This window comes from Psychrobacter sp. YP14 (assembly GCF_003209315.1).
Classification (GTDB): Bacteria; Pseudomonadota; Gammaproteobacteria; order Pseudomonadales; family Moraxellaceae; genus Psychrobacter; species Psychrobacter raelei.
Window position 1 is genome coordinate 2,076,173 of sequence record NZ_CP029789.1, and the last position, 230,686, is coordinate 2,306,858.

The following is a 230,686-nucleotide window of genomic DNA, read 5'->3' on the forward strand; positions in this document are numbered from 1 at the left end:
GGATTGCAAATCCGTGGACGCCGGTTCGATTCCGACCTCAGCCTCCAATTTTGATCTTAAACTTTTAACAAGTTAAAGAAAAAAAGTGTTGACGAATATTAATTTTATGATAATATACGCGCACTTACAGAGTTCTCCACTAAGGACTCAAGTATCACAAGTTTTGCCCGGGTGGTGAAATTGGTAGACACAAGGGATTTAAAATCCCTCGCTAGCAATAGCGTGCCGGTTCAAGTCCGGCTCCGGGTACCATATATTAAAAAGGCTTCCAAGTTATTGGAAGCCTTTTTTCTTTGTGGGTTGGTTTTAAATTTTGAGCCCGAAAATTATGGTTATAAGCCTAGCCTACTAAGGACGATGCCCTAGCTTTTCTTCAAAAAGAAGCCAAGTATCATGAACTCCTTCAACGATCGATTCGTAGTTTTCCCAATTATCACTATATATATCATATAAAACAGGGTGCATAATATCATTCTGACGATATCCACTCTCTATTTTAGATAAATGAATATAGTTATCTTTTAATACAACTATGTCAAAAATCTCATCTTCTTTTAATACTATTAGCCCAACATGATAGGGAGCGCTACAAAGATAAAGCGTTTCAGTTTGGTTATCAGTAAACCTTGAAACAGTGTATTTAGAATATATATATACATAGCCATGTTCATTTTTGGCTCTTATCATTTTAAAACCTCCTTAATTTCAAGGTTCGAATTGAGGTTGCAGCCGTTTATGTATTAACTATCAACTTTACTCTTAGTTAACGACTCACCGTAGACAGTACAAATTTAAGAATTAATGGAAATGACAGCAAAAGTATCAATACCCCTATTCCAAAAATTAGTAAGTTATTATTTTGGTTTCAATCTAAGTTATGAGTATTCAGTGATTTCTAAAGATAACACAGCCTTAATCTAAACCGATAGGCATAAAAAAAGAGCTGAAATTTTCAGCTCTTTCTTAGGTGTGAATTGTTAAATTTATTGATTAATCCTAATTGCAATTAACAGAAACTATCGGTTGGTTTAGGAACAGACAAGCCAAATAAAGGACGTAAATATAACGCTAAAAACGTCCCTGCCATGGCTAAAATACCCCAGATATAACCGTGTAAACTAAATGAGGCGATACCCCCAAAATAAGCACCGATATTACAGCCAAATGCTAATCGAGCACCATAGCCCATTAACAGACCACCAATAACAGAAGCGGCAAAATTACCTACAGTAATTTGGGTGAATTTAAATAGTCCGCCTGCTGCTGAGGCAATAAAGGCACCAAGTATAATACCCAAGTTTAATACGGTTGTTGAATCAGCAAACACTGAAGATTGCAAAGCGGCTGCCATTCGCACCTTGCCAATAGCCCCAACTGGCAACGTCTACGCCCATTAGGCTGGCAGCTTTTGAGCCCCATAAAGCAAACGCAGACATAATACCCCAAGGCTGACCGCGTGTGATTAAAGTCAACGCATTCAATACCGCCAACGCAATGGCTGCTGCAAATAATGGCCATGACCCTTTAAATAGTCGTTTCCAGCCACGAGCTGTTGGTAATGGGGCCATTCTAGGTAGGTGCTTTTTCTTCTCTATTAATATAGTAATCCAAGCAATCGCCCCAAATATTGCCAATGATAGAAGCCATGCACCGCCATAACCTAATCCTGTTGATGTTGCCAATGACACCGGTGCCAATGAAGGCATTTGCTCGGTCCAAAATGGGAGGTGATAAGCACCAATGGTTGACCCAATAATAAAGAACAGTAAGGTAACAAACATCACAGAACGGCCACCACCAACTGCGTAAAGTGTACCAGAAGCACAGCCACCGCCTAATTGCATACCAATACCAAACATGAATGAGCCGACAATAAGGCTAACCCCCAATGGAGAAACATAGCCTGAGACATCTCCACCAAAAAACGTCGTGCCATAGGCTAATATAGGTGCAAATAAAGTAACCGCAACCGCTAACATAAGCATGTGCGCGCGTAATGCTTGACCATTCCCTACCGATGTCATGCGTCTAAAAGCGGAGGTAAAACCAAACCTTGCATGAAATAAGGTATAGCCCAATAGTAGACCAATGATAAGCAGCATTGGCTGGGCCACAGGTTGTGTCACTAGCAAATACACTAGCAATGCTAAACCGACGATACTAGCTCCTGCTATTAGACCCTTCTGAGGCGGATCTAAGGTCAAATTATTTGTGGATTTGGGGTTACGTCTATTGGAGCTTAGCCTCTCAGTGATTGACTAAGTATTTGTTATAGTCATAATATTATCCCATTAATCCCTACCTAGCTGAAATTATCCGCTATGTAGCTTAATAATTAATGGGGTGTATTTACTGTATTGTTAGGACTATCAACACACGTTGATTAAGTTAAGCTGCCTATTATCTCAACACTTGTGACTTACTACCACCTACGATAAAAATAAGTAAGCTATAAGTACTGAGTTATAAGCGAAATTCACAGAAACTCACCAATCTAGGTTCAATAAAAAAAGCCCAAGACAATCTAAAAAGATCATCTTAGGCCTTGTCATTAAACTATTAAAAATCAGATTGAGCGGCTCAATTACGATAATATAATTTATTATTCACCTTGCAGTAAATCAATCATACCCTGATATTTGTCTTTCTTGGCTGCAATCTTGCTACGCTCCTCTTCTGAATTTTCTGTAGGCGATTCTGCCCCATCAAGCTTTGCATCAAACGCTTTAAGCTCGCTCTGTGCAGCATTAAGCAGCTTAGTGAGCATCATAGCTAGGGCTTTTTCGGACACATCATGGGTTACATTAGAAGCTTCAGAGGCAAAATCTTCTTTTAACTTTGCAGCCCATTGATAGATATTGGCAATTGAGACGCTGTGCTTATCCTCTTGTTCAGAATCCTGTTTCTCAGAGCTGTCTTTGTTATCTGAGTTATCAGAGTCCGCTTGCTTATCGTTATCTGCTGGGTCTGATTCTTGTTTAGGCTCAGCGCTGTCTGCTAAGCCAGATTTTTTGTCTGTGATGAACTCATCTTTTAGCTTAGCCGCCCACTGATACAGGTTGGCGATAGCAGCGGTATATTTGTCTTTGCCTGAGCCTTCTTGGTCAGAGTCATTGCTTTCTGAATCTTTTTGGTTATCTTCAGACTGCTCGTCTTTAGCTTGCTCGTCGTCAGAGTCACTGTCTTGTTCATCAGCCTCTGAATTATCTTTTTTGGAATCAGTCTCTTTAGAATCATTAGACTCTTGATCTTTATTAGCTGATGAGGCCTGTTGTTTTTTAGATACTTGACTGGCATCATCTTTATCAGAATCGGCTGAATCTTGTGCCAAACTATCTGAATCAGAGTCTAAATCCTGCGCTTTATTAAATTCTTCAAAGTCGCCCTCTTCATAAATAATTTTATCGCCTTTCACAACTTCCACACCCACAACTTCTTCATTGCTGGTAGTTTCTGTTGTATTCTCAAGAGACTCCAAAGCTTTATTGATGCTGTTGTCTTGCTTGTCGTTAGAGCTATTAGATGAATTTGACATATTTATTATCCTTATTATTTAATTATTTATTGACCTCCAATAATAGCTCAATGAAAACTGATCTTTAGTACTTTAATGTAAAGTATTATGCCTAATACGTTAATATTTCTTAGCCGTGATCTAGCGCCATAATCCTTCAGGATAAATCAACTCGCCAGCTATGGTTGGGTAGCCGCTAAACTCAAGCTCAATACCAGTATCAGAGGCACTTAACTGGCACTGCGCGCCCAGTGGGAAGCTTTGTTTACGAGCCACATGGCCAAATGGAAGGCCGGTAAATACAGGTAAGTGGGTTATCTGTTTTAACTGTTTAACAACCAAACTCATGTCATAGCGGGCATCATAACTGTCCTGCCCTGTCCCACTAAAGACGCCAAGCACAATAGCTTGCTGACGTTTAAAGGCACCCGATAAATATAAGCTATATAGCATACGCTCTACTTGATAGGGCTGCTCCCCCACATCTTCTAAAAACACAATTCCGCCTTCAGGATTAGGTATATAAGGGCTACCTGCCAGCGCCGATACCACACTTAAGTTGCCGCCCCATAGCGTGCCTGTCATAGGTGCTTTTAGCATTGAAATGTCTTGCTGCGGCAAACTTATTTTGAGCTTTGGCTGGGTAATGGCATCAATAAAGCCTTGGCAACTGACCACATCCGGCTGCTTTTTGCCAAACTCGCTATATAGCATGGGTGCCGCCAAGCTGCTCATTTTGCCTTGAGCCAACAGTGCACATTGCACGGCGGTCACATCACTAAAACCTGCCAAAATCGTACCTTTTTCACGCATCTGATCACCCAGGCTTTGCCAATTCACCTGCTCCAAAAGACGCATGGCCCCATAGCCGCCTCGGGCTGCCAATAGCAGTTTGGGTACTTCAATGGCGCCAGTGGCCATGTTCTGTAAGTCGCTGATGCGCTGCTGGTCTGTACCGCCGAACCGCAAATACCTGCGCCTTAATACTTCAGGATTTTTGATATCAAATCCAGCACAAGTCAAGCGCTGTAAACCCAAGACATTACGGGCCTCATCCACACCTGTATTAGAGCTGGCAAAAATTCGAGTACTAATAGTCGGGGTAATACAGCTCAAGCGGTTGTGTGTCGATATATCTTCTATATCCAAACTCTGTGTTGTTAGTGCTCCCTGTGGCAGGGTTAATGCAGCCTTAGCATGATACGAGAACAGCCCTAAGCCGCCCAGCGCGGTCATCTCCAAAAAACGTCTGCGATTTAAAGGGGCTGTCTGAACAGATTTTGCGTGTGTATCCACTGCTTTAAGCTTGGCAGGTATCTGTGCTTGGTCTTGCACAGCTTGCTTTTTTAGTCGTTTGGCCGTGTGCTGTTGCACAGATTGATCGACAGTGACTAAAATCGTGTTTTTATTCATGACACCCTCAATTTTCACAAAATTGCGCCCATTATATAGTCTGATAAACGTTCGGTCATAACTTGTATCATTTCTTGAACCCAAAATATACCGACAGCTGCGTTATAATAGCGACTGGGATAGCTAATTTAAGAAATATAACAACGATCTATAACACCCTTATTCTGCTTTTGATCCCTAAAGACCTACTTTGGGTCACTTAATGTCTACCCTCCCCTCCCGTTTCTTAATTCGTTAAAGTTATTAGGACTTATTATGAGTTATACATTTAATCGCACTTTTCCTCATACCCGCTTACGCCGCTTACGCGTCCATGACAATGTGCGTGCCATGATTCGTGAAGTTGAGCTGCATCCCAAACATCTCATTTCCCCTGTTTTCGTCTTAGAAGGTGAAAACCAGCGTGAAGCTGTGGCCAGTATGCCAGGTGTGGATCGTTTATCTATTGATCTGCTGGTGCAATATGCCAAAGAGTTATTGGCTGAGGGAGTCACTACCGTAGATATCTTCCCTGTTATCGATGCCAGCTTGAAGACAGAAGATGGCCGTGAAGCGGCTAATCCAGATGGCTTAACTTGCCGTGCCGTACGGGCACTAAAAAAAGAAGTGCCTGAGATGGTGGTGATGACCGATGTAGCATTAGACCCTTATACCACCCACGGTCAAGATGGCCTATTAGATGAGTCAGGTTATGTGGTCAATGATGAAACTGTGGAGGTTCTGGTTGAGCAAACACTGGCACACGCCCGCGCTGGTGCAGACATCATCTCACCAAGTGATATGATGGATGGCCGTATACTGGCTATGCGTGAAGCATTGGAAGATGAAGGCTTTGTGAATACAGCACTTATGGCTTATTCTGCCAAATACGCGTCTGCTTATTATGGCCCTTTCCGTGACGCTGTAGGCAGTGCTGGCAATCTAAAAGGCGGTCATAAGAAGCAGTATCAAATGGACTTTGGTAACCGCGCGGAAGCCTTGCATGAAGTAGCAATGGACATCAATGAGGGCGCTGATATGGTAATGATTAAACCCGGTCAGCCATATTTAGATTTGATACGTGAGGTAAAAGATACCTTTGGCGTCCCTACTTTCGCTTATCAAGTATCGGGTGAATATGCGATGCATATGGCGGCCATTCAAAACGGCTGGCTTACCGATTCGGTTATTTTAGAGTCATTAATGGGCTTTAGACGTGCAGGCGCTGATGGCATCTTAACTTATTTTGCGCTAGAAGCTGCCAAACAGCTCAACGCTTTAAAATAAGTAGTTTTGATTTGATGTAAAAAACCCCCGTATCTGATTGGATACGGGGGTTTTAATTTCAGCCGGCTTATTTTAAGCCAACTTTATTAACAGGCTAGATTAGAAACGTTGTACGTAAGAGATGCCATATACCCATGGATTGATCTTCACTTTACCGATATCATCATTGTTTAGTTTTACGTCTGGCTCAAGATCAATATAACGGGCATCGATACGTACCGCATCAGTAGGGTTGATTTTAAAATCAACACCGACATGACCTGCCACACCCCAGCTGTCTTTAATTTCTAAATCAGCGTTTGGCAGACTAATTCTTTCTTTAAAGAAGGTGGTGTAGTTGGCACCCACACCAATAAAAGGCTTAACATTGCTGTTCAAGTTATCAAAGTGATACTGTAGCGATAACGTGGGTGGTAACTGCTGAGTTTTGGCTTTAATGACGCTACCGTCTGCCGCTTTTAAATCGATATCATGATGAAACGGAATAGCAGCTAATAACTCAACACCCACGTTATCGGCGACAAAGTACTCACCGGTGATGGTTGGACGTACATCGGAGTCAACATCAGTATCAACTTTACCTAAGACCGTATCAAGAGTACCATTATTACTTTCTGGATCTACATATGCTGCACCCACACCCACGGTCCAAGTGCCTGCTGTTTCTGCCATTGCAGAGCTCATGCCTAAAGTAGCAGCTAGGGCAGCTAAAAGTAATGCTTGACGTTTAATCATCGTGTCCTCAACTTATGTTGTTTAAGTACTGGGTAAAATGCTCAATTTATTAAATATATCAATGCGTCTCTTCATTGAAATCCAAGCGTTAGATTGTTTCTCCACTCTAACGTCATGGTTTTATTATATTACATATCCGCATAACTAGTAAGGTTATTTTGATAAAAATTTCGACTTTATAGTCGCTTTTTAGACATTTATAGTGGTTGCTAAAATTTATAAAGTAGTTGCTAAAACTTATAAAAGGGTATTTAGCCTGCTAATGCCGAAATCCTTGCTCTACATTTGGGGGATAGCTGTTGTAGCGGGTCTCAAAGCAGTTGTGATTTCATATTGAACCCCTATAATAACCAGTCTGCCCATTGAGTCGGCAGTCCCCTCTAGTGATAAGACAATAAAAAGGTGCACCATGAGTAAGCTTAACCCCAAACAACAAGAGGCCATGACTTATGTGTCCGGTCCCCTCCTCGTTTTAGCGGGTGCAGGCTCAGGTAAAACATCGGTTATTACCCGAAAAATTGCTTATCTCATCGAGCAGTGCAATATACCTGCTGAACGCATTACCGCAGTGACCTTTACCAATAAGGCTGCGCGTGAAATGAAGGCGCGTGTCACCTCACTGATGCCCAAAGAGAAGACCCGCGGTCTGACTGTGTCTACGTTCCACCAATTTGGGTTACAGTTTTTGCGTTATGAGCTGCTGCACACGCCTCTCAAAGGCAACTTCTCTATCATGGATGCCGATGACAGTAAGCGGCTGCTGATGGAGTTGATGATGCGTGATAACTTATCAGGTGCTGAGAGTCGTGAATTGGTCGGCAAAGCAATTAAGTTCATTTCGGACTGGAAGAATGATCTTATTGAGCCGGATAAAGCAATGGAGACCCTCGATGATCCTGAGGATATGATTTTTGCTACACTTTATGCCTTATATGAGCGCAATCTACGGGCTTATAACGCCGTTGATTTCGATGACTTGATTGTGTTGCCAGCCAAAATCTTACGTGAAAACCCCCAGCTGCGCGACAAGTGGCAGAACCGCATCCGCTATCTATTAGTCGATGAGTATCAAGACACCAATACTGCTCAGTATGAACTGATTAAACTGATTGTCGGCCCAACTGGCAAATTTACTGTGGTGGGTGATGATGACCAATCTATTTATGCTTGGCGCGGCGCCCGTCCCGAGAACATGGCGCTATTAAAAGAGGATTTCCCTAAGCTTAAAGTGATTAAGCTTGAGCAAAATTACCGCTCGACCAACCGTATTTTGAATGCTGCCAACACCGTCATTATGAACAACGAGCATTTGTTTGAAAAAGCGCTGTGGTCGGATAAAGGGCAAGGCGAGAAAATTCGTATTATTAACTGCCGCAACGATGATGATGAATCAGAGCGCGTGGCCAAAGAGATTATTACTCACAAATTGCGCCATGGTAATGAATGGGAGCAGTATGCCGTCTTGTACCGCAGTAACTTTCAGGCACGTATGTTAGAGGCGCAGCTACGTCAATTACAGATCCCTTATAAGCTCTCAGGCGGCCAATCTTTCTTCGCCCGTAGCGAGATTAAAGATGTGATGGGTTATTTGCGCCTTATTTTAAATCCAGAAGATGACAGTGCCTTTTTGCGCATTGTGAATACGCCCAAACGTGGTCTGGGCCCAGCCACACTAGAGAAGTTGGGACTGTTCTCTCAAGAGCACAGCATCTCTTTATTGGCCTCTTGTACCCATGGCGGCTTATCACATGTATTGCCCATTAAGGCTTATAGTACTTTAAAAGAGTTTGGTGACTTTATCGAGCACTATACCCGTGAGCTGGATCAGCACCCAGATCCGGTGCCTTTGGTGCGTCAAATGATTGATGAGACCGGTTATATTGACTTTGTGCGCAGCGACTCAAAAACGCCGCATCAGGAAAAAGGGCGCCTAGACAATATTGAAGTGCTCTACACCAGTATCCAAGCACTTATCAACCGTGCAGAAGATGACGATGACAAAACCATTGATGCGGTAATTCGCAAATTAGTATTACTAGACATGCTCGAGCAGCAGCAAGAAGAAGAGAACACCAACAAGGTAAACCTCATGACCCTGCATGCTGCCAAAGGGCTAGAGTTTGACTTCGTGTATATTATGGGGCTTGAGGAAGAGCTGCTGCCCCACCGCAACTCTATCATTGCTGAGACCATTGAGGAGGAGCGCCGCTTGATGTACGTCGGCATCACCCGTGCCCGCCGTGAGCTAACCCTAACCTTGGCTGCACAGCGCCGTGGTGGTGGTCAAATGCGCACTACGACCCAAAGCCGCTTTTTAGAAGAGCTGCCTGAGGAGCATTTAGACTGGCCCGCCAATGCCAAAAAGAAAAAGGCTGAGCGTGATCCTACTGTGGTGGCCAATGAATATATGTCTAATATTAAGGCGCTGCTAAAAAGAAAAAACCAATAGCAGGCAGGTGATGACGTCAGACTGACATCAAATCACAGATTGGCCATGCAAAACCCTAAAAATATTAGTAAAATAAACCAAAAATGGCAGGATGCACTCCTGTCATTTTTGTTTTTACAGTTTTTAACAGGCTTATCCTATATAGACATAGACACTTTGTCTTTATAAAGCCCAATAAAAACGGTATACCATCCCTCTCCCACCTCATCAAGCAATCTAAGGGCACCTATGACCAGTCAAAGCGAGAACCCCGTCAAACAAGATACCCTACCAGAGAGCTATGATCGTGCTGAAGATAAGCTGATTTATCTACAGAGGCTGGTGGCAGACAAAGACTTGTCTACCATGGCTGAGTTCTTAAACGACCAGTCTGAGTATGAAATTGCCAGTCTATTAGAATCCTTCCCTCACGACTCGCGCCAATTGATTTGGGAGCAAGTGCCTGTTGATCTTAAAGGCCAGGTACTGGCTGAAGTGGTCGATGACATTCGCCCCTCCTTGATGGAAAACATGCAAGCAGAAGAAATTGAGACGCTTGCTGAAGATCTAGATGCTCAAGACATTGCTGAGATTCTAGATACCGTTGATGACAAGGTGCGCTCGGAGGTGATGTCTAATCTTGATGAAGAAATTCGCCAGCAAGTCAGCCAGCTAAATACCTATGAAGAGTATGAAGTCGGTGACTATATGGACCCCGACACCATTCAGATTCAAGGCAATATTACGCTTGAGCAAGTCCAAAACTGGCTGCGTCAAGATGAGGATCTGCTCGATGATGAAACCCAAGAACTTATCGTGGTCGATGCCAGCCATCAGTTGTTAGGCTTATTAAGCTTGGTGGATTTAATTAAATATCCGCAGCAATCTTTAGTTGAGCAGTGGATTGATCCAGCCATCACCATCAATGACCGAATGGACATTCAAGATGCTGCTGCAGTATTTCGCTCCTCAGATATCCGCTATGCACCCGTGGTTAATAGCTTTGGTGAATTGGTCGGTCAGCTTAATGCCGAGGACATCATGGAGATTATTCAAGATGATGTCGACAGCACCATGAAGCACTTAGCGGGTGTGAGTGATGACGAAGAGCTGTTTGCCCCTATTTTGCGTAGTGCCAAAAGCCGTAGCGTTTGGTTGGGGATTAACTTATTAACTGCGCTGCTTGCTGCTGCGGTGATCGGGCAATTTGAAGAAGTATTGGCGCAAGTCGTTGCTTTGGCGGTATTGATGCCGGTAGTGGCCAGTATGGGCGGGATCTCTGGTAGCCAAACCCTCACTGTGGTTATCCGCGGCCTAGCCATGGGCCAAATCGGGGGCTCAAACCGCTTATGGCTAATGAATAAAGAGCTGTGGGTGGGCGCTATTAACGGGGTCATTTGGGCGGTGATTATGGCCGCTATCGCTCAGCTTTGGTTCCATGACCCTAAGATTAGCTTGGTTATCGGCTGCGCCATTGCCATTAATATGACTGCTGCCAATGTAGCAGGGATTGGCATTCCGCTATTTTTAAAGCGCTTAGATATTGACCCTGCGCTCTCAGCCTCAGTTATCTTAACCACAGTCACTGACATTGTCGGCTTTATGTCGTTCTTAGGACTGGCCAGCTTGCTTATTTTATAAGCCAACTGCCTTTTTAAGCTCTGCCATATTATACGCCCATTCATATCAGGCTAAGCCCCTCTATGTTAGGGTTGCTTTTTTGTGTCTATAGATTAGACTAATTGCGCTTTAACTCAACTGCTCAGTGCCGCCATAGGCGAATTACCCAAACATAAAATAGATAACGGATAAGTTATGAACGCTGTACAAGTTAAAATTTTAAACCCAAAAATTGGTACTGATGCTAATTTTCCTATGCCTACTCGTGCCACCGATGGCTCAGCCGGTATCGACTTACGTGCTTGTATCGATGAGCCTATTACCATTAAAGCGGGCGAAACTAAATTAATTGGTACCGGTATGGCCATCTATATCGCTGACCCCAATTATGCCGGTATTATCCTACCACGCTCAGGCTTAGGTCATAAGCACGGTATCGTTTTGGGCAATCTTGTGGGCCTAATTGATGCCGACTATCAAGGCGAGCTGATGGTGAGTGTATGGAATCGCAGCGACACAGATTTTGTACTCAATCCTGCTGAGCGTATGGCGCAATACATGGTAGTGCCCGTAGTACGTCCAAGCTTTCAAGTGGTCGAAGAATTTAATGAATTAAGTGCTCGTGGTGCCGGCGGCTTTGGTCATTCGGGTCGTCAGTAAGCCTGTTTTATTTGTATTTGTTAAAAAAATATAAGATGATGAGACAGAAAAGCAATTCTGTTGGAGCCGTTCCTTTTGCCCAAGACCTCATTTTTAGCACAGCGAGCCTTATTTAAAGCTTACGATATCCGTGGTAATGCTGCTTTGTTTACCCCAGATTTTGTTAAAGCACTGGGCCTCGCCTTTGCTCAGGATTTAGCCGAAACTGCCCAGGCGCGCCAGGTGGTCATAGGCTATGATGTGCGTCATGGCAGCAAAAGTATTGCCGAGCAGTTTGTGCAAAGCTTATGCGAGCGAGGCATCGAGGTGATTTGGCTGGGACTTGTGACCACACCTATCATGGCGTTTTGGGCCAATAGATACCAAGGCCATGGGCTTATTGTCACAGCCAGTCATTCTGAGGGTCATATCTTGGGTATTAAATGGCTAATCTCAGGCGAGTCGCCCAGCTATGAGAGGATACAAATGCTGTACCAGCGCTTAATCTCTCAACAGCCGGCCGATGCTAGCACAGCTACGAGCACAAACCCAGCTACTACCCCCAAAGTCATTGCGCCCAACCAAGTGGGACACACTTATGCCAATAGCGCAGCCATCGCCCTTGACAACATACGTAAGTTTCGCAGCTTAGCGTTAGTGCAGCATTCGCTTAGCCAAAAAACGCCTGACCGCCTTAAGGTGGTTATCGATAGCTTAAATGGTGCCACTGGCCCCTATGTCGCCGCTTTTTTTGAGCCACATCAGAGGTTGTGCGATATTATTTTAATCAATAAAACCCCAGATGGGGATTTCCCTAAGGGCAACCCTGATCCTATGGAGGATAAGCGCCTTACCGAATTAAGTCAGGCGGTGATTGAACATCAAGCTGACTTAGGTTTGGCTTTTGATGGTGATGGGGATCGGCTGATGGTGGTGGACAATCAAGGTCACTGCTTGGCGCCAGACCATCTGTTATATCTGTTGGCGCGCGTCTCTATCGAAGACCACCAACCTGTTGAAGCCTGCCTAAATGCACCTGCACCTATCGTACTGTTTGATGTTAAATGTACCCATCACATGCCGCGGCTTATCACAGCACTAGGAGCTGTGCCGCAAATGAGTAAGACCGGCAGCAGTATCTTGCGCCGTACGCTTCAGACCAAACAAGACAACAATCCTGACCACGCACCCATCTTATTTGCCGGTGAATTGTCGGGACATTTTTTATTCAATGACGGCTATTTTTTATTACATGATGATGCCATGTATGCAGCGCTGCGCCTACTTAATTGGCTACAATATCAAGCGCAACACGCCAAGCCAGCTCAGTTAACCGATATTCTTAAAACTCTGCCGCCCATGGTCAGCACCCCAGATGTGTATTTGCCTCTTGATGCCTATGAAGCGTCACCGCTACAGCAAAACACGCCCTTATTAAATAAGCTGATGGCTCTTTGCGATAAGCTCAGCCAAAGCATTGAGCTGCCTAAAGGTGCGCAGTTGACCTGTATTGATGGCTTGCGTCTAGATTTTGCGCATGGATTTGGGATCATTAGACCCTCCAATACCAGTAACAGCTTAACCGTACGCTTCGCAGGCGACTCCCTATCTGATTTAAAAAGCGTGCAAGGCTACTTTGTTAAATTGTGTCACTTTATTAATGATGATTTGGCCAAGCAGGTAGCCAACATTCAGATAAAGTCCTAAACTAACCCTAACCACGATTTATCTTTCACTCACAACCCAGACGAGTCAATCATGTCATTAAATCTTGCTCAAGCCAAAACCACTGCTGAAGTCTTAACTACCGCCCTACCCTACATTCAGCGATTTGAAGATAAAATCATTGTGGTGAAATATGGCGGCAATGCCATGACTGACCCCGAGCTTGAAAGCTCATTTGCGCGTGATGTGGTGCTACTAAAAACAGTGGGGCTACATCCGGTGGTGGTGCACGGCGGTGGTCCACAAGTGGACAATCTACTTAAAGAGTTGGGCCGTCAATCGGACCGTATCGATGGCATGCGCGTCACCAACAAGTCGACCATGGATGTGGTAGAGATGGTACTTGGCGGCAGTGTGAACAAATCTATTGTGAGTCTAATTAACAAGCATGGCGGGCGCGCTATTGGTTTAACCGGAAAAGATGCCAACTTAATCCGTGCCAAAAAGCTACTGATGAGCACAACCGATGCTAATGGCCAAACCAGTGACATTGACTTAGGCTTCGTCGGTGAGGTGGTGAGCGTTAATAAAGATGTGATCATGATGCTTATCGGCTCAAACTTTATTCCAGTAATTGCCCCTATCGGCGTAGATAGCGAGGGCAACAGCTACAACATTAATGCCGATCTTGTGGCGGGCAAAGTGGCTGAGTTTTTGCAGGCTGAGAAGCTGATGCTGCTGACTAACATTAAAGGTGTCATGGACAAATCTGGCAACGTAGTCACCGGACTTACTCCCAAAAAGGTCGATGAAATGATTGAAGATGGTACTATTTCAGGCGGCATGATTCCTAAGATTCAGTGCGCGTTAGATGCGGTACGCGGCGGCGTAAAAAGTGCGGTTATTGTCGATGGTCGTGTGCCCAACGCCACATTGCTTGAAATCTTTACCAATGAGGGGGTCGGTACCCTTATTAGCCGCGACTTAGGGGCGGCGCTCAGCTAATTTAGCCTTGGTCTCACTGTAATAAGTTATGACTGTAAAAGGGTATCACTGTAAAAAAGACGCATCCTTAGACTGCGTCTTTTTTGTGACTTACTTAGCGCGTGTAGACAGATAAAAGCTACGCTTGAGTGCCTATTAATTAAAGGCTGCCTCAAACTCAGCGTCATTAAAACCGCACAATAATATAGACTGCCCGTTATGCTCCCCCTCGACAATGGGACGTTTAATCATACTGGTGTTGTCTATTAATAGCTCAATGGCTGCCTCAGTACTGGCATCGGCTGCCAATTTTTGTTCATCAAAGAGCTTGCGCCAAGTGGTGCCGCGTTTATTAAGGACTTTATCGATACCCAGCTCATTCACCCAGCGCTGCACAGTGGCGTTATCAATGCCTTGTTTTTTATAATCATGAAACTCATAAGCAACGCCCAGATCATCAAGTTTGCTAAATGCCTTTTTCATGGTACTGCAGGCTTTGATACCATAAATAACAATGGCCATAAGGCTCTCCTTTAAAGTGTTAATGGGATACAGTGATGTTAAAAATAAAGGGGCTTGACTTGCAACCTTTAATTGCAAACACTCAAAATTAGGGTTAAGGGTGGCATAAGCTTAATACTTCATAGCTCACAAAGCCAATATCCGGTTAAAATTGGCGCTTACCATCGCAATTTTGGTCAATTTGCGCTATTCTAGCGTATCTATTTTTGCTTATTATTAATTCTCAAAACCTTCATAAAAAACATCTAACCTAGAGCCTATTATGAGCACTACAGCACCTGAACAAAACAACCCAAACCATTATCACCCTCAAGCCATTGAAGCTGAGCAGCAAGCCAAGTGGGCGGCTGACAAACGCTTCGAGGTGAGCAACGACATCAGTAAAGATGCCAACACCCGCTACATGCTTTCTATGTTTCCCTATCCAAGTGGCAAGCTACACATGGGACATGTGCGTAATTACACCATCTCAGATGTATTAAGCCGTTACTACCGTCTAAAAGGCGATCAGGTTCTACAGCCTATGGGCTGGGATGCCTTTGGTATGCCTGCTGAAAATGCCGCCATTGCCAACCAAGTTGCGCCTGCTAAATGGACCTTCTCCAACATTGATAACATGCGCGCCCAGTTAAAGACTTTGGGTCTATCAATTGACTGGTCACGTGAGTTTGCTACGTGCACCCCTGAGTATTATCGCTGGGAGCAGTGGTTCTTCTTACAACTATACAAAAAAGGCTTAGTATACAAAAAATTGGCCACAGTAAACTGGGATCCCGTCGACAACACAGTATTAGCCAATGAACAAGTGGTTGATGGCAAAGGCTGGCGCAGTGGTGCACCGGTTGAAAAGCGCGACATTCCTATGTATTACTTCAAGATTACCGACTATGCCGATGAGCTACTAGATGATCTAGACAAGCTTGAAGGCCAGTGGCCAAGCGATGTGATTACTATGCAGCGCAACTGGATTGGTCGCAGCCAAGGTATGGAGGTGCATTTCCCTTACAAAAACAGCGATGACATCAGCACGTTAGATGTGTTCACCACTCGTCCCGATACATTGATGGGTGTGACTTACGTGGCGGTAGCCGCTGAGCACCGTTTGGCCAAATTAGCTGCTGAAAAAGATCCAAAAATTGCTGAGTTTTGTGAGCTGTGCAAAAAAGGCTCTGTGGCAGAAGCCGACCTTGCCAAAGCTGAAAAAATCGGTATGGATACTGGCCTGACTGTTACTCACCCCTTGACCGGTGAAGAAGTGCCGGTATGGGTAGCCAACTATGTGCTTATGAGCTATGGCTCAGGTGCGGTGATGGCAGTTCCTGCTCATGATGAGCGTGATTTCGAGTTTGCCAACAAATACAACCTACCGATCAAAACTGTTATCAAAACACCTGAAGAGCACGAAGGCGCTTATACTGAACGTGGAACTTTGGTCAACTCAGGTGAGTTTGATGGTTTGGATTTTGACGGCTCATTTGAAGCAATGTTGGCCAAACTTGAGCCACAAAAGCTGGCCGCTCGTAAGATTCAGTACCGTCTGCGCGACTGGGGCGTGTCTCGTCAGCGCTACTGGGGCTGCCCAATTCCAATGATTAACTGTGAATATTGTGGCAACGTGCCGGTGGACGAAGCTGATCTGCCGATTAAGCTGCCTACCGATGTTGTGCCTGATGGCCGTGGTAACCCATTAAAAAACATCCCTGAATTTGTGAATACCACGTGTCCAAAATGTGGTGGCCCTGCTGAGCGTGAGACCGATACCTTCGATACCTTTATGGAATCAAGCTGGTACTACGCACGCTTTGCTAGCCCCAACGACGACACCCAAATGGTCGAAAAAGCTGCTGCAGATAAGTGGCTGCCTGTAGATCAGTATGTGGGCGGCGTTGAGCACGCGGTTATGCACCTACTATATGCCCGCTTCTATCATAAGCTTATGCGTGATGAGGGCTTGGTCTCAGGCGATGAGCCTTTCAAAAACCTGCTGACCCAAGGCATGGTATTGGCGGGCACCTTGTATCGTGACAATCCTGAAGGGGGCAAGACCTACTACTTCGCTGATGATGTAGAAATCAGCTATGATGATCGTGGCCAGCCCACTCAGGCTATTTTAAAAGCTGACGGTCAGCCGGTGACCATTGGTAAAATTGAGAAGATGTCAAAGTCGAAAAACAACGGCGTAGACCCTCAAACCACCATTGATCAGTATGGGGCAGATACCGTGCGTCTATACACCTTATTTGCCGCCCCTGCCGATCAAACTCTTGAGTGGTCAGATGACTCATTAAAAGGCCCTTACAACTTCTTGAAAAAAGTCTGGCGTGAGACACAGTCGCACCTAGAAGCCACCCAAGAGTTAGGCCTACAAGTCGCCAATTTGCCAGCTGCTTCGAGCATTGATGCCAGTCAATTAGACAGCCTAGCCAAAGGCCTTCGCCGTAAGACACACGAAGTAATTACTAAGATTGATAATGACTTGGGTGAGCGCCTGTCATTGAACACGCCGGTTTCAAGCTTAATGGAATTGGCCAATGAAATTGGCACTTTTATCAGCAAAAACCAACAAATTAATGAGCACACTTTGGCAGTACAACATGAAGCCTTAGTCACCTTATTAACCCTATTATCAGTCTATGCACCGCATATTGGTGAGCATTTACTTGAAAAACTAGGCGTAGATACCACTCGCCTACGCTACCCTGAAGCCGATAGCGCCGCCTTAGTACAAGACACCATCACCATGGTAGTTCAGGTCAACGGTAAAGTACGAGGTAAGATGGAAGTAGCACCAGGCACTGATGCTGAGTCACTAAAAGCTCAAGCCAAAGCGATTGAGAGTGTGGCCAAATACTTAACAGGCGACATCAAAAAAGAAATCGTGGTGCCCAATAAGCTGGTCAACATTGTAGTGGCAGGTTAACTCATGACTCATTTGGTAACAGCCCCAACTCACAAGCAAAGTGATAAGCATCGTGGTCTATCTACTATGCTTATCACTGCTGTACTGCTGGGCTCACCGCTTTTGCTCAGCAGTTGCGGCTTTCATCTGCGTGGCTACGATGCACCTATGGCCTACTCAGTGGGTAGTACAGTGCTTAGTATCAATGAAGATGATATCGTAAGCTTTCGTATCAAGCGCCCCTTAAAGCAGCGCTTGAATGCTGTGGGTATCAATGTGGTCGATGATATTGGCCGCCAGATCAATAGCAGTAATCAGCTTTATACCTCGACCATTAAGGTCAGTAACGTACAGCTTAAACGTTATGAGCTGGTCGGGGTACTGACCGAGGTACGTCTGGTGTTATCAGCCGATGTCATCTACGAGACCTTGAATAATAGCGATGGCGCTTCAAGCGCACCCATGATTGTCAAAAACAAGGTGCAGGTAGAGCGTACTTATCAGTTCGATGAGGCCTCTGTGAGTATTGAGGACAAGCAAGGTGCTCAAATTCAAGATTGGCTGTATGACAACTTATCTCAGCGTATTGCAGATCAATATGTGGCCTTAAGCCTACCTAGGGTAGCGCCTGAAGCGAGCGCTAAACAAAACCCTAAGCCTTTGGTAGTCGCCCCAAAATCTGATGCTAGTACCAATGCCGAGCTTGTCCCTTAAGCCATGCAAGATACCTTTTTAAACGTTTATTCTAAGCTTTTGCTACCTAGCAACATCCGGCCCACCGGACTGTGGTTGGGGCATGGTGATGAGCCCCTGTTACAACAGTGGCTCATTGATGCCATGCGTATTATTTGGCAAGCTCAAAGCTTAGTGGTCAAACGCGTTGAACTGGTCTCTGCCAAAACGTGGCAAGAGGTGTTAAGCGAGCTTAATAGTTTGTCATTATTCGATGACGCTACGGCGATTATCGTCACTGGCAATCACAAGCCAGATAAGTCGGTGCAAGACGAACTGACTGCTTTTGCCACTGATGCCAACACAGGTAATAACCCAAACAGCGTGTTATGGCTCACCGCCAAAGTCGATAACCGAGCCAAATCGAGTAAGTGGTATCAGCCATTTGCTCAATTAGGTCATGTTATCGATTGCAACTTATACAATGAAAATCAGCGCCAGCAACTGTTGCAGATTCACGCTCATCGCTTTGGCTTAGCTTTGGTGCCAGAAGCGTGGCAGTTTTTAATGATGCAAACAGAGCATCATCTGCTCAGCGCTTATCAAGCCCTTTGGCGCTTATCTTATTTATTCTCACCGCAAATTCTGTCCCAAGCAGAGGGCGAATTGAATGCTCAAGATACCCCTGCCCCGCCTCTGATTACCATAGATGTCGAGGCATTACAAAGCGCGCTGGTCAGTGACGCTCAGTACAGTGTCTTTGATTTGTCGGATGCCATGCTGGCCGGTAATGCAGCGCAAGTGGTCAAAATTATTGAGCAGTTAAAATCTACTGAAGAACCTACGCCTTTGGTATTGTGGGCCATCAGCAAAGATATGCGCCTTATCATGCAGCTTATGAGCGGGCAAGATGCACAAAGCCTAGGGATTTGGAGCAGCAAGCACTCGTTATATCACTCTGCTTGTCGTCGCCAAAGCTTACACAGTATTGCAGATTGGCCGGATATCTTGTATCAATGTGACAAAGCAGTTAAAGGCTTGGTGCGTCAGCCAGCTTGGGAGCTAATTTTACAAGCTGCCTTGCGGGTAACCGGCGTGCGGTTGTTTGCTTGAAACATTAGTTATCATAAATCGTGAGGATTTGTACGTTAAAATTATCATACCCTCTATCTTTGATACACCTTCCTTGTTTACCTCCTTTATGTCCTCAATCTGATATATTCAATGTACAACTTATTCTGGATAATAGTTTACCTATTATTCAGACATATTTATGCTGTAACCTTTCTTAAACTTAATGCCATGGTCTTTTTTGACCAGTGCGCTATATTAGGTTATTTAAAATTTAGTAATCCTTTTAAAATCTGGTTCCGGACTGTGTTATGGCCTTCATTTCCAATCAAAAAACTCGAAAGTCTGTTATTAAATGGACCATTATTGCCCTTATTGCGCTCGCTTTGGCTGTCTTAGCTTATAACAAATTTAAACCCAAACAAGAAGAAACCAATTATATTACTGCCACCGCTGAGATGGGTGATGTTGAAAATAACGTCATGGCATCAGGCAAGGTCAAAGCCTTGAATACAGTAGATGTAGGTGCCCAGGTCTCAGGTGAAGTGACTAAGCTGTTTGTGGATGTGGGTGATGAGGTCAAAAAAGGCGACTTAATTGCCCAAATCGACCAAGTCACTCAAAAGAACAATCTTTCAAATCAGCAGGCCACCTTAGAGCAAGGCCGCGCCGCGCTTCAAAGTGCTCAAGCAGACTACTATAGTCGCAAAGCAGGATTAGAGAGTGCCCAGGCCGATCTTGCCAGCCGAGAGGCAGACTTAAAACAGGCTCAATCTGATTATGCCAGACTACGTCCACTACTTGCGATGGATGCCATCAGTCAGCAAGAGGTGGAGAATGCCCGTACCACTGTCGAAAAAGCTCAAGCCAGTGTGGCCGCCGCAAAAGCAGCTATTAAAACCGCCCAAGCGGCACTCATTACCGCTCAGTCCAATATCGCAAGCAGTGAAGCTGACGTGCGAAAAGCCCAAACCAACTTAGACACTGCCAGTACAGACTTAGGCTACACCACCATTCGTGCACCCATGGATGGCACCGTCGTGGCTGTGGTCACCGAACAAGGTACAACGGTAAATGCCAATCAAGCGGCACCCACCATCGTCAAATTAGCCGACTTATCAACCGTCCGTATTAATGCGCAAATCTCAGAGGCAGATGTCATTAACGTAAAAGCCGGTATGCCTGTGTACTTTAATACTATCGGTGATCCGGACAAAAAATATGATGCGATCTTAACTGCCGTTGAGCCTGCACCGGAACAAATCAGTGATACCAGCTCCACTGACTCGGCGATTTACTATGTTGGTTATATTGAAGTGCCCAACCCCGAGCGTCGTTTTCGTATTGATATGACCGCACAGGTCTATGTGATCATTGATAAGGCCACCAATACCTTGCTTGTACCCTCTGCTGCGATCAAAAAAGGCCCTAACAAAGGCGCTTCTGGCGCAGCAAGATCTAGATCTGGCGCTGGCGGCAACAATAAGGCAGCTTCAGCCGCTCCAGCACCAGTCAAAGGTCCCTATGTGCGCGTGCTTAATGCCGATGGTAGTGTAGAAAATCGTGCGGTCAAAGTAGGTATTGATAACCGAGTCAACGCCCAGATTTTAAGTGGCCTAAAACAAGGAGAGACGGTCATTATTGGTGAAAACTCAGGCGCCAAGGACAGTGGCAAAGGCCAACGTAGTCGCCCACCTGGCATGTAATGATCGACTCAGGCGCTTGGTGTTTATCACCGCTGCTGCCCATTATCTGCCATAAAATGCGCCGATAAGCGTAAGCCATATTCGGCGCAAAGCGGCAAGATATGCGTGGATAACCCACTGACTGTCTTGCCAACGTATTTCACATTACCTGTTAATTTTATCTTTTAAATTGACTTAGGGTATGACCGCTTAGACTGAAGATTTAGCTATGATGACATCCCAGCTACCACCCGCTGACCCGACCTCACACGTGAGCACACCTAAGCCTAAGCCAGGTGCTGTGCCTATCATGCAGGTGTCCAATCTGATACGTGAGTTTGCCGCCGGTGAGCAAACCATTCGCATCTTACATGGCTTAGACCTGACCATTTATCAAGGTGAGATGGTGGCCATTATTGGTCAATCCGGCTCAGGCAAATCGACCTTAATGAATATCTTAGGCTGCTTAGACAAAGCCACTGCTGGCGATTATCTTATCTTTGGTAAATCAGTCAAACAGCTCGATGCCGATGAACTGGCCAAACTACGCCGTGAGCATTTTGGCTTTATCTTTCAGCGCTATCATTTGTTAGGCGATATTGATGCCCGTGATAACGTGGCCGTGCCTGCAGTTTATGCCGGCATGGACAACCAAGTGCGTGCCCAACGTGCCGAGAAGCTGCTGACTGATCTTGGCTTAGGCGATAAGATTCATAACCGCCCCAGTCAGCTTTCAGGTGGTCAGCAGCAGCGGGTTTCTGTGGCACGGGCACTGATGAACGGCGGGGATATTATCCTAGCCGATGAGCCGACCGGTGCTCTCGACAGTAAGTCAGGTAAAGATGTGCTGCAAATCTTACGTGATTTAAATGAGCAAGGTCATACCGTTATTATGGTGACGCATGACCCCTCTATTGCGGATCAAGCTGAGCGGGTCATTGAGTTAAAAGATGGTCATATTATTGCTGATTATCGCAATGAGCATTTTAACCGCTCAAAGAGCATCGATAGCGATCACACTCATAGCTCACACAATCAACCAAGCTTATCTAATACCTCAGCACAAAGCTCATCTGAGCTGCATAAAAAACAAAAAAGCCGTTTCGGCTCCTTTATCGACCGTTTATCTGAAGCCTTTAGAATGTCTGTACTGGCCATGCGTGCTCATAAAATGCGCACGTTATTGACCATGTTGGGTATTATTATTGGTATCGCCTCTGTGGTATCTGTAGTCGGTCTAGGTCAAGGCTCACAGCAGCAAATCTTATCCAACATTAGCTCTCTTGGTACCAATACCATTACTGTCATCGATGGCTACCCCTATGGCGACCCCAGACGGCGCTATAATGATGATAATCTGACGCCCGATGATGCCAAGGCTGTGGCCAATCAGCCTTACGTGGTTAGTGTGAGCCCGCAGTTAGATACCAGCGCCAGTGTGCGCTATCGAAATATTCAAGAATCAGCCAGCATCAGTGGTGTGGGTGAAGGCTATTTGGAAGTTACAGGCGAGAAGCTGGCACTTGGTCAAGGCTTCGATGAACAAAGTATCGCGTTACGTACCCAAGACATTATTATCGATGACAATGCCAAAAAAACCTTCTTTGCAGATGTTGATAATCCCATTGGTCAAGTGGTCCTCATTGGCAATGTCCCAGGCCGAGTTATTGGGGTACTTGAGCCTAATGAGGGCGGCTTTAGTCCCTCAAGTGACAGCCCAACGATTTATATGCCTTATACCACGATGATGTCGCGTATCGTGGGTGGCGAACATATTGACCGTTTCGTGGTACTTATCGACAATCAAATCTCAACCAGTGCCGCCGAATCTGCCATCTCAGATCTTATTGAAGGTCGCCATGGCGCCGATGACTTTAGAACCCGTAATTCAGACTCTATCCGTCAGACCATTGAATCCACCACCAACACCATGACACTGCTCATCTCATCTATTGCTATTATCTCGTTAGTGGTCGGTGGTATTGGCGTGATGAATATCATGCTGGTGTCGGTGACTGAGCGTACCAATGAGATCGGCGTGCGCATGGCGGTAGGCGCCCGCCAAAGCGATATCATGCAACAGTTTTTGATTGAAGCGGTACTGGTGTGTGTGCTTGGCGGTGCGCTCGGGGTATTATTGGCCTTTATGATTGGTGAGGCGATTAACAGCTTAGGCTCAGACAGCTTTAGCGTCATATACTCTCCAACCTCTATTGTTGCCGCCTTTATCTGCTCTACTCTTATTGGTGTGGTATTTGGCTTCTTACCAGCACGCAATGCGGCCAAGCTTAACCCTGTGGAAGCTTTGTCACGTGATTAGACCCAAAAAAAGCCAACCACAGTACATAAAAGCAGATTAATCAAAAAAAATGTGAAAAAATTAATATTTAGGGTTGCATTCTCATTTTTGAGGCGTATAATGTGCTCTCACGTTAAGGGGATACAGTAACCCACTAATGTTACCTATAGCGTTAAAAAGCTTAGCTTTGAGACACTATTTAGGGCCGATAGCTCAGTTGGTAGAGCAGTTGACTTTTAATCAATTGGTCCCGCGTTCGAGTCGCGGTCGGCCCACCAAATTCTAAAATCCCGATTCAACCCCGCTGGTTAATCGGGATTTTTATTTAACTTGGTAGGTTTGCGTATTTTTCGATAACCACTATTAAAAATTAACTTTTTGATAAAGTTTTCATTTAGATTAATTTTTTGCTTGCATTATCAATTTTTATACGTATAATATGCCACTCTCATTAAGGGGCAACACTTATCCTTAATGTAGAAAGAAGCTTGGGGCATACCCCACTTCACCTTTAGAGCGAACACCTCTTTAGGGCCGATAGCTCAGTTGGTAGAGCAGTTGACTTTTAATCAATTGGTCCCGCGTTCGAGTCGCGGTCGGCCCACCAAATTCAAAAATCCCGATAAATCAGATTTATCGGGGTTTTTCTTTGCGCCTACGTTGCGCCTGAGTTTTGTATATTTTTATAGGGTGTTGCCCGCTATTACCCTTGATAGCTCCAGCGGTGTTTAGGCAGAGCATTTAGGCTGCAGATGTAGGCATAGGATAACTGTTGTCATATCGCCGTATTACAAGCACCCTATAAGGATGCGCCTAGCCTTTTTACCACCTGACCAACGCCTTTAGGCCATTTAATACCTAGTACATCTAGTAGCTTCATATCTCGAGGCTGATCAGGTACTTTAGCGATTAATTGATCAAAATCTGCTGCACCAATCGCCACCTTGCCATCATGTGCCAAGATAAGCGTATCTAGCGCCAAGTTTTGCACCTTGCTCAACGAGGCTTTATATAAATCGGGGAAATGAATCACCAAGGGCGAGACCAATTTGTTATTGATCTTTAAAACCAAATCTCCGGTGTAAGCTTGCTTGGTATCGGGATGCCACAGCGATATGTCACAACTGGTGTGCCCAGGCGTTTGTAAAATGACCCAATCTTCAAAGCCCACTACTCTATCGCCTTCTTCGGCAATCACATCAGCAGACACGACTGGATTGTACCACTGATTAATAAGCGGCTTTGCTCGGCGGCTGGCCACATAATAGGTCAAAGCCAAGTCTTTTAAATGCTGCTTGCGCCCACTTAAGCCTTTGTACCACGTAGCAGCTTTGGCTGAGGTAATAATCTGACAGCCTGTCTTTTGTCTTAATATTGCAGCGCCGCCTGCATGGTCGGGGTGCATGTGAGTGACTACCACTGTCTTTAGCTGGTGTATGGGCCGCTGTAGGGTATCGGTGATATAAGATAAAATAGTATCTACATCGGCTCGACAACCGGCATCTAATAGCAGCAATTTGTCAGGATAAACGGCAAGGTAGGTGGTCTGAATATAGCCCTTGATACCAACGATCTGTTGTAAACTCATGATTTTCTTATAAATCCAATCGAAAAAGCAGGCTGTATAGTAAACTGCTTGGTCTATGATTTTAAGTGGCCAAGCTGACCGATAAGTTTTACAACAAAAAGCCCAAACATGCATACTGCATATTTGGGCCATCATTGGGTAAGTAACTTCGGTTTCAAATAAGCTGTTTAGGCTAAATCACGCACCTTGGGCTCACGCTCCCACAGACGGGTTTTTGCGTTTTCGATAAAGGCATCTACCTCATCTAATGGGGTAACAAACTCATCTTTTTCAACGGGAAGTTTACTTAAGATGTGCTTCTCGGTAGCTGGGCAGTAGGCAATCGCTTTACAGTGATTATAAGCATCATTGAACCAATCTAGCGCTGAGCTATCTTTAGCAAGCTTTTTGGCAACATCAGGCATGATGATACTTACTACTGCATCAAATAACACAGAAGGTGCCCCAGCGATACGCTCATCGGCTTGAATGCGGGTACCGTCATCAAGTAACGCCTCTTTACTTGGAGCGACTATCTTAACTGTGGCGCCAGCCGCTTTGGCCGCTTTTTCAAACTTACCAATCTGATCTTTGCTTGAGCCTTCACCGACTAAGATGCCAATTTGACGGCCTTGCAAGGTTTTGGGACTAAGACCTATGGTTTGCACGGCAGGCGATTTAGGTAGGTCTTGAATGGGCGCACGTGGCTCAGGCGCTTTGGGTAACTCCATGCCCAGTGCTGTGGCTACTCGGTTTGCCAAGTCTTCATCAATATTAATTAAATGACCCAGCATACGAGTACGGACGTGAGCGGTATCTACTTTACCCAGCTCAAAGGCAAAAGCTGAGGCAATATGCGCCTGTTCTGCCGGCGTCTGGCTACGATAGAACATACGTGGCTGACTGTAGTGGTCTGCAAAGCTTTCGCTACGCACACGGCCTTTAACGCCATCATCTAATTGCTCTGGGAATGAGCTAAAGCCCTGTTTTTCGCTTTCACGAGGCTTACTTGGGTCTAAGCTTTGTGGCTCATACATCACGCGGCCTTTAGGCACTTGCATCTGCATATGACCATCTTGCTGCATGTTAGCAAACGGACATTTTGGTGCATTAATGGGCAGTTGCGCAAAGTTAGGTGACCCCAGACGCGACAGCTGAGTATCTAGATAGCTAAACAGACGGCCTTGTAATAATGGGTCATTACTAAAGTCGATACCAGGCGGTAGATGTGAAGGGCAAAATGCCACTTGCTCAGTTTCTGCAAAGAAGTTATCTGGATAACGGTTTAAGACCATCTTACCGACGATTTTCACCGGTACCAGTTCTTCTGGAATTAATTTAGTTGCATCTAAGTGGTCAAATGGGAACTGACTTGCTTCTTCTTCTGTGAATAATTGAACACCAAACTCCCATTCAGGATAGTCGCCCGCTTCAATGGCTTCAAATAAGTCACGGCGATTATAATCAGGGTCTGCGCCTGAGATTTTAACAGCCTCATCCCAAGTCAAAGACTGCACGCCTAACTTTGGCTTCCAATGAAAACGAACAAAGGTGCTCTTACCCTCTTTGTTGATCAAGCGATAGGAGTGAATACCAAAGCCTTCCATCATACGTAAACTACGTGGAATGGCACGGTCACTCATCAGCCAAATCAAGTTGTGCATGGTCTCTGGACTCAATGACACAAAATCCCAAAAAGTGTCATGCGCAGACGCTGCTTGGGGGAAGCCGCGATCTGGCTCAGGTTTTACTGCATGAATTAAATCGGGGAACTTAATGGCATCTTGAATAAAGAAAATGGGCATATTATTACCCACGATATCCCAGTTACCCTCTTCGGTGTAGATTTTGACTGCAAAGCCGCGCACATCACGTGGCGTATCTTTTGAGCCTTTGTTACCGGCCACAGTTGAGAAGCGGGTAAATAAAGGCGTCTGTTTGCCCGTTTTAGTTAATATTTTTGCAGTGGTGTAGTCTTCTAGCGACTCGGTTAATTCAAAATAGCCATGCGCCCCTGAACCGCGTGCATGCACAATACGCTCTGGAATACGCTCATGGTCAAAATGGGTAATTTTTTCTCGTAAAATGAAGTCTTCTAATAAGGAAGGCCCGCGTGGTCCTACTTTTAATGAGTTTTGATTATCTGATATGGCCACACCTTGCTGGGTGGTTAATACCGCACCGTCTTTATCAGCTCGTTGATGCGTTTCACCGCCTTCACCGACAGCGGGATTCATTTGGGTAGCTGGGTCTTTATGATCAATATTATCTTTCATTATTATATCCTTGCTGGGTGTGTAATTGTTATCGTATTTAATCCAAAAGGCATAGACAACAGGCATTGACTCCAATTAAGAACACGTTAATTTTAAAGGTCTATTCTCTTTATTTATTGTCTTACACTGTCACCTTAACGCTTTCATAAATGCTTTTTGTTTTAAAACTTTAAATCCTAGCTTTAGGTATAGTAACGAACCGTGTTTAAAGTGCCTGTTTAGATTTGGTTATATGTGTATAAGCTACGTTAATAAAATGGTGTAAGGTGGCTGAGTAATTGACTGTCTTTTTTTAGCATCAACGGCTGTACTTACTAATAACCGCTTCAATATCATGACGAATAATAGGCACACTAGGCATACGCTCAGCATGAAATCTTAAAATTGGAATACCAGCACTGGCCAATGCCTTGTCCTTTTTTTCATCTGCCTTAACCCGCGCTGGACTGTCATGAGTCCAATCATCAAGCTCAATGGCCAATAGCGTGGTTTGTGCATCTCGGTCTACCAAGACATAGTCCACACTTTGACGGCAGATACGGTTGAACCAAAAATTTTTATCACGGCCCGCGTCATCACTGGGCGCAATAATACGTGACAACTGCACTTGGCTAAAAATATGATATTCAGGGACAGCCTTTTGTAATTTGGCAAAGAACAGCACCTCTGTGTCTGTCATAATAGGCATCGGCTCAAAGGGCCAGATGGCCAGCTCATCGCCTTTGACTGGCTTGGCCTGACTTTTTTGTTGGTCATGGCGGCGCTGACCCAGCATACTTAGTACAATTACTAAAGCCACCACCACCATGATGCCCAAAATCATAAAATCCACGAATACTTCCCTCAAATATAACAAAAACCACTTTCAAAACAGACGGTTATAAATACCAACTCAGGTATTATCGCACTTCTTGACCCAACGCCCCTAACCTTTTATCACAGCCACAAAAAAACACGACATCTAGTGTCGTGTTTGTATGAGTTGGCTTAATATAACGGCTAACTAGGGTTATTAACGGTAACAACTAGATGCCTGTTAGGATCTGCAGCAAACCTCTATTTAGCGCCAATAAAGCACCCAAGCATTGTCCACATCCGTACGCGAGTCGGCATTGATTTTGTCTTTTAACGCCAAGGCCGCTTCTTTGCCCTTTTCGGGACCAACAATCACCCGCACACCTTTACTGGTATTACTGGTGGTTGCTCGGTAGCCGGCAGCACGCAGTTGCTTGACGATGTCATCGGCTTTTTTCTGATTATCAGCCAGCGCCACTTGCACTCCAAAGGTACCCTTAGCCTCTCCACTGGCAGCTTTACGGCGTGCATCTGCTAGACGCTGCTGCGCCTCACGCTTTTTTTGCTCTGCGGCTTGTTTTTGCTGCGCTTCACGCTGCAGTCTTTCTACTTGCTTACGCGAGGGGATGGTAACTGTCTGACCCACTTTAAGCGACGTATTGGTACTCATGTTATTGGCTTCGGCTAAGGCCTCTACCGGTACATTATATTGACGCGCCAGCTTAATAAGTCCCTCACCTGCTTTGACCTCATGACCTTTTTGACTGGTGGGCCCAGTACTGGTTACCACCGGCTTAGAGGTCACGGCCGCTTTGGTAGGTGCAGCAGCGCTCTTATTATTGCTGGCATTGTACTCACTTACTAAACGATCAACTTGACTGCGTGAAGGAATGGTAAGGGTTTGACCCACTCGAATAGAGGCATTATGGGATAATTTATTGGCCTGTGAAATGGCCTCAACCGGCACATTGTATTGGCGCGCTAATTTAATAAGCCCCTCTCCACGCTGTACGGTATGCTTTTGGGTGCTACTTGGTGCCTGTTGAGTGGCCACCTTTTTGGGTTCAGGCTTTGAGCTGTCTTGAGCCTTAGCCGTATTTGTTTGCGTCGCGGAGGTAGCTTGGGTCTGCGTTGCCGGCGTTGGAGTGACTTGAGCGACTACTGTCTCAACCGGTCGGGCCTTTACCACAGGTTTGGTCACCGTAACTTCAGAGCCCGCTTCATCGGCAGGTGAGCCATCAGTGACCGGTTCAGCAGCGCTGTTATTGCGATACTGTTCGTTTTCAAGGCGCGCTTTTTGCATCGCCAACGCTTCCGCTTTTTCTTGCTCAGTCAAGAACTCACGGGTACGCTGATCAAGCTCAGACATCTTTTTTTCACGCTCAAGACGCTTTTGGGCCAAGATACGCTCTTCAGTGGCCACATCTGCTGTCATTGGTGACTGCGCGGTGCTTTTATCGGTGCTTACTTGCGCCACCGGTGTTTGCTCTACTTGACTGTCACTTGGGGTACCCATCTGATTCACCATGGCAAACAGTAAAGTGCCGCCTCCCAGAAATACCAAAGTACCCAATAATAATTGTCGTGATGAATCCATAGTCACACCCTTTTTATATTTAAAGCTTTATTCATACGGTTATACACAACCATTAATATATTTTAAGATTATAAAGGATTACGCCTCTTATGTCTGCTATCACATCACCTAATATACTGCCCCGCACACTCAAAACAATTTGTGCTAAATACCAACAAGTTTAATTCAAACTCGCTGCGTGTTATCGGCTATTTGCTTGGCTCCTAAAACCAGATACCTTTGTTATACTAAGAAGCCAATTTTATCTCTTTTGTGCGTGTGTATTTTGTTATAATTTATGATAACTACAAAATATTTTATAGTCTATTTATTTAAACTTATTAATTATAATCAACTGGTTTAGATTATTATTAATTAAAAACTGTTTCACCGAGCGCGGTATCGGCTTATAATTTTAAATCGATAACCACCATTACCTGACAAGATTGACGTCCCTCTTAACCCTAAAAACCAAGTTCAAAGACAAGGCAACTGCAATGACCCTGGATTCTACATTACCTCACAGTACCACAGATTTTGACACTGACGTGCTACAGCAAGATAAGTTCACTATTGGTAGCCGCACCTTTTACTCAAGGCTGTTGGTGGGTACGGGAAAATATAAAGACTTAACCCAGACCGCTCAAGCAATTCAGGCTTCTGGTGCTGAGATTGTCACTGTGGCCATTCGTCGCACCAATATCGGTCAACATAAAGACCAGCCTAACCTGTTAGAGGTCATCTCACCAGATAAATATACGATTTTGCCCAATACAGCCGGCTGCTTCGATGCTGAAACCGCCATCCGTACTTGCCAGCTATCTCGTGAGTTATTAGATGGTCACAACCTCGTAAAATTAGAAGTGCTGGGAGATCAAGATACGCTTTATCCCAATGTCACTCAGACCTTAACCGCAGCCAAAAAGCTCATTGACGATGGCTTTGAGGTCATGGTTTACACCTCAGATGACCCTATTGTCGCCCAAGAATTAGCCGCTATGGGCTGTGTGGCCATTATGCCTCTAGGCAGCTTAATTGGGTCGGGACTTGGCCTATTAAACCCACATACGCTAAGTTTGATTGTCGAAAAAACCAAAGCTTATAATCTGCCAGTTTTGGTCGATGCTGGCGTGGGCGCCGCCTCTGATGCCGCGATTGCCATGGAGCTTGGCTGCGATGGGGTATTAATGAACTCTGCCATTGCCAATGCCCAAAACCCAGTAATGATGGCACATGCTATGAAACATGCTATTTGGGCTGGGCGTGCCTCTTATTTGGCAGGCCGTATGCCTAAGCGTAAAATGGCGGTGCCCAGCTCCCCACAAACCGGCTATTTCTTTCAATAATCTGATAGAGTTTGGGTGAATGTAAAAACACTATGAAAGTCAAATCTCTTAATGACCTAATGACTCATAAATAGATTTCATTGACTTAATTTTTGATTTACTATCTGTAGCTTAAGCGTGTTTTAATGAATTATTATTCTGTGTACAAGCGGCTTTATGTGACCGTCTATTGTATTTGATACAGCAAGGGAATGTCATGCGTCTATTATCATTGGTAGATTTACTGTTTTTATTGGTTGAAAAAAGAAAGCAGCCTATGCACGTCGGTGGGCTGTTTTTATTCGAGGTTCCCAAAGATGCTCAAGAGGATTTTGTGCTGTCTTTGGTGCAGCAAATGCAAAACTCTACAGTCCCCCCTACTTTTCCGTTTAATCAGGTGTTGCACAACTTAACGTACTGGAAAAACGATGACGAGTTTGATGTTGAGCATCATTTTCGCCATATTGCGCTGCCTAAGCCTGCCCGAGTGCGCGAGCTATTATCTTATATCTCAAAAGAGCATGGTCGCCTGCTAGATAGGGCGCGTCCGCTATGGGAATGCCACATTATTGAGGGTATTGAGCCTGAGAGTGACGGTCGCCCCAAAAGATTTGGGCTTTATTTTAAAATTCACCACTCTTTGGTAGATGGCATTGCGGCCATGCGCTTGGTTCAAAAGTCGTTATCACAGTCACCCAATGAGACCATCACCTTACCGCTTTGGGCGTTAATGATGCGCCACCGCCATCAAATTGAGTCGGTGATACCAAAAGAGCGTGGCATTGGCAGTATCATCAAAGACCAATTACAAACCGCCAAGCCGGTGATGGGCGAGCTACTTAGTGCTCTAAAAATCGATAAAGACAGTAGCTATGTGCGCACCACTCAGGCGCCGCCCAGCATCTTAAACCAAAGCATTTCAAGCTCACGCCGCTTTATTGCTGACTCCTATGACATTGCTCGCTTTAAAAGAGTGGCAGATAATTTGGGGGTGAGTATTAATGATGTGGTACTAACTGTATGTTCAGGGGCATTAAGACGCTATTTATTATCCATCAATGAGCTACCAAAGGATCCGTTAATCGCATGGGTACCCTACTCTATGCGTAAAGATGAGACAGTCGCGGGCAATCAGTTTGCCTTTATCTTATGTAATTTGGGCACGCATTTGGCCAGTCCTCTAGAGCGCTTAAAGCTTGTCCATAACAGCATGAATGATGGCAAAAAGCGCTTTGGTCGTATGTCACAAGCGGAGGTTATCAACTATAGCTTGGTCGCTTACAGCTGGGAGTTTGTGAATATTTTTACCAATGCTTATCCCAAAAAACATGCGTTTAACTTAATTATTTCCAATGTTCCTGGCTCACAAAAAAAGCTATACTGGAACGGTGCGGAATTAAGAGCCTTGTATCCAGCTTCTATCTTATTTAATGGTCAGGCAATGAACATTACTTTAGCCAGTTATTTGGACCGCATCGAGTTTGGTATCGTGGCGTGTAGTAAAACTCTGCCCAAGATTCAAAGCCTGCTAAAGATGCTAGAAGATGAGTTGGGCCAACTTGAAACCATCTGTACCGAAAGAGAGTTGGGCATTCGCGAATAAACCGCTGCAGCCCACTTGCCTTGAGCTTACTGTTAGATGATGACTAAGAACATCAAGACAAATGGCGATAAGGCAAGGCTGGCTTATCGGGTTTTACTAAAGACTGTTAATAAGGTTTTTTATGCGAATTTTATCTTTGGTAGAGCAGCTATTTTTTTTATTAGAAAAGCACAAACAGCCCATGCACGTCGGTGGGCTGTTTTTGTTTGATATACCAGACAATAGTGACAATAATTTTGTCGCAGATTTGGTGCGTCAAATGCGCAGCTCTACCACACCGCCGACTTTTCCATTTGATCAAGTGGTGCACAATCAAACCTTTTGGAAAAGTGCAGACAAGGTAGATATTCACTATCACTTTCACCACATGGTACTGCCAAAGCCTTATTCAAAACAGGCCCTATATAGTTATGTGTCGGATGTGCATGCCAATATGCTAGATAAGGGCTACCCGCTGTGGGAATGTCATATTATTGAGGGTATTGAAGCTGATCATGTCGATGTCAGCGCCCCCTCTAAGCCCTTACACCCAAACCAGTTACCTATAAATCAGGCTGAGCCAAAGCCCAAGTCGTCTCAAAAGCCTGCGCCAAAAAAGCAATTTGCTTTGTATTTTAAGATTCACCATGCCTTGGTGGATGGGGTGGCAGCCATGCGTTTGGTTGAGAGGTCTTTATCTGCCTCACAGCATGAGGTGATGAGCTTGCCACCTTGGGCCTTAATGCGCCGAGATAAAAAGCATCTGGCCGCCCTTACCCCACAAAAACGCTCGGTTAGCGGTATTGTTAAAGAGCAGGTGGGGAGCATCAAACCGGTATTTACTGAACTCAAAAATGGCCTCAGGCAGCGCACAGATCCCGGCCATGTCTCAACCTTACAAGCACCCAGCAGTTTGCTTAATCAGCGCATATCCAATTCACGCATATTCATGGCGCATACCTTCCATTTGAACCGGTTTAAAAGCTTAGCCCAGCAGCTCGATGTGAGTATTAATGATGTGGCCTTGGCGGTATGCTCTGGGGCACTGCGCAGCTATTTAATCAGTGAAAACGCGCTGCCCAAAGAGCCACTCGTTGCCTTTGTGCCCGTATCACTTCGAAAAGATCAAAGCGCCTCGGGCAATCAAACATCACTGGTATTGTGTGACTTGGGGACCGATCAGGCCAGCCCCAAGCAGCGATTACAAGCCATTCATGACAGTATGACCATCGGTAAAGATAAGTTTGGGCGCTTAGATCAGGCGCAGGTCATCAACTACAGTGCCATAACTTATGCCTGGGAGGGGGTTAATTTATTAACCGGCGCTTACCCCAAAAAGCAGGCTTTTAATATTCTCATATCCAATGTTCCTGGTCCCAAACAGCAACTGTATTGGGATGGTGCTGCGCTGAGTGCACTCTACCCGGCTTCCGTTGTTTTTGATGGTCAAGCGCTAAATATAACCTTTACCAGTTATCTCAATCAGGTGCATTTTGGAATTATTGGCTGTGGTAAAAATCTGCCCAATATTCAAAATCTGGTGCCTTTATTGGAGCAAGCGCTATTGGTACTTGAGGCAGACAGTAAAGAGCGATCGGCCTAAGATTAAAAACCCAGCTTTAAGCCAAGCTTTTGTAGCAGCCATAATCCATAAGTGACTGCGATATAATTAATAAATAAGCCAATGGCGCCACTAATCACCAACATGGGGAGCACCCCATTTTGCTGCAGAGCAGTCATACTCATCTCGCCAGCTGAAATGTCATATAAGGTGTGCAGCATCAGCAATGAGGTGGCTATCAGCGTCAACAATGCCGTAAGCACCCCAATTCGGTGACATTCAATCTTCTCTAGGGGCCGTTTTTGAGTGGCTCTAAATATCCCAAGTACCACTATATTCAGTAACAGCAATACTGCCAGCGATAGCCCAATGCCACTCAATGGAAAATTAACTTGAGTCAGCTGCGAGGGCGCAAACACATACGCCAGCGCGTAAGGTAGCGCATAGCCCACTGTGCTTATCCAGCTTTTGGTATGCGCGGTTTGTTGCATACCCACAGGATCAGGATAATCGGTAGGGTCTTGGGCGGGGAATAAATCATCTTGCATGGACATCTCAGTGGATTAAATAATAAATACTGCCAAAAAAAGAGGTGATGTCCTAAGACTCACCTCTTTTTGACGCTAGGCCGCTTACCTCTAAGCTAGCATTTAGTAACGCAGATAGCCATCTAACTGACCTTAGTTGGCTCTAGCTGGCCACTTTTTCTACGGCAAAACCTAGAGATGTTAAGGTTTCTTCTTTATCATGCGGCGCAAGCACAGCTTTGCTGCTTGGCTTGCCTTGTAGATAGGTGGTGGCCACACGCTTTAAGTCCTCTAACGTTACCGCTAAAATGTTGGCGCGCATTTTTTGTTGCCAAGCCTCGCCGCGGTGATGTAAGTCGGCAAAGCAAGATTTCACCGCTTCCCCAGCCGGTGAGCCAGGTTTATCCATGCTAGAGACAATTCCTAAAATGGCCTCTTCTAGCTGCTCAGGCTGCTGCGGCTCGGTCAATAGCCACACTACGCTTTGCTCAAAGTGCTCAAAGGTCTCAGCACAATGCGGGTCACGATAGCTAAAGAACTTAAAGGCGCAAGCATTAGCGTCATAGCCTGCACCGCCACCATAGGCGCCGCCACGCTCACGAATGGCACTGTGTAAGTAGCCATTGCGTAAGTAAGGGGCTAAGACCATGAGTGCAGCACTGTCTGGATGATCAGCCGGTACCACAGGATACACAGCCGCATTGTGATAGACATTGGTGGCGACTAACCACGCTAAGTCTGGCGCTTGTCTATCTATACTGTTGTCTTGCGTGCCTTCAGTGTCAGGTGAGGTCAGGGACAATTGTAGCTGTGTGTACTCACTTGGAATGCTGGCTGCAAGTGCCTGAGAGTCTTGTGCCACCTTGCCAGTATAGCGTGACTGTGCCCAGCTTTGCTCAATTAAGTGTTTGAAGTTCTCAGTTTGTTCAGGCTCACACACAATCAGCGCCTGTTTTGGTAAGCTCGCCAAGCGCTGATGCAGTACCATCAATGCCTGAGCCAAATCATCCCATTTATGCTCATCATTGCTGGCCTGCTCCAAAAACTCTTTTAACGCATTAAGTGCGGGCAAGCCACTGCGTACATATTCAAGTTCTGCTTGGCGGCTCATGTGACGGCTGGCCGTTTGCATCGCATACGCATGACCTGAGCTGGCTAAACGAGATTGCCAGCCGGCACGTCTTTGCTGTAGTAGCTCTTTGATACGGTCATGCTCAGTGAAGATACTGTGCTCAAGCACCTGCTTCACCAAGTCAATGGCCTCAGGCTTACGGTTTAAGGCGCGCGTGGCCACCACAAAATAACTGCTTAAGCTGTCCGGATCTTTAGGAGAGGTGCGCTGACTTACCCGAGCAGTTACCCCAGATGAGTGAGCGGCTTGCAGCGCCTGAAAATCACGCGCTGACAATTCATCTGTACCCAGCTCAGATATTAGCCCCAAATAAAGCGGCAATAGCGGATGGTTAATCAGCTCATCTTGATCCGCCAGCGGCATAATCACTTGATAATAATATAAGCCATTGGTACCCGCCTCATATTGATACAAGACACTGTCGTCACCCGCCAGCTGAATATTTACCTGCTTGCCATGGATAAAGCTAATTGACTCTGGCACATCCTCAAGCCCCACCTTTGGCAGTAAGCTTAAATCATCCGGCGCCGCTTGGCGCTCAGCTAACGCAGCCGCTTGCTGCTTTAATTTAAGCTTATCTTCTTCGGTTAAATTGGCTTCAATACGGTCTAATCGGGCCTGCTCAGCAGCGGCCAATTGAGCAGATTTACTCGCATCAGGTACCAAGGTGACACGCACACGATGCGGGTTGTCTAATAAATGCTGCTTTAATAAACCAGGCAGCCAAGTGGGGTCTTTGACCTGCTCACGCAGCCACTGCAAATGCTCATCCACCTCCCAGATATCGATTGGATTACCATCATGAATGGCCGTACTAAAGCCTTCAAGCATTAAGTTTAGGCCATAAGGAATACTGTCGCCGCCTATGTGGCGCTGATCTATTTCGATCTGATGCAAAATGGTTTCGATGGCTTCAGGATCAATCTCGCTATCTGCCACTTGCTGCAATAGCTCTAAAATACCTTGTTCAATAGCATCCGCATGCTCAGGCTCGGAGCCTCGCACACCAGCATAGAACACCATCTCAAAATGACTGTCATCAAGACCCAACAAAGGACTTGGCCCTGTGGCCAGAGGATGACTGTCTAAATAGGCACGCAGCGACGAGCCGGCATGCTCTATAAGCACCCCCTCTAACAAGCGCAGCGCCAAACGCTGTCTGGGATTGGTAATCTCAGGCAGCAGCCAAGCGATGGCATGATGGGTTTGTGCTTTATCAATCTCATCGACTGTATAAGTCTCAGTGACTTGAATGGGTGTCGTTAAACGCTTCTCAGGGCGAGACTGATGTTTTTTTCCTGTCTCAAATTGTGCCAAAGCATCGTCATGAAGCTTCGCCTGAGTCTCATAGACTGGGATATTACCAAAGCTCATAATCACACTATTTGAGGGATGATAATGGCTTTGATGAAACTGCACCAGCTCTGCATGGGTCAAATCTGGAATATCTGCAGGGTCACCGCCTGAGTTGTAATGATAAGTGGTGGTTGGGAATAAATGGTGCGCCACGCTATGATACAGTTGGTCAATCTCACCGCTCATGGCGCCTTTCATTTCATTAAAAACAATGCCTTTAAAATGCGGCTTATCGCTGTCGTCTAGTTCAACGCGAATACCTTCTTGGGCAAAATCCAGTGGGTGCAAATTTGGGAAAAATGAAGCGTCAAGATAGACTGACAACAGATTAAAGTAGTCATTTTTATTTTGAGTAGCAAACGGATAAGCGGTCCAATCTGCTGCTGTCATGGCGTTCATAAACGTATTTAATGAGCGCTTAATCATAGAAAAGAAAGGATCGCGCACCGGATATTTGGCTGAGCCACACAGCGCGGTGTGCTCAAGAATATGTGCCTCCCCTTTTGAGTCCATAGGCTGAGTGCGAAACCCCACCAAAAATGCATTCTCATCGCTAGGATGCGCTAAATGGTAGTGCATGGCGCCGGTTTGGATGTGCTGACAAATAAGGACATCTAAAGACAGCGCTTCAATTTTACGCTGCTCAAGCAGCTTAAAGCTTGGATGTAAGGTCAAGTCTGGCGTAGCACTGGTGGCTTGCATCTGTTTTGTCTTTGTATCTGGTGTTTTTGCAGGTGGTGTTTGCGCGGAATTTGTTTGCATAGATGAGCTCATATTATTTATGGTATTTTTATTAGTAGGCGGGTCAAATCATTTTTTGACAAGTGCTGCATTTTGGGCGTGCTGATATTAGTTAATGGAGTCGTTTGCACTTTTTTAAAGCCAAGCCAGTCACTTTCTAGTCACTTTAATGACATAAAGCTACCTGACAGGTTATTGCGCTGACAAATCAGAGTTTTGATTCGGACAGCTGCGCACTTTAGTAATGCTGGGCGGATAGGATTGGCCACTGTGTTTGGCAGGCAGTGTCAAACAAAACACCTCACCATTTTGGGCACGAATAGACTGCTCAAACTGACGAAATTTGACCACATCTCGATCGCTTTGTGCGCTTTGACCGAGTAGCTGCCAAATTAACATACTTATCCAAAAGCCATGGGTGTAGACCACATGATTGCCATCTTCAAACTGCTCAAAGTCGTTAAGTACTTTTGCCACACGTTGATAAAACTGAGCAAAGCTTTCGGTATCAGCCCCTTGCGAGTACTCAGGATGTGCGCTTGCCCAATACTCATCCATTAAGGCCAGCCGAGTTGCAAAATCTCTGCCCTCAATACAGCTAAAGCTCAGATAGTTAAACTCTTGCAAGCCTTCAATGATTTGGGCGCTCATTGCCACCCTCTCCAATAGCGGCTGCGCTGTTTGCTGAGTCCGCAAAAAACTTGACACACTGATGGATTCAATGTGATCACCTAACGTGTGCTGCACCCACTGTGCCACAGAATGCGCCTGCTTGTGTCCCAATTGCGTTAAAGGAATTTGTGAATTAGGCTGCGCCTCGCCTCCGGCGTTGGCTGTGCTTTGGCCATGCCGGATTAAATAAATTTTTCTCATAGATAGGTATACTTAGATGGTTTGGATGTGATTTTTAGACATCATCTTTAGAAGTAGCCTGTAGACTGTCTTTTTAAGCGTATTGCTAAGCTTTATTAATCAGTAACCGCCAGTCTACTTGAGTCGGTCAAAAATTCAAACTCATTTTAAAACAAGTACAAAGGCAGCGTCTTATTTTGTGGAACATCACCAGACGCGCCAGTCACCCAAAGCCAAATTTTCTATTTTTCTGCTTTTTCTGCTGCGCCCTTATTTTAAAAGCTTCTCAGCCAGCCCTTGTGATATCAAGGGCTATCAAAGTTACCCCCATCACCTGTGGATAACTATGTGTATAACTCAAAACTTGACAAGATTTAACACAGATTCAGCAAGGCCTCACCTTAAATTGTATATTTTTTAAACAGTTTAAAATTATAATAAAATCAAGTACTTACAACCACACCCGTTTAACTGCTAATTTTTTTTATTTATTTTTTAATCACCTTAAAAATGCAGTAATGTTTCACAGACTACTGCCGCTATGCCCTCCACAATCTGGCTAAATTGCAGTATGATAGCGGCACGATTTTTAAACCCTCATTGACACAATATAAGTTGGAATTATTATGTACGACGTTATGGCTGTAGGAAACGCTTTGGTAGACCACGAATATCTATTAAGCGATGAACAATTGACCTCAACCAGCTTGGCCAAAGGCAGCATGACCTTGGCCAGTTTGGAGGAGCAAACCCAGTTATTGTCTGAGTTTGAAACCAACGACCTACAGCCTTCAAAACAAACTGGCGGTGGCTCGGCAGCCAATGCCATGTTTGCTTTTGCCTGCCTTGGTGGCAAAGCCTTTTATGGCTGCCGTGTTGGTAATGACCACGCCGGCCAATTTTATTTAGATGATTTAAATCAAGCTGGTGTCGCCACCTGCAATACCAAATCTACGGTAGAAGGCGGCGTGACTGGCTCATGTGTGGTGGCCATTACCCCAGATGGCGAGCGCACCATGCAGACCTTCTTGGGCACCTCAAGTGAGATTGATGACGCCAATATCGATTTTGAAGCCTTAGCCCAAAGTAAGTGGTTGTATCTAGAAGGCTATTTGTCCATGTCAGCCAGCCTACACCCTGCCCTACAAAAGCTACGTCAACAGGGCAAAGACAACCATACCAAAATTGCGGTAAGCTTCGCTGATCCTGCGGTAGTCAACTTTGCCAAAGATGGCTTGCTGCAAATGCTGGGCGATGGCGTTGATGTGATTTTTTGTAATGTTGAAGAAGCTAAGCTCTTTACTGGAGCAGACGATATTAAAGCGGCAGCCCAAGCACTGACCGACTTCTGCCAGTTGGCAGTGGTCACCTCGGGCGCGCAAGATACCATGATTTGTGAGCGCAGCGAAGCGGGCCAATTAAGCCTAATTCAAGTCGCCACCCCTAAAGTCGATACCGTCATCGATACCAATGGTGCAGGCGATAATTATTCAGGCGCGTTTTTATATGCTTTGGCCAATGACTGTACATTAACTCAGTGCGGTCAATTAGCCAGTCAGGTGGCAAGCCAAGTGGTACAACAGTTTGGTCCACGTTTGAGCCTTGAGCAGTATCAAAGTATTGCTCAGCAAGTACTGCCTGCCCGTTCTTAGTAGCTTAGTATTAAAGTAATAATGAGTTAAAGTACTAATGAGTTAAAGTAATAAGCAGTCAAAGTAAAAATAAAAAGGCAAATAACAAAATACAAAATCCCAGACTAGTCTGGGATTTTGTATTTTAAAGTCAGTGTTATCTTAAGCCTTGGCCAATGCCTGTGCTAAGTCCGCTTTAATATCTTCAATATGCTCGATGCCAATCGATAGACGAATCATATCCTCACTCACACCTGCATTGGCAAGCTCTTCATCATTTAATTGACGGTGAGTGGTGGTGGCTGGGTGGCTGGCCAATGATTTGGCATCACCGATGTTGACTAGGCGGGTAATCAGATTGAGTGCATCGATAAATTTAGCACCCGCTTCGCGCCCGCCTTTTACCCCAAAGGTTAAGATGGCAGAAGGCGTACCCTTCATATATTTTTGTGCCAACTGATGGTCAGGATGATCCGCTAAGCCGGCATATTTTACCCATGCCACTTTATCATGAGCTTTTAGATACTCTGCCACGGCTTGAGCGTTTTGTACATGACGCTCCATGCGTAGGCTTAGCGTCTGGATACCTTGCAAAATACTAAAGGCATTTAAGGGACTCAGGGCAGCGCCAGTATTACGCAGCGGTGCCACGCGAGCACGGGCAATATAAGCGGCAGCGCCGACATCTTTAACGAAGTTTACGCCATGATAGCTGACATCAGGCTGATTTAATAAAGGAAAGCGCTCTGGATAATCGCCCCAGTTAAACTGACCACTGTCAACAATAGCACCCCCAATTGAAGTACCGGTACCACTCATATACTTGGTCAATGAATGCACCACGATATCCGCCCCAAATTCAAATGGACGGCAAATGGCAGGGGTTGCTACGGTGTTATCGATGACGACCGGCACACCGTGTTTATGCGCCGCGTCTGCGATGGCCTCTATATCAATGATATTGCCTAGTGGATTACCGATACTTTCAGCAAAAACCATTTTGGTTTTCTCATCGACTAAGTCATGAATGGCCGCTGGATTTTTGTGATCAAAAAAGCGCACTTCGATGCCTTGACGCGGCAAGGTATGGGCGAAGAAGTTATAGGTACCGCCGTACAAGGTAGAGGCGGCAATGATGTTGTCGCCCGCTTCACAAATGGTCTGTACCGCATAGGTAATGGCGGCCATACCAGAGGCCACAGCCAATGCCCCAATACCACCTTCTAAAGCCGCTACCCGCTCTTCTAGTACCGCATTGGTGGGGTTCATAATACGGGTATAGATATTACCTGCCACTTTTAAATCAAATAAATCTGCGCCATGCTGAGTATCATCAAAGGCATAAGAGCTGGTGTGGTAAATCGGCACGGCAACCGCTTTGGTGGTCGGCTCTACACTGTAGCCGGCATGAATCGCTAAGGTTTCTAGGCGCTGATTATTCTCAAGTTGGCTATTTTGACTGTCCGTTTCGCTCATAACATTTCCTTAGTTTATGGGGGGATAGAAGAGTGTGACTCCACAAAGGGTGCACAGCTTGGTTTATTTTTTATCTTATGTAGGCTTAGCCATCTAAGCTTACCAAACTTTTGCCCACCCTAGATTAAGCCATAAAAAAGCTAGATTATCCAATGATAACCCAGCTAATTGATAAATATAATGACTAATTATTATGATACTTATTACCGACCCTCATATTAATCAGATCGATTTATAGTGTTTACTTGTAATAAGCATTTTCGGTGCGTGTGTGGTCCGTATCGTCGACCACTTGAGTCAACTCAGGGATTTGCTGCTTAAGCTGCACTTCTACACCTTGACGCAGGGTCATATCCACCGCTGAACATCCCTGACAGCCGCCACCGAATTTTAATACCGCAGTCAGGCCCACGCCCTCTTCTTCGATAAGCTCTAGTAGCTGAACATCACCGCCATGCGCCGCTAGGCTTGGGTTAATCTCAGATTGTAGAACATAGTTGATGCGCTCTTCTACGCTGGCATCAGCACCCACTTTAGGCACTTTTGAATTGGGCGCACGGAAGGTCAATTGACCGCCAAAACGATCTTTATTATAGTCGATCACCGCATCTTCTAAGTAAGGCACAGAAGACGCTTCAATATAGGCAGTAAATGGCTCAAATGGCATTTGTAAATCAGCTTCATCTTCTTCACCTGGCTGGTTGTAAGCCATACAGCACTCGGCACGCGGCGTCCCTGGATGCTCAACAAAAATACGCACACCAATGCCTGGGGTTTCTTGTTTGGCTAATAATTCAGCCAAATAATCTTGTGCAGCTTTGGTAATGGTGATGTTGCTTTTAATGTCGGATTGTTCGATATCAATTGCTGAGACTGGAGCATTATCAGTCATAAGATGACCTCTTGTGTTGTGAAGAATAAAACGGAAATATAACGCTTAATATGCATTTGTAATGACTCTATTATGGCGCTGATTGCAAATTAATCAAGGCAAATACGTATAACAATAAGCATATCTTAGTAACCTTGATGCTATTAAATACCCTAGAATCTAAATGGGTTTGAGAGGATGGTGCTGCTTATTTACAAGCTAAATTTTACAATATGGCTTATAATATGGCACATCAAAAATAATTATTTCCTAGGCGCGGTTATTTCTACTAATCCGCCACTAACAAAACTTGTAGTCCCCCTAGCCAGCTTTTTATATTTTCATTTATTATTGGTAACGTTTGCCAAAGTTTTGAGTATAAAAAGTGTAGAGTTGAATATCATGACCTTATTTAGTGCGGTTATCTCTATTTTTTTATTGATAGCGATAAGCGCTATCGTATCAAGTTCTGAGCTTGCCTTAGCTTCTGCCCGAAAAATAAAATTGCAAATACTCGCCAAAGAAGGGGAAGTACGAGCCCTCGATGTGCTCGGTATGCAAGAAAACCCCGGTAGCTTTATCACCGTCGTACAAGTGTTGTTAAACGCTGTGGCCATTTTGGCCGGTGTCATTGGTGAGTCTGCCGTCAGCCCCTATCTGCTCGCGCTCATTGGTCATGAAACCTTAGCGTCGGTTTTGTCCTTTATTTTGGTCACCAGTGTGTTTGTGTTATTCGCCGATCTCATGCCTAAGCGTTTTGCCATGACTTACGCTGAGCCCATTGCCATACGCCTTGTACGTCCGATGATGATGCTTATTTTTATATTCAAACCCATCATCTGGGTATTTGATGGCGCGGCAGATTTACTGTTTAAACTGATGGGCATCTCCACCGTTCGCCGAGACGACATGACATCAGAGGACATCTATGCGGTCATGGATGCAGGCGCTGAGGCAGGGGTATTAAAACATCAAGAGCATCATCTGATTGCCAATATCTTTGAGATGCAAGAGCGTACCGTTACCTCAGTAATGACCACACGTGAGTATATTATTTATTTCGATTCTAATGAAAAACATGATGTCATCGTCGAGACTATGATTCGTGAACCACACCATAAGTTTTTGGTGTGTTTAGAAGATGACTTAGAGCAAACCATTGGCTATGTTGAGTCACGTGCCTTTTTGGCCTTGGTGCTACAAAAAGAGCAGGTGCGCTTGACAGATCCAACCATTCTACGTCCTGCGCTATTTATTCCAGACACCTTATCGCTTTTTGATGTTCTAGAAACCTTTAAAACCACCGGCTCTGACTTCGCGATTATCGTCAATGAGTATGCCCTTGTGGTGGGCGTCATCACCCTAAAAGATGTCATGAGTATCGTGATGGGTGAGCTGGTAACGATGGATGAGCAGCCTATTGTACAGCGTACTGAGAACTCTTGGCTGGTCGATGGCATGACGCCGATTGAAGATGTGATCCGCACCGTAGGCATCATAGATTTGCCCAAGTCGGAGAACTACGAGACCATCAGTGGCTTTATGATGTATATGCTGCGTAAAATTCCAAAAAAGACCGATGTCATTGAGCATGGCGGCTTTAAATTTGAGATTTTAGATACCGAAAACCTCAAAATCAACCAGCTATTGGTGACCAAGATCGAAAGTGATAGCTAACTTACGCCACACCGCTAAAGCCAGGTTTAGTGTGTGAAATAAAGACAGTGCCCTTTGAAGATGGTCGCTCTTTAAGACAGCCTGCTTTTACCACAATGCTTTTTTTAGTTGAGTGCCTTTATGTCAAAATCACCCTTAATCTCCCGCCTGCCCTTTATCTCGATTTGGGCCGACGGCGATGCTCAGCAGCGTACGGCGCTAAAGGGCGTGATTTTGGCCATTGTTTCAAACTTATTATTCGGCGTGCTTTATTTTTATAGCAGTCTTTTGCAGCCATTAACCGGCACTCAGGTATTTATCTGGCGCATGCTGTCTATGTGGGTGGTGTTGGTTGGTTTTTTGGCAATAACTGGCAGGCTCAGCTTTCATATCAATCGCTTGCGTGAGCTAAGCAGCTTTAAGCAGTGGCTGTGGCTACTATTACCCACACCCATATTTTTTAGTCAGCTGTGGCTATTTATGTGGGCACCGGTCAATGATCAAGGGGTGCAAGTGGCCATGGGCTACTTTTTGTTTCCGCTAATGATGGTGGTGTTTGGTTTCATTTTTTTTGGTGAGCGCTTAAGCCGGTTGCAGTGGTTGGCGGTATTGTTTGCCATGCTGGGTATTGGCCTTGAAATGCTACGTACCCAAAGTGTGTCTTGGGCCACGCTATGGGTGTGCGGCACCTACCCTATTTACTACATCCTGCGCCGCTTGCAGGGCATAACGGCGATGACGGGGATGCTGGTCGATTTGAGTTTATTTTTGCCCATTGCAATAGGCTATCTGGTAATAGCAGCGCCTGGTAACTTTATGTTTGTGACCGGATCTGGGCTGTATTTTATGTTGGTTGCAAGCTTAGGGGTAATTAGCGTATTAGCCTTAAAGACCAATATTGATGCCAGCCAAATACTGCCAGTCAATGTGTTTGGTATGATGAGTTACCTAGAGCCTTTAGTGCTGTTTGTATTGGCAATTACCGTGCTCGGTGATAGCTTTGAGACCAGTATGCTCTATAGCTATGGCTTTATTTGGCTGGGCATTATGTTCTTGATTGCTCATGGTATACAACAAATACGCGCCAATAGACGCAGCCCCAAACCTTGGCAAAAAGGGGCTCGGGTCAGTTAGTTCAGCTCGCTTGCTCATGTCAGTGATCTAAGCAATATAGATGCCCCATATCAGCAAACATTAAAAAATAAAAAGATACCGAGCTTGAACCTAACTTCACACAATAAAACGGCAAGTTCACAGCTTAGTGTTTAGACTCATTACTGTCACTTAATAAAACAATAAATAGAGGTTGTTATGAAGTTATATGTATTGCCCGGCGCCTGCTCGTTCGTTCCTCATACCGCTTTAGAATGGGCCAACGCAGATTATGAGTTACAGATTATGGACCATGACTCTATCAAGTCAGAAGCCTATCTAAAGATTAATCCGCAAGGCTCAGTGCCTGCGCTTGTCGATGGGGATACGGTGGTTACCCAAAATATTGCGGTACAGACCTATATCAATGCCCGTTATCCAAAGGCGCACATCTTCGGCAACTACGCCACCCCTGCCGAACAAGCAGAGATTCTACATTGGCTGGCATTTTTGAACTCAGATGCGCATAAAGGATTTGCGCCTTTATTTGCGCCCGAGGGCTTTGTAAGCGATGAGTCAGCTCAGCAAGACTTGGTGGCTAAAGCCAAAGACAAGCTGGTCAAACTGTTCAAGCTGCCCAATGAGCAATTAGCAACAAACGACTATCTCGTAGGCAGCAAAAGCACCGCAGATTTATATTTATATGTAATTTTACGCTGGTCAAAAAACTTTAAGCTTGATCTATCACAATACAGCAACTTTAATGCCTTCATTGAGCGCATCGAAGCGGATGCAGGCGTTACCAAAGCACTGCAACAAGAAGGGCTAGAAAAGATCGGTTCGTTATAACAAAGCCTTTTTGGCCAGTAAAACAGATCAATCATCTTCGTTCAACACTCGCTAAAACAAGCCCTTCTAAAAAATAGAGGGGCTTTTTTTAACCCCTTTAATACGTTTTGGTACGCTTTAAATATTGTTATTGGTCTTATGAGTGTGTCACTATATTCGTCCTTATTAATGTTGATATCTTTTATAGTACGTTCAAAGTCTGCGCAGGAGCCTTATAATGAGTGTGACACCCGAATCCCGCCCTATTGAATCTAATAGCCCAACCAATAGTGGTGCGACTAAGTCTGCTGCCACCCGTCGTTATAAATACTTGGTGTTTATTGGTCGTTTTCAGCCCTTTCACATGGGCCATAAAGCAGTAGTCGATGAGGCATTAAAACGTGCCGATAATGTGATTATGCTGATTGGCTCAGCCAACCTACCCCGTAGTCTACGCAATCCTTTTAGCGTGGAAGAAAGAGCTCAAATGATTGAAGGCGCCTACTCTGATAAAGATGCCGCCCGTATCCACTGCGTGGGTCTGGATGATGCCTTATATAATGACACTCGCTGGCTACAATGCGTGCAGCAATCGGTGTACTCAGTCACCAAAAACTTGCAAGAAGACATTGCCTTAATTGGCCACTCAAAAGACAGCTCGTCTTACTATCTATCGCTCTTTCCTACATGGGAGTCCATCTCAGTACCCAATTACAAAGAGCTTTCCGCCACACCAATTCGCGAAGGCTACTTAATGGGCGCCACACCGACCAAGGAGCGCACGCCTGCCTCTACCCGTGCTGTACTTGAAGCCTTTAAACAGACGCAAGAGTATCAGCAGCTGCATGAAGAGGCTTGGTTCGTTGATAATTATAAAAAACAGTGGCAAGACACCCCCTATCCGCCCACCTTTATGACTGCCGATGCGGTGGTGGTACAGTCAGGGCATATTTTATTGGTCGAGCGCCGCAGTATGCCTGGCCGTGGACTGTGGGCACTGCCCGGTGGCTTTGTTGACCAAAAAGAGACCCTATTAGATGCGTGCGTGCGTGAGCTAAGAGAGGAGACCAAGCTTAAGGTGCCTGAACCTGTACTGCGCGGCTCACGTCATTCCCAGCATACCTTTGATGACCCCTACCGCTCAGCACGTGGCCGTACTATTACCCAAGCCTTTTATTTTCAGCTAAAAAATGACGCCAAAGGTTTGCCAAAGGTAAAAGGTGGTGATGATGCGGCCAAAGCATTTTGGTTGCCGTTGGCCGAACTTGATCCCAAAAAAATGTTTGAAGATCACTATGCCATTATTACCAAGATGGTGGGCTTATGATGTTTAGTATCCATAAAGACCTGTATAGATGGCTATTTTATGGTTTTGCCCCAAGCGATAGACGCAGTGGGTTTTTAGACGGCACTCAATTATCGAGTGTCTTACAATCAAGCAGAGGAGTTCTGTGATGTTTACCGCAAATTTTAATAATTTGATTTTAAATTCTGACAGTTATAAGACCTCACACTGGCTACAATATCCACCTGGTAGTGAGTATATGTCAAGCTATGTCGAGGCGCGTAAAGGCGACTATGATGTGGTGTTTTTTGGTCTACAAGCTTTTATAAAAGAATACCTTAATAAGCCGATTACCACAGCGGATATCGATGACGCTGAGCTGGTGATTAAAGCGCATGGCCTGCCTTTTAATCGCAGCGGCTGGGAGCGCCTAGTCGAAAAACATAACGGCTACTTACCCATTCGTATTCAAGCAGTGCCCGAAGGCAGCTTGGTTCCTGTATCTAATGTGGTGTGCCAAATCATTAATACCGATCCCGAGTTTTATTGGCTGCCAAGCTATCTTGAGACCAGCTTGCTTAGGGCCATTTGGTACCCCTCGACTGTGGCCAGCTTATCGTATTACTGCAAAAATATTATTAAAGCTGCCCTAGAAAAATCTGCAGATAGCAGCGCAGGCTTGCCCTTTAAGCTGCATGATTTTGGTGCTCGCGGAGCTTCTAGCATGGAGTCTGTGGCATTAGGTAGCCTTGCACATTTGGTTAATTTCTCAGGTACTGACAGCATGACGGCACTGGTTGCTGCAAGCCGCTGGTATGGCATGAGCGATAACATGCCAGCCTTCTCAATCCCAGCCGCTGAGCACAGTACTATGACCGCCTGGGGTCGTGAGCGTGAGACTCAGGCCTATGCCAATATGCTCGATCAATTCGGCGGTGAAGGTCACATGGTCGCTGTGGTGTCTGACAGCTATGACTTATGGAATGCCATTGATAATATTTGGGGTGATGCGCTTAAACAGCAGGTAGAAACCATGGGAGGCACCTTAGTGGTCCGTCCAGACAGTGGTGATCCAGCCAAAGTCGTGCGAGAGGCACTCGAGCGCTTATCGGTCAAATTTGGATACCGTGTTAATAGTAAAGGCTACAAGGTTTTGCCAGACTATGTACGCCTAATTCAAGGTGATGGCATTAGTCCGCAGAGTCTAGGCAAAATTTTAGACACCATTATGCAAGCAGGCTTTAGTGCCGATAATGTCACCTTTGGCATGGGCGGCGGCTTATTACAACAAGTCAACCGCGATACCATGAGCTGGGCAATGAAGGCCAGTGCCATTCGCATCGATGGTGAGTGGAAGGATATCTTTAAAGACCCCATCACTAGCCGCTCAAAGCGCTCGAAAAAAGGCCGCTTGGCATTAATTAAGCAGACCAATGGCACGCTCACCACCATCAAAGAGGACAGCTTAAACTCCCCCGAGGACAACTTACTACGCGATGTCTTTGTCGATGGTAAGCTGTTAGTCGATGATAATCTGACCACCATCCGTCAACGTACTGGCTGGTAGCGTCAATACTCATTTTTATGGTGCTTTTATTGCAGCCTAGCCCATAAAATAAATAAAGCCCGGATTAAGGCTTATTCCGGGCTTTTTTGGGGCTTGATGGGCTAAAAGTTAGGCACACGGCACCATCATTCACACTGTCGATACTTACCTTAGCAAGTGCTTATTTACCAAGTGCTTATTTAACAAGTGCCTATTTAACAAGTGCTTATACTGTTCAGCCATTTTTAAATGTATTAGACTCTCAATATCTTCATTAATCATTTTACGACAGTAGGTTTTTATGATTCCATTACAGCCCAAGCACATCGCCTTAGCACCAGTCTATTTATACCAAGGCCTAAAGCTCAAACGTACCGCTTTACGCTTGCCAGAGGCGCAAGGTGAGCGTCATGGCCGCTTGCTACTGTCTGATGCGCATCTGAATGATGCCAATACCCTAAGCTTAATGCTGCTTGGCGACTCTTCGGCGGCAGGAGTTGGGGTTGAGTCACAGCAAGAAGCGCTGGCCGGTCATCTGCTAGGTCACTTACAGCAGACCCCTGAGATTACTGCTCAATTTAATCAAATCGACTGGGCACTGCACGCCACCTCGGGCCACACCAGCTTTGATGCGCTGCGTAGACTTTACGTATTGCCCACCCCGCAGCGGCCAGTGGATGTAATGGTGGTTCTGATTGGCGTTAATGACACCACCAGCAATGTGTCTGTGAGCCAATGGCAAGCACAGCTCCATCAAATTATTGAGCTGGGCAAACGTAAATTTGGGGCGAAATATATCTTATTTGCTTGCTTACCACCGATGCAAAACATGCCCGCTATTCCAAGCCCCTTAAATAAGCTATTAGGCAGCAAGAGTCAGCTGATGAATGATAAGCTTATCGAGGTGTGTGAGTCGTATCAGCAGGTGTATGCACTGCCTATTGAGTTTGCCAATACCGGCTTAAGTGATGCTGATTTATTTGCTGAAGATGGCTTTCACCCCAATTCTCAAGCTTATTCATTCTTGGCGCTTAAAATTGCCAAGAGCATTACTAAGCTTATGGTTTCAAACGGTATAGACACGCCCAAGTAATTGTTCTATCAAGAGATAAATCAGTGCATCAGACGCTACTAGCAGAGGCTGTGGTGCTTGGGCTTTACAGGAGGCCTTTGCGGCGCATCTGCTTATATACTACGATGACCACCACCACGTTGAGCAGCAACACCCCAAGCTTGATCCAGTCAAAGGGGCGCACAATCAGATAATACACCTCAACAGGGATAAATATCCCATAGCCGAGTACGCTATACCAATACGCCCATGTCTTGTCTTTCCATAAACCATACGCCTCAATAAAGCGTAAGCTGGCATACCCTAGGATAATCAAGGTAAAAATATGCCAGTTTTGCGAGGCCTGATGTGCCGCTTGAGTCAGTGCAGCCACCTGTACACTAAACAAGGTACCAAAGCGCTCAACCCAAGCCGTGTTAGCCAAGCTAATAAAGTCTGTCACATCACTGTGCCACGCCCATAAAGCAAGGGCAGCCAATACTGCCCCGACACCTTTGACCACCTCATATAAGGTAACGGCTTTAATAGAGCCACTTACCTGTGGCGACTCAGTCAAAATAAGTCTCCACTACTTTGCCTTGCAGTGTTTGATTTAAAAACGGCGTATTCTTGCCTTTTGACAACATCGTTTCGGCGGTCAATTGCCACTGCAAGTTCGGGTCAACCAACACCGCACCGCCCACGCCATTGTACACCGCTTCAATACCAGCAATACGTGCCGGCGCTAGGCAAATCTTGTCAACCAACTGCTCAGGAGTTAACACCCCCTCTCTAACCAGTTTGCAGCCTAGAGCCATAAAGGTATCGAAGGTTGAAATCCCTGGGGTAGATTCTGCAAAAGGTGCCTTTTTAGCCGAGTCATTTAACGGCTCGTGATGACTACAGATGGCATCAATGGTGCCATCTTGTAAGCCTTTACGCAGCGCTTTTTGATCGGTATTACTACGCAGCGGTGGCAAGACAAAGGCTTGAGCATTAAAGCCCTCGATATTATCATCGGTTAAATGCAGCTGATGCATCGCCACATCGCAAGTGACTGGCAGGCCTTTGCCTTTGGCCCAGCGCATAAGCTCCACAGACGACTTACAGGTCAGCTGGCTAAAGTGAGCGGCAATACCCGTCTCCTCCACCATAAGCAGCTGAGTGGATAATGCTACCGTTTCTGCCAACCAAGGAATGCCTTGTAGGCCATGAAATGAAGCAATATAACCTTCATGAGCCACACCACCGGCTGAGAGACTGGGCTCATTGGGATAAAAGAATACCTTTAAGCCAAAAGTGGCGGCGTACTCTAAGGTTCTTAGCATCACCAAGTCATTTTCAAAGGCACGCCCTGCATTGGTGACCGCAATACAGCCCCCTTTTTTTAGACCCGCCACATTGGCAGGGCGCTCACCTTTTAGGCCGGCCGTTAGCGCCCCTAAGATGTGCAGATGAATACCGCCATCTTGCTTAGCACGCTCACGTAAGCCTTTTAGTAAAGAGCCATTTTCTAAAATAGGATTGGTATCTGGCGGAGTAACGACGTGCAAAAAGCCCGTGCTACGAGCAGCATAGCCTTCAGATTCTAACGTACCGTGCTGCTGTAGACCTGGCTCACGTAAGCGTGCACACAAATCTACTAAAGGTGGCAGTAACCAGTGGTCTTTTTTTGTTTCGATGTTGGGCTGGGTAAAAGTATTAGGCAATAGGTTTAGCATGACACATCCCGTTTATTTTTGATAAGAAGAATAAAATTGCTTATAAAATGGCTCAAAGCTTGATCATTTTGGGCTAAGTTAACAGGCCAAAAATAGGCAGCTGACTTAAGTACGCTGCGCTAGATGCTTGAGCGTAGGGCTTGATATTCACGCTGACCTTGCATTGCCATCGACAACACTGCCATACGAACCGCAATACCATTATTTACTTGCTTTAAAATCACCGACTGTGGACCGTCTGCCACGCTAGAGGCAATCTCAACCCCACGGTTCATAGGGCCTGGGTGCATGACCAAGGCATCGGGTTTGGCTTTGGCCACACGCTCTGGGGTAATGCCATATTTTTTAAAATACTCATTTGAAGCGGCCATAAGCGGCGAACCAATACGCTCATTTTGAATGCGCAGACCCATCAGCACATCACAGTCCACCACCCCCTCATCGATGTTTTCAAATACTTTTACCCCATAACGCTCAATACCTTTAGGCAGTAAGGTACGAGGGGCGATGACTCGAATCTCTTTGACACCTAGTATTTTTAGAGCGGCAATATCAGAGCGTGCCACACGAGAGTGCTTAATATCGCCGATAATGGCCACCGTCAACTCTTCAAAAGGACGTGGTGCTTCACGGTGAATGGTTAGCATATCTAGCATGGCTTGCGTGGGATGGGCATGCCACCCATCGCCGCCATTGATAATGGCAATATCGGGGGTTACCTCTGTCGCCATAAAATGTGCTGCACCTGAAGCTGAATGGCGTACCACGAAGATATCAGCGGTCATTGCTTGCAAGTTCCATAACGTATCGCGCAGACTCTCTCCCTTTTGGGTGCTTGAACGGGCAATATCTATGTTCAATACATTCGCGCCCAAACGCTTTTCGGCCACCTCAAAGGTGGTGCGAGTGCGGGTTGATGGCTCAAAAAACAAGTTCATCACCGTACAGCCTTCAAGCTCTGGGCTGTTAATCAGCTGTCCCTTGTCATCAAAGAAACTCTCGGCCTTATGAATAATCGCCAGCAACTGTGCGCGGCTTAGGCCTTCAATGCCCAAAAAATGACGCAAGTGACCATCAGCATTAAGCTGCGGCTTACTCAACGAGGCATTTAAACGCGCTGTGGTTGAGTCAAATTCAGCAGCCATATCAGAGCTTGCGGTATTAGTGCTTGTCTTGGAGGTAGAATCAGTCATGGCAGTTTTAGGCATCCTTTATGAGCAGTGAATATAAACTGGGGAATCTGTGATCGGGTGAAGTATCAAGCCAAATCCATAATAAATCAAACCCAAATTTTATTTCTCTTAAATCCGACCTTAGTTTAAGGGACTTGGCTGCTGATATCGTCATTTTGTCCGCTATTATAATGAAGTAGCACAAGAAATATTGGTTGGTTTTTGCTACACTTTGTGCACTTTAATTAAGAATTTTAATACTCGAGTGTTTGGACCACGTTAAGCCACTTTTTGGCGGCTATCTGCCGCTATAGTTTAGCGGATTTAAGCGGGCTCAAAAAGCTAACTTTTTACGTCGCTTGGTCAATTATCGCCCTATTCGCCGACTTAATCGTGTTTGGTGGTCGTATGTCATGCATATTCACTTTATGGCTAACTGTCGGGTGCATAGCGGTATTGAAATTATAACCTTGGCCAGACGCTTAAACTTTGATCTGGCCTTATATTTTGTGCCAAGCTCTATGGCTGCATCTACGGTATCTATTCAACTTGAGGTATTCAACATTAGGTATTCAATGCGGCCTATGTATAGATGAGCTTGTATAAATTACCTATCGCCTTTTATATTAGCCGATTATTCCCTTGATATTGTCCCATTTTTAGGAGTTTTTATGACCAGCCTTACCCAGTACTTTGAGCAACACCCTAAGCTTCCGCAAACCCAAGCGGTGATAGATGTTATCACCACCATCACCAGTGTCGGCAAACAAATCACGGACCTGCTACGTCAAGGTGCTCTAGCAGACATCCATGGTGAAGCGGGTGCTGAGAACGTCCAAGGCGAGCAACAAAAGAAGCTAGACGTTATTGCCAATGACTTATTACTAGAGGCGCTGACGGCAAATAAACACTGCGCCGGCGTGGCCAGTGAAGAGCTAGATGATGCCACTCCTGCCAATGAGTCAGGCGAGCTGTTAGTATTATTCGACCCACTGGATGGCTCATCAAATATTGATATTAACATGCCTACCGGTACTATTTTCTCTATCTTACCGCACAATAACAAAGGCCAAGCAGCACAAAACGCTGACTTCTTACAAAAAGGTACTGAGCAATTGGCGGCAGGTTATCTGCTGTACGGCTCATCAGCGATGCTTGCCTTTACTTTATCTGAGTCACTAGACGCAAATAATGAGGGTGTGGTTATGTTTAGCTTAAACCCAAGCACGGGGGAGTTTGAGCTGGTTAAAAACAACATCACTATCGATGCAGACACCAAAGAATACGCCATTAATGCCTCAAATGCTCGTCACTGGCTACCACCCATGCAGCAGTATATTAATGAGCTATTGGCAGGCAGCACCGGACCACGCGGTAAGAATTTCAATACCCGCTGGGTTGCGGCCATGGTAGGCGATGTACACCGCATCTTATGCCGCGGCGGTATCTTCATTTACCCCAAAGACACCAAAGACCCCAATAAAGCGGGCAAACTACGCTTAATGTATGAAGCCAATCCCATGAGCCTGCTGATTGAACGTGCAGGTGGTGCTTCAACCGATGCCCTAAATCGTATTATGGATTGTGAGCCTACCGATATCCACCAACGCGTGGCGGTGGTGCTGGGCGCAAAAAACGAAGTTGAGTATGTCCAAAAGCTACATCAGCAGGCCTAATAAACTGAGCACTATTTGCTATAAGCGCCCTATGAAAAGACCAAACTCAGGCAGTTTGGTCTTTTTATTTTCGTGTGAGTAACTAAATATCGAGCAAGGTGTGTTACCCTACTGGCCTATATCTCTGTTTTAAACACACTGCCCTTAACCTCAGAGATATACTTTAATATTTAAACCAAACGAGCAAATAATGACCGACATTATCACCAATAAGTTTTCTAACTATCCTGTTATTACCTCAGACAAAAACCCAACAGCCAAGCTGGCTAAAGCCCTATTAACGCAATCACGTCAGCGTAAAAAAACAGGTCAAACTGTATTAGAGGGGGTTCATCTTATCGAAGCTGCCCTACAGGCTGACTTCCTGCCAGAACAAATTATCATCTCTTATAGCGGTCTATCACATCCAGAAGTACAAACACTATTAAGCTCATTGAGTGATTATAACCTCGATAACAAGGTAACTGTGGTTAGCGATAGTGTATATCAAGGTATAACCACCTTAGGCAGTGGTGTTGAGATTATGGCCATTGTGACAGTACCACAACATGATCTACAAGCTCTAAAATCTCCGATTACGACAGATTGCTTGATATTAAATGACGTACAAGACAATGGCAATGTGGGCACCTTACTGCGGACTGCAGCAGCCGTCGGTATCAAAACCATAATCTGTACTAAAGGTAGCGCCCAAGCTTGGTCACCAAAGACGATGCGTGCCGGTATGGGCGCGCAGTTTGGCCTGACCATTTATGAAGGTATTGAGGCGGATGAAGTATTGGCTTATTTGCGCCTTCCAGTATTTGCCACCAGCTCACATACTGATAACATCATTTATAAGCAGAATCTAAATCGTCCTGTAGCTTGGGTAATGGGTCATGAAGGACAAGGTGTCTGTGACGATATCATGAAGCTTGCCACACCAGTAGCGCTGCCTCAACCAAATGGTCAAGAAAGCTTAAATGTGGCCATTGCAGGCGCTCTATGTATGTATGAGACCTTGCGCCAAAGACACTATGTCGACTAGATTTTCATGTCTTTGTCAGGTCATGCTAAGTAGATCTAAAAAATGGCGCCGTTTGGCGCCATTTTTTAGATCTATGCACTCATCAAATGTAGGGTTTTTCGCGCAACCATTTTGTGGCAAGATACTTAACGCCCTCGGTGACAGGCATACCAGCATGTAATGTCAATGGCTCAATCTCTCCTTTTAAATTAGTATTGGCAAAATATAAGGCTGAGCCCTTGTTAGGTCGGATCTCAAAGTTTAAGTTTGGAAAGCGGGTGGAACCGCCAGAGTCTACTTCAGATAAATACATCAAGAATGTGCCAACGCGCTGTCCACCTTGCTTAGTGACCAAGCGACTGCTTTTCTTCGCAGGGTCAAAAAAGTCAAAGTGAGGACGATATTCTCCGCCATCTTCATATCGAAGTACTTGTAGCCCTTCGCCATGATCGACAGGCCAATTTATTAAATCAGCAATACGCGCTTCTATGGTTTTTATTATGTCTATCTCGCCTCTATGATAGCCTGTACTAGTACTTGTGCGGGCACTGTGCTCGACAAAGCTTCCATCCTCAGGGTCAACCACTCTAGAGGCTTTTAACTTCTGATCTGCATCGCTAATTAAGGCATCACACTCTTCTGGGCTAAGAAAGTCATTAATAACCGTTACAAATGGCTTATAACACACAAAGGAGAAGGAGACTCTTTTGTCAGACAGCTCAACATAATTATTGGTCATATTTATATGAGGGATTTTTTGATTACTGCTTTTACTAATCAACTCATAAGCTGCATCTACCCATCCTCTTTCGAATAAAGAAGCAGCTAAGTTATTGGCAGGTACCCCTCGAGCAAGATTAATTTTCAACCATTCCTGCCACTCTTTTTCTAAACTTTTTAATGCGCTCATCTACCACTCCATAGTCTTGTTGAGCCTTGTACGCTATTAGATACTTATGACATCTACTGTGATTCATTGAAGATATTAAACTCATAAGCTTTAGTCCTTTAATATCTTAGCTGATATTAACCATATTTCCAACGCCACAATACAGATACGCTTAAAAGCAAATGAACATCTATCCAAAAATTGCCCATAAAAAAACCGCCTCATTGAGGCGGTTTTTTTGCTTGATAGCGTTATTAACACTTAAAGAGATTAGTCTTTAACGTTAGCAACAACACCAGCACCTACAGTACGGCCACCTTCGCGGATTGCGAAACGTAGACCTTTGTCCATAGCGATTGGGTGGATAAGCTCTACGCTCATCTCAACGTTATCGCCTGGCATTACCATTTCAGTACCTTCTTGTAGAGAAATAGCACCAGTTACGTCAGTTGTACGGAAGTAGAACTGTGGACGATAGCCGTTTAGGAATGGTGTGTGACGACCACCCTCTTCTTTTGACAGTACGTATACTTCAGCGTCAAACTTAGTGTGCGGAGTGATTGAACCTGGCTTAGCTAGTACTTGGCCACGTTGTACGTCTTCACGCTTAGTACCACGTAGTAGTACACCACAGTTCTCACCAGCACGACCTTCGTCTAGTAGCTTACGGAACATCTCAACACCTGTACAGGTGGTTTTTTGAGTGTCACGGATACCAACGATTTCAATCTCGTCACCAACTTTAACGATACCAGACTCAACACGGCCAGTTACAACAGTACCACGACCTGAGATTGAGAATACGTCTTCGATAGGCATCAAGAATGGCTTATCGATGTCACGCTCAGGTTCTGGAATGTAAGTGTCTAGAGTTTGTAGTAATTCGATAACTGCTGGCTCACCATATTTGCCATCTTTACCGTTTAGTGCTTCTAAAGCTGAACCTTTGATGATTGGTGTGTCATCACCTGGGAAGTCGTAGTCTGAAAGTAATTCACGTACTTCCATTTCTACTAGCTCTAGTAATTCTTCGTCGTCAACCATGTCACATTTGTTCATGAATACCATGATGTATGGTACGCCAACCTGACGTGATAACAAGATGTGCTCACGAGTTTGTGGCATTGGGCCGTCAGTAGCTGATACGACTAGAATAGCACCGTCCATCTGAGCAGCACCAGTGATCATGTTTTTAACATAGTCAGCGTGACCTGGGCAGTCTACGTGTGCGTAGTGACGGTCAGCAGTGTCATACTCAATGTGTGAGGTGTTGATTGTAATACCACGGGCTTTTTCTTCTGGTGCTGAGTCAATTGCAGCGTAGTCTTTGGCTTCGCCACCAAAAGTTTTTGCAGCTACAGTTGCGATAGCAGCTGTTAGAGTGGTTTTACCGTGGTCAACGTGACCGATGGTACCGACGTTTACGTGCGGCTTGTTACGTTCGAACTTGGCCTTTGCCATGAGTGTATCCTCTTATTAATTCTAAATTCAATTAAGACAGATGGGAGCAATAACTTAAGGTTATTTATCTACTGTCAGATAATAATATTCTTGAAAATGGTGATCAAGTCAGTGGTAAATGATATAAGAAAACCTTAGTCAATGACAAGCCCTTGATACGTAATTGGTTATAAATTCATCAACTAATTACAACCCATTCCCCTAAGGAATGGTAAAGCCTGTCTTCATCTAAACTTCTTATAGAGAAGGCTGACTGAGTCACCCTTCTCCCTACCCTCTACTTAACTAACAAAGACTACTCTTCGTCATCATCCTTGCCAGAGAATTTCTTCATAATCTCTTCGGCTACAGACTTAGGCGTTTCAGCATACTTTTGGAATTCCATTGAGTATGTTGCACGGCCCTGAGACATAGAACGTACGTTAGTTGCATAGCCAAACATTTCAGCTAATGGTACTTCAGCACGGATTTGTTTAGTGCCACCAGGTAGATCGTCCATACCTTGAACCATACCACGACGACGGTTTAGATCGCCCATGATATCACCCATGTATTCTTCTGGAGTCTCAACTTCAACTTTCATCACAGGCTCAAGAAGTACTGGATTGGCGTTCATGAAGCCTTTTTTGAAGGCAATAGAACCGGCCATTTTGAACGATAATTCGTCAGAGTCAACATCATGGTATGAACCATCATATAATGTCGCTTTAACACCAACGATTGGGTAACCTGCAAGGATACCGTTCTTCATGCGCTCTTGAATACCTTTATCAACTGCGCCATGGTACTCTTTAGGTACAACACCACCAACTACTTGTTCTTCGAATTGGTAATCAACACCTGAGTCTAGATCTAGAGGCTCAAGTTTTAACCACACATGACCGAACTTACCACGACCACCTGTCTGACGAACAAATTTACCTTCTTGCTCAACTGTACCGCGGATAGTTTCACGGTAAGCAACTTGTGGTGCACCGATGTTAGCTTCAACCTTGAATTCACGCTTCATACGGTCAACAAGGATTTCTAAGTGAAGCTCACCCATACCACTGATGATAGTCTGACCTGATTCTTCATCGGTATGAACACGGAATGAAGGATCTTCTTTAGCCAAACGGCCAAGAGCGATAGACATTTTTTCTTGGTCAGCTTTAGTCTTAGGCTCAACAGCTAGACTGATTACTGGCTCTGGGAACTCCATACGCTCAAGAGTAATGATTTCTTTTTCATCACATAGCGTGTCACCAGTACCAACATCTTTCATACCAACTAGGGCAGCGATGTCACCGGCACGGATTTCGTCAAGCTCTTGCTGTGAGTCAGCATGCATCTGTACGATACGGCCGATACGCTCACGCTTCATCTTAACTGGGTTATAAACGCTCTCACCTTGCTTGATAACACCTGAGTAAACACGTACGAAGGTTAAGTTACCAACGAATTTGTCGTTCATGATTTTGAACGCAAGGGCAGCAAATGGCGCATCATCAGACGCTTCACGAGTGCCTTCAGTTTCTGCTTTGTCATCAAGGATACCTTTAATAGCAGGTACGTCTTGAGGTGCTGGCATATATTGAATAACGGCATCCAACATCTTTTGTACGCCTTTGTTTTTGAAGGCAGTACCACAGTACATTGGAATGATTTCGTTATTAATAGTACGCTGACGGATAGCCTCATGAATTTCGTCTTCAGTTAGCTCTTCGCCTTCTAAGTACTTATTCATCAAGTCTTCGTTAGCTTCAGCAGCTACTTCTACAAGCTCACTGCGATACTCTTCAGCTTTTTCTTGAAGCTCTTCAGGAATCTCACGCTCTTCATACTTCATACCTAGAGATTCAACATCCCAGTAGATAGCTTTCATGGTGATTAAGTCAATAACACCTTCAAAGTCATCTTCTTTACCAATTGGGATAACCATAGCAACTGGGTTACCGCCTAGGCGAGTTTTAACTTGTTCTTTAACACGGTAGAAATCAGCACCAACGCGGTCCATTTTGTTAACGAACGCTAAACGAGGTACTTTATATTTGTTAGCCTGACGCCATACAGTCTCAGACTGAGGCTGTACACCACCAACCGCACAATAAACCATACATGCACCATCAAGTACACGCATTGAACGTTCTACTTCAATTGTGAAGTCAACGTGGCCTGGGGTGTCAATGATGTTGATGCGGTGCTGTGGGAACTGTTGACCCATACCTGACCAGAAACAAGTGGTCGCAGCTGAGGTAATAGTGATACCACGCTCTTGTTCTTGTTCCATCCAGTCCATGGTTGCTGAACCTTCGTGAGTTTCACCAATTTTGTGGCTCACACCGGTATAGAATAAGATACGTTCAGTTGTGGTTGTTTTACCAGCATCAATGTGTGCTGAAATACCAATATTACGATATCGGTTTAGGGGGGTTGCACGTGCCATAATTTTTTCCTAATGGAATGTCTTTATAATTTATTTCGTTCTATGAGTTGATGATAGGCAGGAGGCTACAATAGCTTTTTAAGATGACATTTTTATGATACAAATACTGATTGCCATATAAACATCAGTCTGCTGTGTACCAATTGATGAGCCATCGATTAGTTAGAAGAAAACTGACTGTGTTTTAAGGCAGTTGTCCCAACTCACCAGCACTTATCAAAAACTTAACGGGTACTTCTCATATCGTCTGCTCTAATTTACCAAATTAGGCACCAAAGCAAACCATAATTTATGTAACTTTGTTACTTATCTTGCAGGAAGCCATTATTAACCGAGGTTCTTAATGGCCCAATTCTGAATGTATATTGCACTGCCTTTGACGATGGCTTAAGCCCACTTTATAGAGAACTTAAGCCAATGATTAAGCAGCATTATCGCTAAAATTAGAAGCGGTAGTGTGAGAATGCTTTGTTAGCATCTGCCATGCGGTGAACTTCGTCACGCTTTTTAACAGCACTGCCTTTACCTTCTGAAGCATCACCTAGCTCACCAGCTAGACGGTGTGCCATTGATTTTTCAGAACGCTTAGAAGCAGCATCGGCAAGCCAACGCATCGCTAAAGCTGTACGACGGGAGGGGCGTACTTCCATAGGAACTTGATAGGTTGCACCACCAACACGGCGAGCTTTCACTTCAACCATTGGGCGAACGTTTTCAAGTACTTCTTCAAAGAATGCAACTGGATCTTCGATGTTACGTTTCTCAGCAACTTGCTCTAATGCACCGTAAACAATACGTTCAGCGGTAGATTTTTTGCCATCAACCATTACGTGGTTGATGAATTTAGCGATGGTTTGGCTACCAAATTTAGGATCCGGTAGGATCTCACGGGTAGCGACGACGCGACGTCTTGGCATAATAAATTTCCTTGTCTTCAGGGTTGTCTGGCATTCATAACCATATATAAAATATGAGTTAATAATTAAGTGGTTACCAGCCAGCCTTACTGCATGGTGGTATGTCTATTGATGAGACACCAAGCCCATGCATGTTATTTAGTAATTTGCTAATTAAGCCTTAGGCTTTTTAGCACCATATTTAGAGCGACCTTGCTTACGGTCTTTAACGCCTGCACAGTCAAGTGCGCCGCGAACAGTGTGGTAACGTACACCTGGTAAGTCTTTAACACGACCACCACGGATTAGTACAACGCTGTGCTCTTGTAAGTTATGGCCTTCACCACCGATGTAGCTTGATACTTCATAACCTGAAGTTAAGCGTACACGGCATACTTTACGCATGGCTGAGTTTGGTTTTTTTGGAGTGGTAGTATATACGCGAGTACATACACCACGGCGTTGTGGGCACGCTTGTAAAGCAGGAACACCAGACTTTTCCTTTAATACTTTACGACCCTTACGAATCAATTGGTTAGTTGTTGCCATAAGGCATCCTTCTCCCGTTTATTAAATACAAAAAAATGGGTTACTAAGCCCTCGCTACGGTTTGGAGCCAATAGAACATTAAGTTTCTCTAAAAGAAGCTTATCGTCTTATTGTTTCCTAAAAACTGCTACGATAGCTTACCCATTTTTCGGACACTATATTATATAGACTTATTGTAAAACACTCAAGTACGTATTGACGCTTATAATGGACAATAAATCAATGTTAGGCTGCCTATTTTAGGTCACTTTTAATAACTTTCAAGGGCTAAGCTGTAATATAAGTTTTTTGTGCCACTCACCTTGTATACTAAATCTGGATCTATTCGTGACCACTTTGCAGCCATAACAAGTCATATCAATGACTTCAGCCTCGTGAAGTCATATCGGATACTGCTATTTAGACCGTTACAAAAAAGCCAGTATTTTAAGATTGGCGCCACAGCCATTTACCCTAGCCTACTACGATGTGATTCGTGGTTTGTGATAAACTAAGCACATCGTTTTAATCAGCCCCTTAGTCTTTATATCCTTATTATAAAGCCCCTGTACACAACTCTTTTAATTTCTCCCATCTCTGATAAATAAGTGATTGCCCATGAGTAATTCAAATAATACCGCCGCAGATTTCATTAATCCAAACCAAGACACCCGCATCACCCAAGGCAGCCAAGTAGCGCTACACTTTGAGGTGGCTTTAGAAAATGGAACGGTTATTGACTCTACCTTTAGCCGCCCAGAGCCGGTACGTTTAATCATAGGCGATGAAAGCTTACTGCCAGGCTTTGAGAATGTACTTAATAACTTGCGTGCCGGTGATACCCGTACAGCGCATTTAGAGCCGGAGCAAGCTTTTGGCGAGTGGAACAAAGATAATGTACAGACCTTTAGCCGCACTCAATTTGCATTGACTGAAGCCAATCCTGAAGTGGGTATGATGATTGAGTTTGAGGACAAGGGAAAAAACACCTTACCAGGCGTTATTAGCAAAGTGACCCAAGAAGACGTTGAAGTGGATTTCAACCATCCCTTAGCCGGTCAATCGCTACTGTTTAAAGTTCAGATATTTAAAGTGACTCCGCCAGGTCAAGTGGCCGTGCAATTAATGTGATGCAACTGATCTAAATAAAGGCATCAATCATGTGGCCTATTTGGGTATAGCTAAACCGCTAATAAAACATACAACCACGAAAAAGGTATCGATTATGAAATACACCACCCTCCCACAACTTGGTGACAAGGTTTCCAAAATTTGCTTGGGCACCATGACTTGGGGTCAGCAAAATACCGAAGATCAGGCGCATCAACAAATGGACTTTGCATTAAGCGAAGGCGTGAACTTCTGGGATACAGCAGAGATGTATCCCTCACCGCCTGCCAAAGAAAAACAAGGGGATACCGAGCGTTTTATCGGCACTTGGTTTGCCAAGACCAAAAAGCGTAATGAGGTGATTTTGGCCAGTAAAATCTCTCCCATGGATTTCTTACGCGACGGTCAAACCCGTTTTAATGCCAAACACATCAGTGACGCAATCGATGGCAACTTAAAGCGGTTGCAAACCGATCATATCGATGTGTACCAACTACATTGGCCTGAGCGTCAGACTAACTTTTTTAGCACCCGCGGCTATACCGAACAGATGGCGCAGCAAGATTTATCTCAGCTCACTCCATTTTTAGAGACCATCGAGGCCTTAAATGACGAGATTAAAAAAGGCCGCATTAGAGCTTGGGGACTCTCCAACGATACCGCTTGGGGCGTTATGCGCTATTTGTGGGAAGCTGAGAAAAATGGCTTAAAAGGTCCCATCACAGTCCAAAACCCTTATAGCTTATTGAATCGTTTATATGAGGTTGGATTGGCAGAGGTGGCCCATCGTGAGAATGTCGGTCTGCTTGCCTACTCACCGCTTGGCTTTGGGGTATTATCTGGTAAATACCTAGACGGTAAACAGCCTGAGGGCGCACGTCTAACCATGTATGACCGCTTCCAACGTTACATCAATGACGAAGCCAAGTGGGCCACTGAGCAATATGCGCGTATCGCTACAGATGCCGGTCTAGATATGGCACAAATGGCCTTAGCCTTCGTGAACAGCCGTCATTTTGTGACCAGTAATATCATTGGTGCCACCTCTATTGAGCAGTTGAAGTCTAATATTGACAGTGTTGATATTGAGCTAAGTGATGATGTGTTGCAGGCCATTGAGGCGGTGCATACTCAGCAGCCCAACCCGTCACCCTAAGCAACATAAACCGATAGCGGCACAAAAAAAGCCCTCAATCAGTGATTGAGAGCTTTTTTATTATGCAGCGTTTGGTCTTACTTATTGGTCTTACTTATTGAGTTAACCGACTGATTTAACTGAGCATCTTAACTGAGCTGAGGTTTAATGAATTAGCTTCAGTCACTTAGCTTCAGTCACTTAATTTCAGTCAAGCCAATTTATCGTTAAGCTTTGAGTACTCGAGCTTTTAGGGTTTCCAAACCTTGCTGCATATGCTGGTATAGCTCCTCAGTAAGCTCATCTCGGCTTTTATCTGTGGTGCTAATCGGATCAAGAGGTAGAATGTAGGCGGTGACCTGCTCACAGTCCATCACCGTTAAGAAGCTCTTGGTAAAGGAGGTATCTCCAACAAAAGGTATCTTATCATCCAGCTCACCTTGTGCATTCACATAACAAACTACCAAAGGCTGTACCGGCTTATTGGCATCTATCGCCGCTTGCAGCAACTTACCATACAAAGATTTGATACGGCTACCATCCGTAGTGGTGCCCTCTGGATAAAACAGTACCGAGTGGCCTTTTTCCAAAAACTCAGTGATTTGACCGGCTACCTTACCCGAATCCCCAGAGCCGCGTTTGATAAATAGCGAGCCACAAGCTCGGGCTAAATTGCCAAAAGCAGGCATAGACTCAACTTCTGCTTTTGATAAGAAAAAAGCGGGCACCACACTGCCCATCACGGGGATATCCATCCAAGACACATGATTGCCAGCCCACAAGCCTTGAGTATTTGGCATGGGTTCAACTGCCACCACTTTAATGTTAAAGGCCTCTGCCATTTTGCCACAAAATATCTGATTGTAGCGCAGCACCTTATCACGCTTGGGCTCATCGCTCCAGCCATCAATCTTGGTAATGGCACGATAGCCGTTCACCATAGTGGTGGTCATGCCTTTGAGTATCTGTGCCCGTTTAAACTGAGTGGTCACAGGCTTGGGTAACAGCTGGCTTACTTTATGCTTTCTTAAGCGATGTGGCAAGGTTCGGCCAGAGATTTTGTCTTGCGAGGTGGGTGTCGGTGAGGCGTGGTCGGTCATAAAAGTCCTTGTTCAAATCTTTCGGATGGCGCACGATGTCATGTTGATACTCAATCATACCCGCATTAAATGCTCAAGTTAGAGGTTAGCATAACGCCTACCGTAACTTAATATATGAAGACAAATATATGAATACAATCTTGATCAATTGACCTGTCACGCCTTTTAATCTTCTAGATACTATATCTTTTATGCCTACTTTTTATGTGACACTTTTACTTAATTTGATGGGGTTTGTGATAATTATCCTACCACACTTTATCTGACCATACGTTCTATACTGTTCACTTTAGTCTTCAAGGTTGGCAGGATAATTGTGCAACTCTCAGCTTAATCGGCTTTAGGCTGCTGGGTCAGCACTCGGCTGTGTAGCTCCTGTAAACCTTGTTGCATATGCTTTTGTAGCTCGTCGGTAAGCTGAGAACGGGTTTTGCCTGTGGTGCTTAACTCAGCTAATGGCAACACATAAGCGGTCACTGTTTCGCCATCTATTACGCCCATCAGACTCTGCTTAAGGCTGATACCCCCATAATAAGGTACGGTGTCATCAAGCTCGCCTTTACTATTGACATAACACAGCACCACCGGCTGTACAGGTTTATTGGCATCTATTGCAGACTGCAAAAGTTTGCCATGTATTCTTTTTATTTTTTTGCCATCTGTGGTGGTCGCTTCAGGGAAAAACACCACCGAGTAGCCTTTTTTTAAGAAGGTCGTCATCTGCTCTGCTACCGTTGACGCATCGCCTGAGCCACGGTTAATAAACAAAGTCCCCGCCACTCTTGCCAGCGGTCCCATTAGTGGCATCTTTTCAACTTCTGCTTTAGACAAGAAAAATGCGGGACTGACACTACCAATGACCGGAATGTCCATCCAAGACACGTGGTTTGAAACCCAAAGCGCGTGAGTCTTGGGTAGTGGCTCAACCTCTACAATTTCTACCCCCAGCGCACGCGCTGACTTGCGACAAAATGCTTGGATATATTTAGGTAATATGTCACGTGGCGGCTCACGCCAAGCGCCAATCTTGGTAGCAGCTCGGTAACCACCGATGACAGTATCTACCAAGCCCACCACAGTTTTACTGCGTTTGGTATTGCGCTGCACTGTCTGCTTTAACGCTTGTCCCAATTTTGATGTGTATTTCATGATAGTGCCTTTAATGACCTTAGATTAGCCCTATGAATTATGCTATGGCTTTTATTTATAAAGGAAAATAGTTTATTCAAAGCTTGATTAGACCCGTATTGATGCACCAGGCTTTGTGTGTGCTTAGCTATCCTTATCTGCTGGGCTATTTGGGTAGTTTATCGATTCGCTAAAGCAACTACCTTAGCGGATTTTGATGAAGGCAGATTATAGCAAATATAACCCAATCAGTAATCAATCGTTCACTGGTTTTGTAGCAATAACTTAAGCTGGGTCTGATATTTGTATTATTTTGCGCACTACCCCTTTTAATTTGGAGTAAATAGCGTCATTAATAGTCTATAGCGCATTATAAAATCGCAGTAGTTATGACATAGACATCGGCAAGCCCAGTAAATAAAAGCCAAGACACTTAGGCTGCTAGATTCTTTAAAGTGACTTTTTACACAAACAAATCAGCTTTAACAAACAGCGCAGCATAAACAAACAACCAAGCTTTTCGTTACAATAACCATTTTGGTAACAAGACCATTTAAATTGACAACACAGGTGAATATTTTTGGATTATTTTGGTAGACATGAAGGTGGCGAACGCGCCATCTTAGTACACTTAGAGGTTAGACAAATCGCAGACCCTGATGATTTAGAGGAATTTAAATTATTGGTAGACTCTGCAGGTGCGCAGCAATTGGCGGTCATCACAGGGTCAAGACAGAAGCCGGATGCTAAGTATTTTATTGGTAGTGGTAAAGCACAAGAGATTGCCGAGCAGGTACAGGCGCTTGAGGCAGATATTGTTATTTTTAACCACAGTTTGACGCCTTCACAAGAGCGTAACTTAGAGACCTTGCTGCAATGCCGCGTCTTAGATCGTACTGGTCTAATTTTGGATATTTTCGCTCAGCGTGCCCGTACTTATGAAGGTAAATTGCAGGTGGAATTGGCTCAGCTTAACCACTTGGCGACCCGCCTAGTACGCGGCTGGACCCATTTGGAGCGTCAAAAAGGGGGGATTGGTCTACGCGGACCAGGTGAAACCCAGCTTGAAACCGATAGACGCTTGCTACAAATTCGAGTGTCTCAGTTAAAAGCACGCCTCGATAAAGTCAAACAGACCCGAGCACAAGGCCGAGCCAAGCGTCAAAAATCAGATGTATTGACCATCTCATTGGTGGGCTATACCAACGCCGGCAAGTCCTCTTTATTTAACCGCTTGGTTGATGAGGATATTTATGCTGCTGACCAGCTTTTTGCGACCTTAGATCCTACTTTAAGACGTATGGACTGGCAAGGCGTGGGCCGAGTGGTCTTGGTCGATACGGTAGGTTTCGTGCGTCATTTACCGCACGAGTTGGTAGAGTCATTCCATGCAACTTTGGAGGAGACGCTAGAGGCTGACTTGTTATTACATGTGATTGACTCTTCAAGCCCCGACATGCATGAGCAAATCAAAGCAGTAAAAGAGGTATTGAGCGAAATTGATAACCATGTGCCTGTGCTCAATGTCTACAACAAGATTGATATCACTGGTGAGCCGGCACAAATTAACTATAGTGGTCCTGGCGTGCCCAGTCGTGTGTATGTCTCCGCTAAGGCTGACCTTGGCATGAGTATGCTGCACACTGCCGTACAGCAGTTATTGACCGGTAAACTCAACACGTTTGAGATCACCCTACCCTTCAATGCCGGCAATCTAAAAAATGAGCTATACCGCTTGGATGTGGTAGAACAAGAAAGCTATGATGAGCAGGGCCATGAAGTACTTACCCTACGTCTGCCCTCTGATAAGTTGCAGCAATTGTTGGGTCAAGCCAATATTGATCCTCTCTCAGTGCTGCCTAAAGACCAAGCTGAGCTGCTGATACCTACTCTTGAGCCTTTTGAAAAACAGCTAAAAGCCGATCAAGAAGCCAAAGCCGCCCTACTGGATTTAGAGGCAGACTTTGAGGCGCCTGATTTTGAGCCAGCAGCAGATTGGTCTGAAGACGATGATATTCTGCGCTAAGCTTTTTATTTTGTCTTGACCAAGTGATGATGACGTCCAACATAGGAGCCTTTAGGCTCCTATTTTTTTGTCAAAAATTCAATTAATCTGGCTAACAATATTAAATAATATTAAAGCATTGATACAAAATATTGGCGGAATATGCTCACAAACCTCAAGCTTACCAAACCCTGCCAGAGCTTATAGATTCAGACTTAACATAGCTGTCTGTGATCAATTTAGATTAAAGGCGCGAGGATAGCGTGTCGTGCATCAGCAATAATGGTGTATTATAATTAAACATTGAGTAGCATTTATTAGCTATATCAGGATATTACGCCCTGCCAAAAATTTATAGTTGCGCCTGTATCTTGCTTATGTAAGCTTGCTCTACATTAGGCCATAGCCAAAATAAAGGATGAGCCATGCCCTCTGCTGTCAAAAAAACACTGCCCTTGCCTGTGGCAATCTTACTCACCTTAGCGGTCGTCATTAGTATTCGAGAAGGCTCAGTATGGGTCTGTCAAATGTTAGGCTATCCCAGTGCAGCGAATATTGTGGGGCTGATTACTTTATTTTTGCTGCTAATGCTGTGGCGTTTTACTCGGGGGCTACCTGAGTGGCTTACTCCGGCCAGCAATACATTGTTGGTGGATAGTGGGTTTGCTTTTTTGCCAGTATCGGCTGGCGCTGGTCTGTTAATGTTTGGGCTTGGTGATGAGCTTTTGGGTATTATAGTGACCATGGTAGTGAGCACCTTACTGCCCTTATGGGGCTTGGCACGACTCGCCAACTATTGGTTAAGCCGTCAGCCTGAGGGCTCTAATGAGAGCGATACCAACACCTCTTCTACTCAATCAAAATAAGGCCTCAAGCTATGACTTTACTCAATCAAATGCCTGAAGGCACCACGTTGTTGACTGTACTTGCCGCTTTTGTTCTCACTTTAGTGGCACATGTGATGGCACGTATCTTATCCAAGCGCATCTCAGGGCTGCCCATGGTCATCACAGCCTTGGTACTGGTACTGGTATTTTTATATCTATTTAGTTGGGATTACGATCATTATTATGCTGTGGCCAAGCCGGTTTTTGATCATTTATTGGGCTATGTGACCGTACTACTCGCCATTCCTTTAGCTACGATGAATTTTTCTGGCTTACCAGTAAAAAAACTTAGCATCATAGTGGTGATCGCAAGCTTGGTAGGTGCCCTACTGCCTATGTCTATGGCTTATGGCTTCTCACTGAGTCACGATACTATTTTAGCCTTCGCAACGCGTTCGGTGACCACCCCTATTGGGCTAAGTGTGGCCGAAATTATTAAAGCACCTTTGGCCTTAGCCAACTTAATCATCATCGTCTCTGGTTTGCTTGGTGGCGCTGTGGCTCGTGTGTTGTTCAAAAACGTACAAGACGATCGAGCCAAAGGCTTGGCACTGGGTTTGGCAGCTCATGCCTTTGGTACGGTAGAGGCGTGGCAAATTAGCCATACTGCTGGGCGCTATGCCGCCTTTGGACTGGCGGTAAATGGCTTAGTCACTGCGGTATGGGTGCCGATATTTTTAGCTGCTATACTATAAAAACGCTCAAAAAGTGAGGATTAACGCGCCCTAATATCAGGCCAAGTTATATATCAGAAGATATTTAGTAACAATATTACTTATTCTTTCTAAACTGCTGTTGATAAGATACCAAAGCCACTAACCGTTAGATATCACATTTTATTAGTGCTATATTACGCTGGCTTATTTTATGTTTACCTTAGTAATTAACTTATGAATTAAGCAGGTTTATGGATTAAGCAAGTTTTAGTGGCTTGCTTAAAAGCTAAGTGCAGGCAGTGTCTGATATAGCACTTGCCCCTTCCTACTGCCTTACCATAAAAAATTATATAGCCTCTAAAAAGTGAAAATACTTATGACTGAATTGTTAAATACAGTTTTAGCTCGTTCAGCCAGTTTGGTTGCCACAACGTTATTATGCGCCTCTCCCTTATTGAGCGCTCATGCAGGCAACATGTACGTCTACAAGGATGATTCAGGGCAGGTTTTATTGACCAATGTAAAACCTTCAGATAACAGTAAGTTCGCCAAGAAGGTACAAGTCACTTACGCCCCCGCGTCGCAAACTGACACCCTTATGCAATCCAATACCCTAACCCTTAATCCACCCAGTTATTACAGTAATAATAGTAATAACAGCAGCTCAAACCTAAATACTATTGGCTCAGGCAACAATGCCTATGACCATTATATTTTGGCCTCTGCCAATCGAAATGGTATTGATCCTGGCCTATTAAAAGCCATGATGCATACCGAATCCTCTTTTAACCCCAACGCCCGTTCTCCTGTTGGCGCTCAAGGCTTGATGCAGCTTATGCCAGCCACTGCCCGCCGCTTTTCGGTCATAAATGCTTGGAATCCTGCAGAGAATATTGAAGGCGCAGCCAAATATGTGGCTTGGTTAAGTAAGCGCTTTAATGGCAAGATTGAGCACATCTTAGCAGGCTATAATGCAGGTGAAGGCAATGTGGATAAATATGGCGGTGTGCCTCCGTTTAGAGAGACGCGTAATTACGTTCAAAGAGTGCTCAATCGTTATAATACTTTGTACAAAAATGACAGCTCTTTATTTAGAGCTGGTGCAACTACCGTATCTTCAGAAGTGGGCATTCAACGTGCTACGTATGGTGCAGGTGCTACCTCCTTTGGTACCACGAGCAATGGATATACTCAAGCATCGTTTGAGACCACCTTACGTTAATCACGCCCATCATTACCTGATGAGATATATCAGTTAAGCCAGATGTATGCGTTAAAACGTCACAAAAAAAGGACGCCTAATATTAAGGCGTCCTTTTTTTGCTTGCCTGTAGGCAAAATTCAAATCTGAGGCATTAAGCGGTAGGATGTAAGCGAACATTAAGATCATCTATAATTTCTACCCAAGCGGCATCTAGCTTCCACTCTTCTTTCAAAAAAGCGCGCTGTGACTCTGTCCAAAAATCTGCATCTGTCAATGAAGTATTCTTATCTAGTGGGTGTTCAGCAATAAACTTATCAATGGCTTCATCAGAGCTATCTAGGCCCAATTGAGCAAATAAATCGTTGATGGTGTATTCTGGTTCGCCTAACATATGGTCTCCTTAAAACTTACATTTGGTTTGTTATTTTTGGCTTGCTACGCAATCCTTGGTCTAATTGTTTTCCACGCTATCGTTCACGCTATCATTGTAGCAAAGTCTGCTTGAGGTACTGTGCTATTACTATTTAGAAGCTTTACTGTTATGTAAACCAAGGCTGTTATTTGTCATCTATTTTTAAACCTCTCAAACGCCCATAAAAAAACCTGTAATTGGATTACAGGTTTTTTTGGTAACAAATAGGCTTAAATCAGGGCTTAAAATTAAATTAAGCCTCTAGCTGGCTGACTATGGAAGTAAGTGCTCTACTGCGTCACGCTCTTCGCTAAGCTCTTGCTCAGTGGCTTTCATTTTTTCTTGTGAGAAGTCAGATGAGGTGTCTAGACCTTCAACAATTTTCCAATCGCCATTGCTGCAAGTACATGGGAATGAGTAGATTAGACCTTTAGCGATGCCGTACTCACCTTGTGAGTAAACACCCATAGATACCCAATCGTTCTCATCAGTACCTAGTGCCCAAGTGCGCATGTGAGCAATGGCAGCGTTAGCAGCAGAAGCAGCTGATGAAGCACCACGCGCTTCAATGATGGCTGCGCCACGTTTTTGAACGCTTGGGATATAGCTGTTTTCGTACCAGTCACGGTCTACTTGTTCTAAAGCTGGCTTACCGTTCACTGTACACTCAGTTAGATCTGGGTACTGAGTTGAAGAGTGGTTACCCCAAATGATCATTTTCTTAACATCATTTACGGTGCTGTTGGTCTCTTCAGCAAGCTGCGCCATACCACGGTTGTGGTCAAGACGAGTCATAGCAGTGAAGTTACGTGGGTCTAGATCTGGTGCGTTACGCTGAGCAATTAAAGCGTTGGTGTTCGCTGGGTTACCCACAACCAATACTTTAACATCACGGCTGGCTACTTCGTTTAAGGCTTTACCTTGAGCTGAGAAGATAGCAGCGTTGGCTTCAAGTAAGTCTTTACGCTCCATGCCTGGACCACGAGGACGTGCACCTACCAATAAAGCGTAGTCTGCGTCTTTAAATGCAACAGTAGCATCGTCAGTTTGTACCACGCCCGCTAACAGTGGGAAAGCACAATCTTCAAGCTCCATAACAACCCCTTTTAGGGCGTCAAGTGCTGGTGTGATTTCTAAAAGCTGTAGAATAACAGGCTGATCTTTACCTAGCATTTCGCCTGAAGCAATACGAAACAGCATAGCATAGCTAATATTACCAGCAGCACCAGTAACGGCAACGCGAACAGGTTGTTTCATTTAATTCTCCTAGTGATTTAGTGAGGTTATTATAATGGTTATGACTTACTCGTCATACTTAGGCAACTATTCTTTAGCAGCAATGCTGTTATTTAAATTTTGAGTCTATTGTTAAAATATCAGTAAAAAATCAATAAAAGCACCACTTTAACACCACAGTATTGGCAAACTTAATGCAGCCGTTACGGCTTGTCAGTTCGCCAAACGCACCTAATTTGGAATTAACGACTATTTGTAATAACTAATAAGAGTTTGGCTTATGCCATCCATTTATCCGCCAAAGCTTGTCTTTAACTGGTCTTTTATCAAAGGGTCAATCCAATTAAAGCTCAAAATTTAGCGCGGTAAAAGTGTAGCACCTTTCAAAATTTTGCTCAAACCTAATTATGCCAAACCAGAAGATAAATATTTGACACCACATCACTTCTGGTTGCATCCCTTTATCTTGAACGCTGTTTGGCACGATTAATAGCCAGCAGGAACCGTCCCCATACGCTGAGTGATAGGCATGTTAGCGCCAAGCAAACTGCTATAAATGGTGGCATTCTCCATGACCCGTTTGACATAGTTTCGAGTCTCAGGATAAGCGATGGTCTCTACATATTGATCGGCCGCCAATGAGCCATACACAGGCTGCCAGCGCTTGGCCTTATTGGGGCCAGCATTATAGCCAGCGGTGGCCAGTACTGGCTGATTATACAATTTGCCCATGATATCACTCATGTACCAGGTGCCATAGCGAATATTGGTATCCCCAGTATTGGCACGAGTGGCGCTATAAGTCTCACCCAGATTGCGAGCAATGTATTTGGCAGTATCGGGCATGATTTGCATTAAGCCACTGGCGCCCACACCTGAGCGAGCATTACTGACAAAGCGGCTTTCTTGGCGCATGATGCCATATGCCCAAGCTGGGTCAATACCGACTTGACGACTGTAAGTCACCACTTCACTCTGGTGCGGCATAGGGTGTGACAGACTAAAAGCATCTAAACCATCCGTATTGTCAATGGCATAAATAGAACGATCTAGCCAGCCCATATCGTGGGCATATTTTGCAGCAGCTAAAATCAATTTATTATCCTTGTTGTCACGCGCTTTTTTTACCGCCCAGTTCCATTCACGGTTGGCATAAGTACGGCTGGCGCTTGAATTATAAAGCGCAAAGGCACGGGCAAAATGCGGATCATTAAGCATACGTGCGGTATCACCGCTTGAAACGTTAGGTAAAGCGGTAGAGCCGGCATTAAAGCGTTGGCCCACTTTATCCTTTGCAAGCAAGCCGTAGTAATCGCTGCTATTGGCCAAGCGCTGATACATCTGGCGCGCTAAGCTTTTTTTGCTGCTATCACCCACTTGTTCGTAAGCACGAGCCAACCAGTACTGCCAGATATTCTCTTTTTGAGTGGCATTATCCATCGTACCAAGGGCATGGATTAAGTCATCCCATTGGCTAAAGCGGATGGCTGCCATGGCATAGTCTTCTGCCTCTTCATAGTTAAAGCTTACGCCCAAACTTTTACGAAACCATGTCACCGCTTCATCATTAAAGCCATCATCGGTGTTGTAGTTCATACGCTTCACACCCACAATACGATAGGCATAATGGCGTGTCTCTTCGTTCAGCAACTTCTGAGCACGGTTGTTGTCTTGGTTGATATCATAATCTACTTGAATGGCCGCCTCTCGATAAGATTTATCGGCGATACGACCAATGGCATAAAGATATAAATATTGATTTTTTACGCTATTGGGCAGACTAGCAAAGCGGCTAATAAATCCAGTAGGATTAAGCTGAATTTCGCTCAGCTCACTATAGGCAATGGGCGTGCCGAGCGACTGTGATAGGATCATAATATCACCGGTACTGCCCACCCTTAGCATGCGCAGTAACCGCTCTTTGCGATCATTATTGCTAATCATAGGGTTGTTGTTCATCTCTGTCGCCAATTGCGAACACAGGGCCGCTTGTTTTTTGGTGGTGAGCCACACCTCAGTCTTAAGCGACATGGCACGCATGGCATCACCGCCATTATTGAAACCCAAGGCCACCGCACATTTTTCACTGTCATCAGGATTATGGACATAGTTGGCCACTTGACGCACAGCGTTGTAATCCCCCGCCTGCGCTTTGACCTCAGCATAGTCAGCGGTCAATTTCTCAGCCATAACGCTACCGGCATACTGCTTGGCAAACTGAGTCACCACAGCAGGGTTTAAGGTCGATAAATCATTGTTCAAGCGCCAATAGGCCGGATACATAGCAAATAAGCCATTGCCCATCATTTGCTCATACTGATACAAGGCGCCAGAGTCTTTACGATCACCTGCTGCCATAGCTTCATTAAAATAATTGATGCTGGTGTCATTGGCATAGTTTTGAGTGTTTTCTTGAAAAGACAGCTGCGCACAGGCAATCTGAGTCATGCCCATTAGACCGAGTAATGAGACAGCAAGTGGCGCTTTGGGCCCCAGCTTATTTACCAAGACATGGCCCGCTTTGGACAAGGTCTGGGTCGTCGAGGTGAGGGTATCAGTAGAAATATTTTTTAGCATATAGACAGTCTTATTATTAAAAGTAAACATTATTAACAGTAAAAATAGTGAAATCAAATAAAGCAGCAAAAGGCCAATAGCATCCAAGCCATCCTAAAATTGTGTGAGCTATCTTAGCAATGTTGCAGTGTTAGGCTTTGGGTTATATCAGTAGCTTTGGGTTATATCAGTAAATGTTACGCGACAAAAAAATTCCCAGTGCCATGCCGTGACTCAAAAAAGCAAGATACGCCTTCGTCTAGATTATAGGCAACAATCAAGGCTAGACCAAAATGCTTTATGTAAGCTGATGTTGCTACTTTACTTAACCAACTAGCCATCGGCTAAAACTCATTGGATAAAACCAAGCTTATGCTCATCATGTCAAACAATAGGATGTTGCTTTAACACTCACCAAAGCACAGCTTATGATATAATATCCTCCCATTATTGCCTCAAAAAAGGCAACACCCTCTTTGCTTGATATATCTCGATAACGGTTCGTTGTATCTATCCTATACCTTCTTTTAATCCACACATCACCTTGGACTGCTTAATATGAGTGCTACTTTATTTGACCCCAAATCTATCGCTGTCTCAAATCCAGTTGATACCTCAACTCAAGCCAGCTTGGCGCATGCCAGCCAGCCTACGGGACAAGCCAAAAAGAAAGTTTATATTGCCACCCAAGGCTGTCAAATGAACGTTTATGATTCAGAAAAAATGGGCAACGTTCTAGGCGACTCCCATGACATGGTGGTTACTGATAATATCGAAGAGGCCGATGTGTTGCTCATGAACACCTGCTCCATTCGTGAAAAAGCCCAAGAAAAAGTATTCTCTGAGCTTGGCCGCTGGCGTAAGTTAAAAGAAGAAAAACCAGATTTGGTTATCGGTGTGGGCGGCTGCGTGGCCTCTCAAGAAGGTGACAATATCCAAAAAAGAGCCCCTTATGTGGATATGGTATTTGGCCCACAAACCTTACACAGATTGCCTGAGCTATATGATAAATCGACAACTCAGCGCAATGTCAAACCCAAAGATCGTATTGGTACGGTCGATGTGTCATTCCCAAGTATTGAAAAATTTGACTTCTTGCCTGAGCCAAAAGTAGAAGGCTACCGTGCCTTTGTTTCTATCATGGAAGGCTGCTCAAAGTACTGCTCATTTTGCGTCGTGCCTTATACCCGTGGTGAGGAGCTGTCACGTCCTTTAGATGACGTATTGGCTGAGATTGATAGCCTCGCTGAGCAAGGCGTGCGCGAGATCACCTTATTGGGCCAGAACGTCAATGGCTATCGCGGTGAAAAAGACGATGGCAGCATCTGCCGCTTTGCTGAGCTGCTACACTATGTGGCCCACGTGGATGGTATTGAACGTATTCGTTACACCACCAGCCACCCGCTTGAATTCACTGATGACATCATTGAAGCTTATGCTAAATTGCCACAATTGGTATCGCACCTGCATCTTCCGGTACAAAGTGGCTCCAACAAAATCTTGGCGGCCATGAAACGCAATCACACCATTGATGTTTATATCAATCAGATTAATAAGCTGATGGCTGTGCGCCCTGATATGCACTTATCAAGCGACTTTATCATTGGCTTCCCTGGAGAGACAGAAGAGGACTTCTTAGACACCTTAAATTTAGCCAAAGCGCTAGATTTTGATCACTCATATAGCTTTATCTACTCAAAACGTCCGGGCACACCGGCTTCAGAGTTACCAGACGATGTGAGCTTGGCGACCAAAAAGGAGCGTTTGGCCATTTTCCAAAAAGTCATTCGGGATTCAACGCTTAAGAAAACCGAAGAAATGGTGGGCAAAACTCTACGAGTAATGGTTGAAGAGATTGCCGATCGTTATCCCGATCAATTGCTGGGTACAGCAGACAACACACGCTCAGTACTGTTTAAAGCCACTGAGCAGCAAAAAACAGACTTGATGGGTAAATTTGTGACGGTCAAAATCACTGACTTTGTAAGCCCGCATATGGTACGTGGTGAGTTGGTGGATATCTTAGATTAGCTGTTGCTGCGCCGTATCCGCTCAGTAGCATAAAAGACAAAAAACAGCCCAATGACATCATTGGGCTGTTTTTTATGATGGTTAGTACTTAGCTAGATATCCACGCTGACCACTTCCCACAGCAAAGCGGCAGCGATAACTATAAATATCAGGCCACAGATTCTATTGAGCCAAAGCAGTCTTGCGCCCTGCCCCAACCAGCCTGAAAGCTTAGTGCCGCCTAAGGTATAGACTATTTGCCAAGTAGTCTCACTCACAAAAAACCCTAAAGTCAGCCACACATATTGTGGCCACAGCGGCGCGCTAAAGTTAATAAACTTGGGGAAAAAAGCGGCAAAAAACAAAATGGCTTTCGGGTTAGACAGTGACACCCACATGCCTTGGCGAAATCGCTGGCCGGCAGTTTTTAGACTATTGCTAGTATTCGTTGAACCTGTGTTAGCACTTGTTGACCCTGATCCCTTGGCAAACTGCACATTATCATCGGCATGTCGCCAAGACTGAATACCCAAATAAATTAGATATAATGCCCCCGCCACCTTCATCACTGTCAGTAGCCAAGGCAATTTACGGCTGATGATATCAATGCCTAGCAGCGCCGAAATTAATAAGGCAAACAGACCCACACTGAGCCCAGCCAATACCCAAAGTGTCTGTCGCACCCCATGATTAAGTCCGTATTGAAAGGCCAACAGCATATTAGGACCGGGTGTGGCTGAGATTAAAAAAGTGCTAAAAAAGAACAATAAAAATCCAGACAGGCTCATGCAGCACGACCTTTGAAATGGGGCTATAAAAACTATTAAATAGGCTATTTAGGCAAACAACCAGTCAGTCTATAAAAGTTATTTGCCCTGCAATGAAAGAAGTAGCTTGTCCAAAAACATATCGCATTTAGTGAGCTGATCAAGTGCCACAAATTCGTTGGCCTTATGTGCCTGCTCGATACTACCAGGGCCACAGATTACAGTTGGAATACCGGCATTGGTAAATTGACCACCTTCGGTCGCGTAGGCCACCTTATGACGAGCAGCCGCACCCACTAAGCCGACGATTAATTGCTGCAAAGCGGCGCTGTCACTGTCGGTCATGGCCGGTACGCTCTCTAATTGCTCAAGCTGAATACCGCTTTGGCTATCTACTTGCTGCATTTGCTGGTTCAGCTCGCTGATTTTTTGTTCGATCGCGGGCAAAATATCGTGTGTGCCCATCATCGGTAAATTGCGATAATCAAAGGTAAATTGACATAAATTGGGCACGATATTGGTGGCCGTTCCACCTTCAATAGTACCGACTGACAAGGTAGAAAACGGCACATCAAATGCGCCATCGGTTGGGCCATTTTTTGCCAGCTGCTCTGCCAGATCATCAATAAACCCAATCAATCGCGCCGCATAGCTAATGGCATTTACCCCTTGCGGTGTCAATGAGGAATGGGCTGATTTACCGTGCACTGAGCAGCGAAATACAGAGATACCTTTATGAGCAATCACCATTTTCATAGATGATGGCTCACCGACAATACAATAATCAGGAGAAATACCGCGCTCCTTTAATTCCTCTAGCATTAATGGGGCGCCTAGGCAGCCGACCTCTTCATCAAAGGACAATGCCAGATGCAGCGGCTTCGCCAAAACGCCTTGCTTCGACAGTGCTACCGCTTTGGGCAGTAAATTTAAAGCACAAGCAATAAAGCCTTTCATATCACAAGCGCCGCGTCCATAGAGCTTATCACCTCGAATGACTGCTTCAAAAGGGTCTGATTCCCAATCTTGACCGTCAACTGGCACCACATCGGTATGCCCAGACAACACAATACCACCGTTGATTATTGGCTGCTGTGCATCGTTACCTGCACCAACAGTCACAAATAAATTGGCTTTGCTATTATCCTTATTAAAAGTCAATACCGGCGCTAGTCCCAAGCTTTCACAGTATGCTTGTATCTGTTGAATAAGGGCTAAGTTGGAGTGACGGCTCACAGTATCAAGACCAATTAAGCACTTGAGCCAAGCGATACTGTCACGGGGGTAAGTGAGGCTGTGATTTGGCGAGGTCATGGATTTTCCTTACAAAGTTAGCAGGATGCGCCCCATCCACACTCAGACTGGCATTTGGTCTGCTCATAATAGGGGCTCATTGGCCTTTAATTTAACATAAAAAGCCAGTCCGTTTTTATCTGGACTGGCTTTTTGCTCGCACTAAAGCTTAACGCCTCAAACTGCGCTGTGGCGTCTTTGAGATTTGTTAAGAGGGATGGTTTTGATTCATAATATCAATCACCGGTGGCATAGGCTTAGGCTTGACACCTTGCTGCTCAAGCTCTTTGGCCGTCTTGGCATCGGGGGATAGACCTGCAATTAGTGGCAGGCTCATCATAGCTTTGCGAGGGCGAATCGCTAAGCTGACTGGCACCATGCGCACAAACTCATATAAATATAAATACGACTCCTCGCCGCCTTCAAACTCATCATCAGGCTCAATACGAATGCTGCCAATTTTTGCCAGATCTGAGAACATCACCGTCTCCTCAGCGCTTAAGGTGCAGTCTGTCACCCCAAATCCGGTCATAAAGCCGTTAGCCCACTGCTTAAGAGCCATCACTCGCTCATATAAGTCATGTTCGTCATCTGGCACTAAGGGTGAGTATTGATAAGCGTCATCTTTGTCTTTTAACTGAAAAGAGGTGTCTTCTGCTTCTTCGGCCAATAAGGTCAGTGCCGCTTCATCTGGAATAGAGAAGCTTAGCTCGGTTAATAGCTGCTCCCAGTCCTCAATCTTACTGGGCGCATGACACACTGTCATCAGGCCAGTCATCAGCCCGTGCAGCTCACTTATGCTGACATCGGTCCAATCGGCAAACACTTTTGACCATTCGTTCCAGCCTGAAATATCGTCATTCATTACACGTACCCTTTTGCTTGTTAAGTTGCTTGTTAAGTTGCTTATTAATTTTCTTGTTAAGTAGTTTTTTAAGTGAGTGTCTTATGAAGTGATTAAACTTGGTTTTTTTACCGATTATACAGTCCATCCAAACACATTCATTAACATCCTAATGCTAGATATAATGTGGGCATCTGTGGCATTATTAAAGGTACTATTACATAACCTTGCATTTAATTTTTCTCCGACTTTCTCAGAAGTGACTCCCTATGACCCAACCTTTAATTGAAAAACTGCACCACTTAGATTCTATATTGCACGACATCCGCCAGCGCTATGATGCCTCTCACAATGAATTGCTGTCACTAAAAAACGGGCCACAAATTGACCCCAATGAAGTTGAGCGCCTACAGCAGCAGCTTACGGAGTCTCAAGCCGCTTATGAGCAGGCCCAGCAAACCCAGCAGCAGCTTGAACAAGAGTTGTCAGATACCCGCAGCGCCTTTGAACAAGCGCAGCAAGAGCATTCAAGCCTTGAGCAAGTCTATAACCAACTCAACGATGAGCATCAAAGTCTGGTTGAAGCGCACACCAGTCTAAATGACAGCTACAGCGAGCTGCTACAAAAATGTGAGGCGTTAGAGGCGTCCAATCATGCTTTATTAGAAAAGAACCGCTTGGCCCGTGAGCACACCAAAGTCGTTATGCACAGATTGACCCTTATTGACCAAGCCGCTGACTAGTCATTGTGGCTATGTCGCACATCAGCTTATAACCGTTTGGCTTGAAATTTACACCATAAAAAAACATTAACCTGTTCAGTGCCTTTTATGGCCACCGGCTAAATTAACTGTATTTTATTTGACCTTTTTTTGCCTTTTATTTTATTGGTCCATTATTTAAGAGAACATCATGTCAACTCATAACCCTTCTGATTACGAGTCATTAGACTCTGAGCATACTTCTTACACTGACGACGACACGGCCTTTGAAGCAACTAGTGGTGCTGAGCTAGAAGCCGCGGACTCTGGGCACAACTCTGATATCGAAATTATTACCCCAGATGACCTAACTGATACCTCAAGCGCTTTTGAAAATCAGCCTGAGCAGACACAAGATGAGGCCCCACAAGAGCCTCAATTCATGCCAGTTGATATTACCATCTTAGAAAAAAATTATACTATTAACTGCCCAGTGGGTGAAGAAGGCGAGCTGTATTCAGCCAGCCAATTTATCAATAGTTTTATCCAAGATCTACAGGCCAATGCCCCGCAGCTGCCCCAAGAGAATCTATTGGTACTGTGCTGCTTAAATCTGTATGAAAAAATGCAACAAGCCAAGCTACAAGCAGCCGCTAATGAAAGCGACATCGCGCAGGCCAATGAGCTGTTAGAGCATATGATTCGTGAGATGCAGCTTAGCGACTAAAAAGCGCTAGTGAGATGGTGGCTTGGTAGACTGTGCATGGAAGTCGGCTTGATGGTCATAGTTACAAAAAAACCAGCTGGTGAGCTGCTTTAGCGCCTGCTGCTTTTCAAACAGCTGCTTTTGCTGCTGCTCTTTGGCCAATTTAGCATGCTTTTTTTGTTGACGCGTCAGATTCGCCTCTAGCGCGTCTTGTTGTAAGCGCTGCTGTAAGTCATCAATCTCAGCTGTTAACTGCTGTATTTTTTGACGCTCAGCATCAGATATGCGGCCCTCAGGCTTAGGCTCTAATACGCCGCGATATTCAGCCAAGGGATAGCCACATAAGCTACAATCTCTAGGGGTAATCACATCGCCTTCTTGTGGCATAAAAGCTTTTGGCGGCTTGGGGTACATAAATTTAAAAAACGCCCACATGGCAAGCGCGGTAATTAACAGCGTAAACACAAATGCAAACATAACCCATTTCCTAGTTTTGCGGTCAAAATAGACCTGCTTGGATATCACAATAAAGTTTTGATGTTATACTAAAGGTAATTGTATTTATTTTCGACTACAAAAATCGTTAACAATAGAAACACCCAAAACAAGCTGACACGATACTCTATTTAGCAAGATAAAATACAATAAAACTCGATAAATACCCAGATTTAAGCTTGGGCATATGCATTTATGCCGGGCTGAGTATGACAAACAAAGTAGCCAATAATCTGCAAAATGCAAATGGATTAAGCTACCCCACTAACCTTTATTTAATGCTAATAGCTTGCCTAAAAATGTGACACCAACAAAACTCAATAAGTTGCATTTGACCGGTGATTATTAGCAATAAGACCCATTACGAATAGGACCCAATAATGTCTAATGATAACAGTAGCACGGCAGCAAAAGGAAGTTCGCTGAAATTTGCAATGGCACAGTCCCACTTTATGGTCGGTGACATTCAAACCAATATCGATAAAATGCGTAGTTTGGCTATTGAAGCCCGCGACAATGGTGCTGACGTCATCGTCTTCCCAGAGCTGGCTTTGCTTGGCTATCCACCAGAGGACTTGCTGCTTCGCCCAAGTTTATCAGACCGCGTAAAAGCTGCCCTTAGCTCACTGAGCGATATTAATGATATCGTGATGATTATCGGCTATCCGCATGTCGATTATCATGGCACCTTTAACTCAGCTGCCATTATCCAAAACGGCCAACAAAAGGGCTTTTATCACAAGCAGTATCTGCCAAACTATGGCGTCTTTGATGAGCGCCGCTACTTTGACAAAGGCCGCAATCAAGTATTATTCGACTACCAAGGCGTGACCATTGGCCTGCTGATCTGTGAAGACTTATGGCAAGAAGAGCCCATCAAGGCTCTAAAAGACCAAGGTGCCGACTTAGTGGTTACCATCAATGCCTCGCCATTTGAGGCCGGTAAGCAGCACACCCGTCAAGCCCTATTGAATAAGCGTGCCACAGATAACCAGTTACCAATCATCTATGTCAATGCAGTGGGCGGTCAAGATGACCTGGTTTTTGATGGCGGCTCGATGGCCATTCAGGCCAATGGTGACGTAGCGCATGAAGCCCCTAGATTCTTAGAGCACATGCTGTATGCTACTTATGATATAAAAAATCACACTTTTGATAGCCAAACCAAAGCACCTTTACAGCTCAGCTCAGAGTCTGAGACGTATCAAGCCTTAGTGGTGGGTCTACGTGACTATGTCAATCACTCAGGCTTTGAAGGCGTGATTGTGGGCCTATCAGGTGGCATTGATTCGGCACTGACCTTATGCGTGGCCGTGGATGCGCTAGGCTCTGATAAAGTATATGCGGTTATGATGCCCTATGAGTACACCTCTCAAATCAGCTTAGAGGATGCCCAGGCTCAAGCGCGCCGACTCAATGTTTCCTATACGGTATGCCCCATCCATGATGCGGTAGATGGCATGCGTCATACGTTAGCCCCATTATTTAGCAAGGCCAAAGCAGATACCACGGAGGAGAACATCCAAGCCCGTGCACGCGGCATGGTACTGATGGCGCTATCAAATAAATTTGGCCATTTAGTCATCACCACAGGCAATAAATCAGAAATGGCAGTGGGTTATGCCACCTTGTATGGGGATATGGCCGGCGGTTTTGATGTCTTAAAAGATGTGTATAAAACTCAAGTATACGCTCTGGCCAATTACCGCAATCGCCTAGAAGATACCAATGTTATTCCTGAGCGTGTTATTACCCGTCCTCCTTCCGCTGAGCTACGTCCAGATCAAGTGGACCAAGACAGCCTACCCGATTACGACCTATTAGATGCCATTTTAAAAGACTATATCGACAATGACTTAGGCTTTAATGAGATTACTGCTAAAGGCTTTGACCCTGAGGTAGTGCGTCATGTTATCAAGTTGGTAGATAGAAGCGAATATAAGCGCCGGCAAGCAGCCATTGGCACTAAGATTAGCCACAAAGCATTTGGTCGTGAGCGCCGCTATCCCTTAGTTAATGGCTGGAGCATTGAAGGCTAACGGGCCCAAAACTGTTCAGTAAATGACCTCTATTACTATAATAAAAGAGCCCTGGTGGCTCTTTTATTATATGCATAACATCCCAATTTTGCGTCTGTCTCAGCTTTTAGTCTCGAGCGCCAAAGATGGCACTGCCCACCCGAACCATAGTTGAACCTTGCTCAATGGCGTCGGCCATATCTGCACTCATACCCATACTCAGTGTGTCCCAGTTAGGCAAATCTGGATGTGCCTGCTTAATTTGTTCAAACAATTGCTTGGTGCGCTCAAAGGCATCACTGCCCTCTTTGGAGGGAATAATCATCAAGCCGCGCAGACACAGATTGCCATAGCCTTTTATAGACGTAATCAAGGCCTCAAGCTCATCAGGCAGGCAGCCCGACTTACTCTCTTCATGATCAATATTGACCTGAATTAATACATTAAGCTTAGGCAAATGGCTTGGGCGCTGAGCATCTAAGCGCTTAGCAATAATATCGCGCTCAATGGTGTGTACCCAGTCAAAAGCCTCAGCGATATCTTTGGTTTTGTTGCGCTGAATATGACCAATATAATGCCAGACAATAGGGGGTGCCGAGCTGACATCCCCATCCTCATACTTAGTGAGCAGCTTGGCCACCTGATGCTGCTTATCCACCGCCTCCTGTAGGTAGTTTTCACCAAAGTGTTTCTGACCAGCTTGAGCAAGCGTGACAATCATATCTGCAGGCTTCGTCTTAGAAACCGCCAGCAAGGTGACCGGCTGCCCAGCGCAGTGTTGCCGAGCCGCCTCAATCTGCTGTGTGACCTGTTGCCAGTTTTGTACCAGTGTTGACTGTGTCATAATCTACTCTCTTATTTATTGTAATGGGCCTCGCCTAACTTGTGTCTGCGTTACCATTATAAGTGGTGCGCTCTATTATAAGTGGTGCGCTCTATTTTATAAATGCAAACAAATACTTGCTCCTAAGCACTCCAAGCTTGTTATAGTGGGTGTCCACATGATTCAAGGGATAGATGAGGTGACACACGCTAACGCTATAGATTCGCTCACTGCGCTACTACGCCATACTCAAAGCTTAAAGGCTTCAGATCTGCACCTGTCAGCAGGAATGCCCGCCATGCTGCGAATCGATGGGGAGATAACCTCGACCAATCTACCCGCCTTAACGCATACCCAAATTCAGCAGTATATTGCCAGCACCTTAAGCCCTGCGCAAATGAGTGAATTTGAACAGCACATGACATTGGACTATGCGTTGGATGTGGCCGATGTGGGGCGATTTCGGGTCAATATATTTCAGCAGCACCGAGGTATTGCAGCTGTATTTCGTGCCATCCCCGATGCCCTATTGTCTTTGCAGCAGCTCGACTTATCCAGTGATAATAAGGCCACCTTGCAACAAATAACCCAGCTCAATCATGGGCTGGTATTGGTCACCGGTCCCACCGGCTGCGGAAAATCAACCACAGTGGCCGCTTTGGTTGATCATATTAACCAAACACGCGCCGCCCACATTCTGACCATCGAAGACCCCATTGAATTTATTTATCACGCCAAAAAAAGCTTAATCAATCAGCGGGAAGTGGCTCGCCATACCGCAGATTATACGAAAGCCCTACGCTCAGCTTTGCGTGAAGATCCCGACGTTATTGTGATTGGTGAGCTGCGTGATTTGGCCAGTATACGTTTGGCGCTTACTGCAGCTGAGACCGGGCATTTGGTACTGGCAACGCTACATACCCGCTCTGCGATTAAAAGCATCGACAGAATTGTGGATGTATTTGCGGCCGATGAAAAGGACATGATCCGATTTTTGTTGTCCGAATCGCTACAAGCTGTGATCTCGCAAATATTAATTAAGCGCCCTGAGGGCGGACGAATAGCCGCTCACGAGATTATGATGGCCACCCCTGCCATCTGTAACATGATTCGTCAAAACAAACTGGCACAAATGTATTCCGCCATTCAAACTGGTCACAGCCAAGGCATGCAGACTCTAGACCAAGCGCTCACCGATCTAATCCAGCGCAAACTTATTAGCCCACATAGCGCTCAGCATCATGCCAAATTGTGCTAGGTGATAAAAAGCGTGAAAGCGCATCTTACCTCATTTACCATAAAAAAAGCCTGTTTAAAAACAGGCTTTTAGCAATAGGCTTTTAAAAAGGCCAACTCAGTTATGGGCCAAGCGGCGCTATCACCACCTGCTTATTTAGCAGAGTCTTGGCAGTCCTCATTCGGACATAAGCCATAAAGTACCAAGGAGTGACCTGATAACCTAAAACCATGCTCCTGAGCCACTTTTAATTGCTCTTGTTCGATATTCTCGTTATGGAATTCAACAATGGTGCCACACACATCACACACCAGATGGTCATGATGTTCTTCTTGAGTGATTTCAAATACTGACAGATTATTTTCAAAGTTATGGCGCTCAACGATACCGGCCTGCTCAAACTGAGTCAGCACACGGTAAACGGTGGCTAAGCCCACATCTTCACCTTGCTCGATTAAAGCTTTATAAACCTCCTCGGCACTCATATGATGATGCTCAGCACTTTCTAATAGCTCAAGAATCTTGATACGAGGCAAAGTAATCTTTAATCCTGCTTTACGTAAATCCTGATTGGTAAATTTCATTGCGATCCTTATGACGTTATAATTGATGAACGGAACCTAAGATAAGATAACCAATTAATGCAAAATTTAGTTAAATAGTCTCGTAAGTGGTAGGCAATTGCAAGTAATTGACGTATCATTTATCAAAATCCAGCTTTTATGACATCCGCTGGTCTAACTTTGTTATCTTACCGAAACTTAATATCATTTTATAATTACCAAACTACTGGTAATTCTAGTCACTGTCTTTAATCGCTATGACCCAACTCTAGCGATCACAATGGGTAACTCTAAAACGTGAAATTATGAATATATTAAAACACTTACTTTATCCTATCGCTCTTACTGCTACTTTGACACTGACCGGTTGTTCTTGGTTTAGCGTATATACCATTGACCTGCCTCAGGGCACTCCGATCACTCAAAGCCAAGCCCAGCAAATCCAACCTGGCATGACAAAAAACCAAGTGCTTTACTACATCGGTAGTCCCGCCATGCGTGACTCACTTGCGCCAAATCGTTGGGATTACATCTATGATTATAAGCCAGGCACTTACGGTAAACGTGAAGGCAAACAAATAATCAAAAATGCCAGTCAACATCTTATCATTTATTTCGATGATGCCGATACTGTTATAAAAGTAGAGGGTGTGGAGAGCTTACCACAAACCAAGCCATAATATTTATTGCGCCTTGGCCATTAATGTGTCATACGTGCTGTTAACCAAGAAGCTTGGATTAACAGCACTGACTTCATATTCAATAAGCCGCCACCATTTGTGGGCTCATGTCTAACTTGCTGCTCTAACTTTATACCCTTAGTTTAGCCTCAAGTATCTCAAAGTTATTTTCTATTCTTGTTTGATTGTTGTTGCGGCAATTTATTGCACCGCTCTTTTTTTGCGTTTGCGCATGGGATCAATGGTCAGCGGACGATATATTTCTATGCGGTCATGTGCTTGTAGCTCATAGCTGAGCAGCTTTTTTTGAGAAAACACACCAACCCACCAGTTTTTATTGTCCACTTGGGTATCGTCTTTGTGCGCCTCACACCACAGCTTTAATTGTGGATACACCTCAAGCCACCCTGCCTGCTGCAGCGCCTGTAATAATAAGGTGCCCGCTTTTACTTGCATCTCAAGATACACCGTGTCAGTGGGCTGTGCTGGATTGGGCGAGTAAGCAAGACTGATGGGGATAAGACTCATTGATGTGTTCATGAGACAAACCAACCTACCACAGCGGCAATAATGAGCGCAGGTACTAGGATACGAATGGCCACACGCCATAAGTTATAAATGCCTTCTGACTTGAAGTTCAATGATTTGCGCATGTGGCTAATTTTCATCAACCAGCCTGAGAATATTGCCAAAACCAGAGCACTTAACACGCTTAGCGCAACCAACAGCATCGTCAATACTTTAGGGGTCGCTGTCACTACCAATAAGATGGTCAGCACTATACTAATGACAGTTGCGATGCCTAATCCAAAACGGCCAAAGCGGGTGGCGATTTGGCTGCTGGCGTAATGCATAAAAAATGCCCCGGCTGCCAAGACGCCCAGCGCATATACCAAAGCAGTAACAGGCGCAAAGCTGGTGCTACTAAAAATCAGCGCCACACTGCCGATAACCAACTGAGTTAGCCAGATAGGTAACACTGTTTTGGTCGCAATCTCTCGCGTATTGCGGCCCGCTTCAGCACTGTGATTAGGGTCACGGCTTACTAAAGGATTATTAAACCAGTAAAGACCTGTGCCGACACCGACACTGACCAGCGCCAAAGTCACCGCTCTTGCCCACTCTCCTAGGCTGCTCTCAGTCATTATGAGCGCCAATGAAGATAAATTGGGTAGCGCTGCCATCACAAAAGCAATGGCAATTAGGGCCAAAGACGCAACCAAGGTAGTGGCGCCAAGCAGACTTAATAGTCCCGCTATCACCACCATACCGACCGCCAACGCATAGCCTGGGATATCCAAGGACATGCCCATTTGTGCCGTTGCTTCAAGCACATTGTTACTGACCGCATTGATACTTAGAGCCGCTACTACCAAGGACAATAGCACCGTTAGCCAGACAAAGCTGCGCCATATTGGTGTGGTATCTGCTTGGCGGGTCAACTCTTGTATGCCTTGAGCGGGCGTCTTTTGGCTGCGGTGTGCCAAGCCAATTTCTGCATACAATAGCGGTAGGCCGACCACTACCATGGCCACCAGCCACATCAGCCAGAAGTCTAATTGGCCGGCAGGGCTAGGAACGAACCATCTAAATAACAATAAAGGCAGTAGTGCAGCAATAAACAAAGAAGCAAAACGGTTTTGCATGCTGATATCCATGGATTAAAGTTTGTAATTAAGAGCAAGCTAATTTAACAACCAGCCAATTTAAAAGTAAGCTAGAGCCTAAAACGTTGGGGCTAATCACGCAATTTAAACCACTAAGTGAGGTTTAAATCCCAATTTAAGCACAAAATAAGCCAGAAAATAATAACACCCATAATAACAAAAACCCCGAAGAACGGGGTTGATGTTTGATGATATCTTTTAGGCCAAACTTAATAAACAAGTAGGTCCTAATATCGGCTTAGTGAACCGCACCAATGAACTGTGACAATACTTTGATATCACGGTCAGACAGTCGAGAGGCCACAACCTGCATCATGCCTTTGTCACCCTCTTTGGCTGAGTCGTTAATACGCTTTTGATCACGTGTTACATCATCTTCACGACCTGCTGCACGGAACGCTTTAAGCTGAATGCCTAAGTATTCTGGATGCTGACCACCAATACGTGGGAAGCCTGCATAACCATTACCTAAGCCTTTAGGATCATGACAACCGGCACAAGCAATAACGCCGCGCTTTTTATCACCGCCTAAAAACAGCTTGCTACCTTCAGCGGCAGTTGCTGGGTTACCCGCGAAAGCACCCCAAGGTTTTTGCTGTGAGAAATAACCTGCTACGTTGGCTAAATCCTGCTCAGACAAAGCAGAAATCTGTGCCTGCATGATACCGTTAACACGATATCCGGTTTTAAAATCTCTTAACTGTTTAAACAAATAACGCACATTTTGGCCACCCAAGTTTGGCTGAGTAGGCACAACACTAACGCCAGTCATACCATGACAGGCAGCGCAGTTGTTTTCAACAATTTTTTGACCTGCCGCAACATCATATTTAGGGACAATAAGGGCTGCGCTGGCGCTGATACTGGCAATACATAGGCTGGTGGCAACGAGCAATTTTTTCATTGTAGTCTAATCCTACTAAGTCTTTCATGCGGTAGCTAAATAACTATAACCCTCGACCATAACCAAGCTGCTGAAGTAATTACAGTATCAGCAGCAACAATAATGACTGCGTTACGCCAAATTTAGGCCCAAGCGCTCAGCATATGGTTTAAGTTATAATCACTCACAGAGAATAATTAATACCATTATTATATCAATAGTTTTGTAAAAATAGCTACCCATCCGTGACATATTAGTCAAAGCACAGCAATAATTAGCGCCCATACTACAGCATAAGGGCAATAACACCCAAAAAAGCCCTGATATTATCAGGGCTTTAGCTGATAGTCTCAGCATTTTTTAAATAATAATTAGGGTCGATTGTTTTAGTTGTAATTAACTATTGCCCCGTTTTTATTTAAGGCTAAACAAAACACTACTTGGACATAAATTCAATCAAAGCGGCATAGTCAGCGCTAGACTTACAGTCATTGCAAAGCCCGCCTGCAGGCATTTGTTTTCCACCATTTCTAACCGACTGTACCAAAGCTGGCATGCCTTTTTCTGCTTTTAATTTCGCCCAAACCGCAGTATCGCCTGTTTTTGGGGCATTAAGTGCACCGGTATCGTGGCAAGCGGCGCAGCTGGCTTCATAACGCTGAGCAACATCGGCATTGCCCAATATAGGGGCACCGCTGAGTAATATCCCGGCTATTAATGGCATCATGGCTTTATTAAATTTCATTTTTGTTCTCCTTACCTTCGAATGCACCCAGCGTGCTGGCAGACTTTGAGTCAGTGTTTCGGCCTAAGGTATTCAATTTGAGTGATGTCTTGGCTTTAACGGATTCGAGGTATCGTACAAAGGGTTAGAATATCTGAGATTATTTATCGAACAGGATGCTTATGTTATGTGATCGCTTATCGCACCCTTTAAAATCAGTAAACAGATATTCACTTAAATACTATTATGAAGGCATTTGTTTAAATTTCAATTAATAACTGACCAGCGTGATAAACTTTTTGTAACCCCTCTTTGTGCAAGAGGCTTTGCCGACCTAGTTATTTAATACACTTATAATAGCATTTTATGGCCACTTTTTAGGTCTATAATGTCAATCAATGGGTTTAATAAAACTAAATATTAACACCTTATATTTTATTTTTATTAAATACTGTGCTTTTCAAAGTTACACCCAAGCAAAAAAAATAACACTTTTGACGGGTAACTGCAGCACTGACATGCCTCATTATTCAAGCTATAAAGGGGGGCTATTATCATTCAAGCGTAAGACTGGTTATAATGGGGATAGTTATAAATTTGAGCTGACTGCCCACTTATCTGCCTTTATAGGTAACTATTCTTATATACTTGCCTTTTATTGAATATCTAATTTGCCTTTATTAACTGTTAGTATGTATCTATTTTTATTATTTAGTTCAAAACTTGAGACACCCTATGGCTAATGCACCAAAGACCAAAAAACCCAAAGCACCTCAATATATTGCGCCAGAATCGGCTTCTGACTTATCACATTTGTCTCCCAGAAAGCGCTTAGAACAAACTGAGTTTTTGATGTCAGCGCCTACTTTTAAGCTGTGTCCACCTGACACCGGCTATGAAGTGGCTTTTGCTGGCCGCTCAAACGCAGGCAAATCTTCAGCCATCAATGTATTGACCAATCAGCGCCAATTGGCACGCTCTTCAAAGACACCGGGACGCACCCAGATGATTAACTTCTTTACCATAGGTAATGAAGAAGCACGGTTGGTGGATCTGCCAGGTTATGGCTATGCCGCTGTGCCTGAGAAAATGAAGCTGGTATGGCAAACTGAACTTGAAGAGTACTTAGTGTCACGTGAGAGCTTGGCAGGTTTGGTACTGTTAATGGACAGCCGCCATCCGCTAAAGTTTTTCGATGAGCAGATGCTACGCTGGGCCAAAGATGGTGAACTACCTGTGCATGTTTTACTCACTAAAGCCGATAAGTTTAAATACGGTCCGGCCAAAAACATCTTATTACAGACCAAACGAGAGCTTGAAAAACTCGATTTGCCCTTTTCGATTCAGCTTTTCTCCTCTCTAAAAAAAGAAGGTATCGATGAGCTGTCTGAAGTCATGGGCCGCTGGTTAAGAATTGATGGCCAAGCTGAGTAAATCTACAACCTGAATTTTGTGCCAATTACCCTTAAGCTAGGTTTTATTTTATAATGAGGACGTTTTGACTCATTTATGTGGCCAGCGACCTATGATTTGATATTTAATAACGCTGGCCCAACCTATTTAAACATTGACCTATTGAGATTAAGGTAGCGCTCATAGCCTGCGCCATAGCTTCAAAGCTTTTCATATTTTATAGCCCCCCTTTGAAGGTATTGAGCGTATATTTTAACTTTTGTTTTAACTTAACATATAAGACGGCTTCTATGACTGATTCAACGACTTCAACCCCCGATTACAAAGACACGCTAAACCTTGCAGACACAGCCTTTCCAATGCGAGGTAACTTGGCCAACCGCGAACCTGATTGGCTAAAAGCTTGGGAAGCAGATGATGTGTACGGCAAAATTCGTCAAGCAAAAGCCGGACGTGAAAAATACATTTTGCACGATGGCCCTCCATACGCCAATGGCCAAATTCACTTAGGCCATGCAGTAAACAAAGTCTTAAAAGATATTATTGTTAAGTCCAAAACACTTTCAGGCTTCGATGCGCCTTATGTACCGGGCTGGGATTGTCACGGTCTGCCTATCGAACAAAAAGTAGAAGCCAAAGTCGGCAAAGTGGGTCAAAAAGTATCTGCCACTGAATTTCGTGGCCTATGCCGTGAATATGCACGTAGCCAAGTTGAGCTACAAATGGCTGACTTTAAGCGTCTGGGCGTATTTGGCGACTGGAATAACCCTTATCTGACCATGAACTTTCACCAAGAGGCCAACATTGTACGCGCCTTAGGTAAGATCTACGCCAATGGCTATGTCACCCGCGGCATGAAGCCTGTAAACTGGTGTCTAGATTGTGGCTCATCACTGGCTGAGGCGGAAGTGGAGTATGAGGATAAAACCTCAGATGCTATCTATGTGGCTTTTGACTTAGTGGACCCAAGTCAAGTTTTGCCAGAGGGCAATAACGACAAAACCTCAGCGGTTATTTGGACGACTACCCCTTGGACCTTGCCGGCCAACCAGGCCATCGCGGTCAGCGCGGAGGTTGAATACAGTGTGGTGAAGACCAGCAAAGGCAACCTTATTATTGCCAGCGAACTGGTGGATAGCGCCCTACAAGCCTTTGGTCTAGACAACCAAGGCGTTATCACCACCCTAAGCGGCGATAAACTAGAGCTGATAAAAGCGCAGCACCCGCTTATCGCTGAGCGTCAAGTGCCCATCATTTTGGGCGATCATGTGACCACTGATAGTGGTACTGGCCTAGTGCATACAGCACCTGCACATGGTGCCGACGACTATATTGTCAGCCTACGCTACAACCTATCTGTCGTAAACCCTGTGGCGGGCAATGGCGTGTATTTAGACACCGCCAAAGTCTTCGTGGGCGAGCATATTTATAAGGCTCAGCCAAAGATTATTGCCCAATTACATGACAGCGGTCATCTGCTAAAACATTATAAGATGGAGCACAGCTATCCGCATTGCTGGCGCCATAAGACTCCTATTATTTTCCGTGCCACACCGCAGTGGTTTATCCGCATGGACCATCAAGTAGCCGGCCGCAATAATACCTTACGTGAGCAAACTCTGACCGATATTCCAAACGTCACTTGGACACCGGCCTGGGGGCAGAACCGTATCGAATCTATGGTCGCAGGCCGCCCTGATTGGTGTATCTCACGTCAGCGTACTTGGGGCGTCCCTATTCCCTTCTTTACCCATAAAGACACCGATGAGCTGCACCCTAATACGCTTGAGCTGATGGAAGACATTGCACAGCTGATCGAAAAAGGTGGCGTGGAAGCTTGGTTTGATGCGGATGCCAAAGATTTCATTGGTGATGATGCCAATGACTATGTCAAATCGACTGATACTTTAGATGTGTGGTTTGACTCAGGTACCACACACTTTGCCGTGTTAGAACAAGATGATGCGCTGGTCAATCCAGCCGATATGTATCTTGAAGGCTCAGATCAGCATCGCGGCTGGTTCCAGACTTCGTTACTAACCTCAGAGGCGATGTATGGCCGAGCGCCGTATAAGCAAGTGTTGACTCACGGATTCGTGGTGGATGAAAATGGCCGCAAAATGAGTAAGTCTTTGGGTAATATCATCAACCCCCAAGATGAGATCAACAAGACCGGCGCTGATATGCTACGTATGTGGATCGCCTCAAGTGATTATCGTTATGAGATGAATGCTGGTAAACAGGCGTTTAAAGGCGCAACTGATATGTATCGTCGTATCCGTAATACTGTGCGCTTCTTACTGGCCAATACCGATGACTTCAATCCAGAAACTGACAGCCTAGAGATGGATGAGCTGGTAAGCTTGGATAAATACATCATGCTGCGTGCCCAAAAGGTGCAGCAAGCTATTATCACCGCTTATGATGCGATGGACTTTCACCAAGTGACTCAGCAAGTCACCGCGTTTTGTTCACAAGACTTGGGTGGTTTTTATTTAGACATTATCAAAGACCGTCAGTACACCACCATGGCGCAGGGTAAACCTCGCCGCTCAGCACAAACGGCCATGTATCATATTGCTCATGCCTTGCTACGCTGGATTGCCCCTATCTTAAGCTTTACCGCTCAAGAAGCTTGGGAAGCCTTACTAAAAGAGCGTGCAACAGGCGACAACGCTTATGTATTTACTCAAGAGTGGTATCAGCTGCCTGACTTTAGCATGCAAAAAATCAGTGAAGCGGACTGGGCAATTATCTTAGAGGCCAAAGACGCGATTAACAAGGTTATCGAGGGCGCCCGTGAAGCCAAGTTGATTAACGCCAACTTATCAGCGGCCGTCAGTATTTATACAGATGGTGATGTCTATAGCAGTCTGGCCAAGCTAGAAGATGAGCTGCGCTTTGTATTAATCACCAGCTCAGCGGCGCTGCATAAGCTTGATGACAATACCGTAGGTAATGAGACGGAGCTTGACAACCTACGTGTGGCGGTAACCCCAGCCGAGGGCACCAAGTGTGTGCGCTGCTGGCACGTGCGTGATGATGTGGGCACCGACCCAAGTCATCCTGAAATTTGTACCCGCTGCGTCAGCAACATCCAAGGTCCAGGCGAGGTTCGTCATTATGCCTAAGACTTCAGGCAATACCCAGTCAAGCTCTGATGCCGTAGAGACCAAGCCGGCCTATGCGACAGCCACACCAGGGCTTAGCAAGCGCCCTAGACTGATTGCCAATGGGCCTCGAGCGCTGATGTGGTATTTGTTATCGCTACTGGTTATTGGTCTTGATCAGTGGACCAAGTGGATTGCCAATACCAAGCTTAATTTCCATGAGCCAGTACCCGTTATTGAGCCGATTTTAAATTGGACTTTGGCGTATAACTATGGCGCCGCTTTTAGCTTTTTGGCCGATCAAGGCGGCTGGCAAAAATGGTTTTTTGCTGGCTTGTCGTTGGCGATGTCTGTGTTTTTGGTGGTTTATCTTACCCGCGCCCCGCGCCAAGCCAAGCTGCTTAACGTGGGTCTGGCACTTATCTTAGGCGGTGCTATTGGTAATTTAATTGATCGGGTGCGCATCGGTAAGGTCATTGACTTTATCCATGTGCATTATGCTGATGTGTGGCATTACCCCATCTTTAACATCGCCGATATTGCAATTTGTGTGGGTGTGGCCATCGTGGTGATAGATATGCTATTTTTAGAGGGCAAACGCAACGCTAAATATCAGGCTTAAGCCCGGCTACGCTTTACCGGCTACGTTGCAATAATTAGTTAGCTTTATTTACGCTTTAGTTTTTACCAAAAGCAGCAATAGTTGTTATAAACGCGAGAGATCACCGCCTGAGATAAGATATAACAAGCCTGCCAAATTAATGAGCACTGTTAAATAATATCTCAGCCGAAACTTGGGCTTTTGGGTTTTATGACGCAGCTGATGTTGAGCGATCATAGCACCCACCCAGCCTCCAAGCAGGCTCAGTACATGCAGCGTACTTTCAGGGATACGCCAGTTATGCTGCTGCGCCGCTTGCTTGTCTTTGGCATAGACGGCATAAGTCAGCACACCGATAACCACATACCAGCCTAACACATGCCAGCCAATACTGCCCTTAAATACTAATAAGCTTAGCACCCCATAAAATCCAAGCCCCATAAATAGCGGCTGCTTAGATTGAGGGCTGCGATGCGATTGGCTGCGCTTTTTTATTGAAGTTTTTTTCATTTAAGCCTTGTTGTTCTACTGTATTTTGTATTGAAATCAAGCTTGTATATCATTGCTGTCATCACCATAAATATCTATACCCGCCCGTTGATACGTTTGTGGCGGCTTTTGTCGTGGCCTGTGTATTAGCTTTTACACTACGGTGCGGCAACAGTGATCATCACCGATATTTGTTATTCTAAGTATATTGTAGCAAAAACCATTTTTTGCCTATCCTTTGTTTATAGCGTGTTTATAGCGTGTTTATAGCGTGTTTATATCGCCCCTTTGATTTGGCGGCGCTAACCTTATTATCTAGATCTGACTATAATGATACCTCCAAATATAATGACCACATCTATGCAAAATCATATTGGCGCATCGCATGACCCTTTAGCCTCCATCTCGCCGACTGCACCTTCTGCCTTGATACCACTAAAGGTGGGGATTATAGGTGGCGGGGTAGCAGGCTCCACCATTGCCATTCGCTTGGCGGCGCTGGGTGTACAGACCTATTTGTTTGAAACCAAAGCCAGTTTGATCGATGGGCCACCTATGTGTCATTTACATGCTGGCGGTAATTTGTACCGGGAAATCCCAGACGCAGATTGTGTGGCGCTGCTAAAGCAGTCCATTGATATGCTGCGTATGTATCCGCACAGTATAGATGTGCGCCCCACAGTCATTGCCATCCCCAAGCGTGATGACGGAAACCCCAATGACTTGTTGTCCAGATTGCAGCTGCTCACTGCTGAGTATCAGGCAATGATTACCGCCGACCCCGCCAACAAAGTGCTTGGTGAACCCGAAGAATATTACCGCTTATACGACCGTCAGCGCTTAGAGCAGCTTATGGCCTCTGAGACACTGACGCCAAAATCTATGGATCAATGGATAGCAGCGGCAGCGCGGCAATTGGATCTTAATAAACTTAAGTTTCCTATTGTGGCAGTCAATGAGTATGGTTGGAATATCTTCCGACTGGCAGCTTCAGCACAAACGGCGCTAAACTATTATCCCAATGCACATCTCCTACTCAATACTCAAGTGGTGGACGTCACTGAAGTGGCCTCTACAGCTCAAGTACAAGTAGCTCATAACCGCAGTGATCAGGATGAACCTAAAACTGCCGTTGATGAGATAACCCATCGAAATGCACGCTGGGAGATTCATTATCACACGCTTGAGCATTGTGACCAACACAGCAGTGACCATCCGCTAGATAATACCGAGCCAAATCAGCAGCACTCGATACAAGTAGATTATTTAATCAATGCCTGCGGTTTTAGAACCGGCATTATTGATAATATGCTTGGCGTGCCGGCGCAGCGTATGGTGGAATTTAAAGCCTCTTATGTCACCCATTGGCCACAACCAAACACCGATACTTATGAGTCAGATACTGTTGATAATTTTGCCCACTGTATTGGCTCAAGCAGTCACACTCACTTACCGGAGATTATCATTCATGGCAAGCGAGGCACTCCGCATGGCATGGTACAGCTTACCCCTTATCCAGAAGGCTATTATCAAATCCACAGCATGAATAAAGCCGTGACTTTATTTAATGATGGCTTGGTAGCGACCACCGATAATGATGCCCAGCCTGAGCTTGAGCCTAAATACTTAGACTTTATCGATGAGGGATGGAATCCCAATACCTTACACGAGCGCAGCCAACGTGCCATTGATCAGGTCAGCGAGTTTGTGCCGCAGTTTGCTACCGCCAAACCCACAGAAAATGCCCTATATGGTGGCCAACAAATCCCAGGCGATAATGACACGCTACGTGTCGCTGATGTGAGCTTATACCCTGAGCTGGCCTATGCAAGAGCAGAAAACGTTAAAGCCTCCTCTGCTCTTGAAGCCTCAGATGATATCGTGGCTCAGTTGATTGCCCAAGGCTTGATACAGCCACAGCCTGAATGTGAGTTAGCTCGGCAACAGCATCACTGGTCCTATCTGGCCCCCACCCAAAAGCAAGACATTGATCGCTTGGCGCTGAAGTTTGCAAAAATTCGCGCCTTTCCACCAGCTATGTCAGGTGTGGTGACTCCCCTATCACGCTAAAACTTGTGACACCAAAAGATAAAAAAAGGGCGGCTTATTTAACGAATAAGCCGCCCTTTTTTTGGGGTGCTGAGTGATATCAGATCTTGTGAGTAGCCACAGGATCATCAATGTGCACGTACTGATTGAGCAAATCAATGGCCTCATCAATGCGGTTACACACCACCAGTCTTTCTAAGTCTTGCTGCTTCATAAACCCTTGCTCAGTGGTGTGATTAAGGTGCGCTATCAGGGGATCATAAAATCCATTGATGTTTAGAATAATCATAGGTTTTTCGTGCTGATACAACTGGCGCCAAGTGGCAATCTCCATAATCTCTTCAAGAGTGCCAAGCCCTCCTGGCAGGGTGATAAAGGCATCAGCGTACTCTGCCATAATTGCTTTGCGGGTGTGCATGGTATCGGTCAAATGAAGACGCGTCAGCCCTTTATGAGCAATCTCATGATCCAGCATAAAGCTTGGTATCACGCCCACCGCTTGCGAGCCACCTTCAATGACGGTATCAGCCACAGCGCCCATCAGTCCTATACTTGCGCCGCCATAGACCAAACCCATGTCATTTTTTGCTAAGGCAGTACCCAGCTCTCTAGCTGCTGCTTCATAAACTGGGCTATTGCCCATGCGTGACCCACAGTATACCGCCACAAGACGCTGCTTGATTGAGGCTTTGTCTACTACCTGTGTCACATGCTCAACATCTTTACTGGTTATGGTGGTGCTATAGCTCATGTTCGTTGCGCTATTCGCTTGAGTGTTTAAGGATTGTGTCATAAATAAGTGCCATGTTAAGAATTAAATATCGGTATAAATAATCAGATGAACCATAATAACATAGTCTGTAATAACACAATTTATCACTGTGTTCTGATTTAGTTTATCGGCTGTACAAAACGGCAAATTAGGTGACTTGTCTGTCTACATTGATCACACTATAACCCATAAAAATTGAGTATTATAAGTAACTATTAACTCTATCTTAACTTAAGACACTCACTTACAGGGCAGTTATTATGAGTACATCTCTTGAGAAAACCACCAATATTAACGATTTAAAGCATCAAGCCGTTAATACCACTGACTCAAACTCACCCAGCACCTTAATCATTATGACGGAGCGTAATCAGCCACTTACCGCCACGCTGTATTTGCCTGAGCAGACCTTAGCTGATGACATCAAAAACGCCATTATGATAGCGCCAGCCACCGGCATTAAACGCTGGTTTTATAACAGCTTTGCTACCTATCTTGCCAGTCAAGGCTTTGGGGTGATTACTTATGACAATGAAGGCATTGGTGACTCATTAACCTCTGCGCTCTCTAAATGTGATGCGTCATTAATCAGCTGGGGACGTCACGATGCCACCGCCGTACTAGACGCCTTGCAGCAACAATTTCCAAACGCCAAATACCATCTGGTGGGTCACAGTGCAGGCGGTCAACTTATTGGCTTAATGCCCAATTATCAAGCACTGTCCTCTGTATTCAACGTGGCCTGCTCCTCAGGCCGTATTAAGAATATGGAGCTACCTTTTAAGGCACAAGCTATGGTCTTTATGGACGCCGCCATTCCGCTAGGCAATCTTATCTTGGGCTACACGCCCTCTGATAAATTTAATATGGGTGAGCCACTGCCGCGTGGCGTGGCCAAGCAGTGGCGTGATTGGTGTAATGGCAAAGGCTATATCAAGACCGCCTTTGGCAAAACTGTATTTACCCATTATTATGATGAATTAGATACCCCCTCACTATGGCTTAACTTCACCGATGATGACATTGCCAATGCCAAAAACGTGGACGATATGCTCGCTGTATTTACAGCCATGCCAGCCAAAAAACGTATGATAAGCCCCAAGGAATTTGGCTTAAACCACATCGGCCATATGAAATACTTTAGCAGTAAAACCCATGCTAAAGCGCCCAAGCTTTGGCAAATGGCAACCGACTGGATTGTAGAGCATGGTGATGTATCAGCTTAGCGTATCGGCTTAGCATGGCTCGCACAAGTTAAGATTAATGCCATAAAAAAGCTTTCTGGCTGCCGCTTAGAAAGCTTTTTTTTGTCTCTGCTGTAAACTGGCACTCTCGCTTTATCGGTGAGTATTGCCACATTTAATCTCGATAAGATGCCAAGTATCATTTCGGTAAGTGCTTGCTATGATAGATACACCCTATACCATGGCGCTTGTTATACTCGCCATATCACTTTAATAAATGCCCATTAATATAACTGATATAACTGATATGACTGATATTCGCGCTTCACAGATATCCTTGCAGACATCTGGGCCATGGCAGCAGTATAAGCGCCCTTTCGTTCGCGACTTGGCCTTTGCGCTTGCCTGCCCTGATGCATTGACCCACTGGATATCCCCCAACTCAAATCTGGTATCGCCTAAGATTGATGTACATCCGCCTGATTTTTGGTACACACAATACACCACTTATGCTGAGCGCTTGCATCACTTAGATAACACCACAGCTTATCAGGAGTTAACACGTTATCTTATGTCACGGCCAAGCCCTTATCGTCTGGGCTTTCACTTTGAGGGGTTGATGCATTTTTGGTTAGAAGATGGTTATCGCCTGCAATTACACCCCTATGAGGTCGTCGCTCATAATGTTCAGCTGTATAACGGCATGCAGACCACCGGCGAGCTGGATTTTATTTTGCACAATAAAGACACCAATGAGATAGAGCACTGGGAGCTGGCAATAAAGTTTTATCTAGGCTCTGCACCTTATGGCTTTGCCAATTGGGTCGGTATCAATAATAAGGACACTCTTGAGCGCAAATTGACGCATATGCAGACCAAGCCGTTTCGTAGTCTATGGGTAGATTTGGATTTTTATGAAAAGGTAAAAATTGATAAACGTTACGTGGTGATGAAGGGGCGGTTTTTCCGTCCCAATGAGGCCAGTTTTGTACGTCCACAATGGCTAAATGAGCACTTCCCCTTACACACTTGGTATCAGGTTGACAGTAAAGCTGAGCTTGACGCCTTAGCGATGCCCAATTTGCGGCCAGCACATTATATTGAGTGGATTACCAATCGCCCCTTTTATGAGTCCGGATTTTTGACTCAAGGTAGGCCATTGCTACTCGACCCCACGCTTAATAAGGCTGAGCTGAGTCGGCGCCGTCACCGTTTGGCCCAGTGGCCGTATAGTCTGTTACGCCTTGAACACATTGATACCAATTTATATTTTAATGAGCAGCAGCCCGTGGTGCTGGTAAGACCGCAATAAGTACCATGCATGACACCTATAACCACAACCCACAAGCATAAAAAATCCTCTTTAACGGCGGTTAAAGAGGATTTTTAAAGCAACTGATTATTTAAATCCGTTAATTAAGCTGAATAAGCTACCACTAACGGGCCATGCGCCATACGCTAACTTGACCTGATTTGGTTTGAGTCAATAGATAGCCTGAAGCTGAGGTGAGCTTATTAATAGCGCCTTTAGTCTGAGTGCGGCTAACAATACGGCCATCTTCTGGCGATAAGAAGTGCACCACACCGTCCAAGTCACCAATAGCAATGTAGTTACCCACACGCTCAGGGTTACTGAGCTGACGATACGCTAGGTCATCATTTTCCCATAATAATTCACCAGTTTGACGGTTGTAAGCTTTTACCTTACCGTCTAAAGTGGTGCTGATCACTGCTCTGTCCGTCACAGCCAAGCTGTTTTTACTGGCGGCCTCTTGCAAAAAAGTAACCTGACCACTTGCTAAATCTGCGGCCAACAGCTGACCACTATAGCTGACTGCCAATAGCTGACCTTGATCGACTGTAGGGGTACCATCGATATCCGTCATGCGCTGAATTTCACTGGCGCCTGAAGGGATTCCCACACGGCGGTTCCATAACGGGATACCGGCCTCAATATCAACAGCGTGCAAACGGCCATCTGCACCGCCTAGCAGCGCGGTACGCTGATCTAGCAAGGTAGGCTTCGCACTGCCACGCACACTGATGCTTGGTGTTTGAGTGGTGAATTTCCAAATCGACTCACCGGTTTGCAGTGACAAGCCATGCATCACGCCATCATTGGCAGAAAGCAGCACTCGATTATTGTGAATAAGCGCTGGTGCTAGTACGGTACCACTTAGCTTGTTTTGCCATTTGATGCTGCCATCTGCAGTATTTAAGCCCACCACACGTGCAGACTTCGTGGTCACTACGGCAGTTTGACTGGCGCCGTCAAATGCCACGCCGCCCACGATATCCTCTTTTAAGTCAGTGCTCCATAACGCCTGACCATTAAGACCATAGCTGGAGACTTTGCCTGAGTTTGAAGCAGCTACGATTTGTTTACCATCAAATCCCACCTCAAAGCGGTTGACGTCCGCAAGCTTTGAGCGGCCGCTAACATTGGTCTGCAGCACTGGCTCCACCACATTAACAGACTGCTCTAGCTGCACCAATTTGGTGGGCTTATGCTGTTCAGGCTTAATGGTTTTGCCACAAGCAGAAACCAAGGCAATAGACACACATAAAAGACTAATTTTAGAAGCTTGTGCTATAACACCGGCTCGTGAGTTTGGGGTTTTGTTGTTCTGCATATTAGATCAGCTCAATTGGTTAAAAGTCATAGCACACTAAAAAACGGCTTTAGGGTTTTTGGTACTAATCTTATTGTTGTGTATGTTATAACAAATTCGGTTGTAAACAAAAAGTCCAATGGCCTATTATTGTACTTACTTATTGTAACGCAGGCTTACTGAGCCTGACCTGCCTCACCTTGTGCATCCGACGCTTGAGCGGCTGCCAGCTGCGAGAGCGCGGCTTCAAGAGCAGCATCTGATTCACCCTCTGCAGGCTGCTCCACATTCTCAGGCATATTCACAACAGGAGTCGTCGGTTCAATGGCTTCAGGCGTTACCCCTAAGCTTTCAAGCTTTAAGCGCAAAAACGGACGCTCTTCATGACGCTTAGACAAAAGGCTCCATGCGTTTTGATAGGCACGCAGCGCTTTTTCATCTTCTTTTTGAGCCAGATAAATATCACCCAATAGCTCTTGCTGAGTCGCTTCAAAGGCCACAGGCACATCGGTAGATGCTTGAGTTAATGCGCCATCGATATCCCCATCACTCAGTAGCACAGAGGCATAACGAAGCTGGGTTAACGCATGAAGACCTGGGTCTTTAACATCAATCTCCATCGCCTTTTTTAAGGCCGCAGCGGCGGTTTTATAATCTTTTGCATCCACAGCATTACGCGATTTAATCATCAGCGCTTGCCAAGCATAAATGGTTGAACCATGCTTGGCCACAAGATCATCAATGTCTGAGTTGAGCTTTTTGCTGGCGGCGGCATCTACTTGTGGCGCACCCATTAGCTCATCATTGGCCGTCTCAATAGCCGAGTACTTATCGGCAGCTACGGTATCGGCTTTTAGACCCGAGTTTTGTAGATAGGTCCAGCCAAAGTAACCAATTAATGCCAATAAAATAGCACCTATGATATAGCCGGCAGCCTGCTTTAGCTTGTCCATTGAAGGGGTCTCACCGCTGTTGTTCAAGTCTGGTGAAGTGGGCGTGGGACGTTTGGCCATAAATCTACCTAATATATTAATAACTAAATATTTAAATTGCGGCGTACTGCCGAAAGCTCAAAACAAGGAGCAATAACTGCTTGGTGATTATAGACGAAAGTTTTCGGCGCTGTGTAGCCATAATTTATCTTGGCTCACCTGCTCACCAGTGTGCATGGTCTTGACACTAATGGTGCCATTTTCTACTTCATCTTGCGCTAAAATCACAGTTAACTGAGCCCCTGATTTGTCGGCTTTTTTCATTTGCGCCTTTAGACTGCTGGCACTGGCCATTTTCACTCGCAGATCACTACGTGCCTGTCTTAACGACTGAGCATACAACAGTCCCTGCTGGTATAAGTCGGGATGCACCACAACGAATACATCACAAGCAGGTTGTACTTGAATAGGGTTCACGGCTTGTACCAATAACAATAAGCGCTCAAGACCCATAGCAAAGCCGACGGCGGGTTCTGATTTGACCGCTTTGGCTTTGTCTTCTGACTTACCGATAGATTTGAGCTGACCGATAAGTCCATCATAACGACCACCGGCACAAACTGTGGCCTGCGAGCCGAGCTTGTCAGTGACCCACTCAAATACGGTTTTGTTGTAGTAATCCAGCCCGCGAACCAAGTTTGGATTGACCACATACTCGATGCCTAAGGCGGTCAAATACGTCTTTAGCTGCTCAAAGTGCGCTTGACTGTCTTCGCCTAAGAAGTCAGCCAAGCGAGGCGCTTCCATTAATAAAGCTTGGGTATTTGGGTCTTTGCTGTCTAAGATACGCAGCGGATTGGTGGTCAATCGGCGCTGACTGTCTTCATCTAACTGCTCTTTTTTGGTCTGTAAAAACTCAACCAACGCGCTGCGATAGGCTTTGCGCTCATCAAGCTCCCCTAAGCTGTTAATCTCTAAGCTGAGCTCATGGTCAATGCCTAAGCGCTGCCACATTAAGTAGGTCATGGCAATCAGCTCAGCTTCCACATCCACATGCTCACTACCAAAGGCCTCCACCCCTAATTGGTGAAACTGACGGTAGCGGCCTTTTTGCGGCTGCTCATAGCGGAACATCGGACCCATGTACCAAAGCTTCGGACTGTCGCCGCGCAATAAGTTATGCTCAATTACAGCACGGACAGCACCAGCGGTGCCTTCTGGACGCAGGGTAATGGGGGTTGGCGGGTCAGACTTATCGGTGAAGCTGAACATCTCTTTTTCTACGATGTCTGTGGCATCGCCAATGGCGCGTGCAAACAGCTGTGTCTCCTCAACGATAGGCAAACGAATCTCTTCGTAACCGAACTGATCTAGCGCTTGTTTTAACATCGCCTCTAGTTGTCGCCACTCGCTACTGGGGCGACTGGTGGCGGTCTCTACCTGCAAAATATCGTTAAACCCTTTGATTGATTTGATCATACTTATTGCCCAGATTATTTTTTTGAGAAACGCTTATCTTGCGTTTTATAAGAACAAAGCAGCCATTCACAAAATGGCCGCGTTACATTAGCCCAAAGTGCTCGCTACTGGCTACCATCGACGCGTAGGATTTCATTGGCAGCTTGTTTTTCGGCCGCCGCCACACGCTCACGTACCATTTTTTCGATATTATCTACCAAGGTGTTGGTATCAATGAGGTGGCTCTTCTCACCTTGCAAATACACCAGTGAATTGGGGGATGCACCCACCACCCCGATATCTGCCTCTTTGGCTTCACCAGGCCCATTCACCTTACAGCCGATAACCGACACATCCATCGGCACCCGTACATCTTCTAAACGGGCCTCTAACTGATTCATCACCCGAATAACATCGAACTCTTGGCGTGAACAGCTGGGACAGGCAATAAAGTTAATGCCGTTGGCACGAATATTAAGTGACTTTAGAATATCAAAGCCAATTTTAATTTCATCTTCAGGCTCGGCTGCCAATGAAATGCGGATGGTGTCGCCGATGCCGTCTAATAACAAACCGCCTAGAGCAATGGCAGATTTGACCGTACCGGTACGATAAACACCTGCCTCGGTTACGCCTAGATGTAGTGGATTATCAATTTGTTGCGATAACAAACGATAAGCATCTAAGGTCAAAAACACATTACTGGCCTTCACCGATACCTTATATTGATCGAAGTTTAAGCGATCTAAGATGTCAATGTGACGCATGGCCGACTCGACCATGGCCTCACCGGTAGGCTCGGTGTATTTGCGCTGAATCTCTTTTTCTAATGAACCGGCATTGACCCCGATACGAATGGGAATATTGTAATCGCGGGCACAGGCCACCACTTCGCGCACTTTGGCATCATTACCAATATTGCCTGGGTTAATGCGCAAGCAGTCTGCACCCGCTGCCGCCACAGCCAATGCAATCTTATAATCAAAATGCACATCAGCAATCAAAGGGATATTGACCCGCTTTTTGATTTCGGCAAAGGCAGCTACCGTGTCCATGGTCGGTGTTGAGATACGCATCATATCGGCTCCTGCATCCACACAGCGCTCAATCTGCGCGACTGTAGCATCCACATCACAGGTGTCCGTATTGGTCATGCTTTGTACGCTAATGGGGGCATCTCCACCGACTGCCACATCACCGACATAGATTTTTTTGGTTTGACGACGTTTTATTGGAGAGGGAGTTGACATAAGACTTCTCAGTTGACTGGACATTTATAAAAAGCGTATTACAAGGTAGGTCGGCCAGCAGCGCATAAACGTCTATGTCGCTGCCGCTTTTATGTTTAAAGCTTGCCAAAAATAAAGATGATAAAGACCTCTTACGGCGCTAGGCTAAAGTTGGCTTTATTGTCTTGAGCAAAATCGTTTAGCTCAATGGGCTGACCATTTAAATTCAAGGCCACATTTGAAACTTGATCAATTTGAATTTTAAAGGGTGCTTTACCCGCAAGCTTGTAGCTACCTGCAGACTGATTGCCGCTTAATAAGGTATTACCTGTGGCATCTACCACATTTAGCTGCGTATTGGCACTGACTGTCAAATCCAAATTGGCATCAGTGGTGTTGCTTGCAACCGCTGAGCCTGTATTATCTAACGCACTACCGCCACTGACCACAGCGGTATTAATGGCAGCGCCTGCCGACTGTTCGCTGTCTGATAGATCATCGACCAAAGCGTTGTCATCGGTTTCAACAGCGGTCGCATCTTGCGCATTAGAGACGGTGCGAATTAAGAATACCGCCAACACAATCAGACCGATAACCCCCAGCACCAATAAAGGATTGATACGAATAGAGCGTCGGCCTTCGCGTTGTAATGTACCCATAGGCTTAAGTGGCGACTCAATATCATCGACACTCTTTTTCTTTAGCTCATCGGGATAGTTACGGTTAAAGCTATCAACGATTTGGTCGGGATCTAAACCCAAAAACTTAGCGTAATTAATCACAAAACCACGCGCAAAAGCTGCTTGAGGCAACGATCTAAAATCTTCAGCTTCAATGGCTTGTAAATGACGGTTTAGAATAAATAGCTCGGCAGCCACATCATCTATGCTCAGATTTTTGTTGATGCGAGCCTGCTTGAGTCGATTACCAAATGAGCCGACATTTTGGTTGGATGTGTCTAAATTAGCGGTTGACGGGTCTTTTTTATCTATGTCCATGATGCCTCTGGGTTACGAATCCAAACTTTTAGCTTTTTGGCTTCTTTACTATGCGAAAAGTCAGCTCAAAGCTGTCGCGAATGTTGTCTTTATAAGGATAATTTTTATCTTACTGCCGGTTTTATAGGTATTCCGATTGTATCTTGTAGCGCTTTAAGCCTAACCCCTTGTCTTATCATACGAGGGGTTTGGGCGTCGTCACCTAGCTGCAGATGCATCTCATTATACAAATTTTGGGCATAAGCCACCTCACCACTGTCTAATAAGAGATCAACCAACTCTAAATGTGCGCTAACATTGCCACGATCAAGCTCAAGTACTTGCACCCAAGCTTGGCTGGCCAATTGGGTGTCGCCAAGCTGCCGTGCAGTAAGGCCTAGGTTTTGTAACGCCTTTATACGTCCCTCATACCCTAAGGCTAAGCCAGCTATTTTAAATTGCGCCAGCGCCGCTTGATACTGGCCACTTTGGGACAAATACACCCCATAGTTATTATGCGCCGGCATAAAGCTTGGGTCATGCTTGATCGCTTGACGAAAAAAGCTGTCTGCCTGAGCCCAATTGTGCGCACTGCCCTCACGCTGTAGTAGCAGTGCCTGCATATCATAAGCGGGCGCATACGCCTTATCCGCCTCAAGCGCTCTATTAATCTGGCGCTGTGCGGCATCTAACTGGCCTGTATTTAAATACTGCGCCGCCATCTGTGTTCTTATGTCGGCCACTTGCCTACTCGCAGTTGGCGCACTATGAGCAGGCCCATTTACGCCTGTCACTGAGCCGATAGACTGGCAGCCTATCATTAAAAGCGGTACGCTAAGCAGCAAGCTTGCATAACACAAACGGGTCAATCTAAAGTGCGTCAGGCGCAACCTACTATGGGCACTCGATGAATTAAAGCCATACTGCTGCCTGCTGGTTGTCATCGATATCCTTATAAAGGGCTTGCGCCAATTGCACCTTAATGGCTAAGCGTTAATATACCATCCTGTAAACAGTATTGTAACGACCTAGCCTAGATTGTGCACCTAAAACATATAAACTTTTTATCATAATGCAAGCAGGCTTAAGGTTTCAAGTGCTTAAAGACTAATAAATACTCATGACAGTTAATCTATTGCCGCTACTAACCCTCGCTTTGCTGCTCATTGGCTGCACGCTGTTTAATACTTTGCTGCCATTTTGCCGAGCGGCGGGTTCTGTCTGCCACCTGCCCGACGAGCTGACCACAAGCTGCATCAATGTCATCGCCACGAGTTTGACGAATAGTACACACAAACCCTGCATTATTTAAGATGTTGCTAAAGGCATGGATGCGATTGTTACTTGAGCGGTCATAAGGCGCATGCGGGAACGGATTAAATGGAATTAAGTTAATCTTACTGGGTAGGCCGTCTAATAAGGCCACCAACTGCTGTGCATGCTCATCGCTATCATTGACGCCTGCTAGCATCACATACTCAATGGTCACATGTTTTTTGTGGCGCGGATTGTTGTCATGGACATACGCCTTGGCCGCAGCGATAAGCTCACTTAGTGGATATTTTTTATTAATGGGCACCAGCTCATTGCGCAGCTCATCATTGGGCGCATGCAACGAGATGGCTAACGCCACATCAATATCCTTGTAAAGCTCATACATCTTGGGCACAACCCCTGAGGTCGATAAAGTCACACGGCGCTTTGATAACCCATAAGCATGATCTGAGAGCATCAGACCCATAGAGGACACCACAGGCGTATAGTTCAACAGCGGCTCGCCCATGCCCATCATCACCACGTTGGTCACATTGTTTTGCCACTCGGTGCTATCAACCCCTTCCATATACGACGCATTGGCCACCCAAAGCTGACCGATGATTTCGGCAGCGGTCAAATCCCGCTCAAAGCCTTGTTTGCCAGTACTACAAAAGCTGCAATCGAGCGCACAACCCACTTGCGATGAGATACACAGGGTTTTTCGCCCATTGACCTTGCTGTCATCAGCAGGAATCAATACGGTCTCAACCAATGAGCCGCCAGCCACTTTAAACACCCATTTACGCGTACCATCTTCGCTAAACTCTTTGTGCACCACTTCAGGCAGCTCAATACACGCCTGCTCGCTTAACTTCTCACGCAGACCCTTGGATAAGTTGGTCATTTGTGCAAAGTCAGTGACCCCGTGCTGATAAATCCATTTCATAACCTGAGTGGCACGAAATGGCTTTTCACCAATGTGTTTAAAATACGCACCCAATTGCTCTTGGTTCATACCCAAGATATTGGTTTTGGTCGGGGCATTAGGATGGAATGTAGCGGGCGTGCTATCTGCAGGCTGCATGGGGATTTTGGTCATGATGACTTATCTAACCTAAGTTGGATGTGTGGATGGGTATACAGATGATCAATCAAGGCTGATTGATAAGAGGTTGTCACTCTATTTGACGTATTATAACTTAATTTGATGACTTATATTGATACAAGCCTCTACGTTATCAACATGTTATCAAGCCCGACATACACTGGCTGTGAATTAACAATGAAAAAACGGCTAAGCACTCAGCTCAGCCGTCTTTTTGTTAGGCCAATGCCCAACGGGTGTGATAAATACGGTGTTATACATGCATTGTCTAACACTTACAACATAAGTCAAATTAACGAGTACGGTCTAGCACTTCGTTGTCGCTGAAGAAATAAGCGATTTCACGTTTTGCTGATTCAGCAGAGTCTGAACCATGTACGGCGTTTTCATCAATGCTTGAAGCGAAATCTTTACGGATTGTGCCTTCAGCAGCTTCCGCTGGGTTAGTGGCACCCATGATTTCACGGTGCTTAGCGATGGCGTTTTCGCCCTCTAATACAGACACAACCACAGGACCTGACGTCATGAAAGATACTAGGTCATTGTAGAATGGACGTTCTTTGTGCTCAGCATAAAAACCGCCAGCTTTTTCGTCGTCAAGATGTAGCATTTTTGCGCCAATAATCTTAAGACCCGCTTCTTCAAAACGGCTGTAAATAGCGCCGATGTGGTTGCCGCCTACAGCATCAGGTTTGATGATAGATAAAGTGCGTTCGATAGCCATGATTAAGCTCCTTAAATTAAGTGAAGGGATTGTAAATAAAACAGGGTATAAAAGACACAGCCACTTTAGTAGCACTTATGCCTTTAAACTGCGCTTATTATAACGGCTCAGCTTCTAAATGATAGGAAAAAATAAATCTCGTTCGCAAAATAGAAACAATTAGACACCAAGACTTAACTTTTATGTCTTATTTTTTAGCCGATTTTAGGGGTTGGCTGCAGTCTTGCTGTGTTTAAATCACCTCACTATTTTGACCCAACTATCACATAACCTTGTGCTAATCTTGCGCTAACCTTGCTGTTATTTTATAGCCTCTAAATTTTAACCAAAATAGGGGACGAAAGTGCGCCTAAAATTAGGTTTCAGAGCAAATATTAGCTATAATTGGCGCCGTATAATTAAGGCCCAGAGAAAGCTGACTGATGACGCATCACTGCCCTAATGATTTAGTGGATTTGGTTGAGAGAGAACAACCGCATATCCGCCCCAATTTCACCCACTGAGTTAATAGCAAAACCTGTAACAGCACTAGCCATATCATTTAATCCGTCCCATTCTATCCCGTCTCCTATTTATATGTATGCACAGAGCTTTTGGTTCTTGGCAGGGAGGACTATTTATATGATTTTTGGCGCAATAAATAAAGGTGAAAGGCCGGTATTCATAATGAACAAGTCAGTACTAAAAGCTCATATGCAAACCTAACTATTAAAAAACGTATTACAAACCTTGATAATAACGCTTAAATACTAACCGCTTAAATACTAACCCCTTAAACTAACATATCAATAAAAGTGACAAAGGATATTTCATGCCACAATCTCAAACTGCCCCACGTACTAAAGCACAAAGCATTGAACGTAATGAGCGCCAATACCAAGTGGGCGTACTAAAAAGATATGGCCTATTAATAGGTGTCTCATTGATTACTGTTATTGCCGTGTTATTGTCGATTTGGTGGTTGGCCCTTTTGGCTGGTGTGCTGGTCATGGTCGGTATCTATGACTTATTACAATCCAAACATGCCGTGCTATACAACTACCCTATTGCCGGTCATATCCGCTACTTTTTGGAAAGCTATCGCCCTGAGATTCGCCAGTACTTTATTGAAAATGATAAAGAAGAAGTGCCTTTTTCACGCCAGCAGCGCGCCTTGGTCTATCAGCGTGCTAAGAATGTCAGTGATACCAATGCATTTGGTACGCTAGATGACTTATATACTCAAGGCAAAGAGTGGTTTTTACAATCTCAAACCAGCCACCCTCTAGATGTAGAGGATTTTCGCATTATCGTGGGGAATGAGCACTGTAAACAGCCTTATTCTATGTCGGTATTTAACATCTCAGCGATGAGCTTTGGTAGTCTATCAGGCAATGCGATTATGGCATTGAACCAAGGCGCTAAAATGGGCGGCTTCGCTCATGATACCGGAGAGGGCGCCATCAGTCCTTATCACCGCAAGTTTGGTGGCGATCTAATTTGGGAGCTGGGCACGGGCTACTTTGGCTGCCGTGATGATCACGGTAACTTTAATCCAGAGCTGTTTGAGATGCATGCCAAAGAAGATCAGGTAAAAATGATTGAGGTTAAATTATCTCAAGGCGCCAAACCAGGCAAAGGCGGTGTCTTACCGGCCGAAAAGATTACAGAAGAGATTGCCCAAACTCGCCGCATCCCAATGGGAGAAGACTGTGTATCGCCCTCTACCCACTCAGCCTTTAGTACCCCGCGCGAGCTGGTTCATTTTTTACAGCAGCTGCGTGAGTTATCTGGTGGTAAGCCTGTGGGCTTTAAGCTATGTATTGGTCAGCCTTGGCAGTTTATGGCAATAGTCAAGGCCATGATTGAAGAGGACAACTATCCTGACTTTATCGTGGTAGATGGCGCAGAAGGTGGTACGGGCGCTGCTCCTGTAGAGTTTATGGACAGTGTGGGTATGCCATTAATTGACGGCTTTTTATTTGTACACAACACCCTAGTGGGCGCAGGTATTCGTGATAAAATAAAAATCGGTGTCAGTGGTAAGATTGTCTCAGCCTTTGATATTGCCAAAATGTTGGCACTGGGGGCAGACTGGTGTAACTCGGCGCGCGGCTTTATGTTCGCAGTCGGCTGTATCCAATCTCGCTCTTGTCATACCAACACCTGTCCGACCGGTGTGGCAACCCAAGATCCGTATCGCGAAAAAGCACTGGACGTGCCCAGCAAGTCTGAACGTGTGGCAAGCTTCCATAAAAACACGCTAAAATCACTGGCCAACTTCGTCGGCGCTGTGGGTCTATCGCATCCTTACGACTTACACCCTTATCATGTGGCACGTCGTATGGATGATGGCTCCATCAAGCTATTGTCTAGATGCTTTTACTTTATAGATGAAGGGGCATTATTGACCATGAATGCCCGTTCAGAGATTTATAATCAGATGTGGGTAATGGCAGATCCCGATAGCTTCAAAGCCGATAACGAAGCCTATATTGCTTATAATGAAGACTCACGTCACACCCATAAAAATGCGGCGGTGGACACTGAGCACTTAGTATTCCCAACCGATATGTAATCTTGTTTAAAGGCCCCTTTATGACCCTAACCCAGATCACACTCAACTTGCGTAAACCTTCCTTGATGATGAGCCTGGCGTTAGGGACATTATTGGCCTTAACCGGCTGCAAACACGAAGAGCTTGATGATTTCATTCAAAGCGTCAAGGGCGCCGCTGACTCTGACGAGCAGTTTTGTCACTCAAGCTCACAGCCTTTTAATCATGCTTTATGCAGTATTTCACAAAGCCAGCTATCGCAAGCACAAGCGCCTTTATCGCTGCGCTTATTTTGGAAATCTGGCCAGTGGCAAGCGGGTGAAAATCAGCCACAAGCCGCCATTGTCGATCAAGATAAATCTCATGAGCCGCTTTATAAGTTTGATACCCTGATTAAAGATTTGCCCAAAGACAGCGAGCTGAAGTTTGCTGCCAATGCAGGTATGTATGATGGCAACTTTGCTCCTATTGGCTATACGGTCATCCAAGGCCGACAGATATTATCGCTCAATTTAAAGCAAGGAGGTGGTAATTTTCATTTACTACCCAATGGCGTATTGTGGTGGGATAAGGCCAATCACGTGCATATCACAGAAAGCACACAGCTTGATGCGATGCTAAAAAGTGGCGAAGCCAAACCTTGGTATGCTACCCAATCTGGCCCTATGCTGGTAATTGATGGTCATATCCATCCCAAGTTTAATAGTGATAGCACCTCCAAAAAAATCCGTAATGGTGTGGGGGTCTGTGACGGCAGTCAAATCCATTTTGTGACCAGTCGTGAGCCGGTCAACTTTTATCAGTTTGCCCGTTTTTTTAAAGAGGATCTGCACTGCGATAATGCTCTGTTTTTAGATGGTGGGGTGGCTTCCGCTTTGTACGCGCCGGATGTTGCTGCTCAAGAAGAAAAAAACATGGGGGTCATGGTGGGACTTATTGAGACCCATCCTGACTCACAACATGATCAGTAACCCTCACGGGCCAACTAAGCGCAATAGCCCACCCCTTCTTCATGGATTTTTGCTACAATGTGCGCTAAATTTTACCCTCTATTTAATAGTCGTACTTAACCTCATATCCAAGGGTCGTTTTTATTGATTGTTATTGATGAGCGATCTTCCACTTTATTTTATTACCTTAAATCACATCAAATTAAGAGAGAAAAATCATGGGCTTTAATTGTGGCATCGTGGGCTTACCAAACGTTGGAAAATCAACTTTATTTAATGCGTTAACCAAAGCGGGTATTGCCGCAGAAAACTTTCCATTTTGTACCAAAGATCCTAACGTCGGTATCGTCCCTGTACCTGATCCACGTCTAAACAAACTGGCCGAAATTGTAAAGCCTGAGCGTGTATTGCCGACCACTATGGAATTTGTGGATATTGCTGGTCTGGTAGCTGGCGCATCACAAGGTGAAGGGATGGGTAACCAGTTCTTAGCCAATATCCGTGAGACCGATGCTATCGCTCACGTGGTACGCTGCTTCGATGATGACAACGTCATCCACGTAGATGGCCGTGTCAGCCCTATTGATGATATCGAAACCATCAATACTGAGCTGGCTTTGGCTGACTTAGAAGCCGTTGAGCGTGCTATTGTGAACTTGACTAAAAAGGCTAAGGGCAATGACAAAGATGCTCAAGCCACCCTTGATGTGTTCAAAAAAATCGAACCTTTATTGGCCGAAGGCAAAGCTGCGCGCGGTGCCAACTTAGATCAAGATGAGAAAAAGCTGATTAAAAGCTATGGCCTAATTACTTTAAAGCCCACCATGTATATTGCCAACGTCAGTGAAGATGGATTTGAGAACAATCCTTATCTTGACGCTGTTCGTGACTATGCTGCCAAAGAAGAGGCAATCGTATTGCCTTTATGCAACCAAATTGAAGCAGAAATCTCTCAATTAGATGAGGCAGATAAAGCCGACTTCTTAGAGGGCATGGGCATGGAAGAGGCAGGTCTTGACCAAGTCATTCGCTTGGGCTACAAACTGCTCGATATGCAAACCTACTTCACCGCTGGTGTTAAAGAAGTACGTGCTTGGACTGTCAAAGTGGGCGCCACGGCACCTGAAGCGGCTGGGGTTATCCACACTGACTTTGAGCGCGGCTTCATTCGTGCCGAAGTGATTGCTTATGAAGACTTCATTGAGCATGGCGGCGAAAAAGGCGCAGCTGCTGCCGGTAAATCTCGCTTAGAGGGCAAGACCTATATCGTCCAAGATGGCGATGTGATGCACTTTAGATTTAACGTGTAGCTTTAGCTTTACGCTGATAAAAAATAAATAGCAGCTCACGTTACTTAGGGTAAAAGACTCTTTATTTTGCCCTAATACTGAGACCTAAAAAAAGCCGACCTTGTAAATAACTCAACGGTCGGCTTTATTTTCAGATATCATTGTTATAATATAACATACTATTGTGGCTGTATTTTCGGCTGGATCTAACCCAGCCTGTTATCGCTAACTTGCGTTTGCTATTTTATAGGATTTTTTATGTCACCTTTGTCTTTTTACCATCGATTGACTTTAGCCTCTGCTACTCAAATGACAGGTGGTCGTTTGAGCGGTTTATTACTACTTAGCGCCTGTCTAGGCTTGACGGCTTGCCAGCCTAATGAGCCCTCGAATGCCCCCAACACCGATACCCAAGAGCAGCATGAACATTCTGAACATTCTGAACATGACGATCATCAGACTGATCACGCAGAGCATGGCCATGACGAACATGACGAACATGACGAACAGGCTCATGACGAACACGATGAGCATGACCATGAGGCAGCCGCTCATCATCACGACCATGCCGACCAGCCACGTATCACCTTTAAGTGTCAGCCTGAAGGCGACATTAGCGTCTACTATCATAACGATGATGAGCCAAAGACCGCCCACCTACTGTTAGATGGCCTAGAGTATGACTTAGTTGAAGACAGCAACCTGCCCGCACAGACTTATATCAGCAGCCTTGGTCTAGATGACAGCCACGGCTTAGTGTGGCAAGTACAAGATAAGCAGGCGAGCTTATTTTCAGTGCCTACCGCACTTGCTAAAGCCAAATCAATTACCGACCAGACTCATCTTGAACAGCAAAATAAACTATACGACTGTCAGCAAACCGGCCAAATGTAGCCGCTCCCTGATAAACAATTACAGATAAGCGGGCTATAAAATGAGCGGTGGGTGGTTTTGGTGCCCGGTGATAAAAAATAGCACATAAGACGGGGCATGGGTTTTTCTGGTATGCTAATTAACACTGTTTTTTTTGTTGATTTGGTGACTTATGACCCAGCCTGTTGATTTTACTGCCCACCCTCACTTAGTAGATACCCCGAAGCCTGAGCGAGTCTCTGCCAATAAGCGCTGGTCGTACCTATTTACCGACCGCCGCTTGGGCAGTATTCAAAAACGCCCCTCCCAAGAAAAATCACGCACGCCGTTTCATAAAGACTATGACCGCTTAATCTTTTCGCACTCATTTCGGCAACTCAACCAAAAGACTCAAGTACACCCACTGACCAATCAGATGGGCATTCATACTCGGCTTACCCATTCACTTGAGGTGTCGAGTATCGGCCGCTCCTTAGGCATGATGGCTGCCGAAAAGCTGCAAGACAAGCTACCGGAAGGCTTGCCGCGTGGGGTTAGCGTCGCTGATGTTGGGGTAATTGTACAGGCAGCCTGCTTAGCGCATGATATCGGCAATCCACCCTTCGGCCATGCCGGCGAGTATGCCATCCGTGACTGGTTTAATCAGCCCAGTCAGCAACAATTCTTAAGTCATTTAACACCGGCTGAGCGCTTAGATTTGCAAGGCTATGAAGGCAATGCTCAAGGTTTTAGGCTCCTAACTTGTAATGAGCATCACCCTGATCGTGGTGGCATGCGCTTGACTTGCGCGACCTTAGGCGCCTTTATGAAATACCCGTGGCTGGCCAAACACAGCAATCCGCTACAACATAACCAGAGCGCTGCTTTATCTGCTCAAAGTGCAGAGCCTTTTACGCCGCCGGCCCCTTTTATCAGTGCCCTAAATATCAAAAAATATGGCTGCTTTAATAGTGAAGCCCCTTTACTCGATAAGTTGGCCGGACAACTTAGGCTGCCCTATTCCCAAGAACACGATGGCTACGCCCGCCATCCCCTAGCCTACTTGCTAGAAGCTGCTGATGATATCTGCTATGCGCTGATTGATTTAGAAGATGGCATTCATCTTAATATGGTGGATTATCAGCAAGTTGAGCCGCTGATGCTGGGTTTGATTGGGTCACGTGGGGCACCGCCTGAAGTACTAAACAATGCGCCTGTAGGCCAAAAACTGGCAGCCTTGCGGGGCCGGGCCATGATGCGCCTAGTAGATAAGGTCACCCAAGCCTTTGTTACCCATGCCGATGCCATGTTGGCCGGCGATATGCGCGGCAGTTTATTTGATCACTGTGAGCCCAGTGTCAGTGAAGGCATTGCTCAGGCCAAAGCATTGGCCTCTACCCAAATATTCGCCCATCCCAGCAAGATTCGGATGGAGCTTATGGCCAATCGCTGCCTACAAACCCTACTGGATGCCTTTATGCCATTGGCATTACTGCCCCTAACCCAGCAGCCACCACACTTTGAGCAAAAGCATTTATTACATCTACTCAACCAACATTTACATACCCTAAATCGACAGCTTAGTGAAAATGTATATGATAATTCATTAAACATTTTAGACTTTATTACCGGAATGAATGACCATGAAGCCTACCGTTTGGCGCAAGATTTAAATGGTATTGGTGATAAGGTATGGTAGTCTAAGCACACAACCTGCCCGCTTGCATGATTTTGTTGTTGGCTTTAAGGCGTACCTATTCGTTCAACTAGAAGCAGCTTGCCTCGCCTAACCTTTTGTTTATTAGCCACGAGAGTGTTTTATCATGACCACCCCTAACACCCTTAATTTAAATACCCGCGAACAAAAAAAGATGCAGACCCGACAAGCATTTTTTAACGCGGTGCTTGATTTGTGTATGATGGGTCAATCCTTTGCCTCCATTAGTTTGCGCCAAGTGACTCGTGAGGTGGGGGTTGTGCCTACTGCCTTTTATCGTCATTTTGATGATATGGAAAGTTTGGGCAGAAGCTTAGTAGAAGAAGAGCTTGGTGAAGCCTTATCTACCTTACGTAATGGCTTGCAAATGGGGCGCACGCGCAGCTTTGATCGTCAAATTGCCCATAGCATTCAACTATTTTTTGCCTCGATTGATGAGCACCCTCGCTATTGGCAGTTTTTAGTCAGTGAGCGCTTTGGTGGCTCAGAGTCAGTGCGCAACGCCATTGCTGCCCAAATTAAGCTATTTGCTAAAATTATGGGCGAAGATTTAGGCATACAGCCGGCGTTTAGTCATATCAACTCCGAAGACAGACGCTTGTTGGCTGAGGCTGGGCTCAATTTATTTTTGACGTGGATTATTGATTGGCTGGATCTGACCTATTCACAAGCACACGATGAAGAAAGCGACTTAATAGGCGTCAGTGCTAAAAAAGATTTGATGCTTAGACAATGCACACGCCAAGCACAAATGCTGTTCTATGGTGCAGAGAATTGGCGCTCTAATGAGGCCACCTTGTTGCCTAATGATTAGTGCCTAATCGGTAAGCAATAATATCTGATAGGTTAGGACATCTGCGATCATCTACCCTGCAAGAAAAAGCCCTTTAATCGTTAAAGGGCTTTTTTACCGCATACTTTATAACACTAAGAGGCCTGCGACTGCATATGAGCTTCACTTTCTGAATCAATCTGATTGACCAGATCGACCATGTCATCGTCCTCTTCATCCAAGCTTGGATACTGTTTGGGTAAATCCAGCATTTGCTGTATTAATGCCACTCGAAGCGTATCACGACGGCCTAAATAACGTTGATAAAAGCTTGAATTAAGCAAGCTTGCCCCGCCTTGCCCTATCGCCCAAATGGTCGATAAGTAATCACGGGTACTTAGACCACTGTTTTGGGTTTGTAGATATTGACTGCTAATATCAATAAGGCGTTTCATACGCGCCCGTCTAATCTCATACAACTCACCAAACATACGGTTTAGGCCTTGTGCAGAGGCGGCCAGACGCTCTTCTATCTGATTAAAAAGCAGGGCTTTTTGCGGATTCATAAGCTGCTGCAAAATCATACGTGACACACCCGCTGAGGCACTGTCGTCAATCTTGTTAATGTCAAACAGCTGCTCTTCATAACGAATAATTATGCGCAGATACAGCTCATCTTTACTAGAAAAATGCTTATACAGCGTACCCTTTGCTAAATCTAGCTGATCGGCCAGACTGTCTAAAGTAATGTCACCACTTCCTGCTTCAAGTAAGAGCTGCTCAGCGGTAGCCAAGATCTTCTCTTCACGGTTCTTGAATTGCTGCTGCCTACTCATGCAAACTCCTAACCTTGTATAAACTTTGATGAATAATATCTACTCGAACCGGCCTGTAATCACATAGGCCAAAACACAAGATGATTATGACTGAGTGGTCATAAGCTCATAGGATACCCATTTTATGAGCATTGTGCCAGTAAATCCTCGAAATTTTTTGTGGTTAATGCGCCAACCTCTTCTGCACTTATCCCAAACAAATCACCCAAACAAGTTGCGACATAAGGCACATAAGCCGGCTCATTAGACTTACCACGCTTTGGCACTGGCGCCAAATAAGGGCTGTCAGTCTCAATAAGCAGTCGATCTTTTGGCACTTTTAACGCCGCATCACGCAAGCTTTGCGCATTTTTAAAGCTCACGATTCCTGAAAATGAGATATAAAAACCCAAGTCTAAGGCTTTTTTTGCAGTCTCCCAGTCCTCTGTAAAGCAGTGGATAATACCATGCTCAGCTTTTTCTGCTTTTAAGATATCTAAGGTGTCATGCTTAGCTTCACGAGTATGTACCACAAGCGGTTTTTTTAACTGCTGACTGGCCGCAATGTGACGCGCAAGGCTTGCTTGCTGCTCTTTTTTATTCTCATCACTCCAGTAATAATCCAGACCCGTCTCGCCGATGGCCCACACATGATCAGGTGCTGCCATCTGAACCAAACGCTCAACGGTAGCAGCCTGTAGCACCTCCAAGTCCTCACAAGGATGGATGCCCACACTCATGCCCAGATTAAGCTGCTCATCGCCGAACTGGGTAATAATGTCATAAATCTCATCATATTCTGCAAAATCGCACATGATGGCCATAGCTCGGCTCACATTGGCCTGCTTCATGGCCGTAATAACACCCTCTAATTTGCCATCGTGCGGTGTCAAATCCAAACGGTTTAAATGACAGTGACTATCGGTAAACATATACACTCTTTTTTTAGTAAAATGGGATGGCTTCTAGCAGCCAATAGTGTCTATTATCGTTATTAACAGGTCAAATTCAAGGCAGCCTCAGTAACTAATGTTTAAATTCAACCTCATTCATCCTGAAGTTGGTTTTAACTACGGTGTGATACTTAAGCTGGCGTGATAGACACAATACACAGCGTTGAGTCAGAGCAGTTGTGTGTCGATGACTGCATTTGAAAACCAATGTCATAGTGCTTATAGCGCATAAAATAAATGCGCTTTGTATCTTGTTGACGATAAGCTGGACGAGGGTCTTGGGCAATTAAACCGGTAATAATCAGTTTGTCTTCTGAGTCAATCCCACTACCTGCTTGCTGACATAAGTCGTCAAGCTGTGACTCAGCCTGAGGGCTTAAAACGACAGGTTTTAGCTTGGGTTTATCAGGCGCAAACCCACTGACCGCATCTGTCAGCGCGTCACTATAAGCAATATAGGGCTTAATATCGATAATTGGTGTGCCGTCGACCATATCAGCGCCCGTTATATGCAGCCGCACTGCCCCTGACACTACCTCAACCTTCACCAACTTTACTACCGATAACCCCAATTGCGACGGGCGGTACGTGCTGCGTGTGGCAAACACCCCAAGCTTAGTATTGCCGCCCAATCTTGGCGGACGAACTTTGGGTTTAAACCTATGGCCTGACTCAGCGTTGTCTTGAGGGCTATTTAAATGATTGTGGTGGGTATGCCAGCTGATCCACAGATGACTAAAGTCTTCAATGCCAAGAAAGGCCTCAGGCATATCATACGGCGTCACCATCTCAATGACACTGGGCAACGCCACAAGATTGGGCTGACGGGGAATACCAAACTTCTGAGACAACGCAGAGCGGTGATAGCCGATAATCGGCAAGGTTATCTGCGGCGTATCTGGGTGAAAATCATCTTGTGACATACTGTCTTTAACACCTTGTGGTTGATTTCGATGGCTAATGGCTGACTCATGTTAGGCTTAATCACGCTAACGCCTCGCCTTGACTCTATTTTAATACATTATTTAAATATGAACGCACATCAAACCGCACAGTAATCGTTGAGGCATACCCTCGCAAGGCAGAATATCCTTAACTCATTGACCAAAAATACTGGCTTATAATTTTTTTAACATCCGTTATTCCATTTTATTATGATGCTTTAATGCATTTTTACACTTATTGCCGTTATGATAAGCAATAATTTGTTATGATGTGCAGCTTAAAAATTATGCCTGAACTCGCCGCGATGTGAACCGCTGTTGGCGAACTGTCATCAGGCATCTATTTATCTCAGCGGCCACATGGCTCTGAGGCGTCATAAATTATTATGACCAGTTGTTAAACCTTATCTATTAGAGCTCACTTTTAAACTCTTCTCGCCATCATTATTTATTGAGGCCTTTATGTCAAAATTTCATACCGAAACAGTGACTTACGTACACCACTGGAATGACTCATTATTTACTATCAAAACCACTCGTGATGCCGGCTTACGCTTTCGTAACGGTGAATTTGCTATGATTGGTATCATGGTAGATGGTAAGCCGCTGATGCGTGCTTATTCTATCGCCAGCCCAAATTACGAAGAGCATTTGGAGTTCTTTTCAATTAAGGTACAAGACGGCCCATTAACTTCGCGCTTACAGCATATTAAAGTGGGCGATGAGCTTATTATCAGTAAAAAACCTACCGGCACGTTGGTAGTCGACGATTTATTGCCCGGCAAAAATCTGTATATGCTCTCTACCGGTACCGGTCTTGCACCCTTCTTATCTTTGTCTCGTGACCCTGAGGTCTATGAGAAGTTTGATAAAATTATTCTTTGCCATGGCGTGCGTAAAGTTGAAGACTTAGCTTATCGCGAGATGTTCGAAGAGACCTTACCTAATGATGAGTTATTTGGTGAATGGTATCGTGAAAAATTCATCTACTATCCGACGGTTACTCGTGAGGACTTCCGCAACACTGGCCGTATCACTGATTTGATGCGCTCAGGCAAGTTGTATGAAGACATCGGTTTACCACCTATCAATAAAGAAGATGACCGCGTTATGATCTGTGGTAGTATGCCTTTTAACGCTGATATTTCTGAGATTTTGGATGCTGCAGGCTTAACGGTTTCTCCACGTATGGGCGTGCCTGCTGATTATGTGGTTGAACGTGCTTTCGTAGGTTAATAGCCCTTGGCGTAAAAATAGCATTAAAACTTCTTGACCCTATTTCAGAAGTTGCTATAATACGCATCCTAGCTTATCTACCCACTTATTGAATTCAATAAGAGCAAGCTAACCCTACATGCCGGTGTGGTGGAATTGGTAGACACGACGGATTCAAAATCCGTTGCCTTTAAAAGCGTGTCGGTTCGAGTCCGACCACCGGTACCATATACGAAACCCTCGCAGAGTCTGTGAGGGTTTTTTATTGCCTGTAATTCCTACTATTATCCCTAGATATAGCAACCCCTACTCTAGCCAACCAAAAAGCTTAAAGTGATTGATATATCACAGTATTATTTGAGCAAGGTTAGTGCTGTCATTAAGTATAATTTAGTAACGTATTGAATCTTTTTAATATTATTAAATACTGTCTAGTTAATATATTCTATAAACCGCTAATTTTTTATTTATCATCTCCTTCTTGTCCCTTCAAACTACTGATTAAACTCAGTGACTTTCAAGAATGTCATGAGCTGCATGATAAGAGCGTTTGCCTATGTTCAATGAGAAATGTTTAATGAGAAATTTTTCGAGCAAATACTCTCATAAATATTGGTGTGTAAATACCCCATTCTTAACACAACATCATCGTAGAATAATTAAGCCACCTGCCTGTACTGGGCAGGTGTCATATCATTAAGTGAATCATGGGGTCTTTCGGTGTTATAAACCGTGATCCATTCCTCAGTCAGTTGACTGAATTCATTTAAATCATTGAATAAATAACAATCCAAGACCTCATTGCGATAACTACGATTAAACCGTTCAATATAAGCATTCTGATAAGGACAGCCAGGCTCGATATAGTCAATATAAATACCATGAGCTGATGCCCAATCAGTGAATATGCTGGATGTAAACTCACTGCCGTTATCCACACGAATTTGCTTAGGATAGCCATGCCACTCGGCTAGCTGGTCAAGGTAGCGAATTACTCGGAGTGAGGGAATGCTGGTACCAATATCAATGCCTAATACTTCACGGTTGTAATCATCAATCACATTAAAGGTTCGAAAGCGAATATTGTTGTGCAGCTTATCGCTCATAAAGTCCATAGATCAAGTATGACCCAATGCGTTTGGCACACTTAGCGGCTGGGGGTTACGTGTTGGTAGCCGTCTTTTAGACTTACGGCGTAGGTTTAAGTTTAACGCTGTATAAACACGGTGTACTCGCTTATGATTCCATGAATAGCCAAGCTTGCGTATGCGTTTAAAGCACTTTGGGAAACCCCAACGATGGTACTTGTCAGTAAGCTTGTTTAAGACATCAATAATCTCACTATCATCAGATAGCTTAGGCTTATAGTAGTAAGCGGTTCGACTCATACAGACCACCTGACAGCTCAATGCAATACTAACACCATACTGCGCCTGTAACTCTTGTGCCCAGACTTTGCGCTCAAGGGCAAGCGCTATAGCTTTTTTATGATCTCTTCGGGCATTTGCGCTTTGAGGCTTAAATCAGCATACATCTGTTTTAGCCTACGGTTTTCTTCTTCAAGCTCTTTTAATCGCTTAACATCAGAGGCTTCCATGCCTCCATACTTGGATCTAACTTCGCTGTCGCTCCGTCTTGCGTCACTAAAACAGTCTCCCAGACTGTTTCTTGACGTTCCTCATTATAAAAGTCGAGCTAGCAATACCGTATTTACGACACAGCTCTTTAGCAGGTACCCCAGCATCTGCTTCTTTTAATATCGATACGATTTGGGTCTCAGTCATTCGTTTGCTCATATTAAAACTCCTTATGGGTATTTTATAAGAAATTCTACGTTTGAGCTGTGTTATTTTAGGGGATATTTACAGCTTAGGACTCTCTATCGTCAAATCAATCTGTGAGCAGGCAGGTATCGATGTATTAATGAATGACTCTACCGCTAGCCTTTCAAGTCAAAGCAATAATAAAGGACTCTGTATTACCTTAGTTTTCTAAGTTAATAAAAGCTTTTGATAAAGGCAGGTAATCTTGACGCTTTCTTAACACCTCTATCGATAACCTATTAATGTCTACAATATGATATTAAATTTGATTATTAACAGAGCGAATCCACCCATGAATACACCTTTAAAGTCTTCAAGCCCAATTACCGCTTCAGATCACGATCCGATAAAGAACGCTTTGTCAAAAGTACCAGAAGTTACTTTACTGTTTTGGATAATAAAGATTGCAGCAACGACATTGGGCGAGACTGCAGGTGACGCTTTATCAATGTCATTAAATCTAGGGTACATTGTCAGTACTGGTATTTTCGCTATAATTTTTGCAATAGCAGTCGCTACCCAGATAAAAGCTAACTCGTTCAACAAATGGTTGTATTGGGCGACGATTATCGCAACCACCACTTTAGGAACAACAATAGCAGACTATGTGACCAGATCGTTAGGGATTGGCTACGCTGGCGGCTCAGTGTTACTAATAGCCTTACTCGGCTTGTGTTTGATCACTTGGCAAAAAACGATGGGTAGTATCGCCGTCGATAGTATCAGCAAACCTAAAGCTGAGGTGTTTTACTGGACGACTATTATGTTCTCGCAAACACTCGGCACCGCCCTTGGTGACTGGGTAGCCGATAGCAAAGGTATGGGCTACACCACCAGCGCGATTATCTTTGGGTCTTTGTTAGCACTCATTGCTCTAGCTCATTTTTATACTAAGATATCTAAAACGTTATTATTTTGGAGTGCTTTCGTACTAACTCGTCCATTAGGTGCGGTGTTAGGCGACTTTTTAGATAAGCCTATTGATCATGGTGGTCTTGCACTAAGCCGTTTTGGTGCATCAGCTGCGCTATTGATATTCATAATTGTCTGTCTATTAGTGTTCAAGCAAAGGGCTAGTGCCAAAGCACATTGATGATAATGCATCTAGTAAGATTTATCTTAGGGTTCAAATGATAATTTGTTAGATGCTAATAGCCTTATTAACGAGGGATTACGATTATTAGTCTGATGAATAAATATCGATAATAATTAAATATTGGCAGTAGTAAAAAGGGGTGCTAACGCTATATATCATAGTACGTTAGCACCCTTTTTATATTTAGCATTTTGCTTAGGTGATGTGCTTAATATTGGGGTTTGAATGACAGATTATGGCTTAACTAAAATAAGCCCCTTTGATAGGGGCTTGTTAGGTCTAGCCATACTAAATCGCTATTACCTTCATATACGGTCTTAGGTAATCTATAATATACGACCTACCCCTTTTGGCTCCATATTCGATAATAGAGCATTACAAACTATCATCCTTTCGATCCTTTATACTATATAGCTATCTTTTAATAGTTGATTTAATAAAAGCAGGTAATAATGACAGATAAAATTGAGCAGCTTCATTTAGCAGAAACTACACTCCAATCACTAGCTGAACTTCACTGCGCTTATGGGCGGAGTGTTAGCACTAGAAAGCAGATTGATTACATACTCAATAGCACCTACTCCTAAATTAGATAATCATAAAGCGTATCTTCTACAGGCTTATCAAGCAAAAATCTAAAATGGACAACTGGCTGCCCTTTGTCGTTTTATACATCGGCTACCTCTAGTCTAGCCAATACGTATATATTACCTCTTGCAGATCACCACTCAAATGGGCTCTAGTGGTTATGACTTAATAAACAGCAGCTAATTGATTAAAGCATATTTGACGTGTTTGAGTGCGCTAGCTACTGGAGGTGATGATTTGTAGGCATTGATGTACACTAGGATGTATATTTAATGGCCCGTTTTATATCCCAGCTTAAAAGTGTGGGTAAAATTATTTTCTCGCCTCGTTAAACTTATATTTTGGATGAAGTACACAATGACGCAAAATACGCTTGCCCAACAGCTTACTTATTTTACTTCTAACTGGGTGCAAGCAACTCAAGAACCATTTTCTGGTCACAATTTAGCTCAGTTTTTTAGAAATGAAGTACAAAATAGTGTTGCTTCACTTGTACATATGTTCAACCCATCTTACTTAGTGAAAGCAAGTGTCGGTGCAGGAAACTGGGCTAATATTCCTTGGATATCAATCTTAAACCCTAATCTGACAGATAGCACCCAGGACGGCATTTATCCTGTTTATCTTTTCCGTGCAGATGGATCTGGATTTTACCTATCACTAAATCAAGGTACGACAGTACCAACCCAGACCTTAGGTAAAACTAAAGCCGAACATCGTGCCAACTATATCCAACAATATGTCTTAGCTCACTTACCTCAGTTAAGTAATTGGGGCCAACAAACCATAGATTTACGTGCTACAACCTCTCTAGGTAAATCATATGAAAGCTATAATATTATTGCTAAGTACTACGATGCTCATACTGAACTTAGTGAGGATAAGCTAAAAAATGATTTGTCAGAGCTACTCGGCTTTTATCAAGAAATAGAGACTATCTATCAGTATATAGAAAGCCTTGATTTTGACTCTTCAGAGCAGCCTGCTATAAAAGAAACACCTAAGAATTATAAAAATATAAGTTTTAATAATCTAACCCAACTATCCAAACCATTTCTACTCCTAGCTGGCATATCTGGCACAGGAAAAACAAGATTTGTTCGCGAGCAAGCTAAGGTGACGGGCAGCTTAAGTGAGACCTATTGCCTAACTTCAGTACGGCCAGATTGGCATGAGCCGAGTGATTTATTGGGTTATATCTCACGCTTAAGTGGTCATGCTCAGTACGTAACTACCGATGTTTTGAAGTTTATCGCTAAAGCATGGCACGCCATTATTGACGCTGACCTTGATATCGTTGTGGATCAGGATAATAGACTTAGTGTGCTAGGTAATAAAGAAGAATTAGAGCAAATACGCCCCTACTGGCTATGTTTAGACGAGATGAATCTAGCCCCTGTAGAACAGTATTTTGCTGATTATTTATCTATTTTAGAGACCCGTGAATGGCAGTGGACAGACGATGAGTTTCAATACCGTTGTGATGCTATTCTAAAACCCACAGTGTTTAACCAAGTCGCCAACATTGCCGAGCTACGCCAAGAATTAGGCTTTGAGGACGGTATTTATGATGAAGTCTGGGCGTTATTCTGTCAGCATGGTATGAGCCTGCCCTTTAACCTTATTGTGGCAGGCACCGTTAACATGGATGAGACCACTCATGGCTTTTCACGCAAGGTTATTGACCGCGCATTAAGCTTTGATTTTGGTGACTTCTTCCCTAATGATTTTGATCATTTTTTTAATCCAGTCGTACAACACAAAACACTAAGCTATCCCATTTATTCTCACGCTAGCCCCAGTGACCTACCTACCATAGATAGTACAGGTCAAAAAAGTATCGCCTTTTTAAAAGCAGTAAACCATGTTCTAGATAACACGCCTTTTAAACTGGCATTTAGAGCGTTGAATGAATTACTACTATCAGTAATTAGCACCAACCCTACTAGCGATGTTGAATTACAAGCCGTCTGGGATGATTTCTTAATGTGTAAAGTATTGCCTCGTATTGATGGTGATCACGATAAACTTATGCTGATCCAGCAGTCTAACGACTCAAACCAATTGAGTGCAGATGGCATTTTATCAGATACCTTACTGACTGAACTTTCAACAGTTCTAAAAAGATCATTGAGCGAAATATGGGATGAACCTGAAGCTCGCCCAGACTTATATCGACAAGCAGTTAACGATAATCAAAATGATACCCGAATTGGTATCGCCTGTCGTAGTAAAGCTAAACTCGAATGGATGCAGCAACGATTACAACGCTCAGGCTTTACTAACTTCTGGCCTTAAGTCATTCAACTAGGCTGATGGAGCGCAGATTATGCCAGAGTTATTACGTATTCAGACACCACATTTTGAATTATCAATTTGGTGTAAAGATATCAGTAAACGCAAAGCGACTTACGATGATACAATGCGTAAGCGCCAAGCGCTCAGCACTGAGCAAACTCACAGGCCTACGCTCCGTGTCTCACCACCCATATTAGATATTGATGTGAGCTTTATGGGTGTGCCATTAGATGCAGACAAGGATATTCTGCAGTCAGCTGCCGAAACTAAAATACGGCTAAATGAGCCTGTATTCTTTGAAAACATTCAATATCAATTTGAATGGCTATTTTTTACAGACACCTCTCCTATATCCGTCAATAATGCGTATTTAACTCATCGCAGCCATCTGATTAATGAAAGCTTTCGTTTCGCTGAAGCACATCGCTCACTCCCCGCACGCTTGACTGGTAGCATCAACACTGCCAATCACTTGGGCTGGATGCGCCTACCGTTGGAATATATTACCGAGTATCAAACATATCACAGCAAGATTGCTTTTGAGGTATTACCAACCAAAATGAGCTTGCATGACGACTTGCCAGCGATGTATCACACTATTGACCGTACTTTTCCACTCTGGCGCTTTAGTTTAGTTGCTCCAACTGAGCAAGAAGCAGGAAAAGGACAACAACGCAATTATTTCCCCCTATTGTGGCTTGCCAACTTTACTCAAATGCGTGATCAGCTCGAGTATGGTTTAAAAGTTATTAGCCAAGCACCGCACAGTCGATTACAGCCTCACCTTTCATATAACAAAGCCGCTCGTCTAAAAGGAAAAATACCACACCGCTTATGCACTAAGATTAAAGAAGACTTTAATAATGGCCGCCATGATAAAAGCTATCCTGTGGTCAAACAGCAACTTAGTGTGGATACGCCTGAAAACCGATTTATTAAGATGGTGGTCAACAGTACTATAAAAAGACTATCTGGCTTTGAGCAGAAATTAAGAGCAGCTAATGCTGCCCCTGATAATCAACGCTTGTCTGATGCTTTTTTGACAGAGCTGCATAGCTGGCAACAGCCGCTACAAAAAACGCTTAAACATCGTTTCATGCAAGAAGTTGGTCGCTATCAAGGACTAAGCCATGAGTCTTTAGTATTACAACAAAAATCAGGCTATAGCTTGGTATACCGCATATGGCAGGATCTAAAATTTTATCTAGATGTGTTTGACAATCAAACCAGTATCTCTATGAAGTCTGTTGCTGAAATCTACGAAATCTGGTGCTTTTTGATGTTAAGGAACATCTTAACTGATGAATTAGATTTTCAGGAAGTAAGCCTAACAAAGCCTAACCTGACCCTAAATAGCTTTTTCGAGTATCAATTAAAAGATGGGTTTGCAGGAGCGATTACGTTCAAACGTAATGATGGTGTTACTGCGCGGTTGGCCCACGAGCCAAACTTTGGAAAAAAGGGAACGAAGATTCGTTCTTATTTGACTACTCAGCGACCAGATATCGTACTACAGGTGACTCTACCAATATCAGAGAACCCTGAAAAGCGAACTAAGGCGACACAAAGCTTCATCTGGATATTTGATGCCAAGTATCGTATTAAGACCCCTCAAAATAGCTTCGATATTGAGCCTGATGTAGAACATAAAGACTATGTACCCGATGATGCCATTAATCAAATGCACCGTTATCGAGATGCCCTTATTCGAATCATCACAGATGATAGAAACTCAAATGAGCAAATTAACAATATACGAAAAAGTCGTCCGGTAGTTGGTGCGTTTGCACTCTACCCTGGCTATTTTGACCAAGCTAACATGAAAAACCCTTATCAGAACGAAATCGATGAGGTGGGCATTGGCGCTTTTGCCCTACTACCAAATGTAACTTCTTCTAATGATAATACTAAAGCTGGTGAATTGACCACTTCCCATCAGGGTCATCACTGGCTATCTGAATTTTTAATCCAACAGATTGGCAGATCTGATGAAGGCTTACCTACACAACTGTCATTATCAGATGAGGTTGACTATACCAGTCGTGTCAATCATATTGCCGAGCGGCTATATGTTCAAGAACCTGCCCGAATTCCTTATAGTGGCATGAGTCAAATTCTCTATCCCGATTTAACCCTAACCGTTGCTTTAGGAAATAAAGAGGGACGAACTGAAAGCTATTTTCAGAAATTCGAGCAGGGCCTTGCTCGTTGGTACCATATTCCTGAAAGCACTTTTTTACGTAAATATCAGCGCCATGTCATTAATGAATTAAGTTATTTAGCGTTAGCTACCGATTCAGGCCGTGATGATAATAAAGAGATCAATAAGCTATGGCCGATCAAAAATGTTCGACTGCTTCCTAGAAATGAGATAACCATTGAACAAGCAGGCTCCTCTAGTAGAAGCACTAAGCTATATTACTTATTTGAGCTTTGTCAACCGCTTACATTAACTAATCCCATAAAAGGTATTTCCCAAGTATCATTCATGGCTTCAATGAGCCTCACGACACTAGCAAGTCTTGAGCAGATTAGTCACTTTAGCCAGCTAAAACAGGTATACCAAAAAGCATTGGCTAAATCGTAGATACTATTTTCTACGCTAGGTTTGGCACAAAGGAGCCAAAATAAAAAAAAGCTGAACCCTAAAGCTCAGCCCTCTTCTATTAACAATTTTCTTTTAATTCATTTAGTGATTGCTAGTCATACTCAATAGTCACAGTGGCCATAGACTTCACTTCACCTGCAGTAACTGTCGCTTCTGTTTGATAGTATCTGGCTTCTAAGGGCACATTATAGGTAACTTGCTGTTCTGAACCTAAGCTTCCAAGTATAACTGTTCCTTGGTCCACAATAGGCTTATTATTCGATAGTAGCTGAGTACCTACTCCTTTTGCTTTTACATTATCTGGTGACAAGTTTTTCAATACATTGTTTGTACCGGTAGCAACATCGTAATCAAAGCTTAGACTAATCGTATCTGAAGCATTTTTTCCACCAACACACTTAATATTCATATCAAAAGGTTGAGTTCCTTGAGTTGAACCTACCCCTTTAAAACCTGACTTATTAATGGTTGGCAACTGTACCACTCTATCCTTATTGCCTACAATCTCACAGGAGGAAGATGTAATAGTAATGGTCTCCCCTATTACCGAGCTTGTTAATAAAGGTATGGTAGCATCAGTGTCTAAGTAGTAAGTACTATATAGACCTTGTGCCAAACTACCTGTTCCAGTTGTCATCGCTGTTTTTACAATTTCAATGACAAACTCACCTGCCCCAATATAATAATTATTATTAGCGTCTAATTGTCTTGTATAAGGATAGTAGCCTGAAAAAGTAGAGTTACCTTTAACTGTTCTATACAAGCGAATCCCAATACCTGGGATATTGGTTCTATAAATATTGGGCTGCATCGCTAACTGTGGGTTACCAACCAGTTCTGCTATCAACTTTCCAGGACTGTTTCCATCACAAGACACCGTTGACGATCTATTATCAGGGATAGGGATTTGTTTTTTATATAGCACTGTACCCACAGTATCACTTGGCCTAATAACAACTTTACCAATGCTCATATTTATTTTTACTGTTTCAAATGGCTTACTTAAACTACACTTCGCATAAGCCTCGGAGCCAAACCCTAACCCCATGAGCAGCAACATAGCTTGTAGATATTTATAGCTCATGGCACAATCCCTCAAGCATCATCATATTTTTATTACTATCATTCGATTCTTTTCTAATATCATACTCAATCTGACATTGCTCTGATGAATCCGCACCCCATTTTACCGTAATTGTATCGAATAAGTTATGGGTTCGAATATAAGCCAAACTGCCCTGTGCAATCATTCCAACATGCTCGCCCTTAGAATCATAGACGTCTGCCCCAAAAGGTAAGGGTTCACCTTTTGAGTTTACTCCATGGATATAAATAGCCTTGCCAGCCGTAGTCGAGAAGCTTACTTTAGAAATGGATCCGGCATAAGGAGCGATACGCTGACTGGTACTATCAAGCTCTGCATCCAAAGACATCCCCTTTGGATCAAGGCTAATATCATTAATACGATAAGGGGTTACATAAGGAATAACTGCATAACCTGACTTATTGATAGTTAGACCAGCGGTATTATTCACTTTAGCGCCCTGTGCATCAGGGGCATAAACCAAAACCATAGTCTGACCCTGCTCAGCACCAAACACAATACCCTCTGAGTGTGCCACTACATTACCACGTGCTGATAGTCCAACCTGCTGATAATCCTCTGAGACACTATATGTTCCCCCTAAGGTTGCAGCATTGGTTTTATACTCAGCATTAGTGCTTAGGCTTGGGTTCTCGCCATACTCTGTAGCTAAGGTTGTTCCATAATTGAAACGATCACCAACAGCTCCCGTTACACCCACTGTGGCTCTATCTGTGGTGGTATAAGAGTTTAAGTTAGCAGGATTTTTTCCTGTGAATAGCGGTAAGGATAAGGTCAGCATATACTCAGTGTCGTCTTCTCGCCTACCGGTTGTTTGACTTTCTACAACTCTTTTATTTGCAGACAAACCATAATTAACCCCACGATAGCTATTGTTATAGCCTACCTGATAACTCTTGGTATCTTGCTGATCATGCCAGTAGTCTGTCCAAGAACCGGTTAAATAAAAGTTGCCCCACTGATTGGGTAGACCTTGGTTTAAAGTAACCTGAAACTCACTACGCTGTTTACCAATATAAGCAGAGCCAATACCTTGTTCGTCTTGCTCTTGTGCCATAAGACCATCACGTAGCTTATAAAAGCCTTCAGTAGAATATCGATAGGCTGCCAAGGTTACATTGGTATTAGTAGGACTAATTAGCTTACTGTAGCTTAGACGATAACTTTGACCCGATTCTGAGTTACGATTTTCAAAATCTGTATCAGAATGGGTGATATCTAATGATACTGCTCCGATCGGTGTGGCCACAGCAGTACCTAATGTAGCCGCTTTATAACTCTCAGAGGCTTGTATACCCCCATATGCTGTCACAAAGTTATTCACACCGCGTCGATATTGTCCTTGAAAAACAACAGGGTCCTTATCCATATTACTGTCCCGATATTTACCTAGCATCAGGGAATAACGACTTAGGCCAGGACGTAGCATTTCTGCAACTGAAGCATAGGGGATAGAAAACTTCTGTATTTCACCATTGGCTTCAATAACAGAAACTTCAAGTTCACCACCAAACCCGGTAGGATATAAATCATTAATCTCAAAACCACCAGCGGCAACTGTAGTTTGGTAAATCAGCTGACCTTGCTGCCTTACTTCAACCTTGGCATTGGTTTTAGCATTACCACGAATACGTGGAGCATATCCTGCCAAACTATTGGGTAACATTCGATCATCGGTGGCAAATTCAATACCGCGGTAGCCAAATGAGTCAAATATATTGCCATCACTAAAACTATCTCCTAGCGTCAATACCCCTCTGTATTGAGGAAAAGCACGTTGAAGATAGGTGTTTACCGCAGTATAGTCTGATTCTGACTTTTCGTTTTCATAACCGTCAGACCAAGTCCATTGACCATTGTGACGCAGTTGCCAGCTGGCAAGATTAGCTCCAGCATTTAAGGACAAAAAGGCGTTTGTTCTATCTGCACCTTTTTCACTATTGAAAGTCTTATAAGCATTGGCATTATAAGAAGCAAATGCAGCATTGATACCTCTATCCCAAACGCTAGGATCAATATAGCCTCGTGCATTTTGCTGCATAGAAACTTGAGGTATGGAGAGGTCTAAGCGCAATCTTGAACTATCAAACTTATAAAAGGCACCTTCGATCCAGGAGCCTAATACCTCACAATTATCTGATGCCAGCTGCAATTGCTCTTTTATTACTTGAGCTTTAACCCCGTACTCAAGCAGCTGCTTAGCCGTAAAGCAGGTACTGGCAGGGCTGTTATCAGCAGTTGCTTTAAACTCAATCTGACGTTTACCGTACCAAGTGCCATTAATATAAACATCTAAATTGTACTCACCTGGCAAAATTGGATTGCCATTAGCAAACTTTGTTATATCGATTTTTTTAGCATCACCAATAAGAAAACTAGAGTCAAAATCAGCATCCATGCCAATCGAATAGGCTTTCTCTTGTCCCAAATCTTGAGCGTTGATGACACCTGACAAGCTCAGAGTTATCACACCACAAATAAGAGGATAGTCAAAACTACGTGCCATACTTTTAGTTATCATCAGCAGTTTACTCATAGCTCTACCATCTAATTTTGATTAACTCATTTGTTTTTTGAAAGCTTTTAGCCTCTCCTTTTAGCAAATACCCTTTACTCAACTGTACTTTCTACACGACCACCGTAGTCATTGATGGTGGTGAACTTGATGTCTTTGATATTAATGCTAGAGCCATTCACACTAATTTTTTGCTCAGAGAAAGGAGCTAGCATGATGCCATCGGATAAAACAACTACTTGTTCACTATCTTTTTGCTGTTGCACAATAGAAGTTAAAGTAATATAAAAAGGGGTTGGGTTATCCACCGTCAACTGATTGTCTTTAGCTGCCCAACGTAGCGACTTAGGAGCCACCGACCTGTCTGCTTTGATACTATCGGGACGGTAAAAGAACTTAATACGTGAGCGAATCGCCAGTTGTAAGTAGTTTTCTGGTGCTGCTTTATCGTTTTTCGCAGGCTTAGGGGGAATATCTAATACATTCAGCCAAAATAAGGTTTCTCGGTCTTTACTTAAGCTTTCGGTAGTTGGCAGCTTGCTAATACGTAAGGCTTGACCTTCTCCTGCTTCAACACGAGTTATGGGAGGCGTAATAACGAAAGGTGCTTTTGATTTATCAGGCGTTGTATCTGGATTACCTTCATCAATCCAAGCTTGTACTAGTGAGGGTTTATCACCGTCATTACTCAACTGCAGCGTAATCTCACGAGCATCGGAAGGATAAATGGCACGCGTACCATGCAATATGATCTGTGCATTAGCCGCTGTGAAGGGGATTAATAAAACCATGAGACCGGCTTTAAGTAACTGTTTATTGAACCTCATAATATCACTTCCTACGTGAGAACTATAAAAGAAAGCTATGATGATGACATCCTAGCCTTCTTACTTCTAATAAATACAATTCTATAATTTGTTAATTACTGATAATTAACTGTGTATTGAACCGAAGTAGCTACTGTACCTGGCGTTGCTGCACCTGTTGCTAAATACTGAGCATAGTAGTTCAGCGCAGCTGTACCTGTAGTTGCTGTCTCAGTAGCACCTACCACTGCTGCTCTTGTAGTAACTGAAGACTGAGCGGCATTAGCCAGCACTGGGATAACTATTGATTTATCACTTAGCAGTTGAACTTGTACATTCTTAGCAGTACCAGTTGCATTATTTAAGTTGCCAGTAGCCGCATCTACATTACCACCAGTTTCAAAGAATACTGATACATTACCCGCTTTACAGTTTTCTAGATTAATAGTGAACGGAGTACGACCAGCAGTAGTGCCTGCAGTTGCTAAAGAATTCACGCCAACAGTTGGTAGAGTGACCCTGATATCCTTGCTGCCATTAGTTACCTTACAAGTTTGATCTGTTACCAGACCGTTAATGGTTACTGTACCGTCTGCAGCGTGTGCAGCTACAGAACCTAGAACTAATGCTGAAGTAGCTAAAATAATTTTTTTCATGATATTTATTACCTTTAAGGTTTAAAAAATAATTTATGTATTTTTTATAAAAACACATAGGTTTATATGTAAATAGGTTTATATGTAACGGGTCAATATTTAAGATTTTATGGGCTACGGTCTTACACTCTCCTGAAAATTAGGGGCAATCGAGCCACCGCCTATAAGATTCATAACCAATGAACCTTATAGGCGGTTAGCGCTTGTTATTTAATAGATACTATTTTTTGAAGTTTAATGACATATTGCAGGTTTATTTACACCAATTAAATAATTACTAACTTCGGATGTAACTAATTTATCTAAGAGTGATTATTTCTGGTGAAAACTTATTTGGAATTGTCTATGCTGTCTAAAAATGAACCTCTATTACAAATCTAGAGGAATTGCTAATATGAATGTTCTATGGTGGAATGTTCTATGGTGGAATGTTCTATGGTGGACAGAAAAATTATAAATCTTCCTATTAAATAAATCTATAACAATATTGTAAAATTACAAATATTTATTAATAAAGGCTCAAGCCCAGTCAACCTGTCGGTCTCTTCATTATTACCTTATAATAGCTAGTAAGTCTTATATCCAGATTGCTAATCTTTGATAAAAGCTCTGAGACAATGACAACCTCTAATGACATCAAAAGCCTAATCCAAGACACCCAGCCGCAGCGCAAGATCATTCACCTCGACATGGATGCGTTTTATGCCAGTGTTGAGCAGCGTGATAACCCACAGCTGCGCGGAAGGCCGTTGGTGGTTGGCGGTGACCCCAGCGGCCGCGGTGTGGTGGCCGCTGCCAGTTATGAGATTCGCAAATTCGGGGTGCGCTCGGCCATGTCTTGCTATGAAGCTAAGCGGCGCTGCCCTGAGGCCATATTCGTGCGTCCCCGCTTTGAGGTGTATCGTCAGGTCAGCCAACAGATCCGCGACATTATGCTCAGCCTAACCGACTTGGTTGAGCCCTTATCGCTTGATGAAGCGTATCTTGATGTGACCGGCATTAAGGCGCATCACGGCTCGGCGACCTTGATGGCCAATTGGCTGCGAGCACAGATTTATGAGCAGACCCAGCTGCGCGCTTCAGCCGGTGTGTCTTTTAACAAAATGCTCGCCAAGATTGCCTCGGATATTAATAAGCCCAATGGCATTGCGGTCATCACACCCGATCAGGCCGATGCCTTTATTGCCACACTGCCGATTGAGCGGTTTCATGGTATCGGCAAAGCCACCGCCAAGCGCCTGCATGAAATGGGCATATATACCGGCGCTGATTTGCGCGCAGCGCCAGTGGACACTTTAGAGTATGAGTTTGGCAAGCGTGGCCGCTTTTATTCCGAGATTGCTCACGGTAACGATAATCGACCTGTTAAAGCAGAACGCAAACACAAGTCAGTGGGCTCAGAGACCACCTTTCGCGATAACCTACGTGACACAGCCAACTTACTGGTACAAATCTTTGAACAAAATGCCGATGCCTTTGAGCAACTGTCCAAAAAGGGGCGTCTGGGCCACACCATTACCCTTAAGATAAAGTATGCTGACTTCACTCAAATCACCCGCTCACACACTTTGAACACGCCGTTCCCTTCTGCTGAGTCGGCGCATTATTGGTTACAAAAGCTGTTCGCCGATGTCCCGCGCCATCTGCCCATTCGCTTGGTCGGGGTCACCTACTCAAACCTCACAAGCTTAGATGACTTAAACACGCAGCCTGATCTGTTTGGTTTATAACAAAGGCTCTTTAGTCCATAAAATCCCCTGTTAAGCACTCATAGCAACTTAACTGACCCAAAACTCAACTCAAAAAACAGTTATTTCTGTTAAACTACTCCGCATTGCGCACAGCCTTGGCTTGCGGCACACCCCACTTTTATATTGACCCGATTAAAGACAACTTATGACTCAGCCTCTCTCTCAAAACCAACATGACAGCTCAAGCAATATGCCTACTGACAACGCCGAAACAGAAGGCTATCTCAGTGTTGCTGATTACGATTATGACCTGCCTGATGAGTATATCGCCCGTTATCCACTGGCTGAGCGCAGTGCGTCACGCTTGATGTATTTGCCCGCTTCTAATACGGCGCAAACGGACGGTACTTTTGATATTCAGGACAAAAACTTCGCTGACTTGCCTGACCTTTTAGAGGCAGGTGACTTGATTGTGTTTAACGACACCAAGGTGATGAAAGCACGCTTATTTGGGCAAAAAGACACCGGTGGCAAAGTAGAAGTTTTGGTTGAAAGACTGACGGACGATAGCGATTACACCGAAGCAGATGGCGATATTCATGATAATGTCGCACTGTGTCATGTGCGTGCCAGCAAAGCGCCGAAAATGGGGCAGACGCTATTATTAGGCGATGGTAATATCGAATGTGTGATGATTGGCCGTCATGAAAACCTATTTATTTTAAGCTTTAAAAACCCTATCCTGCCAGATTTAGAGCAGTATGGTGAATTGCCAATTCCACCATATTTTGAACGTCATGCCGATGAAACTGACAATGTGCGGTATCAAACCGTATTTCATGACCCGACCAAGCTTGCCAGCGTGGCTGCCCCCACCGCAAGCCTACACTTTGATGATAAAGTACTCAAGCAGCTGGCCGATAAAGGCATTAACACCGCGTACGTCACCTTACATGTGGGCGCTGGCACCTTTGCACCGGTCAAGACCGACAACTTGCTTAATCACACCATGCACAGCGAGTATGCCAATCTGCCACAAGCCACTGCCGATTTGATTAATCAGACGCATCAAAACGGTAATAAAGTAATCGCCATTGGTACCACAGTGACTCGTGTGCTAGAGACCGCTTATCAAAAGACTGCCGACGAGCACGGCCATATCTCCACGTGGTCTGGTGATACTGATATCTTTATCTATCCAGGTTTTAGGTTTGGGGTGATTGATAAACTGCTGACCAATTTTCATCTGCCAAAATCAACGTTACTCATGCTGGTTTCCGCTTTTGCCGGAAAAGCCAATATCGAGCAGGCTTATGAGCATGCGGTTGCTCAAAAATACCGCTTCTTTAGCTATGGTGATGCCATGCTACTTGAGCGTAACCTGTGATAAGCCGTCAGTCATAAAATAAGTCATTAGCATCAATAATAAGCATCAACACCTTAATTTACACAAATAAAAGATTCTGAACGTTACAAATGGCTGGTGATTATTTTTGTATTGACTGGCTTTATCCTCAGACGATTTAAAATGATCACCGGCCACCATATCATCTGGTTATGCGTAAGTTTAGTTAATAATAAGCATTAATAATAAAATAGATAAGAGAATACTATGCAAGCAATAAACCCCATTGATCCCAATACCAACAAAGCCGAAAAGTATCAATTATTATTAAAACAAGCTGAAGCCATTGTCAGCAGTGAAAGTGATTTAATCGCTAATATGGCCAACCTAACGGCGTTGTTAAAAGACACCTTTAACTGGTTTTGGATTGGATTTTATCGGGTCGATAGCAGTGCCAATCAGCTCATTCTTGGTCCGTTTCAAGGTCCGCTGGCTTGCACCCGTATCCCGCATGGTAAGGGCGTATGTGGTGAGGTCTGGGCGACGGGTACCACTCAAATTGTTGATGATGTCAATGCGCATCCCAATCACATCGCCTGCTCCTCCCTATCACAGTCGGAGATTGTGGTACCGATAACAGATGAGGCGGGTGAGATTATCGCAGTATTAGATATTGATTCAGATACGTTAGCCACCTTTGATGAGGTCGATGGAGAGTATCTTCAGCAATTGGTTGACCTACTAAAATAGTATGTGGGTCGGCAATAGTATAGGGTCGGCACCGATAGTGCTGACCCTATTTTTTTATGTCATATAAAGCCGACTTGTCATTTCTTTTTTTTGCCTTGAACCGCTTTAAAGCGGCCATCTGTTTTATTAATCACAAACACCCGTCCACGACGACGCACCACTTGGCAATCAGGATGACGGTTTTTGGCAGATTTTAGTGAGCTTAAGACTTGCATGGCAGAATCCTTTTAGACAGTTTTAAATAGATAACAATAGATAAATAGGTTAAATAGGTTAAACAAATCGACTTTATATAATTATGTTATAACATAACATTAAAGATAGCAAAGGAAAATTGCCGGTTAGTATGAAAGCCACCCTTTTTTTGTATTGCTCCTCCTCTCTACAGATATAAAAATGCCCTCTAATCGTTAGATTAAAGAGCATGGGTATATCATTCAAAATTTAAGTGGTTTGTTATTTATTTGAGATCTAAAGGCGGCACATCCTGACCACGTCTGTGGTAAAAGTCCGCTACAAACTCATCAAATCTGTCTTCATCGATGGCATCACGAATGCCTTGCATTAAGCGCTGATAATAACGCAGATTATGAATGGTGGCCAGCTGAGCGCCGAGCATCTCTTTGCACTTATTTAAGTGATATAAATAAGCACGGCTAAAGTTTTGGCAGCAGTAGCAGTCACACTCTGGATCTAATGGGCCTTGATCTTCACGATATTGACTGTTTCTAATGCGTACAATGCCTTGGTTGTCTTCATTACCAGTGACAAAGTAATGTCCATTACGCGCGTTACGGGTAGGCATCACGCAGTCGAACATATCGACCCCGCGGCGTACCGCTTCTAAAACATCCTCAGGCTTGCCCACGCCCATTAGATAGCGAGGCTTATCGGCTGGCATAAGCTCTGGCATGTAATTTAAAACGCTGATCATCTCCTCTTTGGGCTCACCCACAGACAGACCACCAATAGCATAGCCATCAAAGCCAATCTCTAACAAGCCATCCATAGATTGACGACGCAGATCTTCATACATACTGCCTTGCACAATGCCGAACAGTGCATTGGTATTGCCCAATTTTTTGTGCTCATCGACGCAGCGTTGACCCCAACGTAGGGAGAGCTCAAGTGATTTTTGGGCTTCAGAATAAGTCGCTGGGTATGGCGTGCATTCATCAAACTGCATCACGATGTCTGAGTTTAATGAATACTGGATTTGCATTGATTTTTCAGGCGATAAAAACACTTTAGCCCCATCAATGGGCGACTTAAAGGCCACACCTTCTTCAGTAATCTTGCGCATGGCGCCCAGACTAAATACCTGAAAACCGCCTGAATCGGTCAAAATAGGCTTATTCCAGTTCATAAATTGATGTAGACCACCGAATTTATCAATCACTTCGGTGCCAGGACGCAGCCACAAGTGGAACGTATTACCAAGAATAATATCAGCGCCAATATCTTCAATATCACGAGGCAGCATGCCTTTGACTGTGCCATAAGTACCTACTGGCATAAAGGCTGGGGTTCTGATTTCACCGTGATTGACTGTCACAGTACCTCGGCGCGCACGAGACTCGCCCGCGGCTGTTTTATGTAGGGTAAATTGCATAGCATTAACTCAGAGTAATTAGGTTAAAAATAAGATAAACAAACAAAGGAGCGCTTAAGCTAAAAGAAGTTGTCATGCGATTGATTTGGGCTAACACAGGGGTTAGTTGAGATCGGCACTCGCCAATAGACGCAATTATAACATTGCTGGGATATTTGCGGGGCAGTTGCTCTGAGTTTTTTATTTCCCAAGGTTTAATACTGCCCATAAGTGATTTAATACTGCCAATAAGTAATGATATTAACAAAGCTGGCAGCCAAAACTGCATCCGGCTTATTTTAAAATTTGCTAGTAATCACAAGTTTACTTTGCTATAAAAGCAAGACGGCCTTTTATCAGACCTGATTAATTACAGGGGTCTATTTCCTTTTTTTTACTTTATAACATCGTCTGTCTGCTCTTGATAATGAGCCTATCAGTAAGGCGAGGAGTCTTCTATGAGCTTAAGAGTCATCATTGCCATTATTTTTATTCTGCTGATCGTCGTGCTGTTGTTAATTATGCTTCGTGGCCAACCCTCCTCAAAAAAATCACGCACAGTGACTCAAGATAAGAGCAAGGCTAATGCTCATACCACTAATGAAGAGGACACGTCTGTTGTCCAAAGCACAGCTGTTGATCGTACCAGCTTTGCCAGCAGTGCCTTACCGCAAAAGAACACCCCAAGCGGCCAAGCAGATGGCGTCATAGACCCCAGCCAAGATGCCGAGCACGCCGTACCTTCTAAACACACCCCCTTAGCAGAGCTGCCAGAGCAGACAGCCATAGAGGAGCCGTTATTAGTCGAAGCAGAATTGGCAGAGATGCTGGCCATCAGTGAGCAGTCAGAAGCGCTTGAGGTAGCGCAGTCTAAAGCGGATATCTTACAAGCAGATCCGGCCATAGCGTCCAAAAAATCAGCAATGACGCATGCTGCGGGTGAAGAACACGGAGACCAGCTGCCTACCAAATCCACTGAAGCAGTTAAGCCTGAAGCCATTGAACCTGAAGTAGTTAAACCTAAAGCAATTGAACCTAAAGCAATTGAACCTGAAGCAGTTGAACCTGAAGCAGTTGAACCTGAAGCAATTGAACCTGAATCAGTTAAACCTGAAGCAGTTAAACCTAAAGCCATTGAGCCTGAAGCAACTAAAATGGCCGAAGCCGTTGTTGAAAATCTACAACACACCAGCACACAAGAGCCTAAGCCCCATGCTGAACCTGCGTCTAAAGCCGAGCATGACGCTGTAACTTTAGCTGACCCCGAGCCAAAAGCCGCTGAAGTTACTGCAGCTGCCCCCTCTTCTACTGCGGCTAGTAAAAAGCCTGCACATAAATCACCTGCGATAAAAATTCAAAGCTATGAAGAGCGTCAAGCTGCTCTAAACAGCACACCGACACCTGCTACAGATGAGCTGCGCCAAGTGATGCGCTCACAACCCGACGCGTACAGTCTGCAGGGGTTTGATTTCGTTAAAGATATAGATGGCGCTAAGCTGACTTTAGATCTGGCAGAACAGTACATAGAATTGGGTGAGTACGACAGTGCCAAACGCTTATTGCAAGAAATTATTAATAGCTCGGCCAACCAAGCCCAAAAGGCAACTGCTGAGCAAATACTTGGCCAGCTTTACTGATCTGAATGTTAAGCCATTGGGTTTATAGCACGTCTATACTGCATTTATACTATGTTTATACCACTGCCATTAACTTATGAGACAACGACCTACCATGACCACACACATTAACACCACAGTCACCACCGACAACACCTCAGATCTGAATCAAGTCCAACTTATCTATGCCGGCGGTACTTTTGGTAGCTATGGCAAGCCGTTATCTGCACTGCCTGCTGATACCTTTCTGCCCCTACTTTTGGATAAAATATATCAAAACCTAACTTCAAAAATTGAGGTGTTGCCAAATACTTGTGTCAAAGACAGCAGTCAATTGTCACCGGCTGATTTGGCACATTTTTTTGAGCTGATTTTGATGCGTTATGCGCAGGGGTATCGTAAGTTTGTACTGATTACTGGTACTGATACCCTTAGTTATCTGGGGTCATTTTTGGCAGAAGCTTTCGCCGGTAGCGATTTGTGCCTAGCATTGACCGCCAGCATGCGCCCGCTATTTGATGCCAATGACATTCATAATTATCATATCGATGCACACAGTGATGCTTGGGGTAATTTATCAGAGGCCATCGGACTTGCCAGCCATGGCGAGCCTGGAGTTTCTATCACTTTTGCAGGTGAGTCTTGGCCGGCGCAAACCGTACAAAAAATCCATAGCCATGACCTCATGGCCTTCACCGGTCACCAACGCGCTGGCTATCCGGCCAACAGTTATCAAAAAATACTGCCTGCCACACGCCGTCATAACTGGATCGGGGACTCTCAGCACAAGCTGCCTGCTGTGTTAGAAGCTGCTAAAGACACCATCATTCCCACCCTCTACTGTGTCCCAAATAGTGCAGACTGGCTGGCCACTCAGTTAGATAATTTATTAAGCTTGCCGCCGACTGGGGTGATTTTAATGGGCTTTGGTGCAGGCAATATCCCTTATAGCGATAAGCTTGCTGCTACTATGGATACGGTAGCAGCACACGGCCATATCCTCGTTTGTACGACCCAGTGCCCTTATGGCGGAGTCAGTGAGGCTTATGCTGCTGGTAGCTGGCAATATGAGCACCAAGTGTTATCGGCCGGCAGACTGACCATTCCTGCTGTGTATGCCCGACTGCTGTGGTTACATCTGGCTTATGACACACCCGCCAGACGTCGTCAGCGCTGGCAATACAGCGTAAATAAGGCATAAACTTTGCCTAAAAATCTTTATAATGCCCCCTTTTTATCCTATTTTACCGACCAATTTGGCTTTACCCATGACGTTTACCCCCTCAGATCGAAGCGATACACAACTACCCACTGCCTCAAGTGATTTGCTTGAGACGACCACAGCACCCTCTAGTAGCACCCCTCAGCACCCTGCTCAAACCTATGCGCTAGGTGTTGAATTCAATGGCGCAAACTATCGGGGATGGCAGCGCCAGCAAGAGGTGTTGTGTGTACAGCAGGTACTCGAGGAGACACTGAGCAAAATTGCCAATGAGCCCATTGAAGTGGTAGCAGCCGGTCGTACAGATGCTGGCGTGCATGGCGGTAATATGCTGGCTCACTTCACCACTTCTGCCAAGCGCGGCATATATAATTGGCTGCGCGGTGCCAACAGTCTGCTGCCGGATGACATCGCCATTCGCTGGATTCAGCCTATGCCCGATACGTTTCATGCCCGCTTTGGCGCCATCGCCCGCCGTTACCGCTATATTACTCTCAATCAGCCGCAGCGCCCGGCGGTCCTCAATCACTTGGTAACCCACATTCATGAGCCCTTAGATTTGGCATTGATGCAGCAGGCCGCTGAGCATATCGTCGGCACCCATGACTTTAGCAGCTTTCGCGCCGCTGCCTGCCAATCTAAGCAGCCGGTACGCAATATTCATCATGCTAAGCTATTCAAGCATGGCGAGTTTATTGTGTTTGATATTCAGGCAGATGGCTTCTTGCATCACATGGTACGAAACCTGATGGGCACCTTGTTTGCCATTGGTAAAGGTGAGCTTCAACCTGAGGATTACTTACGGATTTTGCAGGCCAAAGACCGTACCATTGCCCCGCCGACAGCGCCGCCAGATGGGCTATATTTTATTAACGCCTATTACCCTGAGCCAATGCAAGCCCTACTACCAAAGGTGCCACTAGCACCGCAGTGGCTAAATCTGCCCGAACAATAAGCGCTCTAACCATCCATTAATAAGCAACTAGCAAATTCGACGTATTTTATCAAGTGATACCACAACAAAATTTGCTTAATCAGCGGATGTTGCGTATAATAACGACCTACAATTCTATTTGAACGGGTTAACCCAAATAATTATGGCAAAAAAAGACGACATTATTGAATTTGAAGGCGAAGTCATTGACACCCTTCCAAACACACTTTTTAAAGTGCGCCTAGAAAATGGACATGAAATCATTGCCCATATTTCAGGTAAGATGCGCAAACATTACATCCGTATCTTAACCGGTGATAAAGTTAAAGTTGAAATGACGCCATACGACTTGACCAAAGGTCGTATTACTTACCGTGGTAAAACCTAATTTATAGGTTTTATTTAGTGCTCGCGACAGGTTGAGTGTGGAGTAGATATCAGTCATCTAACCCTCTCAATAAAAAGACCGCTCCTTACAGAGCGGTCTTTTTTGTGGCTAAAGCCTACCGTTTAGACGGATTGACTTGTACGTCAATTCAGCTACATCAATATAAATATAGCCTATTTATTTAAACTCAACTGTCGCGCCATTTTCAATGGTATTTAATAATGCCATAGCGTCCCAGTTGGTTAGGCGGATACAACCGGCGGAGGCTTGACGACTGATGCGCTCAGGATCCGGTGATCCATGAATGCCGTAAGAGGGTTTATCCAGTCCAATCCACACCCGGCCAACAGGATTATTAGGTCCAGGAGGCAAGACGGTCTGCTTGCCATCGGCATCGGTATGGGTGTAGTTGGGATCACTTACCTTAACTTTTACTTTATGGGTACCGGTGGGTGAAGGCGTTGCCGTACTGCCTACGGTTGTGGGATAGCTGGCCACCAGTTTATTGTCTTTGTCATAAGCATATAAGGTCTGCTGGTTTTTATCTGCCACTACCCGACTAATGGCTTTTGTATTGGCGCGGCCGGGGTTATAAACGGTCAAAGTTTCCCCAGTGACAAATTTTGCATTGGGATTGAGCTGTTTAAGATAGCTGACACTCATATGGAATTTTTCACCCAATGCTTCAGGAATGCTTTCATAATACAGCCCTTCAAGTTTAGACTTGGCTTCTACCCCAGCTGGTATCGTGGTGGTCTTAATATTGACATCTGAATCTTTTAGCGTATAGCTAATCAATACCGGTTTTTGCCCAAGATTGTCATTTTGTCCTGACCCTTTTAACAAAGCCTCCCAAGTTTTTTGATCCAAAGTATCCGTGACGGGTAACCCCTGGGCCTGCTGAAAAGCTTGCATCGCTTTTTGGGTGTTTTTGCCCCAATAGCCATCGACAGCACCGACACCATGTTGATTCCAGTTTAATAACGCCTGTACTTTGGTGCCCACAGCCTGAGTCATCTTCACGCCCGGCTTCCACTCGCTACTGTTGACCTGCTTTGCCATGGCCGATAAGCTGGTATCTTTTGCCGCATTAGCGGCAGCATCTGATTGAGCAGTGGCTTGGGTAGCCGCTGATTCACTGGTAGTGGGGCCTGATGCCTCTACATTAGCGTCACTTTGAGCGTCATCAGAAGCTTGCGCCATGTCCTCTTCATTATCTAAATCATCAGTCTGTGTATCCTCAGCTAAGGCTTGATCTGCAGCAGATTCAGACATACTGGTTACTTGTGGCGGTGTGTTAGTATTTGATTGTACAACATCATTATCAGCTTGAGCATAGGCCACTACAGGCAATGTCAACGCCGCTAATATGGCCACAGTGAGTGTTTTTAACGTTGCCTGTTTTAAACTATTTGTTGAGGGGATAAGCATTTATGTGCCTCTTTTTTCTTATTGTTGGTTTTATTTTATAAGCTATTAATATACAACCTAAGTGCTTATAAATGAACGGCTTAAGCGTTATGTTATGCAAAGTTATGTATATCTAAAGCCTCGCCAATTCCTCAAAATCCAATAAAAAAAGACCCGAATCCGAAGATTCGAGTCTACTGATTAGGGCTAAGTTAGTCTAACTGTTATTTAACTTAGCTTATCTGATTTTGGCTTAGCTTAGCTTGGCCAATACTGCCTCACCCATTTGTTTACAGCCTACCAAGGTTAAGCCTGTTTCATCAGCATCCATAATATCACCCGTACGCAAGCCATCATCTAGCACATCGCTTACAGCTTGCTCAATTGCCGCAGCAGAAGCTTCATGCTTAAAGGTGTAACGCAGCATCATAGCAACCGATAAGATGGTGGCTAAGGGGTTGGCTTTGTCTTGACCAGCAATGTCTGGTGCACTGCCGTGGCAAGGCTCATACATGCCTTTACCATGCTCATCTAAGCTCGCTGATGGCAACATACCGATAGAGCCAGTCAACATGGCGGCCTCATCCGATAAGATATCGCCAAACATATTACCCGTCACCATCACATCAAACTGCTTGGGATTTTTTACCAATTGCATACAGGCATTATCGGCATACATATGGCTTAAGTCCACGTCGCTATAGTCAGCCTGTTGCAGCTTAATCATGGTCTGCTTCCAAAGCTCCGTGACCTCTAACACATTGGCTTTGTCCACTGAACATACTTTGGCGGGTGTGCCATTGGCTTTAGCACGCACTTGCGCCAAATCAAAGGCCACTTTACCAATACGCTCAATCTCAGAGGTCTTATACACCATGGTGTTGTAACCTTGCTGTTCGCCATTGTCTAAGGTGCGAATACCGCGTGGCTCCCCAAAATAAATACCACCCGTCAGCTCACGCACGATAAGCAAGTCTAGACCTGAGATGATTTCCGGCTTTAAGCTTGAGGCATTAGCCAGCTGAGGGTACAGCTTGGCCACCCGTAAGTTGGCAAACAAACCTAGCTCACTGCGAATTTTTAATAGACCACGCTCAGGACGAATACTGCGCTCAATCCCATCCCATTTAGGCCCACCCACAGCACCTAATAATACCGCATCTGCCGCACGGGCTTTCGCCAAAGTTTCATCAGGCAGTGGCACGCCAGCATTATCGATAGCGATACCGCCGATATCTGCCGTCTCCAAGCTTAAACCTAAGTCAAACTTGTCATTTACAGCTTCTAATACAGCCACAGCCTGAGTCATAATTTCAGGGCCAATGCCATCGCCAGCTAGGGTTAAAACGGTTGCCATAGTTGTTATTCCTAAGTTTTTATCAAATAAATTGTAATGAGCTATCGATTACGCCATCAAATGAAGTCGCGGATAAGGCCTATTGATTAGGCGCGTACTTCTTTAAAAATCCAAGGCGTATTTTGCTGCATTTTGGCCTCATAAGCTTTGATCGCCTCGCTTTGCTGTAAAGTAAGACCGATATCATCGAGACCATTTAACAAACAGTGCTTACGAAACTCATCAACCTCAAACGGATACTCTGTGCCGTCAGGGGTGACGACCACTTGACGCTCAAGGTCAGCGGTTAACTCATAGCCTTCGTTGGCAAGGCATTGCTCGAACAAGTCGTCAACTTGCGCTTCGGTCAATACAATGGGCAACATACCATTTTTAAAGCAGTTGTTATAGAAGATATCGGCAAAGCTTGGGGCAATTACGGTGCGAAAGCCATACTCTGATAAAGCCCAAGGTGCATGTTCACGGCTTGAGCCACAGCCGAAGTTATCACGGGCCAGCAAAATAGTTGCACCTTGATAGCGCGGTTTATTAAGCACAAAATCAGGATTAATCGGACGCTTAGAGTTGTCTTGGCCTGGGAAGCCTTCATCCAGATAGCGCCAATCATCAAATAAATTGACGCCAAAACCTGTGCGTTTGATAGATTTTAAAAACTGCTTTGGGATAATCTGATCGGTATCCACATTCGAGCGATCAAGGGGGCATACGATGCCAGTTTGGGTATTATAAGCTTGCATTAGAGGTTCCTTAACATAGGGTATCTGATAAAACGGAGTATGGCCTTAATCACTGATTAAAAGCTTCGCACATCCACAAAATGACCGGCTAAGGCCGCCGCCGCCGCCATTGCTGGGCTAACTAAGTGGGTGCGACCACCATTGCCCTGACGACCCTCAAAGTTACGGTTTGAGGTTGAGGCGCAGTGTTCTTGTGGCTCAAGCTTATCAGCATTCATGGCCAAACACATTGAGCAGCCAGGCTCACGCCATTCAAATCCTGCCTCAATAAACAACTTATCTAATCCCTCTTGCTCCGCTTGCTGTTTTACCTGGCCCGAGCCGGCAACCACGATGGCTTCTTTAACGTTGGCTGCCACTTTACGGCCTTTAATCACCGATGCCGCTGAGCGCAAGTCTTCAATACGAGAGTTGGTACACGAGCCAATAAAAATACGATCAAGCTTGATATCGGTAATCGGCTGGCCTTGCTCAAGACCCATATATTGATAAGCACGCTCCCATGCCTCAGCCTGCACCTCATCTTTTGCCTGAGCTAACGTTGGAACATATTGAGTCACATCCACCACCATCTCAGGTGACGTGCCCCAAGACACTTGCGGGGCAATGTCACTGGCATCTAGCTCAACAATCGCATCAAAATGTGCGCCCTCATCTGAGTGCAAGGTATTCCAGTACTCAACCGCTTGATCCCACTGCTCACCTGTTGGTGCAAAAGGACGGCCTTTGACATATTCGATGGTGGTCTCATCCACACCAACCATGCCCACACGAGCACCAGCTTCTATGGCCATGTTACACACAGTCATACGGCCTTCCATGCTCATGTTTTCAAATACCTCACCAGCAAACTCAATGGCATAACCGGTACCGCCTGCCGTACCAATCTTAGCAATAATGGCCAACACCACATCTTTGGCAGTCACGCCAGCGCCTAGCTCACCATTGACACGGATCAACATATTTTTAGATTTTTTCTGAACCAAGCACTGAGTGGCCAACACGTGTTCGACTTCAGAGGTACCAATACCATGAGCCAAACAGCCTAAAGCGCCATGCGTTGCCGTATGTGAATCACCACATACCACGGTCATGCCTGGCAATACCAAGCCTTGCTCTGGGCCTACTACGTGTACGATACCTTGACGCACATCGTTGATGGTAAACTCTGCAATATTAAACTTAACGCAGTTGTCATCCAACGTTTTGACCTGCAAGCGAGACACTTCATCTTTAATACCACTGACGCCTTCAAGACGCTCTTTGCGCACTGTAGGTACGTTATGATCAGGCGTCGCAATATTGGCTGATAGACGCCAAGGTTCACGATTGGCCAGCGCTAAACCTTCAAAAGCTTGCGGGCTAGTCACTTCATGCAACAAGTGGCGGTCAATATAAATTAGACTTGAACCGTCATCACGTTGACTGACCAAGTGCGCATCCCAAAGTTTGTCATAAAGTGTTTTTGCAGTCGTTATCGTTATTGCTGACATGGAAAGTATCCTTGCTGGCTTATAAAATTAAGCTCTAAATAAAAAAATCATTAATAAAAAAGGTATAAAGCGCAAGAACATTGCACCGTTGATAGCCGCTTAACTTGTGGCGCAATTGGCCCCTCAAGGTCATTTAATCAGATTTAGCCTCTCAATATTATATATAATAATAACATTGGCTTTATAAGCGCTAAATGAGTGCAACATAACCTGCCTTATCTATTGAGATTATAACAGCTTAGTTATATAATAATAATTGATGATTTTTATCATAAAGCAAACTTTATATTATACTTAAACTTTTAACCCTTTTGATAGTTTTAGGCTGACCATGAATACCACAAATTTGACCACCTTTATCACTGTAATGCAAACGGGCAGTATTTCGGGCGCGGCTGAAAAACTTTTTATCACCCAACCTGCTGTCAGTAAGCGCATAAAAAACCTTGAAGATGAGTTTAAGGTTACCTTATTTGATACCTTAGGTCGTGGTATCGTGCCCACCGCTGCTGCTAATGAGCTACTGCCGCACGCCAAGCGCTGGCTGGATGATTACGATAACTTCAAGATCAATATCCAAAACTCTCAGCAAACCATTTCGGGAAAACTGGTCATTGGTACCAGTCACCATATTGGTCTTCATCACCTATCTCCAGTACTAAAACAGTTTATCCAGACCTATCCGTCTGTGCAGCTAGAGGTGCACTTTGTGGACTCAGAAGCGGCACACAAAGCGGTGTTGGATGGTGAGCTGTCATTGGCCTTTTTGACCCTGCCCCCTGTGTATGACAAACGCCTGACTTATCATACACTTTGGTCAGACCCCCTGTTTTTTGTGACGGGAACCTTGTCGCCTTTAGCACAAAAATCCAATGTCACCTTAGAGCAACTGGCACACTACTCAGCCATCTTGCCGGCAGCCAATACGTTCACCAGTCAGATTACTTTGGCAGAGTTTGCCAAACAAAACCTAAAACCGTATGCCACCATGACTACCAACCCTCTAGAGTCTATTCGTATGCTGGTATCGGTCGGTCTAGGTTGGTCAGTATTACCGCAAACCTTGATCAACCACGAGTTGGCCTACGTTGATATGGCAAAGGATTTAGAATTACAGCGGCATCTTGGGGTGGTCATCAACCCAAGCTTAACCCGCTCAGCCAGTGTTGATGCGTTAATGCAAATGCTGGCACCTATTAGCTCATAAGTAACTAATAAGTAGCCAATAAGCCCCCTTCTTAATTCATTTGCCGCTTTAATTTATTTGCCGCTTTATTGAGCTAATCAGTTAGCGTGCCACTTTTAGCCTCCTATGTGCTTTCTGCCAGCGACTGTAATCAGTCGCTGGCGGTGGCAGTCAACCTTATGTTAATTGTTTTTGTGAATTACGTTCGTAATCGCCTTTTTTTTACTTTATAATGCACTTATATTGCCAAAAGTTAATGGAGCGTAACCTATGCGTTGTGAATACTGAGCTGTTTATCCATTAATAGATTATTATTGGTTTTTGCACAGCAGTTTTCAGGGCATAAAGTTTAAATAAAAAAACTTTTACCTTATTACCTTAACTTTTGTTGATACTCTTTTAGTTTTTATAAAAAAACCATTATGATACCAATACCATAATGGTTTTTTTGTGCTTAAAAAACATATTACATAAGGATTTTGTTATGAATGGAATTGAACCTGGCGTGCTCATCTCGCTCGCCCTCTACTTTTTACTGATGATTGCCATCGGTATTTGGGCCTATTTTAAGGCCGAAAACGACTCAGAAGGCTATATGCTGGGCGGTCGTAACTTAAGCCCAGGGGTTGCCGCCTTATCTGCAGGCGCCTCAGATATGTCAGGTTGGCTATTATTAGGCCTACCCGGCTACATGTACAGCTCAGGTGTGGTTAGTATCTGGATTGCTTTAGGCTTAACCCTCGGCGCCTTTGCGAACTATCTCTTAGTGGCCCCAAGACTGCGTGTCTATACAGAGGTCGCTGACAACGCCATCACCCTGCCCGATTATTTCGCCAACCGTTTTGAAGACAAGTCTCACCTGCTTCGTGTCATCTCAGCCATCGTTATTATTTTATTCTTTACCGTGTATACTGCAGCCAGCTTAGCCGGCGGTGGTAAATTATTCGACAGCGCCCTAGGCATGTCTTATAGCACAGGCCTGTGGGTAACGGCAGGTGTGGTTGTGGCCTATACCTTATTCGGTGGCTTCTTAGCAGTTTCGACCACGGATTTTGTGCAAGGCGTCATTATGCTATTGGCGATGATTATTGTACCTGTCGTGGCCTTTACAGATTTAGGCGGTGTGGGTGCCACAACCACAGCCATTCGCAATATTGACCCCCAAATGCTTAACATCTTTAGCGGCATGAGCTTTTTAGGCATTTTGTCATTGATGGCATGGGGTTTAGGCTATTTTGGTCAGCCACACATTATCGTACGCTTCATGGCGATTCGTTCAGTAAAAGACGTGCCAACTGCCCGTAGAATTGGTATGAGCTGGATGATTGTCAGCTTAATCGGGGCATTAATGACAGGCTTTGCTGGCCGTGCTTATGTCCAAAAAACTGCCATGACCTTAGATGATCCAGAGACCATCTTCTTAGTATTCACTAACTTCTTATTCCATCCTTTAGTCTCAGGCTTCTTGTTAGCAGCGATTTTAGCCGCCATTATGAGTACCATATCCTCACAGTTACTGGTAGTGTCAAGCTCTCTAACCCGTGATGTATATAAATTATTCTTTGATAGACAGGCCCCAGAAGCACGTCAAGTATTGGTAGGTCGTATCTCTGTTGTCGTGGTAGCTTTGGTATCTATTTTCTTAGCTTCCGACCCTGACAGCTCAGTATTATCGCTTGTGTCTAACGCATGGGCAGGCTTTGGTGCTGCCTTTGGTCCGTTGGTTATTATTAGCTTAATGTGGAAACGTATGAACCGTAATGGTGCGCTGGCAGGTATGATTGTCGGTGCCCTAACCGTGATTATTTGGGTCTATGCAGGCATACAAACTTCTGATGGCGTCGCTTTAAATGACTGGTTATATGCCATTATCCCAGGCTTTATTTTAAGCTCTATTGCTATTGTGGTCGTCAGCTTAGCCACTGCTGCACCAAGTGCCAAAATTCAAGCCAAATTTGAAGAGATGGAAACCAATCTATAACCATAGCCTCACTTCAAACCACACTTCATCAACACCAAAGACCTCGCATGATGCGAGGTCTTTTTTGTCTAGAGATAAATGTATTTTACCTGCCCGCTAGAAAGTCTTAGTAAATAAAATGGTGGCTGTTTTGTCATCACGGTCATCATAGTATTTGAAGTTACTTGAGGTCTTCTCATAATCAAATACCAAGCGTGGGGTTAAGCCTAGTACCGTCAAATCACGCTTCCAAACTTGCAACCCTAAGGAGCTGGTTTTGTCTTTGCGATGGGTATCATTGCCCTCTACGCGATAAGTTCGGTAAAAGAAATCTGCGATATCATCTGAAGGCTTATCATAGTCTTTAATAGCATAGCTTGCTGAGGCTAAAGTAGAGATACCTTGGTTCCATTCACGCCCCCAGCCCACGTTTACTGAATTTCTATCATAACTTAAGAAGCTGGTCTTATCGACATCGTTTTTATAGCTACCCAAACCACCATAAAAATACTCGTTGGCATCTTTAATATATAGACCATTGACCCCTAAAAACAGGCCATCTGCTTCACGCAGATCTTTGTCATCATCATCTATGGTTTCATTAGAGTACATACCTGTTGCCGTCAGCTTGAGCTTTGGCTGTACCCAACGTGAGCCACTAAGCGTCACCCCCTTTCGCCAGCTATACGGCTCTTCCCCATAAAAGCGCTTGGTCACAAAAGGACTAATAGACACATCATTTTTGGCATCATCGTAACCCAAGGCTGTCGAGGCTGTGACCAGATAATCATTATACTCACTATTATCCCAATAGCCTCTTAGTGAGGCATTACCACCCACTTCAGCATAAAAGTTTTTGTCTAGGTTAATACGTTTACTCGCACTTCCTGATACCTGCAAACCTTTGCCGGATTCAGGCTTACTTGTGGCACCTAATTGAGCATCTACAATTTGCCTTTCAGGTACCCCATTTAAGTTCTTATCATAAACATAGCTGGCAGAAGCACTAAAGCGCCACTGCTCCTGCTCTTTGATGCGCTCAATTAAGCGATCAACATTGGCCATTACCGGTGGTGGAATATCCGCGCCACGCAGCTTCTGCAACTGGTCTGCAGCAGCGGTATACTGCTTATCAGCATACAACGCTTGGGCCATATTAAGACGCACTGGATGAAAGTCAGGGTTGTCTGCCAACATGTCTTTATATATCGCAATAGCTTTTTTGTTTTGTCCTTCACTACGATATACCAAGGCATCAGCGAACTTAATTAGCATGGGATCATTAACTTCTAATGCCCTATAATATGGGAGCAGCTCTTTAACAGTGGCCATATCCTGCGCTGCCAATGCGGCATTTAAAAACTTTGTAAAAGTTACATGGTCCGCTTTTAAAGCCTCTAAATCATAGCCTTGTATAGATTGAACTTTTTTGCGCTCATCTAGTGCTTTTTGTGCTTCTTGCTTAGATACGGTTGCTGTTGGTACGTTCGTGCCTAAGGTAATATCTTGGCGCTCACGTTTAATTAATTCATCTGCCTGGTCATTATTGTCTCTAGTCTCCTCGATAAATCCAGGAGGAATATCGTCAGCCGCATAGACCAGAGGACTATAAACTGCGCTGAGCAATAAGGTAGAAGTGGTGAGGGTTCTTAAGAGGTGCGAATGTGTCATAGTTATCCCTAACAGTGTTACTAAAATCCAATATTCAGTCTATTTTCTATAATTAAAGCCAAGTCCGCTTTAGTATACCTGTGTTCCTATCGAGGTATGCTGAGTCATACGACAGTAAATAATTGAGATATAAACAGTAGTCACTCATTTGACATTAAAGAGATTTCAATATTTACCAAAGTATTTTACTAACTTAACTATAAGATAATAATGATAATTTTGCGAGAAAAAAAAGCGCCTAATTAGGCGCTTTTTCTTACTATAGTGTTTAAAATAGTTAATTGAGCTTGCTTGAATTTTATAAAGATAACAAAAGTCTGCTTACTTTACTGTTTTTCAGCTCCGAATGTACCTTGGAAACGAGTTCCTGTACCAGGTAAGTCGCCTTTACCACCTTCGATTGCCGCATCTTGATAGATACCACCTAAGAATTTAGCATCTTCACCGTAGAAGCCACCAGCAGTATCGATACCATTAACATTACCTGCAAAGGTATTACCATCGATGGTCGCTTCAATGCCAATCTTATTACCTTCTGGCATATATTTGAAGTTACCGTCAAAGGCAAGCTCACCTTTCACTGAGTTATTCACAAAGTCAACATCGAAGGCTGATGTGCCTTCCACAGGAGCTGTATTTGCATTATCTCCTAAATGGATATTTTCGATATAGGTCGCTACTCCTGTATACTGAGCCTTACCTTCATTGATATCTTTCAACCTATCCATTGCCTCTGTAGCAGTTAAGTACCCCTGGACATAGACGTTAGTAGCTCGAGATACCTCTCCTGCAGCAGAGTCAAAGTTACCGTAAACGTGACCTACTTGCATTTGACTGTCAAAGTTTTCGTAAACAGATTTATAATTAAATGTAGGGTTAAAACTACCTTTTCCAGCATCAACCTTCACACTACCTGATTGCTTTAGTGATACGTCAATAGGCTTAAGCACCGAGTCAGGCTTCACCATATCAGCACGTACCACGCCTTTATCAAAACTCTTGAAATTGTCGCCTTTACGATTATCTACTGGTACTAAACTACCATCTTTATCTACTGTAGTGGTAAAGTCAGACTGATCATCACGAATAGCCACATAACCCACAGCATTATCGAGTTTACCTAGGCCAAACGGTAGTGTTTTTTCCTTGCTACTTAGCGTCGTAGACTGGAAGCCCGTCATATCCGACTCAACCGTAGGCAGCTCTGGCTCACTTGGTGCATTCGAGCCCCTAGTCTCTACTTTACTGGCGCCAAACGTCCCTTGGAATGTAGTCCCCTCACCCTTTTTCTTAGCGACTCCACCTGTGGTTAGAGCTTGTTGATAAACTCCGCCCAAAAGCTTAGCATCCTCACCATAAAAACCGCCTGCAGTATCAATATTATTTAGATTACCAGCAAAGGTATTACCAGTAATATCCGCTTTAATCTTGATCTTATTGCCTTCTGGCATATACTTATAGGCACCAGCATTAAACGCTAGCTCCCCTTCAAGATTGGCATTGATAAAATCAACATCAAATGTAGAGGTACCATCAACTACAGGTCCAGCACGCTTCTCATCTTTTAAGTGCAGGTTCTCCATATAAGTGGCAACACCCTTATACTCAACCTTACCGTCATTAAGCTCACTGTCTACCTTATATTGAGCCAAATCTTTCATGTACTGCATGTCCGTAAGGTTGGTAGCATTACCTTGAACATGGACGTTAGACAAGCGACCTGGAGTGATGATTGTCCAGCGAACTTTAGGATCCCCTAGGACATGACCAATTTGCATTTCGCCATCGAAATCTTTATAGATAGACTGATATTCAAAATCTCTTCTTAAAATTGGTCCGAGCTCAATCAATGTCTCATCTGTATGCTGCTTAAAGCCGTTGCCATAGCTGGCGTCTTCACTACCCGTTAAGTTCACACCCACTGCTGCATAGTATTCTCGTGAATCAGTTTCATTAGCTCGAATAGACAACTGATCATAGCTGCCTGTCTTATTATCACGAATAGCACCGTAGTGTATGCTTGGGCCGATTAAGTTATCATTACTTAATGCACTGCTGTGAAAGCCAGTAACATTCGAATCAACTGCAACATCAGGATTGGCTACAGGGTCGAGCGTCTTAGTAGTTTTACTTGCGCCAAAGGTGCCTTGGAACGTGGTTCCCTCACCTGGTGCACTACCCTCTCCTCCAGGTGTTAACGCTTGCTGATAAATACCGCCTAACAGACGTCCATCCTCTCCAAAGAAGCCACCCGCAGTATCAATACCATTGCTATTACCTTTAAAAGTATTGCCGGTTATACCCGCTTTAATACCGATTTTGTTTCCTTCAGGCATATACTTGTAGTCACCATCTTGGAAACTAAGCGTCCCTTCAAGCAAAGCTTTGACAAAATCAACGTTAAATTCAGAGGTACCATTCACAACAGGGCTACTTTGCTGACCATCCTTAAGATGTAAATTCTCCATATAGGTCGCATCACCTGTGTACTGAACCAGTCCTTCACTTAGATTGGTATCTTGATGATGCTTTGCCCAGCCTTGTAAGAACTCAATATCTGCCTCATCTGTGGCATTCCCTTGTACGTAGACATTCGATAAACGATATTCATCGACGTTTATTAGCGGAGCTTTTAGGTCACCATGAACATGACCAATTTGCATTTGATCATCGAAGTTCTTGTAGGTGGTGGTGTAATCCATACGGCGCTTTCGTGGAGCGATACCTGCTGAGTCTTGCCCTACTACTTCAGTGAATCCAGAATGCTGCTTAAAGCCATTCTCCAAGTCACTGTCATTTGCACCCGTTAGTTGAATATCAATAGGACCCTGCTTGGCCATTTTTGAAGCAACTTTATCGGCTCGAACGGCTATTTGATTATAGCTATTAGAATTATTTTCTAAAATTTCAGTGTAGCGAATACTGGTACCTAGACCAGACTTGCCAATGGCGTTGCTCTGGACTCCTGTTAAATTAGATTGAGCAGCAACATCAGGATTGGTAGGTGTGTTTTGCTTAGTACTTGTGCCTGCATAGGCTGATACTGAAGCGAAAATAAAAGAGGTTAATAAGACAACGCTTGGTTTTAAAGGGGTATTCAATTTTTTAGCTGAAGACACAACCAAATTTGAATGACAGTGAAGTGACATTCGACTTCCTCCATGAAGATAAAAATACATTCCAATTTTGTTACTATAACTTAATAAGTGACAACAAATACTTATATTATCGATATTGACAATAAAGTCAACTTATTAAACAGACTTATCAGTGAAATTAATAAACGTAGCTGCTCTTTTTAATTAACCCAAAAAAAGCGCCCCTATTAGGACGCTTTTTTTAAATCACCTTACTATAACTTTTATTTTACTGGTTGCTTTTCAGCACCAAAAGTACCTTGGAACTTAGTGCCTGTGCCTGGAGTAGTACCTTTACCACCTGTTACAGAAGCATCTTGGTAAATACCCCCTAGGAACTGTGCATCATCACCGTAGAAGCCACCAGCAGTATCGATACCGTTTACGTTTCCTGCAAAAGTATTGCCGTTGATGGCCGCTTCAATACCAATCTTATTACCTTCTGGCATATATTTGAATTTACCGTCAAAGGCAAGCTCACCTTTCACAGATTTATTGACAAAGTCAACATTGAAGTTTGAAGTACCGTTTACTGGTTCAAAACCTGTATTGCCATCGCCTAAATGAATGTTCTCAATATATGTCGCGTTACCGGCGTATTGTGCTTTACCCTCATTAACTTGCTTTAAGTAATCAATGTCTGCTTGGTTAGTTAAATGACCTTGAGCATAGACGTTAGCAACACGTGATAAATCACCGACAAAGCCTGAGTTGATAACACCATATACATGACCCACTTGCATTTGTGTATCAAAACTTTCATATACTGATTTATAGTTGAAGTTAGGGTTTAGTGAGCCTTTACCCGCTTCTACTTTGATACTACCAGTACTACCAGATTTACCTAATGACACCTCCAATGGCTTTTGGACTGACTCTGGCTTCACCATATCAGCACGTACTGACAACTTATCAAAGGCAGTAAAATTATCACCATCTTTTGTATCTACAGGAACTAATGAGCCATCTTTATTAACCAAATCAGCTTGGTTGCCTGACCAGTTTGATTTGTCGTCACGGATAGCCACATAGCCAATTGCATCGTCTAAAACAACATTAGCAATAGCAATATTTTTAGCGACACTACTTAATGCAGTTGATTGGAAACCAGTCATTTCAGTATCAGGGGCAACGTCTGGGTTAACAGGTGCATTTGGATCAACTGGCTCTGTCACTGGTTTGACTCTTTCAGCACCATAAGTACCTTCAGCACCATTACCTTCGTAAATACCGCCTAGATAGTCAGCACCTTTACCAAAGAATCCGCCAGACGTATTGATACCGTTAACATTACCTGTGAAATTATTACCGTCAATATCCGCAGCAATAGTAACGTTTTTACCAGCATTGAAGGTTAATGTACCATCAACTGACTTCTTAACAAAATCAACATCAAACTTCGACTTGCCATTGACATCAAGATTATCACCTTCTTTGTAAGTCGCTACACCAGTATATTCGGCTTTACCGTCTGTGGTTTCTTTACCATCTGCCAGTTTTTGCAAATCACCTAAGTTAGTTGCATTGCCTTTAACATACACGTTAGCAAGCTCACCCCTATCATAAGTTCTTCTGACCTGACCTGACACATGACCGATCTGCATCTGATCATCAAAGTTATTGTAAACAGAAGTGTAGTTATAAGTACTTTGAACTGGCGTTCCAAGTGCATTTTTACCTAGTACAGCAACTGATCCAGTATGTGACTTAAATCCATTATCTAAACTGGTATCATTTGCACCTTTTAAATCAACCACAATTGGAGAAGCAATGATATTCTCATTCAGTTCATGAGTACGTAATACTAACTTGTCATAACCTGTTGTATAACTATCAACAAGATGCTGCTTATCGTTATATTGTGTATGCTGTACACCTGAAATTGCAGAGTCTGGCTCATCAAACTGATTGGCTAACTCTTCAGCTGCATCAGCTCTTGCTTGAGCTTCTGCCGCCGCCGCCTCTGCTTCCGCTTGAGCAGTCAGGGCGTCTTGCTTCTCTTTATTAGCCGCTTCAGTATCTTTTGCTGCTTGCTCAGCAGCTGCTTTAGCTTTTTCTGCTTCCGCTTTAGCTGCATCTGCTGCTGTATTGGCTTCAGCAACCAATCGGTCTGCTTCCGCTTTGGCTTCTCCAATAGCCTTCTCTGCTGCTTTCTGTGCCGCTACTAAAGCATCTTCTGCTGACTTTTGTGCTGCTTTAGCGGTTGCTTCAGCTTCTTTAGCAGCTTGCTCAGCTGCTTGTGCAGCAATAGCGACCTGTTCAGCTGCTGCTCTAGCCTCCTCTGCTAAGCGTAATTCTTCTAATGCAGCCGCTAGACCGCCATCACCGCCAGTACCAGCATTGGCTAGTGCTTCTTGAGCTTTTTCTAACGCTGCTTGCGCTTTCTCTGCAGCCGCTTTTGCATCAGCCGCTGCTTTTTGCGCCGCGTCTGCCTTAGCTTGCTCTGCTGCTATTGCTTTTTGCGCGGCATCTGCTGCGGCTTGAGCGTCTGCTGCTGCTTGCTCTGCTGCAGTTTGCTTGTCAGATTTCGCACCATAAGTACCTTGAGCACCATTACCTTCATACACACCACCTAGGTACTGGGCATCACCACCATAGAAACCACCCTCAGTTGCGTAGCCTGCATTATCTGCTGCTGCACCTGAGAATTGGTTACCGTCAATACCTGCTTTTAGAGCAATGTCTCCTGCATTAGCAAAGCTTAAGTTACCCTCTAGACTCTTATTAACAAAGTCTGCGGTAAATACAGATGAACCAAATTCAATGTCGTTACCAATACCCATCTGACGATAGGTCGCATCTCCGGTATAACCTGCTGTGCCCTCTGTCGGCATATTCTCAGCTTTGGTCGCGTTACCAATAACCGCTGCACCATTTACTGGCAATTCAAGACCACTAAACACCGCTTTACCATCAATGTGGCCAATGCGCATGTCATCGCCAAAGTCCTTATACGTTGAGGTGTAAGTTAGTGGTAGCTCTTGACCTAACGCACCAACAACGGCACTGTCTTCGTGCGCTTTAAAGCCATTTGTACCAGCAATATCTGCATCATTATCGCCTGAAATAGTCACTGGTACTTGACCTAATAGTCCAGGTTTATCAGGAGTAGCTGGGTCTTGTGAAGCCAGATCAGCTCGGGCAACAACGCTAGTGCTATCTGCTTCAAAGTCGCGTGTGGTTGTTTTAAAGACTTTACCAAGTGGTACAACGTCTACGTTTAAGGTCTGTACACCACTCTTCGCTGATTCAGGGGCATTCTTAATCTTAGCCGCTTCGGCTGCATCAGTCGCTGCTTGTAGTGCTGCTTGAGCATCTTCAACTTGCTTCTGTGCCGCTGCGATTGCTGCTGCTGAAGCTTGCTGCGCTGCTGCGGCTTTGCCATTGGCTGCTTCTAGAGCCGCTTGTCTACGATCTACTTCTGCTTGTAACGCTTCTGTGTTGCCGCCGCCACTTGCTAGGGCATCAGCTAAGGCTTGCTCTGCTGCTTCTAGATCTTTTTGAGCTTGCGCTAACTCTGATTTAGCCGTCTCTGCTTCTTTCTGAGCAGCTTCCGCTTTCGCTTTTTCTGATGCTGCTAATTCATTGGCGGCATCGGCGTCAGCTTTCGCTTTAACGGCTTCTGCTTCTGCTTTTTCTTTCTGTTTGTTCGCTTCAGCAACTAAAACACCTGCATCTGTCTTCGCTTTTTCAGCGGCAACATTGGCTGCATCAGCATCTGCTTTCGCGATCTTAGCTGCTTCGTTAGCAGCTTCTGCTTCTGCTTTAGCTTCAGCAACTAACTGTTCAGCTTTTGCTTTAGCCTCACCCACTGCTTTATCGGCTGCGGCTTGAGCCGCTGCTTGTGCACTTTCTGCAGCAGCTTTCGCTTCTTCAGCTGCCTTTTGTGCTGCTTGTGCTTTGGTTGCTAACTCTTCGGCTGCAGCTTGTGCCGCTTCGGCTGCTTCTACGCGTGCTAGGGCATCCGCTAAACCGCCGTCACCGCCACTACCCGCATTTGCTAAGGCGTCTTGAGCTTTCTCTAATGCTGCTTGTGCTTTCGCTGCATCCGCTTTCGCTTTCTCTGCTGCTGCCTGTGCTGCTTGCGCTTTTGCTTGCTCTGCTGCTATTGCTTTTTGTGCTGCATCTGCTGCTGCTTGTGCGTCTACGGCTGCTTGTTCTGCTGCAGTTTGCTTGTCAGATTTCGCACCATAAGTACCTTGAGCACCATTACCTTCATACACACCACCTAGGTACTGGGCGTCACCACCGTAGAAACCACCCTCAGTTGCGTAGCCTGCGTTGTCTGCTGCGCCACCTGAAAACTTATTGCCGCTGATGCTCGCTTTAAGATTAATATCACCCGCTTTGGCAAAGCTTAGTTTGCCATCTAGTGCTTTTTTCACAAAGTCTGCGGTAAATACAGATGAACCAAATTCAATGGCGTTACCAAGACCTAACTTACGATGGGTGGCATCACCGGTATAACCTACTGTACCTTCGGTTGGCATGTTCTCAGCTTTGGTCGCGTTACCAATAACCGCTGCACCATTTACTGGCAATTCAAGACCACTAAACACCGCTTTACCATCAATGTGGCCAATGCGCATGTCATCGCCAAAGTCCTTATACGTTGAGGTGTAAGTTAGTGGTAGCTCTTGACCTAACGCACCAACAACGGCGCTGTCTTCGTGCGCTTTAAAGCCATTTGTACCAGCAATATCTGCATCATTACCACCTGAAATAGTCACTGGTACTTGACCTAATAGTCCAGGTTTATCAGGAGTAGCTGGGTCTTGTGAAGCCAGATCAGCTCGGGCAACAACGCTAGTGCTATCTGCTTCAAAGTCGCGTGTGGTTGTTTTAAAGACTTTACCAAGTGGTACAACGTCTACGTTTAAGGTCTGTACACCACTCTTCGCTGATTCAGGGGCATTCTTAATCTCTGCCGCTGCTGCTGCATTGTTTGCTGCTTGTAGTGCTGCTTGAGCATCTTCAACTTGCTTCTGTGCCGCTGCGATTGCTGCTGCTGAAGCTTGCTGCGCTGCTGCAGCTTTGTCATTGGCCGCATCAAGTGCTGCTTGTCTACGATCCACTTCTGCTTGGAGCGCTTCTGTGTTACCGCCGCCACTTGCTAGAGCGTCAGCTAAGGCTTGATCTGCTGCTTCTAAATCCTTTTGAGCTTGTGCTAACTCTGATTTAGCCGTCTCTGCTTCTTTCTGAGCAGCTTCCGCTTTCGCTTTTTCTGATGCTGCTAGATTGTTGGCGGCATCGGCGTCAGCTTTAGCTTTAACGGCTTCTGCTTCTGCTTTTTCTTTCTGTTTGTTCGCTTCAGCAACTAAAACACCTGCATCTGTCTTCGCTTTTTCAGCGGCAACATTGGCTGCATCAGCATCTGCTTTCGCGATCTTAGCTGCTTCGTTAGCAGCTTCTGCTTCTGCTTTAGCTTCAGCAACTAACTGTTCAGCTTTTGCTTTAGCCTCACCCACTGCTTTATCGGCTGCGGCTTGAGCCGCTGCTTGTGCACTTTCTGCAGCAGCTTTCGCTTCTTCAGCTGCCTTTTGTGCTGCTTGTGCTTTGGTTGCTAACTCTTCGGCTGCAGCTTGTGCCGCTTCGGCTGCTTCTACGCGTGCTAGGGCATCCGCTAAACCGCCGTCACCACCACTACCCGCATTTGCTAAGGCGTCTTGAGCTTTCTCTAATGCTGCTTGTGCTTTCGCTGCATCCGCTTTCGCTTTCTCTGCTGCTGCCTGTGCTGCTTGCGCTTTTGCTTGCTCTGCTGCTATTGCTTTTTGTGCTGCATCTGCTGCTGCTTGTGCCTCTACGGCTGCTTGTTCTGCTGCAGTTTGCTTGTCAGATTTCGCACCATAAGTACCTTGAGCACCATTACCTTCATACACACCACCTAGGTACTGGGCGTCACCACCGTAGAAACCACCTTCAGTTGCGTAGCCTGCGTTGTCTGCTGCGCCACCTGAAAACTTATTGCCGCTGATGCTCGCTTTAAGATTAATATCACCCGCTTTGGCAAAGCTTAGTTTGCCATCTAGTGCTTTTTTCACAAAGTCTGCGGTAAATACAGATGAACCAAATTCAATGGCGTTACCAAGACCTAACTTACGATGGGTGGCATCACCGGTATAACCTACTGTACCTTCGGTTGGCATGTTCTCAGCTTTGGTCGCGTTACCAATAACCGCTGCACCATTTACTGGCAATTCAAGACCACTAAACACCGCTTTACCATCAATGTGGCCAATGCGCATGTCATCGCCAAAGTCCTTATACGTTGAGGTGTAAGTTAGTGGTAGCTCTTGACCTAACGCACCAACAACGGCGCTGTCTTCGTGCGCTTTAAAGCCATTTGTACCAGCAATATCTGCATCATTACCACCTGAAATAGTCACTGGTACTTGACCTAATAGTCCAGGTTTATCAGGAGTAGCTGGGTCTTGTGAAGCCAGATCAGCTCGGGCAACAACGCTAGTGCTATCTGCTTCAAAGTCACGTGTGGTTGTTTTAAAGACTTTACCAAGTGGTACAACGTCTACGTTTAAGGTCTGTACACCACTCTTCGCTGATTCAGGGGCATTCTTAATCTTAGCCGCTTCGGCTGCATCAGTCGCTGCTTGTAGTGCTGCTTGAGCATCTTCAACTTGCTTCTGTGCCGCTGCGATTGCTGCTGCTGAAGCTTGCTGCGCTGCTGCAGCTTTGTCATTGGCCGCATCAAGTGCTGCTTGTCTACGATCCACTTCTGCTTGGAGCGCTTCTGTGTTACCGCCGCCACTTGCTAGAGCGTCAGCTAAGGCTTGATCTGCTGCTTCTAAATCCTTTTGAGCTTGTGCTAACTCTGATTTAGCCGTCTCTGCTTCTTTCTGAGCAGCTTCCGCTTTCGCTTTTTCTGATGCTGCTAGATTGTTGGCGGCATCGGCGTCAGCTTTAGCTTTAACGGCTTCTGCTTCTGCTTTTTCTTTCTGTTTGTTCGCTTCAGCAACTAAAACACCTGCATCTGTCTTCGCTTTTTCAGCGGCAACATTGGCTGCATCAGCATCTGCTTTCGCGATCTTAGCTGCTTCGTTAGCAGCTTCTGCTTCTGCTTTAGCTTCAGCAACTAACTGTTCAGCTTTTGCTTTAGCCTCACCCACTGCTTTATCGGCTGCGGCTTGAGCCGCTGCTTGTGCACTTTCTGCAGCAGCTTTCGCTTCTTCAGCTGCCTTTTGTGCTGCTTGTGCTTTGGTTGCTAACTCTTCGGCTGCAGCTTGTGCCGCTTCGGCTGCTTCTACGCGTGCTAGGGCATCCGCTAAACCGCCGTCACCACCACTACCCGCATTTGCTAAGGCGTCTTGAGCTTTCTCTAATGCTGCTTGTGCTTTCGCTGCATCCGCTTTCGCTTTCTCTGCTGCTGCCTGTGCTGCTTGCGCTTTTGCTTGCTCTGCTGCTATTGCTTTTTGTGCTGCATCTGCTGCTGCTTGTGCGTCTACGGCTGCTTGTTCTGCTGCAGTTTGCTTGTCAGATTTCGCACCATAAGTACCTTGAGCACCATTACCTTCATACACACCACCTAGGTACTGGGCGTCACCACCGTAGAAACCACCCTCAGTTGCGTAGCCTGCGTTGTCTGCTGCGCCACCTGAAAACTTATTGCCGCTGATGCTCGCTTTAAGATTAATATCACCCGCTTTGGCAAAGCTTAGTTTGCCATCTAGTGCTTTTTTCACAAAGTCTGCGGTAAATACAGATGAACCAAATTCAATGGCGTTACCAAGACCTAACTTACGATGGGTGGCATCACCGGTATAACCTACTGTACCTTCGGTTGGCATGTTCTCAGCTTTGGTCGCGTTACCAATAACCGCTGCACCATTTACTGGCAATTCAAGACCACTAAACACCGCTTTACCATCAATGTGGCCAATGCGCATGTCATCGCCAAAGTCCTTATACGTTGAGGTGTAAGTTAGTGGTAGCTCTTGACCTAACGCACCAACAACGGCGCTGTCTTCGTGCGCTTTAAAGCCATTTGTACCAGCAATATCTGCATCATTACCACCTGAAATAGTCACTGGTACTTGACCTAATAGTCCAGGTTTATCAGGAGTAGCTGGGTCTTGTGAAGCCAGATCAGCTCGGGCAACAACGCTAGTGCTATCTGCTTCAAAGTCACGTGTGGTTGTTTTAAAGACTTTACCAAGTGGTACAACGTCTACGTTTAAGGTCTGTACACCACTCTTCGCTGATTCAGGGGCATTCTTAATCTCTGCCGCTGCTGCTGCATTGTTTGCTGCTTGTAGTGCTGCTTGAGCATCTTCAACTTGCTTCTGTGCCGCTGCGATTGCTGCTGCTGAAGCTTGCTGCGCTGCTGCAGCTTTGTCATTGGCCGCATCAAGTGCTGCTTGTCTACGATCCACTTCTGCTTGGAGCGCTTCTGTGTTACCGCCGCCACTTGCTAGAGCGTCAGCTAAGGCTTGATCTGCTGCTTCTAAATCCTTTTGAGCTTGTGCTAACTCTGATTTAGCCGTCTCTGCTTCTTTCTGAGCAGCTTCCGCTTTGGCTTTCTCTGATGCTGCTAGATTGTTGGCGGCATCGGCGTCAGCTTTAGCTTTAACGGCTTCTGCTTCTGCTTTTTCTTTCTGTTTGTTCGCTTCAGCAACTAAAACACCTGCATCTGTCTTCGCTTTTTCAGCGGCAACATTGGCTGCATCAGCATCTGCTTTCGCGATCTTAGCTGCTTCGTTAGCAGCTTCTGCTTCTGCTTTAGCTTCAGCAACTAACTGTTCAGCTTTTGCTTTAGCCTCACCCACTGCTTTATCGGCTGCGGCTTGAGCCGCTGCTTGTGCACTTTCTGCAGCAGCTTTCGCTTCTTCAGCTGCCTTTTGTGCTGCTTGTGCTTTGGTTGCTAACTCTTCGGCTGCAGCTTGTGCCGCTTCGGCTGCTTCTACGCGTGCTAGGGCATCCGCTAAACCGCCGTCACCACCACTACCCGCATTTGCTAAGGCGTCTTGAGCTTTCTCTAATGCTGCTTGTGCTTTCGCTGCATCCGCTTTCGCTTTCTCTGCTGCTGCCTGTGCTGCTTGCGCTTTTGCTTGCTCTGCTGCTATTGCTTTTTGTGCTGCATCTGCTGCTGCTTGTGCGTCTACGGCTGCTTGTTCTGCTGCAGTTTGCTTGTCAGATTTCGCACCATAAGTACCTTGAGCACCATTACCTTCATACACACCACCTAGGTACTGGGCGTCACCACCGTAGAAACCACCCTCAGTTGCGTAGCCTGCGTTGTCTGCTGCGCCACCTGAAAACTTATTGCCGCTGATGCTCGCTTTAAGATTAATATCACCCGCTTTGGCAAAGCTTAGTTTGCCATCTAGTGCTTTTTTCACAAAGTCTGCGGTAAATACAGATGAACCAAATTCAATGGCGTTACCAAGACCTAACTTACGATGGGTGGCATCACCGGTATAACCTACTGTACCTTCGGTTGGCATGTTCTCAGCTTTGGTCGCGTTACCAATAACCGCTGCACCGTTAACTGGCAATTCAAGACCACTAAACACCGCTTTACCATCAATGTGGCCAATGCGCATGTCATCGCCAAAGTCCTTATACGTTGAGGTGTAAGTTAGTGGTAGCTCTTGACCTAACGCACCAACAACGGCGCTGTCTTCATGAGACTTAAAGCCATTGGTTCCAGCAATATCTGCATCATTATCACCTGAAATGGTCACTGGAACCTGACCTAATAAGCCATCACCTGCGCCTGGTGCTGATTCTGAGGCCAGATCAGCTCGGGCAACAACGCTAGTGCCATCTGCGTCAAAGTCGCGTGTGGTTGTTTTAAAGACTTTACCAAGTGGTACAACGTCTACGTTTAAGGTCTGTACACCACTCTTCGCTGATTCAGGGGCATTCTTAATTTGTGCCGCTGCTAATGCATCTTGGGCATCTTTTGCTGCTTGGTTAGCCGCTGCTATTTGAGCCTCGGCGGCTGCGGTTGCTGCTGCTGAAGCTTGCTGCGCTGCTGCAGCTTTGTCATTGGCCGCATCAAGTGCCGCTTGTCTACGATCCACTTCTGCTTGGAGCGCTTCTGTGTTACCGCCGCCACTTGCTAGAGCATCAGCTAAGGCTTGTTCTGCTGCCTCTAGATCTTTTTGAGCTTGCGCTAACTCTGATTTAGCCGTCTCTGCTTCTTTCTGAGCAGCTTCCGCTTTGGCTTTCTCTGATGCTGCTAGATTGTTGGCGGCATCGGCGTCAGCTTTAGCTTTAACGGCTTCTGCTTCTGCTTTGTCTGCACGGTCTTTAGCATCTTGAACCGCAATGTCAGCGTCTGCTTTAGCTTTATCAGCGTCTGCTTTAGCTTTGGCTGCTGCTGCTTTGGCATCAGCCAGTTGTTTTTCTGCTGCCTCTACACGCTTATCTGCTTCAGCTTTCGCTTCACCTACTGCTTTTTCTGCAGCAGATTTTTCTGCAGCTAGAGCATTCTCTGCCGCTTTTTTTGCTGCTTCAGCTTTAGATGCTGCTAATTCTGCAGCAGCTTTAGCTGCTTCAGCTGCTTGCCTAGCTTTATCAGCAGCTTCAGCTTCGGCTAGAGCATCTTTTAAAGCATCAGAACCACCTGCATTTTCAGCTTTTTCTTTAGCTTTATCGGCTTCAGCCTGTGCCTTATCCGCAGCAGCTTTGGCTTGTACAGCATTAGCTTTAGCTTTTTCTGCTTCTACTTTTAAAGCTTCAATTTCTTTTTGCACCGCATCTGCTGCTGCTTGAGCATCTGCTGCTGCTTGCTCTGCTGCAGTTTGCTTGTCAGATTTCGCACCATAAGTACCTTGAGCACCATTACCTTCATACACACCACCTAGGTACTGGGCGTCACCACCGTAGAAACCACCTTCAGTTGCGTAGCCTGCGTTGTCTGCTGCGCCACCTGAAAACTTATTGCCGCTGATGTTCGCTTTAAGATTAATATCACCCGCTTTGGCAAAGCTTAGTTTGCCATCTAGTGCTTTTTTCACAAAGTCTGCGGTAAATACAGATGAACCAAATTCAATGGCGTTACCAAGACCTAACTTACGATGGGTGGCATCACCAGTATAACCTACTGTACCTTCGGTTGGCATGTTCTCAGCTTTGGTCGCGTTACCAATAACCGCTGCACCATTTACTGGCAATTCAAGACCACTAAACACCGCTTTACCATCAATGTGGCCAATGCGCATGTCATCGCCAAAGTCCTTATACGTTGAGGTGTAAGTTAGTGGTAGCTCTTGACCTAACGCACCAACAACGGCGCTGTCTTCATGAGACTTAAAGCCATTGGTTCCAGCAATATCTGCATCATTATCGCCTGAAATAGTCACTGGTACTTGACCTAATAGTCCAGGTTTATCAGGAGTAGCTGGGTCTTGTGAAGCCAGATCAGCTCGGGCAACAACGCTAGTGCTATCTGCTTCAAAGTCGCGTGTGGTTGTTTTAAAGACTTTACCAAGTGGTACAACGTCTACGTTTAAGGTCTGTACACCACTCTTCGCTGATTCAGGGGCATTCTTAATCTGGGCATTATCTTTGGCATTTTGTGCAGCATCTATAATATCCTGAGCAGCTTTTTGTTTAGCTTCAGCTGCGGCAATAGCCTCTTGAGCCGCTTTTTCTTTAGCCACCGCTGCCTTAGCAGCCTCTTCAGCTGCTGCTGCTTTAGCTTCCGCGATGGCCTCTAATTGTTCTGAATTACCACTGCCACCAGCATTTTGTGCCTCTTCTAACTCCTGTTTTAACTTTTCAGCTTCTGCTTTTGCGGCAGCAGCTTCCTGTTGAGCTTTTTGGGCTTCTGCTCTTGCATCATCTAAATCTTTTAAAGCCTGCTGCAGCTCTGCATCAGTTGCTTCACCGCCGGTTCCATTACCGGTTTCGCTACCGTTTCCATTACCGGTTTCGCCACCGTTTCCATTACCGGTTCCAGGATTAGAAGGAATATCTGAAGGCGCTGTATAATAGGAAGTAGAACTACCATCAGAACCACAAGAAGCTAAGATTAGTGTAGTTAGAATAACCACACTGGCTTTTAAAGGTGTTTTTAACTTTTTTGAAGTATATAGATTTTTTGCAGTAGAAATAGCTGAGCTGTTTGATATTGAATGACTGATAGGTGACATTCGTCTTCCTCCATGAAGATTATGAGGTTTTCCATAATTGATATTCTCACTTGTTTATATAGTACAATGTAGCTAATAATAAGGTACATATGTTTACTGAATTTAAACAAGCACTTTAGTTAGATTACAATAGTGACCTAAAAAAAACAAACAAAAAAAGTATCTAACGATACTTTTTTTGTTTCAAATAGTTAATGTAGGCTAAACTTACTACTTACTGTTTAGTTGCGCCAAAAGTACCTTGGAATTTGGTTCCAGTACCTGGAGTCGTACCTTTACCGCCCTCCACTGAAGCGTCTTGATAAATACCACCTAAGAACTTAGCATCTTCACCATAGAAACCACCTGCGGTATCAATCCCATTTGCCTTTCCTGCAAAGGTATTACCGTCAATGGTCGCTTCAATGTCAATCTTATTACCTGCTGGCATATATTTAAAGTCACCGTCAAAGGCAAGCTCACCTTTCACTAAGTTATTGACAAAGTCGACATTAAAGCTTGATGACCCATTAACTGGCTCAAATGCTCCGGTATCACCTAAGTGAATGTTCTCAATGTATGTCGCATTACCTGCATAGCTCGCTTTACCATCGTTAACTTGCTTTAAGTAGTCGATGTCAGCTTGATTCGTTAAGTGACCTTGGACAAAGACGTTGGCGACTCTCGATAAGTCTCCCACAAAGCTTGAGTTAATATGACCGTAGACATGACCCACTTGCATTTGCTGATCAAAGGTTTCATAAACGGCACTGTAGTTTAAGTCTGGATTTAAGCCACCTTTACCTGCTTCAACAACGATGCTTTCAGGAGTTGATAAAGAAATGTCCATTGATTCTTGAACAGATTCTGGCTTCACCATATCTGCTCGTACTGACAAGCTATCAAATGAGGTAAAGTTATCACCATCCTGAGTATCTTCTGGGATTAATGTACCATCTTTATTAACTAAATCACCTTGATTACCTGACCAGTTCGATTTGTCATTACGAATGGTGACATAACCAATTGCATTATCCAGCTGACCTGCACCAAACGGTAAGGTGCGTTCTTTACTACTTAATGCAGTCGATTGGAAGCCCGTCATTGCGCTATCAGCTGCTACGTCTGGGTTAACGGGTACTGGTGTAGGCTCAGGTGTCGGCTCTGGCGTTGGCTCTGGCGTTGGCTCTGGCGTTGGCGTTGGTGTAGGCGTTGGCGTTGGTGTAGGCGTTGGCTCTGGCGTTGGCGTTGGCGTTGGTGTAGGCGTTGGTGTAGGCGTTGGCACTGGCGTTGGCGTAGGCGTTGGCGTAGGCGTTGGCGTTGGCGTTGGCGTTGGCGTTGGTGTAGGCGTAGGCGTTGGCGTTGGCGTTGGTGTAGGCGTTGGTGTAGGCGTAGGCGTAGGCGTAGGCGTTGGCGTAGGCGTTGGTGTAGGCGTAGGCGTTGGCGTAGGCGTTGGCGTAGGCGTTGGCGTAGGCGTTGGTGTAGGCGTAGGCGTAGGCGTTGGCGTTGGTGTAGGCGTTGGCGTAGGCGTACCTGGGCTACTAGGAACCTCAGAAGGAGAGGTATAATAAGAGGTTGAGCTACTGTCTAGTCCACAGGAAGCCAGAATAACTGTGGTTAGTAAAAAAACACTCGCTTTAAGCGGTGTTTGTAGTTTTTTTGCCGTGGTGCTGTTCAGCACAGAATAATTCATTGGTGACATTCATCTTCCTCCATGAAGATTAGGTATAATCCACTATTTCGTTTGGTTCAAATAAATCGAAATGAAATACTAACTTCGTTTATTTCTACCTTTTATATTAGGCAGACTTAATACCACAAGTCAATTATTTTTAGAATAGGTAATCTGTACAACTAAAATAAGTTGAATTAAATAACATGCTTTATTGTGGCTTAAGGCTTATGCATTAAGGGATAGCGCTCTTTTATTAAGCGGACACTTAATAAATAATAAATTGTAAGCAAATAAAAAAGCAGCCCCATCAGAGCTGCTTTTTTTATAAGAGATAATAAGTTTTGTGATTATTTGTCCTGATAAGACAGTTTAACGCCTACAATGTACCCATCATTATCTTTAAAGTTTGAAACAACCTCACGACTTGGTAATGATCCTTTTGCGTCTCCAAACCACAAATACTTACCACCAGCCGATACAGCCCAATTTTTGGTTAAGTCATATTTGGCACCAAGCCCCACACTATAATAACCCTCAATAGGGCCTAATGAAGAAGTTGGGTCACCAGCGCCACTGTCCCAACCGACTGAACCAGATACAGCTAAGTTATCAGCCAGCCGTTTACCTAAGCCTAATTCTACTTGCCATTGATCGTCACTATAATTAACTAAAGGTAAATTGGACGCTTTATTATAAAGTGGTGGCACAATAGAGAAGTCGCTCCATGGCACATAACGGATCTTAGCTGTGGCTAATGTGGTGGGGTTAATACCTGTCTGGAAATCAAAGTTGAAAGAGTCAGGTGTCTTTACTTTAAAATTACTAAAAGCTTCTGGATTTTGACCTACAATAGCCAATGCTGGGAAACTTTCGGCGACCGTTAATGAGTGTTCGATTTCAGATCGATATGTCAATGCCGCTTTCAGAGCAATTTCTGGCTTACTATAAGAAACCCCTATTAAATAACCATAGTCAATATCAGGAGAAATATGGGCAGTATAACCAGCAGCTTGCTTGTAAGCATCGCCTTTTAATCTAACATCAGCTTTAAGGCGTTGCGCTACAGGACCACCATAAACCTGAAATTCATTATTAGCACCAAACTTTGCCCCGCCAATTACAGATAGATTATTAGAACGAACTTCTACATTTGTGGCTCCATCAATACTTAATAGATTAGCAACTGCATCTCTAGCATTTTCAGATGTGGCAGCATCTGATTTATTAGATTGTAGAAGTTGTTGTGCAGTAGCAAGTACTTCTGGACTTAGGGATTGACCTATAGCACCTAATGTGGCCTCTGTGTTAGTTAGTGTCTCATTAGTTTGATTTATGATGCCGTTGTACTTCTCTAAAGAAGGTGCCGCAGCTAATTCTTTATAACTATCGAGGGTACTATTTAGACCCGCTAGAGCAGTATTATATACTACGGCATCCAAACCTTGTGGATTCTGGCTGGATTGTAAGCCCTGAACGGTCTCAATTTTATTTTCTGTATTAGCAATGGCCTGCTGAGCAATTTTCTGAATAGCCCCTGCCCCAGTCATATTTGCTACACCAGTAAAATTATTATCGCCTCTATATTTAGCCGATGCCCCCCAAGGCTCATCATAAAGCACACCCACACTGAATCTATCATTCACATCGGTCTTTACGCCATAGCGAAAAAAGTCATAGCCTTCCGCTATATCTCCAGTTTTATTACCTGAATTATCCACACCTGAAACATCAGCATCTACATAGGTATAAACCGCTTCAGCGTAAGTACCATCTTGCAAGAATGCTGAAACATCTTGCCCTGAGCGATCAAGGCCGGCAGCGTGTGTTAAAGAAGCTAGGGGTAATGTTAAAAGAGCAAGCGTCAGCTTAGAGATAGGGAATTTGTGTAACATATTGGGAATTCTCCATGAAAGTTATTGGCTCTATGCTATCTGTTTATAAAATAGCGATGAGAGTCGCAGGCAATCCTGTGCCAAATGTGTATATATTATTAACATACTGATAAAAAATATTTAATATATGTAAAAATACGTAATTCTTGTAATAAGGATAGTGAAAATAAGTATTTATAGCAACACTTGTTTTAGTAATTTATCAAAAAACATAAAAAAGCAGCCTAAGGCTGCTTTTTTATGGCTTATCTAAGCAAAGCTGGCTGCTTAGAAATACGACGTTTTACTATAAATATTATTTATCTTGATAAGACAGTTTTACACCCAAGATAAAGCCATCATTGTCTTTAAAATCACTTACGATATTGCCATTTGGAATCTGACCTTTGGCATCACCAAACCATAGGTATTTACCACCGGCTGAAATGGCCCAGTTTTCATCAAGATTATATTTAGCACCAGCACCTACGCTATAGTAGCCCTCAATAGGACCTAAAGAAGTGGTAGGATCACCAGAGCCGCTGTCCCATCCAATAGTTCCTGAAATGGCTAGATTGGGTTGTAGACGTTTTGCTAAGCCTAATTCAACAACCCACTGGTCATCATCATAATCCACTAGATTTAAACCCTTAGGTCCATAATCAAACTGTGATGCGGCGTTATACAAAGGAGGTGTAATTTTGAAGTCACCCCAAGGCACCCAGCGCACTTTGGCTGTTGCTAGTGTTGTTGGGTTAATACCGGTTTGGAAATCAAAGTTCACAGACTCAGGAGTGGTGATTTCCATTTTATTAGCCTGATTTGGTGGCACGCCACGCAAGGCCGCTAAAGGTAAATACTCACTAGCTGTCACCTCATGATCAATCTCTGAGCGATAGGTTAAAGATGCTTTTAATGCAATCTCAGGCTTACTATATTGCAGACCTGCGATCCAACCATAGTCAATATCTGGATTAACATTTAAATCGTAGCCCGTTGCGGTTTCATAAGCATTACCACGTAATTTTACTTTGGCTTTTAAGCGCTGGGCAACCGGACCACCATAGATCTGGTAATTGTTATTTTGACCGAACTTCATGCCTAATAAACCGGTTAAGCTTTCAGAGCGCACCTCAACTTCTGTCGCCTCTGTGTTCGCAAGAGCGGTATCTAATACCCCTTCTAAGCCTCTCAAGCGTTGATAGTTTGCTTGTCCTTCTGCAAGCGCCTGCTCACTTTCAGTAACCAGCTGCTGAAAAGCGGCAAAACTATCTATATCTGGTCGACCTAATTGTGCTGCTGTCTGTGCCACTTGTTGATCAATCGCTGCTATCGGCGCGCCACTTGCAATGGCCGCGTCAAGTTGCTGCTCAAAGCCTTGCAAAGTTGCTAGCTGTTGTTGACCTGCTGCCAATCTATCCGGTGTTGCATTTACAAAGTTTTTGAACTGCTCAACGTTGTTAACGCCTATATTATCAGCTTCAGGTGCACCATTACCTAAACGTGATGAGATAAGGCTATCTGCTACTCGACTTGGTGAGCCCACAAAGTCATTATTACCATGGTAATCAGCAGCTGCGCCCCAAGGCTCGTCATATAACACACCAATACTGAATTTATTATCTATATCTGTTTTTACACCATAACGGAAGAAGTCATAATCCTCAGCAATATCTTTTACTTTATTGCCTGCAGCATCACGGCCGGTTACATCGGCATCGATGTAAGTATAAACAGCTTCTGCATAGGTGCCATCTTGGAAAAACGCAGTGGTATCTTGACCTGAACGATCAAGGCCTGCTGCTTGAGCAACGCTTGCAACTGAGAAAGCCGCTATGGCAGTAACGAGGGGTTTAATAGTAAAGGATGAGCGCATTTATTTCTCCAAAAATTCCATTTATAGGATGGGCACTTGAGCTTTATGATTAGGCTTCTCATTAAATATGAGGTCATAAAACAGGGATGGACACTGACTATCGTTGGGTTACTTATTACCTACCGAACAATCAGTTATCGGCAATACTACTTAACTAAGAAATGAATTGCAACACTTTGATATATTTATACTTATTGTTTTAACAATTTTTTGGAGACCCTAAAGGAAATAAATTTTTGGTGTTTATGGTGTTATTTTTTTGAGACAAACCGGTTTTATAAGGCTTAAGACAAGGCCGTAGCGGTGCAATAAAAGCTATGCAAAAAGGTCATTATCTTTATTATGACCAGGGAGTCTTTAATATTTTTTAGGAGGGTTTAATAGTGGGGCGGAACTTCAGAGGCAGCATCAAAGGGGGCAATGCCTGAATCGATCTGACGGCTGAGCTGTGCATAGACCAATTGCAACTGACGCTGCATGTCTTGTAGCTGCTTATCTTGCTTAGTCACCACTGTATCTAAGCTATCTATGGTCAACTCCATATAAGCCACGTGAGACTGTAAGTCAGCTATCTGCTGCTGTAGGCTTTGATAAATGGGATCGGTCTGAACAACATTAGGCTTTGACATGGTAATGGCTTTTTTTGTGAATCAATTGTTTAGAAGTTAACAAATGGGTATAGAGACAAGGGCGAAGTCAATTAATCTCAAGCGGCAGTATTGACAGGTTATGATTTGTTGCCTGCATGATATACTGTGCTTAATTTTAGCATGTAGCACACGGTGATAATACAGTTATGGCACTTATTAATTTAAAAAACATCCACTTAGCCTTCGGCGTCGCGCCCATTCTTGATGGCATCGACTTAAGCATTGAGGCGGGTGAGCGCGTCTGTTTGATTGGCCGTAATGGCGAGGGAAAGTCTACTTTATTTAAGCTCATCGATGGACGCATTGTTCCTGACAGTGGTGAGGTGGTTATTAACAGCAGCGTCAAGGTGGCAATGCTTGAGCAAGACGTGCCCGAAACCAGTGGGCGCATTTTAGACATTGTTATGGGCGGCGACAAAAAAACCGCAGAGCTGCTCATTGCTTATAACCAAAAGGCCGATGCTTGCGCGTCAGGGGACATGACAGCATGTGAGGCTATGTCAGACTTGCAGCATGATATTGATGCGGCACATGGTTGGGATTTAGAGCGTGAAGCACGCCAAATCATTACCACTATGGGGCTAGATCCTGAAGATGACTTATCCTCCTTATCAGGCGGCCGTAAACGCCGTGTACTTCTTGCCCGCTCTTTGGTGACTAAGCCGGATATTTTGCTACTTGATGAGCCAACCAACCACTTAGATGTGGCCAGTATCGAATGGCTAGAACAGTTCTTAAAAGACTGGCAAGGTCTTACCCTGCTTTTTGTCACCCACGATAGGGCTTTTGTTGATAAGTTAGCGACTCGTATTATTGAGTTAGACCGCGGCAAGCTCAGCAGCTATGACGTGACCCAAGGCGCTGGCGGTTACGCACGCTATCAAGAGCTAAAAGAGCAGCAATTGATCGCCGAAGAGAAAAACAATGCCAATTTCGATAAAAAACTCGCTCAAGAAGAGGTATGGATTCGCCAAGGCATTAAAGCACGCCGTACCCGTAATGAAGGGCGTGTACGTGAGCTAAAACAGTTGCGAGAAGAGCGCAAACAACGCCGTGAACAAGTAGGCAATGTCAACATCACCATGACCAGCGGCGATAAGAGCGGGAAGCTTGTGTGTAAAGTGAAAGACCTACATCTTGAATATGATGGTAATGTATTGGTCGATAACTTTACCACCACAATCGTGCGTGGTGACAAAATCGGTATTATTGGACCAAATGGCGCGGGTAAAACTACCCTGATTAAAGCCATCTTAGATATGTCTGATGATGAGGTTATCCAAACTGGCAGCGTAACTTTGGGCACCAATTTACAGATTGCTTTTTTCGATCAGTTGCGTGATCAATTAGATCTTGAGGCCAGTGTGGCTCAAAACGTCTCTGAAGGTTCAGACTTCATTGAAGTCGGTGGCAAAAAAACCCATATTATGAGCTACTTACAAGATTTCTTATTTGCACCAGAGCGGGCACGTACCCCCGTAAAAGCCTTGTCGGGTGGTGAGCGTAACCGCGTGCTTCTGGCCAAGCAGCTGTTAAAGCCTGCCAACATTCTGGTGCTTGATGAGCCGACCAACGACTTGGATATGGCCACCCTTGAGTTATTAGAAGAATCGGTTGCCAGCTTCAATGGCACTATCCTTCTTATCAGCCATGACCGTGCTTTTATGGATAACGTGGTGACCTCTACTTGGGTCTTTGATAAGGACGAAGCAGGCAAAGGCATCGTTAAAGAATACGTCGGCGGCTATCAAGATTACTTGGTTCAAAAACAGCGCGAAGACAGCTTTGCCAGCAAAAACCCGAGCGCTAAAGTCGAGGCCGAAAAAAAACCTGTTAAAGTGGCACAGCCTACATCTAATAATACTGATGACAAAGCGACAACAGCCCCCAAACGTAAGCTTAGCTATAATGAGCAGCGTGAACTTGACGCCTTACCCAAGCAAATTGCTGAGCTTGAAAAAGAGCAAAATCAGCTGCAACAAAAATTGGCCGACGGCTCGTGGTTTACCACGGACTTAGAAGCTGCCACTGCTGCCAGTGAAAGACTGTCAGAGATCGATGAAGCGCTCATGGCCAAATTAGAGCGTTGGGATGAGCTAGACAGCTAACTGCCGCAAGCTCATTGTCCGCAAAGCAAGTCCTTAATGAGTTAATATGACTGATTCCAATACCCCCACTCCCAATCCAAAAAAACAGGAGTCTAATAAGATTCCTGTTGTTACTTCTGTGCAGCAGTTTGACCCCAAACAAAGCGCGCACGCCTCGCCTGCTGAGACCTCTGTGGCTCAATCTGTTAACAGCTCGGTTAACCAGACCAGTGACAAGGCAGCAGGATCAAAGGCGCTGCCTATTCCTGCTGGGATGCCAAGCATTACTGATAACCATAAGCAGGCACATATAGCAGATAAGAAGCCTTTTAAGTGGCAGTTTTTATTGCCTCAGTACTGGCTGATCTGGCTCATGCTGGCTTTATTTTTGTTGCTGATGTATCTGCCTCTACGCTATCAATTTTGGATAGGTCGTAAGCTGGGTATCATCCTCTATCATCTGCTACAAGGTCGACGTAGGGATACCTTGGTGAACTTAAGATTGGCCTTTCCTGAAAAAATGGAGGCTGAGCGTGAACGTATGGCAAAGCAGGTCTTCGTCAATCAAGGCATTGGTATCTTCGAAACCTTGTGTGCTTGGCTGCGCCCGAATGTGTTTATGCGTACCTTTTCTATTTCAGGGCTTCAGCACTTAGTGCAAGCTCAGCAGCAAGGTAGAGCGGTGTTGTTATTAGGCGCTCACTATACCATGTTGGATTTGGGTGGCCGTTTGTTTACGCAGTTTGCTGCCACTGACTGTGTGTATCGTCCACAAAACAATCCACTGCTTGACTGGTTCATTTATAATGGTCGCCGCAATATTTTTGATGAGCAGATTGATCACAGCGATATGCGCAAACTGGTAAACCGTATTAAGCTTGGTAAAATTATCTGGTACTCCCCTGATCAAGATTACGGCTTAAAGCATGGGGTTATGGCACCCTTTTTTGGCGTACCTGCTGCCACCGTTACTGCGCCTAGACGACTGGCAAAACTGGGCAAGAAGTCTACTCCCCCAGCCGTCATGGCTTTACATACTTACCGTCAGACGCCAGATAATATGCCAAAAGGTAAGCGTCCGCATTACCACCTTACTATTACACCGATAATAGACGGCTATCCCTCAGCTGATGAAGTCGCTGATGCTACTCGTATCAATGAGGTATTAGAGAGTCTTATTCGTATTGACCCCACCCAGTGGATGTGGTTTCACAAGCGTTATAAAAATACGCCTAATGGCCGCAGTGACTACTATCGTTGATTGACACCGATTCATTCAGTCAGACATCTAAGTAAAAAGACGCCCCTTTGAAAGAGGCGTCTTTTTTGGTCAAGAAGCTATTGATTAAATAATAACCGCACTGGCCAACACATCGTCAACCGTTGAATTTAATACGGTTAAGTAGTCATTAGCATTTAAGGCCACTAAAACATCAGCCTTAGACTGAATGGTGTGACTGGCCAGACTGGTTAAATCATTAAATAACGATGAGGAGAATTCAATAATATCGTGATAGCCAATGTCGTTATTAAAGTCAAGGATAGTATCTGAGCCTGCGTTATTATTAACAACAAAGGTGTCATTGCCGATACCACCAATCAACCAATCATTGCCCGCACCCCCATCTAAGCGGTCATCACCTTCTGCACCATACAGCTTGTCATTACCACCAAGACCATACAGCACATCACTGCCTTCACCACCATGTAAGGTGTTATTACCTTTGGTACCTTGAATGGTATCATCACCGTCACGACCGAAAACGATATTACCACTTAAATTATCATCTGCATCACTGCCTTCGGTGTGGACGCCATACTCTTTGCCTTTGCTGAACCATTTAATTACTGGACGGTTCTCAATCAGACCTGTGCTACCAATATCATAGTTGTTTAGGTGGCTTGCCAATTCACCATTGAAGCTGACTGATTCAACATTATTGGCCTCAACCAAATTGGTGCCTTTTTTATCTAAGAAAAATAAGGTGTCATCGGCCATCTTAAAGACATCCCAGTCGCCACTTCTACCTTCGATGCGTATTTGGTCATGACCCTCATTGCCATCAACATGATCAACGCCTGTACCTGCTTTGATAATATCATCACCCAAACCTGCGTCAATATAATCAAAGTTCTTGCCACCAGCGATTAAATCATTGTGTTCGCTACCCACAATAAAGGCGGCGCTGCCATAATGGCTTGAGGTGTGCGACTTGTCATCTTGCACCCATGTTGTCGCTCGGCTTACGGCGGTTAAATCTGCCACTATAACGGTGCTGTCTTGCTTGGTATATTCATAGAAAGTAGAGTTGCTAATGCGGCTGATGGCATCTGTGGTAATACCATTAATGTGCGCATACCAGCCAGTAGGGATATTTAATAGTGAAAATAAGCTCACATCCCAAATAGGAGATGCATATACATCATTGAATAACACCACGTTATCAGTTGAGCCGTCAAAATCTTTATCTGGGTTGACCAATCCAAAATCTGCTGCTTTGATAGCATCAATAATACTAGACTCGCTGCCAGTAATACGATGTACCACATCGTTCTCATAACCAAAGTTTAAAATAACGTCGGAGTTTTCATAAATGGTAGGTACGGCAAAGGCCATATAGTCAGCATCTTCAAAAAAACCATCTGCCAAATTTTCACGCTCAGCGGCGATCATATTAGTTACAGCAGCGCCTGCACTATATCCACTAATAAGGACATCGCTACCGTCTAAACCATTGGCAACAGCAAAGTCTTTAACGACAGTTAAAATAGGCTCTAATAAAGCGATGCCTTTACGGCTATTAAAATCCAGATAGTCTAAGACATCGATGAGATTGTTGGTGCCCGAAATGTTGAGGTTAATGCCTATCAGTTTGCCGGCATTGTCATATTGGCCAAAGATAAGCGCTTGCGGGCCACCCACAGTCTTGCCACTGAACAGGCTATCTATTTGAAAGTATCCTTCCTTATCTACTAAAGAATCACTGACACCTAAATCGCTAGGCGTAAGCTGCGCCCAACCATCAGGAATACCTACTTTAGTCTCATTGGGGAACAAATCACCGGTCAGTTTACCAACAACATTTAGCGCATCAGCGCCTGGGATAAAGCCAAAAAAGCTGACTGCATTGGTATAGGCTGAGAGACGACTGGCATCGTCTACTAATTTGGCGGCCTCTTCACTTGAGTAGTTTTTATAGTCGAACATTCCCATACACGTTATATCCTTATATTGTGTAGTAAATCCATTTTACTGGGTTAAGTTGAGACCTGACTATAAAACACTAATGCAAGTCTTAATATAGCGGAATGTAAACCAATGAGTTCATTTTTTCTACAAAGTATTGCCCATATTAAATTATTTTTAACACCTTACTTTAATACCTTGCTTCAATTAAATAAAAATAATTAATACAATAAAATCAAATACTTAATAAAAAATTAGTTTATATTAAATAAAATAAAGCTTAAGTTATCAAGCAGATACAGCCCCTTGATAGTCACGCTATTAACGCAGTCATTAAGACGGCAAGCTAAGACAAAAAACTTGCGTAAATCTGCTATGGTTGTTTGTTTCGCTGTCCTTTTATGCTAATGCCTAAGGCCAATAGGCTAAGCAAATAAATCAGAATTTGTTATACTGCATTTACTTAAAATAGCTTCTTATATCTAAAGCCAGCCAAACCACTTCTCTTTGTAAAAGTAGAGCCCTTATGACTGTAGAACAAAATACTTCAGAGCACACTCAAAAAGCCGAAGACACTCAGCCAAAACGTATCTTAACTGGTGTTACCACAACCGGTATCCCACACTTAGGTAACTATGTGGGCGCTATTCGTCCTGCGATTCAATCTGCGCAAAACAGCCTAAATGAAGAAGATCAGTCTTTTTTCTTTTTGGCCGACTACCATGGCATTATCAAATGCTATGACCCAAAACAAATTCACGAATCAACCAAAGCCATTGCCGCCACTTGGCTTGCGTGTGGTCTTGATCCTGAAAAGGTAGTGTTTTATCGTCAATCTGATGTGCCTGAGATTCCAGAGCTTGCGTGGATTTTAAACTGTTCATGTCCCAAAGGACTGATGAACCGAGCCCATGCTTATAAAGCGGCAGTCGACATTAATAATGAAAAAAGTGACGTGGATCCCGACCAAGGTATCACCATGGGTCTGTTTGGGTATCCTGTCTTAATGGCCGCTGACATCTTAATGTTTAATGCCACCCATGTGCCTGTCGGCCGTGACCAAATCCAGCACATTGAAATGGCGCGCGATATCGCCGGTACGTTCAACCACAAGTACAAGTCATTATTTACCCTACCCTCTGCGGTGGTAGATGAAAATGTGGCGCTACTCACCGGTCTTGATGGTCGCAAGATGAGCAAAAGCTACGGCAATACCATTCCTTTATTTGGTGAATATAACCCACAAGTAGACCCCGAAAAGCAGATGCGTAAGGCCATCATGCAAATTGTGACCAATTCACAAGCCCCTGAAGAGCCAAAAAATCCTGATGACTCGGTAATCTTTGAGATCTATAAAGCCTTTGGTAGCACAGAAGAGATTGCAGATTTACGTGCTCAGTTTGAGGCGGGGATTGCTTGGGGCGATGCTAAGCAGATTTTATTTGAAAAAATTAATAGTGAAATCGCCCCTTTCCGCGAGCGTTATTTTGAGCTGATGGCCAATCCTAAAGAGCTAGAGGAAATCTTGCTCATGGGGGCCGAAAAAGCCCGCCGTCACAGCCGCAAACAGTTGGATAAAACACGCCGTGCTATCGGTATTAAGCCGTTAGCTAAGCTTAAATAAGGTTGGCATTTTTTGACAACTGTAAATGATAGCCGCTCAGACACGCAGGCCTATTCTGAGCCAAATTTAGACTCAGGCGCTGGTATTAGAATCTATACCACGCCTGTACAGTCATTGCCAGAAGACTTGTACATACCACCTCAAGCTTTTGCCATTTGGCTTGATCAGTTTGAAGGCCCACTCGACTTTTTATTATATCTGGTCAAAAAGAACAATTTTGACATCACAGACACCGCTATTTTGCCAATTACTGAGCAGTATTTGGCATATATCGATGAGCTTGATGCTGATCATTTTGAGCTGGCTGGTGATTATCTGCTGATGGCTTCGACTTTGATTGCCATTAAGACCGAGCTATTGCTACCGGCGCCTGAGAAGTTAGAAGATGAGCGCGACCCGAAAGCTGAATTAATATCTCGTCTGGAGGACTATGCTCAAATTAAGGAGGCTGCTCGTCGTTTGGACAATCTGATACGTCTAGAGCGTGATGTATTTTTGGCAATGGCTAGCCTGCCAGACCCTGAGGTTATGGCTGCTCAGCTACCAAGCTACCCTGCTGAAATACTGGTGGAGAGCTTATTAAAAATGCAGCTTAAACCTGACTATCAGATGCACAGTATCAAAGTTGATCCTATTCCCTTATCAGATCGTATTGCCAGCATCAGTCGCCAGTTAAGTGAACGTGGTGAAGGCGCCTTTATTGAGCTTCTTGATCAGAGTCAGGGACGTCTTGGGGTGGTGGTCAGCTTCGTGGCTGTGCTTGAGCTAATGAAGCGTCAGATTATTGATGTGATTGAGACAGACAGCGCGTTAACAACTGCGTCTGTGGCCATAAAACCACTCGTCACCCATAACATTGCCAATACCGCACAAGATGCCGTTACAGATGGCGCAGTACCGGCTGAGCATAAGCCGCCTACTTATAGCCTATCAAGTTTAAAGCTGCGCTGGGTCGCTTAATTCTTTATTGACTATGATGCCAATCCTCCTCGTCTGTGTGACCCCCCTTTAATTTTTAAAAGCCTTACTGATTATGCCCAATACGCCTTTTAACACGCCCCTTACAGTTACCACAGTTTCAGACCCCCATAAGGACAATGATGTGGCAGCAACAGGTCAATCGGCACAGGCTGACATGAGCGATACAGCGCAAACTGACCTTAACAATTTTCACCGTTATGATCAGCTAAGCCGCCGTATTGAAGTGTTGCTACATGCCTCTGAATCACCTCTGACCGACAGCCAGCTTAGAAAACATCTGTCTTTATCAAAGCCGGAGCTTGAGACTGCTCTGTTAGTCTTACAGCAAAGACTGACCACAGGTGTACTCAGCTTAAGTGAATCTGCCAGCGGCTATCGGCTACAGATTCGCAGTGAATATAGTGCATTAATTCAACACGTCTTCCCGCAGCGATTAGAGAGCTTAAGTCAGGCATTGCTTGAGACTTTAAGCGTGATTGCTTATAAACAGCCTGTGACCCGAGGTGATATTGAGCAGGTGCGAGGTGTCACCGTATCTAGCAATATATTAAGGCAGCTGTTTGATAAAGGCTGGATTATTGAAAAAGGCTATCGAGAGACTCTAGGGCGCCCTGCCCTTTTGCATACCACGCCACAGTTTTTGGATGCCTTTGGGCTTGAGAGCCTAGAGCATTTGCCGCCACTTCCTGATTTAAATTTGCAAAGTGACTAGGGCATTCAAGTCAAGCGGTAGGCATCTCATTGATAACTATCTATGATGTAAAAACAGACTATGATGTAAAAATAGACAGGCAGTCATATTTGCATAGCTTATTTTGCATAGCTTATAAGGATATAAAGTGATCAACGATGATACATCAAACGCTTAATCTTGTGACCACAGCAGACCATCAGCAAATTGCTGTTTGGAAGATTACAGATAATGAGGCCATTAAAAATCCCCTAAATCCGTCCATAGGCAATCATAAAAGACAAAATCTATTGTTGCTTCATGGCGCTTTTTCGGACAAAGGGGTCTGCCTCGGTATTGCCAGTTATTTTGCGTCTTTAGGTTATCCCTGTTTTATTATGGAATGGCGTGGTCATGGCAGTAGCAGCCAGCCCAAAACGCCCTATCATTTAGAAGATATCGCTTTTTATGATGTGAGGGCCACTCTTGATTACTTAGTTAACGAGCTAAACCTCGATAATTTACACTGTATCACCCACAGTGGTGGCGGTATTTGCCTAACCATGCTTCTGACCCGCCATACTGAGTTTGTCGATAAAATATCTAGTATCACTTTATTTGCCTGCCAAGCTTTTGCTGCAGCGACCACCCCAGTCAGCTACGCCAAATTACTGCTAAGTAAAGCTGCCACCCGTCAAATGGGGATTGTAAGAGGCAAACGCCTAAAGCTTGGCACCATGAATGAAAGTTACTATCTACTGTCACAGTGGATGGACTGGAACTTAAACCAAAACTTTAGTAGCTACTCGCCTACCCCGATAAGACATCAGTTAAAACAGGCCTTTAATCAGCGAATGCATCGACTGATTGATAAACGCTCAGGCCAGGGTTTTCAACGTCGTCATACCGCTGTTATCCCGCAGCAACCCTTCGATTACCGTACTGTGATGCCCTATATCACTACGCCCACTTATGCTATTTGTGCAGCAGGTGACTCTGTTGCACCACCACAAGGGTGCTTAAAGTTTTTACAAGCCTTTAACAATGCTAACAATCACTTTCGGGAGTTTGGTATTGCCAGTGGCGATTTAGAGAATTATAACCATACCCGTATATTTTTAAGCCGTAATGCTGCCGCCGAAGTTTGGCCCACAGTACTTAACTGGATTGAAAAGCACAGCCGCTAATGCTTTTTCTTGCGTGGACAATAAAAAATGCAGCTGGTAACCCCTCATAACACTTATAAAGTGGCCAGATTACTCAAGGGTGGTAAGAAAATATCCACAATAGCCACAATATCACGTACAATAGCTGCGTTAATTCTAAAAACTGAATAACCTACATTGTGAAATGTAGTCACCCACCGATTCCAGGATGCATACCATGCCTCAGTCAAATCAAAACCCCGAAACCCAAGCTCCCGATACACTACAAAGCGATGTTACCATTGACCACAATGGCGATTATCAGTTCGCAGCGCCTACCACTTCTGCCAGCACAGCCGGCACCGAAAAGCTACAAAAAGCATTGGCTCGTATGGGCCTAGGCTCACGTCGCCAAATGGAAGAGGTCATTAAAGCAGGCCGTGTTTCTATTAACCAAAAACCTGCCAGCATCGGTGATCGTGTCGAACAAGGCGATGAAATCCGTGTTGATGGCCGCCTAATTAAATACAAATCTGAGCGTGAAAAACGCCGCCGCGTTTTGGCCTATTACAAGCCAGAAGGTGAGATCTGTTCTGCCAATGATCCAGAAGGTCGTACCACGGTATTTGAGCGTCTGCCTAAGCTGACTCATGATCGCTGGATTATGGTGGGTCGTCTAGACATTAACTCTACGGGCTTATTATTATTCACCAACGATGGCGAATTGGCGCACCGTTTAATGCACCCATCAAACGAGATTGTACGTGAATATGCGGTACGTATCTTAGGCGAGCTGACCCCTGAAATGATGCGCAATTTAACCGATGGCGTTATGCTTGAGGATGGCCTTGCTAAGTTTGAAGACATCAAACAAGGCGGCGGTGAAGGCGTAAACAAATGGTATCACGTGAAGCTAAAAGAGGGCCGTAACCGTGAAGTACGCCGTCTGATTGAATCACAAGGCCTAAAAGTAAGCCGTCTACTGCGTACCAGCTATGGCTCAGTGGATCTACCCAAGGAGCTACGTACCGGCCGCTTTATCGAGCTTGATAGAAAAGACATTCACCGTCTGATTGATCTGGTCGGCATACGTCCTCGTGAGGACATGGGTGTGCATGGTAAAGCCAAAGAGAAAAAAGAGCGCTTCCAGAAAAAACCGATGAAAGCCCGCACCATTCGTACCAGCTCTCGCAGCGGTCGTGCCAGCACCTCAACTGGCAAAAATACCAGTGCCACTCGTGGTAGAGATACTGGTAATAGAGGCTCTAAGCGTTAAATACGACTTATTTATAGCGCATTTATATAAAAAGCCCTTAGTAGATGAACTGAACCCCATAAGTTGGACACAACTTATGGGGTATTTTTGTCAGCTTCGGGTGGTATGCTCCCTATTTAACTGATATCCATATTTAACTGACGTTCATATTTAACTCAAAAGGGACTTGTAAAGGCATTACTGACGCTGCTGCAAATAGCGCTGCATCACCTGCATGTCCTGCAAGGTATTATGCTGATAACGGGTTAGTAGCGCGTCTAACTTAGCTTCAATCGTTATCAATAGCTCAAACACTAGATTTAACGCACTGCCCTCACCGTGCGACTGAGTCGGTGAGTCATGTTGTGTTTGTTGTAACACGGCATCATGACGGGCAAGGCGTTGGTAATTGGTCAACAGCTCAGGCAATCGCTCTTTTAGCAGCTTATTAACTAAGAATTCTTCTTCGCTCACAGCGGGTGTTTGCCCCAACTGTGTCAGCTCATCTCGCCACTGCTGTAACAGCTGTGCCTTGGTGTCTATGCGCTGTAATTGCTGCAATACACTGGGTGGTAAGTCTTGCATCCGCTCAGCCGACAAAGACAATTGGCGCATTTTAGGCTGCTGCTGTGAGGGCTCTATATATTTCATTTTGCCTGGTGTAATACCCACTGCACGATGAAAGGCGAGCCAGCCCTTACGGCCCACATAGCCGGCTGCCACTAAGGTAAGTACACCTGCACCGATAACCACACTCATTTTTTTGTCACCTATGGATTATAAAGTTTGAGCTTAGCGACGATAAGTACACATGTCATCTTATTTCTCAAAGCTTTTATTTCTCAAAACGCTGCTGCAAATAGCGATTGGTTGCCAACAGCTTTTGACCATCTTGATGATAAGCGGCATCAAGCAACCCATCAAACTGTGTATCCACTGTATTTAATACTTCCAATAAAGCTTGTCTGCCCGTCATGTTTGAGTTTTTAATCTTAGTGGTATCAGCACGGCTTAAGGCGTCACCGCTTTTTTCAGCAGAGATAACCACGGTTTTGTTGACGTTACTATCTAAGTCGTGCAAGCGTCGATAATCGGCCACCGCTTCAGGAATATGGATATCCATGACGTTTTTTATCATCACATAGGTCTCATTGACCGCATCTTTGTCATCAATAACGCCATCATTGTTAGTATCGCCATATAGCCGCTTTAGCTTTTCACCTTTTTCATTAATGAGCGCCAGCTTTTGTGCGACCTCTTGCGGCATGCTTTTTTCGGGAATGCTGCCCAGTTGCGGCATGGCTTTATACTCAAGCATCTTGGGCTGAGTAAGTTTTTTTACGCCCCGATAGCCCAAGTAAATACCGGCTGTAGGCAGCACGCCATATAAAATGAACATCACAAACATTGCAGTGGCTTGCGTCATAACCTCATCCCTTCGTGTATGTTTATCATTTGACCAATGAGTGCCCTCACCCAAGCTCTATAGGCTCATTTGGTCATATCATCTCGACTGACACCCGACTATAATTGCACCCAAAACTTATAAAACAAGACAGATGGCAAAGCCGCTGCTGTTGATGGGTGTAAATCACTCATATTGTAAGCTATGGCTCTATTTTAATAATTTACCATGAGATAACCAGATGGATTATGTATCAGGCTTTGCGCTCGGCTTATCACTCATCTTCGCCATTGGCTCCCAAAATGCCTTTATCTTAAAGCAAGGTCTAAAAAAGCAGCACGTGTTTGCCGTATGCCTGTTTTGTGCCCTATCAGATGCGCTTCTCATCTCGGCAGGGGTTGCAGGATTTGGCGCCATGACGGCACAACATCCCAATATTGTGAATATTGCGAAGCTTGCTGGGGCTTTATTTTTATTAGTATATGGTCTGCAAAGCTTATATGCAGGCTTTACCAAGTCGCATGCCCTAGACAGTAATGCTGCCGCCGAAAGCAGCTTAAATAGATCGCTTATGCTGTGTTTTGGGTTTACCTGGCTTAATCCACACGTGTATTTAGATACCTTGGTACTGGTCGGTATGGTATCTACCGGTGCCAATAGTAAGCTGCTATTTGCCACCGGTGCGGTGAGTGCTTCTTTTGTGTTTTTCTTCAGCTTAGGGTATGGCGCGCGCCTACTCGGCCCACTGTTTGCCAAGCCTAAATCTTGGAATATTTTAGATGCTTTAGTGGGCGTATTAATGCTTTATTTATCTTGGCATCTATACAACAGTTAATCTAAATCTGCGCCAAATTAGAGCGATGTTTGAGCAATTGTCCAGTTAGACTAAGCCTGATAAAAAAGCCCCTGCTGATGAACTGACCCCCAAATCTTGGACGGTTTAGTTCAATTAAACAGGGGCTTTTTGGTATAACACCATAAATGAGCAACCAATAGCTAAGCGTAAAGCTTATATCTATCGGCCTTTAGATCAGACCAGGAAAAACAGTCTTAATACCATTGACCAAGATTTCGATGGCCACCGCTGCAAGCAGCATACCCATGATACGGCTAATAATATTAAGACCGGTGTCACCTAAGAACCGGCTTAGCTGACCGGCGGCCATTAAAGCCAAATAACAAAATATAGAAATGAGCAAACCGGCAATAATGATGGCCAACTTCTGCTGCCAACCTGTCACTTGTGCTGAGTAAATAATAACGGTAGAAATCCCGCCTGGTCCCACCATCATCGGAATGGCCAGAGGCACAACGGCAGCGGCGGTACTGCCTATGCTCTCAAAGCTGTCATCAACTTCCACGTTTTCTTGATTGGGCTTTACCGGATTACCCTCGCCATTCATCATGTTAATGGCAATCAAAAATACCAATACCCCACCAGCAATCTGGAACGAGCCCACTGAGATGCCCAGCACTTTAAGTAAGGTCTCACCAGCGACGGTAAAAAAAGCAATGGTAATAAACACCGTCAAACTACTGATACGCGCAAAGCGGCGCTTATCAGTCATGCTATAGCCACGAGTCGAATCTAAAAATAGCGTTAAGGCACTAAAGGGGTTAATTAGTACCACAAATGCCAAAATTATTTTGACAATTTCGGTGTCCATACGGGCGCCTCAGTTTGCAAAAAAGGAGCGATTTTAGCACATGCCAAGCCGTGCAAATACCTTTTATTATAGAGCAATAATGGCTTTGTGTATTAGCTGTGTATCATATTATTACAAGGCATCGACAAGAATACTGACTTTCTTCACGTTGATAGCAAGCAGTATTTTTACCCTATTTTGCTATAAATCAAATCTTTACAATGACTTACACAATATTTGGCGTATCTGTAGAGGATTAAGCGGTAAAATCCATACCGATATCTAAGGCTGTGGTACTGTGGGTCAAATAGCCCATGGCTATAAAGTCAACACCCGTTTGGGCAACTGCGACGACACTATCTGGGGTAATCCCCCCTGATGCCTCGGTCTTAATACGTCCGCTGGGATGATTTTTGCACAAGGCCACTGCTTTATGTAACGTCTCTGGAGCCATATTATCTAATAATACCAGCTCAGCGCCTGCCTCTATTGCTTGTTGCAGCTGCTCTAGGGTATCAACCTCAATCTCAATGGGAATAAGATGACCGGCCAATTGCTGGGCTTGTTGTAAGGCCTTGGCAATGTTACCGGCAATAGCAATATGATTGTCTTTGATTAAGATGGCGTCATCGAGGCCCAGACGGTGATTGCGCCCGCCGCCACAGCGTACCGCGTATTTTTGAACAGTGCGCAGACCTGGGATGGTCTTACGGGTACACGTAATTTGAGCCGGATAGTCAGCCACCAAATCTACCACCTTACGTGTGGCTGTCGCAATGCCACTAAGATGCGTCATAAAATTCAGTGCGGTGCGCTCCGCGGTCAACAAATTGCGAGCATTACCACTAATGGTCGCCAGCACCTCACCCTTACTCACCGCTGCACCATCTTGAGTATGCGCTTTAAATTCGATATCTGGATCTACTTGCGCAAAAGCCAATCTGGCCAAGTCAAGCCCACACACCACGCCATCATCGCGCACAGTTAAGGTCAAAGTTGCTTGCTTATCTGCCGGAATGGTCGCCTGCGAGGTCACATCACCACGGCGGCCCAAATCCTCTAGTAGTGCGGCCTGAATTAAGGGTAGCAGTAACACATCATTCAATGGTGGCTCTACTACAGTGGCGGGCTCATGGGCGGCAGATATTGACATAAAGCGTCCTTATTTAAAAAGCGATATAAAATGGGTGGTTTCACGGCGACCGGTGATAAAGTTGATTCAATGACAGCTGATTTTAGGCGCTAAATAAAGCTAAAAAACGACATAAAACCTAGGCTAATAATGCTCATTATGAGCATAAATATAGCGGAGAAATTTAACATTAGCAATCACTAATTAAGATCGGATGGCACTTTTGGGCAGTTTACTGTCCATCAGCAAGCTTTGTAATTCAACATCGAAGCGAAAACGATACAGCTTAGCAGGACGCCCGCGACCGGTTTGACTACTGTTACCTGTCGGCTCTAGTAGGTTTTGGCTCTCAAGCAGACGTCTAAAGTTTTGTTTGTGTAGAGCCACACCAGATAACGCTTCAACGCTTTGTTGTAATTGCAATAAGGTAAACTCCTCTGGCATCAAGCCAAAGATGAGCGGGCGATATTCAATCTTAGCACGCAGGCGAGATATGGCCGTGGCTATCACGCGGCGATGGTCATAATACATCGGCTCTCCTGTGGCTTGTTGCCAGTCATCAGGCAGTTTTGCGGCATTATAATATGGTGACTCAGGCAATAATCCAGCTTCATACAGCATCTCGTAACGCAGCAGGGCATGCTCAGCAATCCACTTACTAAACATCTCTTTGACACTGCTACTGTGGCTGCTATCACTGGCGATTACTGCTTCAAACTCTGAGTCATCTAGCTCCCAATCACCGCCCCAACACAGATAAATGCGCTGCAAGCGCTTGATGCGCTCATCATTTGTATCGGCCAAATCTGCCCACTGCTTCAGCTTCTGGGTAATCAGCTGAGTGTGTTTTTGTACCTTTTTATCCAAATGATTTTCCCAAGGAAAATAGTCATACCAGTCTCGCCACTTAGCGCCACTTTGTGAGCGAGCTTCTAAGTGAGGAAGTTCAGAATTTGGGCTTTGTGCCGCCACCTCTTGCACCAGCCCCATATAGCTTACATACACCAGAGCATGCCCCTGTTTATTGCGGCGATTGGTATCAACAAAAGTATAAAGCTGCTCAATATAGCCTAGAGGTTGGCGGGTTTGCTCCTCCACCCATTGACGCACGCCGGCCTGTAATGATCGGTGCAAAGGCATCAATGGACCATTAGGAAGCAGCTTACCGCCATCTACCGTAAGTACACGGGCACTGTTATTAGTAATAGCAATCAACACCGCAACCACCTCTGTGGTTCCACTGCCTTGGCTATGCGCGTGAGAAAAAGACAAACTCATAAAAATATCAATACTTATTAAAAGGGTGAATGAACATATCAAAAAATCGTAGTGCAGACACAAAAACATCTTAGAGCAGCAAACATACGCTCTATTTTTCCAGTTTTAGTCTTGGTAACAGCTATTTGTAGTTGTCTGGACAAATGGTGCAATGATTCGCTATGTAGTCACTTTAGTATAGCCGTTAATGGTGATAATTACACGGCTTGACATTATGTATCAAGCTGTTGAGCACCTGTATTTTGTTGGTTTTATGCACTAAGGCGGCGCTTAAAATTATCCTGCCTGACAACCAAGTTATCCCCTCGTTTAGAGACTGACAGAGCATTTTTATTTCTCAATGACTAAAAAGGCTTTAAAAGCAATTATAAAAAAATTCTTGTATTTATACTCAAAATGAGCATAATTATAGCCATTGCTTTATTATTTGCTTATCAAGTTTTTGCTCTCAAGTTTTGATTAATTAAGTGCCGCCTTTAGAGCACACAACGACAGGGATTTTTTATGACTACCTCACAAGCCAGCTCGTACACGCCCGCTGAGAAGACTGAGATTTTTGCTTATGACGCGCCAACTTTGGCCCAAAGCAACCAGTCTTCTGCCATTCAAAGCATTGATATCGACTATGCCAAAGCTAAGATACCCGCTGAGCTGTCTCGTACTGAGCGCCTGCAAGTGGTAGAAAACATTAAGCGCCTGCTAAAACAGCACAATGCGGTACTGGTGGCGCATTATTATGTCGACCCCTACATTCAGGACTTAGCCTTAGAGACCGGCGGCTGTGTGGGAGACTCCTTAGAGATGGCACGTTTTGGTAAAGAACATGAGGCGCAAACCTTGGTGGTGGCCGGCGTAAGGTTTATGGGGGAGTCTGCCAAAATTCTGAGTATGGAAAAAACCGTACTTATGGCAGATCTTGAAGCTGAGTGTTCGCTGGATTTGGGCTGCCCTATAGACGAGTTTAGTGCATTTTGTGATCAGCATCCCGACCGCACTGTGGTGGTCTATGCCAACACCAGCGCAGAAGTCAAAGCACGTGCAGATTGGGTGGTGACCTCATCTGTGGGTCTTGAGATTGTGACTCATCTGCATGAGCAGGGTCAAAAAATAATCTGGGGACCAGACCGTCATTTGGGTAAATACATTCAAAAACAGACCGGTGCTGACATGCTGCTGTGGCAAGGCTCGTGTATTGTACATAACGAATTTAAAGCACGTGAACTTGAGCAATTAAAAGCACAATACCCTGAGGCTGTGGTGCTGGTTCATCCGGAGTCTCCTGATAGCGTGGTGGCTTTGGCCGATGTGGTGGGCTCAACCAGCAAGCTATTAAACGCCACCAAAGAGATGGATAAACAAACCTTTATCGTGGGCACTGACCTTGGCATCTTACATGAGATGCAAAAGCACTCACCGGATAAGCTGTTTTTGGCAGCCCCTACTGCTGGTGAAAGCGCAACTTGTAAGAGCTGTGCGTTTTGCCCTTGGATGGCCATGAATGGTCTAAAAGGTATCGAAAACTGTCTACAGACTGGCAGTGGCGAGATTAAATTAGCGCCCGAATTGGCACAGGCGGCTTTAAAGCCACTACAGCGTATGTTGGACTTCGCCGCTGAGCAAAAACGTCGTGTGGCCACCAGTGGCGATATTATTGAAGACCGTGCGTTATTTGCAAACGTTGGCCCAGCTTAAGTTTTCGCTATATTAAGCTGCTGCTGGCAGGCTAAATGTAGTCCCCATAACACCTTTTAACCAGAGAGCACCCTATGCCAACTTATTCAGTGGATACCGCATTAGCACAGATGGCCAGTGCTGCCCCTCATCAAAACTGTGATGTGTTGATTATCGGCGCGGGGTTGGCAGGGCTTTCGGCAGCGCTTTCGTTGCCAAAACACCTCAGCATCGCTGTGCTTGCTAAGCAAGATCTTCAGGCCTGCTCAAGCCACTACGCTCAAGGCGGTATTGCCGCAGTGATTGATAGCGAGGACAGCGTCGCCGATCATGTCAGCGACACGTTAATCGCCGGCGATGGCTTGTGTGATGCGGCGACCACCACCCAAATCCTCGCCCAAGGTGCCAACGCCATTGATTGGCTGCTCAAACATAAGGTACCTTTTACCACCAAGCACCCTCAGTCAGATGCTGACTTAAAGCCCTCCCCTACGCTCGCTGACCTACATCTGACTCAAGAAGGCGGTCATGGCTGTCGACGTGTGGCACATGCTGATGATGCCACTGGCAAGCACATTATGCAGGCACTACAACAGCAAATCGCCGCGGCACCTAATATCAAGCTCTACACCTATCATGAGGCACTTAGCCTATTGACTGACAATCATCGCTGCACAGGCGCTATCGTGGTGGACACACAGACCCAGAAGCTGGTTCAATTTGATAGCCAAGCGGTGGTACTTGCCAGCGGCGGGCTGGGTCAATTATTCACCCGAGCCACAGCGCCCAATGTCTGCATGGGCGATGGTATTATGATGGCGTGGGAAGCAGGCTGCCGTTTGGCTAACTTAGAGTTTATCCAGTTTCATCCAACCGGTCTGGTTTATAATGATGCGCAAGGCAGCAGCAATTTTCTGATCTCTGAAGCTGTGCGTGGTGAAGGCGGCCTACTTCGCTGTCCCATTAGCCATGAGCGCTTTATGCCACGCTATGATAAGCGCGAAGAATTAGCCCCCCGTGACATTGTCGCTCGTGCTATTGCTAATGAGATTGCTCATAACGGCTTAGGCTACGTTCATTTGGACATCTCGCATAAACCCGCTGCGTTTATTCGTGAGCACTTCCCCGATATCTACGCCCACTGCTTAAGCTTAGGCATCGACATTACCAAAGACCCTATTCCAGTAGCGCCAACGGCTCATTATACCTGTGGCGGCGTACTGTCGACGGCGAAGGGACAGACCGATATCAAAGGCTTATATGCTGCCGGTGAAGTCGCCAATACTGGATTACATGGCGCCAATCGTCTGGCCAGTAACTCCTTACTTGAATGCGTGGTAATGGGCCGTGCAATTGCCCATCATTTACCCAGTTACTTGCTGGATAAAGACAATTGGCAAGCGCCGCAGTCTCTTTATAAGCCATTGGTTATTGAGCCTAGCCTCGATGCGCCTGTTGCACCGTTAGCCTTCAATACCACCAATAACGACACCGATCAGCCGCCGCTTAGTTTAACCGCTCTTAAGCAGTTAATGAGCGAGCACATGGGCATCAGACGCAGCGCTTCAGGTCTAAATATGGCCTTAAAGCAACTGTCTTTTTGGCAACAACAGCTGTCAGCGCCCATCCCAAATAAAGCAGGTGTGGACAGTCAAGATATAGTGGCACTGCTTAATAGCAGACGCTTACAGCGCCTACTTCAGCTGGCAAGCTTACTATTCGGCTGTGCCCTTACCCGCCTTGAAAGCCGAGGTGGTCATTACCGCAATGACTACCCAAGCCTTGCCGACATAGCCGCCATGAGCTTAGTACAAGGCTTGCAGCCACCGCAGCTGGACTGTAACGCTTTATGTTTACGCAATGGCACTGGCAGCTTTGGACAGCTAACCCCGCTTTACGCTCAAAACATAGCGGGGCAAGCAGCAGAGCAAAATTCAGTGCGGCCTAAAGCAATGCCCCTGTCAGCCGACCGATGCACAGCTTTTATTCCCAAAGCCGTCTAGCTAAAAAAAAGCCGTCTAGCTAAAAAAAAGCCGTCTAGCTAAAAAAAGCCGTCTAGCTAAAAGCTAATAAAGTTGCCCCGTTGATTAAGCGGGGTATTTTTGTTGACACCACTAAACCAAATAACACTGAGCGAGTATTTAGGCAAAATCTAGGATTGTCGATCAGCAAACCACCCAGTCTCACCCAGCTATGATAGAATCACTTTTTCATTTCTTCTCAACCAGCCTGTGTGTCCTTTTTATCATGCAAACACCTCAAAATATAGACAACCTTATTACCCTTGTCCTCATACTTGCTCCATTGTTTATTGGGTTTGCATTGCCACTAAACCGCACTTTGGTACAACTCTCAGAGCGTCTACTTGGCTATTTGGTCTATATTATCCTCACCCTAATCGGTATTGAGCTGGCGCAAGTAGAAGGGCTTGGCAGTCAAATTGCCAGTATCGCCTTGTATGTCACCGTGCTGTCTGTGTTGACCATAGGTGGGGGGCTGGCCGGGCTAATGGTGTTTGATCGAATGGTGCCTTGGTCGCCACCAGGCAAGCAGTCTGTTACTAAGCACAAGGTAAGTGTTCGAGGCAGCCTTATTCAGGTATCTTGTGTGCTGATTGGCTTTGTTATCGGGCAATTTTTGCCCGCAAGCTTCATGCCGCCAGGTAACACCATGACCGGCCTATTGATGTTGTTAATCTTACTGGTGGGCATTGGCTTAAAGGCATCTGGTATCACTTTAAAAGAGGTACTGCTGAGCAAACGTGGGATGCAAACCAGCGTGATTTTTACGCTTGCCGTACTCATGGGCGGCATTATCTTTTGGTTAATCTTCGATGAGGTGTCTTTACCTCAAAGCCTGGCGTTGGCTTCAGGCTTTGGTTGGTACTCGCTGTCGGCCATTGTGATGACCGATGCTTATGGCGCAGTTTGGGGCAGTGTGGCGCTATTTAATGACTTGGTGCGTGAGTTCTTCGCGTTGTTATTTATCCCATTTTTTATGCGTAAGACACCATCTGCCGCAGTAGGTCTTGGCGGGGCTACTAGCCTGGATTTCACCTTACCAGTTATTCAACAGTCAGGTGGACTTGGTGTGGTTCCATTAGCCATTAGCTTTGGCTTTATTATCAACATTGTGGCGCCAGTATTGATGGTGGTTTTCTCTTCTTTCGGATAATCAGTATTTAACTGCCCCCTAAGATGCTAATCACCAAAAAAACGATAAAACAGCTCAAACGCAGATTACTCTCTCTAGAAACGCAAAAAGGTATGGTTTCTTGGCCAACATTAGACCAAGAAACCATACCTTTTTTTAGCATAGAAATTAAAGAATTAAGACTTTAACTTTCTTTTATAACTGACCTTGTTATTGATTGAGATTTTAATTCTTTTTTTCTTAATAGGGCGCTTATTAGCCGGTTGTTTTTTCAGTAACTTAACGCCTTTATGGTACTGCTTTTTAACTTCTTTTTTAGCCGCTTTCTTGGCTGATTTTTCTTTTTTATCTTGCTTGTCCTTCTTGTGGTCTTTGTCCTTTTTACGGTCTTTATCTTTTTTATCCTTCTTATCTTTCTTGTGCTTTTTGTCTTTCTTGTGCTTTTTCTCCTTTTTCTCTTCTTTACGCTTCTTATCTTTTTTGTGATCTTTATCCTTGTCTTATTTTTTATCTTTTTTATGAGGTGTCTCTAACTCTTCTTCATTAAGCAATTTTTCTTCATCCTTGTTACTCATGTTATCGTCTCCTGACCATTAAGGTTAATTGCTTTGTACTACAAATTTCTTTTATAAAATCCATTCCAATCACTATTACAACATATACGCCTTATCAAAGCCTAAAGCAAATTTATAACTTTTACTTTTAGTCTTCATTAGTCTCAATCTCACCAGTTAATAAACCATAAACTCTTTGGTTAAGTCTTAGCTCCTCTTTATTATCTTCATTTTCAGAAAGCGGTCGAGTAGCGCCATAAACTTCTATCTTAATTCTGTCGGGATGAATCCCATGGTTTAAGATCAGATAGTTTTTAACATACTCTACTCTTTCTTGAGCCAAAGCAGCATTATTAGTGCTCTTTTCATGATTACTGATATGACCTTCAAAAAACACTTTAGAGTCTGGATACTGCTTCATAATATCTGCAACCCTATCTAATTCTATTAGATCTTCTTGAGTTAACTGATTACTTCCGGCCTCATAATAAGCTCTATACTCCATTTTTAAATCTGTTCCTATAGGAGTTGGTGGGCATCCCTCTTTATCAACCGCTATATTCCACGGTGTATTTGGGCATTGATCAATAATATCAGGCACGCCATCTTTATCACTGTCTAACTGACTCGCCTCAATAGCAGTGGTCACTATCTCTTTTGGACTATCTGTATCTGTTGACACAGCCTGGCAGCCAACCAGACTTAACACACTGATATTTAAAACAGCGACTGAAATTAGTGATGAAAGTTTCATTTATAACCCCTATTCTTTGATATCTCAATTATTTACCAAATCGCAGTGCTGTGAAAACTTCTCATAACTAGAAGTAACAGCTAGGCCAGTAATGTTATTTAAGTCATTAATAACATTACTGGCCCTAATAGTCACTCTACTATTAGGGGATTCAATATTTCTATCTGCCATCGCTGAAGCAGTGGCTTGCATGCGTAGTCTATCCGAACAATCATAAATTGAAATTCGCTCAGGGGCTATATTTTGCCTTTCAACCAATATATTCTTAATGACTAGACCACGTTCTATTGATAAAGCCCCAGATCTTGATATTACATCCCTCTCTTTGGATGACACATGACCAAATATGAAAACATGGGCTTTAGGAAACTCTTTAAGCTTTTTTCCAGTTTTAACAAACTCAAGATTATAATCTTCAAGCAACTGACTGCTTAATGGCGCAAAAAAGACAGTCATCTCCAATTCAAGTGTATCGGTAAAATCACTGACAATAACAATGCACCCTTTCTCATCTACTACCCTGTATGGTGGTGTATTCGGACACTCATCATTGATATCAGGCACGCCATCTTCATCACTGTCTAACTGACTTGCCTCAATAGCAGTCGTCACTATCTGTTTTGGACTGTCTGTATCTGTTGACACAGCCTGGCAGCCAACCAGACTTAACACACTGATATTTAAAACAGCGACTGAAATTAGTGATGAAAGTTTCATTTATAGCCCGCTCGCCTTTTGAGTAAAAAACCGCATTAACGGTTTAATCTTGCCCACTTGATACATGCCTTCACTACGAATTTGCTGCACAGGGCGCAGCGCTGCAAAGTCTCCAGCGAACAGCCAATTCATTAATGAAAAACTGTGCATCATCACGCTGTTGTGTGGTCGACGGGTTCGCTCGTAGCGACGAAGCGTGGCAAGCTCTCCCCAACATTTACCGCCACTACGCTGATAATCTTCAAATAAAGTGGCAACCAAGGCCGCCACATCAAGCATACCTAGATTTAGACCTTGACCTGCCAGTGGATGAACACCATGTGCTGCATCGCCCACCAGCACCAAGTTTTCTTTCACATAGTGTTTGGCCTGCTGAGCCGTCAATGGAAAACTGGCAACAGACTCTAGCCGCTCGATATCGCCTAAAGCATATTGACTGGCAGCGGCAAGCTCGGTGCGTAGACTATCACAGTCGATATCATTTAATTGCAGCAACTCAAGCGCTTTATTGCGAGGCAAGCTCCAGACCACAGACTGCCAATGCTGCGGATTGGCTTTATCGTCCTCAGTGACATCAGCCAGCGGCAGTAAGGCCAAAGTACCCGTAGGCAACATCAACTGACGGGCTGTGGCTCGATGCGGCTGCTGGGTCTTAATGGCGCAGCAAATGGCAGTCTGGTGGTAATCCAAGGTATCTAGCTCAATACCTGCCTCGCGTCGAACCAATGACCCCCGGCCATCGGCACCAATAAGCAGCTTACCTTGTAGCGTCTGGCCATTGTCCAAGTGCACCTCATAGCCTTGCTGAGTGCCCCGCCAGTCAAGCAAAGTGACCTTGTGACCGGCGACCAAGGTCAGATACTCACTGACATCATCCGCGGCCATGCGCTGATATAATGCCTGCTCAATGACAAAAGGCTCAACCATGCTGCCCAGCAATTGTGGCACCGCCTCATCTCCGAAGTTTAATTCACCGCGCCCATCTTGTTGCCAGACTTGCATTTGGGTGTAATCGGCTTTGCGTCCTGATTTGGCAATCAGTTGCCACGCCCCGACCTGTTTTAACAGCTCAATACTGGCGATACTAAGCGCAAAGACACGGGCATCACGCTGCAATAGCTTTTGTTGCCAGTCCGCTTCGGTTAATGCAGGACGCGCATCAATTAAAGTCACTTTTTGCTGCTGCTGCGCTAACTTCAAAGCCAATGTTGCCCCGACGATGCCGCCGCCGATGATTAGGGTTTGTGCAGATGTTGCCATAAAAGCCGCCGTATTATTAAAGTTATCAAAGTGGGATGTGTTAAGTTTTAATCAGATCATTGTAGGTGATATGATGCCCGTTATCACGACTTAAGACCCATGGCGTAGTTGGCCACCAAAGGCTTGATATTGGGCAGCTTATCAAAGGCAATAAGCGCCACATTGCGCGCCAGCTTGATTGCAGGATTGGGATGGGTAAAGCCAAGAACCACTGCATCACAGAAGCGAATAACCCGTTTTTGGTCCTTTTTACGGGCCTGCTCATAGTCTTGTAGCATACGGTTATCACCAATATCCTCGCCGCGCATCACCTGATTGGCCAGCATTTTTGCCAGTACATGTGCATCACGCATACAGAGGTTAAAGCCTTGTCCTGCCACAGGATGCAAGGTATGCGCTGCATTGCCCATGATGACCACGCGGCCCTCTACTTGCTTGTCGGCCAATACTCGGGTTAAGGGATAAGCACCGCGTCTGCCCGCTTTGATAAACTTGCCGGCACGCTGGCCGAAGCCTTGTTGCAGGGTGGATAAAAACAGCGCTTCATCCTCCAGATACTGCGCCTCCTCGCCTCGCTTACAAATCCACACCACCGAGCGGCGGTAGCCGGCCTGCTGCGCATTATTACCATCGCCCTCTGCATCGGTCAACGGCAGTACTGCCAATGGCCCTGCTGGACTAAAGCGCTCGATGGCCACATGCTCATGCGGCTTATCGGTCTGTACCACACCCACTATTGCCGATTGGCCATAGTCGTATTCTTGGGTACCAATACCCAACAAGTTACGCACCGTTGAGTCTCTACCGTCACAGGCCACCACCAAGTCTGCACTCAAGGTTTGCTGCTGCTGCTCTTCGGTATCATAAGTGATTGTGGCCGTTGTGGCAGTCTGCTCAACTTGAGTCACCACAGCACCATCAACTAGGCTAATTAAAGGGTTTTGCTGCACCGCCAATAACAATTTGCGCCCAAGCCACGCATTTTCCATCACCTGCCCAAACGACTCTACTTTTTCTTCTTCTTTATTCAACTGAGCATAACCAAAACTGCCTTGTTCGCTGACCTGCACTGAATCGATACGGCAAGCATGGCTTTGCAACTCATCCCACAGACCAATCTCTTGATAAATCTGTACTGTGCGTCGTGACAAGGCGGTATTGCGGCTGTCTAAATAATGGGTTCTTTTGGCATCTTGTTCTGGGCCAATGTTAGGATAGCTATTGCGCTCAACTAGCGTACTGGCAATGCCTTTATCCGCCAATAGCAAGGCAAACGATAGGCCAACATGGCCACCACCAGTGATAATGACGCTTTGGTCGGTAATACAGTTGCTTGGTTTGCTAAAGGATTTACAGGTTAACTCGGTCATAATATCGCTCGCTTTATTTTTAATTATTCATCGTTCGTTCATTTTATCTTTGGCTATTATCTTACCATGTTAGCGCCTTGGGTGGCTTTAATATAGTGCATCTAAGCGGCCAAAACCTGTTGTGATTTTATGCAGATTTTAAACTCGAGCAGATTGTGCATACTGAATGCTTATCAAGTGGGGGTAAAATAGTGAGGGTTACAAAAATCGACCAACTGCTAAGTGGCTATCGCTTGAATTTCGGTATGAAACAGCCATAATAAACATAAGCAACTGTTTTATTTTTGGGCTGATGTCAGCCCCTTAACCCTAATGTTAACTCTACGCCTTGCCGTTATCTTAGCGATACTTACACTTAGCGGATGGCAAAGACTGGCCATCTGACACCACAAAACACAGTCGTAAAACAAAAACCTGATAACCATACTTCATAAAAAAAAAGGATCATCACTTGACTGATACTGTAACTCGCAAAGTAAACCTAGATTTTTTAACCTCACCTCAACTCAAGGTTTTGGTAGGCGAATACAACAACCATTTAAAGTACATCCAAGATCGTTTGGGTATTACTATCAATCAGCGCCAAAACAAGTTTACCTTAGCCGGTGATTTAACAGCAGTAGAGCGTGGCGATTACATCTTAAATAAACTGGCCGATGAGGCGCAAAGTGCCGATGACATCACTCCAGAAGAGCTGCATTTAATCATTCAATCTAGCTTATCTCGTAACTTTGAAGGTGCAGTAAGCGTGAGTGACGCTGACACCAAATCTGGTTATAGCGAAGGCGACAGCTATCAGCGTCCAAGCTATGAGTACGATGCTGAGGCCAACTACGACAGCATTGCGCTACGTACCCGCAAAGGCAAAATTATTCCCCGTGGCGGCAATCAGCAGCAATACGTTAAGCGTATCTTGACCTCAGATGTGTCTTTTGGCGTTGGCCCTGCCGGTACGGGTAAAACCTATCTGGCGGTTGCCTGTGCCGTTGATATGTTAGAGCGTAATGAGATTGAGCGTATCTTACTGGTGCGCCCTGCGGTTGAAGCGGGCGAAAAACTCGGCTTCTTACCTGGCGACTTAACCCAGAAGATTGACCCTTATTTGCGTCCTTTGTATGATGCGCTTTATGAAATGCTCGGCTTTGAAAAAGTAGGCAAATTAATTGAGAAGCAGATCATTGAGGTGGCGCCTTTAGCCTACATGCGTGGCCGCACCTTAAACAACTCATTTGTTATTCTTGATGAGGCACAAAACACCACGCCTGAACAGATGAAAATGTTCTTGACTCGTTTAGGCTTTGGCTCACGTGCGGTGATTACAGGTGATGTGACGCAGGTAGATTTGCCGCGCGGCCATAAGTCAGGTCTGGCTCAAGCACTACAAATCTTAAGCAATATTGATGAGATTCATATCACTAAGTTTGACTCAAAAGATGTGGTACGCCATCAACTGGTACAGAAGATTGTTGAAGCTTACGGCGAGTTTGATGAAGAGCAAGAAGCCTTAAAAGAGGCGCGCAAACAAGCACGTATCGCGGAACAAGAGCGTAAGCAAATTGATGCTGAGCTTGCGTCCGGCTCTCAGTCTTAACTGCCTTTAAGACTGGCCTATCTTAATTGGCTATCATTTAAAAAGCTGGGTATGATATCCAGCTTTTTTATTTGTCCGCATTACTTAGCTGTTTTACCACTGTCGATTGATACCTTTAAACAGCCTTACGACACCCTATTTTTTGTGAGCTTTATTATGACCTCTGCCGCCATCCCTTTAATTGATATCAGCGCCTCTGAGCTTGTAGATACGCAGATAATTGAGCAGTTCTACACGCCACAGCTATTACAAAAGGTGCTGACCACTACGCTTGACTTTATGCAGGCGCAATCTGACGTAGTCTTGCCGTATTTTAGTGAGGTTGAGCCCAGTGTTTGGCAACATAAGCCCAAACAGCTTGGAGTATATATCACCGATGCAGTAGAAGGTCGTGCGCTTAATTTAGAGGCGCGTGATAAAGATTATGCGACCAATATATTGTCGTATCCCAGTGAGCTGCCGGCATTTATTATCGAGCAAATGCCTGAGCTGGCTTTAGGTGAGCTGATCATTTGTCATGACGTGGTTAAGCAGCAAGCCGCTGAGCAGCACAAAACGGTGGCAGAGCATGTAACCCATTTATTGGTCCATGGGATTTTGCATCTACTTGGTTTTGATCATGAGCTCGGGCAAGCACAGCAAGATGAAATGGAAGGCTTTGAAATTGCGATTCTAGAGCAGCTTGGGATTGGTAATCCTTATCTCGCCAGATAGAGTGCTGGCAGATAGCTGACAGATAAGCGTTACAAAGCTGAAACTCTTTGTTTCAAATCACAGCTTATCTGCTAATATATAGGTTTAGATTTTATTACTACTGAGCCTGTTGCCATGTCATCCACTAAGTTATCTGCTGTGTTGCCTGTATTATCCACACTAGGGCTTGCCAGCCTAGTTTTTATTGCACCTACCAGTTATGCTGAGCAAAAGCCGCTACCCACTCTGGATAACAACCAGTTTAATGTGTGTTTAGATAATCTGAGCCAGTCCTCAGCTTTTGCCAGTGTTAAAGACACTTTGGCTCAGTATCGCCCAGCACAAGGCGACCCTAGCGTATTAGAGTCGCTCGATTATCAACCTGAATTTCAAAAAGAGCCTTGGGATTATTTGGCGAGCTTGGTCGATGAAGAGCGGGTAATAGATGGTATCGCTGCCAGTGAGCGTTATGCCGATATCTTGGCGGGTATTGAATCAAAATACGGCGTTAATCGTTATGATGTCTTAGGTGTTTGGGGCGTTGAATCTGACTTTGGAACTACCCTTGGCAAAAAAGAGGTGGTGCAGTCCTTGGCTACCTTATCTTGCTTTGGTCGCCGCCAAAGCTATTTTCGCAGTGAATATGTCAGCGCCTTAAAAATCTTAAAGCAAGGCGACATTGCCCCCAATGACTTTAAAGGCTCTTGGGCGGGTGCATTTGGGCAGACCCAATTTATGCCCTCAACCTTCTTGCAACTGGCACAAGACTTCGATGGTGATGGCCGAAAAGACTTGGTCAATAGCCAAGCCGATGCCCTAGCCTCCACCGCCAACTTCTTAAAAAACAGTGGCTATCAGTCTGGACAACCTTGGGGCTATGAGGTGCGCTTACCGGCCAATATCAATGCCAGCAATGATCGCAAAAACAAACAGCCCATTTCGCATTGGCGCAACTTAGGCATTACCTTGGTCGATGGCAGTGAGCTGCCTGATTCACTCAGCAATGCAGGCTTGTTGTTACCCGCCGGCAAAAATGGCCCCGCTTTCTTAGTCGGTCGTAATTTCGATGCGTTTTATGCCTACAATGCTTCTGAGAACTATGCATTAGCCATTGCTCATTTGTCTGATCGTATTGAGCAGCAAAACACCGATGTGGACTTTGCTACGCCTTGGCCAACTGATGATCCAGGCTTAAGCCGTAAACAGTCTCGAGAGCTGCAGCAGGCGCTTAATTTATTGGGTTATGATATTGGCGAAGTTGATGGCATCATCGGTGATGGTACCCGCCGCGCCATTCAGCAATATCAGACCGATAATGGCTTAACCCCCGATGGCAGAGCCGGTAAAAAAATCCATCAGCATTTGATGCACGTTACCGCCAATATGCCGCAGCATGGAAGTGAGCCCGCTGATGAGGCGCAGCATACAGCCGATGATGATCAATTGGCTACCGGCAATGCCCACAGTGCCAGCAAAAAAATCAGCGAAACCAAGTCGGGTCTGAGTAAGTTGCTGCAAATTAAAAGCCTAACGGCCATCTTGATAGGCCTGTTTATTGTACTGGTCATTGCACTGGTGAGTAGACGCAAACGCTAATGGCGACACGTTTTTGAGTTTCGTTGGTTGTTAATGAAATAGGTTGATTGATGTTGAAATATGAATAGCAAAATGCCAGGCGAGTTTAAGCCTGGCATTTTTTATTGTCAGTGTTATTAATTGGCGGTATTATTAATTGGTGGTGTTATTAGGTGTGGCCCATCAAGACCTGTCACGACTTAGCTACCAATTAATAGTTATCGAAGTACTTTTTTAATAATTATCGAAGTACTCTTTGACTTCATAATAACGCTCACTGAGTAGACGGGTGATACATTGCATGCGTACAATCTCTTGACGCGCAGGCTCGGCACTTCGAGCTTCATCCACACAAACCTCATCACGCCACTCTACCCAATCTTTTTGATCATACTCTAAAGAGTCTTGTGCTTCTTTAGAGGCTTTGCCCCACAGTTTATTAAATTCACTGCGTTTATAATCCATCTCAGCTTTTACTTTAGCTTGCTCTGCAGCTGTGGCAGCCAAGGCACTGGCAGCGGCGGCAGCAGCTTTATCAGCTGCACTTTGTGTTTCAGATACTTTTTTAGCCTCTTGCTTGGCTTCTACGACTTTTTTGCCTTTCACATGGTTTTTTTGATCGGCATCTACCAAGACATACGCTAAGAACATGGCCAAATCGCTGCCATTTTGAGACTCCACAAAGATAACCTCACCATCATCTGTGGGCTGTACGGAGTACTCCATTTCATAGTCAATCTTATTGGCATCAAGCTCAATGTCCTGCTGGTAGGCATCTTCTTGTACATCCACCTCGCCATTATATTCTCGGGTAATATCTGCGTTTTGAATCAGCTTAGCAGGTAGTGTCACCGTCAAGGTGCCTTTACAGAAGTTTTTGGTACTCTGCGGATCATCTTGAGAGGTTCTGATGTGATCTAAGTTCATTTTAATCTGATTAATGCCCGCTCGAATACTAGAGCCTGAAGTGGGTTTTTCAAAAGATGACGCATATCCCTTAGCGCTAGAGTTAATCGCCTTTTGCATAGAATCAATGACCAGATTTTTCGCATCTGGGTCGGAGCACTCAATCTTACCTTTACCTGCAATTTTTTCCGAGACTTTATCACAGCCGACAACGGCCAATACTGTGCTTAATACAGCCATTTTCAATAGATTTTTTTGCATGGGCTATTCCTAATTTGGCCTCTACTTAATCTGAAGACACATTAATAAATTCAAAGTAACATTGTGATAAGATTATAGTAACAAAAATAGTCAAATTTAGAAATAGTGTATTTAGTTTAGATTATAAAAATAGCTGGCCTACCCGTCCAAAAAAAAAGACCCTGCCAATCTATAGCAGGGTCTTTTTGATTTGAGTCAAACCACGCATTCTACAACGACTGTATATATGGCGCGGTAGGCTTAACCTTTAATTTTCTTTACTGATTTGACATGACAGCCTTTATAGACGATTTTGCTGCTGGCATCCTGTACGTTAATGCTTGATTTGTGGTAATTATTTAAGCTTAATGCCCCACTCATAATGCTAAAGTTGTCTTCATCACCAAAGACGGTATCAACCTTATCGGTGCGCGCGAGATTGATCGGTAAAAATCTGTCTTTGCCGTTTAAATAGGCTGAAGCAAAAGTGGGTAAATTCTGTTTATTAAAGCCATAAGTTACGCTCACTTTAGCGTTATTTTGGCAGCTATAGTTGACTTGTCTTACCTTAATTGCAGTATCATGGCTGGTTGCGGCATCCATCACTTGTTCAGAATAGGCCAAGGCTGAGCCTGAGCTTAATGCGGCCGATAGAATAGCTGCAGAGGATAATACTGTCGTTAATTTTTTCATAAAAAACACCTTTTATAATTGGCACAATAAACAAGACGGAAAGCCCATCCTGACATCCAAATGATTAAATATTATATGTTTATGGCCTTTAACAGCATTGAGTTATAACGTTTATTATCAACATTTGGACTGTAGGTATATGATAAACCTATTATTTTTTGACAGCTGTTGGTGAAGCGTAATCTTAATATATTGTTTTGTTATAACATAACAATATATGTAGCGTTTTACTCATTTTTTATTGACATACTGTTGCTGTCGCTCAAAATTTGCCAACTATTCATTTTTTGTCTCATCAAAAAAAAGACCCTACCATCTATATGATAAGGTCTTTTGAGTATACATTACGCGTATTAATGTCAATGGTTGACGCCTAAATAGGGATAAAACTTATTTAGGATGAACCATATCTGCAGGGATAACCCACTCATCGAATTGCGCTTCAGTTAACAGCTCTAATTCAACCGCGACTTGCTTCAAAGTTTTGTTTTCTTTGTAAGCGGTTTTTGCAATTTTAGCCGCATTTTCATAGCCGACATGACGGTTTAGTGAGGTCACTAGCATCAATGAGTTATGTAGGAAGTCATCGATTTTTTCTTTAACAGGCTCGATACCTACCGCACAGTTGTCATTGAAGCTGTTGCACGCATCGCCTAGTAGTTTGATAGATTGTAATAAGTTATAAGCAATGACTGGCTTAAATACGTTTAGCTCAAAGTTACCTGAGGCACCTGCCATACTGATGGTGACATCGTTACCCATAACCTGCGCCACAACCATAGTCATCGCTTCTGACTGAGTGGGGTTTACTTTACCTGGCATGATAGATGAGCCTGGCTCATTTTCAGGAATGGTTAATTCGCCAAGACCACAGCGAGGACCAGAGGCCAACCAACGCACATCGTTTGCAATTTTGTTTAAGCTGGCAGCTAGCGTTTTTAAAGCGCCTGAAGCAAATACTTCGGCATCACGAGCCGCTAGTGCTTCGAATTTGTTTGGAGAGGTGACAAATGGTAGGCCAGTTAGCTCTGATAATTGCTCAGCAGCTTTTACCGCATAATCTGGGTGCGAGTTTAGACCGGTACCGACTGCAGTGCCGCCTAGAGGCAGCTGATATAGACCATCTAGAGCGTTCTCAATACGCACTAGAGCATGGTCAAGTTGGCTCACATAACCGCTGAACTCTTGGCCTAAAGTCAATGGCGTGGCGTCTTGTAAATGAGTACGGCCAATTTTAACAATGCTGTCAAATTCTTTGGCTTTTTTATCCAAAGTATCGCGTAGTGCTTTAACCGCTGGGATGAGCAGGCTGTTGATTTGACGTGCTGCCGCCACACGAATAGCGGTTGGGAAGCTGTCGTTGGTAGATTGAGCATGGTTTACATGGTCGTTTGGATGGACAGGCTTGTAAGTACCACGTGGGTTCCCAGCGATTTCGTTGGCACGGTTAGCCAGTACTTCGTTCATGTTCATGTTTGACTGAGTGCCTGAGCCAGTTTGCCACACCACAAGTGGGAACTGATCTGTTAAGCCGCCATTGATGACCTCATCTGCCGCTTGGATAATTAGGTCACGTTGACTCTCTTCGATACGGCCTAGGCTTGCGTTAGTAATGGCTGCAGCTTTTTTTACCAGTGCCATAGCTTCAATCATTGGACGAGGTAGGGTTTCGCCACCAATTTTGAAGTTTTCACGGCTGCGCTGAGTTTGAGCACCCCAATACGCATCACTTGGTACTTCCACGTTGCCCATGGTATCTTTTTCTATACGAGTTGACATAATGTCTCCTGTTTTTTATATAAAATCTAAAAGAATTTTTATGGTGTTACTAATTATAAAATGCATGACATGGCTTATTAAGCTTGCTTATGCGGCAGGCTTCAATCAAATACAGCGCAATTATGATAGCATGACTCACTGCTAAACGCATTTCACCTTTTGACCCCAACTATTATAAACCAAACTATGACCAATATACCCTCTCGCCGTGAAATTAACCGTAAGCGCCGCGCCTTATCTGAGCAGCAGCGCCGTAGTGCCGGTACCCTTGCCAGCCATCATCTGTCGAAGCTGACCCCTCGCCTGCCTAAAGGCGCTAAAGTCGGTATTTATATCGATGACTTTGGTGAGCTGCCCACCCAGCCGTTGTTAACATGGTGCCAGCGTATGGGCTATCAGGCCTACCTGCCGGTGATTAATACGCTAGGCCGCGGCAACAGACAGATCCGATTTGCACCTATTTATCGAAGCAAATTGGCCAACCTTGCCACCGTCCGCCACAGCTTTGGTATGAAAGAATCCAAAAGTCGCCATTTGTTAACTGCCGACCAATTAGATTTGATACTGTGTCCGCTGGTCGCCGCTGATGAACAAGGCAATCGCATGGGTATGGGTGGCGGCTTTTATGACACCACGCTTGCCACGTCATATCACTACAGCAGCTCAAAAAACCATCGCCGTCATCCGCTGCGTGTCGGCTGGGCATATGAGTTTCAGGTGGTGGATCAGCTTGAGAGGCAGCCTTGGGATGTGCCCTTGAATGCGTTAATCACCCCTAAAAAATTACGTTGGTTTTCATAAGGCTAAGCGATGAGTAACGACACCAGTGACAATAAGCAGCTTGCTCGAGACGACAATGACCATGGCCCAGATTTGGCGGCCACAGTCTCCAGTACAGCCTCCAGTGCAGATAGTGTTGCCGACCATGTTAACAGCCACTTGCAAGCATTAGAGACTAAGGGTCAAGCAGCCCAGCGGCGCCAACTGTCACCTGAGGAGCAGCTATTTACTGAAGATGAGCTGGCGCGGCTGGTCAATCCCGATAAACTCAAAGCCTTGATGAGTAATGGCGATGATTTTTTGGGGTATCTAACCGGTGAGATTAACAAGTTTGAGGATTAAATAAGAGTCCGCTATGCCCTAATTCAAGCTATTTTCAGAGGCTTAAAAAACAAAAAAGCGAGGCAGATACCTAGCCTCGCTTTTTTTGAGCATGATCAATTAAGCAATGTATTAAACGACTAATTAAGCGCTCAATTACAGCACCATCGCTGCAATCCAGCCAAAGATAAGCAGCGGAATATTAAAGTGCAAAAAGGTGGGAATCACACTGTCTTTAATATGATCGTGCTGGCCATCGACACTCAGGCCCGAGGTAGGACCTAGGGTTGAGTCTGAAGCAGGTGAACCGGCATCTCCCAGCGCGCCGGCCGTACCGACAATGGCCACTGTGGCAAGCGGCGAGAAGCCCAGCGAGATACAAAGCGGCACATAAATGGCAGCAATAATAGGAATGGTCGAAAAGGACGAGCCAATACCCATGGTGACAACCAAACCAATTAATAACATGATAAAGGCTGCGATACCCTTATTGCCGGCAAACAGACTGGTGGCGCCATCGACAAGCGGTGCAATCTGATCGGTGGCCTTCATCACCTCAGCGAAACCTTGCGCGGTAATCATGATAAAACCAATCATTGCCATCAGCTTAATACCGTCATTAAACACGCTGTCGGCTTCATTCCACTTAACCACACCGGTTGCCATAAATATCCCAAAGCCAAACAGCGAGCCCAATAACAAAGACTCAGTGTATAACTGCACCACAAAGGCGGTGATAATGGCCAGCAGCGCAACAAGGGTCTTACCACGGCTGGGCACAATGGCATTGGCGGCCACATTGGTTAGGGTATCTTGATGGCCACTTGGCACACCGCTATTGGCACTGATGCTATTGTTTGTCATAGCGGTGCCATCGGCTGTCATTGCATAGCTACGCGGCTTACGATAGCTAAAAAACACCGCTATCAACAGGCCGGTCAACATACCCAGTGCAGGAATGGCCATGGCATGCATGACCGAAATATTCTCGACATTCAGCCCCGCCTCTCCCACGTTTTTTAGCATGATTTGGTCCAAGTAAATCTCACCAAACCCATAAGGGATAAACAGATAAGTGGTGACCAAGCCAAAGCTCATCAGGCATGCCAGCAAGCGTCTGTCCACTTGTAGACGATTAAACACACCTAACAAAGGCGGAATAATCAGAGGAATAAAGGCGATGTGAATGGGAATGAGGTTTTGACTAAACACACTCATCAATACCAAACCCAAGAACAGCAGCCACTTAATAGAGGAGATGCTGCTGCCAGCTTGTTGATTGTTAATGCGGTTAATCACCCCATTTGACAGCGACTGTGGCAGTCCTGAATGGGCAATAGCCACCGCAAAAGCGCCTAGCAAGGCATAAGACAGTGCAATTTGGGCACCATTTTTTATCCCTTCTTGAAAAGCCGCTAGTGTGGCATCCACGCCCAATCCGCCCACCAGTCCGCCCACCATGGCTCCAATCAGCAAGCTCAGTACCACGTGTACCCGAGCCACGGATAGCCCAAGCATGACTACCACTGCCAACAATACCGCATTTATCATAATCTATCCCCTAGATATGGCCTGTGATCTGCCCCACGACGCATACCTTGATTGAGTGTCTGTCAGTATTCCAACATCATAATTTGAAACGTTACGCGCCAACCCCATATCTTGCGTTATTACTCTCTTGCGCCGGCTATTGGTTTGATATGTCTTAGCCCTTATATCTTAGCCCTATCGACGCTATAAATAAAAAAACAGTCAAGCTCAGCACACAGTTATCCCCGCCCTCTGAACGGAACGTTGCTGATTATTTTTTCAATTAAGGGTAAATTAGCTTTAAACCTGCCATTAAAAAAGCGTATATTTATAAGTAACCTGTGCGCAAATATAGCGTTACAAACTGTCTATTCTACCCGATTTTTGTGCGGCAGGTCGCTTAAGCTGGCCTTAAGCTGCAAAATAAGCTTGCAATTATACTCAGTCACCACCATTTAGTTAGTCATAGCATAAAAAACTTCCCTAAAAATGGGTTGTGTCACACGATAAGGAAAAAATATGAGTAAATCCGATAACAACTATGACAGTGATTTTGAGCAGCAATTTGAAGACAACATCGATAACGAAGTTGATTCTACAGCCGATGCTCAAGAGTCTGACGTAGTGACAGATTTTGAGCCGACGGATGTGGCACTGAGTATTGACCAAGAAGCCAGCTCGCTACCTTTGCTTGCGCTGCGTGACGTGGTGGTTTATCCGCACATGCAAATTGCCTTGTTTGTCGGTCGTGACCCCTCTATTAAAGCCATTAACGCCGCTAAAAAAAGCCATGATGACCAAGTATTGGTCGTGGCCCAAAAGGATTCGCTGAGCGAAGACATCCATCAAGAGAACCTATATCAGTATGGTACGGTGTGCCGTATCGTAAGCACCATGCCACACGACAGTGATGAAAACTGTATTAAGGTGCTTATTGAAGGCGAAAACCGCGTGCGCTTAGATAAGGTAACCGAACAAGACGATGGAATGCTTGTGGGTGACTATACCTATAGCGCCATTACCTTGACGATGAATGAGTCGCAGCAAAAAAACACCTTAGAGGCACTGCGTCAGCTGTTCGCTAACTACGCTGAAGCTCGCCTGCGCAATAGCCGCGAATTAATCCGCGTCTCTGAACGCATCGATCACTTATTAGAGCTGGTGTATTTTATCGCCACTCGTGTCTCTATGGATCTTGAGGCCAAACAGCAATTACTCGAAAAAGACGACATCGCGCTGCACATTAATACCATCACTGAGTATTTGGCCAAGCAAAGTGCTGAGCAGTCGATTGAGCAAGAAATCCAAGATGCGGTTCGCCGTCAAATGGAGAGCAACCAGCGCGAGTACTATTTAAACGAGAAGATGAAGGCCATCAAAAATGAGCTTTCTGAAATCAGTGATGGCTCTTTTGACAGTGAAGATGATCTTGAAGAGTTAGAGGCCCGCTTAAAAGAAGCTGACCTGCCTGAAGATGTGCGCAAAAAAGCGGAGCAAGAGTTTAAGAAGCTTAAAATGATGCCGCCGGCATCAAGTGAATCCTCAGTGGTGCGCAACTACATCGACTGGATATTAGATACCCCCTGGAACAAAGCCAGTAAGGTATCTATCAAGCTTGATAAGGCAGAAGAAGTGCTTGATGCGGACCACTATGGTCTACAAGATGTCAAAGACCGCATCTTAGAATATCTGGCCGTTCAATCACGGGTCAAAAAGCTACGTGGTCCCATTCTTTGTCTGGTAGGTCCTCCAGGTGTGGGTAAAACCTCACTGGGTGAATCGATTGCCCGAGCCACTGGCCGTAAATTTGTGCGTATGGCCTTAGGCGGCGTGCGTGATGAGGCAGAAATCCGTGGTCACCGCCGTACTTACATCGGGGCTATGCCGGGTAAAATTGTCCAGTCACTGGCCAAAGTTGAGGTAAAAAACCCGCTATTTTTGCTTGATGAAATCGACAAAATGGCGCAAGACTTCCGTGGTGATCCAGCCTCAGCACTGCTTGAAGTACTTGACCCCTCACAGAACGATAAGTTTAACGACCACTATCTAGATTTAGACTTGGACTTATCGCAAGTGATGTTTATCTGTACCGCCAACAGCATGGACATTCCACCTGCCCTGCTCGACCGTATGGAGGTAATTCGTCTGCCAGGCTACACGGAAGACGAAAAAATCAACATCGCTGAGAAGTACTTGGTGCCCAAGGCCATTAAGCAAAACGGGCTAAAAAATGACGAGATTGAAATTGTGCCAGAAGCTTTGCACAGCATCGTTCAGCGTTATACCCGTGAAGCTGGTGTGCGTAATCTTGAGCGTGAGGTCAACAAGATTTGCCGTAAGGTGGTACGCGAGTCTATTGAGAAATATGGCGCTAAGCCGACCAAAAAGACCAAGATTGAGACCGTTGTGGTAGATGCCGATAACATCAGCGACTACTTAGGCGTGCATCAATACGACTTTGGTCTGGCAGAAGAAGCGCCTGAAGTGGGCCGTGTCACTGGCCTAGCTTGGACCAGCGTGGGCGGTGAGTTACTCACCATTGAGACCATCACTATGCCCGGTAAAGGCGACTTTGTGTATACCGGATCACTGGGTGATGTGATGAAAGAGTCTATTCGTGCTGCGATGAGTGTGGTGCGTGCCCGTGGGGAGATGATTGGCATTGACTACGAGACCTTTAAGTCAAAAGATGTGCACGTACATATGCCAGAAGGTGCCACACCAAAAGATGGTCCGTCAGCCGGTATTGCCTTGACCACCGCCCTAGTGTCTGCGATGACTGGCATTGCCATCCGCCCAGACATCGCTATGACAGGCGAGGTGACCTTACGTGGCAAAGTACTGCGCATTGGTGGCCTTAAAGAGAAGCTATTAGCGGCTCACCGTGGTGGTATCAAGCACGTGCTAATCCCAGCCTCTAACGAGCGTGATCTGGTTGAGATTCCAGATAATGTTAAAGAGGGCTTGACCATCCAGCCGGTATCTACCATTGATGAGGTGCTTCATGCGGCCTTGGTTGAGATGCCAAAGCCACTGGCTCCCAATAAAGTTAAGGTGGCGGTAGACACGACCAAAGCTGAGCCAGCACTACGCAGCTAATCTAAAGGCGGGCTTAGCCACCGCCGTCTATCAAATCATTGACGTAAAAAACGCCGTCCAATTAACTTGGACGGCCTTTTTTATTCCTCAAGCTTTCACGATTATTTACGCTATTTACATATCATAACGTATTGCAACGCTTGGCATAATTGTTTCTGTAGAGATAAAGTTATACTCAGTATTGTCACTCATTTATTCTAAGACAGGGATGTCTGACTTTTCACCATAATTTTTGGAGTTTAATAATGAAAACCTTATTCACAGCCTCTACCCTTTTAGCCTCAGCTTTAGCATTAAGTGCGTGTCAGAGCACCCCTACTAAACAAAGCGTGCCTGATGAAGCCCAACCGGTTTTAAAATCACAAATTATGACCACAGATGGCAGCAATAAGCACATAGGTGATATGTTCTTACGTCCTGTGGCCGGCGGCGTTCAAGTCTTTGGTAAGCTACAAGGCTTGACACCAGGTGCCACCGTTGCGATGCACATTCATGAGACGGGCAGCTGTGCCGATATGGGTAAAGCGGCCGGCGGTCATTTTAATCCTTACCATAAGTTGCATGGAAACCCTATGGGTGCAGAGAACCATGCAGGCGACCTACCCAACTTGACTGCTGATGCCAATGGTGTGGCCTCCATGAATTTTGTCAAAAAAGACATCTCTGTAGCGATGCAAGGCGATAATAGTGTCTATCGTCGTGCCTTTATCGTTCATGGCGGTGTAGATGATTATGTCAGCCAGCCTGCGGGTAATGCCGGTGCTCGTATCGCTTGTGGCATTATCGAGAAGTACTAGATCGAGAAGTACTAGGTTGACTCGCTTTTAACAGCATATAGTTAATAGTCGATAGTTGATTAAAAAACCAGCGGTGTTTAATACAAATCTAATTTGTGTTGACGCCGCTGGTTTTTTTGATTTGATCTGTCTTATATCCACTCGCTTAGGCCCTTATATACGGGGGTTTTGCACGCATAAATCAATGAGGTTAGTCGCTCTCATACTATACGACACTACCTGTCGTATAGTATAAGGGTGACTCTATTAAGTGAGCGATAATTTGTTATACTTACCGTATACAAAAGCGGTGTGTATCGACCTAATCATCACGCGCTTATTGCCTTATAAGCGGATAAACTTTTTGTCTTAACCTCCTTTATTGCACATTAACTGATATAGACTGTTAGCGTTTTACTAATTAGTTCTGTTAATAGGTCAATTAAGCGATATACTGGGTCGAACTGCCGTTTTCCCCTCTTAACTCACCATTTATTATTAAATAATATACTCTTTTAAAATCATTTAATTAGGACATCATTATGGATGACAATAAAGCCAAAGCGTTAAAAGCAGCCTTAGGCCAAATCGAAAAACAATTTGGTAAAAACACCATTATGCATTTGGGCGATAACTCAGCCACGCTGGATGTGGACGTGGTCTCTACCGGCTCACTTGGCTTAGATATTGCTTTAGGTATTGGCGGTTTGCCAAAAGGTCGTATTATTGAGATTTATGGCCCAGAAAGCTCAGGTAAAACCACATTGACCTTGCAAGCCATTGCTGAGTGTCAAAAACAAGGCGGTACTTGTGCCTTTATCGATGCCGAACACGCTTTAGATCCCATCTATGCCCGTAAACTTGGGGTAAATACTGATGACTTATTGGTGTCTCAGCCTGATAATGGTGAGCAAGCGCTTGAGATTACCGACATGCTGGTGCGTTCAGGCGCATTAGACATGATTGTTATTGACTCGGTCGCTGCCCTTACCCCGCGTGCGGAGATTGAAGGTGAGATGGGTGACAGCCACATGGGCTTGCAGGCGCGTCTAATGAGTCAGGCGCTACGTAAAATCACCGGTAACGCCAAACGCTCAAACTGTATGGTTATCTTTATTAACCAAATTCGTATGAAAATTGGGGTTATGTTCGGTTCGCCTGAAACCACAACCGGTGGTAATGCCCTTAAATTCTACGCCTCAGTACGTCTAGATATTCGCCGTATTGGCGCGGTGAAAAGCGGTGATGAAATCATTGGTAACCAAACCCGTGTTAAAGTTATCAAAAACAAAATGGCGCCACCATTCCGTCAAGCTGAGTTTGAGATTACTTATGGTGAAGGCACCAACCACTTGGCTGAAGTGATCGACTTAGGGGTTGAGATTGGCGTGGTCGGTAAGGCCGGTGCATGGTACAGCTATGGCGATGAAAAAATTGGGCAAGGTAAAGCCAACTCAGTGTTGTTCTTAAAAGACAATCCCGCCATTGCTGAAGAGATTGAAGCCAAAATCCGTGCCGAAAAGCTGGCGGTAGAGCCAGAAAAAGGGGCTGAAGCTGTAGATGAGGTTGAGCCTGAATCTGAAGTCGAATAGCCTTGGCTTAAGTCGCTATACTGTGTAGCGATCTGGTTTGTGATTTGACGCTTTGATTTAATGGGTAGGTGGCTTTGATAACTATATTAAGCCCCTACCTTTTTATTTAAGGCTATTTACTCTATGAGGTCTTATTAGACAATATTATGCAGATAAAAACCTTAGCTCAGATTTTGGCAGAAAACGAGACTGGTGATAAGAAATCCACTCAACGTCAGTCAAAATCGGGGCAAGCAAAGTCAAAAAACAGCGCGCACCAGACAACATCACGGGCACAGACCAGCTCTGCCGGTACTACCAATGATTGTGCGGTAGATACGCTGCAAGATTGTAAGCCGCAGCGGCTTGACGCTAAGCGCTCTAAACTCTCCAAACCCTCACAGCATTCTAAGGCGGCTAGACCCTCGTACCGCAAACGCTCTTATGCCAAAAAACCAAGCTTAGGAAATAAACCAGACCATACCGATGAGTTTCATACTGATGTTGGCGGTGATAATCAAGTAGATGTATCACCAGACACTGCACACAAGCTATCGGCTCAGCCTAAACAGCGTAAAAACAAAACATTCCATCCAGCCGCCCCTTATCAGCCAAAAACCCAGCTGGCTGAGCCCATCAAAGAAGTCGACCCCAATAGTATTAAAAGCTTATTGGCACAGGTGAAGGCCGAAGCCCAACAGCAAACAGACGCTCTGGTAACCTTGGCTGAGGCATCGGCATCCACACCCCACTCCTACTCTGATGACCCTTCTGCAGATAATGCCCTCATAACCGATGACTTAGGTATAGACAATCTACCTGCTGCGCTAAAAGCTTACCTAAGAACACCTGAGCAACGCCAAGCAGAAAAAGAGGAGATAAAAGCGGAAAGTCGGCTGCGCTGGCTGGCTTTTTATTATCTGTCTAGACGCGAACACTCTGCAGGAGAGCTGCGCCAAAAATTGCTCGATAAAGAGCAAGATCCAAAAAAAATAGAAGCCCTTTTACAAGAGTTTAAAGATAAAGGCTATCAAAGCGACCACCGCACAGCGCTCATGCTGATCCGTGAAGGCATTCGTAAGGGCCGCGGCCGTGTTCGGATCAAGAATGACTTTTATAAACGCAAAGTTGAGGTGCCTGCGAACATCGATGAACTGATTGATATGGCGATGGCGGATAACGAAGAGTTTGTCGATGTGTTGTCAGATAATACATTGGTAGAAGGCGTCGACTGGCTGCGTTTGGCCGTTGAAGCCCGGGTCAAAAAATATGGCGATGAGATTCCCACTGACCAAAAAATAAAAGCGCGTCAGCTTCGATTCTTGCAATACCGCGGCTTTAAGCCTGATATTTGTTTTGAGGCGATTAAATATAACCTGCAAACACTTGATGAGCGGTTTTAAAGTCACATCTGTTGCCGTGATAAGCCAAGCCTTGGTGCGTCTAATCGCCTATGACAGACAACCTCTTTTCTAGTTCAAGCAATTGTAGCCCCTCAACTTTGGGCTCACCATTATTGCCATCTACAGGAAACGGCATACTCTTACCAGTTAACACATAGCCTCGGCGCTGATAGTAAGCCAGCAGCTCAGGGCGTTGGCTCAAAATGCTCATGGTTAATCTGGCGTTGCCTTGCGTATCTTCTGATTTTAAATGCCGACCGGCAAAGGTCTCAGCCGCTTGCAGAATCTGATTGCCAACGCCCCGACCTTGTAAGTCACAATGAACCGCAAACATACCAATATAAGCATCATTATTTTGGCTGCTGTGCTCGCGGTTATCTGCCTGGCCAAAATCAACAGCAATACAGCCTAAAATATCCCCAGTTTCCTTGCCTTCGGTGACTTCAGGAAAAACAAATAAATAATGCCGAGGGGTATTAATTACCTTTTCAATTTCAGCCACTGTGGTGCGAATACCGCCCACCAAATGTGCTTCATTGGTCCAGCCCACATCATCGCGATAGCATTGATTTAACAGACGCAGTAAAGCCTCACTATCCTCTAGGGTGGCTTGACGCAAAAAAACATTGGGGCTTGGCATGACTCATTCTCCAAAGGCTGAGTAAAATAACGCGTTAAGCTATTAAACCAAAAATTAAGCAGGCAAGTAAACATGTTATTATCGCAGTTATTTACCCCTATTTTCCAAAATCATTTTATCATTTGAGCCGCTTATGACTTCCGCTACGCCTCTGTTACCTGAAATTACTTCCGATCAAATCAAGCAACTGACTAGCAGTCAATGCCTAGCTCAGCCCCTGCCTGCCCCTATATTAAGCGCCTGTTTTAAGCAGTCCCCTGAAGACTTTCAGGTAGATGAGCTGCTGGAAGTTGGCCTGTCTGGTGAAGGGGAGCATTTGTGGCTATTGATTAAAAAGACCGCCATGAATACCAGCTTTGTGGCCGATCAGCTTGGCAAATGGGCCAAGATACCCAGTCGGGATGTGGGTTACTCTGGGCTAAAAGACCGTCATGCAGTGACCACCCAGTGGTTTAGCTTGCGTCTACCCAAAGGCAAGCTGCCTGATATAAGCTTTGATGAATTTGCCAAAGCGCACTTGACCACTGACACCGAATCGGTAGAAGTACGACAGCAAACCTGGCACAGCAAAAAGCTCAATCGCGGTACGCACAAGGCCAATAGATTTTTCATTCGCTTAACCGATATTGAGCTCAACCCTAAGGTGGCAGCTGCCCCTGCTACAGTTGATGAGACCCTAACGCTTATCAGCAAAGAAGGGGTACCCAACTACTTTGGTGAGCAGCGCTTTGGCAGGCAGGGCAACAACATTGTCAGCGCTTTGGAGTGGTTTGAACAGGGCACAATAAATGGCCGTCCGCCTCATCCAAAAAAAAGCCGTGATGCGCAATCTTTATTACTCTCCTCAGCCCGCAGCGCTATTTTTAATCAAATCGTCTCAGCCAGAGTTCAGCTGGGAGGCTGGAATACTGCCATAGACGGCGACGTGTTTAATCTGGATGGATCGGGGTCTGTGTTTTGTGTTGAGCAGATTGATCAAGAGATACACCAGCGACTGGCCAGTGGCGATATTCACCCAACTGCGCCATTGTGGGGCATCAAAAATGACAAAGTCAGCGAGGCTGCAAAAGCCTTAGAAGATAAAGTGGTGAGTCAAGATGCTGTGTTACAAAGACTGGCTCAAGGCCTTGAGAAAAAACAGTTAAAAACCATGCGCCGCGCAACCCGCTTAGCAGTGAGTGATTTCAGCTGGTCATGGACAACAGAGCAAGCGGATAAGCCAAGTTTGGTGCTGCAATTTACCTTACCCACCGGCACCTTTGCCACCAGCGTACTGTCAGCTTTGGTAACTCATTTAAAATAGCAACCGCGGCAAGTAGACCTTAATTAAGAGGCACTCAATAACGCTTCAATCACCAATGTCTGCCCCTCAGCCAAGCTTGGTACGTCGCCAAGCTTGCGCCAAGGCATGCTGCTGCCATGAAAGTCGCTACCAGTTGACACTTGCAGTCCATGCTCTGCAATACTTCTATCCACCATGCGCCGTGTGCTTAATGGCTCATCATTGCTGGGCAGCTCACAGCCATCACCGCCAAATTGTGCAAACTCGGCTATCAATTTACGTACCCGAGTCGCAGATAGATTGTAGCGGGTGGGATGCGCCAATACCGCTTTGCCGCCGCAGCGATGAATCAGCTCAATGGTATCTTGCATGCTTAAGGTTTCAATGGGCACATAAGCGGCTTTATTATCGGCCAAATACTTATCAAAAGCCTTTTGCATGGTAGGCACAATCTCTTGTTCTAACAAGACCTTGGCAATGTGTGCTCGTCCTACGGCATCGGCATTGCCATCTGCCTTTAGCAGTACAGCTTGCCACATGTCATCGAAGTCATGACCCGTTAATTCAGCCATTTTTTGTACAATCATCCGGCCACGATTGCCACGGCTCACTTGGATGTGAGTTAAGGTGTTATTCATCTGCTCAAAATCATCAAAGCCTAGACCCAGTACGTGAATAATTTTGTCTTTGGCTTTATTCTTGCCATAGCCGCCAGTAAGCGTGTGCTGACAGCTTATCTCCACCCCATTAATTAAAGTAATACCCAGTGCTTGCGCCGTGGCCTTGGCCTCTGGGATACCCGCCAAAGTATCGTGATCGGTTAGCGCAAAGATGTCGATATGGGCGGCATGGGCTTTGTGCAGTAGCTCGCTTGGGCTATTGCTGCCATCAGAGCAGGTACTGTGACTATGTAAGTCAATGCGTTTGTAAGCAAGATTTGTAGTAGAGGGTTGTGATGGTGAGCAGTGCGGCATAATAGCAGTCTTAAAAATTACAATAAAATAGAGTGACTATTGTAGCGGTTAATGAGCGGTATTTGTCGATGTTTTGGTAAAAGCTGTGTTTAATTAAGTTCGCAAAAAGATAACTGCCCGCTTTAAACCTCATCTTACAAGGTATTGTATGCGCAATGCTTTTTTTTGTGGGTCAGGCCGTGTAAACTATTGCCTCAAGTCATCCCCCACTCTTCTTTTTCTATTATTGTGACCTTTATGAAAGCATTGCTAGATTTTATCCCCTTACTTGCCTTTTTTTATGTGGCCAAAACCCAAGGCATCTTGGCGGGCGCAGGGGCTATTTTAATCGCTACGGTCGCAGTGGCAGTGATCCATTTGATCACCCAGAAGGGGCGCCTGACCAAGCAACAAGCGATTACCTTAGTGCTTACCGTGGTCTTTTGTGGTCTTACCTTATTGTTCCATGATGACATTTATCTAAAATGGAAATCGACGGTGATTAACGGCATATTTGCCGTGGCCTTATTAATCAGTGTATTAATCGGCCGACCTTTGTTAGAGATGGCCATGAAGAGTGTGTTTAATCTGACTCACTCTGGCTGGAATAAGCTGACTTTGGCCTGGGTGGGCTATTTTGTATTGATGGCCGGATTGCAGTACTACTTTGCTTTTTATACCAGCGAGCAAACTTGGATCAACTTCAAAACCTACGGCTGGCTACCTTTCATGTTAGTCTTCATGGTGGGTCAGTTTGTGATACTAAAAAGCCACATTAACCCTGAAATGCTAGATGACAAATCTAATAAATCAAACAAGCCAAAATAAGCTAGGCTAATACACTAACTGAGAATGAATATGCCGTTATTTATGATTATGGGCCATGATGTGGCCAACTCCTCTGAGCTTAGACAACAAACCCGTGAGGCTCATTTGGCTCGTCTGCACGAGCTTGAGGCACAAGGCCGCTTGGTTATCGCTGGACCAACGCCTCTTGAAGTGGGTCAAACGGCCATGTCAGGCAGCTTAATCATCGCCGCTTTTGAAAGCTTAGAAGCGGCCCAAGACTGGGCCAGCCAAGAGCCTTATCTCACAGCGGGCGTATATAGCCATGTCGATATCAAACCCTTTATTAAAGTCCTACCCTCTGCCTAATTGCTCAAGCTTCACTGCTTCTTGGAATCCCTAGCTATGCGCGCTGCCTCAGATTTTGCTCAGTCTCAAACTCCCTCATTATCGTCTCCAAAAACCCGCTATCGCCTAGCTGCCATGCTCAGTGCCGGCCTATTAAGCATGGCATTTGCATTGCCGCTAACTGCGGTGGCTGCGCCGACAGTGGTGGTCAATCAGCCCGGCGCTCAGGCTACCGAGCAATCACCCACAGACCCACAAGTGGCGCCACCACCTGCCTCGCCGTTTAATGGGGATACTCTGCCAAAGACGGTTCACTCTGAGCAACAAGATGCCGCCGCACAAGCATCAGGCACCGCTGCTGATACCGATGTGTTAAAAAACCCAAAAAGCTTAGCCAGTAAAATGCAGCCCAGTGATGCTGATTTGTCAGCGGCCAATCAAGAGCTGCTCAGCCGCAATGCTCAGTTGCAGCGTGATGTTAATGATCTTGAGACTCGCGTTAATGTACTTATCAATGAGCGCAGCGGTCAGCTGTTTATGTATGGTGCGGTGACGGTCGCCGTCTCTTTATTCTTAGGCGTTTTGTTGGGCGGCTTTATCTTTAGTCGCCGTGACCGCTGGTAATGGGCACTCTTAAAGTTAAGGCAAGATTTGGTACAAAAACCATAACCCAAGCAATAACATAAGGCACAAAATGGATAAGGTCACCCCTGCCAAGCTGTCTTGGCGTGAAGATGAACTCGGTAACGTGGTCCCCGTCTCTGAGATATTCGGCGATGTGTATTACTCTTTGGTCGATGGATTAAATGAGTCGCGTTATGTATTTTTGACCCAAAATAAATTACCTGAACGCTTTGATGCCTTATTTAGCCGAGCGAATAGTAGCGCAGCGTCTAACTTTAGCATTGCTGAATTAGGCTTTGGTACCGGTCTTAATATACTGGCCACTTGGCAGCTTTGGGAACACAGTAAGCAGCAGTTCCATACTTATTTCAACTCACAAACTAACCTGCAAACGAGCTCGCAAGACCATTTAAAGGGCTCACGCTCGCTAACACCGCGGCTGCATATCATCAGTACCGAAAAGTATCCGCTCACTCATGCCGATTTAAGCCGCAGTCTTGAAAGCTGGAAGCATAAAGACACCAGTCTGGTGCCCTTTGTCGATCAGCTACTCGCCTTATATCCCACCTTGATATCTGGCTGTCATCGCCTACAGTTGGCCGAAGATGTCACGTTAGATTTATGGCTTGGTGATGCCTGTTTCAGCTTACAACAATTGGCCAATAGCTATGACACGCTGCCCTACGGCGCTCACATTGATGCTTGGTACTTAGATGGCTTTGCGCCTGCATGTAATGAGTCGCTTTGGGCAGATCAGATCTTTGAGCAGGTAAAGCGCTTATCTAAGCCTGGTACTACTGCGGCGACCTTTAGCAGTGCTGGCGTGGTCAAACGCGGCTTGATGGCGGCAGGCTTTGAGATCAAAAAAACCAAAGGCTTTGGACGCAAACGTGAAATGCTAACCGCCACCAAGCTTGAGCCGGTAGCAGTCAGTGACGATACCAGTGACAACCAAGGTGCTACTGAGTATGATGCCAAGTCAACTTTAGCATTACGCTCTAAGAAGCAAGTCACACTGGATACACATGCCGTGACGCCCAACGAGCAGATTGCAGTGATTGGTGCAGGTGTTTGTGGATTAATGGCGGCTTGGTCATTGGCACAGTGTGGTAATGCGGTGAGCTTAATAGACAAAGAGGCCCCGTTAGCGGGTGCCTCTGGCAACCCAAGGGCGCTGCTTGCTCCTAAGATGACGCCGCTTGCTCATGTGGCTGAGCATTTGCACAGCATCAGCTACCTTTATAGCCAACGCTTTTATCGTCAAATCGATCAAGGTGAGCATAAAATCTTTACCCCCACCACCACCTTAGACTTGCTACAAAAAAGTAACGTCGATGTGCACCAAATCGCTGAATATCCTGAGCAAATGGCCACCACCTTATCACTTGATAGCGCCCGAGATATATCTGGTTTACAGCAGCAGGATTTGACAGCGAATTTATACCTGCCTCAATCAGGGCTTATTAACCCTAAGGCACTGGCCGATAAGGTACTTACCCACCCAAACATCAGCTTTAAACAAGCGAACATTAAGCGCATTACCCCCTTACAGGCAAAGGCTTTTGATGACGTAGCTGAAGTAAGTGAAGTAATTGAAGTCACTGCGGATATAACGGCGCAGCCTGCTAAGCGTACTAAAGTTATGCTGCACTGCGAAAGTGGGGAGGTGTTGTCGGTCAATAGAGTGGTTATTGCTGCCGCTTTTGAAAGTCAAAGCTTGGATGCGCGCATTTTTGAGTTTCGTAAAATTCGGGGTCAATTATCATGGTTTGAGCCCACTACCGAGCAGCTGCAAGCACTGCCAACCTTACCACTAAAATACTCAGGCTACTGCGCCCCTTTTATACCGCAGCCCGGTGATGAAGCCGTTAACTCAGTCACGCCCTCTGTGCCTACTTTTTTGCTTGGGGCGAGCTTTATTCGCAATGATTTGGATGATGAGATTCGGCTTAGTGAGCATGCGATTAACCATCAAAAGCTACTAACGGCGCTGCCTGAGCTTTCGGCGGTTCTACCCTTACCAGATACAGAGGCTGACTTATATCAGCGATGGCAGGCACGAGTGGGTATTCGATCACAGACGCCAGATTATCACCCTTTGGTGGGTGCAGTCGATGAGCAGGGTCTGATTTGGACACTGAGCGGCATGGGCTCTAAGGGCTATGCTTTTGCACCGCTATGTGCTCAGGTATTAGCTGATATGATGACCGCACAGTTTGTACCGCTGCCGGCGGCGCTGCTCGCTAAGCTATCAGTGCATCGAAGCAGTTTAAAAAAGCCGTTATCATAACGGCTTTTTTTGATGTTTGTTTTATGATGGCTACCAAGACTAGCGGCTTAGCATCGCTAACGTCTCACTGACCATGACCATACCCACCACCGAAGTGACGGCCACCGCAGAGCCATAACCGCCGCAATGTAGGCCGCCGGTCTGCACGCTACCATCGGCTGATTTATTGACAATAGGCGGCTGAGTGGAGTAGACACATTTAATGCCGAACTTCTCTTTCATGGCCTTATTAATGCCATGCTCATTACGCAGCTTGGTGCGCAGGCGTGCCAGCAATGGATCTTGATAGGTGTCTTTTAGGTCACTCACTGTAATTTGTAATGGATCGGTTTTACCACCAGCACCGCCAGCACAAATTAGCTTTAATTTGTTAAATCGGCAGTGTAAGGCAATGGCAAGCTTTGCCGACATGTCATCGGTACAGTCAAGTACAATGGTCGCTGTCCCTTGCTCAGCGCTTTGCTTGGCCTGCTCTCGGCTTGGCAATAGCTGAGCGACATTTTCTGCGGTTAAGAAGTCATCAACTAAGTTGAGCTGTATCTTTGGATTGATCTGACGCGCCCGCTCGGCCATCTGTTCAATCTTACTTTTTCCAAAGCCACTGTCCATGGCTGGCAGCTGACGGTTGACATTGGAGGCCACCAACACATCCATATCAATCAAAGTCATTTGACCAATTGCCGTACGTGCTAGCCCTTCTGCCACCCAAGTACCCACACCGCCCACGCCGATGACTATGACATGCGCCTTTTCAAAATTGGCAAAGCCTTTTGTACCATATAAGGTCTGAGTGCCTTTGAAGCGTCGATCATATTGGCTATTGTCTGTCGCTGAAGTTGAGGTCATAAAGCGCTTACTTTTTATAAAATGATGGGTTTAGGGCCAGATTTAATGAATAGAGTTACGATCACCTGGTTTTAAAATAAAAACGACAGGCTATTATACAGCATTCGTTAGGCGGGATAAGGCCAATCCACTTTTAACGCCTCACAACTGTTTTGCCACAGCTGCTGTGCTAAGGTGACCTTATCCACGTGAAGAAGCTCACTCAACCCTTGTAGCACAAAGCCTAAATTACCTGGCACATTTCGGGTAGGCGTACTTCCTTGCTGACAGCACACAGGCGTCATGTCCGGACAATCTGTCTCTAATACCAAGCTCTGTAGGCCAAACTCCTCTACCACGGCAGTAATGGCTCGGCGTAGTTTTTTGGCATTGGTATTGGTAATCTGCCCGGTAACGCCAAGCTTAAAACCTAGCTTAACAAAGGCTTTGGCTTCTTGCTCACCCCCACTAAAGCTATGGGCGATACCGCCAAGTTCAGTGGCTTTATAACTATGCTGTTTTAATAGCGCCAAGCATTCAGCATGAGCCTTACGAATATGCAGCAACACAGGCAACTGATGCTCAACGGCCAAATCCAATTGAGCGCTAAAGAAGCGTTTTTGTTTTTTTAACGACTCATCTGTTTTTAATTCATCGCTAAAGGTATCCAGACCAATCTCACCGATAGCAACATGAGGATGGCGTTGTAAGAATTGAGCCAGACGGTCTAAATCCGCTTCAGTATGCTCAAAGATATAAGCAGGATGTAGCCCTGAGGCAAGATAGACCTTGGGTACTGCGGCCTTATTGGCTTGTGTGTTATGTGAATAGCTTGATAGCTGCTGCTGAGTCTGCCGCATGCGCTCAAAATATTTGGCCAGATAACCAATGAGTAATAAATGACGTAGCCCAGACCCATAAGCTGCAGTTGCCAAGCTCAGCCTATCTTCATCAAACACAAAGTCATCAAAATGAGTGTGTGTATCTATTAACGCGTAATCTATCGGCTTATCTGTCACTGGAGGTATCCCTATCCGTATTGCTTTGTGTCGTGGATTGATCAGAGCGCTTAGATGACTTTGGCTTGGCATGCGATATATCATCAGATACAAAATCAGAGTTTGCCTCTAGATCAGATGGCCGGACTACAGTCTGTTGTGGCTGACGACTGCTGCGCCTTGGGATTAATAACAACGCCACACCTATGGCAGTTAACTGAATCAATTTAGAGTATTTCATTACCGCCCCCATCTCCTCACAACAAGAGATATAAAAATATAGCCCAATGACAGTTATATCAATGGGCCATATGTTTCTAAATACAACATCTTGTTATTTACAATATCATCTAAGGTGCATCCTAGAATGGTAGTTCTTATAAATATATGTACGTCCGATAATCTATATAGCATCAGAGCAGCATATCGTAAATTTTGTAAACTTTACCCTTTTATAACCCCTATCTCAGCATAAGTATTACTTGGTTTATAACATAAAATGTAAAGTTTTATAGCTTACTATATTTATTGGAAAGTAAACTTATTGAACTCTTCTTGATCGAACCAAATTTTCACGAAGATAATATGCTCTTGCAGATCCTGTTTCAACAAGACTATTAAGTAAAAACAAGCAAACATTATACATTTTACGACTCAACACACCTCTTTCTTCATATTGAAGATATCGCCCTAATATCATTTCTAAGTAGAAGGCTGTATCTCCTTGTTTACTAAGGAGTTGAGGATTATTAGAGAGGTTCTCAGCTAGTATATAGATACCTTCACTGAAGAAAATATCATAAAAATTATAGATTAAGGCCGATAAACCTTTAAATACATTACTGTTATTATTATATTTACTCGCAAATTCCAGTAGATTTTTAGCACCAACTTTCATAAAACTAATATCTTTCTCAACCCCAGTCCACGTATATCCAAGAAACATCATACTACGTAGCAAGTTATTTAGGTCATTTTGATACCCCATGTAAGGATCATCTATATCGTTCAACGCTATCTTATGAACCCCTTGACTTAATACAGACCATAATGCCCATACTGATTCAAAATCTTCTTGCTTGTCCATTTCTGTTTCAAATAATAGCTTCAAAAGATACATAAAGCTTGGAGCTTCAACACATCCTGCAACTAATAAGTCTTTAAAATTTTTAAAGCCTTCTGATTTTGAAGAAATAAGATGTTCAACTAGACACTCCTGAATCTCTTTGTTTTGATATATTATTTGGTCCTCAGGTAAATTTTGAAGGTTTCGCTCTGATTCAAATGCAAAGCCAACAATCTTATACATTAAATGCATATAATTAGGATTATTATTGTTCAAAGGAATCATAAGCATTGGCAGATGTATGAGTGAAGAACTATGGGTAGTTAGAGTAATGTCATCAACGTTAATTTCGTATCTACCACTTATTAATTTAACTCGAAAATCTGCAATTAAATCTGTCCACCTACTAAGTGCATCTCTTCTTTCAGGCTCTCCTAAGTGATGAACTCTTCGTAAAGGAGTAGTTTCCTTATAAAACCTTGCATACTCGACGACTCCAGCTAAACAGTTAGTAGCTAGCTTTGGGTCTATTTCCCATAAGAAATCTCGTACTCCTTTAGCTGCGTGATCTTTAACTTCAGAGTTAACATGCGTCAGTACTTTTGCTAAGGCTAATTCTATCTTCTCTCTCTGACTATCAACGAGCTCTAAATTGAGTAGCCTCGATAGAGAATATGCACATGCACATGCACATGCACCTATATTATCTGCATTGGTAGATATTGAATCGATAATAATATTAGTACACCAATCTTTGTCTTCATCACTCAACGAATCTAAGTTGTCACGAACACAAACTGCGGCAGTCGTTGCTATTGCTTCAATAGCAATTCTTTCTAAGTCATAAACCTCACGATTTTGAAAAGACTTAAGCAGCAACTTTGCTTCTATCAACGCCTCTTGATATGTAGAGTAATATTTTTCTTCAAAGATATCCTCTTTAAATAAACTATCTGACCATAATTGTAGCGTACTAATTCTGTTACTCTTATTTAAACGCTCGCTTAGCTCACTTTGCTCTTGTCTCATTTTTGATGGAAGATCAGTGGTATTTTCAAACCTAACTATATTATTTTCTTTATCATGAACAGCCTGCATCATACGTGTATCGACACGACGGAGCATATATCTAAGGGGATTTTCATCTGAATTAACCACATCATTTGTCAGT

Annotated in this window: 175 protein-coding genes, 5 tRNA genes and 1 pseudogene (2 of these 181 cut by a window edge); 90 read left to right on the plus strand and 91 right to left on the minus strand. The window is 44.8% G+C overall.

Features of this window, described 5'->3' with window-relative positions; all coding sequences use genetic code 11:
• Both DLE54_RS08515 and DLE54_RS08520 read left to right on the plus strand, forming a co-directional pair.
• A tRNA-Cys gene (locus DLE54_RS08515) sits at positions 1–47 on the plus strand; it begins 27 nt to the left of the window's first position.
• A gap of 118 nt (positions 48–165) precedes the next feature.
• A tRNA-Leu gene (locus tag DLE54_RS08520) sits at positions 166–252 on the plus strand.
• 96 nt (positions 253–348) lie between these two features.
• Here DLE54_RS08520 and DLE54_RS08525 read toward each other — a convergent pair.
• From DLE54_RS08525 to DLE54_RS08540, 5 genes are all read right to left on the minus strand, one after another.
• Complete coding sequence (locus tag DLE54_RS08525) at positions 349–687, minus strand: hypothetical protein (protein WP_110816867.1); 339 nt, start codon at positions 685–687, stop codon at positions 349–351.
• Between the two features lie 319 nt (positions 688–1,006).
• Complete coding sequence (locus DLE54_RS12175; RefSeq protein ID WP_264755945.1) at positions 1,007–1,351, minus strand: YeeE/YedE family protein; 345 nt, start codon at positions 1,349–1,351, stop codon at positions 1,007–1,009.
• A complete protein-coding gene (locus DLE54_RS08530; RefSeq protein WP_264755946.1) occupies positions 1,317–2,114 on the minus strand; it encodes a YeeE/YedE family protein in 798 nt (265 codons plus the stop codon). The genes DLE54_RS12175 and DLE54_RS08530 overlap by 35 nt, the downstream gene beginning before the upstream one ends.
• A 488-nt stretch (positions 2,115–2,602) precedes the next feature.
• The gene (locus DLE54_RS08535; protein WP_110816868.1) at positions 2,603–3,535 is read right to left on the minus strand and encodes a hypothetical protein; all 933 of its coding nucleotides are present in this window, start codon (positions 3,533–3,535) and stop codon (positions 2,603–2,605) included.
• A gap of 120 nt (positions 3,536–3,655) precedes the next feature.
• Complete coding sequence (locus tag DLE54_RS08540; protein ID WP_110816869.1) at positions 3,656–4,927, minus strand: LD-carboxypeptidase; 1,272 nt, start codon at positions 4,925–4,927, stop codon at positions 3,656–3,658.
• A gap of 255 nt (positions 4,928–5,182) precedes the next feature.
• Here DLE54_RS08540 and hemB point away from each other — a divergent pair, with 255 nt between their 5' ends.
• Positions 5,183–6,193, plus strand: coding sequence for a porphobilinogen synthase (hemB, locus tag DLE54_RS08545; protein WP_110816870.1), 1,011 nt, complete (start codon positions 5,183–5,185; stop codon positions 6,191–6,193).
• A 99-nt stretch (positions 6,194–6,292) separates the two neighbouring features.
• Here the strand turns inward: hemB and DLE54_RS08550 are convergent, their stop codons facing one another.
• Positions 6,293–6,928, minus strand: a complete 636-nt coding sequence (locus tag DLE54_RS08550) for an OmpW/AlkL family protein (protein ID WP_110816871.1) — start codon at positions 6,926–6,928, stop codon at positions 6,293–6,295.
• A gap of 409 nt (positions 6,929–7,337) precedes the next feature.
• Between DLE54_RS08550 and DLE54_RS08555 the strand changes: the two genes are divergently transcribed.
• The 5 genes from DLE54_RS08555 (at position 7,338) to argB (ending at position 14,285) form a co-directional block, all read left to right on the plus strand.
• Complete coding sequence (locus DLE54_RS08555; protein WP_011961041.1) at positions 7,338–9,377, plus strand: UvrD-helicase domain-containing protein; 2,040 nt, start codon at positions 7,338–7,340, stop codon at positions 9,375–9,377.
• 228 nt (positions 9,378–9,605) lie between these two features.
• Positions 9,606–10,997, plus strand: a complete 1,392-nt coding sequence (gene mgtE, locus DLE54_RS08560; protein WP_110816872.1) for a magnesium transporter — start codon at positions 9,606–9,608, stop codon at positions 10,995–10,997.
• A gap of 174 nt (positions 10,998–11,171) precedes the next feature.
• Positions 11,172–11,636, plus strand: coding sequence for a dUTP diphosphatase (dut, locus tag DLE54_RS08565; protein ID WP_011961043.1), 465 nt, complete (start codon positions 11,172–11,174; stop codon positions 11,634–11,636).
• A 75-nt stretch (positions 11,637–11,711) separates the two neighbouring features.
• Positions 11,712–13,322 carry a phosphomannomutase/phosphoglucomutase gene (locus DLE54_RS08570; RefSeq protein ID WP_110816873.1) on the plus strand — a complete coding sequence of 537 codons (1,611 nt, stop codon included), beginning with the start codon at positions 11,712–11,714 and terminating at the stop codon, positions 13,320–13,322.
• A 51-nt stretch (positions 13,323–13,373) separates the two neighbouring features.
• The gene (argB, locus tag DLE54_RS08575; protein ID WP_011961045.1) at positions 13,374–14,285 is read left to right on the plus strand and encodes an acetylglutamate kinase; all 912 of its coding nucleotides are present in this window, start codon (positions 13,374–13,376) and stop codon (positions 14,283–14,285) included.
• A 135-nt stretch (positions 14,286–14,420) separates the two neighbouring features.
• Here argB and DLE54_RS08580 read toward each other — a convergent pair whose 3' ends face one another.
• A complete protein-coding gene (locus tag DLE54_RS08580) occupies positions 14,421–14,786 on the minus strand; it encodes an arsenate reductase (RefSeq protein ID WP_110816874.1) in 366 nt (121 codons plus the stop codon).
• Between the two features lie 262 nt (positions 14,787–15,048).
• On the opposite strand from DLE54_RS08580, the gene leuS reads away from it, so the two are divergent.
• From leuS to DLE54_RS08615, 7 genes are all read left to right on the plus strand, one after another.
• Positions 15,049–17,706, plus strand: coding sequence for a leucine--tRNA ligase (gene leuS / locus DLE54_RS08585; protein ID WP_110816875.1), 2,658 nt, complete (start codon positions 15,049–15,051; stop codon positions 17,704–17,706).
• 3 nt (positions 17,707–17,709) lie between these two features.
• A complete protein-coding gene (locus DLE54_RS08590; RefSeq protein ID WP_110816876.1) occupies positions 17,710–18,399 on the plus strand; it encodes a hypothetical protein in 690 nt (229 codons plus the stop codon).
• 3 nt (positions 18,400–18,402) lie between these two features.
• A complete protein-coding gene (gene holA, locus DLE54_RS08595; RefSeq protein WP_110816877.1) occupies positions 18,403–19,470 on the plus strand; it encodes a DNA polymerase III subunit delta in 1,068 nt (355 codons plus the stop codon).
• 269 nt (positions 19,471–19,739) lie between these two features.
• A complete protein-coding gene (locus DLE54_RS08600) occupies positions 19,740–21,134 on the plus strand; it encodes an efflux RND transporter periplasmic adaptor subunit (protein ID WP_110816878.1) in 1,395 nt (464 codons plus the stop codon).
• Between the two features lie 289 nt (positions 21,135–21,423).
• Positions 21,424–23,433 (plus strand): MacB family efflux pump subunit, encoded by a 2,010-nt coding sequence (locus DLE54_RS08605; protein WP_110817368.1) that lies wholly within the window; start codon positions 21,424–21,426, stop codon positions 23,431–23,433.
• Positions 23,434–23,614: 181 nt separating this feature from the next.
• Positions 23,615–23,690 (plus strand) — tRNA-Lys (locus tag DLE54_RS08610).
• 253 nt (positions 23,691–23,943) lie between these two features.
• A tRNA-Lys gene (locus DLE54_RS08615) sits at positions 23,944–24,019 on the plus strand.
• A 192-nt stretch (positions 24,020–24,211) separates the two neighbouring features.
• Here the strand turns inward: DLE54_RS08615 and DLE54_RS08620 are convergent.
• From DLE54_RS08620 to DLE54_RS08635, 4 genes are all read right to left on the minus strand, one after another.
• Positions 24,212–25,000, minus strand: coding sequence for an MBL fold metallo-hydrolase (locus DLE54_RS08620; RefSeq protein ID WP_110816879.1), 789 nt, complete (start codon positions 24,998–25,000; stop codon positions 24,212–24,214).
• 167 nt (positions 25,001–25,167) lie between these two features.
• A complete protein-coding gene (locus tag DLE54_RS08625) occupies positions 25,168–27,255 on the minus strand; it encodes a catalase (RefSeq protein WP_110816880.1) in 2,088 nt (695 codons plus the stop codon).
• 298 nt (positions 27,256–27,553) lie between these two features.
• Positions 27,554–28,078 carry a DUF2726 domain-containing protein gene (locus tag DLE54_RS08630; protein WP_011961054.1) on the minus strand — a complete coding sequence of 175 codons (525 nt, stop codon included), beginning with the start codon at positions 28,076–28,078 and terminating at the stop codon, positions 27,554–27,556.
• 237 nt (positions 28,079–28,315) lie between these two features.
• Positions 28,316–29,647, minus strand: a complete 1,332-nt coding sequence (locus DLE54_RS08635; protein ID WP_110816881.1) for an SPOR and LysM peptidoglycan-binding domain-containing protein — start codon at positions 29,645–29,647, stop codon at positions 28,316–28,318.
• Between the two features lie 476 nt (positions 29,648–30,123).
• Here DLE54_RS08635 and DLE54_RS08640 point away from each other — a divergent pair, with 476 nt between their 5' ends.
• The 3 genes from DLE54_RS08640 to DLE54_RS08650 all read left to right on the plus strand — a co-directional run bounded on the left by DLE54_RS08640 (position 30,124) and on the right by DLE54_RS08650 (position 34,136).
• Positions 30,124–30,972: a thiazole synthase gene (locus DLE54_RS08640; protein WP_011961056.1), complete on the plus strand. Its 849-nt coding sequence runs from the start codon at positions 30,124–30,126 to the stop codon at positions 30,970–30,972.
• 196 nt (positions 30,973–31,168) lie between these two features.
• On the plus strand, positions 31,169–32,554 hold the full coding sequence (locus DLE54_RS08645; protein ID WP_110816882.1) for a WS/DGAT/MGAT family O-acyltransferase: 1,386 nt from the start codon (positions 31,169–31,171) through the stop codon (positions 32,552–32,554).
• A gap of 121 nt (positions 32,555–32,675) precedes the next feature.
• The gene (locus DLE54_RS08650) at positions 32,676–34,136 is read left to right on the plus strand and encodes a WS/DGAT/MGAT family O-acyltransferase (RefSeq protein ID WP_110816883.1); all 1,461 of its coding nucleotides are present in this window, start codon (positions 32,676–32,678) and stop codon (positions 34,134–34,136) included.
• A 2-nt stretch (positions 34,137–34,138) separates the two neighbouring features.
• On the opposite strand, the gene DLE54_RS08655 is transcribed toward DLE54_RS08650, so the two are convergent.
• The 3 genes from DLE54_RS08655 to DLE54_RS08665 all read right to left on the minus strand — a co-directional run bounded on the left by DLE54_RS08655 (position 34,139) and on the right by DLE54_RS08665 (position 38,723).
• Positions 34,139–34,642, minus strand: coding sequence for a hypothetical protein (locus tag DLE54_RS08655; RefSeq protein WP_227535090.1), 504 nt, complete (start codon positions 34,640–34,642; stop codon positions 34,139–34,141).
• Positions 34,643–34,784: 142 nt separating this feature from the next.
• Positions 34,785–37,811: an insulinase family protein gene (locus DLE54_RS08660; protein ID WP_110816885.1), complete on the minus strand. Its 3,027-nt coding sequence runs from the start codon at positions 37,809–37,811 to the stop codon at positions 34,785–34,787.
• Between the two features lie 231 nt (positions 37,812–38,042).
• On the minus strand, positions 38,043–38,723 hold the full coding sequence (locus DLE54_RS08665) for a histidine phosphatase family protein (RefSeq protein WP_110816886.1): 681 nt from the start codon (positions 38,721–38,723) through the stop codon (positions 38,043–38,045).
• Positions 38,724–39,328: 605 nt separating this feature from the next.
• Between DLE54_RS08665 and DLE54_RS08670 the strand changes: the two genes are divergently transcribed.
• Entirely contained in the window at positions 39,329–40,354 is a 1,026-nt protein-coding gene (locus DLE54_RS08670; protein WP_110816887.1) for an adenosine kinase, read from the plus strand.
• Positions 40,355–40,495: 141 nt separating this feature from the next.
• Here DLE54_RS08670 and DLE54_RS08675 read toward each other — a convergent pair whose 3' ends face one another.
• Together DLE54_RS08675 and nfuA are read right to left on the minus strand one after the other, a co-directional pair.
• Positions 40,496–41,809 (minus strand): O-acetylhomoserine aminocarboxypropyltransferase/cysteine synthase family protein, encoded by a 1,314-nt coding sequence (locus DLE54_RS08675; RefSeq protein ID WP_011961063.1) that lies wholly within the window; start codon positions 41,807–41,809, stop codon positions 40,496–40,498.
• A gap of 241 nt (positions 41,810–42,050) precedes the next feature.
• On the minus strand, positions 42,051–42,701 hold the full coding sequence (gene nfuA / locus DLE54_RS08680; RefSeq protein ID WP_011961064.1) for a Fe-S biogenesis protein NfuA: 651 nt from the start codon (positions 42,699–42,701) through the stop codon (positions 42,051–42,053).
• A 381-nt stretch (positions 42,702–43,082) separates the two neighbouring features.
• On the opposite strand from nfuA, the gene DLE54_RS08685 reads away from it, so the two are divergent.
• The 6 genes from DLE54_RS08685 (at position 43,083) to DLE54_RS08710 (ending at position 50,180) form a co-directional block, all read left to right on the plus strand.
• Positions 43,083–44,357 (plus strand): hemolysin family protein, encoded by a 1,275-nt coding sequence (locus DLE54_RS08685; RefSeq protein WP_011961065.1) that lies wholly within the window; start codon positions 43,083–43,085, stop codon positions 44,355–44,357.
• Positions 44,358–44,477: 120 nt separating this feature from the next.
• Positions 44,478–45,470: an EamA family transporter RarD gene (gene rarD, locus DLE54_RS08690; RefSeq protein ID WP_110816888.1), complete on the plus strand. Its 993-nt coding sequence runs from the start codon at positions 44,478–44,480 to the stop codon at positions 45,468–45,470.
• 177 nt (positions 45,471–45,647) lie between these two features.
• Positions 45,648–46,277: a glutathione S-transferase family protein gene (locus DLE54_RS08695; RefSeq protein ID WP_110816889.1), complete on the plus strand. Its 630-nt coding sequence runs from the start codon at positions 45,648–45,650 to the stop codon at positions 46,275–46,277.
• Positions 46,278–46,494: 217 nt separating this feature from the next.
• Positions 46,495–47,583: a bifunctional nicotinamide-nucleotide adenylyltransferase/Nudix hydroxylase gene (locus DLE54_RS08700; RefSeq protein WP_011961068.1), complete on the plus strand. Its 1,089-nt coding sequence runs from the start codon at positions 46,495–46,497 to the stop codon at positions 47,581–47,583.
• Positions 47,584–47,710: 127 nt separating this feature from the next.
• Positions 47,711–49,108 (plus strand): nicotinate phosphoribosyltransferase, encoded by a 1,398-nt coding sequence (locus tag DLE54_RS08705; protein ID WP_110816890.1) that lies wholly within the window; start codon positions 47,711–47,713, stop codon positions 49,106–49,108.
• Between the two features lie 280 nt (positions 49,109–49,388).
• Positions 49,389–50,180, plus strand: coding sequence for an SGNH/GDSL hydrolase family protein (locus tag DLE54_RS08710; RefSeq protein WP_110816891.1), 792 nt, complete (start codon positions 49,389–49,391; stop codon positions 50,178–50,180).
• Positions 50,181–50,244: 64 nt separating this feature from the next.
• On the opposite strand, the gene DLE54_RS08715 is transcribed toward DLE54_RS08710, so the two are convergent.
• The 3 genes from DLE54_RS08715 to DLE54_RS08725 form a co-directional block, all read right to left on the minus strand.
• Positions 50,245–50,715 carry a DUF2127 domain-containing protein gene (locus tag DLE54_RS08715; protein ID WP_011961071.1) on the minus strand — a complete coding sequence of 157 codons (471 nt, stop codon included), beginning with the start codon at positions 50,713–50,715 and terminating at the stop codon, positions 50,245–50,247.
• A complete protein-coding gene (locus DLE54_RS08720; protein ID WP_110816892.1) occupies positions 50,708–51,859 on the minus strand; it encodes a dihydroorotase in 1,152 nt (383 codons plus the stop codon). Before DLE54_RS08720 ends, DLE54_RS08715 begins: the two co-directional genes overlap by 8 nt.
• 119 nt (positions 51,860–51,978) lie before the next feature.
• Entirely contained in the window at positions 51,979–53,052 is a 1,074-nt protein-coding gene (locus tag DLE54_RS08725) for an aspartate carbamoyltransferase catalytic subunit (RefSeq protein WP_413775359.1), read from the minus strand.
• Positions 53,053–53,702: 650 nt separating this feature from the next.
• On the opposite strand from DLE54_RS08725, the gene DLE54_RS08730 reads away from it, so the two are divergent.
• A complete protein-coding gene (locus tag DLE54_RS08730) occupies positions 53,703–54,707 on the plus strand; it encodes a class 1 fructose-bisphosphatase (RefSeq protein ID WP_110816893.1) in 1,005 nt (334 codons plus the stop codon).
• Between the two features lie 190 nt (positions 54,708–54,897).
• A complete protein-coding gene (locus DLE54_RS08735) occupies positions 54,898–55,734 on the plus strand; it encodes a TrmH family RNA methyltransferase (protein WP_110816894.1) in 837 nt (278 codons plus the stop codon).
• A gap of 82 nt (positions 55,735–55,816) precedes the next feature.
• Here DLE54_RS08735 and DLE54_RS08740 read toward each other — a convergent pair whose 3' ends face one another.
• The 5 genes from DLE54_RS08740 to rpsL form a co-directional block, all read right to left on the minus strand.
• The gene (locus DLE54_RS08740; protein ID WP_110816895.1) at positions 55,817–56,623 is read right to left on the minus strand and encodes a 2OG-Fe(II) oxygenase; all 807 of its coding nucleotides are present in this window, start codon (positions 56,621–56,623) and stop codon (positions 55,817–55,819) included.
• Between the two features lie 249 nt (positions 56,624–56,872).
• The gene (gene tuf, locus DLE54_RS08745) at positions 56,873–58,063 is read right to left on the minus strand and encodes an elongation factor Tu (protein WP_011961077.1); all 1,191 of its coding nucleotides are present in this window, start codon (positions 58,061–58,063) and stop codon (positions 56,873–56,875) included.
• 295 nt (positions 58,064–58,358) lie between these two features.
• Positions 58,359–60,488, minus strand: a complete 2,130-nt coding sequence (gene fusA, locus DLE54_RS08750) for an elongation factor G (protein WP_110816896.1) — start codon at positions 60,486–60,488, stop codon at positions 58,359–58,361.
• Between the two features lie 443 nt (positions 60,489–60,931).
• A complete protein-coding gene (rpsG, locus tag DLE54_RS08755; RefSeq protein WP_011961079.1) occupies positions 60,932–61,405 on the minus strand; it encodes a 30S ribosomal protein S7 in 474 nt (157 codons plus the stop codon).
• A 153-nt stretch (positions 61,406–61,558) separates the two neighbouring features.
• On the minus strand, positions 61,559–61,933 hold the full coding sequence (rpsL, locus tag DLE54_RS08760; protein ID WP_011961080.1) for a 30S ribosomal protein S12: 375 nt from the start codon (positions 61,931–61,933) through the stop codon (positions 61,559–61,561).
• A gap of 597 nt (positions 61,934–62,530) precedes the next feature.
• On the opposite strand from rpsL, the gene DLE54_RS08765 reads away from it, so the two are divergent.
• Positions 62,531–63,043 (plus strand): FKBP-type peptidyl-prolyl cis-trans isomerase, encoded by a 513-nt coding sequence (locus tag DLE54_RS08765; RefSeq protein WP_110816897.1) that lies wholly within the window; start codon positions 62,531–62,533, stop codon positions 63,041–63,043.
• A 94-nt stretch (positions 63,044–63,137) separates the two neighbouring features.
• Positions 63,138–64,178 carry an aldo/keto reductase gene (locus tag DLE54_RS08770; RefSeq protein ID WP_011961082.1) on the plus strand — a complete coding sequence of 347 codons (1,041 nt, stop codon included), beginning with the start codon at positions 63,138–63,140 and terminating at the stop codon, positions 64,176–64,178.
• 206 nt (positions 64,179–64,384) lie between these two features.
• On the opposite strand, the gene DLE54_RS08775 is transcribed toward DLE54_RS08770, so the two are convergent.
• The gene (locus DLE54_RS08775) at positions 64,385–65,257 is read right to left on the minus strand and encodes a lysophospholipid acyltransferase family protein (protein WP_110816898.1); all 873 of its coding nucleotides are present in this window, start codon (positions 65,255–65,257) and stop codon (positions 64,385–64,387) included.
• A gap of 330 nt (positions 65,258–65,587) precedes the next feature.
• Positions 65,588–66,406, minus strand: a complete 819-nt coding sequence (locus DLE54_RS08780; protein ID WP_110816899.1) for a lysophospholipid acyltransferase family protein — start codon at positions 66,404–66,406, stop codon at positions 65,588–65,590.
• 559 nt (positions 66,407–66,965) lie between these two features.
• Here DLE54_RS08780 and hflX point away from each other — a divergent pair.
• The 4 genes from hflX to DLE54_RS08800 all read left to right on the plus strand — a co-directional run bounded on the left by hflX (position 66,966) and on the right by DLE54_RS08800 (position 71,155).
• On the plus strand, positions 66,966–68,411 hold the full coding sequence (hflX, locus tag DLE54_RS08785) for a ribosome rescue GTPase HflX (RefSeq protein WP_110816900.1): 1,446 nt from the start codon (positions 66,966–66,968) through the stop codon (positions 68,409–68,411).
• A 404-nt stretch (positions 68,412–68,815) separates the two neighbouring features.
• Entirely contained in the window at positions 68,816–69,256 is a 441-nt protein-coding gene (locus DLE54_RS08790; protein ID WP_011961086.1) for a CidA/LrgA family protein, read from the plus strand.
• Positions 69,257–69,267: 11 nt separating this feature from the next.
• Complete coding sequence (locus DLE54_RS08795; RefSeq protein WP_011961087.1) at positions 69,268–69,972, plus strand: LrgB family protein; 705 nt, start codon at positions 69,268–69,270, stop codon at positions 69,970–69,972.
• Positions 69,973–70,309: 337 nt separating this feature from the next.
• Positions 70,310–71,155, plus strand: coding sequence for a lytic transglycosylase domain-containing protein (locus tag DLE54_RS08800; protein ID WP_011961088.1), 846 nt, complete (start codon positions 70,310–70,312; stop codon positions 71,153–71,155).
• A 133-nt stretch (positions 71,156–71,288) separates the two neighbouring features.
• Here DLE54_RS08800 and DLE54_RS08805 read toward each other — a convergent pair whose 3' ends face one another.
• The 3 genes from DLE54_RS08805 to DLE54_RS08815 form a co-directional block, all read right to left on the minus strand.
• On the minus strand, positions 71,289–71,528 hold the full coding sequence (locus DLE54_RS08805) for a DUF2789 domain-containing protein (protein ID WP_110816901.1): 240 nt from the start codon (positions 71,526–71,528) through the stop codon (positions 71,289–71,291).
• 294 nt (positions 71,529–71,822) lie between these two features.
• Entirely contained in the window at positions 71,823–72,806 is a 984-nt protein-coding gene (locus tag DLE54_RS08810; protein WP_011961090.1) for a malate dehydrogenase, read from the minus strand.
• Positions 72,807–73,271: 465 nt separating this feature from the next.
• Entirely contained in the window at positions 73,272–75,362 is a 2,091-nt protein-coding gene (locus DLE54_RS08815; protein WP_110817370.1) for a lytic transglycosylase domain-containing protein, read from the minus strand.
• 537 nt (positions 75,363–75,899) lie between these two features.
• Here DLE54_RS08815 and miaB point away from each other — a divergent pair.
• Complete coding sequence (gene miaB, locus DLE54_RS08820) at positions 75,900–77,372, plus strand: tRNA (N6-isopentenyl adenosine(37)-C2)-methylthiotransferase MiaB (protein ID WP_011961092.1); 1,473 nt, start codon at positions 75,900–75,902, stop codon at positions 77,370–77,372.
• Between the two features lie 92 nt (positions 77,373–77,464).
• On the opposite strand, the gene DLE54_RS08825 is transcribed toward miaB, so the two are convergent.
• The 3 genes from DLE54_RS08825 to DLE54_RS08835 all read right to left on the minus strand — a co-directional run bounded on the left by DLE54_RS08825 (position 77,465) and on the right by DLE54_RS08835 (position 80,276).
• A complete protein-coding gene (locus DLE54_RS08825) occupies positions 77,465–78,139 on the minus strand; it encodes a LysE family translocator (protein WP_110816902.1) in 675 nt (224 codons plus the stop codon).
• A 78-nt stretch (positions 78,140–78,217) separates the two neighbouring features.
• On the minus strand, positions 78,218–79,432 hold the full coding sequence (argE, locus tag DLE54_RS08830) for an acetylornithine deacetylase (RefSeq protein WP_110816903.1): 1,215 nt from the start codon (positions 79,430–79,432) through the stop codon (positions 78,218–78,220).
• A gap of 187 nt (positions 79,433–79,619) precedes the next feature.
• Complete coding sequence (locus DLE54_RS08835) at positions 79,620–80,276, minus strand: UPF0149 family protein (protein ID WP_110816904.1); 657 nt, start codon at positions 80,274–80,276, stop codon at positions 79,620–79,622.
• 248 nt (positions 80,277–80,524) lie between these two features.
• On the opposite strand from DLE54_RS08835, the gene DLE54_RS08840 reads away from it, so the two are divergent.
• Both DLE54_RS08840 and DLE54_RS12120 read left to right on the plus strand, forming a co-directional pair.
• Entirely contained in the window at positions 80,525–80,998 is a 474-nt protein-coding gene (locus DLE54_RS08840) for a hypothetical protein (protein WP_110816905.1), read from the plus strand.
• Between the two features lie 169 nt (positions 80,999–81,167).
• Complete coding sequence (locus DLE54_RS12120) at positions 81,168–81,683, plus strand: cell division protein ZapA (RefSeq protein ID WP_011961097.1); 516 nt, start codon at positions 81,168–81,170, stop codon at positions 81,681–81,683.
• Between the two features lie 6 nt (positions 81,684–81,689).
• Here DLE54_RS12120 and DLE54_RS08850 read toward each other — a convergent pair whose 3' ends face one another.
• Complete coding sequence (locus tag DLE54_RS08850) at positions 81,690–82,139, minus strand: hypothetical protein (protein ID WP_110816906.1); 450 nt, start codon at positions 82,137–82,139, stop codon at positions 81,690–81,692.
• 398 nt (positions 82,140–82,537) lie between these two features.
• Between DLE54_RS08850 and DLE54_RS08855 the strand changes: the two genes are divergently transcribed.
• Entirely contained in the window at positions 82,538–84,196 is a 1,659-nt protein-coding gene (locus DLE54_RS08855) for an NAD+ synthase (RefSeq protein ID WP_011961099.1), read from the plus strand.
• A gap of 106 nt (positions 84,197–84,302) precedes the next feature.
• Here the strand turns inward: DLE54_RS08855 and DLE54_RS08860 are convergent, their stop codons facing one another.
• Positions 84,303–85,019: a YggS family pyridoxal phosphate-dependent enzyme gene (locus tag DLE54_RS08860; RefSeq protein WP_110816907.1), complete on the minus strand. Its 717-nt coding sequence runs from the start codon at positions 85,017–85,019 to the stop codon at positions 84,303–84,305.
• A 157-nt stretch (positions 85,020–85,176) separates the two neighbouring features.
• On the opposite strand from DLE54_RS08860, the gene DLE54_RS08865 reads away from it, so the two are divergent.
• Positions 85,177–86,256 (plus strand): type IV pilus twitching motility protein PilT, encoded by a 1,080-nt coding sequence (locus DLE54_RS08865; RefSeq protein WP_110816908.1) that lies wholly within the window; start codon positions 85,177–85,179, stop codon positions 86,254–86,256.
• 131 nt (positions 86,257–86,387) lie between these two features.
• Here the strand turns inward: DLE54_RS08865 and fur are convergent, their stop codons facing one another.
• Positions 86,388–86,819: a ferric iron uptake transcriptional regulator gene (gene fur, locus DLE54_RS08870; RefSeq protein WP_110816909.1), complete on the minus strand. Its 432-nt coding sequence runs from the start codon at positions 86,817–86,819 to the stop codon at positions 86,388–86,390.
• A gap of 284 nt (positions 86,820–87,103) precedes the next feature.
• On the opposite strand from fur, the gene DLE54_RS08875 reads away from it, so the two are divergent.
• Positions 87,104–87,478 (plus strand): outer membrane protein assembly factor BamE, encoded by a 375-nt coding sequence (locus DLE54_RS08875; protein WP_011961103.1) that lies wholly within the window; start codon positions 87,104–87,106, stop codon positions 87,476–87,478.
• Positions 87,479–87,679: 201 nt separating this feature from the next.
• Here the strand turns inward: DLE54_RS08875 and DLE54_RS08880 are convergent, their stop codons facing one another.
• The 4 genes from DLE54_RS08880 to DLE54_RS08895 form a co-directional block, all read right to left on the minus strand.
• Entirely contained in the window at positions 87,680–88,018 is a 339-nt protein-coding gene (locus DLE54_RS08880) for an RnfH family protein (RefSeq protein WP_011961104.1), read from the minus strand.
• Positions 88,015–89,124, minus strand: a complete 1,110-nt coding sequence (locus DLE54_RS08885) for a hypothetical protein (RefSeq protein ID WP_227535092.1) — start codon at positions 89,122–89,124, stop codon at positions 88,015–88,017. Before DLE54_RS08885 ends, DLE54_RS08880 begins: the two co-directional genes overlap by 4 nt.
• Positions 89,125–89,383: 259 nt before the next feature.
• On the minus strand, positions 89,384–90,049 hold the full coding sequence (locus tag DLE54_RS08890; RefSeq protein WP_011961106.1) for a c-type cytochrome: 666 nt from the start codon (positions 90,047–90,049) through the stop codon (positions 89,384–89,386).
• Positions 90,050–90,464: 415 nt separating this feature from the next.
• Positions 90,465–90,773, minus strand: coding sequence for a c-type cytochrome (locus tag DLE54_RS08895; protein ID WP_011961107.1), 309 nt, complete (start codon positions 90,771–90,773; stop codon positions 90,465–90,467).
• Between the two features lie 714 nt (positions 90,774–91,487).
• Here DLE54_RS08895 and yihA point away from each other — a divergent pair.
• The 3 genes from yihA (at position 91,488) to lspA (ending at position 95,897) form a co-directional block, all read left to right on the plus strand.
• On the plus strand, positions 91,488–92,186 hold the full coding sequence (gene yihA / locus DLE54_RS08905) for a ribosome biogenesis GTP-binding protein YihA/YsxC (protein WP_011961108.1): 699 nt from the start codon (positions 91,488–91,490) through the stop codon (positions 92,184–92,186).
• Between the two features lie 269 nt (positions 92,187–92,455).
• Entirely contained in the window at positions 92,456–95,296 is a 2,841-nt protein-coding gene (gene ileS / locus DLE54_RS08910; protein ID WP_110816912.1) for an isoleucine--tRNA ligase, read from the plus strand.
• Positions 95,289–95,897, plus strand: a complete 609-nt coding sequence (lspA, locus tag DLE54_RS08915) for a signal peptidase II (protein WP_110816913.1) — start codon at positions 95,289–95,291, stop codon at positions 95,895–95,897. The genes ileS and lspA overlap by 8 nt, the downstream gene beginning before the upstream one ends.
• An 84-nt stretch (positions 95,898–95,981) precedes the next feature.
• On the opposite strand, the gene DLE54_RS08920 is transcribed toward lspA, so the two are convergent.
• Positions 95,982–96,386 (minus strand): DUF1294 domain-containing protein, encoded by a 405-nt coding sequence (locus DLE54_RS08920; RefSeq protein WP_110816914.1) that lies wholly within the window; start codon positions 96,384–96,386, stop codon positions 95,982–95,984.
• Between the two features lie 339 nt (positions 96,387–96,725).
• On the opposite strand from DLE54_RS08920, the gene DLE54_RS08925 reads away from it, so the two are divergent.
• On the plus strand, positions 96,726–98,435 hold the full coding sequence (locus DLE54_RS08925; RefSeq protein ID WP_227535100.1) for an FAD-dependent oxidoreductase: 1,710 nt from the start codon (positions 96,726–96,728) through the stop codon (positions 98,433–98,435).
• Between the two features lie 79 nt (positions 98,436–98,514).
• Here the strand turns inward: DLE54_RS08925 and DLE54_RS08930 are convergent, their stop codons facing one another.
• Positions 98,515–99,207: a TIGR00730 family Rossman fold protein gene (locus DLE54_RS08930; protein WP_227535102.1), complete on the minus strand. Its 693-nt coding sequence runs from the start codon at positions 99,205–99,207 to the stop codon at positions 98,515–98,517.
• A 239-nt stretch (positions 99,208–99,446) separates the two neighbouring features.
• Between DLE54_RS08930 and DLE54_RS08935 the strand changes: the two genes are divergently transcribed.
• Positions 99,447–100,412 carry an alpha/beta fold hydrolase gene (locus DLE54_RS08935; RefSeq protein ID WP_264755947.1) on the plus strand — a complete coding sequence of 322 codons (966 nt, stop codon included), beginning with the start codon at positions 99,447–99,449 and terminating at the stop codon, positions 100,410–100,412.
• Positions 100,413–100,677: 265 nt separating this feature from the next.
• Complete coding sequence (locus DLE54_RS08940) at positions 100,678–101,682, plus strand: DUF1853 family protein (protein WP_227535112.1); 1,005 nt, start codon at positions 100,678–100,680, stop codon at positions 101,680–101,682.
• A gap of 124 nt (positions 101,683–101,806) precedes the next feature.
• Here the strand turns inward: DLE54_RS08940 and bamB are convergent, their stop codons facing one another.
• From bamB to ndk, 8 genes are all read right to left on the minus strand, one after another.
• Positions 101,807–103,003: an outer membrane protein assembly factor BamB gene (bamB, locus tag DLE54_RS08945; protein WP_110816918.1), complete on the minus strand. Its 1,197-nt coding sequence runs from the start codon at positions 103,001–103,003 to the stop codon at positions 101,807–101,809.
• Between the two features lie 155 nt (positions 103,004–103,158).
• Positions 103,159–103,995, minus strand: a complete 837-nt coding sequence (locus DLE54_RS08950; protein ID WP_011961117.1) for a YfgM family protein — start codon at positions 103,993–103,995, stop codon at positions 103,159–103,161.
• A gap of 87 nt (positions 103,996–104,082) precedes the next feature.
• A complete protein-coding gene (hisS, locus tag DLE54_RS08955; RefSeq protein ID WP_110816919.1) occupies positions 104,083–105,393 on the minus strand; it encodes a histidine--tRNA ligase in 1,311 nt (436 codons plus the stop codon).
• Positions 105,394–105,497: 104 nt separating this feature from the next.
• Positions 105,498–106,622 (minus strand): flavodoxin-dependent (E)-4-hydroxy-3-methylbut-2-enyl-diphosphate synthase, encoded by a 1,125-nt coding sequence (ispG, locus tag DLE54_RS08960; RefSeq protein WP_041773354.1) that lies wholly within the window; start codon positions 106,620–106,622, stop codon positions 105,498–105,500.
• A 131-nt stretch (positions 106,623–106,753) separates the two neighbouring features.
• The gene (locus DLE54_RS08965) at positions 106,754–107,599 is read right to left on the minus strand and encodes a RodZ domain-containing protein (RefSeq protein ID WP_110816920.1); all 846 of its coding nucleotides are present in this window, start codon (positions 107,597–107,599) and stop codon (positions 106,754–106,756) included.
• Positions 107,600–107,703: 104 nt separating this feature from the next.
• A complete protein-coding gene (locus DLE54_RS08970; protein ID WP_110816921.1) occupies positions 107,704–108,522 on the minus strand; it encodes a tetratricopeptide repeat protein in 819 nt (272 codons plus the stop codon).
• Positions 108,523–108,722: 200 nt separating this feature from the next.
• Positions 108,723–109,934, minus strand: coding sequence for a 23S rRNA (adenine(2503)-C(2))-methyltransferase RlmN (gene rlmN, locus DLE54_RS08975; protein WP_413775360.1), 1,212 nt, complete (start codon positions 109,932–109,934; stop codon positions 108,723–108,725).
• Positions 109,935–110,232: 298 nt separating this feature from the next.
• Positions 110,233–110,664, minus strand: a complete 432-nt coding sequence (gene ndk / locus DLE54_RS08980) for a nucleoside-diphosphate kinase (RefSeq protein WP_110816922.1) — start codon at positions 110,662–110,664, stop codon at positions 110,233–110,235.
• An 811-nt stretch (positions 110,665–111,475) separates the two neighbouring features.
• Here ndk and DLE54_RS08985 point away from each other — a divergent pair.
• The 6 genes from DLE54_RS08985 (at position 111,476) to DLE54_RS09010 (ending at position 118,822) form a co-directional block, all read left to right on the plus strand.
• Positions 111,476–113,221 carry an FMN-binding glutamate synthase family protein gene (locus tag DLE54_RS08985; protein WP_155587519.1) on the plus strand — a complete coding sequence of 582 codons (1,746 nt, stop codon included), beginning with the start codon at positions 111,476–111,478 and terminating at the stop codon, positions 113,219–113,221.
• A gap of 20 nt (positions 113,222–113,241) precedes the next feature.
• Positions 113,242–114,171 carry a phosphodiester glycosidase family protein gene (locus DLE54_RS08990; protein WP_110816923.1) on the plus strand — a complete coding sequence of 310 codons (930 nt, stop codon included), beginning with the start codon at positions 113,242–113,244 and terminating at the stop codon, positions 114,169–114,171.
• A gap of 197 nt (positions 114,172–114,368) precedes the next feature.
• Complete coding sequence (gene ychF / locus DLE54_RS08995) at positions 114,369–115,460, plus strand: redox-regulated ATPase YchF (RefSeq protein WP_011961126.1); 1,092 nt, start codon at positions 114,369–114,371, stop codon at positions 115,458–115,460.
• Positions 115,461–115,697: 237 nt separating this feature from the next.
• On the plus strand, positions 115,698–116,333 hold the full coding sequence (locus DLE54_RS09000) for a hypothetical protein (protein ID WP_110816924.1): 636 nt from the start codon (positions 115,698–115,700) through the stop codon (positions 116,331–116,333).
• A 151-nt stretch (positions 116,334–116,484) separates the two neighbouring features.
• Entirely contained in the window at positions 116,485–117,990 is a 1,506-nt protein-coding gene (locus DLE54_RS09005) for a deoxyguanosinetriphosphate triphosphohydrolase (protein ID WP_110816925.1), read from the plus strand.
• 124 nt (positions 117,991–118,114) lie between these two features.
• Positions 118,115–118,822: a TetR family transcriptional regulator gene (locus DLE54_RS09010; RefSeq protein ID WP_110816926.1), complete on the plus strand. Its 708-nt coding sequence runs from the start codon at positions 118,115–118,117 to the stop codon at positions 118,820–118,822.
• Between the two features lie 113 nt (positions 118,823–118,935).
• Here the strand turns inward: DLE54_RS09010 and DLE54_RS09015 are convergent, their stop codons facing one another.
• From DLE54_RS09015 to tsaA, 3 genes are all read right to left on the minus strand, one after another.
• Positions 118,936–119,616 (minus strand): TetR/AcrR family transcriptional regulator, encoded by a 681-nt coding sequence (locus tag DLE54_RS09015; RefSeq protein ID WP_011961130.1) that lies wholly within the window; start codon positions 119,614–119,616, stop codon positions 118,936–118,938.
• Between the two features lie 122 nt (positions 119,617–119,738).
• Positions 119,739–120,527, minus strand: coding sequence for a TatD family hydrolase (locus DLE54_RS09020; protein ID WP_110816927.1), 789 nt, complete (start codon positions 120,525–120,527; stop codon positions 119,739–119,741).
• Between the two features lie 152 nt (positions 120,528–120,679).
• Positions 120,680–121,471 (minus strand): tRNA (N6-threonylcarbamoyladenosine(37)-N6)-methyltransferase TrmO, encoded by a 792-nt coding sequence (gene tsaA / locus DLE54_RS09025; RefSeq protein WP_110816928.1) that lies wholly within the window; start codon positions 121,469–121,471, stop codon positions 120,680–120,682.
• Positions 121,472–121,954: 483 nt separating this feature from the next.
• Here tsaA and DLE54_RS09030 point away from each other — a divergent pair, with 483 nt between their 5' ends.
• Positions 121,955–122,728, plus strand: coding sequence for a ferredoxin--NADP reductase (locus DLE54_RS09030; RefSeq protein WP_011961133.1), 774 nt, complete (start codon positions 121,955–121,957; stop codon positions 122,726–122,728).
• Positions 122,729–122,848: 120 nt separating this feature from the next.
• Positions 122,849–122,935, plus strand: a tRNA-Leu gene (locus DLE54_RS09035).
• Between the two features lie 431 nt (positions 122,936–123,366).
• On the opposite strand, the pseudogene DLE54_RS09040 reads toward DLE54_RS09035, so the two are convergent.
• Together DLE54_RS09040 and DLE54_RS12260 are read right to left on the minus strand one after the other, a co-directional pair.
• Positions 123,367–124,322 (minus strand): annotated as a pseudogene (locus tag DLE54_RS09040) (IS3 family transposase); the annotation flags it as partial.
• Between the two features lie 28 nt (positions 124,323–124,350).
• Positions 124,351–124,503 (minus strand): transposase, encoded by a 153-nt coding sequence (locus tag DLE54_RS12260; protein ID WP_413775361.1) that lies wholly within the window; start codon positions 124,501–124,503, stop codon positions 124,351–124,353.
• Between the two features lie 319 nt (positions 124,504–124,822).
• Here DLE54_RS12260 and DLE54_RS09045 point away from each other — a divergent pair, with 319 nt between their 5' ends.
• The 3 genes from DLE54_RS09045 (at position 124,823) to DLE54_RS09055 (ending at position 131,099) form a co-directional block, all read left to right on the plus strand.
• Complete coding sequence (locus DLE54_RS09045; protein WP_110817374.1) at positions 124,823–125,623, plus strand: hypothetical protein; 801 nt, start codon at positions 124,823–124,825, stop codon at positions 125,621–125,623.
• Between the two features lie 948 nt (positions 125,624–126,571).
• Entirely contained in the window at positions 126,572–128,512 is a 1,941-nt protein-coding gene (locus DLE54_RS09050; RefSeq protein WP_110816929.1) for an MrcB family domain-containing protein, read from the plus strand.
• A gap of 31 nt (positions 128,513–128,543) precedes the next feature.
• Positions 128,544–131,099, plus strand: coding sequence for a DUF2357 domain-containing protein (locus DLE54_RS09055; RefSeq protein ID WP_110816930.1), 2,556 nt, complete (start codon positions 128,544–128,546; stop codon positions 131,097–131,099).
• A gap of 112 nt (positions 131,100–131,211) precedes the next feature.
• Here the strand turns inward: DLE54_RS09055 and DLE54_RS09060 are convergent, their stop codons facing one another.
• From DLE54_RS09060 to DLE54_RS09075, 4 genes are all read right to left on the minus strand, one after another.
• On the minus strand, positions 131,212–132,204 hold the full coding sequence (locus DLE54_RS09060) for a fimbrial protein (protein WP_110816931.1): 993 nt from the start codon (positions 132,202–132,204) through the stop codon (positions 131,212–131,214).
• A complete protein-coding gene (locus tag DLE54_RS09065) occupies positions 132,194–134,761 on the minus strand; it encodes a fimbria/pilus outer membrane usher protein (protein WP_110816932.1) in 2,568 nt (855 codons plus the stop codon). The genes DLE54_RS09060 and DLE54_RS09065 overlap by 11 nt, the downstream gene beginning before the upstream one ends.
• Before the next feature lie 74 nt (positions 134,762–134,835).
• A complete protein-coding gene (locus DLE54_RS09070; RefSeq protein ID WP_110816933.1) occupies positions 134,836–135,567 on the minus strand; it encodes a molecular chaperone in 732 nt (243 codons plus the stop codon).
• 95 nt (positions 135,568–135,662) lie between these two features.
• Positions 135,663–136,202, minus strand: coding sequence for a fimbrial protein (locus DLE54_RS09075; RefSeq protein ID WP_110816934.1), 540 nt, complete (start codon positions 136,200–136,202; stop codon positions 135,663–135,665).
• A 617-nt stretch (positions 136,203–136,819) separates the two neighbouring features.
• Between DLE54_RS09075 and dinB the strand changes: the two genes are divergently transcribed.
• From dinB to DLE54_RS09090, 3 genes are all read left to right on the plus strand, one after another.
• A complete protein-coding gene (dinB, locus tag DLE54_RS09080) occupies positions 136,820–137,932 on the plus strand; it encodes a DNA polymerase IV (RefSeq protein ID WP_110816935.1) in 1,113 nt (370 codons plus the stop codon).
• 166 nt (positions 137,933–138,098) lie between these two features.
• Positions 138,099–139,280 (plus strand): tRNA preQ1(34) S-adenosylmethionine ribosyltransferase-isomerase QueA, encoded by a 1,182-nt coding sequence (gene queA, locus DLE54_RS09085; RefSeq protein WP_110816936.1) that lies wholly within the window; start codon positions 138,099–138,101, stop codon positions 139,278–139,280.
• A 225-nt stretch (positions 139,281–139,505) separates the two neighbouring features.
• Positions 139,506–139,988: a GAF domain-containing protein gene (locus tag DLE54_RS09090; protein ID WP_110816937.1), complete on the plus strand. Its 483-nt coding sequence runs from the start codon at positions 139,506–139,508 to the stop codon at positions 139,986–139,988.
• Between the two features lie 77 nt (positions 139,989–140,065).
• On the opposite strand, the gene ykgO is transcribed toward DLE54_RS09090, so the two are convergent.
• Positions 140,066–140,203: a type B 50S ribosomal protein L36 gene (ykgO, locus tag DLE54_RS09095; RefSeq protein WP_011961143.1), complete on the minus strand. Its 138-nt coding sequence runs from the start codon at positions 140,201–140,203 to the stop codon at positions 140,066–140,068.
• Positions 140,204–140,448: 245 nt separating this feature from the next.
• Positions 140,449–141,600, minus strand: a complete 1,152-nt coding sequence (tgt, locus tag DLE54_RS09100; protein WP_110816938.1) for a tRNA guanosine(34) transglycosylase Tgt — start codon at positions 141,598–141,600, stop codon at positions 140,449–140,451.
• A 437-nt stretch (positions 141,601–142,037) separates the two neighbouring features.
• Here tgt and DLE54_RS09110 point away from each other — a divergent pair, with 437 nt between their 5' ends.
• From DLE54_RS09110 to infA, 4 genes are all read left to right on the plus strand, one after another.
• On the plus strand, positions 142,038–143,216 hold the full coding sequence (locus DLE54_RS09110) for a FimV/HubP family polar landmark protein (RefSeq protein ID WP_110816940.1): 1,179 nt from the start codon (positions 142,038–142,040) through the stop codon (positions 143,214–143,216).
• A gap of 94 nt (positions 143,217–143,310) precedes the next feature.
• Complete coding sequence (locus DLE54_RS09115; RefSeq protein ID WP_110816941.1) at positions 143,311–144,396, plus strand: asparaginase; 1,086 nt, start codon at positions 143,311–143,313, stop codon at positions 144,394–144,396.
• A 67-nt stretch (positions 144,397–144,463) separates the two neighbouring features.
• Complete coding sequence (gene truA / locus DLE54_RS09120; RefSeq protein WP_227535195.1) at positions 144,464–145,372, plus strand: tRNA pseudouridine(38-40) synthase TruA; 909 nt, start codon at positions 144,464–144,466, stop codon at positions 145,370–145,372.
• A gap of 142 nt (positions 145,373–145,514) precedes the next feature.
• Positions 145,515–145,739: a translation initiation factor IF-1 gene (infA, locus tag DLE54_RS09125; protein WP_011961149.1), complete on the plus strand. Its 225-nt coding sequence runs from the start codon at positions 145,515–145,517 to the stop codon at positions 145,737–145,739.
• Between the two features lie 177 nt (positions 145,740–145,916).
• Here infA and DLE54_RS09130 read toward each other — a convergent pair whose 3' ends face one another.
• The 4 genes from DLE54_RS09130 to leuC form a co-directional block, all read right to left on the minus strand.
• Positions 145,917–147,170, minus strand: coding sequence for a L,D-transpeptidase family protein (locus DLE54_RS09130; RefSeq protein WP_110816942.1), 1,254 nt, complete (start codon positions 147,168–147,170; stop codon positions 145,917–145,919).
• Positions 147,171–147,402: 232 nt separating this feature from the next.
• The gene (gene leuB / locus DLE54_RS09135) at positions 147,403–148,506 is read right to left on the minus strand and encodes a 3-isopropylmalate dehydrogenase (protein WP_011961151.1); all 1,104 of its coding nucleotides are present in this window, start codon (positions 148,504–148,506) and stop codon (positions 147,403–147,405) included.
• 86 nt (positions 148,507–148,592) lie between these two features.
• Positions 148,593–149,243: a 3-isopropylmalate dehydratase small subunit gene (gene leuD / locus DLE54_RS09140; protein ID WP_011961152.1), complete on the minus strand. Its 651-nt coding sequence runs from the start codon at positions 149,241–149,243 to the stop codon at positions 148,593–148,595.
• A 56-nt stretch (positions 149,244–149,299) separates the two neighbouring features.
• Entirely contained in the window at positions 149,300–150,736 is a 1,437-nt protein-coding gene (gene leuC, locus DLE54_RS09145; RefSeq protein ID WP_011961153.1) for a 3-isopropylmalate dehydratase large subunit, read from the minus strand.
• Between the two features lie 331 nt (positions 150,737–151,067).
• Between leuC and DLE54_RS09150 the strand changes: the two genes are divergently transcribed.
• Both DLE54_RS09150 and putP read left to right on the plus strand, forming a co-directional pair.
• A complete protein-coding gene (locus DLE54_RS09150; RefSeq protein WP_011961154.1) occupies positions 151,068–151,943 on the plus strand; it encodes a LysR family transcriptional regulator in 876 nt (291 codons plus the stop codon).
• A 463-nt stretch (positions 151,944–152,406) separates the two neighbouring features.
• The gene (gene putP / locus DLE54_RS09155; protein ID WP_110816943.1) at positions 152,407–153,903 is read left to right on the plus strand and encodes a sodium/proline symporter PutP; all 1,497 of its coding nucleotides are present in this window, start codon (positions 152,407–152,409) and stop codon (positions 153,901–153,903) included.
• A gap of 96 nt (positions 153,904–153,999) precedes the next feature.
• On the opposite strand, the gene DLE54_RS09160 is transcribed toward putP, so the two are convergent.
• From DLE54_RS09160 to DLE54_RS09190, 7 genes are all read right to left on the minus strand, one after another.
• Positions 154,000–155,553 carry a surface lipoprotein assembly modifier gene (locus DLE54_RS09160; RefSeq protein ID WP_110816944.1) on the minus strand — a complete coding sequence of 518 codons (1,554 nt, stop codon included), beginning with the start codon at positions 155,551–155,553 and terminating at the stop codon, positions 154,000–154,002.
• A 326-nt stretch (positions 155,554–155,879) separates the two neighbouring features.
• Positions 155,880–158,702: a transferrin-binding protein-like solute binding protein gene (locus DLE54_RS09165; protein ID WP_110816945.1), complete on the minus strand. Its 2,823-nt coding sequence runs from the start codon at positions 158,700–158,702 to the stop codon at positions 155,880–155,882.
• Positions 158,703–158,914: 212 nt separating this feature from the next.
• Entirely contained in the window at positions 158,915–170,806 is an 11,892-nt protein-coding gene (locus tag DLE54_RS09170) for a transferrin-binding protein-like solute binding protein (RefSeq protein WP_110816946.1), read from the minus strand.
• Between the two features lie 214 nt (positions 170,807–171,020).
• Entirely contained in the window at positions 171,021–172,487 is a 1,467-nt protein-coding gene (locus DLE54_RS09175) for a transferrin-binding protein-like solute binding protein (RefSeq protein WP_110816947.1), read from the minus strand.
• Between the two features lie 320 nt (positions 172,488–172,807).
• Positions 172,808–174,352: a hypothetical protein gene (locus DLE54_RS09180; protein WP_110816948.1), complete on the minus strand. Its 1,545-nt coding sequence runs from the start codon at positions 174,350–174,352 to the stop codon at positions 172,808–172,810.
• A 295-nt stretch (positions 174,353–174,647) separates the two neighbouring features.
• Positions 174,648–176,207: an outer membrane protein transport protein gene (locus DLE54_RS09185; protein ID WP_110816949.1), complete on the minus strand. Its 1,560-nt coding sequence runs from the start codon at positions 176,205–176,207 to the stop codon at positions 174,648–174,650.
• 377 nt (positions 176,208–176,584) lie between these two features.
• Positions 176,585–176,836: a SlyX family protein gene (locus DLE54_RS09190; RefSeq protein WP_011961163.1), complete on the minus strand. Its 252-nt coding sequence runs from the start codon at positions 176,834–176,836 to the stop codon at positions 176,585–176,587.
• 167 nt (positions 176,837–177,003) lie between these two features.
• On the opposite strand from DLE54_RS09190, the gene DLE54_RS09195 reads away from it, so the two are divergent.
• Both DLE54_RS09195 and DLE54_RS09200 read left to right on the plus strand, forming a co-directional pair.
• A complete protein-coding gene (locus DLE54_RS09195; protein ID WP_110816950.1) occupies positions 177,004–178,965 on the plus strand; it encodes an ATP-binding cassette domain-containing protein in 1,962 nt (653 codons plus the stop codon).
• Positions 178,966–179,218: 253 nt separating this feature from the next.
• Positions 179,219–180,205, plus strand: coding sequence for a lipid A biosynthesis acyltransferase (locus DLE54_RS09200; protein ID WP_049751110.1), 987 nt, complete (start codon positions 179,219–179,221; stop codon positions 180,203–180,205).
• 84 nt (positions 180,206–180,289) lie between these two features.
• Here DLE54_RS09200 and DLE54_RS12200 read toward each other — a convergent pair whose 3' ends face one another.
• A complete protein-coding gene (locus DLE54_RS12200) occupies positions 180,290–182,158 on the minus strand; it encodes a calcium-binding protein (protein ID WP_110816951.1) in 1,869 nt (622 codons plus the stop codon).
• Between the two features lie 499 nt (positions 182,159–182,657).
• Between DLE54_RS12200 and trpS the strand changes: the two genes are divergently transcribed.
• From trpS to rluB, 5 genes are all read left to right on the plus strand, one after another.
• Complete coding sequence (gene trpS, locus DLE54_RS09210; RefSeq protein WP_110816952.1) at positions 182,658–183,755, plus strand: tryptophan--tRNA ligase; 1,098 nt, start codon at positions 182,658–182,660, stop codon at positions 183,753–183,755.
• An 84-nt stretch (positions 183,756–183,839) separates the two neighbouring features.
• Positions 183,840–184,715 (plus strand): segregation and condensation protein A, encoded by an 876-nt coding sequence (locus tag DLE54_RS09215; protein WP_227535681.1) that lies wholly within the window; start codon positions 183,840–183,842, stop codon positions 184,713–184,715.
• Between the two features lie 175 nt (positions 184,716–184,890).
• Positions 184,891–185,448 (plus strand): SMC-Scp complex subunit ScpB, encoded by a 558-nt coding sequence (scpB, locus tag DLE54_RS09220; protein WP_110817376.1) that lies wholly within the window; start codon positions 184,891–184,893, stop codon positions 185,446–185,448.
• 137 nt (positions 185,449–185,585) lie between these two features.
• Positions 185,586–186,593, plus strand: coding sequence for an alpha/beta fold hydrolase (locus DLE54_RS09225; RefSeq protein WP_110816954.1), 1,008 nt, complete (start codon positions 185,586–185,588; stop codon positions 186,591–186,593).
• Between the two features lie 196 nt (positions 186,594–186,789).
• Positions 186,790–187,827 (plus strand): 23S rRNA pseudouridine(2605) synthase RluB, encoded by a 1,038-nt coding sequence (gene rluB, locus DLE54_RS09230; RefSeq protein WP_011961171.1) that lies wholly within the window; start codon positions 186,790–186,792, stop codon positions 187,825–187,827.
• Between the two features lie 177 nt (positions 187,828–188,004).
• Here the strand turns inward: rluB and DLE54_RS09235 are convergent, their stop codons facing one another.
• Positions 188,005–188,565: a hypothetical protein gene (locus DLE54_RS09235; RefSeq protein ID WP_110816956.1), complete on the minus strand. Its 561-nt coding sequence runs from the start codon at positions 188,563–188,565 to the stop codon at positions 188,005–188,007.
• 76 nt (positions 188,566–188,641) lie between these two features.
• Positions 188,642–189,232, minus strand: a complete 591-nt coding sequence (locus tag DLE54_RS09240; RefSeq protein ID WP_110816957.1) for a hypothetical protein — start codon at positions 189,230–189,232, stop codon at positions 188,642–188,644.
• A 220-nt stretch (positions 189,233–189,452) separates the two neighbouring features.
• Here DLE54_RS09240 and DLE54_RS09245 point away from each other — a divergent pair, with 220 nt between their 5' ends.
• On the plus strand, positions 189,453–190,046 hold the full coding sequence (locus DLE54_RS09245) for a LysE/ArgO family amino acid transporter (protein ID WP_110816958.1): 594 nt from the start codon (positions 189,453–189,455) through the stop codon (positions 190,044–190,046).
• Between the two features lie 190 nt (positions 190,047–190,236).
• On the opposite strand, the gene DLE54_RS09250 is transcribed toward DLE54_RS09245, so the two are convergent.
• The 3 genes from DLE54_RS09250 to DLE54_RS09260 form a co-directional block, all read right to left on the minus strand.
• Complete coding sequence (locus tag DLE54_RS09250; RefSeq protein WP_011961175.1) at positions 190,237–190,878, minus strand: MarC family protein; 642 nt, start codon at positions 190,876–190,878, stop codon at positions 190,237–190,239.
• Positions 190,879–191,113: 235 nt separating this feature from the next.
• Positions 191,114–192,010: a carboxylating nicotinate-nucleotide diphosphorylase gene (nadC, locus tag DLE54_RS09255; RefSeq protein WP_110816959.1), complete on the minus strand. Its 897-nt coding sequence runs from the start codon at positions 192,008–192,010 to the stop codon at positions 191,114–191,116.
• 183 nt (positions 192,011–192,193) lie between these two features.
• Positions 192,194–193,267 carry an NUDIX hydrolase gene (locus DLE54_RS09260; protein ID WP_110816960.1) on the minus strand — a complete coding sequence of 358 codons (1,074 nt, stop codon included), beginning with the start codon at positions 193,265–193,267 and terminating at the stop codon, positions 192,194–192,196.
• A 504-nt stretch (positions 193,268–193,771) separates the two neighbouring features.
• Between DLE54_RS09260 and nadA the strand changes: the two genes are divergently transcribed.
• The 3 genes from nadA (at position 193,772) to DLE54_RS09275 (ending at position 198,112) form a co-directional block, all read left to right on the plus strand.
• Entirely contained in the window at positions 193,772–194,959 is a 1,188-nt protein-coding gene (gene nadA, locus DLE54_RS09265) for a quinolinate synthase NadA (RefSeq protein ID WP_110816961.1), read from the plus strand.
• Positions 194,960–195,069: 110 nt separating this feature from the next.
• On the plus strand, positions 195,070–196,941 hold the full coding sequence (nadB, locus tag DLE54_RS09270; protein ID WP_110817377.1) for an L-aspartate oxidase: 1,872 nt from the start codon (positions 195,070–195,072) through the stop codon (positions 196,939–196,941).
• A 244-nt stretch (positions 196,942–197,185) separates the two neighbouring features.
• Positions 197,186–198,112 carry a lysine exporter LysO family protein gene (locus DLE54_RS09275; protein ID WP_227535198.1) on the plus strand — a complete coding sequence of 309 codons (927 nt, stop codon included), beginning with the start codon at positions 197,186–197,188 and terminating at the stop codon, positions 198,110–198,112.
• Between the two features lie 681 nt (positions 198,113–198,793).
• Here DLE54_RS09275 and DLE54_RS09280 read toward each other — a convergent pair.
• The 4 genes from DLE54_RS09280 to DLE54_RS09295 all read right to left on the minus strand — a co-directional run bounded on the left by DLE54_RS09280 (position 198,794) and on the right by DLE54_RS09295 (position 202,746).
• A complete protein-coding gene (locus DLE54_RS09280; protein ID WP_110816962.1) occupies positions 198,794–199,399 on the minus strand; it encodes an OmpA family protein in 606 nt (201 codons plus the stop codon).
• Positions 199,400–199,423: 24 nt separating this feature from the next.
• Positions 199,424–200,116 carry an OmpA family protein gene (locus DLE54_RS09285; protein WP_110816963.1) on the minus strand — a complete coding sequence of 231 codons (693 nt, stop codon included), beginning with the start codon at positions 200,114–200,116 and terminating at the stop codon, positions 199,424–199,426.
• Positions 200,117–201,376: an FAD-dependent oxidoreductase gene (locus tag DLE54_RS09290; protein ID WP_110816964.1), complete on the minus strand. Its 1,260-nt coding sequence runs from the start codon at positions 201,374–201,376 to the stop codon at positions 200,117–200,119.
• An 83-nt stretch (positions 201,377–201,459) separates the two neighbouring features.
• Positions 201,460–202,746 carry a UbiH/UbiF/VisC/COQ6 family ubiquinone biosynthesis hydroxylase gene (locus DLE54_RS09295; protein ID WP_110816965.1) on the minus strand — a complete coding sequence of 429 codons (1,287 nt, stop codon included), beginning with the start codon at positions 202,744–202,746 and terminating at the stop codon, positions 201,460–201,462.
• Between the two features lie 451 nt (positions 202,747–203,197).
• Here DLE54_RS09295 and DLE54_RS09300 point away from each other — a divergent pair, with 451 nt between their 5' ends.
• From DLE54_RS09300 to DLE54_RS09310, 3 genes are all read left to right on the plus strand, one after another.
• Complete coding sequence (locus DLE54_RS09300; protein ID WP_110816966.1) at positions 203,198–204,337, plus strand: PhoH family protein; 1,140 nt, start codon at positions 203,198–203,200, stop codon at positions 204,335–204,337.
• A 156-nt stretch (positions 204,338–204,493) separates the two neighbouring features.
• On the plus strand, positions 204,494–205,051 hold the full coding sequence (ybeY, locus tag DLE54_RS09305; protein ID WP_110817379.1) for an rRNA maturation RNase YbeY: 558 nt from the start codon (positions 204,494–204,496) through the stop codon (positions 205,049–205,051).
• A 114-nt stretch (positions 205,052–205,165) separates the two neighbouring features.
• Positions 205,166–206,626: a lytic murein transglycosylase gene (locus DLE54_RS09310; protein WP_110816967.1), complete on the plus strand. Its 1,461-nt coding sequence runs from the start codon at positions 205,166–205,168 to the stop codon at positions 206,624–206,626.
• Positions 206,627–206,839: 213 nt separating this feature from the next.
• On the opposite strand, the gene DLE54_RS09315 is transcribed toward DLE54_RS09310, so the two are convergent.
• The 3 genes from DLE54_RS09315 to fumC form a co-directional block, all read right to left on the minus strand.
• Positions 206,840–207,772: a lysozyme inhibitor LprI family protein gene (locus DLE54_RS09315; protein ID WP_110816968.1), complete on the minus strand. Its 933-nt coding sequence runs from the start codon at positions 207,770–207,772 to the stop codon at positions 206,840–206,842.
• Between the two features lie 240 nt (positions 207,773–208,012).
• The gene (locus DLE54_RS09320) at positions 208,013–208,444 is read right to left on the minus strand and encodes an adhesin (RefSeq protein WP_197708889.1); all 432 of its coding nucleotides are present in this window, start codon (positions 208,442–208,444) and stop codon (positions 208,013–208,015) included.
• A gap of 390 nt (positions 208,445–208,834) precedes the next feature.
• The gene (gene fumC, locus DLE54_RS09325) at positions 208,835–210,223 is read right to left on the minus strand and encodes a class II fumarate hydratase (protein WP_110816969.1); all 1,389 of its coding nucleotides are present in this window, start codon (positions 210,221–210,223) and stop codon (positions 208,835–208,837) included.
• Between the two features lie 186 nt (positions 210,224–210,409).
• Between fumC and DLE54_RS09330 the strand changes: the two genes are divergently transcribed.
• Together DLE54_RS09330 and DLE54_RS09335 are read left to right on the plus strand one after the other, a co-directional pair.
• Positions 210,410–211,024, plus strand: a complete 615-nt coding sequence (locus DLE54_RS09330; protein ID WP_110816970.1) for a 5-formyltetrahydrofolate cyclo-ligase — start codon at positions 210,410–210,412, stop codon at positions 211,022–211,024.
• A 9-nt stretch (positions 211,025–211,033) separates the two neighbouring features.
• Positions 211,034–211,345, plus strand: a complete 312-nt coding sequence (locus DLE54_RS09335) for a hypothetical protein (protein ID WP_110816971.1) — start codon at positions 211,034–211,036, stop codon at positions 211,343–211,345.
• Positions 211,346–211,480: 135 nt separating this feature from the next.
• Here the strand turns inward: DLE54_RS09335 and DLE54_RS09340 are convergent, their stop codons facing one another.
• Positions 211,481–212,875: a Na+/H+ antiporter family protein gene (locus DLE54_RS09340; protein ID WP_197708890.1), complete on the minus strand. Its 1,395-nt coding sequence runs from the start codon at positions 212,873–212,875 to the stop codon at positions 211,481–211,483.
• A gap of 498 nt (positions 212,876–213,373) precedes the next feature.
• Between DLE54_RS09340 and lon the strand changes: the two genes are divergently transcribed.
• The 4 genes from lon (at position 213,374) to DLE54_RS09360 (ending at position 219,703) form a co-directional block, all read left to right on the plus strand.
• Positions 213,374–215,953: an endopeptidase La gene (gene lon / locus DLE54_RS09345; RefSeq protein WP_227535200.1), complete on the plus strand. Its 2,580-nt coding sequence runs from the start codon at positions 213,374–213,376 to the stop codon at positions 215,951–215,953.
• Between the two features lie 245 nt (positions 215,954–216,198).
• A complete protein-coding gene (locus tag DLE54_RS09350; RefSeq protein ID WP_011961194.1) occupies positions 216,199–216,750 on the plus strand; it encodes a superoxide dismutase family protein in 552 nt (183 codons plus the stop codon).
• Between the two features lie 521 nt (positions 216,751–217,271).
• A complete protein-coding gene (gene recA, locus DLE54_RS09355) occupies positions 217,272–218,321 on the plus strand; it encodes a recombinase RecA (protein ID WP_011961195.1) in 1,050 nt (349 codons plus the stop codon).
• Positions 218,322–218,467: 146 nt separating this feature from the next.
• Entirely contained in the window at positions 218,468–219,703 is a 1,236-nt protein-coding gene (locus DLE54_RS09360) for a regulatory protein RecX (protein ID WP_110816973.1), read from the plus strand.
• Positions 219,704–219,743: 40 nt separating this feature from the next.
• On the opposite strand, the gene DLE54_RS09365 is transcribed toward DLE54_RS09360, so the two are convergent.
• The gene (locus tag DLE54_RS09365; RefSeq protein ID WP_110816974.1) at positions 219,744–220,343 is read right to left on the minus strand and encodes a GNAT family N-acetyltransferase; all 600 of its coding nucleotides are present in this window, start codon (positions 220,341–220,343) and stop codon (positions 219,744–219,746) included.
• 133 nt (positions 220,344–220,476) lie between these two features.
• Between DLE54_RS09365 and truD the strand changes: the two genes are divergently transcribed.
• Positions 220,477–221,646 carry a tRNA pseudouridine(13) synthase TruD gene (gene truD / locus DLE54_RS09370; RefSeq protein ID WP_110816975.1) on the plus strand — a complete coding sequence of 390 codons (1,170 nt, stop codon included), beginning with the start codon at positions 220,477–220,479 and terminating at the stop codon, positions 221,644–221,646.
• 23 nt (positions 221,647–221,669) lie between these two features.
• Here the strand turns inward: truD and DLE54_RS09375 are convergent, their stop codons facing one another.
• Positions 221,670–222,599 (minus strand): PHP domain-containing protein, encoded by a 930-nt coding sequence (locus DLE54_RS09375; protein WP_011961199.1) that lies wholly within the window; start codon positions 222,597–222,599, stop codon positions 221,670–221,672.
• Positions 222,600–222,836: 237 nt separating this feature from the next.
• Between DLE54_RS09375 and ispZ the strand changes: the two genes are divergently transcribed.
• The 4 genes from ispZ to mnmD all read left to right on the plus strand — a co-directional run bounded on the left by ispZ (position 222,837) and on the right by mnmD (position 226,626).
• Positions 222,837–223,406 (plus strand): septation protein IspZ, encoded by a 570-nt coding sequence (gene ispZ, locus DLE54_RS09380; RefSeq protein ID WP_011961200.1) that lies wholly within the window; start codon positions 222,837–222,839, stop codon positions 223,404–223,406.
• Between the two features lie 30 nt (positions 223,407–223,436).
• Positions 223,437–223,733: a YciI family protein gene (locus tag DLE54_RS09385; protein WP_041773804.1), complete on the plus strand. Its 297-nt coding sequence runs from the start codon at positions 223,437–223,439 to the stop codon at positions 223,731–223,733.
• Between the two features lie 36 nt (positions 223,734–223,769).
• On the plus strand, positions 223,770–224,336 hold the full coding sequence (locus DLE54_RS09390) for a hypothetical protein (protein WP_110816976.1): 567 nt from the start codon (positions 223,770–223,772) through the stop codon (positions 224,334–224,336).
• Between the two features lie 70 nt (positions 224,337–224,406).
• Positions 224,407–226,626, plus strand: a complete 2,220-nt coding sequence (gene mnmD, locus DLE54_RS09395; protein ID WP_110816977.1) for a tRNA (5-methylaminomethyl-2-thiouridine)(34)-methyltransferase MnmD — start codon at positions 224,407–224,409, stop codon at positions 226,624–226,626.
• Between the two features lie 39 nt (positions 226,627–226,665).
• Here mnmD and DLE54_RS09400 read toward each other — a convergent pair whose 3' ends face one another.
• From DLE54_RS09400 to DLE54_RS09415, 4 genes are all read right to left on the minus strand, one after another.
• Complete coding sequence (locus tag DLE54_RS09400) at positions 226,666–227,472, minus strand: ThiF family adenylyltransferase (protein ID WP_011961204.1); 807 nt, start codon at positions 227,470–227,472, stop codon at positions 226,666–226,668.
• A 107-nt stretch (positions 227,473–227,579) separates the two neighbouring features.
• The gene (locus DLE54_RS09405) at positions 227,580–228,470 is read right to left on the minus strand and encodes a TatD family hydrolase (RefSeq protein WP_110816978.1); all 891 of its coding nucleotides are present in this window, start codon (positions 228,468–228,470) and stop codon (positions 227,580–227,582) included.
• The gene (locus DLE54_RS09410; RefSeq protein ID WP_041773359.1) at positions 228,460–228,690 is read right to left on the minus strand and encodes a hypothetical protein; all 231 of its coding nucleotides are present in this window, start codon (positions 228,688–228,690) and stop codon (positions 228,460–228,462) included. The genes DLE54_RS09405 and DLE54_RS09410 overlap by 11 nt, the downstream gene beginning before the upstream one ends.
• A gap of 300 nt (positions 228,691–228,990) precedes the next feature.
• Positions 228,991–230,686 carry the 3' portion of a hypothetical protein gene (locus DLE54_RS09415; RefSeq protein WP_110816979.1) on the minus strand. 3,404 nt of this gene lie beyond the right edge of the window, so the window shows 1,696 of its 5,100 coding nt (coding positions 3,405–5,100); the start codon falls outside the window, past its right edge; the stop codon is at positions 228,991–228,993.

Bases quoted from the DNA above. Each gene is read 5' to 3' on its own strand.
- DLE54_RS08525 (WP_110816867.1), bottom strand. From the start codon at position 687: ATGATAAGAGCCAAAAATGAACATGGCTATGTATATATATATTCTAAA.
- DLE54_RS12175 (WP_264755945.1), bottom strand. From the start codon at position 1,351: ATGGCAGCCGCTTTGCAATCTTCAGTGTTTGCTGATTCAACAACCGTA.
- DLE54_RS08535 (WP_110816868.1), bottom strand. From the start codon at position 3,535: ATGTCAAATTCATCTAATAGCTCTAACGACAAGCAAGACAACAGCATC.
- DLE54_RS08540 (WP_110816869.1), bottom strand. From the start codon at position 4,927: ATGAATAAAAACACGATTTTAGTCACTGTCGATCAATCTGTGCAACAG.
- hemB (WP_110816870.1), top strand. From the start codon at position 5,183: ATGAGTTATACATTTAATCGCACTTTTCCTCATACCCGCTTACGCCGC.
- DLE54_RS08550 (WP_110816871.1), bottom strand. From the start codon at position 6,928: ATGATTAAACGTCAAGCATTACTTTTAGCTGCCCTAGCTGCTACTTTA.
- DLE54_RS08555 (WP_011961041.1), top strand. From the start codon at position 7,338: ATGAGTAAGCTTAACCCCAAACAACAAGAGGCCATGACTTATGTGTCC.
- mgtE (WP_110816872.1), top strand. From the start codon at position 9,606: ATGACCAGTCAAAGCGAGAACCCCGTCAAACAAGATACCCTACCAGAG.
- dut (WP_011961043.1), top strand. From the start codon at position 11,172: ATGAACGCTGTACAAGTTAAAATTTTAAACCCAAAAATTGGTACTGAT.
- argB (WP_011961045.1), top strand. From the start codon at position 13,374: ATGTCATTAAATCTTGCTCAAGCCAAAACCACTGCTGAAGTCTTAACT.
- DLE54_RS08580 (WP_110816874.1), bottom strand. From the start codon at position 14,786: ATGGCCATTGTTATTTATGGTATCAAAGCCTGCAGTACCATGAAAAAG.
- leuS (WP_110816875.1), top strand. From the start codon at position 15,049: ATGAGCACTACAGCACCTGAACAAAACAACCCAAACCATTATCACCCT.
- DLE54_RS08590 (WP_110816876.1), top strand. From the start codon at position 17,710: ATGACTCATTTGGTAACAGCCCCAACTCACAAGCAAAGTGATAAGCAT.
- holA (WP_110816877.1), top strand. From the start codon at position 18,403: ATGCAAGATACCTTTTTAAACGTTTATTCTAAGCTTTTGCTACCTAGC.
- DLE54_RS08600 (WP_110816878.1), top strand. From the start codon at position 19,740: ATGGCCTTCATTTCCAATCAAAAAACTCGAAAGTCTGTTATTAAATGG.
- DLE54_RS08605 (WP_110817368.1), top strand. From the start codon at position 21,424: ATGCAGGTGTCCAATCTGATACGTGAGTTTGCCGCCGGTGAGCAAACC.
- DLE54_RS08620 (WP_110816879.1), bottom strand. From the start codon at position 25,000: ATGAGTTTACAACAGATCGTTGGTATCAAGGGCTATATTCAGACCACC.
- DLE54_RS08625 (WP_110816880.1), bottom strand. From the start codon at position 27,255: ATGAAAGATAATATTGATCATAAAGACCCAGCTACCCAAATGAATCCC.
- DLE54_RS08630 (WP_011961054.1), bottom strand. From the start codon at position 28,078: ATGATTTTGGGCATCATGGTGGTGGTGGCTTTAGTAATTGTACTAAGT.
- DLE54_RS08635 (WP_110816881.1), bottom strand. From the start codon at position 29,647: ATGGATTCATCACGACAATTATTATTGGGTACTTTGGTATTTCTGGGA.
- DLE54_RS08640 (WP_011961056.1), top strand. From the start codon at position 30,124: ATGACCCTGGATTCTACATTACCTCACAGTACCACAGATTTTGACACT.
- DLE54_RS08645 (WP_110816882.1), top strand. From the start codon at position 31,169: ATGCGTCTATTATCATTGGTAGATTTACTGTTTTTATTGGTTGAAAAA.
- DLE54_RS08650 (WP_110816883.1), top strand. From the start codon at position 32,676: ATGCGAATTTTATCTTTGGTAGAGCAGCTATTTTTTTTATTAGAAAAG.
- DLE54_RS08655 (WP_227535090.1), bottom strand. From the start codon at position 34,642: ATGCAAGATGATTTATTCCCCGCCCAAGACCCTACCGATTATCCTGAT.
- DLE54_RS08660 (WP_110816885.1), bottom strand. From the start codon at position 37,811: ATGCAAGCCACCAGTGCTACGCCAGACTTGACCTTACATCCAAGCTTT.
- DLE54_RS08665 (WP_110816886.1), bottom strand. From the start codon at position 38,723: ATGAGAAAAATTTATTTAATCCGGCATGGCCAAAGCACAGCCAACGCC.
- DLE54_RS08670 (WP_110816887.1), top strand. From the start codon at position 39,329: ATGTACGACGTTATGGCTGTAGGAAACGCTTTGGTAGACCACGAATAT.
- DLE54_RS08675 (WP_011961063.1), bottom strand. From the start codon at position 41,809: ATGAGCGAAACGGACAGTCAAAATAGCCAACTTGAGAATAATCAGCGC.
- nfuA (WP_011961064.1), bottom strand. From the start codon at position 42,701: ATGACTGATAATGCTCCAGTCTCAGCAATTGATATCGAACAATCCGAC.
- DLE54_RS08685 (WP_011961065.1), top strand. From the start codon at position 43,083: ATGACCTTATTTAGTGCGGTTATCTCTATTTTTTTATTGATAGCGATA.
- rarD (WP_110816888.1), top strand. From the start codon at position 44,478: ATGTCAAAATCACCCTTAATCTCCCGCCTGCCCTTTATCTCGATTTGG.
- DLE54_RS08695 (WP_110816889.1), top strand. From the start codon at position 45,648: ATGAAGTTATATGTATTGCCCGGCGCCTGCTCGTTCGTTCCTCATACC.
- DLE54_RS08700 (WP_011961068.1), top strand. From the start codon at position 46,495: ATGAGTGTGACACCCGAATCCCGCCCTATTGAATCTAATAGCCCAACC.
- DLE54_RS08705 (WP_110816890.1), top strand. From the start codon at position 47,711: ATGTTTACCGCAAATTTTAATAATTTGATTTTAAATTCTGACAGTTAT.
- DLE54_RS08710 (WP_110816891.1), top strand. From the start codon at position 49,389: ATGATTCCATTACAGCCCAAGCACATCGCCTTAGCACCAGTCTATTTA.
- DLE54_RS08720 (WP_110816892.1), bottom strand. From the start codon at position 51,859: ATGCTAAACCTATTGCCTAATACTTTTACCCAGCCCAACATCGAAACA.
- DLE54_RS08725 (WP_413775359.1), bottom strand. From the start codon at position 53,052: ATGACTGATTCTACCTCCAAGACAAGCACTAATACCGCAAGCTCTGAT.
- DLE54_RS08730 (WP_110816893.1), top strand. From the start codon at position 53,703: ATGACCAGCCTTACCCAGTACTTTGAGCAACACCCTAAGCTTCCGCAA.
- DLE54_RS08735 (WP_110816894.1), top strand. From the start codon at position 54,898: ATGACCGACATTATCACCAATAAGTTTTCTAACTATCCTGTTATTACC.
- DLE54_RS08740 (WP_110816895.1), bottom strand. From the start codon at position 56,623: ATGAGCGCATTAAAAAGTTTAGAAAAAGAGTGGCAGGAATGGTTGAAA.
- tuf (WP_011961077.1), bottom strand. From the start codon at position 58,063: ATGGCAAAGGCCAAGTTCGAACGTAACAAGCCGCACGTAAACGTCGGT.
- fusA (WP_110816896.1), bottom strand. From the start codon at position 60,488: ATGGCACGTGCAACCCCCCTAAACCGATATCGTAATATTGGTATTTCA.
- rpsG (WP_011961079.1), bottom strand. From the start codon at position 61,405: ATGCCAAGACGTCGCGTCGTCGCTACCCGTGAGATCCTACCGGATCCT.
- rpsL (WP_011961080.1), bottom strand. From the start codon at position 61,933: ATGGCAACAACTAACCAATTGATTCGTAAGGGTCGTAAAGTATTAAAG.
- DLE54_RS08765 (WP_110816897.1), top strand. From the start codon at position 62,531: ATGAGTAATTCAAATAATACCGCCGCAGATTTCATTAATCCAAACCAA.
- DLE54_RS08770 (WP_011961082.1), top strand. From the start codon at position 63,138: ATGAAATACACCACCCTCCCACAACTTGGTGACAAGGTTTCCAAAATT.
- DLE54_RS08775 (WP_110816898.1), bottom strand. From the start codon at position 65,257: ATGACCGACCACGCCTCACCGACACCCACCTCGCAAGACAAAATCTCT.
- DLE54_RS08780 (WP_110816899.1), bottom strand. From the start codon at position 66,406: ATGAAATACACATCAAAATTGGGACAAGCGTTAAAGCAGACAGTGCAG.
- DLE54_RS08790 (WP_011961086.1), top strand. From the start codon at position 68,816: ATGCCCTCTGCTGTCAAAAAAACACTGCCCTTGCCTGTGGCAATCTTA.
- DLE54_RS08795 (WP_011961087.1), top strand. From the start codon at position 69,268: ATGACTTTACTCAATCAAATGCCTGAAGGCACCACGTTGTTGACTGTA.
- DLE54_RS08800 (WP_011961088.1), top strand. From the start codon at position 70,310: ATGACTGAATTGTTAAATACAGTTTTAGCTCGTTCAGCCAGTTTGGTT.
- DLE54_RS08805 (WP_110816901.1), bottom strand. From the start codon at position 71,528: ATGTTAGGCGAACCAGAATACACCATCAACGATTTATTTGCTCAATTG.
- DLE54_RS08810 (WP_011961090.1), bottom strand. From the start codon at position 72,806: ATGAAACAACCTGTTCGCGTTGCCGTTACTGGTGCTGCTGGTAATATT.
- DLE54_RS08815 (WP_110817370.1), bottom strand. From the start codon at position 75,362: ATGCTAAAAAATATTTCTACTGATACCCTCACCTCGACGACCCAGACC.
- miaB (WP_011961092.1), top strand. From the start codon at position 75,900: ATGAGTGCTACTTTATTTGACCCCAAATCTATCGCTGTCTCAAATCCA.
- DLE54_RS08825 (WP_110816902.1), bottom strand. From the start codon at position 78,139: ATGAGCCTGTCTGGATTTTTATTGTTCTTTTTTAGCACTTTTTTAATC.
- argE (WP_110816903.1), bottom strand. From the start codon at position 79,432: ATGACCTCGCCAAATCACAGCCTCACTTACCCCCGTGACAGTATCGCT.
- DLE54_RS08835 (WP_110816904.1), bottom strand. From the start codon at position 80,276: ATGAATGACGATATTTCAGGCTGGAACGAATGGTCAAAAGTGTTTGCC.
- DLE54_RS08840 (WP_110816905.1), top strand. From the start codon at position 80,525: ATGACCCAACCTTTAATTGAAAAACTGCACCACTTAGATTCTATATTG.
- DLE54_RS12120 (WP_011961097.1), top strand. From the start codon at position 81,168: ATGTCAACTCATAACCCTTCTGATTACGAGTCATTAGACTCTGAGCAT.
- DLE54_RS08850 (WP_110816906.1), bottom strand. From the start codon at position 82,139: ATGTTTGCATTTGTGTTTACGCTGTTAATTACCGCGCTTGCCATGTGG.
- DLE54_RS08855 (WP_011961099.1), top strand. From the start codon at position 82,538: ATGTCTAATGATAACAGTAGCACGGCAGCAAAAGGAAGTTCGCTGAAA.
- DLE54_RS08860 (WP_110816907.1), bottom strand. From the start codon at position 85,019: ATGACACAGTCAACACTGGTACAAAACTGGCAACAGGTCACACAGCAG.
- DLE54_RS08865 (WP_110816908.1), top strand. From the start codon at position 85,177: ATGATTCAAGGGATAGATGAGGTGACACACGCTAACGCTATAGATTCG.
- fur (WP_110816909.1), bottom strand. From the start codon at position 86,819: ATGAAATTTACCAATCAGGATTTACGTAAAGCAGGATTAAAGATTACT.
- DLE54_RS08875 (WP_011961103.1), top strand. From the start codon at position 87,104: ATGAATATATTAAAACACTTACTTTATCCTATCGCTCTTACTGCTACT.
- DLE54_RS08880 (WP_011961104.1), bottom strand. From the start codon at position 88,018: ATGAACACATCAATGAGTCTTATCCCCATCAGTCTTGCTTACTCGCCC.
- DLE54_RS08885 (WP_227535092.1), bottom strand. From the start codon at position 89,124: ATGCAAAACCGTTTTGCTTCTTTGTTTATTGCTGCACTACTGCCTTTA.
- DLE54_RS08890 (WP_011961106.1), bottom strand. From the start codon at position 90,049: ATGAAAAAATTGCTCGTTGCCACCAGCCTATGTATTGCCAGTATCAGC.
- DLE54_RS08895 (WP_011961107.1), bottom strand. From the start codon at position 90,773: ATGAAATTTAATAAAGCCATGATGCCATTAATAGCCGGGATATTACTC.
- yihA (WP_011961108.1), top strand. From the start codon at position 91,488: ATGGCTAATGCACCAAAGACCAAAAAACCCAAAGCACCTCAATATATT.
- ileS (WP_110816912.1), top strand. From the start codon at position 92,456: ATGACTGATTCAACGACTTCAACCCCCGATTACAAAGACACGCTAAAC.
- lspA (WP_110816913.1), top strand. From the start codon at position 95,289: ATGCCTAAGACTTCAGGCAATACCCAGTCAAGCTCTGATGCCGTAGAG.
- DLE54_RS08920 (WP_110816914.1), bottom strand. From the start codon at position 96,386: ATGAAAAAAACTTCAATAAAAAAGCGCAGCCAATCGCATCGCAGCCCT.
- DLE54_RS08925 (WP_227535100.1), top strand. From the start codon at position 96,726: ATGCAAAATCATATTGGCGCATCGCATGACCCTTTAGCCTCCATCTCG.
- DLE54_RS08930 (WP_227535102.1), bottom strand. From the start codon at position 99,207: ATGACACAATCCTTAAACACTCAAGCGAATAGCGCAACGAACATGAGC.
- DLE54_RS08935 (WP_264755947.1), top strand. From the start codon at position 99,447: ATGAGTACATCTCTTGAGAAAACCACCAATATTAACGATTTAAAGCAT.
- DLE54_RS08940 (WP_227535112.1), top strand. From the start codon at position 100,678: ATGACTGATATTCGCGCTTCACAGATATCCTTGCAGACATCTGGGCCA.
- bamB (WP_110816918.1), bottom strand. From the start codon at position 103,003: ATGCAGAACAACAAAACCCCAAACTCACGAGCCGGTGTTATAGCACAA.
- DLE54_RS08950 (WP_011961117.1), bottom strand. From the start codon at position 103,995: ATGGCCAAACGTCCCACGCCCACTTCACCAGACTTGAACAACAGCGGT.
- hisS (WP_110816919.1), bottom strand. From the start codon at position 105,393: ATGATCAAATCAATCAAAGGGTTTAACGATATTTTGCAGGTAGAGACC.
- ispG (WP_041773354.1), bottom strand. From the start codon at position 106,622: ATGTCAACTCCCTCTCCAATAAAACGTCGTCAAACCAAAAAAATCTAT.
- DLE54_RS08965 (WP_110816920.1), bottom strand. From the start codon at position 107,599: ATGGACATAGATAAAAAAGACCCGTCAACCGCTAATTTAGACACATCC.
- DLE54_RS08970 (WP_110816921.1), bottom strand. From the start codon at position 108,522: ATGACAACCAGCAGGCAGCAGTATGGCTTTAATTCATCGAGTGCCCAT.
- rlmN (WP_413775360.1), bottom strand. From the start codon at position 109,934: ATGACCAAAATCCCCATGCAGCCTGCAGATAGCACGCCCGCTACATTC.
- ndk (WP_110816922.1), bottom strand. From the start codon at position 110,664: ATGGCTATCGAACGCACTTTATCTATCATCAAACCTGATGCTGTAGGC.
- DLE54_RS08985 (WP_155587519.1), top strand. From the start codon at position 111,476: ATGCCACAATCTCAAACTGCCCCACGTACTAAAGCACAAAGCATTGAA.
- DLE54_RS08990 (WP_110816923.1), top strand. From the start codon at position 113,242: ATGACCCTAACCCAGATCACACTCAACTTGCGTAAACCTTCCTTGATG.
- ychF (WP_011961126.1), top strand. From the start codon at position 114,369: ATGGGCTTTAATTGTGGCATCGTGGGCTTACCAAACGTTGGAAAATCA.
- DLE54_RS09000 (WP_110816924.1), top strand. From the start codon at position 115,698: ATGTCACCTTTGTCTTTTTACCATCGATTGACTTTAGCCTCTGCTACT.
- DLE54_RS09005 (WP_110816925.1), top strand. From the start codon at position 116,485: ATGACCCAGCCTGTTGATTTTACTGCCCACCCTCACTTAGTAGATACC.
- DLE54_RS09010 (WP_110816926.1), top strand. From the start codon at position 118,115: ATGACCACCCCTAACACCCTTAATTTAAATACCCGCGAACAAAAAAAG.
- DLE54_RS09015 (WP_011961130.1), bottom strand. From the start codon at position 119,616: ATGAGTAGGCAGCAGCAATTCAAGAACCGTGAAGAGAAGATCTTGGCT.
- DLE54_RS09020 (WP_110816927.1), bottom strand. From the start codon at position 120,527: ATGTTTACCGATAGTCACTGTCATTTAAACCGTTTGGATTTGACACCG.
- tsaA (WP_110816928.1), bottom strand. From the start codon at position 121,471: ATGTCACAAGATGATTTTCACCCAGATACGCCGCAGATAACCTTGCCG.
- DLE54_RS09030 (WP_011961133.1), top strand. From the start codon at position 121,955: ATGTCAAAATTTCATACCGAAACAGTGACTTACGTACACCACTGGAAT.
- DLE54_RS12260 (WP_413775361.1), bottom strand. From the start codon at position 124,503: ATGAGCAAACGAATGACTGAGACCCAAATCGTATCGATATTAAAAGAA.
- DLE54_RS09045 (WP_110817374.1), top strand. From the start codon at position 124,823: ATGAATACACCTTTAAAGTCTTCAAGCCCAATTACCGCTTCAGATCAC.
- DLE54_RS09050 (WP_110816929.1), top strand. From the start codon at position 126,572: ATGACGCAAAATACGCTTGCCCAACAGCTTACTTATTTTACTTCTAAC.
- DLE54_RS09055 (WP_110816930.1), top strand. From the start codon at position 128,544: ATGCCAGAGTTATTACGTATTCAGACACCACATTTTGAATTATCAATT.
- DLE54_RS09060 (WP_110816931.1), bottom strand. From the start codon at position 132,204: ATGAGCTATAAATATCTACAAGCTATGTTGCTGCTCATGGGGTTAGGG.
- DLE54_RS09065 (WP_110816932.1), bottom strand. From the start codon at position 134,761: ATGAGTAAACTGCTGATGATAACTAAAAGTATGGCACGTAGTTTTGAC.
- DLE54_RS09070 (WP_110816933.1), bottom strand. From the start codon at position 135,567: ATGAGGTTCAATAAACAGTTACTTAAAGCCGGTCTCATGGTTTTATTA.
- DLE54_RS09075 (WP_110816934.1), bottom strand. From the start codon at position 136,202: ATGAAAAAAATTATTTTAGCTACTTCAGCATTAGTTCTAGGTTCTGTA.
- dinB (WP_110816935.1), top strand. From the start codon at position 136,820: ATGACAACCTCTAATGACATCAAAAGCCTAATCCAAGACACCCAGCCG.
- queA (WP_110816936.1), top strand. From the start codon at position 138,099: ATGACTCAGCCTCTCTCTCAAAACCAACATGACAGCTCAAGCAATATG.
- DLE54_RS09090 (WP_110816937.1), top strand. From the start codon at position 139,506: ATGCAAGCAATAAACCCCATTGATCCCAATACCAACAAAGCCGAAAAG.
- ykgO (WP_011961143.1), bottom strand. From the start codon at position 140,203: ATGCAAGTCTTAAGCTCACTAAAATCTGCCAAAAACCGTCATCCTGAT.
- tgt (WP_110816938.1), bottom strand. From the start codon at position 141,600: ATGCAATTTACCCTACATAAAACAGCCGCGGGCGAGTCTCGTGCGCGC.
- DLE54_RS09110 (WP_110816940.1), top strand. From the start codon at position 142,038: ATGAGCTTAAGAGTCATCATTGCCATTATTTTTATTCTGCTGATCGTC.
- DLE54_RS09115 (WP_110816941.1), top strand. From the start codon at position 143,311: ATGACCACACACATTAACACCACAGTCACCACCGACAACACCTCAGAT.
- truA (WP_227535195.1), top strand. From the start codon at position 144,464: ATGACGTTTACCCCCTCAGATCGAAGCGATACACAACTACCCACTGCC.
- infA (WP_011961149.1), top strand. From the start codon at position 145,515: ATGGCAAAAAAAGACGACATTATTGAATTTGAAGGCGAAGTCATTGAC.
- DLE54_RS09130 (WP_110816942.1), bottom strand. From the start codon at position 147,170: ATGCTTATCCCCTCAACAAATAGTTTAAAACAGGCAACGTTAAAAACA.
- leuB (WP_011961151.1), bottom strand. From the start codon at position 148,506: ATGGCAACCGTTTTAACCCTAGCTGGCGATGGCATTGGCCCTGAAATT.
- leuD (WP_011961152.1), bottom strand. From the start codon at position 149,243: ATGCAAGCTTATAATACCCAAACTGGCATCGTATGCCCCCTTGATCGC.
- leuC (WP_011961153.1), bottom strand. From the start codon at position 150,736: ATGTCAGCAATAACGATAACGACTGCAAAAACACTTTATGACAAACTT.
- DLE54_RS09150 (WP_011961154.1), top strand. From the start codon at position 151,068: ATGAATACCACAAATTTGACCACCTTTATCACTGTAATGCAAACGGGC.
- putP (WP_110816943.1), top strand. From the start codon at position 152,407: ATGAATGGAATTGAACCTGGCGTGCTCATCTCGCTCGCCCTCTACTTT.
- DLE54_RS09160 (WP_110816944.1), bottom strand. From the start codon at position 155,553: ATGACACATTCGCACCTCTTAAGAACCCTCACCACTTCTACCTTATTG.
- DLE54_RS09165 (WP_110816945.1), bottom strand. From the start codon at position 158,702: ATGTCACTTCACTGTCATTCAAATTTGGTTGTGTCTTCAGCTAAAAAA.
- DLE54_RS09170 (WP_110816946.1), bottom strand. From the start codon at position 170,806: ATGTCACCTATCAGTCATTCAATATCAAACAGCTCAGCTATTTCTACT.
- DLE54_RS09175 (WP_110816947.1), bottom strand. From the start codon at position 172,487: ATGTCACCAATGAATTATTCTGTGCTGAACAGCACCACGGCAAAAAAA.
- DLE54_RS09180 (WP_110816948.1), bottom strand. From the start codon at position 174,352: ATGTTACACAAATTCCCTATCTCTAAGCTGACGCTTGCTCTTTTAACA.
- DLE54_RS09185 (WP_110816949.1), bottom strand. From the start codon at position 176,207: ATGCGCTCATCCTTTACTATTAAACCCCTCGTTACTGCCATAGCGGCT.
- DLE54_RS09190 (WP_011961163.1), bottom strand. From the start codon at position 176,836: ATGTCAAAGCCTAATGTTGTTCAGACCGATCCCATTTATCAAAGCCTA.
- DLE54_RS09195 (WP_110816950.1), top strand. From the start codon at position 177,004: ATGGCACTTATTAATTTAAAAAACATCCACTTAGCCTTCGGCGTCGCG.
- DLE54_RS09200 (WP_049751110.1), top strand. From the start codon at position 179,219: ATGCCAAGCATTACTGATAACCATAAGCAGGCACATATAGCAGATAAG.
- DLE54_RS12200 (WP_110816951.1), bottom strand. From the start codon at position 182,158: ATGGGAATGTTCGACTATAAAAACTACTCAAGTGAAGAGGCCGCCAAA.
- trpS (WP_110816952.1), top strand. From the start codon at position 182,658: ATGACTGTAGAACAAAATACTTCAGAGCACACTCAAAAAGCCGAAGAC.
- scpB (WP_110817376.1), top strand. From the start codon at position 184,891: ATGAGCGATACAGCGCAAACTGACCTTAACAATTTTCACCGTTATGAT.
- DLE54_RS09225 (WP_110816954.1), top strand. From the start codon at position 185,586: ATGATACATCAAACGCTTAATCTTGTGACCACAGCAGACCATCAGCAA.
- rluB (WP_011961171.1), top strand. From the start codon at position 186,790: ATGCCTCAGTCAAATCAAAACCCCGAAACCCAAGCTCCCGATACACTA.
- DLE54_RS09235 (WP_110816956.1), bottom strand. From the start codon at position 188,565: ATGAGTGTGGTTATCGGTGCAGGTGTACTTACCTTAGTGGCAGCCGGC.
- DLE54_RS09240 (WP_110816957.1), bottom strand. From the start codon at position 189,232: ATGACGCAAGCCACTGCAATGTTTGTGATGTTCATTTTATATGGCGTG.
- DLE54_RS09245 (WP_110816958.1), top strand. From the start codon at position 189,453: ATGGATTATGTATCAGGCTTTGCGCTCGGCTTATCACTCATCTTCGCC.
- DLE54_RS09250 (WP_011961175.1), bottom strand. From the start codon at position 190,878: ATGGACACCGAAATTGTCAAAATAATTTTGGCATTTGTGGTACTAATT.
- nadC (WP_110816959.1), bottom strand. From the start codon at position 192,010: ATGTCAATATCTGCCGCCCATGAGCCCGCCACTGTAGTAGAGCCACCA.
- DLE54_RS09260 (WP_110816960.1), bottom strand. From the start codon at position 193,267: ATGAGTTTGTCTTTTTCTCACGCGCATAGCCAAGGCAGTGGAACCACA.
- nadA (WP_110816961.1), top strand. From the start codon at position 193,772: ATGACTACCTCACAAGCCAGCTCGTACACGCCCGCTGAGAAGACTGAG.
- nadB (WP_110817377.1), top strand. From the start codon at position 195,070: ATGGCCAGTGCTGCCCCTCATCAAAACTGTGATGTGTTGATTATCGGC.
- DLE54_RS09275 (WP_227535198.1), top strand. From the start codon at position 197,186: ATGCAAACACCTCAAAATATAGACAACCTTATTACCCTTGTCCTCATA.
- DLE54_RS09280 (WP_110816962.1), bottom strand. From the start codon at position 199,399: ATGAAACTTTCATCACTAATTTCAGTCGCTGTTTTAAATATCAGTGTG.
- DLE54_RS09285 (WP_110816963.1), bottom strand. From the start codon at position 200,116: ATGAAACTTTCATCACTAATTTCAGTCGCTGTTTTAAATATCAGTGTG.
- DLE54_RS09290 (WP_110816964.1), bottom strand. From the start codon at position 201,376: ATGGCAACATCTGCACAAACCCTAATCATCGGCGGCGGCATCGTCGGG.
- DLE54_RS09295 (WP_110816965.1), bottom strand. From the start codon at position 202,746: ATGACCGAGTTAACCTGTAAATCCTTTAGCAAACCAAGCAACTGTATT.
- ybeY (WP_110817379.1), top strand. From the start codon at position 204,494: ATGACCTCTGCCGCCATCCCTTTAATTGATATCAGCGCCTCTGAGCTT.
- DLE54_RS09310 (WP_110816967.1), top strand. From the start codon at position 205,166: ATGTCATCCACTAAGTTATCTGCTGTGTTGCCTGTATTATCCACACTA.
- DLE54_RS09315 (WP_110816968.1), bottom strand. From the start codon at position 207,772: ATGCAAAAAAATCTATTGAAAATGGCTGTATTAAGCACAGTATTGGCC.
- DLE54_RS09320 (WP_197708889.1), bottom strand. From the start codon at position 208,444: ATGAAAAAATTAACGACAGTATTATCCTCTGCAGCTATTCTATCGGCC.
- fumC (WP_110816969.1), bottom strand. From the start codon at position 210,223: ATGTCAACTCGTATAGAAAAAGATACCATGGGCAACGTGGAAGTACCA.
- DLE54_RS09330 (WP_110816970.1), top strand. From the start codon at position 210,410: ATGACCAATATACCCTCTCGCCGTGAAATTAACCGTAAGCGCCGCGCC.
- DLE54_RS09335 (WP_110816971.1), top strand. From the start codon at position 211,034: ATGAGTAACGACACCAGTGACAATAAGCAGCTTGCTCGAGACGACAAT.
- DLE54_RS09340 (WP_197708890.1), bottom strand. From the start codon at position 212,875: ATGATAAATGCGGTATTGTTGGCAGTGGTAGTCATGCTTGGGCTATCC.
- lon (WP_227535200.1), top strand. From the start codon at position 213,374: ATGAGTAAATCCGATAACAACTATGACAGTGATTTTGAGCAGCAATTT.
- DLE54_RS09350 (WP_011961194.1), top strand. From the start codon at position 216,199: ATGAAAACCTTATTCACAGCCTCTACCCTTTTAGCCTCAGCTTTAGCA.
- recA (WP_011961195.1), top strand. From the start codon at position 217,272: ATGGATGACAATAAAGCCAAAGCGTTAAAAGCAGCCTTAGGCCAAATC.
- DLE54_RS09360 (WP_110816973.1), top strand. From the start codon at position 218,468: ATGCAGATAAAAACCTTAGCTCAGATTTTGGCAGAAAACGAGACTGGT.
- DLE54_RS09365 (WP_110816974.1), bottom strand. From the start codon at position 220,343: ATGCCAAGCCCCAATGTTTTTTTGCGTCAAGCCACCCTAGAGGATAGT.
- truD (WP_110816975.1), top strand. From the start codon at position 220,477: ATGACTTCCGCTACGCCTCTGTTACCTGAAATTACTTCCGATCAAATC.
- DLE54_RS09375 (WP_011961199.1), bottom strand. From the start codon at position 222,599: ATGCCGCACTGCTCACCATCACAACCCTCTACTACAAATCTTGCTTAC.
- ispZ (WP_011961200.1), top strand. From the start codon at position 222,837: ATGAAAGCATTGCTAGATTTTATCCCCTTACTTGCCTTTTTTTATGTG.
- DLE54_RS09385 (WP_041773804.1), top strand. From the start codon at position 223,437: ATGCCGTTATTTATGATTATGGGCCATGATGTGGCCAACTCCTCTGAG.
- DLE54_RS09390 (WP_110816976.1), top strand. From the start codon at position 223,770: ATGCGCGCTGCCTCAGATTTTGCTCAGTCTCAAACTCCCTCATTATCG.
- mnmD (WP_110816977.1), top strand. From the start codon at position 224,407: ATGGATAAGGTCACCCCTGCCAAGCTGTCTTGGCGTGAAGATGAACTC.
- DLE54_RS09400 (WP_011961204.1), bottom strand. From the start codon at position 227,472: ATGACCTCAACTTCAGCGACAGACAATAGCCAATATGATCGACGCTTC.
- DLE54_RS09410 (WP_041773359.1), bottom strand. From the start codon at position 228,690: ATGAAATACTCTAAATTGATTCAGTTAACTGCCATAGGTGTGGCGTTG.